Consider the following 230,686-nt stretch of genomic DNA (forward strand, 5'->3'; position numbering starts at 1 on the left):
GGTTTATTGGATGCTAAGTTTGTTCACCACCGTGGTTTCGTTCCCAAAAGTGATGCTGAACACCAAACGTAAACGTGCGCGCTGGGTCAGCCCAGACCGCGGGATCGGGAGGGTTAAACCATGAGTGCGCCTCTGATTCATACTGAGCAGCGCCTGCTACCGCGCTTAATTGATATAATCATTACCGCTTTGGCCTGGTTCGGTTTTATCTTCCTGTTTGTGAAGGGCTTTTTGGATATGATCCACCGCGCCCCAAACATGGGACCGATCCCGTTTAGAATGTACATTTTGGCCGGTCTGACGACGTTGGCGCTATATGCAGCCATTGCGGCATTTAATGCCATTGTGCTGATTGTTTGGGCCAAATATAACCAGATACGTTTTCAGGTTGAGCGCCGTGGGCACCGTCCTCATTTGGATGATAATGAACTCGCCGATAGCATGGAAATGACGGGAGAGATGATTGCCCAATTAAAAGCTGGTTCGTGTCTCACCTTGTATAACGATGAGCATGGGCAACTGTTGGAAGTCAAAGAAGGGTTACAACTTCCCGAAGTTGCACCGGTCGTTAATTTGCGACGAGGGTGATAAGCAATCACCGCTGAATACCTGATAGCAGGCCGCCCTGTGCTTATATCAGGTATTCAGAACCAACCAGTATGTTATTTCCGCCTAAGTTAATCGTGCCAAACTTCACTTTTAATCCCCCCCTTTCTTTATATATTGCTATGATTTAGCCGGTATTGTTACGGGCAGTCATAATGAATATTCCTATGGAAGCGGCATGACAACGGGAGCACACAGTGAATCAAAACCCTTTCGGACAAATTATTGGTGCAGAATTACCGCAGTGGCAATCAGCGTTGCGGCCTCAACGAGAAATTTTACCCGGGCATTTTTGCTATTTGGCCCCTGTTGACTCAGATAAACATGAAGCATCTTTGTATCAGGCATATCACCTGATTCTTGATGCCAGTGACTGGACCTATTTTTATTGTGAGCGGCCAGAGAGTGAAAATGATTTCCAGCAGTACCTGCAAACATTAATTAATGCGAAAGATGCTTTGCATTATACCGTAATGGATGCGCAAGCCGATGTGGCGTTAGGAACGGTTGGCTTACAACGAATTGATGAAAAGAATGGTGTGATTGAGATTGGCTCAGTTAATTGGTCACCGCGCTTAAAACGCAACTCAGCGGGCACTGAGGCCATCTATTTGCTATTACATTATGTATTCGACAAATTAGGCTATCGTCGTTGTGAGTGGAAATGTGATTCCTTAAATGGGCCTTCAAATGCGGCGGCAATGCGATTTGGTTTTCAGTATGAAGGGCAATTTCGGCAGGCGATTGTGACTAAAGGGCGCAACAGAGATACCAATTGGTATTCCATTACTGACCAGGAATGGCCATTAATTAAACAGGCATTTAACGATTGGTTAGCGATGGGAAACTTTGATAGCCAAGGCAAGCAAAAGACGCATTTACAAGATTTAAGAATCAGTCGCTAATGCTTATAAAATGATATAGCGCGATATTAAAAGTAATTAGAGTAAAAAATGAGCAAACTAAAAAGTTATATTTTTTTACATTTTGATATCGCGAATTTTAAGAGTGTCATTATACTGTAATCATCTGGCGGTATTTTTCACACGGTGCACAGCTTAGGCTGTTATCTATCACTGCGGGGATCGCTAATGGTAAAGTCCATGATTGGGCTGTTAAGAAAAAACCAAAGTTTTATCCAGGCAACTCGTTGTTACGAGGGCGTAAACTCCGACTCTCAAATGCCAGTATTACCCTCATCATGTGCTGCTAATATATTATCGTCACCCGTATTCCCGTCCCTGGTTTCAACATCACGTAATAACTCCCCTTGCGATATTGTTTCCCTCCGGCTATTGAACCGGGTGTCGACTCTATTCGCATTTTCATTGGCTATTATTGGCTGCAAAGGAAGCCAAAACCGCATCTGTATGTGAAACATAATCGCGCAGGCTTTCCTGCTGCGGTAGTTGAATCAAACTGAAAGGTGCCACTATGGGAAGACAGAAAGCAGTGATCAAAGCTCGTCGTGAAGCGAAACGCGTTATTAGACGTGATTCACGTAGTCATCGTCAGCGTGAGGAAGAAAACGTGACATCGTTAGTGCAAATGGGCGGTGTTGAATCAATAGGTATGGCACGGGATAGCCGTGATACCTCCGTTATTCAGGCGCGTACGGAAGCTCAAGGTCATTACTTATCAGCCATAGAAAGTAAGCTGCTCATCTTCGCCACCGGTGAAGCAGGGTGTGGTAAAACCTTTATTAGCGCGGCCAAGGCTGCTGAAGCATTAATTCACAAAGAAGTAGATAGGATAATTGTGACGCGACCTGTACTACAGGCAGATGAAGACTTGGGCTTCTTGCCCGGTGATATTTCTGAGAAATTCGCGCCTTACTTCCGCCCGGTGTATGACATTCTGCTGCGCCGACTCGGATCTTCTTTCATGCAATATTGTTTACGGCCGGAAATCGGTAAAGTCGAAATTGCGCCTTTTGCGTATATGCGCGGGCGTACCTTTGAGAATGCGGTGGTGATCCTCGATGAGGCACAAAACGTGACCGCCAGCCAAATGAAAATGTTTCTTACCCGCCTCGGTGAAAATGTCACTGTTATCGTGAATGGTGATATCACTCAGTGCGACCTGCCGCGTGGGGTGAAATCAGGTCTTAGCGACGCACTGGAGCGTTTTGCTGAGGATGAAATGATTGGCATTATTCGCTTTGATAAACAGGACTGTGTCCGCTCTGCACTCTGCCAACACACCTTGAATGCCTATTCATAACTCAAGGTTATGAATGGATGACCCGATAAAAAAGGGCAAGCGTTTATAGCGCTTGCCCTTTCAGATTACTGATAAAGTCAAATGAAGGGGAATCGTGCCGTTGGGGCCGCTCTTGGTTTCAAATACAAGTGCGTAAGCCACCGAAGTGCCCCTGGGTGCGGTAAACCCTTCACTCACTGAGCTATCAGCAGCTTAGTCCATCGCTACAACATAATCGTCATCATATACGCGGCAAACAAGGCCAGATGGGCGGTGCCGTTGAGCACGTTGGTTCTGCCGGTAGAGAATGAGATTTGCGACAGAATCAAGACACTGACCATGACCACGATATGTGGCGCTTCCAGGCCAAAGTTCAACTCCTGCCCAGTCAGTACGGCAATTAAGGTTACCGCTGGCACAGTTAGGGAAATCGTGGCCAGCACCGAGCCGAAGAACAGGTTCATCGCGCGCTGCACCTGATTTGCCAATACTGCTTTTAATGCACCCAACCCTTCCGGTGACAAGATAAGCAAAGCAATCAGGAAGCCGGTAAATTTAGCCGGTGCATTTAACTCAGTCAGCAGCGCTTCCAGTGGGTTGGCATCAAATTTAGTCACTGCAATTACCGCAACCAAATGAATCAACAGCCAAAATGTGTGCCACAGGCTACTGTGAGATGACGGTTTACCGTGATGCGGGTCACTTGGGTCATCGCCTTCGTCTTCATGTTCGTAGACAAACAGGCTTTGGTGGGTTTTAGTTTGGATCAGCAGGAAAACACCATACATCGCCGCCGAAATCGCGGCGACTACCAGTGATTGTGCCACGCTAAAATTGCCATCGGGCAGGGTACTTGGTAATACCAGTACAATGATAGCCAGTGGGAAGATAGCCATCAGATACTGTTTGATACCGACCAGATTGACATGCTGGGTGGCAAATTTACGTCCACCGAGCAGCAACGACACACCCACCAATCCCCCGATAACAATCATAATGATGGAATAGAGTGTATCGCGCATCAAAGCGGGGGCGGCATCACCTGTTGCCATCATCGCTGAGATCAAACTGACCTCCAGCACCACCACCGACAGACTAAGAATCAATGATCCATAGGGTTCACCCAAACGGTGTGCCAAAACGTCAGCATGACGTACCACACTGAAAGCACTGCTTAGAATACCGACCAGTGCAATCATGTTGATAACGATTACCGCTGCAAAATTGCTGGTATCACCCCAGATATTAAGAATAACCAGCGCAATAATAGGCAGGATAAGGGAGTATTCGTGATGGCGAGATTTAGATCGGCCAGGATCATTTTGCGACTTCATTTCGAGCACGCTCCTAATAACTTTACTGCATTAAACGGGCATTAGAGCCATTTAACGATAATTAAGCGCCATATTGCAGGCTAAGTAGCTTTAAGACTAACAAATAACAGGGAATTGTCGCAGGAAATTTACAAGGTTTTAACGAGGAAAGGTAAAAAAAGAGTCAGCAAAATGGACATCAGAGGATAATGTCCATTGATTTTACAGATATTAATAAGATCTAGTCGTCAAGATTGTCCATCACTTCATGGCGTTGGTGATGATAGTCTTCTTCATTGAGGCCTTCACGCCAATAGGGAACGGCATAGAGTTGTTGGCGTTCGCAGCCTTTTTCACGCCGGAGATAACGGCGTAACTGCACCACCATCCGATCTTCACCGGCCAGCCAAAATGTAGCTTCCTCCATCGGCAGTTCAAGTGCGCAGAATTGGGTGATAACTTCATCGGTTTTTTCAGTACCACCAATGACCCAACTCAGTTCAACACCTGCCGGCTTCACCAGATTAAGCACATCCTGTGGGGTATCGACACGAATAATGGCATGACCCTGCGCATCGGCGGGTAATGTTTCTAATAGGGCCGCGATAGCAGGTAATGAAGAGGGGTCACCCACCAGATAGCTGTATTCAGCCGCTGGCAGCATGGTTTCAGGGCCGCCTGGATTGGTAATGCCTATCCAGTCACCTGATTTAGCATTGCGGGCAAAATTAACCGCTGGGCCGCTGTGGTCATGAAGTGCAAATTCAATGTCTATCTCACAACGTTCAGGTCTGATGGCCCGAACCGAGTAGGTTCGAACAATCGGGCGTACTTCTGCTGCTGGCCATTGTGGGCCTTTCTCACCAAGCACCGGCAGTTCCGGCTGTGTTTGGTGTGCTAATGGCAGGAAGACTTTTAAATGTGCACCAGCACAATCTGCCGGGTAATTGTGCAATGTCGGACTGTAGAAAGTGACTCGGCGTAGGTGTGGGGAAGTGTCTACCACCTTTTTGACTTGTACCAGGCGCGGAGGGGTTGGACGGTATTTGGGTTTTGCTGCGGTTGATTCTGTGGTCACAGTTTATCCTTCTTATCTTATGGCGTTTTATTCTGGTTCGTCAGCAGCATGGATGCGGCTTATCAAGGCATAAACTATATCACCAACCAATGTTAATGATAATTATTTGCATGAATAGAATGTAAGGAAAACGAAAAGAGTGAGTTGCCCCACCAGAGTGGGAGGGCAAAAAAGTGATTTACCGAAGAATTAGCGGATAGGTTGCACGATAGCCACACGGCGGAAATGCATGCGTAGCCGTAACATGGTCACCAGTGCAACAATCATCACCGCCATCGCGGCAAGAGGGAGTTGTTGTAAGTGCAAGCCAAATGCCAGCAAGGTACCACCGAGCCAGGCCCCCAAAGCATTACCTAAATTGAATGCACTCTGATTAAAGGTTGATGCCAGATTAGGAGCATCTCTGGCTTGATCCACCACTAATAGCTGCAACATTGGGCAAAGGGCAAAAGCCACAATACTCCAGATGAACAAGGTCAGAACTGCCGGTAGGTAAAAACCAATGGTGTAATGCAATGCCAGCAGAATACCTATCAAAATGACAATCAGACGTGTCATTGAGCCGACCAGATTTTTATCACCTAAGCGACCACCCAGCACACTGCCAATGGATAATCCAACGCCGAGGATCAGCAAGACAATGGTGACGCCATGTTCAGAGACACGGGTAACCTCGCGCAGCAGGGGGGCAATATAGGTGAAGACGGTAAACAGACTGGTATTGGTTAACACTGATAGCAGTAAAGCTGTTTGCACTTTTTTCTGCATCAACGTTTTGAACTCTAATTTCGGGCTGATTTTCTTCATCGGAATATTGCTAGGTAACCAGGCGATCACGGCGATGATGGCGACAATACCGATGGCGCTAACTCCCCAGAATGCAGCACGCCAGCCGAAAGCTTGCCCAATAGCCGTGCCCAATGGCACACCGAGCACATTTGCCAGCGTGACCCCCATAAACACTAATGCAATTGCCCGCGCACGGCGATTGGGCTGAACCAAATCGGTGGCGACCACTGAAGCTAATCCAAAGAATGTGCCATGACACAATGCCGCAATAATACGTGCAGCCATCAGCAAGTTATAAGTTTCAGCCAAGGCACACAGGATATTGCCGATAATAAATAAAACAATTAAACCCAATAAGGTGGATTTACGCGGCACTCGCGCTGTTGCAATGGCCAACAGTGGAGCACCTATGACCACGCCCATAGCATAGACTGATACCAACATTCCGGTTTTAGGGATACTGACCCCGAGATCATGGGCGACTTCTGGTAATAGCCCCATAATGACAAACTCGCTGGTACCAATGCCAAATGTAGCAATGGTCAGCGCGATAATAGCCAACGGCATGAATAACTCCTGAACCGGCTCAACGGGTATGAAGAGACTGACAAATAGTCTTTGCAGGTAAATTTAATCGGCCGATTCTAGCACTGCCCCAAAATAGCGTCTAACGGCAAAGTGCTATATTAAAAAGTTATTTAATATAGCTGATTTTATTCTTGTGTATTAACTTGCGTGAAGTTGGTTATTTTCTATAAATCTTTATTTTTTTGATAATTAAGCCTATTTTTCAATCTTTCGGCTTTATCTGACTTTTGGTGTAAGCCATTAACTTTGCTTAGTACAAAAAAGCATAAACAACGGTTTTTTTGTATTTGTTTGTCTCTATTATCCCCGCGATTCTGTACATCAATCAGAATGAAAGGGGCAAAGTATGAATTTCCAACAGCTTAAAATTATTCGGGAATCGGCCCGTTGTAATTACAATCTGACTGAAGTAGCAAATACATTATTTACCTCGCAATCGGGCGTGAGCCGGCATATTCGTGAGTTAGAAGAAGAATTGGGTATTGAGATATTTATTCGGCGTGGAAAACGCCTATTGGGAATGACTGAGCCGGGCAAAGAGTTACTGGCAGTCGCAGAGCGCATGTTAAATGATGCCAATCAAATTCGCCGCCTGGCTGATGTTTTTAGCAATAATGATAGCGGGCAGTTGCATATTGCGACCACGCATACTCAAGCCCGTTACAGTTTACCGCGGGTGATAAAGGAGTTTCGTCTGCTGTATCCACAGGTCAAACTGGTTATTAGCCAGGGAAATCCACAAGAAATTGCGGCGATGCTGCAATCCGGTGAGGCTGATATAGGGATTGCCACTGAAGTACTGATGAGTGATGAATCTGTCGCGGCATTTCCTTATTACCGTTGGCATCACGCGATTGTGGTACCCGAAAATCACCCATTAACACAAGAGCCACATATCACGCTGGAAACCTTGAGTACCTTGCCATTAATTACTTATCGACAAGGGATAACCGGCCGATCACGGTTGGACAATGCCTTCAAAAATGCCGGATTAACCCCCGATATTGCCCTCAGCGCACAAGATTCTGATGTGATTAAAACCTATGTCGAGCTAGGCATGGGAGTGGGGATTCTGGCGGATATGTCATACGAAGCACATCGTGACAAGGGGCTGGTGCGCCTTAATGCAGAGCATTTATTTGATGCGAATACAGTGTGGTTAGGATTAAAACGAGGTCAGTTACAACGTAACTTTATTTGGTTCTTTATCCAGCTCTGCAATCCAACACTTTCTCTGCATGATATTAAAGAGAAAGTGTTGGCAGAAGCACCAGACGAAGTGGTGATTGATTACCAGATTTAGTCCCTATGTGAGTCGGGCTGGCGATTATGTAACATCGTCAGTCAAGGTCATCATTGTCCGGTGTAAATCGTACCCGAACTTCTGTTCCACCTTCTTCCCGTTGGCGGATATCACAATGCCCATGCAGGCTGGCAGCTCGGTCTTGCATAATCATTAGACCGTAATGATTCGGCCGTTTGCTGGCTTGACCAATGCCACAGCCATTGTCGAGGATTGACATGACGACATCACCTTGCTCCGCAGTGACTTTAACGGCGGCCTCAGTGGCGTGGGCATGTTTATAAATATTATTCAGCGCTTCACGGGCAATATTGACCATGTGAATGGCTTGATGGTTGGGAATAGAGTCTGATGGTAAGTTGAAATCGAGTGTAATGGGTAAGTTGGCGCGCTCGCTGAATTCATTGACTAAGTTTTGGAGTGCGGCTTGCAATGTCGCTTCATTGAGTTTCAAGCGAAATGTGGTTAGCAACTCCCGCAGTTGGCGGTAGGCGATATTAAGTTCATCGCGCATTTGTTGTATCAATAGCTTACTGGGATCGGGTAAGTCCGGAACTTGCATCTGCAAACAGCTAATTTGTATTTTCAGGCAGGAAAGAGATTGCGCGATGGAGTCATGCAGTTCGCGCGCAATGGCTGAACGCTCCTCCATCAACAGGAGTTGCTGCTGATGTCTCGCCTGACTTTCCAGCGCCAATGTGCTGGTCAATTGCTCGACCAACATATTCACCAACTGTTGCTGATCGGAATTAAGCGGTGTTTCTGATGGGAGTTTTGCCAGTAATAAACCATATTGACCCAGCTTATCGTTCAAGCGCCAGCTTAGTGATTCCCGCGCTGTCGGCGGGTTCGTGACAATGAATGACCCGCTAATGGTTAATTGTGTCGGGCGATTTTGTGGCGGTAAATATTCACCATCTAAATGGTCAGCCAGGTGTGAGCGATAAAGGTGATTCTCGTATAAGCAGATTTGCACATTTTCGAGCGGTGTCAGGGTTTGCAACTGTTCGATGACTGGCACCAAACGCTCACTCAATGGTTGAGTGGTATGCAGTTGGCGACTGCTGTGATAAAGAAACGCCAGCACCTGGTTTTTCTGTTGTAAGTCAGCTGTTTTCTGCGCAACTCTCTGCTCCAAATCACTGTATATCACTGACAGTTCCTGCGACATTCTATTCAGTGCGGTGCCCAACATCCCCATCTCATCGCGCTGATAAGGCAGAGAGAAGCGCTTGCTGAAATCACCGCGTCCGATGGCATTCGCCATCGAGATCAGTTGCAGCCACGGGCGCAATAAACGGCGGCGAAGATAATAAATGGTGGCGAGCATCAAGCCCAGAGTCAACACAATGAACACCAACTGAATCATCGTCACCAGCAGTAGACGCTGCTCGGTTTTATGGTCAATGGCTAATACCAATGCATCAAGCTGGTGGACAAAATCGGCGACATTGGCGGCAACATCATCGGGCTGCTTAGCTTGTAGCAGTTGTGGTTTTAAGGTGTTTTGCCAGTAACGTTCGATTTGTTGGTATTGACGGGTTAACCCCTCCCGCTGGAGGGCGTGTTGTAAGTCATCGCTGGTTTTGTCCTGCTCTAGTGCCGCTAAATAGGGTAGATCCCCTTTATCTAATGGCACCATGGAAAGCAGCCGGTAACTTTGCATTCGCAAAGATCCCGCTTTATTGATCGCGTGCGCGTTACCTTGAATGCTTTGGGCCATCCATGACGAGATTGTCATACCAGCCAGCCCCAACATTCCCAGTAGTATCATTAGCAAAGCAATCTGATTAACTAATGGAATTAGGTAACGTTTCATAAAGCGGGATCCCTGTCATTAATAAGCTGGCAACCTTGCCGTTGTCCATCCCACAGTGTGAGCGCTAATGAGACTTCATGCCAGCGGCTGTCATCATCATACGGAACAGCATAGAAACTGCCAATAAAGCCAGCACACTACCGCACCAGATAAGTAACATCCAACCGACTCTCTTCCACCAAGGAGATTTTACTGGTTCAAGTGGTTGGGATGGTGATGGTGATTTCATCATTCAGTGATAACCCTGTTCGTGATTGATTTTCCCTCGGAATACGTAGTAGCTCCAAAAGGTATAAACCAGAATGATCGGAATAATAAAGAGTGCGCCGACCAGCATGAATCCCAAACTTTGCGGAGGAGCAGCGGCCTGCCATAAGGTAATTGATGGTGGAATAAGATAAGGCCAAATACTGATACCCAAGCCGCTGTAGCCCAAAAACACTAACAATAGGGTCAACAGGAAGGGGGCATAATGTCCGCCATGCTTGACTGCGCGCAGTAATGCCCCACTGGCGAAGAGCACCAATATAGGCACCGGTAGGAACCAGAACAAATTGGGCAGGCTAAACCAGCGTGCAGCAATCTGTGGATGAGTCAGTGGTGTCCAAATGCTAATAATGGCAATAATGAGCAACATCATCAGGGTGAGTGGGCGTGCCAGTTTATGCATCACTTGCTGCACATGACCGTCAGTTTTCATGATGAGCCAGGTACAGCCAAGCAGGGCATAGGCAATGACCAGCCCTAAGCCACAAAACAGTGCAAAGGGGGTAAACCAGTCAAATGGCCCACCACTGTAACTGCGACCGGTGACTGGGAATCCGTGAATAAAAGCACCGACAACCATTCCCTGGGTAAAGGTGGCGACCAGCGAACCACCAATAAAGGCTTTATCCCAGATATGCTGTTTTTCCGGCGTGGCTTTAAAGCGGAATTCGAACGCGACACCGCGGAAAATCAGCCCCAGCAGCATTAAAGTCAGCGGAATAGCCAGTGCATCAAGAATCACCGCGTAAGCCAGCGGGAACGCCCCCAGTAAAGCCGCGCCCCCAAGTACCAACCAGGTTTCGTTGCCATCCCAGACTGGGGCGACGCTATTCATCATCAAGTCCCGGTCACGGCTGTTTTTTACCAACGGAAACAGGATGCCAATGCCTAAATCAAAACCATCCATCACCACATACATCATGGTGCTGAATACGATGATGACAAACCAAATCAGTGGAAGGTCGATACCCATAGTTAGCTCCTGTTTTGGTTATTGTCAGTGGTCAATACGCCGCTATCAGCATTGGCGTCGCTGACTGCCGACAGTGGTCTGGCAGGTGTTGCGTGTTGGCCGGGCCCGCCGCTATCTTGTTGGCGACCTTCATGGGCAATTGGCCCTTTGCGGATAAGCCGCATCATATAGGCGTAGCCCACACCAAAGACCGAGCCATACACCAGAATAAATATCAGCAAGCTGATGCTCATATGCATTTCACCGTGGGATGACACCGCGTCACTGGTGCGCTGTAAGCCATAGACAATCCACGGCTGGCGACCCACTTCGGTGGTAAACCACCCCGCCAGAATGGCAATCAACCCTGATGGCCCCATCCACAACACAAAATAAAGGAAGGGACGAGATTGATACAGAGCGCCACGCCAACGCAGCCATAAGCTCCAAAAACCGGCCAAAATCATCAACATGCCTAATCCGACCATAATGCGGAAAGACCAAAATACGATGGTTGAGTTAGGACGATCTTCGGGTGGAAACGATTTCAGCGCCGGGATCTGCTTATCCAGACTGTGAGTCAGGATAAGGCTGCCTAAATATGGGATCTCCAGTGCAAAATGGGTTTTCTCTTGTTTCATGTCTGGCCAGCCAAACAGAATCAGTGGGGTAGGTTCGCCGGGTTTATTTTCCCAGTGACCTTCAATGGCCGCAATTTTGGCTGGCTGATGTTCCAGCGTATTAAGGCCGTGGGCATCACCAATAACCGCCTGAAGAGGGGCGACAATTAAAGCCATCCACATTGCCATCGACAGCATTTTTCGCATCGCCGGAGTATCGCGTTTGCGTAGCAAATGCCAGGCGGCGGAAGCCCCAACAAAGAAGGCTGAGGCCAGGAAGGCGGCGGTTGACATGTGCAACAGGCGATAGGGGAATGAGGGGTTAAAGATCACCTTTAGCCAGTCAACTGGCACCACTTGCCCATTAATAACTTCAAAACCTTGTGGTGTCTGCATCCAACTATTGGAAGCCAGAATCCAGAAGGTTGACATGAGTGTGCCCAATGCCACCATGCAGGTGGCAAAGAAATGCAAGCCGGGGCCAACACGATTCCAGCCAAATAGCATCACCCCCAAGAAACCGGCTTCGAGGAAGAAAGCGGTCAAGACTTCATAAGTCAACAGCGGGCCAGTGATGCTGCCGGCAAATTCAGAGAAAAAGCTCCAGTTGGTGCCAAATTGGTAGGCCATAACCAGGCCGGACACCACGCCCATACCAAAGTTGACGGCAAAGATTTTTGACCAGAAATGGTAGAGGTCGCGGTAATCTTCATTTTTAGTTTTTAGCCATAAACCTTCGAGTACGGCCAGAAAACTGGCAAGGCCGATAGTGATGGCCGGGAAGATAATATGGAACGAAATGGTGAAAGCGAATTGGATTCTGGCCAACTCGAGAGCGGTTAAGCCAAACATAGCGACCTCGCTAAAAACATGGTACTGCCTCATCAAACTATAGAAGAAATCGCGCCACAGAGGCGATTTGGTGACATCGCGACGGGCAATTATTTCGCTGAGTAAACTTGGCAGTTAGTTAACCATAAGTTAAAGTGGCTATAATAGTGACAATTAATTCAATCTCACCTATAACAGTTGGCTTATGACGCGATATGAACAGTTAGCGCAACAAATTCGCGCGCAAATACAATCTAAGGTCTGGCAAGCAGGTGACAAGCTGCCATCACTGCGGGAAAGTTGTAAGCAATCGGGTTTAAGCTTAATGACCGTAGTGCAGTCTTATCAGTTACTGGAAAGTCAGGGATGGATCGTGGCCCGCCCGCAATCAGGATATTATGTTGCTTCGCGTCCAACCCAGTTGCCGCAACCTCAGCGGGGGAAAAAACTGCATCTGGACGAGCAAGTAGACATCAATACTTTTATTTTTGATGTATTACAGGCGGGAAAAGATCCGGCCATCATGCCGTTTGGCTCGGCATTTCCAGATCCGAGCTTATTGCTGCAACCCCGATTGTCACGTGCACTGGCGGGGGTTGCGCGTAAAATATCACCGCAAAGTTCAGTGACAAACTTGCCGCCGGGCAATGAAAGTTTGCGCCGTAATATTGCTCAGCGTTATGCCGCCAGTGGGATGAATGTTTCACCCGAAGAAATTGTGATTACCGCCGGTGCGATGGAGTCCCTTAGCCTGAGTTTGCAGGCGGTGACTCAGCCTGGAGATTGGGTTGTTATTGAATCACCGGCGTTTTATGGTGCGCTACAGGCCATAGAGCGCCTGCGCTTAAAAGCTATTGCCATTACCACGCACCCGCAAAATGGAATGGATCTCGATGCTCTTGAACAGGTCATCAACCAGTATCCGATCAAGGCGTGTTGGCTGATGACGCACTTCCAGAACCCGCTTGGTAGCACGATGTCCTGGCCTCAGAAAAAACGGCTGGTGGCGCTGCTGCAACAGAATAATATTTCGTTAATTGAAGATGATGTTTATGGTGAGTTGTACTTCGGTGCTGAGCGCCCCTTGCCGGCCAAAGCACTCGATCAACACCGCCAAATTCTGCATTGCTCCTCTTTTTCAAAATGTCTGGCTCCGGGATTTCGCGTCGGTTGGGTGGCGGCGGGAGAACATGCACAGCGGGTGCAACATCTGCAACTGATGAGTACCGTTTCGGCCAGTGTTCCGACGCAGTTAGCTATTGCCGATTACCTCAGTCAAGGAGGGTACGACACTCATCTGCGCCGGTTGCGTCGTATGATGGAACAGCGGCTAAACGCGCTGCGTCAGGCGGTGGTTGAGCACTTTCCCAAGAATGTCAAAATCAGCCATCCCTCTGGGGGCTACTTCTTGTGGCTGGAATTGGAACCGCCATTTAATGCCAGTGAATTATACCGGCGAGCGTTGGCGCAGGGCGTCAGTATTGCGCCGGGACGGATGTTTACCACCGGCAATCAGTTCGATCACTGTTTTCGCCTCAATGCTTCATTTGCCTGGTCGGAGCAAAGCGAAAAAGCTATCCTAATTCTGGCTATGTTGATAACTCAATTGACCAGTGGTGCTGATAATCGCTCGCGCTAATCCTGCCATTTCTCCTCTTTAATCGGTTAATACTGATGGCTCCAGAAAATGGGGCCATGACCGCATGATCTGCTGATGAAATAACCGCCTTATTGTTGCACTTGTTATGCATAAACGGCTTTGTCCATCCTTTTATCCTCCCTTTTCCGGTAGCAGAAATGCACCCAATTGATGCATTGACTGCTCATTTATGGGTCATGAAGAGTCTCTGATGTTGTTTTTATGTTGCAAAAGTGTGATCCAATAGAGCAAAAATCAACATTGGTTTCCAATGCATACAATTTCGAGTTAAACCCGTCCAATTGGTCATTTTGATGGTCAATAGACAGTATGAATGCGAGTGTTTTGCATAATTATGCATTTTAAATATTTGTTTTAATGAGATTTATACATTTTATTCACATTGTGAGCGGTGTGGCACGAAAGCTGCTCTACACTTTATATCAGGTGAATATATTTCATTCTTCATTGTTAACAGAATAAGAGATTTTGTTGGGCGGCAGGGTGATTCCTGGCAATAAGCCTCTCAAGTCATTGGCCTCTCAAATAATAGGCCTCTCAAAAAACAAGTCTCTCACCCCATATTTACGCTGATTAAAGAGGCCACTATGGAACAGCCAATCCCGGTTACCCGACAGTCTTTTGATGAATGGATCGTCCCAACTTATGCTCCAGCTGACTTTATTGTGGTACGAGGCGAAGGGGCGACACTGTGGGATCAACAGGGTAAATCTTATATCGATTTTGCGGGAGGGATTGCTGTCAATGCCTTAGGACATGGGCATCCGGCCGTAAAAGCCGCATTGATTGAGCAAGCAGACAAAGTATGGCATTTGGGCAATGGCTATACCAATGAACCGGTGTTGCGACTGGCAAAACAACTGATTGATGCCACCTTCGCTGAAAAAGTATTTTTCTGTAATTCAGGAGCCGAAGCTAATGAAGCAGCGCTGAAATTGGCGCGTAAATATGCCTTGGATAATTTTGCCAATAAGCCGGGACAGCAGGGCGAAAAGAACCAGATTGTTGCCTTTAGAAACGCCTTTCATGGCCGGACACTGTTCACTGTTTCGGCGGGAGGCCAGCCCAAGTACTCGCAGGATTTTGCTCCATTGCCGGGGGGGGATTAGCCACGGCATTTTCAATGACCTGGCCTCTGCCGAAGCGCTTATTACCGATCAAACCTGCGCGGTGATTGTCGAGCCGATTCAAGGTGAAGGGGGCGTGTTACCCGCAGATAGCGAGTTCCTGCATGGCCTACGTGCATTGTGTGATCGCCATAATGCGGTACTGATTTTTGATGAAGTACAAACCGGTGTTGGCCGTACCGGTGAGTTGTATGCCTACATGCATTATGGCGTCACCCCTGATGTCCTGACCAGCGCCAAAGCTCTTGGGGGCGGGTTCCCGATAGCCGCCATGCTGACGACCACAAAATATGCCAGTGCACTGAATGTCGGCAGTCACGGGACAACTTACGGCGGTAACCCATTAGCTTGTGCGGTGGCGGGCACCGTTTTATCTCTCATCAACACACCAGCTGTATTGTCGGGCGTGAAAGAGCGGCACCAATGGTTCTTGGCGGGTTTGGCAGACATCAATGCGCGTTACAAGGTTTTCGCCGAAATACGCGGGCGCGGCTTGTTGATTGGCTGTGTGCTGAACAGTGATTATGCCGGCAAATCCAAAGATATCATTCAGGCCGCAGCTCAGCATGGGGTAATCGCTCTGATTGCTGGCCCCGATGTTGTCCGCTTTGCACCATCACTGATTATTTCTCAGCACGATATTAAAGAGGGCTTGGCCCGACTTGCTATGGGTATTGAGCAGGTCTGTCGTAAGGCTAAGTCGTAACACATCAGCCGTAATACATTAGCCGTAATACATCGGCAGTCAGCAAGGACCTTGAATATGATGAGAGTTCGCCCGGTAGAACGCCGTGATTTAGCCGATATTCTGGAGTTGGCTGGGAAAACTGGCGTTGGCATGACCTCACTGCCACAAAATGAGCAACACCTCGCCGCCAGAATTGAGCGTGCATTAAATACCTGGCAAGGTTCTTTGGCTGTGGGTGAGCAAGGTTACCTGTTCGTATTAGAAGACACTGAGCGAGAGAAAGTGGTGGGCGTCAGTGCTATAGAAGTGGCTGTGGGAATGAATGACCCTTGGTATAACTTCCGTGTGGGGACATTAGTTCATGCCTCTAAAACCCTCAATGTGTACAAATCAGTGCCGACGCTATTTTTGAGCAATGATCACACTGGTTATAGTGAACTCTGCACACTGTTTCTTGACCCTGAATATCGTAAAGATAAAAACGGCCCCTTTTTATCGAAAGTTCGTTTTTTGTTTATCGCCGCATTTCGCCAGCACTTCTCGCGCAAATTGATTGCTGAGATGCGCGGTTACACCGATGAACAAGGCCGTTCACCATTTTGGGAAAATGTCGGTCGTCACTTTTTCTCTATCGAATTTGCAAAAGCCGATTACCTGAGTGGGACGGGGCAAAAAGCGTTTATTGCCGAACTGATGCCGAAACACCCGCTGTATGTGGATTTTTTGGCAGAAGAAGCCCGTGCAGTGATAGGCCAGGTTCATCCTCACACCGCACCTGCTCGCGCGGTTCTGGAGACTGAAGGCCTGCAATATCAGGGATATGTCGATATTTTTGATGGTGGGCCGACGTTGGAAGCCAACACCGACGAAGTGCGGGCGGTGCGCGATAGCAGCCAGCGAAAAGTGGTTATTGATGATATTGATATTGACCCAAGTGGCAGCGCTTATTTAGTGGCCAATGACCGTTACCAAGAATTTCGTTCCATATTAATTAACACCCATCTATCAGACGAATTTCTGCATTTAACCCCTGACAATGCAGCGGCACTGGGTGTTGTGGCGGGTGATGTGGTTCGGATAATCAGCCTTTTTGCCCCGGAGACTAAAAAATGACCCATCCTGCATTGTTTATTCAGGGGGAATGGCGCACCGGTAAAGGTGCCCATTTTGATAAACATGACCCTATGGAACAGCAATTATTGTGGCAAGCGCGTGCCGCTGATAGCGCAGATGTCGCCGCTGCTTGTCGCGCTGCGCGTGATGCTTTCCCCACATGGGCGCGAACGCCATTGGAACAGCGAGTGGCGATTATTCAGCGTTTTGCCGTATTACTCGAACAACATAAGCAGCAATTAGCGCGAACGATAAGTCTGGAAACCAGTAAACCGCACTGGGAAACGCTAACAGAAGTGCAGGCCATGATGGGCAAAGTGGCTATTTCGCTGCAAGCCTATCAAACCCGAACCGGTAGCAGTCAAACGCCGATGGCGGACGCTATCTCAGTGCTGCGGCACAGGCCACATGGCGTATTGGCGGTTTTTGGCCCTTATAACTTTCCCGGACATCTGCCCAATGGACATATTGTTCCTGCTTTGTTAGCGGGCAATACGGTGGTGTTCAAACCCAGTGAATTGACCCCGGTAACGGCAGAAGAAACTGTCAAGTTATGGCAATTGGCAGGCATTCCTGATGGCGTACTCAATTTAGTTCAGGGCGGACGTGACACTGGCGAAGCGCTGGCGGCTCAACCTGATATTGATGGTTTACTGTTTACCGGCAGTGCCAATACCGGTTACCACTTACACCGGCAACTGGCGGGGCAACCGGAGAAAATTCTGGCGTTGGAGATGGGGGGGAATAATGCCCTGATTGTTGAGCAGGTCAAAGACTGTGATGCAGCGGTAAACCTCGCGATTCAGTCGGCTTTTATCTCTGCTGGTCAGCGTTGTACCTGCTCGCGCCGCTTGTTGGTCAAGAGTGGCGCTGGGGGCGATGCATTTTTACAACGTTTTGTTGCGGTGAGTAAAGCGCTCTGTATTGGGCGCTGGGATAGTCAACCGGCTCCTTTTATGGGGGCGGTGATTTCATCTCAAGCGGCTGAAAAAATGCTGGCAGCACAGCAACATTTGCTGTCATTAGGGGGGAAAACCTTATTAACCATGACCCGACCTGACAGCCAAAGTGCGGTTTTGACCCCAGGTATCATTGATATTACCGGTATCAGCGAGGTCCCTGATGAAGAGTATTTTGGCCCGCTAGTGAGTGTTATTCGCTATAGCGATTTTAACCAGGCACTAAAAATAGCCAATCAGACCCGATTTGGTTTAGCTATCGGCTTAGTTTCAGAAGACCGGCAACAGTTTGAACAACTGCTATTGGAAGCTCGTGCGGGTATTGTTAACTGGAATAAACCTTTGACCGGAGCCTCCAGTGCAGCTCCATTTGGTGGGGTTGGGGCTTCAGGTAATCATCGACCAAGTGCATTTTATGCCGCAGATTATTGTGCCTGGCCAATGGCATCACTCGAAAGTGAAAGCCTGACACTGCCCGCAACACTGTCGCCAGGTATTTCATTCGACTTACCTGATTAGCCCACTGACCTGATTAACTCATAGGTGCGAACGGAGAATACGATGGCAGGATATGAAGTTAACTTCGATGGATTGGTTGGGCTGACACATCACTATGCCGGATTGTCTTTTGGTAATGAGGCCTCCACCAGGCATCAAAATACACTCTCCAACCCACGGCTGGCAGCAAAACAGGGCCTGCTAAAAATGAAAGCACTGGCCGATTTAGGTTACAAGCAAGGCGTTCTTCCCCCACAAGAGCGCCCAGCGATGGGGTTTTTACGCCAGTTGGGTTTCAGTGGATCAGATGAGCAAGTATTAAGCGAAGTGGTACGCAAATCGCCGCGGCTATTATCGGCGGTCAGCTCTGCCTCATCAATGTGGACAGCTAATGCGGCAACAGTATCACCTGCCGCGGACAGCGCTGACGGGCGAGTTCATTTTACCGTGGCAAATTTGAATAATAAATTTCATCGCGCCATCGAGGCAGATACAACCTCAGCAATATTAAAAAGCATTTTTAATAATCACCGTCACTTTGTTCACCACGATGCATTGCCCTCTGTTGAGTTATTTGGCGATGAAGGTGCAGCTAATCATAATCGCCTGGGGGGAGAGTATGACCGCCCGGCGATTCAGGTCTTTGTTTATGGCCGTCAAGGGTTTGAAAACGGGGCGATGCCCAGTCGATATCCTGCGCGCCAAACATTAGAAGCTAGCGAAGCCGTGGCACGTTTGCACTTGTTAGACCCTGAACGCGCTGTTTTTGTACAGCAGAATCCGGCGGTGATCGACCAAGGGGTGTTCCACAATGATGTTATCGCGGTCAGTAACCAAAACGTGTTATTCCACCACCAACATGCTTTCGTACCCGATATCCGAGTAATGGAAGATCTGCGTCGCAAAATGGGGCGAATTGAGCAACAGCTGTTCACCATTGAGGTGCCCGCAGCACAAGTTTCTGTCGCACAAGCGGTATCGAGCTATCTGTTTAACAGCCAGTTACTGAGTAAGGCCAATGGCAAGATGCTGCTGGTTATTCCACAAGAATCCCAGGAATGTCCCGCAGTGTGGGAATATCTGTCTGAGCTGATAAATAGTGGTGGTCCGATTGATGAAGTCAGGGTCTTTGACCTGCGCGAAAGTATGCACAATGGTGGTGGTCCGGCCTGCCTACGGCTACGTGTTGCGCTCAATGATACTGAGTTAGCGGCAGTGAATAGCAGAGTGATGATGACTCCTGCTTTGTTTGTTGCGCTGAATAATTGGGTCGATCAGCACTATCGCGATCGCTTGCAATTTAAGGACTTGGCTGACCCACAGTTGTTACAAGAAGGGCGACAAGCATTGGATGAATTGACCAAGATACTCAATTTGGGTTCGATATACCCGTTCCAACATCTTTAATCGAAATAGCAAAAATCGAACGGCATGAGCCATGAAAAAAGATAAGCAAAGGGAAGGGACGATGATGCCAGATTTTCTGTCAATCACCCTATCGGGGGTTCCACCGTCACTCACTAGCGGCGAAACATCAAACCTTAAATGGCAATGGGTGGATGAGGGGGTATTGATGCTCACCCCCCACGGAACCTGTTCGCAATCAGTGGTGTTATCGGCCGGTATCCATGGAAATGAAACAGCTCCGATTGAGATTCTAAACCAATTAGTCTCTGATCTATTAGCTAGTCAGTTGCCATTAGCCGTGCGTTTGTTAGTGATATTAGGTAATCCGCCAGCTATCAGAGCCGGGGAACGCTATCTCACCGCAGATATCAATCGCATGTTTGGTGGGCGTTATAAAAATCATTCACTAACTGATGAGGCAAGACGGGCTGAAATCCTTGAACAAAAGGTGGGGGAGTTTTTTGCATCTGATCCCCTGTCTTTACGCTTACATTATGATCTACATACGGCCATTCGGGGTTCACATCATAACCGATTTGGTTTGTTACCTTACCGAACAACGCCTTATTGTGCGGCAATGTTACGTTGGCTAAAAGATAGTGAGTTAGATGCATTAGTCATGCATACCTCGGCGGGTGGAACCTTTGCCCACTTCAGTAGTGAGTTCTGCCAGGCGGCCAGTTGTACGTTGGAATTGGGCAAAGCGCTACCCTTTGGGCAAAATCAGCTCGAACAGTTTAGGCCGATCACTACGGGTTTACGTGCATTGGTCAGCGGAGGGCAATTGCCTACTCGATCTACCGAGGCAATGATATTTTATCGTGTCGTTAAATCACTCCTGAAGCAACATGCTGATTTTAAATTGTGGGTGGCGGATGACACGGTAAACTTCACTCGCTATCCGCAAGGAACATTGATGATAGAACAGCTCAATGAGCATTATTGCGTTGAACATGAATATGAGTGGATCTTATTCCCCAATCCGCGTGTTGCGTTGGGATTGCGTGCAGGCATCATGCTAGTGCAAATGGATGAGAATGACTTACTACAAGCTTAAGTAAGGTTATAAGACTAATACCGCCCTATATAGTTACGTAGGGTAATATCACCACGGGGCGTTTTACTTAAGCTAAATTTAAAGAGATATATCTCTTTTGGTATGTAAAAAAGTGACTTCCCAACATCAATAGTTCATTTTCTCTGCATTAAATTAAAAAATATCTTATTTAATTTTATATCGCTCATCGGCAGTTTGATAAAACCTATCTAATTAACGACACGCTAAAACCACACTTTTCATAAACCTATTAATGCCATTTATACTTTGTTCTTTTCTTTGTTGCACCAAATAGGGTATTCATCCTTGATTATTTGTATTTTAAATAGTCGATAAATGGCTTTGGATATATAAAAAATAGATTATAAGTGTGATATCCACTCCATTTTACAAATCTAACCACTCAAAAGAACAAAAAAGAAACAAATTGAAATGACTTTGCACCTAAATGGTGCTATTGCACTGTTTTGGTTATATCTAATTACCTAAAAACATTTTGTTACAATTGATTACCTGTTTATACCTGTATATCTTCAATTTTACCGTTTTAACTTTTCGTGCTTAGTGATAATGTCTATTCGCTTTACAAAGACAGGTAACTAACTAATTTAGTCCGCGGGTTAATTTTATTAAAATTTAAAGGAAAAATAATGATGAAGCGCAGTGTGCTGGCCTTAGCGGTCACCTTGAGTATCGTTCCTACTCTCTCAAACGCAGCAGAAATTTATAATAAAGATGGCAATAAGCTGGATCTTTATGGCCGCGTAGCCGCTAAATACATTTTCACAAATCATAATAATGCCGATGATACTTATGTGCGTTTTGGTTTTAAAGGTGAAACACAAATCAATAGCCAACTGACCGGTTTCGGCCAGTGGGAATATAACGTTGCTGCTAAAAATGCTGAATCTTGGGGCGACAAAGGCAATAAAACCCGTTTAGGTTTTGCTGGTTTGAAATTTGCTGAATTTGGCTCTTTCGATTATGGCCGTAACTATGGCGTAGTGTACGACGCACTGGCTTATACCGACATGTTGCCAGAGTTCGGTGGCGACTCAATCGCTTACACTGATAACTACATGACTGGCCGTTCAACCGGTCTGGCAACTTACCGTAACTCTGACTTCTTCGGTCTGGTAAAAGGCCTGAATGTTGCTGCTCAGTATCAGGGCCGCAATGATGATGGTGATACCACCAATAATGAGCGCGCAATTCAGAAAGCTAACGGCGACGGTTACGGTTTGTCTGTTGATTATCAAGACATCGAAGGCAGCGGCGTTGGTTTCGTAGCAGCATACTCTAATTCTAACCGTACCTTGGGTCAGAAAAATCTGGCTAACAGTGCTACCGGTGATAAAGCTCAAGCTTGGGCTACTGCGCTGAAATATGATGCCAACCAGGTTTACATCGCAGCTATGTACGGCGAAACGCTGAATATGACACCATACAAAGCACTGATCGCGAACAAAACCCAGAACGTAGAATTGGTTGCTCAATATCAATTCGAAAATGGCATTCGCCCATCTATCGCTTATGTTCAGTCTAAAGGTAAAGACCTGGATGCAGTCGGTAGTGCTGACTTGCTGAAATATGCTGAAATTGGTGTGACTTACTACATCAATAAAAACATGTTTACCTATGTTGACTACCAAATTAACTTGCTGGATGAAAACAATCCGCTGGGTCTGGGTACCGACGATACTGTTGCGGTTAACCTGACTTACCGTTTCTAAGTTAATTCAGTAAAGATTACCCTTTTCTGTGTCGGAAATAGGTGAATAAAAAAGGCGGGGTTATCCCTGCCTTTTTTGCATTTAAAATCATTAAAAGTTGGATAAGAAAGTATTACGACAAATTAGCGCTGATATTGTTGTTCACCCCACTTCAGCATTGTAATAACCAACTGCTGGAGTAACTGTTGTAAGTGCGCAGCCCGTTCAGGCAGATAAGAATAGGGTTCGGCCTCAGACATATAGTTTAACTGGGATAACTCAAGTTGCACTGCATGCTGATGATCCTGTGGTGAACCATATGCTCTAGTTATGTAACCACCTTTAAAGCGGCCATTTAATATATGACTAAACACAGATTGGCGTTCGCAACACTCTATCAATTGCGTACTTAGCGATGGCGCACAACTGGCCCCACTATTGGTCCCAAAATTCAAATCTGGCAGTCTCCCATCAAACAACCTCGGGATAACTGAGGCAATTGAATGGGCATCAAGCAGCAATACATAACCGAATTTGGCTTTAAGCCGCATCAATTCGAGCTGAATTTGCTGGTGGTAAGGCCGCCAGATATGTAACAAGTAGGATTGACGCTCCTGAGGAGACGGCGTTTTGCCTGGCATAAAACAGGGGCGGCCATCGAACAGCGTTTCTGGGAACAAACCGGTAGTTGCGGTTGTATATAGCGGCTGATCATCTTCTGGACGGTTCAGATCAACCACTAAGCGAGAATAATTGCCGATAACCATGCTGACGCCAATATTATGGGCGAAATCATAGAGACGGGGAATATGCCAGTCGGTATCTGAAAGCGGTCGGGCGGCTTCTGTCAGGCCATCTTCAACGGCGGGAGTCAGCCGTGTACCTGCATGGGGGATACTGATGAGTAAAGGCAGTTTTCCAACCTGGAAACTTAACGGATCAACCAGATTCATGGGCGAGCATCTCCTTGGAAAACAACAGATGCGGGCAATTGACCGCCGAGCCAGTAAGCCAATTCAGCAGGGTGCGATAATGGCCAATGAACCCAATTTGCCAACTTACCTGTTTCCAGTGTTCCTTGCGTTTCTTGCAACCCCAGAGCCTGAGCCGCATGGCAAGTGACACCTGCGAGTGCTTCTTCCGGAGTCATACGGAACAAGGTGCATGCCATATTGAGCATCAGCCGTAGTGAGAGTGCTGGCGATGTTCCCGGATTGGCATCACTGGCTAATGCCATCGGCACGTTATATTGGCGAAATAGTTCAATTGGAGGGCATTGCGTTTCTCGCAATAAATAATAAGCTCCCGGTAGCAATACCGCGACCGTACCCGCATCGGCCATTGCTCTAACATCTGACTCCGTTGCGTATTCAAGGTGATCAGCTGACATGGCATTAAATTTGGCAGCCAACGTGCTGCCATGGAGCGAGGAAAGTTGTTCTGCATGCAGTTTTACCGGTAAACCGGCTTGCTGTGCCGCTAAAAATACACGCTCAACTTGAGCGAGTGAAAATGCCAGATGCTCACAAAAAGCATCAACAGCATCGGCGAGCTTTTCTTTTGCAACTTGGGGAATAATGGTGTCGCAAACGAAATCAATGTAATCATCAGCCCGACCAGAAAATTCGGGTGGCAAAGCATGAGCAGCCAGACAGGTTGTTTTGACTGTGACAGGCAATAATTCGCCTAACTGGCGTGCCACTCGGAGCATTTTTATTTCACTCTCAAGGCTGAGGCCATAACCAGATTTAATTTCAATGCAGGTTACCCCTTCAGCAAGTAATGGCTTTAGACGAAATAAAGCTTGTTCCAGTAATTGCTGTTCACTAGCATTTCGTGTTGCTCTGACTGTTGACACGATACCGCCGCCATTGGCGGCAATTTCTGCATAGCTCACACCATTAAGACGTTGTTCGAACTCGGCACTTCGATCACCACCAAACACCAAATGGGTATGGCAATCAATTAATCCAGGGGTGATAAGGCCACTTGAGTAGATAACCTCGCGTGAAGCGCTGAGTCTGGGTAATTCATTATATGGCCCGATCCAGACTATTTTACCGTCAGTCACCGCCATTGCCCCTTGCGGGATCAGGTGATACTTCCCTCCACGCATGGTCACGATATCGGCACCGTACCACAAACTGTCGCAGTGAATTGTTGACACCATCTGACTCCCTAAGATGTACAGAATTAAGTTGTATATACAATCATGGACAACCTAGCGCATAAATTCACTATCGGCAAGATAGGGATTTAAACAATTGCGTAACACTTCGCACTTCTCGCAGAGAAATAAAATTGATCAGGACGTGACGGTACCTTGTGGGGTAAAACGGCCATAGAGTTGATAGCGAGAGCTGGGATAAAGCAGTTGAGCAACGGTCACAATTGCTTTTCCATACCAGGTTCTACGGCGAATCAGTAGGCACGGTTCATGCTCTTCTAATTGCAGCAACTGCCGCTCAAGGGGGTTTGGAATAACAGCTTCGACAATATGTTCACCTTCAGTTAGCGGGGCTGCTTGGGTGAGGTAACTGTAAGGGGTGATTTGGTTGAAATCCTGCTTCATATAATCAGGCGCGGTGCTTGGATTGACGCAACGATTCTCGACCTGAATGGGGATATCATTCTCGTAATGAACAATTTGCGAATAGAACAGCTGTTGACCGGGCTGAATGCCTAAAGCAATCGCCTCTTCAGAACTTGCTGGCCGCGCCTCTAACTGCAAAATCTTACTACTATGGGCGATGACCACGTGCAGTGATTTCGTCAGCAATATTATGAACTTCAAGTAAGGCACTGTGCGCCTTTGCTTCAGCAACAAAGGTTCCTACGCCTTGCATGCGGATCAGAAAACCTTCACTAGTGAGTTCACGTAACGCCCGGTTGATGGTCATACGACTGACCCCTAACTCGGCGACTAGCTCACTCTCTGATGGTACACGTTGATGGGGCTGCCAGACTCCAGTCCTAATTTGGCGAATAATAGCTAACTTAACGCGTTGATAAATGGGGGCAGGAGTATCGTCCATTGCGGGACTTAATTGTAAGGTTGTTTGTTGTTCCGCCACGACGTTAACCTCGTCAGATAAGAAAATATACGCTAAGTCTACGGTTGAATTTAGCGTGTGTATATGTATATACAAGTTAGTGGTTTAATTAATTGACGCAGCTGCTGCTCAGCGCGTTTGACTCTGAACAAAATATTGGGATATCGCTATGCCAGTTTATTTTACCAAACGTGCTTTCTTACCTGATGGATGGGCGAATGACGTACAGATAACTGTCAATGAACAGGGCAACATTCAGCGCATTATGACGGGCAGCAGTGACACGGATTGCCAAATTCTCTCGGGGCCGATAGTGCCCGGAATGCCTAATCTACATTCTCACGCTTTTCAGCGCATGATGTCTGGATTAGCTGAGATTGCGGGTAACCCGCAGGACAGTTTTTGGACATGGCGAGATTTGATGTATCGATTAGTCCAGCGATTGACACCAGAACATGTCGGTGTGATTGCTCGTCAGTTATATATCGAAATGTTAAAAGGTGGCTATACCCAAGTCGCAGAGTTCCATTATTTGCATCACAGCCCCGACGGTAGCCCATACAGTGATCCGGGGGAGATGACATTACACCTAAGTCAGGCCGCGCAAGACGTTGGAATAGGGATGACCTTATTACCGGTATTGTACAGTTACGCGGGATTCGGTGGTCAACCCGCTCAACAAGGGCAGCGCCGTTTTATTCAAAACACAGAAAGCTATCTCAAGCAGCAGCAAGTTATCACTAAACAATTGGCGAATCAGCCCCTACAAAATCAAGGCCTGTGCTTTCATTCATTACGCGCTGTTGAGTTAAGTCAAATGCAGGAAATATTGCAGGCATCGGATAAACAGTTACCAGTGCATATCCATATTGCAGAGCAGCAAAAAGAGGTCAACGATTGCCTTGCCTGGAGTGGGCAACGGCCCGTGGCGTGGTTGTACGATCATGTGCCCGTCGACAGTCGTTGGTGCCTGGTTCATGCCACACATTTGGATGAGTCAGAACTTGTTCGGTTGGCTAAAAGTCAGGCTGTTGCCGGATTATGCCTAACAACGGAAGCCAATTTGGGGGATGGTATTTTCCCGGCAGTAGATTATTTACAGCATCATGGTCGCTGGGGAATAGGCTCCGATAGCCATGTTTCTCTGAATGTAGTGGAGGAGTTACGTTGGTTGGAATATGGGCAGCGCCTGCGTGATCAGCGTCGTAATCGCCTGACTAATGAACAGTATCCAGCGGTTGCCAATTTACTTTATACCCAAGCTTTAGCTGGGGGGCAGCAAGCTTGCGGCAGCAATATTGGTCAGATAGCAGAAGGTTATCGTGCCGATTGGTTAGTTTTGGATGGCAATGATCCTTATATTGGTGGCACAGAATCTGCTTCTTTATTGAATCGATGGTTATTTGCGGGGGATAAATCGCAAATTCGGGATGTTTATGTGGCGGGCAATGCGGTAATAGTGGATAGATATCATCCAATGCAACAGCAAACTGCACAGGCTTTTCTGGTGGTACTAAAAGCCTGTCAACAGGAGGTCTGATGAGCTTTACCATTTTTGATTTTGCCAGTCTACCGGTTAGCCGTTGGCGAAATGGCGGTGGTGAAACCCGTGAAATTGCATGTTGGCCAGTTGGAGGTGATGATTTTGCCTGGCGTGCCAGCATCGCAACCATTGAGCAGGATGGCCCGTTCTCAGTATTTCCCGATATTGACCGATCCATTACTTTACTCTCAGGAAAAGGAGTAGTGCTTTCCAGCCCTCACTGGGAAGCCCATACCCTTTCAACCCCATTACAGCCTTTTGCTTTTCCTGGTGATATACCCATCCATGCTCATTTACTCGGGGGGAGCAGCCAGGATTTTAATATCATGACTCGCCGAGGCTGCTGGCAGGCAAGCGTAACACCTATTAGCTCAGCGCAAGAACTTCCTGCCTCACATGGCGGATTAGTCTATGTAGTGAGGGGAAAATGGCTTATTAGCCACACAGAAACGCATGAACTTAGCGCTTCGCAAGGATGTTGGTGGTTGCCAGCCATTAAAGGTGGCCAATTACAGCCACAGCTTTCTGATAGCCATTTATTATGGGTTAGTCTATTTCCTGAACGATAAAACACCAAATATTCACATTGCTGACACGATGACGCTGTCTCTGGTGGGGCTGGTGGAAGAGTACAGCGTCCGCGCCAGGAATGGCGTGGCTCGAAGTTACGAGGCTGTAGTGAGTTAATAAGGGGTAAAAACCTGTTGATTGATGATATTGTAATAATATAACATCACATTAATATCAACCGACAGGAGTTTTTCATGCCAATGAAATTGCACCATCTATCCATCATTGCACTTAGTGTTTGCGTATCTTTGACCAGTTTTAATTCGTTTGCTCATGGTAAACATAGCCATGAGCATCAACAATCTGAAGCAGCACGCAAAGCAAGTGAAGGTATCTTTGCAGATAAAGGCGTTAAAGATCGGCCACTCAGTGATTGGGATGGGGTGTGGCAATCGATTAATCCCTATCTGTTGCAAGGTGACTTGGATCCGGTGCTGGCAGATAAAGCCAAAAAGAACAAAAATAAAACAATTGAGGAGTACCGGGAGTATTATAAAAAAGGCTATGCAACTGATATTACGATGATTGGTATTGAGAACAATACTATTGATTTTCATACCCCAGAAGCGGTTAACTCCTGCCAATACAGCTACTCTGGTTTTAAAATAATGCACTATGATTCAGGGAAGAAAGGAGTGCGCTATTTATATGAATGTAAAGATGCCAGTTCTAAAGCCCCGAAATATGTCCAATTCAGTGACCATATTATTGAGCCACAGAAATCCCAGCATTTTCATGTCTATATGAGTAACGAATCACAAGAGAAGCTGCTGAAAGAAATGGATAACTGGCCAACCTTTTACCCGATAACGTTAGATAAAGATGACATTGTCCACGAGATGTTGCATCACTAACGGCACTGAGGCTGTGCGAGTGAGTTGCGCAGCTTCAATTTGGTTGTTCTTGACCGGCGGCTGTTAATGTCGCACAGACCGTTTGAAATTTAAAAAAACTATTTTAGCTATTTTATGTTTACCCTCTTTCGCATTTGCGCAGGGGGTAACAATGCAACGCTTAATCTGAGTGATTCAACTATTTCGATGATGGGCGCGAGCGCGGGTCATGGCTACTTTGATGTGTTGAGTACCCGTAGTGTCGCTTTTAGCGCCAATAGCGGTGCGATGCTAAATGGCGATATGCGGGCCAACGGCTGGCAGCAGTAGTGTGACGCTAGATAGTAGTGCGAGCTGGCATGGTTCGGCACGTAATATCGCAACGCTGGCAATGGACAATAATGCCAGTTGGACTGGCGCGACAAATAGCACCGGTGCGGTATCGATCAATGGAGGTAGCTTGTGGCAGGTTACCGATGATTCAGATATTGCATCATTGGCCCTGAATGATTCAACGCTCGGCTTTAGTACACCGAATACGAGGGTTTATAAAACCTTAACCGTAAATGGTGATAGTTGGCTGCAATACAGTTCACTGAACGCGGAAGTAAACGGTGAGCAACTGTCAGGTGAGAAATATGATATCAACGGTCTGAGCGCATCCGTAGACTATTGGCTAACGTCGCCCAGAAAATAGGTGATAAAAGTTATAGTGATACAGCACTAACAGTCGGATTTAAATACGCTTTCTAATCAGTGAGTCATAAAGGCCTGCCAAAAGGATGGGCAGGTCTTCTACCTCAGTCGCCACACGGGCGAGTTTTTGGTAAATCCTGAAATGTGATATTTATAAAACATCCTTCCATTAAAATTGAAATTTTGTTTCCAAGTTGCTATGGTCAGCACAGTCAAGTCTAACTATCACACCCAATGGGCTGAAGCTCATTGGCGCAACGGAGATAATAAATGAAAATCGCACTGATGATGGAAAACAGCCAGGCGGGTAAAAACGCAATCATCTTGAAAGAGCTGAACGCTGTGGCCTCAGAAAAAGCGTACCCGGTATACAACGTAGGTATGAGTGATGAGAACGACCATCATCTGACTTATATCCATCTGGGGATTATGGCCAGCATCCTGCTAAACGCTAAAGCAGTAGATTTCGTGGTCACTGGCTGCGGTACGGGTCAGGGTGCGATGATGTCATTGAACATTCATCCAGGTGTTGTGTGTGGTTATTGCATCGATCCAGCAGATGCTTTCCTGTTTGCTCAGATTAACAACGGTAACGCACTGTCACTGCCATTCGCCAAAGGTTTTGGCTGGGGTGCTGAACTGAATGTGCGTTACATTTTTGAGAAAGCGTTCACCGGCGTGAAAGGTGAAGGCTACCCACTGGATCGTAAAGAGCCGCAAGTGCGTAACGCGGGTATTTTGAATCAGGTGAAAGCGGCAGTAGTGAAAGAAAACTATCTTGATACACTGCGCGCTATCGATCCGGAATTGGTGAAAACAGCCGTGAGCGGTGAACGTTTCCAGCAGTGTTTCTTCGATAACTGTCAGGTTGAAGAAATCAAAGCATTCGTGAAACAAATTCTGGCGTAATGATAACCGAGCTTCATGACTGAAATAGTATCAAAAACAAGGCTCCTAAACAGGGGCCTTTTATCTATCCGTGATAGCCTAAACCTTAATTAGCTAGCACTTCGGTGGCGTTCCTTGTGCAGGCAGATAGCGCAGTGGGTCCAGCGCTGTTGCCCGGTAGCGAATCTGAAAATGCAACATTAGGGTATCTGTTCCTGTGCTTCCCATAGTGGCTATTTTCTGCCCAGCCTTAACATCCTGACCATTATTCACCAGCATGGTGTCGTTATGGGCGTAAGCGGTAATGAAATCCTCGCCGTGCTTAATCATAATGAGATTGCCATAGCCGCGCAGTTGATTGCCGACATACACCACTTTCCCTTTGGCTGATGCATAGACTGGCTGCCCGCGTTTACCTGCAATATCAATCCCTTTATTACCACCATCGGCAGTGGAATATTTAGAGATAACTTGGCCGCTGGTGGGCCAACGCCAGCAACGACTTGCACCAGGCGGTGGTGTCGATTTAGCCAGCGTCGAGCTTGATGATTTGCGTTTAGTTGACGTCAGACGCCCTGTTGAACTCGAACTATCAAGTCGCAACTTCTGCCCAACTTCCAGTCGATAAGGGGGTTTTAGCTTGTTGATACGAGCAAGGTCACTGACTTCACTGTCACTGATCCAGGCGATAAAATAGAGGGTATCACCCTTTTTGACGGTGTAGGATTTGTCGTTGTAACTGCCCTTCGGCAGCTTGGCATAGTCACGATTTGAATTGTTTGAGCACCCAGCCAATAGCAAGATAGCCATTGCATATAACGCCAACCGTGGCCACAACTGCATTCTGCTTTTCGTGTTCAAAACGTTTCCCTTGTCATCGTGATTTCAATTGCTCTCAGCCACTTATCATAACATTGTAACAATAAGCGTCAAAAGCCAGAACAAGGTTATCGTTTAAGATTCGGATATTGGAATAGCGGATAAACGGCGTTACCCGACAATGGCCGGGTAACATTTAACCGCACAAGATTTATAGCGAGGTTTCGGTTTCAGGAATGAGTTTATTGACTGATCCGCAGACAGTGACTTTACTGCGCACCACTTCTTTCATGACATCCATATCATCTTCCACTCCGCCCCAACTCAGCTTCAACACTGCAATCGTGGCGATGACAAAAATCAACCACAGTCTTGACCTGACGCACGTTCTCGGCAAACGGGAAATGGCTGCCATCAATCATTGCACTACGCACACCGGCATTCACCTTGCGGCTAATATCATCAAGGGATTCGTGGTGGTCAAGATGTAGCGCCAGTGGCATCCCATAACTTTCAGAATAGGCTTCACACAGTGCGTAGATTTCTTCAAACGCAATATGTTTAAAAGTGCCGGGCGTGCCCGCTAGTATCACTGGAGACTGCATCTCTTTACAGACTTCGAGGATGGCCTGAATAGTTTCCGCGTTATGGATGTTGAAAGCCGGTACTGCGTAGCGCCGGGCCTGCGCATCCTGAAGAAGATATTTAGTAGAAATAATACTCATGTCATGCTCCTCTCAGCCTTTCCAGGGATGAATAACAACACCTTGCACTACACGGTTTACGGTGCCGCTGGCAGAAGGGGGGCCGGGGTAATACCTGCTTTGATGGATTCGGTGAGGGCGAAAATTTGTGCATACATCAGGAAGCAGAAGGCCTGTTCGACATCAATAAAATGCCGTGATGTTGGTAACAGGATATGCGGGCCGTGTTCTATTTCAGGGCTGGTTACGGCAGATATTGCCACGACGCGCATCGCCTGATGGTCGCGGTGCAATTCGGCCAGCAAATCGAGGTCATATTGCCGAGTGTAAGAGTGGCTTGAAACAAAAACCACCACCAGTGTTTCAGCATTCACCAGTGATTTAGGCCCGTGACGAAAGCCAGTTGGTGAGTCATAAAACGCGGCCACTTTACCTGCCGTCAGTTCCAATATCTTGAGTGCCGCTTCCAAGACCAACAGGTGCGCAGAACAGACGGCAAAGATGCCACATCCTGTATCCTGTTTATGGTCAGCCACAAACTCGGTTAAATGTTTCACTTTCCTCTCTGTATGAGTTAAATGTCTTTTTATCTTTCGATTTATTTCATTTAATACTGCTTTATGGGTTAATAAAAACAAATGAAAGATAATTGAATTGAGATCTGTTTCGAAAAAGAAGCATAATGAAAGGATTTTTACGGTGTAAGTGTGCGGATTTTCGATAATGTTAAGACTTGCTTGCCGGCAAAGGGAAGGCGTTAATAGATGAAGTGAAATGAAACGAAAGGCTTCTGGAAAGGATCACCTATGAGCAATACTGATTCGATAATGGACAAACGGATAACAGGTACCAGTGAACGGCGTGAGCAAATTATTCAACGTCTTCGCCAACAGGGAAGTGTCCAGGTTAATGATTTATCGTCATTATTTGGCGTTTCTACGGTGACTATCCGCAACGATCTGGCTTTTCTGGAAAAACAGGGGATTGCCGTGCGTGCCTATGGTGGTGCCTTGGTTTGTGATGGCGGCACACCAGCAGTTGAGCCAACCGTAGAAGATAAAAGCGCCCTTAATACTTCGCTAAAACGTAGCATTGCTCGTGTTGCGGCAGATCTAATAAAACCTGGGCACCGCGTTATCCTCGACTCTGGTACAACCACCTGCGAAATAGCGCGATATATGCGCAATCATAAGGAGGTTATTGCCATGACCAATGGCATGAATGTGGCGAACTCGCTGCTGGATGCCGAAGGTGTGGAACTGTTGATGACCGGTGGGCATCTGCGACGCCAGTCATTATCTTTCTACGGTGATCAGGCTGATCAATCTTTGCAAAACTATCATTTCGATATGCTTTTTCTCGGTGTAGATGCTATTAGTCTTGAACGTGGGGTGAGCACCCATAATGAAGATGAAGCGCGTTTAAATCGCCGGATGTGTGAAGTGGCGGAACGTATTATTGTGGTGACTGATTCCAGTAAATTTAACCGTTCCAGTTTGCATAAAATTATTGATACCCAACGTATACATATGGTGATTACCGATAAAGATATGCCCGTCGACAGTTTGAATGGATTACGCAAAATTGGAATTGAAGTGATTCTTGTCGGAGAGTAACAGCACTCTTTAGACCACATAATGGAAAACTTAATAACGTAGGGTTATTGAGTACTGATATTTTCAATATCAAAGGATTTTATGTTTACTAAACATACGCTAATTTACTCACTAGCGCTGTTGGTGTCAGTTTTTTGCTTACCGGTTGCCCGCCACCACCTGATTTAACACAATGGCAGCGACCGAATTCGACGGTGAATGACGCCCGCGTAGCGATGGGGCAATGTGGTGTTCCTTTGCCAGGGCCTCAACCAGACTTTAGCGATAACGAAACTGTGTTGTATTACCACTGTATGAACAGGGTCTTCCTCGATCATGGTGGCTATCTATGTAATGGCAGATGTACTTATGTAGATCCCTGGATGGTAGCGTGTAACGTTATTTTATGTAAAAATCTCTTGGGCTTTTTAAATTTCATAACAAAGGCATGTAATGAAAATAACACCTACCATTATTCAAACACCTTTTCCATTTGAGAATAATAATTCTCATACTGACATAGTAACGTAGCCCATTCTCGGTAAGCTAATAGGGGAAGGTTCGACAGCAGAAGTATTTGAAGATGTGAATGATTCGTCTGCTTTATATAAAAAGTATGATCTTGTTGGCAACCAGTACAATGAGATTCTGGAAATGGCCAAGCAAGAGTCTGACCTTTTTAATGCTTTTTATGGCGATGAAGCATCAGTTGTTATACGGCATGGCGGTGATGTGTACCTCCGAATGCTACGCGTGCCCGGGACTCCCCTTAGTGACATTGATACAGCTGATATCCCTGATAATCTTGAGAGTCTTTATATGCAGTTGATATGTAAATTGAATGAGTTGGGTATAATCCATTACGATCTCAACACAGGTAATATGCTGTACGATAAAGAAAGTGAAAGTTTATTTCCAATAGATTTTCGTGATATTTATACTGAATATTACTCTGCAACTAAAAATGATAAAGAGATTATCGACCGGCGATTACAAATGCGTACAAATGATTTCTATTCATTATTAAACAGGAAATATTTATAGGTGCTATTTTCATGGATGAAAAATCGCTATACGCCCACATTCTCAACCTGTCCGCCCCGTGGCAGGTTGAATCACTTTCCCTTGATGAAAACGCTGGCTCTGTCACCGTGGTTGTCGGGATCGCCAAAAATACACTGCTAATCTGCCCGACATGCGGGCAGCAATGCCCTGTTCACGATCACCGCCACCGCAAATGGCGTCATCTTGATACCTGCCAATTCATGACTGTCGTTGAGGCGAATGTCCCTTGAGTCATGTGTCCAGACCATGGATGCCAGACGTTACCTGTTCCGTGGGCCGGAGTTGGTAGCCGATACACGCTGCTTTTCGAATCATTCGTCCTCTCATGGCTGAAGATCAGCACCATTGATGCTGTCAGGAAACAACTTAATCTTAGCTGGAATGCTGTTGACGGAATTATGACACAGGCTGTTAAGCGTGGGCTTGCCCGGATAAAGAAGCCGTTATCAGCCCGACATATGCATGTGGACGAAGTAGCGTTCAAAAAAGGGCACCGATACATCACAGTTATATCCGATCGTGAAGGACGTGCGCTGGCATTAACGGATGATCGTGGAACTGAAAACCTTGCCAGTTATCTCAGGACTCTCACCGACGGCCAGCTGGAGGCCATCAAAACATTCTCAATGGATATGAATGCCGGATATATCAAAGCGGCACGCATCCATCTTCCGGGAGCTGTAGGGAAAATCGCCTTTGATCGCTTCCATGTGGCAAAACAATTGGGTGAAATCGTCGATAAAACACGGCAGACCGAGCATCCCCGGCTTCTGGTGGACAGTCGCCGCCAGGCAAAAGGAACCCGCTTCCTGTGGCAATACAGTGAAAAACGGATGACAGAGCCCCGGCAGGAAAAACTGACCTGGCTCAGGGAGCAAATGCAACTGACAAGACAGTGCTGGACGCTAAAGGAGCTGGCAAAAGACATCTGGAACCGACCGTGGAGTACTGAACGGCGAACAGACTGGCAGCAATGGATAGCGCTGGCGAGAAGTTGCGATGTACCGGTAATGAAAAACATGGCCGGTACAATCAGCAAAAGGTTATACGGGATACTGAATGCCATGCGGCATAACGTCTCAAATGGCAATGCTGAAGCCCTGAACAGCAAAATAAGGTTGCTGAGAATAAAAGCCAGAGATTACCGGAACAGGGAGCGCTTTAAGCTGGGAGTAATGTTCCATTACGGTAAGCTGAATATGAGCTTCTGAGCGTTTTCATTAACCGTTTATTTCTTAATTGGAATATCGTAGTTGGTTGAGATTGCCTGTTTTCTTGGAATATCGTAGTTGGTTGAGATTGCCTGTTTTCTTGGAATATCGTAGTTGGTTGAGATTGATTGTTTTCTTGGAATATCGTAGTTGGCTGAGATTACCTGTGCTACAGAAAATGCAGATCTTTCGGATTGCTTAGCTGAGATAGCATCCGAATCGGACGAGCTTATACTCACTTGATCTTTTAATCGCTGCAGGCGCCATTGCTCAAACTCTTCAAATGGAACGAAATCAGTATCATCGTCATCTAAAGCGTTGATGTGAGAGGCGCTCTCATTCCTAGACGAAAAACAATCAAAGTGAACATGTTTATTCGAGCCTTTCATTGAATCCATGAGTTCTTTGTACTGAGTATATTCTTTAGCATTCATTCTTAATTTAGGATGCAGGCATGAAGCTAATGGCTTGATTTCTAATACTTTCACTTTTGTACTGGTTGTAACATATCCACCAGAGGAATGGTTATCTTGAGTTGAATTCTTTGAGGTGGATGAGGTATCAACAAAGGAATCGATGCTTAAGCTTGAAGTGCATAGGCATGAATTGATATTTAAAAGCATGTACCCTCCGGATAAGACTGGCTGTCAATGAAGGGAAAATAATAGCAAGAAACAGAGCCTATCATATAAGTGTTTCACCCCTAACAAGACAGTAGGCGCGAATTTTTCCCACCATAATCGGGGAAGACCCATGGAACAACAAGGTTTTGTTTTTAAACATGGTTTTAAGATTTTTGACGTTTACGAACAAACTCCTGCCTGTGTTGCACAAAAACAGGGGAGAGCAGTGAGTCTACGCCAACTTGAGGCGTTGCCTTTTGCCGCTGATAGTGGATTCCACCCCATCAAGCCGGATTCGGGTATGGATAAATCTTCGCGAATAAGCTGGCGTAAAGCAGGGGCTTCACTGTATTTTTCACATACCATTGAGAATGACCGTATCGCCCAACAGATGATGTACCAGTGTGGTTATCCTCAACCACTGGGTTCAAATTCTTTTATTCCTACCATTAGAAAGGCGGCTGATATACAGCGATGCATGCTGGATAACGGTTTTGAGCCCAAAAGAAAACTCATGTTGGTATGTCGTAACTACCCGCAAGTCACTGGATGTCAGAAATAGCGTTATCTCTCTCCACATTTAAATGCTGGTGATTAGACAGAAAAGTCATCACTATGGCATGGGCTTTAAGTGTTTTATTTATCTTTTTCAAGTTGGAGCAGCATTTTAAAAGCATTTTCAATATGGGTAGCCAGGCTTTTTTACATCCTCATACACATCTTGACATTTGTTGCTTTATTCTCAGGTTGTTTACTCCACTTTATTGGTGAAGATTATGAATAACTTGATGCAACAATTACAGTCAATGCTCGGGCAGACAACGAAGAAGAACGGTGACGGGGCTTCTGGCCTGAGTAATATGTTAGTGCCTGGCGCATTGGGTGGCCTTGCCGGCTTACTTGTTGGCAGTAAATCCTCACGTAAACTACTGAGCAAATATGGTAGCAGTGCGTTATTAGCTGGCGGCGGCGCGGTACTGGGAACCGTGTTATGGAATAAATATAAAGACAGAATTCGTCAGAATCATCAGGATGAACCACAGTATGGTCAGCAAGTCGCCCCGGTAGATCAGCGTGTGCAGCGGTTGGTCATGGCACTGGTGTTTGCGGCCAAAAGTGATGGGCATATTGATGCGAAAGAGCGCAGTATTATTGAACAGAATATGCGCGAAGCGGGTATCAGTGAGCAGGGTGAACGTCTGGTGCAACAGGCCATTGACCAGCCATTGGACCCTCAATTACTGGCGCGTGATATTCAAAATGAAGAGGAGGCGTTGGAACTCTACTTCCTGAGTTGCGCCGTCATTGATGTGGACCATTTTATGGAGCGTAGCTATCTTGCCGCGCTGGGCGACGCACTGAAAATTCCGCAAGATGTTCGTGATGGAATTGAACAAGACATTCGAGAGAAAAAGCGAAGCATTACCGACTAATTTACTTGCAGGTGGCCTTTGGTATTCTCCAATAGGCCACTGTTTCAGAAGCGATGCTTCGCAGATTTTGGTGGCTCAAACAGTATTATTAGACGTTAATGCGGATCTATTCTCCCTCAGACTTCATTTCAGACAACAGCCACAGAGCAAAATCCCGCATAGCCGGCGTCTCAGTACGGGACTGTAGGCGAGTTAACCAATATCCCCCGAGACTGACTGTCGTGCTAAAAGGTTGGATTATGCGTTCACTACGTAGCAGGTGCATAAACATAGCGGGTGGAGCCAGTGCGATACCTATTTCCGTCTGCGCCGCTTCCAGCATACTGACTGACGAGTCGAACATCATTATTTGCTGGGAAGGTGAAGGTACAGGCCCTCCCGCCGCCGCAAACCAAGCCGACCACTCATCGCGACGATAGGAACGGAGCAGCATAAACCTTTGAAGATCAGTAGGGTGGCGTAAATCTTTTGCTAATGAGGGGGCGCACAGTGGGGCAAGTGGAGCATCACATAAAAATTGTGACTCCGTGCCATGCCAGGCTCCATTGCCGTAACGAATGGCATAATCCAGCCCTTCAGCCACAACATCGACACGATTATTATGTGTTGAGAGTAAAATATCCACATGTGGGGAATGTTGTTGAAAATCCCTCAATCGTGACAATAAATAGCCGGTTGCAAAGGTTCCAACAACACCCACCCTGATTTTTTCACGCATTATTCCAGCGGAGAAACGGTCTAGCGTATGCGCGATACGATCAAAAGAATCGTTCAGGATGGGGAGCAGATTCTCCCCTTCGGTTGTGAGCACTAATCCGCGTGAAATACGAATAAAGAGGCGACAGTTGAGGCGTTGTTCCAGCGCTTTGACCTGCTGACTTATTGCTGCATGGGTAACATTTAATTCGATAGCAGCCTTAGTAAAACTTAACTGTCTGGCCGCAGCCTCGAAAGCACGAAGTGAATTTAACGGAATATAGCTGCGAACCATAGATTGACTTGTTAGATTTTCTATTATCAAGTGCTAAATATAATCGATTGTTATCCATAGTCAATCATTGCAGAATTCTTCACGCAAAAGGAGCCACACTGCATGCCATTTATCAGTCTATGGAAGATTTACTAATGATGAAAAAGTCTATAATCAATACCTTGATCTTTACCGCTATTGCAACTTTCCCACTTTATACTTTGGCACAAACCAAACTTACGCAGCAGCAGGTTGCGACTATCGTCAATAACACTCTGACGCCGTTGCTCGAAAAACAGGATATTCCCGGTATGGCCGTCGCAGTATTTTATGACGGAAAGCCGCAATTCTTTAACTATGGTATGGCGGATATAAAAGCAGGTCGTCCGGTAACCGAAAATACACTGTTTGAACTCGGTTCAGTGAGTAAGACCTTTACTGGCGTCGCCGGAGAATATGCCATGCAGACCGGTATTATGAACCTTAATGATCCCGTGACGGAATATGCTCCCGAGCTAACGGGCAGCCAGTGGATAGATGTGAAAATGTTGCATCTGGCGACGTACACTGCGGGTGGACTTCCTCTGCAACTCCCCGATTCGGTGACTGACCAAAAATCATTGTGGCAATATTATCAACAATGGCAGCCACAGTGGGCACCTGGGGTGATGCGCAATTATTCTAATGCCAGCATTGGGCTATTCGGCGCGCTGGCGGTGAAAAGAAGTCAGTTAACATTTGAAAACTATATGAAGGAATATGTGTTCCAACCTTTAAAACTGGATCATACCTTTATCACTATCCCCGAATCCATGCAGTCAAATTATGCGTGGGGATATAAAGATGGTCAGCCAGTGCGCGTTACCTTGGGCATGCTGGGTGAGGAAGCCTATGGAGTGAAATCCACCTCGCAAGATATGGTGAGATTTATGCAGGCCAATATGGACCCAGAAAGCTTACCTGCCGCTAACGATAAGCTAAAAGAAGCGATCATCGCATCTCAGTCACGTTATTTCCAAGCAGGAGATATGTTCCAGGGCTTGGGATGGGAAATGTATAACTGGCCTATCAATCCACAGAGGGTGATTGCCGATAGTGGCAATGATATTGCGTTAAAACCACGTAAGGTTGAGGCATTGGTACCTGCACAACCTGCTGTGCGAGCATCCTGGGTTCATAAGACCGGCGCAACCAATGGCTTTGGCGCTTATATTGTATTCATCCCAGAGGAGAAGGTTGGCATAGTGATGTTAGCGAACAAGAATTACCCTAATCCAGTCCGCGTACAAGCAGCATACGATATTCTTCAAGCATTGCGTTGAGATGACAGATAGCTAAACATTTCTGCTGCGCTTCTATGAGATAAGTTAAAATATTGTGAAAAAAATCCACGCAACCGCGTGGATTTTATAGAGTTTATTAATCTTAATGAGATTCAGCGAAACCTCATGAGACGATAAATTTTATTTAGACATTGAACAAGAAGTTCATCACATCGCCATCTTTTACGATGTAATCTTTACCTTCTGAGCGCATCTTCCCAGCTTCTTTTGCACCTTGCTCACCTTTGTAGGTAATAAAGTCGTCAAAAGCGATAGTTTGGGCGCGGATAAAGCCTTTTTCAAAGTCGGTGTGAATTTTGCCAGCAGCTTGTGGCGCTGTTGCACCTACCGGGATGGTCCAGGCACGAACTTCTTTAACACCGGCAGTGAAGTAAGTTTGCAGATTCAACAATTCATAACCGGCACGGATCACACGGTTCAAGCCTGGCTCTTCAATACCCAACTCGGCCATAAATTCAGCGCGATCTTCATCTTCCAGCTCAGCAATGTCTGATTCAACTGCCGCACATACGGCAACCACGACTGAACCTTCAGCGGCAGCAATGGCACGCACTTGATCCAGATATGGGTTATTCTCAAAACCATCTTCATTGACGTTAGCAATATACATGGTTGGTTTCAGCGTCAGGAAGCTCAAGTAACGGATGGCCGCTTTATCTTCTGCTGTCAGGTTCAACGCACGCAGCATGCCAGCATTCTCTAAATGCGGCAGGCATTTTTCCAGTGCTTCCAGTTCAGCTTTAGCATCTTTGTCGCCGCCTTTAGCTTTCTTCTGCACGCGATGAATAGCACGTTCGCAAGTTTCCAAATCGGAAAGAGCCAGTTCAGTATTGATAGTGTCAATATCATCAACGGGATCAACTTTACCAGCAACATGGATGATATTGTCATTTTCAAAGCAACGTACTACATGGCCAATCGCTTCGGTTTCACGAATATTGGTCAGGAATTGGTTACCCAGCCCTTCACCTTTCGAGGCCCCTTTTACCAGGCCCGCGATATCAACGAATTCCATAGTGGTTGGTAAAATACGTTGAGGTTTTACAATCTCGGCCAGTTGGTCCAGACGCGGATCTGGCATTGGCACCACACCCGTATTGGGTTCAATGGTACAGAACGGGAAGTTAGCGGCTTCAATACCCGCTTGTGTCAACGCGTTGAACAGGGTGGATTTACCAACGTTAGGCAGGCCCACAATACCGCATTTGAATCCCATGTTTTATATCACCTTAAATAACTTAAAAATCAACTCGTTAGGGTTAACGGGCCGATGTAATCAAAATTTATGCCGCCATTATACACATTCTGACGATTTATCTCGATCATGCTGTTTCATTGTGTGAATTGCTTTTATCGCAATCTCCGATAGGTAATTGATTTTTCTAACTCTGTGCTCTGGATCACGCTTCCGTTACCTGAAGTTTTTTGCTTAATGTCCGATAACTAAACATTAGGGTCAGCATACTGAATTTGGACTATTCCCATGGAAATGAATATCTATAAATGGCTGATAGTGATTTTGTTTGGGGGAGTGGTGGGGATCTTGGGCATGTGGTTTCTGACGGCAGATTCTGAGCCTACTGGGCCAAGCTTTGCAGAGTTGGTTGATCAATATGGTCTGCAAATAGAAAACCGATCAGACAAAAGCGTAAGATATGTGGGTTACCAGAAAAAAACACTGTATGAGGATTTTGACGGTGTTCAACTGAAATTCACCGCCATCAATGAGAAGTTCGAGCGTAGCCACGATTTATCAGATAATAAGAAAAAAGCTGCCGATTGGGATTCGCTTTTTTGCACTGATGAACTGCAAGATATTGCGGATGAATATGACGCCAAAAGTAATCATTTTCTAGGGAGGGTTAGAGTTATTATTGGCGGTGTTGTCCTGACCGGTGAAGGTCAGCAGGGCATCAATGCGTTGTGCAACAAAAATCAATAAAGTGAAAGGTTAATTCCCCGGTGCATGGCGGTTTCCGGGGAATTAGGTAAACCTCTACTGCGCGCCCGCTTTGAAAGAATGCAGACGATTCATAGCCTTGGTAATATCTTCTTTCAGCAGCACTTCAGTACAGCGAATCGATTCATCAATGGCGTCGTCAATTAAGGTTTGTTCACTGGCGGGGGGTTTGCCCAGAACAAAACCAGTAACTTTACTTTTATCGCCAGGATGGCCGATACCAATGCGTAAACGATAGAAATTCGGGTTATTACCGAGCTTGCTCTGAATATCTTTCAGACCATTGTGGCCACCGTTGCCACCCCCTAACTTCAATTTCGCCACGCCCGGTGGGATATCCAGCTCATCGTGCGCGACTAAAATTTCTTCTGGTAAGATACGGTAAAAGCCGGCCATTGCCGCAACAGCCTTGCCACTTAAATTCATAAAGGTAGACGGTACCAGCAAGCGCACATCTTGGCCTGCCAGATTTAACCGTGCGGTATAACCGAAGAATTTGCTCTCTTCTTTCAGTTGTTGGTTATGGCGCAGCGCCAATAAGTCCACATACCAGGCTCCCGCATTATGGCGGGTTTGGGCATATTCTGCGCCCGGATTTGCCAGCCCAACGATTAATTTAATGCTACTCACGTCGTCATTCGCTATTACTAAAGGAATTAAAGTGTGACAGTTTACCTGTCATGGCGCGTAATGACAAAACTGCTGGTGTGAGTTTGCTGGGGGTTAATAATTCGAATGGTGAATAGTTCATTTGTGTAACAATTCAACTTTAGTGCCAAATAGCTGGAAAATGTAAAGATTTGTCGGAATATATTCGCCAGTTGTGATCGCAAGCGCAATACCTTTGCTGCCAGCCTGACTATACTAAGTTATTAAGTGGACATGAATAATCGCATTAAGCAAGCAGTTTCGGATGCTGAACGTAGTGATTATTTATTGGCAACTCAAGTGGAGGTGGCATATGAAACGTAAAAGCGCAGCAAGACTCGGTAATGTGCTGATGGGACTAGGATTGGTGACAATGGTCGTTGGGGTAGGTTACTCAATTTTGGCCGAAGTTACACAATTTGGTTTACCGCAATTCTTTGCCCACGGTGCAGTGATGAGTATTTTTGTTGGTGCACTGTTATGGCTGGTCGGCGCTCGTATTGGTGGGCGTGAAGAAGTTGCTGACCGTTATTGGTGGGTTAAGCACTTTGATAAACGATGCAATCGCAACCAGCGCCACTCATAACATCTGAGTGTGGCCCCGAGGTATATGACAAAATATAAACCTGTTACCGCAGCTTTAAATCGAGCTGATGTTCAGGAGGAGTGAATGACGGCCCAAAAATCCATAGATCAAGAACCTATAGACCAAGAGTAGAAAACCCGTTGTAGCAGCCGCTTCAACGGGTTTTTCTTTATCTGTATTATACCCGTCATACTTCAAGCTGCATGTGCGTTGGCTGCCTTCCTGCAACTCGAATTATTTAGGGTATAATTCATTTATCAGTTATGAACACCCACACAATACTGCTCAAAAGTGGCTCATCACAGTTAACTGCGGCCAGTTAGCACCGCAGGGATATCCACAACTCAATGTTGATTAATGCTCAAACATCGCAGAGATTGACTCTTCATTACTGATACGACGGATGGCTTCAGCCAACATGCCGGACAGTGTCAGAGTACGTACATTTTTCAATGCTTTGATTTCAGCTGACAACGGAATAGTGTCACAAATAATTACTTCGTCAATCACGGAGTGCTTGATGTTTTCAACCGCATTACCAGAGAAGATCGGGTGAGTCGCGTAGGCAAACACACGCTTAGCACCACGTTCTTTCAAGGCTTCAGCCGCTTTACACAAAGTGCCACCGGTATCGATCATATCGTCAACCAACACGCAATCACGGCCAGCTACGTCACCGATGATATGCATCACCTGAGAAACGTTAGCGCGTGGACGGCGTTTGTCGATAATCGCCATATCAGTATCGTTCAGCAGTTTTGCGATGGCTCTGGCGCGAACAACGCCGCCAATGTCTGGAGAAACGACGATTGGGTTTTCCAGATTCTGCTGCAACATGTCTTCCAGCAGGATTGGGCTACCAAATACGTTATCAACCGGAACATCAAAGAAGCCTTGGATCTGTTCAGCATGTAGATCCACTGTCAATACGCGGTCAACCCCAACACTTGAGAGAAAATCGGCAACAACTTTGGCAGTGATCGGCACACGAGCGGAGCGCACACGGCGATCCTGGCGGGCGTAACCGAAGTAAGGAATAACAGCAGTAATACGTCCTGCGGAGGCGCGACGCAGGGCATCAACCATGACAACCAGTTCCATCAGGTTATCGTTCGTGGGTGCGCAGGTGGACTGGATGATGAAAATATCACCACCGCGTACATTTTCGTTGATTTGCACGCTCACTTCGCCGTCGCTAAAACGACCTACAGCGGCGTCACCAAGACTGGTGTACAAACGGTTGGCAATACGTTGTGCTAGTTCCGGGGTGGCGTTACCAGCAAAAAGCTTCATATCAGGCACGAGAAGAACCTCAGGCATGCGTCCAGAGAAGATATTGTCAGATCAGTAATCACGGGCGACTATTCATACTGATTGCAATATACATACGGGTATTTAAAGCCAAAACAGTATTATGAACCGGCTTTCAATCAAATGAGACAGGTATTTTCACAAACTCAGGTCAGTGGTGCCATGATCTAGACCTTTGTAGTGCATTCTTATCTGTGCTCACTGTTTTCCATTTTCCCAGAGCGTACGCGATGCAGTGGCGAAAGGTTCACTCCACGGGCAACAAAACCGTGCAACCACTCCGGGGCAATACTTAACACCTGCCGGGCCGATGACTCCGTGTCAAATTCTGCAAAGACACAAGCTCCGGTTCCGGTCAGGCGTGACGGGGCATATTCTAACAGCCATGAAAGAGCCTGTTCAACCTCGCGAAAACGTTTTCTTGCGATTGGTTCGCAATCATTTGCGTACGGAGCGCTTAAAAGCGCCGCCAGTGGGCGAATTGGCGTATTTCTTTTTAATTCAGGATCGGAAAAAATAATGGGCGTTGGGATGTTTACTCCGGGGTGAACCACCAAATACCACTTCTCTATAGGCTCTGCGGGGTGCAACTTTTCACCAATTCCCTCGGCAAAGGCGGCATGACCGCGAACAAATACCGGTACATCGGCCCCCAATGTGAGTCCAAGAGCGGCTAATTCTTCATCAGACAGACCACAGTGCCACAGGGTATTGAGTGCGACTAGCACCGTTGCTGCATTGGACGAACCGCCACCCAAACCGCCCCCCATTGGCAAGCGTTTATCGATGCTAATATCCGCCCCCCGAGGTACTTTTGCTGAGCTGGGATGTTGTTGCAGCAATCGTGCCGCGCGGATTATCAGGTTTTGTTCGTTTTCCACTCCGACAATGGGAGTTAATAGTCGAATTTGATCGTCATCGCGGGGCACAATCGTCAGTTCATCGCCATAATCGAGAAACTGGAACAAAGTCTGTAATAGGTGATAGCCATCAGTGCGTTGCCCGGTGATATAAAGAAACAAATTCAATTTAGCGGGAGACGGCCAGACGTATTGATTGGTATTCGCCATACTATTTGACCGTCCAGTTATCCATCTTCAGCTTGATGCGCTGACCACCCTGACTGAGCTCCATGCGGCTAGGCAATGCCGGTGTGACCTGAGTATTGTATTCTTGATAATCAACCACCCAGGTTACGCCATCTTGTTGGTAAGTCAGCTGTTTCAGGCGATATTTATCGTCGAGAGTAAAATCAGTGGTATCCCCCGGCAAGCCCAGAATCCATTGGCGCAAACTTTCCAGCGGAATCGACATTCCGGTCAATTTTTGAATCATTTCTTGCGGATCATTACTGACATGGCGTTTGCCTTGATTGTCAGTCAATTGGGTCGCACCGGGTTGTACGACCAATTCTAATTCAGTACTACCCAACGGATTGGTCAGCAACAGGCGATAGCGCTCAGGGGCAGTTTGTTGCCAGAAGAAACGTGCATAAACTTTTTGTTTTTCTGAGAGATAAGCAAAGGCACCGCGGGTTTGAAACTGGCTCAATTGCCGCAACTGTTGCTCATGCTGACGCCATTGAGGCGATGTGGGGCTGGTCGCAGGGCCGGATGGTGGCGTGGTGCTACAGGCGGCTAATAGCAAAGTAGCTAATGGAAGTAGGCGATAAAAACTGATTTTGCGCTGAGGCATATGGGTATAAATCCTATCGGTCGCAGGGTTTTTCACTGGCGCACGTTTTATAAAGCAATATTATGATAAAGCAAATTTGGTTGATGCGTTTGAATAATGGGCATCATTGTTGCTCACGCTAACGACCTGAGGGGTGAGCGTCAATATCTTGTTCTATGTTGTACATCATATAATCAATTATTGAACATAATTTGGGATAATACTTAGGATGATGCACTGCGACTTTTATTGATCCCGCGCATCAAGTAGAATGCGGTTCAGACGAGAATCCATACTAACATCAGTATTACTCGAAGCCGTTCTCATGACTCTGCTTGCATTAGGCATTAACCACAAAACCGCTCCTGTATCGTTACGTGAACGGGTGACATTTTCACCTGAATCGATCGATCAGGCACTTGCTAGCTTGCTCCAACAGCCGTTGGTGCAGGGCGGTGTCGTGTTGTCTACGTGTAACCGAACTGAGTTATATCTCAGCGTAGAACAGCAAGAAAACCTGCACGAACAACTGATTGCCTGGCTGTGTAACTACCATAAACTCAGCCCGGATGAAGTAAAAAAAAGCCTCTATTGGCATCATGGCAATGACGCAGTTAGCCATCTGATGCGCGTTGCCAGCGGGCTGGACTCGCTGGTGTTGGGCGAGCCACAAATTCTGGGACAGGTGAAAAAAGCCTTTGCAGAGTCGCAACGCGAGCAATCGCTCTCTGGCGAATTGGAGCGGTTATTCCAAAAAACATTTTCGGTCGCCAAACGGGTTCGCACAGAAACTGAAATTGGTGCTAGTGCTGTTTCGGTGGCTTTCGCTGCCTGTACCTTGGCACGGCAAATCTTTGAGTCACTGTCAGAGCTGAATGTATTGTTGGTTGGCGCGGGGGAAACCATTGAGCTGGTGGCTCGTCATCTGAGAGAACATCAAGTCAAGCATATGATTATTGCTAACCGGACCCGCGAGCGCGCCCAAGCGCTGGCGACAGAGGTCGGAGCAGAGGTGATTACATTGCCAGAGATTGATGCGCGTTTAGCCGATGCCGATATTATTATCAGTTCGACCGCCAGCCCGCTGCCCATTATTGGTAAAGGGATGGTGGAGCGCGCGCTGAAAAGCCGCCGCAATCAACCTATGTTGTTTGTTGATATCGCGGTGCCGCGTGATATTGAGCCGGAAGTGGGTAAACTGTCGAATGCCTATTTATACAGCGTTGATGATTTACAGGCGATTATTCAGCACAATATGGCGCAACGTCAGGCTGCCGCAGTTCAGGCCGAGTCGATAGTACAGCAAGAAAGCATGAATTTTATGACCTGGTTACGCGCTCAGGGGGCGGTCGAAACCATTCGTGATTATCGCTCTCAGGCTGAACAAGTTCGTAGTGAGATGACGGCAAAAGCATTAGCCGCCATTGAGCAGGGTGCCAATGTTGAACAGGTGGTAAATGAACTGGCCCATAAGCTAACCAACCGCCTGATCCATGCTCCCACCAAATCCCTCCAGCAAGCTGCCAGTGATGGCGATATGGAGCGGTTGCAATTATTACGCGACAGCCTTGGGCTGGATCAGCATTAGTTTCCTCTAATTACAGGGTTTAAAACCACGGATGAAGTCTTCTATTGTTGCCAAATTGGAAGCGTTACAAGAGCGCCACGAAGAAGTGTTAGCGCACCTTGGCGATGCCAATGTTATTGCCGACCAAGACCGTTTCCGCGCGTTATCACGTGAATATGCGCAACTGACGGATGTTACTCGCTGTTTCAAAGAATGGCGCAGTGTACAAGATGATATCGAAGCAGCAGAAATGATGCTCGACGATCCCGAAATGCGAGAAATGGCGCAGGACGAACTGAAAGAAGCTAAAGCTCGCAGTGAAGAGCTGGAACAACAACTGCAAGTTCTGTTGCTACCCAAAGACCCTGATGATGAGCGTGATTGCTTCCTGGAAATCCGCGCCGGAACCGGTGGTGACGAAGCGGCTATTTTTGCCGGTGACATGTTCCGTATGTATAGCCGCTACGCTGAAGCCCGTCGCTGGAAAGTGGAAATCATGAGCGCCAGTGAAGGTGAACATGGCGGTTATAAAGAAGTGATTGCCAAGGTATCCGGTGATGGTGTCTTTGGGCAGTTAAAATTTGAGTCGGGTGGCCATCGTGTTCAGCGTGTGCCAGAAACCGAATCGCAAGGCCGAATCCATACTTCGGCTTGTACTGTAGCGGTGATGCCGGCTATTCCCGAAGCTGAAATGCCGGAAATCAATGCGGGTGACTTGCGCATCGATACCTTCCGCTCTTCAGGTGCGGGGGGGCAGCACGTTAACACCACGGATTCAGCCATTCGTATTACCCATATTCCCACCGGAATTGTAGTGGAATGTCAGGATGAGCGCTCGCAACATAAGAACAAAGCCAAGGCGATGTCAGTGTTGGGCGCACGTATTCGTGCCGCAGAGATGCAAAAACGGCAGCAAGCCGAGGCCTCTGAGCGCCGTAACTTATTAGGCTCTGGCGACCGTTCTGACCGCAATCGTACCTATAACTTCCCGCAAGGGCGCGTGACAGACCATCGTATCAACCTGACACTTTACCGTTTGGATGAGGTGATGGAAGGTAAACTGGATATGCTTATCCAGCCGATTGTGCAGGAATATCAAGCTGATCAGCTCTCTGCGTTGTCCGAGCAAGATTAATGGATTATCAGCAGTGGCTGTCGCAAGCGGCAGCCCGTTTTAACCAAAGTGATAGCCCAAAACGCGACGCAGAAATTCTCCTGAGTTTCGTTACAGGGCGCGCTCGCACCTATTTATTGGCCTTTGGTGAAACCCAACTTACCGCCGAGCAATTGGCGGTGTTAGAGCCATTGGCCGCGCGGCGTGAACAGGGTGAGCCGATTGCCTATCTGGTGGGGGAGCGCGAGTTTTGGTCGCTGCCATTAAGTGTTTCCTCCGCCACATTAATTCCTCGCCCGGACACCGAATGCTTAGTTGAGCAAGCTTTGGCGCATTTGCCTGTCACTCCATGCCGTATTCTGGATTTGGGAACTGGCACTGGTGCCATTGCTTTGGCATTAGCCAGCGAACGCCCAGATTGCGCGGTGATGGGGGTTGATATTAAAGCTGATGCTGTTGCTCTGGCCCGCCATAATGCCAAAAAACTCGCGATAAATAATGTGGATTTCCTGCAAAGTAGCTGGTTTGACTCGGTGAGCGGGCGATTTACGCTGATTGTGAGCAACCCGCCCTATATCGATGCCAATGACCCCCATCTTAATGAAGGTGATGTGCGCTATGAACCACATAGTGCGCTGGTGGCTGAGGCTGAGGGGATAGCTGATTTGGCTGAAATTATTCGCCAGTCACCGGCTTATTTAGAGGTGGGGGGATGGTTGATGTTGGAGCATGGTTGGCAACAAGCCACAGCGGTACAGAAGCTGCTTAACAATAGCGGATTTAGTGCTGTAATGACGTATAAAGATTATGGTAATAATGATCGTGTGACTTTGGCGCAATGGGTACTTAAACAAGAAAATTCCCGTTCAGCATAAATTAAGGACTGAGAGACATGTGGGTTGACTACATCGCCATGAAGTATTTGCATTTACTCACAGTGGTTATCAGTATTACGCTGTTTGTGTTACGTTTCTTCTGGAAATGTCGCGGTTCAGCTATGATGGATAAACGCTGGGTAAAAATAACGCCGCATATCAATGATACGCTGCTGTTTGTCAGCGGCATTGTATTGATTTTTATTACTGGATTTTATCCTTTCAGTCCGCAAGGAACCTGGCTGACTGAAAAGTTGTTTGGCGTTATTATCTATATCCTGCTTGGCTATGTTGCATTAGGTAAGCGAACTCGCAGCCAGAATCGTCGCTGGCTTGCCTTTATACTCGCATTGGGTTGCCTGTATTTAATTATAAAACTGGCAACAACTAAGTTACCACTGCTGATGGGATATCTATGAGTAGCATTGCTGATTTCGAATTTAACAACGCGTCCCTGTGTGATGGGGTGTTACTGGTTACCCAGGAGATTCGACAGAATTTTCCACTGGCTGATGTACGCAATCAACTACAACAGCTCGTCGATGATGCCAGGGCTGCAATGCCCGACGGTCTCAATCAGGATCAGCAATTAGAAGTGCTTATCGATCTGTTTTATCGTAAGTGGAAGTTTGGTGGCGCAGGGGGAGTTTACCGTCTGTCAGATGCTATCTGGTTAGATAATGTGCTGAATAAGCGTCAAGGGACGCCAGTGTCACTCGGCGTTATATTTCTGCATATCGCACATCAATTGGACTTGCCATTGATGCCGGTGATATTTCCAACTCAATTAATTCTTCGTGCAGATTGGCTCGATGAAGAAATGTGGCTGATTAATCCATTGAACGGTGAAACACTGAATGAGCATATGCTGGAAGTGTGGATCAAAGGCAATCTGGGGCTGAGCGCCGAATTGGAAGATGAAGATTTGGAAGAAGCGGAAAACACCCTGATTGTGCGCAAAATGCTCGACACCCTGAAAGCGGCATTAATGGAAGAGAAGCAGATGGAACTGGCTTTGCGTGCCAGCGAAGCAGTGTTGGCTTTTGACCCCGATGACCCGTATGAAATCCGCGATCGTGGCCTGATTTATGCCCAATTGGATTGCAATCATATCGCCATCTCTGATTTAAGCTATTTTGTCGAGCAATGTCCGGAAGACCCTATCGCTGAAATGATAAAAATGCAGATCCACTCCATTGAGCAGCAGCGGGTGACATTGCACTGATACCCATCATACTTCAAGCTGCATGTGTGTTGGCCGCCTTCCTGCAACTCGAATTATTTTGGGTATAGTTATGGTAATCACCTTGTTGAGTAATAACTCACTGTAATTAATCTCGATTTATCCTTTATAAAGGTATTTGTATGAAACAGAAAGTGGTTAGCATTGGCGATATCAAGGTAGCGAATGACCTGCCTTTCGTGCTGTTTGGCGGCATGAACGTGCTTGAGTCTCGTGATTTGGCGATGCGTATCTGCGAGCATTATGTGACTGTTACCCAAAAGTTGGGGATCCCTTACGTCTTTAAAGCCTCGTTTGACAAAGCCAACCGTTCTTCAATTCATTCTTACCGTGGCCCAGGCCTGGAAGAAGGGATGAAAATTTTCCAGGAACTGAAACAGCAATTTGGCGTAAAAGTGATCACCGATGTTCACGAAATAAGCCAGTGCCAGCCTGTTGCAGAGGTGGTGGATGTTATCCAATTGCCAGCATTCCTGGCGCGTCAAACTGATTTAGTTGAAGCGATGGCACGGACTGGTGCGGTTATCAACGTGAAGAAGCCTCAGTTTGTTAGCCCTGGTCAAATGGGTAATATCGTTGAGAAATTCAAAGAAGCCGGTAATGATCAGGTTATTCTTTGCGATCGTGGTAGTAACTTCGGTTATGACAATCTGGTCGTTGATATGTTAGGTATCAATGTGATGGTAAAAGCGACGGGCGGTCATCCGGTGATTTTCGACGTGACTCATGCATTGCAGTGCCGCGATCCGTTTGGCTCAGCATCAGGTGGTCGTCGTGCTCAAGTGGCAGAACTGGCCCGTGCGGGTATGGCTGTTGGCTTGGCTGGGCTATTTATTGAAGCGCATCCAGAGCCAAACAGCGCTAAATGTGATGGCCCATCGGCATTGCCATTAGACAAGTTGGAGCCGTTCCTGATGCAAATGAAAGCGATTGATGATTTGGTGAAAAGCTTCCCGGAACTTGATACCAGCAAGTAAGAAAACCTTCATCAATAAAATCTGAATAAATAAAAAGGCAGTTACTTAAGCTGCCTCAGACTGCTGACAAACCCTAAGGACTCGATCTTGCAAGGTGAAGGCAGGTAGAAGAGTAAAGCGTCCGCGCCAGGGACGGCGCGGCTCTAGCCCCCAGGGATGGGTTTACGGCGTCTTTACGATCTGCCTGTTTTCACCGACACGGGCACTTTGTCATTAAGCTCAGGCAGCTACTTAAGCTGCCTTTTTTGATAGCGAAAAAGATGTTGATAATGAGGAAAAGGTTATTTTGTCGCTAAGGCCGTTAAAGCCTCAGGGAGTGAGCCGTAGAAGCTCAACTTACCCTCAATAGGTTGTACCCGCGCTCTTGCCAGCGTTTTTAGCGGTTGGAAAGGAATATCCGTGATAATGAGTTGTTGATGCTCGCCCAAGGCCTCAGTGAAGCGCAGAAACGCATTTAATCCCCCAGCATCCAGAACCGGTACAGCGTCCCATTGCAGAATGATGGTATCGTAATTTTCGCTACGGCTGAGTAATTCGTTAAATATCCGCTCTGCGGCGGCAAAAAACAGTGGCCCATTAACGCGCAACACTAGCCGATGTTCATTCATTTCAGTAGGAATTTCACTTAGACGGGTCATGCGGGCAATACGGCGCATAAATAGCAGTGAGGCCAATACAATTCCTACCGTGATAGCAATCACCATATCGAATAATACCGTCAGACTCATACACAACAGCATGACGATAATGTCATCTTTAGGGCCACGGCGCAGTAAGTCGACCACTTTATGCGCCTCACTCATATTCCAGGCCACGATGAGCAGCAACGAGGCCATGGCAGCCAGCGGCAGGTATGACAACATCGGTGCCAAAACCAATAAAGCCAGTAACACCAGTAGGGCATGGATAATTGCTGACACCGGTGAGGTTGCTCCTGCACGGACGTTAGCTGCCGAACGTGCAATAGCCGCAGTGGCGGTGATACCACCGAAGAACGGTGCCACCATATTACCGAGCCCCTGACCGACTAACTCACTGTTTGAGTGATGTTTTTGCCCAGTCATGCCATCAAGAACCACTGCGCATAATAACGACTCAATCGCCCCGAGCATCGCCATCGAAAAGGCTGCTGGTAGCAGTGCCGAAAGTGTTGCCCAATTCAAAACAAATTCTTGCCCATTGGCGGCAGGGAGATGCCAGGGTAAGACAAATTGCGGCAAAATAGGGGGGATACCGTGGCCTTGTGTGCCATCAGCCAATAAATAGCCAAAACGTGAGCCGATAGTGGCAACTTGATGATCAAATAACGATAAAACTGCCATAACAGCGGTACCAGCGACGAGTGCAGGTAAGTGACCCGGTAACTTTAATTTTAATCGTGGCCAGAGAATTAATACCATCAGAGTCACAGTTGCAATTAACGTATCACTGAAGTTGATGGTTGGCAGTGCCTGGGCAAGTGCTGCTACTTTGCCCACATAAGTTTCCGGCACTTCCGGCAAGTGTAGACCGAAGAAATCTTTCACTTGCATGGTGGCGATGGTGATACCAATTCCCGAGGTAAAGCCGAGCGTGACTGACAGCGGAATATATTCAATTAAGCGGCCTAATCTGCCCAGCCCCATACACAATAAAAACACGCCAGAAAGCAATGTCGCCAGTAATAAACCGGCCAGACCAAATTGTTGTGATACTGGGTAAAGAATAACCACGAAGGCTGCGGTAGGGCCAGATACGCTATAACGGGAGCCGCCGCTGACCGCAATAACAATCCCGGCAATTGCCGAGGTATATAAGCCGTACTGTGGGGGAACACCACTGGCAATTGCCAGTGCCATAGCCAGTGGAATAGCAATAATGCCGACAGTAATACCGGCAATTATATCTTTTATAAGGCGTTGAAGTGTATAGGTTTCTCGCCAGCAAGCGTCAATAATCGCGCTGAACGGCCTAATGCCGTTAATTCCGTGCGTTTTCATCTAAGGTGCAAACCAAATAAAGAAAAGACAAAATAAATGGCGGCCCAATAAGGGTCCGTCTCGAGTAGCAGATAACCACGATACGCCAATTCACAGCATGAGATCTAGATGTATATCAATCTCTGGTAGAAATAGAGATAACAGCTAGTTTTATAAAGTGGTTTAAATAAACGGATTCATGACCGGCAAGACAATTTTCTGTAAGGTGAAATTCAAACTGCCTATTATCGCGAGTAGGGCATGCTTTGAGCATCAAGTGTTAGAAACTGAGTAAAAGCATTAACAAAAGAAGAATGCAGCTTGTCTGAAGGAGGTTAAATGATTAAGAGATATCTTGTTACTCCAGGATAGGAGGAGGCCGCATAATGAAATTATTCAGGAATAAAGTCTATCTCGCAGCTAAGATTTAGGTTAGAAACTATCAATCTCTGCATAATATCTAAGGTTCCGATGAATAATTTAGGACTAGAACGTGACTTGATTTTAGAAAAAAATCGGCTGCAGGTGTGCGGCCGAAAATCAACACTGAGAATTCAAAGGACTGATGCTACGCCATGAGTGAATTAGATTCTTTGTCAACGTTATACCGAGATGCCTGTGTCACTTATGCAACTCTCTCTATTGGTTATTTTGCCTTAAGTAAGAACAGCCCTTTCTCCTATAATGGAGAGGTTTGGAAGCGTATTGTATTTGGTTTAATAGCGGGATTGGTTTCACTTTATCTCAATCAAGATCAGTGGGTTATTTCTGGGGCGTACTTCTACAGTTTCGAACTGATCCCGATTATTTTGGTCACGTTTTATGGCGGTTGGCTAAGTGGTTTAACTGCGTTGGTGATAAATTTCACTTTTACCGGTTGGGTGACATTAGACAACGTATTAATAACAATAGTGATTATTCCTCTTTTATTCTCCAAAGTATGGGAGAAAAAGAGTAGTCGCATCTTTTATACCACTATTATCTTAATTGCCATTTATCGAATGCTTACCGCTGTTTTATTGGTTCCTAATACTCTCTTCTGGACGCAGATTGTGGTATATCAACTCATTTCTGCGCTTTGTTTAGCTATTTGTTATCACGCTCTGAATTTTAAAGAGCGCCATATTTATGCCTATTTTGCGATGAAAGATAGGGCCAATATCGACAAATTAACCCAGTTGAATAACCGGTCGAGTGCTGATTATCGCCTGAATAGCATTAATCACAATCGTCAGGCATGTGGTCTACTTATTTTGGATCTCGACCACTTTAAGTCCGTTAATGATACCTATGGCCATGATGGTGGTGACATCTTATTAACCGAAGTTGGGAAATTATTGATGACGGCTGTCAGGGATGAGGATTTTGTGGGTCGTTACGGTGGTGAGGAATTTATTATTATTACTCATAGCCATGACCCACAAGCTATTAAAGCGGTTGCTGAACGTATTCGTCAGCGTGTAGAGAGTTTAGATGTGCAATTGCCTGATGGACGAAAACTTAAGGCGACAATTTCAATTGGGGCCTCTCTTTTTTTACCGGGGATGTCGATGTTAAAGGCATTGAAAATGACGGATGAAGCACTGTATCAGGCGAAAAATCAAGGTCGTAATCAGGTGGTTTATAGCCGATTAATGCCTTTTTCTCCGCTGGGTGACCGCATGGTTAAAGACCGACGGCGGCGCTCTTAATCATATGCGGAAGCGCCGGATTGCCCAACAAAGAAAAAGGCCCTGACTTTCGTCAGCGCCTTTCGCTCGAATATGGCGGTGAGAGAGGGGTTCGAACCCTCGATACACTTACGCGTATACACACTTTCCAGGCGTGCTCCTTCAGCCACTCAGACACCTCACCGTTTCGTTACTGCGCTATGCACTGCAACGGGGCGGTACTATAGTGACCGGCAAGCAGATGGTCAAGCAGTATTTATTTGTTGTTTGTCATCTGGTTATTCCGCGTGCAGATAGGATGAATCGCAGACAAATAAGATGAGATTAACGCCACTCTTTGGCCTGAAGTGGTGAGTCGACCATCACATAATCGGCTCCCAGCTTTTTAGCTAATTGATAATCCTTGGCTGAATTTATACCAATCAACAATATTTTTGCCTCTTCGCTCTCCTTGAAACAGTCCATTGCTTGTTGGTTCCAAACTAACTGGGTGCGGGTAGTCCCTTTACCCAGAGTGAATTTTTCTACGACTTTTACATCACGTCTTAATTCGAAGGCATAATGTTTATTTTGGCTACTAATGAACAAATCACCCTTATTTTTAGCTATTATACATTTGCCTGCCATTATCGCATTAGCCAGAATTTTACGGGTTATTTTACGAGATTCGAATTTATTCAAATATTCTGGGAGTGCGTCAAGATATTTTTGTTCAGTAGAATAGAACACCAGTCGATCAGGTGACTGGATATTTTCTCTCATTTCTATTAGTGAATGCGCTACTATTTCTGGGTCTGCGTCAGGGGATTTAATATCAATAATAAATTTCACCTGAGGGTAGGATAACAATATCGGGTGTAATGAAGGGATCTTGACTCCGCGCCCACGGTAAATATATTGGTCATCCTGTTTAAAATGATAAGCTGCATCTAATAATTGTAATTCTTCCAACGTATAGTCAGAAACAGGGCCACTACCGTCTGTTAACTCACTTAAATCCATAGGCCGGTATAACACAGGTATACCGTCTTTACTGAATTGAATGGTAATCCAGACAATGTCAGCCTGATTAGATAATGATTTTTCAATGGCATACCGCGTGTTTTCAGGGAAATCAGCGGTGCCAGCCCGATGCGCGACTATAAGAGGGGATGCGACTGAAGTTTGTAAATAAAATAGGAATAAGAAAAAAATAAAATAAAGTTTCATATATTTATGCCCTTGTGGATTATATTCCAAATTTGAAATACTCTTCACGTTGTAGCATGAGATGCTAAAAGGCTACATAATCAATTAATGACAAGCATTATTTATAATTTCTGACACACAACTATATTTAGTATCAACGGCTAAAATATTTAGTATCAACGGCTAAAATGAAAAAAGCCCATGAATTTCATGAGCTTTTCACTTCAATATGGCGGTGAGGGAGGGGTTCGAACCCTCGATACGCTTACACGTATACACACTTTCCAGGCGTGCTCCTTCAGCCACTCAGACACCTCACCATGTTACTGCTAGTACCATCAGCCACATTCAATGGGGCTGACCGGCGTAATGTAGGCAAAAGTGTGCCCAGCGTCAACCCTCTTATGCGCGCTTTGTAGTTGTTTAGCTAAAGTTACAGCAATTTGCTGATTTCATCGTCATTTCTTGCGAGTAGCGCTTGCATCTGCGAGCTAATCGCGAAAGTCTATTCAATACTTTCGCAAGGAGCTGGCAAATAATGAATATTATTTTTTATCACCCATTCTTTGAGGCAAAACAGTGGTTATCAGGGCTACAGTCGCGCTTACCCACTGCGAATATCAGGCCATGGCGGCGTGGTGACACCCAGCCGGCAGATTATGCGCTGGTTTGGCAGCCACCTCAGGAGATGCTTGCCAGTCGTGTTGAACTGAAAGGGGTGTTTGCGTTGGGGGCGGGGGTGGACGCTATATTGGATCAAGAGCGGCGTCATCCCGGAACATTACCTGCGGGCGTGCCATTGGTGCGGCTGGAAGATACCGGGATGTCTTTGCAGATGCAGGAATATGTCGTGGCAACCGTATTACGCTATTTCCGTCGTATGGATGAGTATCAGCTGCAACAACAACAGAAGTTGTGGCACCCCCTCGAACCGCATCAACATGATAAATTCACCATAGGCATTCTCGGCGCGGGCGTATTAGGGAAAAGTGTTGCCCACAAGCTGGCCGAGTTTGGCTTTACTGTCCGTTGTTGGAGCCGTACGCCAAAACAAATTGATGGAGTGACCAGTTTCGCCGGTCAAGAAAAGTTACCCGCTTTCATTCAGGGGACACAATTGCTGATTAATCTCTTGCCCCATACCCCACAGACAGCCGGTATCCTTAATCAGTCACTCTTTTCACAGCTGAATGCCAATGCCTATATCATCAATATTGCACGGGGAGCGCACTTATTGGAGCGGGATTTACTGGCAGCAATGAATGCCGGGCAAGTCGCGGCGGCGACATTAGATGTGTTCGCTGAAGAACCACTGCCGTCAATGCATCCATTCTGGAGCCATCCTCGGGTCACCATTACGCCACATATTGCTGCGGTTACCTTGCCAGAGGTAGCAATGGATCAGGTGGTTGCCAATATTCAGGCAATGGAAGCGGGAAGGGAACCTGTTGGGTTGGTTGATGTTGTGAGGGGATACTGATTTAAGGGCTGCCACGGTTTGATGGAACTAACGAGATTGCCGGCGAGGTTTTAGCGCTGCTGATGAGAAGAATTCCTGCTATCATTAGCGCACTATGCTTTGCCTGCAAAAAAGCTATCCCGCCTTAAAAAGACCTTGTGGAGTAGTCATGTATCCTGTTGATTTACATATGCATACCATTGCCAGCACCCATGCTTACAGTACCCTGCACGATTATATCGCCGAAGCTAAGCTAAAAAATATCAAACTGTTTGCCATTACTGATCATGGCCCAGATATGGCTGATGCCCCGCATTATTGGCACTTTATGAACATGCGAGTATGGCCGCGGTTGGTTGATGGCGTTGGGATCTTGCGTGGCATAGAAGCGAATATTAAAAATCTGGACGGCGACATTGATTGTACCGGCCCGATGCTGGATGCCATAGACTTGCTGATTGCCGGTTTCCACGAGCCAGTGTTCCCGCCTCAAGATAAGGCCGCTAATACTCAGGCGATGATTGCCACTATGGCGCAGGGGAGTGTGCATATCATCAGCCACCCCGGTAACCCTAAGTATCCGGTTGATATTAAAGCTATTGCCGAAGCTGCTGCAAAATATAATGTGGCGCTGGAATTGAATAACTCATCATTTACACATTCACGTAAAGGGAGCGAAACGAATTGTCGCGCGATTGCTGAAGCAGTAAGGGATGCTGGCGGCTGGCTGGCCTTGGGTTCGGATTCCCATATTGCTTATTCATTGGGAATCTTTGAACATTGTGAGCGCATTATTGCTGAAGTGAATTTCCCGCAAGAGCGAATTTTGAATGTCAGCCCGCGACGTTTGCTGAATTTCCTTGAGCAGCGTGGCCGAGCGCCGATACCGGAGTTGGCCGGGTTGTGATTTTTATGTGACGTTGTCACATTTTTTGATTTAGAAACCAATAAGAAACAGGATGATGTAAATGAATGATTTTTCTCTGGTGTGTCGCGTTCTTGGGTCGCTTTTTTATCGCCAGCCACAAGACCCGCTGTTAGAACCGCTTTTTACGCTGATCAGTCAGGGTAAATTAGAACAGCATTGGCCACTAGAACAAAGTGAGTTACTGGTACGCCTGCAACAGGAGTATCTGCCTGAAGCTCTGGCCGCGGATTATAATGCTCTGTTTGTTGGCGACGAACGCAGTGTTTCGCCTTATGGTTCCGATTATGAAGATGCACGCCCAGAAGCCGAGGTTAGAGCTTTTCTTCAACAACGCGGTATGCCGTTGTTAGGAGAAGCGCCAACAGACCATTTTGGTGGTTTATTACTGGCGGCCTCGTGGCTGGAAGATCAAGCTGCGGAAGATGAAGTGGCGGCACAAATCGAACTGTTTGATGCCTATTTACTGCCTTGGTGTGGCCGTTTTCTTGGTAAAGTTGAGGCTCATGCCACCAGTGGTTTTTATCGCACTTTGGCACAGCTGAGCCGCGAAGCATTGCAGGCCATGTGGGATGAACTTTCAGAAAACAATGATACGGAGGAGTAAGCACCCCGTATCATTGTGATTAAATGTGCGGTGCCAATTAGTCCGTTAGTGGGATGACTAATTGGCCCGGTTTCACTTCTAAGCCTTTTGCCAATTTTTTCGCCATCGCCTCAGCCTTACTCTTTTCACCGTCCAGTACATAAGCAGGTTGCTGATCAAAATATGATTTCAGTGACTGATTTAAATAAGGTGTCAGTGCTTTCATCACTGAATCCATTTTCTCCGGTTTCACCGTATAGTCAGTCAATTCCATATCTTTCAGGAAGATGGCACCTTTTTCGCGATCAAATGTTGGCTGCGCTTTTAAGGTTAATAGCATGTCGGCAGTTTGCGGGCCAAGGATCGACGTAATATCGACTTTGGCATTACCGGTTAATGTGACTTTGCCGGGTTCAGCACGACCAATTTGGCTCTGCAATTGTGTTAACGTGATATGAGCATCAACCAGCCCTGGGATACCAATCTGTTTTTCATAGTTATTATGTTTTTGCAGATAATCATTAACTTCTTGTTCGCTCAAAGTGTACTGAGTCAGTTGGTTACAGCCCACCAATGTTGTTGTCACGATCAGCGCAGCCGCGCCCCACATCATTTTATTCATTAAAACCTCATAGCAATAAGCACTCATCAAACAGATAAACTCACCCGATAATAACCGCTAAGCTTGTCGTTTTGTATTATTAACCGTGTTTGTTCAGCTACGGTTGGGTCGTGGGGCGAATAGTGCGACAAGAAATATGTTCTGCCAATCGGATAACCCTGAATCAATTAAGCGCAGGGGGAGGCCAGAGAAGTCGTATCCTCTGGCATATAAAAGACTAGCTGCCGCTCAACATGGCTGACTCAATGCGGCGTTGATTAAATTGCCAGTACAGCCCAACGAGTGTAATTAAACCAATAACGCCCAGCAGGAACCAGGGTAACTCGGGCATTTCCAGCGTTCGGCCGGTATCGTACATCCAACCCCCGCCGGTGTAACCCAGTGCACCACCGAGGGCCAGTCCAAGACGGCTAAAGCCCATATAGCTACCGCGTGCGCGCGAATCTGCCAGTGAAGCACTCAGTGTCTCGCGGGCGGGTTCGGCAATAATAGAACCCATATAGAAGAAGCAAATAAACATAAACAATGTTTGCAGATGGGTAATCAGGCCTACAGGGAACAGGCTCAATGTCATTATCAACAAACCGAACATTAAACGCTGTTCAAGGCGAAAACGCTTTTCGCTCCAGCGGGCAATCGGGTAGAGCAAAGTCAGTGAGAGTGCGGCTTCAATGGCATACATCCATTTAACCGCAGCAGGGGAGCCGGCAATTTCATTGACCACAATCGGCAGCATCAGCATGACCTGCACCGACAACATGTAATACCCGGTCAGGGTTAGGACATAGGTGACAAAACGGCGATCACGTAGTACGCGCATCAGGCCTTCTTTCATCGGCGCGCGTACGGTGGAGATTCGATAAGCCGGCAGCAGCCAGACGTTCCAGCCTGCGGCCAATATAAAGATAACTGCGCCGGTCCAGCAGACAAAATGGAAGTCGTATTGCAGCAGCCAACTGCCGATCAATGCGCCAATGACTGCCCCCGCACTGTCTTGCATCATCAAGAGGGAATAGAAACGGCCACGCTCATGGGGGCGAGTTAACTTGATAACCAATGCGGTACGGGGCGGGTCAAAGAGGGTTCCTCCCAAACCAGACAGAGCACAAGCTAGCCACAGTATCCAGGGTTCGTCGGCCATCGCCATTAAGGCAAATCCTGCCGCACGCATCAGCATACCGGTGACTATCATGGGTTTTGCGCCAAAACGGTCAGCGATAGCACCGCCGAAGATGCCAAGCCCTTGTTGCACCAGTTGCCTTAATCCCAGTGCCAGGCCCACGAGTACCGCAGCCCAACCTAACTGATCGACAAATCGGATAGAGATGAGTGGGAAAACAACGAAGAAACCCAACACAACTAATAAGTTATCAAGCAATAAAAAGTACTTACCCAAGCTCCGAGCTTGCGATACCAAGGCCATGCTTCACCGTCAGAAATTTAAAAAGGAGGGAATAGAAAATACGTTTATAGTTTGAAGTATTATACAAACTATATCCTTTGTGAGAGCAGTAATAATGATAACAACTAATAATAGGACTGCATACTGCTACACACGTGTTTCTACAGAGAAACACGGCGGTGGTTATGGGATGAATCGATAGGCTGGTAACCCTATATATTTCGTTAAAAATCAATATGATAAATAAAAAATGGCTTTACTCTTAAACGTGAATCATAGGGTTTGGCTGTGTGCAGAAAGTTCCTCAGCATTTAAAGGTAAAAAACGCACAGATAGTTCCATGCTGAAATTATTTGTCATCGGAGTTATCAGCAGAGACATCATCAATGCGTGTTACGGGCAGTTTGGAGCAGCAGCCGAGTGGGGTAACAATTGTTGATAATAAATATGAAATCCACCTGTGGAGAAACAACGACAATAGGCCAACTTTGTTTTCTGACATCTTTTATTAGTATATAAAAACTATAGCCTGATGTTTATCTCAATAAACATTGATAACAGTGGATTCGTCAGTTATTACTGGTGCTACTGCATAACCTGTGCAAGCAAAAATCCTAATTTTAAGTTGTATGATTGCAGCATCACATGGAAATAAGATACCATATAAAATTGTTTGATTTGGATAGCAGGTTATTATGGACGATAAAAGTATTGAGATGTTGTTATCAGAGAAAAAATTCATCTCAAAAAGAGATATTGAGTTTATACGCAAACAAGCTATCGGGAACAACATTCCATTTAAGATCGCTATAGCACAACTCAAGCGAATTTCTTTAGGAACTATTTTTTTACATTTCCTGCTTATTGGAATTGGTATCAATATCTTTATTACCAGTGATTTTTCGGATTTTCAATCTTATGTTATTGCTGCGATTATCGGTGTTGTTATAATGAACTTCGTCGCTCCCGTTATATTAGGAGCGAAGTTATTATTTGTATCACTGAAAGAGTAATTCGATTAGCGTTATTCGCTATCGTTAATTGCTTTAACTGATAAAGCATTACCGGTGCCTTCAATGGCTAATGAACCATATCCCATAGTCTTTATGTTTCTCACATAATCAGTTGGGATATGTCTAAACAGTCTCCATGCATCAGGTTTCAGAACCATTCTTGCCATTCCATAGCCTGATAATCCAATACTCATAAAGTTATAGGCTAAGGCACCCACTTGTTTATTAAAACCTAAAAATTCAGCGGTCGCTATATAACCGTTTAGCATAAAACCTGTTGAAGAGTCAGTCCCATTCTTAATATTTGATATGACTTCTTGTAAGCTGTTAATCCCGTGCAGAAAAATGGTTGCACCAGCCACGACTCCAAGTATATTCCCTGTTGCTAAAGATGCAGATGTTAGAGTGAAACCACCTAATACTGTAAGCCCACTAACTACTATATTAACTCCTTGTATAACATAGCCCCAAGTATCGCGATCCTTTTTAAGTTCTATAGCGACAACAGTTTTGGCTCGTTTGGTTTTCAGCATAAGATCTTGTTCAAGGAGATGGCTGCACTCTTTATTCAAATTATCGATAGCTATCTTGCAATCAGATTCCGTTCTGGCTGATTTTATTATTTTCATCTGTTCACTAATAAAATCTTTTATTTCGTTTTCAAACCTTGCCCTAACTAGAGCATCACGAAGAACAAAACGTGAAACATCTCTGGCTACCCTTAATAGCTTGTCACTATTAGTCATTGCAATGGCTTGATAATACTCGATAAATCTACTTTTTGGATTGAGATAAATGTCCATAATGTCCCTTGATTATTTGTTGATGATCCTTATTTTCCTTCAGCGAAATTTTAATACAAATAGACAAGTTAGGGAAGAGAATTGCTTATGTTTTGCGCATGGGATTTCATGCATTATACTCATTAAGTTGAGTCCATGTTTTATCGTTGGGAATGTTTTCTGGCAGCGATACTGCAAAAAGAACACTAATGGATGTATCAATGTAAATAGTCTTTAATTTAATTCGGCAGAGCTAATGGTAAATGACGAAGAATATAGTGAAACTAATCGGTTCATCGAGTCAATCTATATAATAAGATTGATTTCTCTGATGGAAAATTTTTCAAATGATGGCGATAGTGATCGGTTGTTTCAATTTGCTGTGGTGCATCTGTCTAACAAACCTGGCTAAGATGACAAGAGTGCAGAATTCGGATTGATAATATTTTTTATCGTCAATACGTTACCTCACCGACAGTTTCATAATAAAATGCCTTTTTGGCTCTTTAGTTGCGCAATTTTTCTGTACTGATGTGTCAAAAGAGTGCGGCCATCGTTTTACGTGGCAGCCCGACAACAGGTATATTGAATAAAAAAGATTGCCGCTAATTGAGTACAGCGCATAGCCAAAGGGGAGCAGATGTTCGGCTATCATTCAGCAACACCTAAAATCCGCTTAACAACAGACCGAATGTCACTGCGGCTGGTTAATGAGCGTGATGCGTATCGCATGGCGGAGTATTACGCTGAAAATCAGGCATTTCTTAAACCTTGGGAGCCGGTGCGTGATCAAAGTCATTGCATGCCTTCTGGCTGGCAGGCCCGGCTGGGAATGATAATGGAACTGCAAAAACAAGGCAGCGCCTATTATTTTATTTTGTTAGATCCAGAAGAAAAAGAAGTCCGTGGTGTGGCGAATTTTAGCAATGTGTTGCGCGGTTCGTTCCATGCCTGCTTTCTTGGCTATTCATTAGGTGAGCGCTGGCAGGGGCAGGGGCTGATGTTTGAAGCCTTACAACCCCTGATTCGCTACATGCAGCGGCAAGAGCGGATGCATCGTATTATGGCTAACTATATGCCGCATAATCATCGTAGTGGTAATTTGCTCGAACGCCTTGGATTTGAACGCGAAGGCTACGCGAAAGATTACTTATTAATTGATGGTCAATGGCGCGATCATGTGCTGACGGCTTTGACTAACAAAGAATGGACGCCAACTCGCTGAGGTCAGGATGAAACACAGTTTAAATGCACAAGAAGCCAGAGTTATTGGCTGTTTGCTGGAAAAACAAGTGACCACGCCAGAGCAATATCCGATGTCACTCAATGGGGTGACGATTGCCTGTAATCAGAAAACCAACCGTGAACCAGTAATGGAGTTATCTGAATCAGAAGTGCAACAAACACTGGATTTTTTGTTGAAAAAACACCTTATCCGCACCCAAAGTGGCAACCGGGTGATGAAGTATGAGCACCGTTTTTGTAATTCAGAATTTGGCAATTTGAAGTTTTCTCCCGCTGAACTGGCCGTGATGACCACACTATTTTTGCGCGGCGCACAGACGCCGGGCGAGTTGCGTACTCGTACCAGCCGGATGCATGAGTTTTCTGATGTGGCTGAAACTGAAGAGGTTCTCACTCAGTTGTCCCTACGCGAAGATGGGCCATTTGTGGTGCGTTTGGCCCGCGAACCGGGTAAACGAGAAAGTCGCTTTATGCATCTGCTCAGTGGTGATATTGCACCCGTGTCTTCAGCAGTACAAAGTGTGCCAGAAGGGGCTCGTGATCTTGAAGCCAGAGTCGCTCAGCTCGAACAGCAGGTCATGGCGCTGACTCGTCGTCTGGACGAAGTGTTGATACAACTTGATGATTAATAAGGATGCTATGAAAAATTCCTGCGCTGATAAAAAACTGCGCGTTGGTATTGTTGGCCTGGGAGGCATTGCGCAAAAGGCCTATTTACCTATCTTAACCCAAGCGCAGGACTGGCAATTGGTGGGGGCGTTTTCTCCCAATCAGATAAAAGCACAACCGGTGTGTGATAGCTACCGCATGCGTTACTTCTCACGATTGGATACCTTGGCCGCTGAATGTGATGCCATCTTCGTTCATAGCAGCACCGCTAGCCATTTTCAGGTGGTGAGTGAGTTACTGCAAGCCGGGATCCATGTTTATGTTGATAAACCCTTGGCGGAAACGTTGGATCAATCTGAGCAATTAATCGCTTTGGCAGCAAAGCAACAGTTGGCGCTTATGGTGGGGTTTAATCGACGTTTTGCACCTTTATATCAGCAGCTTAAGAAGCAAATGAGTCACCCAGCATCACTGCGCATGGAGAAACATCGGCAGAATAGTATCGGGCCAAATAATGTCCGTTTTACCTTGCTCGATGATTATCTGCATGTGGTGGATACGGCGCTGTGGCTGGGGGGGGCGACGGCAAAATTATTGAATGGGGTGATACAAACAAACCCACAACAGCAGATGCTGTATGCCGAACACCATTTCCAGGCGGGTGATTGTTTGATCACCACCAGCATGCATCGCCACGGCGGAACTCAACGCGAAAGTGTGCAAGCGGTCAGCCCCGGTACCTGCTATCAGATTACGGATATGCGCCAATGGCAGCAGGAGTCCGACGGGCAAGTGATAAATTTGCCCGCACCGGGTTGGCAAACCACATTAGAACAAAGAGGCTTTAGCGGAGCGGTTCATCACTTTATTGCCGCAGTCAGTAACCAGACGACACCACAAGTCTCAGGTGAAGAGGCTATCCTCGCGCAACGAATGATAGAGATTCTGTTACAACAGCAGGTGGCGGAATAACCTGCCAGTACTGATACAATACCAAGTTCATCTCAATCGTGATGATCCTGGTGGTAGAAGCAACGCCTGCTTAAAGCAGGCGTTGATATTTACAGCGTATTTTGCAAATACAGATCGGAAAACAGATCAGAAAACCTATGAATCTACTGAAATCACTGGCAGCTGTCAGTTCAATGACCATGTTTTCCCGCGTGTTGGGCTTTGCTCGCGATGCGATTGTCGCGCGGGTTTTTGGTGCCGGTATGGCAACGGATGCCTTTTTTGTCGCATTCAAATTACCTAATTTATTACGGCGTATCTTCGCTGAAGGGGCTTTTTCACAGGCTTTTGTACCGATTCTGGCCGAATATAAAAGCCAGCAAGGGGAGGAAGCCACCCGGACATTTGTTGCCTATGTCTCCGGTTTATTAACGCTTATTCTGGCTGTGGTGACAGTATTGGGGATGCTGGCTGCACCTTGGGTCATTTTTATTACTGCACCCGGCTTCACCGATACACCCGACAAATTTGCCCTAACTTCGGCATTACTGCGGGTGACATTCCCTTATATCTTGCTGATTTCGTTAGCATCGTTGGTGGGGGCGATTCTGAATACCTGGAACCGCTTTTCAATTCCGGCGTTTGCTCCGACCTTTCTGAATATCAGCATGATAGGTTTTGCACTCTTCGCTGCACCTTACTTCAATCCACCGGTCATGGCACTGGCTTGGGCGGTGGTGGTCGGGGGCATACTGCAATTGGGCTATCAGCTTCCTCATCTGAAAAAGATAGGTATGTTGGTATTGCCTCGGTTATCGCTGCGAGATGCCGGTGTCTGGCGAGTGATGCGCCAAATGGGGCCAGCTATTCTTGGTGTGTCAGTGAGCCAAATCTCCCTGATTATCAATACCATTTTTGCATCATTCCTGGTCTCAGGCTCGGTGTCATGGATGTATTACGCTGACCGCTTGATGGAGTTTCCTTCCGGTGTGTTGGGGGTGGCATTGGGGACTATCTTGTTGCCTTCACTGGCAAAAAGCTTCTCCAGTGGCAATCATGATGAATATTCTAAATTGATGGATTGGGGTTTGCGTCTGTGTTTCCTGCTGGCATTGCCAAGTGCGGTGGCTTTGGGCATTTTAGCCAAACCATTAGTTGTCTCATTATTCCAATACGGGAAATTCAGTGCGTTTGATGCACTGATGACACAACGTGCGCTGGTGGCCTATTCAGTCGGATTGATGGGGTTGATTGTTGTAAAAGTACTGGCCCCAGGTTTTTACTCACGTCAGAACATAAAAACACCGGTCAAAATCGCCATTATTACGCTGATAATCACTCAAGTGATGAACCTGATTTTCATCGGGCCACTTAAGCATGCCGGTTTATCACTGTCGATTGGTTTAGGGGCTTGTCTGAATGCGAGCTTGTTATATTGGCAGTTACGTAAGCAGAAGATTTTTCAGCCGCAACCAGGTTGGGCGGTGTTCCTGACTAAATTAGTGATTGGTGTGGTGGTGATGTCAGTGGTGTTGCTAGGGTTATTGTGGGTCATGCCGGACTGGGATGTCGGGGGGATGGCTTATCGCCTGCTACGGCTTTCAGCTGTTGTGACTGCGGGGGTGATTGCCTACTTTGCAGTGCTTGCTTTGCTTGGATTTAAATTGCGCGATTTTGCTCGTCGAACAAATTGATAGCTATCATTAATCTATTTTTATGACAACAACAAATAGTATATAACTAAACCCGATAAGTTCGGGTTTTTTTACATATAAAAACAACATCCCCCTCAAATATTTAAAGAGATACTCATTTATATTTAATAAAATAATATTAATTTAATTTATTTCTTTACTATTCATTATTTATAATTTAACTCCCTTATCGTTGGGTTTTTTGTTTTTTTAAAGCATGTATTTTAAACGCATGTATTTAGTAATCAGATTTTAGCTTGATGTTCTATTACCTTGGAACTTAAATCTATCGATATTTCATACCAGATGATTGCTATAAATTTAACGATGTTATAATAAGTGAATCTTATGATTAAGTGTAAATATATAATTATTTTATTGTTCAGTAATGTGGTTTGGGCGACGCAACCTGATGAGAGTAAAAGACCATTGAGCAATGGAACTACACAGCAATCTGACATTAGTGAATACCACCAACAGTTTTATAAGTCTGATAAATATTTTTTTCGTCTGATGGCTAAAGAAACTGATGATAGGGATTTCCCAGAGAAGAACTGTTTACCAATAACAGCGATTTTTCTACAAGGGCATACATTATTAACAACAAGAGAACTTGACAAATTAAACGACCTTATTAATTACTGTATCAGTAGCAATGATCTTAATACTTTAGCCAAGAAAATTACCAGGTTATATCTGGATAAAGGTTATTTAGCTGCCAGAGTGAGTTTTATTCCCTTAAATACTGCGGGGCAATTAGGGATCAATATCACCGAAGGGATAGTTGAAAAAATTGAAGGGGGGGACAGACAAGCTAACCCCTATTTCCTTTTCCCTAATATGCTTGATAAACCGCTAAATATTTCCGAGCTTGATCAGGGTATTGACCAAGCTAATCGACTGAGGTCGAATAAAGTCAGGGTGGATGTATTACCAGGTACTCTGACGGGGATGTCAACTATTAGAATTAATAATAATAATAATGCTAAACCCTGGAGCTTATGGGCTTCTATTGATAATTATGGTTATAAAAATTCTGATGAATGGCAGGCAAAAACAGTACTAACACTGGATAGTCCATTAGGTATCTCTGATCTGGTCAATATTAATTTCAATAAAACATTGGAAAACGGCAAGAGACGCTATAAGCACAGTGCTGGTATTTACTACTCCGTCCCTTATGGCGCACTGACGCTCAGTGCTCTTGCTCATCATACAGAATATCGACGTTATGAGAAACTTACCTATAGGGTTGTTAATTTTAATGGTTATTCACAACAATATAATTTTCGCGCTGATTACACATTTCATCGTAATCAGAAAACGATCAATAGCATCAGTGGGCAGTTAGAACATAAACAAATTAATAACTATGTGTACGATACAAAAATAAATATTAACAGTCATAGGCTGAGCGCTATTGAATTAGCTATTAATCAATACCGTGTAATCCCTAATGGTTCAATGAATGTTAACGTAAAAGTAAAAAGAGGGCTGCCCTGGTTTGCTGCTGATAAAATAAATGCAAGTAAACGCATACATTATGCCGATGGGCAGTTCACTACTGCCAATGCAATGGTTAATTTTAATCGTAACTTTGTATTATTTAATTCTGTATACCAATTCAATCATGTGTTTGTCGGGCAATACAGTAAAAATAAATCTCCTGGCGCGGAGTGGATAAATTTGACCGAGCGTAATGCCATTCGAGGTTTTAGTCGCAGTTCACAATCTGCGAATAACGGCTGGTATGTGAAAAATACTTTATCCCGCGATCTTTCTGTAGATAATGTACTGCTTACTCCCCGTGTAGGTATTGACGCCGGGCAGGTATTAAAACATGAAAATAAACAAGGTTGGCAAAGTAATAGCGGCATAAGTACAGGTATTACAGTGCGTTACCAAAAAATATTATTTGATCTGGAGGCTAGCCGCGGTTGGTGGATTTCAGACAGTAATAAACAAAACGAACCGATACAGTTGTTAGGTCGGATTTCTTATACATTCTAATTTATACCTTGACACTTAAAATGTCAGAGTGATTAGTTGGTACTTGAGTAAATCTATTTGGATTAATAATCTTTATTTTAAGATCTGGTGTAATGCTGTTAAAAAATCGCTTGCTACCTACAACGCTAATTTATTTGGATTATATTCCTATTCAAACTAAATATATTTAATAAGGATGTTTTGATGAGAAAAAATAAATTCAAACTTTCTCCTGCGGGAAAGTTAACCACACTATTGTCATTGATTCTTACACCAGCGACAATGGCTTATGCTGCTGGAATAGAAGCCGCTGGAGATAGCGCACATCGGCCCGAAATATCTTCGACTATTTATGATGTTCCGCTAATTAACATTGTAGCTCCTTCAGTTGTAGGGTTATCCCATAATCAATATCAAGAGTTTAATGTTGATCAACGTGGAGTTATATTTAATAATTCACAATTTAAAGTATTTGAAGGAATGATATCAGCTAGAGCTAACCCGAATTTAACCGGAAACCCAGCTAGCGTCATTTTAAATGAAGTGGTAGGGAGTAATACATCAACATTAAATGGTCATCAACAAATTATTGGTATGCCAGCAGATTATATTTTAGTGAATGCAAATGGTGTTATTTGTAATGGCTGTAGTTTTGCTCCAGGATTTGAAAATGTCACATTGGCGGTAGGGGCTGCGGTTATCGATGATGGTAAAGTACTCAGTATGTCGACCAAGGGTAGCTCTGCGATATTGAACATTGAGAATACGGATAAAAATACTCATGTAGCTGATGTCCTGACACTTATCGCCCCGGTCATTAATGTTGATGGCGATGTTCTTGTTAAAGACAAGTTATCATTTATTGTCGGTCAAAATGAGGTTGGGATTGATACCGGGCGGTTACTAAAATCAAACTTGAGTGATAGTCTGGTAAAAACCATCGATGGTTATTATTTGGGGAGCATTGCCGCTAATCGTATTAATATAATAGATACACGTAAAGACAATAATGTTAATTTATTTAGCCATGTGTTCGGGCAGGAGTTAATTAATGTGGATGCCAAAGGAACCGTGCGTTTAAGAAGCATGGGTAAAGAAACTCAGCGACTCAGTGGGGCGGAAAATATTATCTTATCGGGTAATAATCTTGATATTACCCGAACATTGGCCGCCGATGAAAAAGAAAGATTCAATATTCGTTCAGATAATTACATTGATAATGCCGATATTTCAGGCGGAAACATTCAACTATTAGCCAGTAATAATATTGATTTGGCAGCAGTTTATATTAAAAGCAGTGACAATGTTTATATGTCGGCAGATAAAATCAATATTGATGGAGACCTGATAGAACGTTCTGATGTTGTATTAGAATATGAACCCAAGAAGCAATTCTTTGGCGTAGTAGGCACAAAACAGTCAACCAAATTAGAGAAAAATATACCCTCTTATAGCACTGTTTCTAGTTATGGGGATATTAAATTAAATGGAAGAGAGAAAATAAACTTGAAAGGGGTTGTAATTCATTCAGATAAAAATATGACATTATTTTCACAAGGCGATATTCACTTGAATGGTATGGCTGGAATAGATAAGGAAATAAATCGTATTGAATATTCGCACTGGGGTGATGATGCGAAAACTGGCCATGATAATTATGATATACTCAAAGAAACTTTTAAACCGCTTCATATTAGATCAAATGGCGATATAAACATAGAGTCTAAAAAAACGATTTATTCTCATGGTGCACAAATATGGGCAGAGGGTGGGCTATCAATAGAGGGTCAGAATGGGGTGTATATTGGTGTGGCAAATATGCTTGAATCGCGAGTAGATCGGTTGGATTATACTCAGCATTTAGGTATTGCCGGCTCAGAAAAGGATAATAAAGACCAGTACCATTACATTGCTAATCAATCAGAATTGACAGGTAATTCAGTTTATGTCAATTCCGGTAAAGATATAGAGATTCGTGGCAGTACTATAAAGGCATTAAATAAAGGAATTTTATCAGCTAAAGGTGATCTGACCATTAATGGTATGCTTAATAAACGTAGTTTTACTCGAGATAAGAAAACCGGCGTGATATTTGATATTACCGGCAGTAGCCAGGCGGTAGATAATAAGTATGAAAAATTTATTGATAGCAAATTACAGTCGGGTGGCACCCTTGATTTGCACAGCGGTAAAAATACTTATATCGATGGCAGTCAAGTCAACGCAGGTGGAGCTTTGAACATCAGCTCTAATGGTAAAGTTAATGTACAGGCTGCTCGCCAACAACAGAAAATAGATGAGGAAAAAACCCGTCTCAGTCTGGAGTGGTTTGCAAAAGAATCAGGTGATAAACAGTATCGTGCCGGTTTTCTGGTTAAGCATCAAAAAGACAGTGAAAATAGTCAGCTAACTGAAAATCAGATTGCTACCCTGGAGGGGGGGGATATTAATATCCAGGCAGACGATAATGTTACTTTCTTTGGCACCGCTATAAATACCACCGAGGGGGATTTTAAATTAAAAACATCTAAAAATGTGGGTTTCTTTACAGCGAAAAATCGTGCGGTGATCAATAAAAATCGGGTTGAAAACAGTGGCGGATTCTATTATACCGCAGGGATAGATAAATTTGGCAGTGGTGCGCAATACACGCATATCGACAGCGAAAGTCATAGTGATATTGAAAATAATCTTGTGGTAAAAACTAATATCAACGGCAACCTTAATATTGATGCAGACGGTGATATCACTCAGCAGGGGGCACAGCATCAAGTTGCTAAGAATTATTATACCCGAGCAGTTAATATCAATAATATGGCAAGTCATAATGTTGACATTTCAAATAATAAGAAATTACAAGTTGATGCTGGATTTGGTTTTAATATTAATTACAAAGGATTTACCCGGCCAATAGAGAAAGCAATAAATAATCCGACCAATGCACTTGATATTATTGGCGGTGTGGGTAGCCAGAAAGGCGTTACCGACCCCAACTTAGGGGTAGATATTACCGCATCAGGTAGTAATACCAAGACCTCTAATAATAATTTGCTCGCTCTGGTGACGTCCATCAAGGCACAAGATATTAAGGTTGAAGCCACAAAAGATGTGCTGGATGAAGGCACGCAATATCAGGCTAAGGATGGAGTAATGAAATTGAGTGCAGCGCGTCATTTCAGTCGTGCGGCGGTCAATAGCAAAGAAGAGACCTCCCAGCAAGAAAAGGGTGAGGCGAGTGTTCGTGTCTCAACCACGACTGGTAAAGATATAAAGGTGGCTTTAGCTGCCAAAGCTGAAACCAGTCAGGGAGACAGCTACACTGAACAGATGTTATTCCCTAATATTAAAGCTAAGCAAGGCATTAATATTCGAACCTTGGGCGATGCCTATTACTATGCCACGCAAATTAATGGTGGAGAAGGGAATGTTGATATTAAGGCGGGTAATAATCTGTATTTTGACCAGGTTCAAGATAGCACACGTAGCAGTAATATAAAAACTTCAGATAACGGAAAACTGAGTGTCGGTATGTCGAAATCCTCAGATAGTAGTAAGAATTTTCGTCTGGCAGGGGGCGGTGAGCATCAAGAAGGGGAGAGTAATAGCACGAATGCCGGAATCAGTAAAATAACCACACGAGGCGATCTACGGCTTGAGGCGGGAGCCGAGCTTACTATGAAAGGTGTTCAGGTCGGCAGTGAGGATGCCCGGTTAGCTGACGTTCATTTAGTGGCGCAAGGTAAAGTTAATATGCTGGCATCAGTGTCTGGGAGTGTCGATATTAATGATAAAGCTTTTGCTGATTTTCGTTTAGGGGGCAAGAAAACCCATTCTGGAAGCAATTCATCCAATGAAGGTTTTATTGGCGGTGGCGGTGGGTACGATAAAGTGAATCAGTCTATTTCTGATCGTCAGGGAGGGGAGATTTATAGCCGTAAAACTGTTTCTATTCAGTCAGGCAGCAACAGCAATCAAGCCATTCACATGGAAGGTCAACAGATTAACGCCGCCATAGTGGATATTAAAACGCCTAATGGTGGGGTGTTTTTCGAATCTGCGCGTAGTGAATTACCTAAGGAAAATTGGAATTTCGGGGCTAATTTGGACTTAGTACTGAAACGGACTTCGGGTGAAAGTGGCGGTGTCAGTAAAAGCCATTATGCGGGTAGTGGTGCAAAAGTGATGGTGGGTATGCAAGATGTCATTAAGCATCAAAATACGCGTATTATTGAAGCTGATAAATTCATTCTGAACACCCACAAAGATACGGTAATGAAAGGTGCACGTGTTGATACTGACAAGGCAGAGATTATTGTGGGTGGTGATCTACATATCGAGAGTCTTAAAAGTAAAGAAGATAGCGTTAAAGTGGATGTTGAATTTGCTCTGAGTCATACCAATGATAAAGGCAGTAGTGTAGTCTCTAAAATATCGAAAATCGGTACCAAAAGATTTGAGAAAGATATTAAAAATGCATTAAATTCAGGTATTAAAAAAAGTGAGTTGATGTATAACCAAAAATCATCGCCAAAAGATACCATGGGGGGAGTTAGTTTTAATAAAGAAAACAATAACGTACAACTGCCAACATTGTCTTCTGAAACTCAATCTCGTAATTTTGCCGATAAAACGGCCCGTTTTATGGGAGACAAATTTAAAGGGGCAATAACTGACCCTGCGGGTATACAAGGTCGGGCGAAGCTAGATGTTCAAATCGTGAATAATGATGCGGTTGCTGAGCAATCCGGTATTTTTGGTCTGAGCGATGTCGTGATTGCGGTGAAAGGAGCGACTAAACTGCATGGCGCACAAATAAGTAGTCGGTATCAAACGGTCACCCGAGATATTAATGGACTGGAGTTGAGCAATATTAATAATAGTTATCACCAAGGTGGCGGTGGCTTTAATCTTTCGCCGACCGCATTGGGGATGGCGACTGGTGTCGGAAGTGATGCAATAGCAGGTAAAACCCCCTTTATTTATAATCCCCATAACAGCTCACATGAGGATAAATCTGTAGGCGGAATTGTGGATCACAAAATTTATACCGAGGATGGTTCTGAATTGCCAAAAACCAACTAAGGGCAGGTTTTTTGAGTATTGACCATTTCTAAGGCCCCGAGGGGCCTTTTTTACGGACTACATCCGTTCAACCGTTTGAATACCTAAAGTATCCAGCCCTTGTTTCAGGGTTTTTGCTGTTAGCATGGCCAGTTTCAGGCGGCTCTGACGGCTCTCTTCGCTATCCGCATTCAGGATTTGGCAATGCTCATAGAAGCTGGAGAACAGACCAGCCAGGTCATACAGATAAGAACACATCACATGCGGTGTCCCTTCACGGGCCACGGTAGTGATGACCTCTTCAAACTGCAACAAGCGGGTAGCCAGTGCAGCTTCGCGGTCTTCTGTAATCACTAACGGCAAGGTCAGGTTACTTTCATCAATACCAGCGCGCTTAAATACTGAAACCACACGGGTATAGGCATATTGCATGTAAGGCGCAGTATTACCATCCAGTGCCAGCATGTTATCCCAGTCAAAGATATAGTCAGTGGTACGGCTTTTTGACAGGTCGGCATACTTCACGGCACCAATACCCACAGCTTCAACCACTTGCTTGAGTTCATCCGCAGGCATATCTGGGTTTTTCTCGGCAATCAGCTTACCCGCACGCTCGATGGCTTCATCCAGCAAATCGGAAAGTTTGACTGTACCGCCGGAGCGGGTTTTAAATGGTTTGCCATCTTTGCCCAGCATCATGCCAAACATATGATGCTCTAATGGAACAGATTCTGGCACATAACCGGCTTTACGCACGATAGTCCAGGCCTGCATCAGATGCTGGTGCTGGCGACTGTCGATGTAATACAACACGCGGTCTGCACCTAGTGTTTCGTAACGGTATTTGGCACAGGCGATGTCGGTGGTGGTGTAGAGATAGCCACCATCTTTTTTCTGGATAATGACGCCCATAGGTTCGCCATCTTTATTTTTGTATTCATCCAGATAGACAACGGTTGCACCTTCGCTTTCCACTGCCAGCCCTTTGGCTTTCAGGTCAGCCACAATCTCAGGCAACATGGTGTTATACAGGCTTTCACCCATCACATCGTCTTTGGTCAGGGTGACATTCAGGCGGTCGTAAGCAATCTGGTTCTGCGCCATGGTGATATCCACCAATTTACGCCACATCTGACGGCAATATTCGTCACCGCTTTGCAGTTTCACCACATAAGCGCGGGCACGCTTGGCAAATTCTTCATCTTCATCATAGGTTTTCTTGGCTTGCTGATAGAAAAGCTCCAAATCCGATAAGCCCATGTCGCTGGCATTTTCGTTTTGCATTTTTTCCAGATAAGCAATCAGCATACCGAACTGGGTGCCCCAGTCGCCGACGTGGTTGGCACGAATAACATTGTGGCCGAGAAACTCTAAAGTCCGTACCGCTGCATCACCGATGATGGTCGAACGCAAGTGACCAACATGCATCTGTTTAGCCACATTAGGCGCAGAGTAGTCAACCACAATGGTTTGTGGCTCAACTGGCTGAACGCCCAGTTTAGGGGCTTTCAGCGCTTCTTCTACCTTGCTGGCAACCCATTGACGATCAAGGAAGATATTGATAAAGCCGGGGCCTGCAATTTCGACTTTGCTGGCAATACCGTCAAGATCGAGCAGTTCAATGACTTTTTCTGCCAGTTGTCGGGGCTGCATGCCAAGTTTTTTGGCAATGGCCATCACACCGTTAGCTTGATAATCGCCAAATTGAGCTTTGGCAGATTGGCGAACCTGAGGTTCGCTGCCTGCTGGAGCACCTGCTGCAATCAGCGCCTGGCTGACTTTATCTGAGAGAAGAGCCTGAATATTCACCGGGTTACCTTAATTACGCACAAAAAACATATTAATGACGCACACGAGCATCTCTGTGCCAGTTAATTCAAACGGGGCCAAAAAAACTGTCACGCCAGCAGCGGGAAGGTTTGGCTGAGCGTGAGTCACAAGCTGGCAGGATTTATACCATATTTGGCCCCCGACGTCAGCATCAGGCCAGTGGTTACTGTCATAAATGGAATAGCGGATTTTGTGTGTGTATACCCTGGATAATTCGAGTGAGCGAGAGCCGCCAACGCACATGTAGCTTGAAGTATGACGGGTATAGATTAAATATGGCTGATTAGAACTAATAACTGTAGATTATGGCCGCTTCAATACCGGAAATAACAGTTAACAGGAGAATAAAATGAGCAGCCTGAAAGATATCGTCGAATTATCGGACTTATTAACAGACTTGCCCTATTTTGCACAAAAGCTGGTTGTTTTCGCGGCTAAATTAAATCTGGATTTGACGCAATTCAGTGCTGACCATATTTCATTGCGGTGTCACCAAACACAAACGGCACAACGCTGGCGCAGTGGTTTACAGCAATGTGGCAATTTGATGTCCGAAACACAAATTAATGGCCGAGCTATTTGCCTGTTCGATTTAACGCCGCCACTTGTTGTTGGGCCATGGCAAATAGATTGCGTGGAATTACCTTATCCGGGGAAAACATATTATCCCCATGAAGGGTGGGAACATGTTGAATTGGTGCTACCGGGTGACCCACAAACCTTGATGCAGCGGGCACGCGCCTTATTACCGACTACCCTGCCAGAGGGGGTTACGACTAAGTTTAGTTCTCCACAAGGCGAGCATGAGCGCTTGGCTAATCCAACATTTGCAGTGAGTGATGGTGAGATAACCATTAAGTTTCACCCTTATACTTTGCGACAAATTGTGGATAGTGAGCGCAATGGCTAACGTCTATGGGTTATTTATTTCGATACCGACTATCACTTATGGTTATCACTGTGACTGGCGTCTACTCATGGAATCAAAATGAGTGCCATAGTAAATGCTTCAGTGTGCTTGATTAACGCTTTTTTAGTGTGAGACATTATTTAGCCTGTTATTTAGTCGATTAACTATTAAGCCGATATTTATATGCTGAGAAGTCATAGGGTATTACTGCCGCAGTGGCATCCGTCAAACGGGGGAGAGAATGACTAAATTGGAAATTTGTTGCTATAGCGTGGATTGCGCGCAAATAGCAGAAAAGGCAGGAGCCGACCGGATTGAATTATGCTGCGGTCAGTCCGAAGGGGGATTAACGCCGAGTATCGGTGCATTAATGCAGGCCAGAGAGACGGTTACCATTCCCGTGCATCCTATCGTCCGCCCGCGTGGGGGGGATTTTTGCTACAGCGACAATGATTTCGCCATCATTAAAAATGATATTGCCAGAATCCGTGATATGGGGTTTGCCGGGGTGGTCGTGGGCGTGCTGGATATTGATGGTCACATTGATATGCGCCGGATGCGAGAAATTATGTCTGTTAGTGGTTCATTGGCGGTCACTTTCCATCGGGCATTTGATATGTGTCAGAACCCAATGATTGCGTTACAGCAATTAGCGGATCTGAATGTGGCGCGAATTTTAACCTCAGGTCAGCAACAGAATGCTGAGTTGGGGCTGGCATTATTGAAAGATTTAGTTGCCGCCACTCAGGGTCAAGGACCGATTATCATGGCCGGGGCGGGGGTTCGTCTCACGAATATGCAGAAATTTATTGATGCCGGTATTCGGGAGCTTCACAGCTCTGCTGGCAGAACTGTGCCGTCAACGATGAAATACCGCAAAGCGGGTGTGACAATGTGCGCCGACAGTGATGTCGATGAGTTTGCTCATTATTGTGTAGACGGTGAAGTAGTTGAAGCCATGAAAAGTTTGTTGGTGATGGGCGCGCCGTTACCGCAATCTGCTTAGATTTGCGCATTTGCAGTGATAAAGTTGTCAATACCCCGGCCAATCAGACCGGGGTTTTTTTATGGTTTACGGGCGATGAGTACTGCTCGGAGTGGGGCCGGATAACCTTCAACAGTTTTGGTTGGATCGTTCGGATCGAGGAATTCAGCTAATGACTCACTGGTCATCCAATCGGTACGGCGTTGCTCATCGGTGGTGGTCACGGCCATATCGGCAATTCTGACATCGACAAACCCGCATTTTTCCAACCAGGCTTTCAGGGCTGGGGCCGAGGGAATAAAATACACATTCCGCATCTGAGCATAACGATCACCGGGCACTAATACCTGCTGGCTATCACCTTCGACCACTAATGTCTCAAGCACCAGCTCTCCCTCGTTAACCAACTGATTTTTAAGTTGATAGAGGTGATCCAACGGTGAGCGACGATGATACAGTACGCCCATTGAGAATACAGTATCAAAGGCCGCCAGCTCCGGCAGTTGTTCAATACCTAATGGCAACACATGGGCTCGCTGGTCACCCCCGAGCAATTTACGAATAGCTTCAAACTGGCATAAAAATAGCTGCATTGGGTCGATTCCCACCGCCAAATGTGCACCTTCACCAATCATGCGCCATAAGTGATACCCGCTGCCACACCCGACATCCAGAATAGTGCGACCTGCTAGTGGACTGACGTGCGGCAAAACTCGCTGCCATTTCCAGTCGGAACGCCATTCAGTGTCAATATCTAACCCGTACAAAGAGAAGGGGCCTTTGCGCCAGGGCATCAGGGCGCGCAACATGTTTTCCATCCCTTCACGTTGCCCCGCTGAAATCGGCGGAGTCATCTCTGCCCGCACACCTTCGCGTAAATCCAGCGAGGTTGGTGTGAGCTGCGGCAAGTGCTCAACAGCGTTAAACCATGTTTTAAACTTACCGTGTAATGATTCGCGCCGCCAGGCACTGAGCTGAGCGGGCAGGGTATCTAGCCATGGGCTTAGCGGGCCTTTGGCAATCAGCCGGTAAAAATCGCCAAATTCAATCATTGAGCCTCTCCCGCTTTCAGGGCAATTAACGAACCAAAATTAAAACATTGGAACCACACTTCAGCGTGTTCGAAACCGGCCTGATGCAGACGCTTTTTATGGGTTTCAACCGAATCCGTCAGCATGACATTCTCTAACATGCTACGTTTTTGACTGATTTCCAGCTCGCTATAGCCATTCGCACGCTTAAAATCATGATGCATATTGAACAGTAATTCGCCAACATCATTATCTTCAAAGTTGAATTTCTCTGACAGCACCAAGGCACCACCTGGGCGTAGCCCTTGGTATACCTGATTGAGCAACCGCTGGCGATCCGCTGGCTCAAGGAATTGCAACGTGAAGTTAAGCACCACCATTGAGGCATTCTCAAGCTGGATATCCAAAATATCAGACTCCACCACGTCCACTGGCGTTTCTGCCCGGAAGGCATCTATATGACGGCGGCAGCGTTCAACCATCGCCGGTGAGTTATCCACGGCAATGATTTTACAGCCTTCGACTTTGATATTACGCCGCATTGACAGTGTTGCCGCACCGAGTGAGCAGCCAAGATCGTAAATCTGGCTATTGGGTTGCACAAAACGCTCAGCCAGCATGCCTATCATCGAGATGATGTTGGAATAGCCGGGCACCGATCGGCTTATCATATCAGGGAAGACTTCAGCGACCTTTTCGTCGAAAGTCCAGTCACCCAACTTGGCAATAGGGGCAGCAAACAGGCTATCGCGCTGTGGCGCTGTTGGCCCAGGCTGCTGCTGCGTATCATGTAGAGATTGCGTTTCGCGTTTTGGCATGGCTGTCATTGACTAAGTAAGAAATGAGCAAGAAATTAAAGGCGCATATTATAACAGAAAACAGAATAAATGAGCGCGATAAAGCGCGTGTGGATAGTCAATAGGTAAGGGCTGGCATGAAGGCGGCAATTAGCCGCCCGAACTAACTGTGTTCCGTTTGGGAACCGAGCAATAATCTGAACAGGCCTATTAGGTCAGGCTGAAAATCTGATCCCAAGGCAGGTAGTAAATATTAGCAATAATCATCAAAACCAACGAAACATAGGTGGCGCTCATCCCGGAGCGGCGCCAGCGAATTTCGCGATGACGTAAACCATAATAATGTAGCAGGCGACCAACTATCAGCATCAATCCACAGATATGGAGCATCCATGTTTCAGCACCGTTCATTTCCATCATAATGAGTAAAATGACAGCAATAGGAATATATTCCACAGCGTTGCCATGTACACGGATGGCGGTTTGTAATTCATAAAAACCACCGTCGCCATAAGCGACTCGGTACTGATTTCTCAATTTAACTACATCAAATGAAAGCTTGATCAATAACAGTGCGCCCAACACCACATAAAGCGAGCTAACCATTTTTAACTCCATTGCCCAACATAGACTGGCCAGATAATGATAACCGCCTACCGTGTTACTGTCGCTAGAAAAATGGTAGGAATCACATTTCTTGATACTCGGTTTAGTGTTTAGAATGATGAACTTGTAAGACAGGGATAAACATGACCTGTAGGTAGTGTAGCGTTTGGGTAAAAAACAATCAGGGCTAAAACAGCGTATCTTGTTCCGGCCAATCTGGGGCTGCGGGTAAGGTGGCAATCACTGTGGCTAGTTGCTGCCAAATCTTTTGTGCTTGTTGGGGAGAGTCGCTGTTATCTGGTGTGTGAATAAAAACATAGGGTTGATGCTGTTGTTCCCATAGCGGCAGTTTTTGCAGCCAAGGCGCAAACAATGCCAGGTTATCCGCCAATTGGTCACCACCAATAAAGCGTACCAATGGCTGACTGCCGGTGACGATCGCATGCACAGGAAGGCGCGGTTTTTTACTTTGCGCGTCACGAACCGCTTCAGTTAGAGGCTTTGCCGCATGAATAGGGCGGCTATCAAGCATCACTCGATTGATTGCTCGCTGGTGTAAGCCTCGATTGAGCGCGCGTTCGGCATCACCTTTGGCAAAAAATTCTGGGTGACGCACTTCCACGCCATAATGGAAACCCGCCGGCAATTTATCGATAAATTGCCATAAACGATTGAGTTCATTTGGCCCGAAAGCGGCGGGTAGCTGTAACCATAATTGTCCAATCCGATCATGCAGCGGGGACAGACATTGGTAAAAAGCCTGCAAATCTTTATCACAGTCACGCAGAGCCGCTTGATGGCTGATTGTCGCCGGAAATTTAAAACAAAAGCGGAAGTTATCGGGCGTCATATCGCGCCAGCGCTGTACTATTTCCAGCCGTGGCAGTGCATAAAAAGTAGTATTCCCTTCAACACAGTTAAAGTAGCGACTGTAATCAGCCAAGTCCTTGATACCCAAACGGTTCCAGCTTGGGTGTTGCCATTGCGGCAGTCCAATATACAAATATCCTTCCTACTTGACGTTGCCGTGTTGTTAGCCCAAATCTAGCCTTATGCGCTCAGAGCTGCAAGGATCTCGGTGCTGTTGCGTACGCGGGAGATGCGGGGGAAGATTTTTTCAACCGCGAATTGCTGCATTTCAGTGCTGGCAGTACTGCAACCATCTTCTGCAATCACGAGTTCATAACCGTGCTCCCAGGCGGCGCGGGCGGTGGATTCAACGCCAATATTGGTGGCAATTCCCGCTAGTACTATGGTTTTGATCCCGCGGCGACGCAGTTGTAAATCTAAATCGGTACCGTAAAACGCCCCCCATTGGTGTTTTATTACTTTGATATCGCTATCTGTAACTGCAAGCTCTGACGGGAAAGTCCACCATGACTCAGGTAAACCACCGGCCGGACTTGGGCTGGGTTGATCGACCGGTTGTTTCAGCGCCTCAGCAAATGAATCTGACCAACCCACGCGCACGAAAACCACAGGAGCACCTAGCTTACGAAAGCGTTCTGCCAGGCCAGCATTAGTCGCGACGACCTGCTCTGCACTGTAAGGGCCTTTAGCAAAGGGTAAAATTCCCTGTTGCAAATCAATCAGTACCAATGCGGTGGTTTTTGCATCAAGTTTCATGGTGTTATGCCTCGGTATCATTGGAGAAATTCTGGACGATAAACTTAATCTGCTGACCAGTTTATGCCAACATATGTTATCGGGACGTCCTTGTGAGGAGATAATTTTGTTAAATGATGTGTTAAAACAGTACTGAAAGAGGTTTTGTCGTGCCTGAGCTGTGCGTTCGCTCTTATCTACGCCACGAATTTCCTTTATAATGACCCCCTTTTTTCAACACTCTTTAATCCAAAATACCTATGCCTATATATGATTGTTTTTGGATAAAATAGGGTGTGTAGCGCTTGCAACCATCGATTAGAGAAATTGCAAAAATTTTCTGACGCGCCGCTGACTCAATGTCCTGCGTGTCATCAGCCCGCGTTATCGAAACTTATCTCTGCGGCCGGCTTTCAATTGAAAGGCACCGGTTGGTACGCGACAGATTTCAAGCCGGGCAGTAACAGCAAACCAGATAATAAAAGTAAACCAGACAGTAGTAGCTGAGGCTCAAATTAGGGCTCATCAGAAAATAGCCGCACGGGCAGTGCATAACGCGTGCGGCATCGGCTGAGTAAAAGGATATTGTATGCGTACTGAGTATTGCGGGCAGTTGAATCTGTCCCATGTTGGCCAAGAAGTGACACTTTGTGGTTGGGTTAACCGTCGTCGTGATCTCGGTGGCCTGATTTTTATTGATATGCGCGACCGCGAAGGCATTGTTCAGGTATTCTTCGATCCCGACCATAAAGCCGCTTACGAGCAAGCTTCTGAACTGCGCAATGAGTTCTGTATCCAGATTACCGGTACTGTGCGCGCACGTCCTGACAGCCAAATCAATAAAGATATGTCGACCGGTGAAGTGGAAATCTTTGCCAATACATTGAATATCATTAACCGTTCTGAGCCGTTGCCACTGGACTCAAATCAGACTAACAGCGAAGAGCAGCGCCTGAAATATCGCTATCTGGATTTGCGTCGCCCTGAGATGGCCGATCGCCTGAAAACGCGCGCTAAAATTACCAGCTTTGTGCGCCGCTTCATGGACAGTCACGGTTTCCTGGATATTGAAACCCCGATGCTGACCAAAGCGACGCCGGAAGGTGCGCGTGACTATCTGGTGCCAAGCCGTGTACATAAAGGTAAGTTCTATGCACTGCCACAGTCACCACAGTTGTTCAAACAATTGCTGATGATGTCTGGTTTTGATCGCTACTATCAGATTGTAAAATGCTTCCGTGATGAAGATTTACGAGCTGACCGTCAGCCAGAATTTACGCAGATCGATGTTGAAACCTCTTTCATGACCGCCGACCAAGTGCGTGAAGTGATGGAGAAACTGGTGCGCGAATTGTGGCAGGAAACCAAAGGCGTCGATCTCGGCGATTTCCCGGTGATGACCTTTGCCGAAGCTATGCGTCGCTATGGTTCTGATAAGCCGGATCTACGCAACCCAATGGAATTGGTGGATGTCGCTGATTTAGTTAAAGATGTCGAGTTTAAAGTCTTCTCTGGCCCAGCCAATGATGCCAAAGGCCGTGTCGCAGCATTGCGTGTACCGGGTGGCGCGCAGGTCACGCGTAAGCAAATTGACGAATACGGTCAGTTTGTCGGTATTTATGGTGCGAAAGGCTTGGCATGGTTGAAAGTTAATGATCGTGCTGCTGGCGTTGAGGGTGTACAAAGCCCCATCGCTAAGTTCCTCAGTGCTGAGGTGCTGGAAGCTATTCTGGCCCGCACTCAGGCTGAAAGCGGCGATATCCTGTTCTTTGGTGCTGACAGCTTTAAAGTGGTGACGGATGCGATGGGCGCGTTGCGTCTAAAAGTCGGCCGTGACCTGGCATTGACCAAACTGGATTCATGGGCACCGCTGTGGGTAGTTGACTTCCCAATGTTCGAAGACGATAGCGAAGGCGGCTTGTCTGCCATGCATCATCCGTTCACTGCGCCTAAAGACATGAGCCCGGAGCAACTGGCTGCGGCACCGACCACCGCTATCGCCAATGCTTACGATATGGTCATTAACGGCTACGAAGTGGGTGGCGGTTCAGTGCGTATTCACCGCACTGAAATGCAGCAACAGGTGTTTGGTATTCTGGGTATCAATGAAGAAGAACAGCGTGAGAAGTTTGGCTTCCTGCTGGACGCATTGAAATTCGGCACTCCACCACATGCGGGCCTGGCTTTTGGTTTGGATCGTCTGGTTATGCTGTTGACCGGCACTGATAACATTCGTGATGTTATTGCCTTCCCGAAAACCACGGCTGCGGCTTGTCTGATGACTGATGCGCCAAGTTTTGCCAATCCGGCTTCACTGCAAGAGCTGTCTATCAGCGTGGTAGCGAAGAAAGGGGCCACTGATAGCTCGGTAGAAGAGAATCAGTAATGAATTATATATACCCAATAGATTTCAAGATGCAGGAAGGCGGCAAGCAAGAGAATCCCGGAGAGCTTACACCGGTAAGTGATTCGGATGATTGAGCGAAGCCAACACACTTGCAGTTTGAAAGATGACGGGTATAAGCGCCCAGAATCAATACTGGCGGTGATCTACGCCAGAAACAGTGGCCGGGTGTTGATGTTACAACGGCGTGATGATCCTGATTTTTGGCAGTCGGTCACCGGCAGTCTGGAAGGTGATGAAACGCCGTTGGAAACCGCCCAGCGCGAAGTAAAGGAAGAAGTCGGCATTGATATACTGGGTGAAAATCTGGAACTGTTCGACTGCCAGCGCTGTGTGGAATTTGAACTCTTTGTGCATTTGCGCCGTCGCTATGCGCCGGGTGTTACGCGCAATAAAGAACATTGGTTCTGTTTGGCGTTACCCGAAGAGCGGGATGTTGTGATTACCGAACATCTTGCTTACCAGTGGCTAGATGCTGCGGATGCCGCTGTATTGACCAAGTCCTGGAGTAATCAGCAAGCGATTGAAGAGTATGTTATTTATTCCCGTGTATATCCAAAGTAATTGAAGTTACAGCCAGGCAGCAAGCGAACGAATCCCGATGAGTTGACTCTCGTCAGTGATTCGGGTGAATGAGAACAGCTAACACCGCTGTGGCTTCAAGAACGAAGGGTATAATTAGGCTATTTTGGAGATACTTATTTATGGCAGGTCATAGTAAATGGGCCAACACAAAACACCGCAAAGCGGCACAGGATGCCAAGCGCGGTAAGATTTTCACTAAAATTATTCGTGAGTTGGTGACTGCTGCACGCCTGGGCGGTGGTGATCCTGGTGCCAACCCACGGTTACGTGCGGCTATCGATAAAGCGCTGTCAAATAACATGACGCGCGATACCCTGAACCGTGCCATTGCCCGTGGTGTGGGGGGTGATGAAGATAACAATATGGAAACCATCATTTACGAAGGCTATGGCCCAGGCGGCACTGCCGTAATGGTTGAATGCTTAAGTGATAACCGTAACCGTACCGTATCTGAAGTTCGCCATGCATTCACCAAAACCGGTGGCAATTTGGGGACTGATGGTTCGGTTTCTTATCTATTCACCAAAAAAGGTGTTATTTCCTACGCACCGGGTTTGGAAGAAGATGCGGTGATGGATGCAGCACTGGAAGCGGGTGCTGATGATATCGTGGTCTATGATGATGGCGCTATTGATGTGTTTACTGCCTGGGAATCTCTCGGCGCGGTGAAAGATGCACTGGATGCTACCGGTCTGGTTGCCGAAGGCGCTGAAGTCTCTCTTATTCCATCAACCAAAGCCGAACTTGATGCAGAAACTGCACCAAAACTGCTGCGTCTGATTGATATGTTGGAAGACTCTGATGATGTGCAAGAGGTTTACCACAATGGCGAAATCTCTGATGAAGTGGCAGCAACACTGTAAGTCAGTGTGTTTTTATTCTGCTATTTAGCTCTATTTTAATAGCCTAAATAATTCGAGTTGCAGTAAGGCTGCCAACACACATGCCGCTTGAAGTATGACGGGTATAACACTGGCCACATTTTGTGGCCGGTGCCATTAGAAGCACTGAACAAGGTGAATAAACTGGTATGGCGATCGTATTAGGCATCGACCCCGGTTCCCGTGTCACCGGTTATGGCGTAATTCGCCAACAAGGTCGTCAGCTCACCTATCTGGGCAGTGGCTGCATCCGCACTGTCGTTGATGATATGCCTACTCGCCTGAAGTTGATTTATGCAGGTGTCACTGAAATTATCACTCAGTTCCAACCCGATTTTTTTGCAATCGAACAAGTGTTTATGGCGAAAAACCCGGACTCGGCCTTAAAACTGGGGCAGGCGCGAGGAGCGGCAATTGTTGCGGCGGTAAACCTGAATTTACCGGTTTCCGAATATGCCGCTCGTCAGGTTAAACAGACGGTAGTAGGCACAGGTGCGGCAGAAAAAAGCCAGGTTCAGCACATGGTGCGCTCACTGTTGCAACTTCCTGCGAACCCGCAGGCGGATGCTGCCGATGCGCTGGCGATTGCCATAACCCATTGTCATCTTAGTCAAAATACGCTGCGATTAGGCAATGACCAAATGGTATTGGCGCGCGGTCGGCTTCGCTGACTGGTATTTTAATGCGAGCAGGTTAACTGTTATTGTAGGCTGGATATCCATCCAGCCTTTTTTATGCTATAAACAGCCATTATGTTTATAGCCGAATGTGGGTAAACGAGGAGAAAGTCAACGTGATAGGGCGCCTCAGAGGTATCATTCTGGAAAAACAGCCACCCTTGGTGCTGCTGGAAACTAACGGTGTTGGCTATGAAGTCCAACTACCTATGACTTGTTTTTATGAGCTGCCAGATATTGGGCAGGAAGCCATTATCTTTACCCAGTTTGTGGTACGCGAAGATGCTCAGCTACTATACGGTTTTAATGATAAGCAGGAACGAGCACTGTTTCGTGAATTAATAAAAGTGAACGGTGTGGGGCCAAAACTGGCGCTGGCCATTCTTTCTGGAATGTCTGCGCAACAGTTTGTGGCCGCAGTTGAACGCGAAGAGATCACCACCTTGGTGAAATTACCGGGGGTCGGCAAGAAGACCGCTGAGCGGTTAGTAGTTGAAATGAAAGACCGATTTAAAGGCCTCAATGGTGACTTGTTTAACAATACCGGTGATATTCAGTTGCCTGCCAGCAATTCGTCACAAATCTCAGATGCCGATATCGAAGCGGAAGCCGCTTCTGCGCTGGTGGCTTTGGGCTATAAACCACAAGAAGCTAGCCGTCTGGTGAGTAAAATAGCTAAACCGGGTGCAGATTGTGAAACCTTGATCCGTGATGCTTTGCGTGCCGCATTATAGGTAGAGGTAGATAATGATTGAAGTAGGGGTCTAAAATGATTGAAGCAGACCGCCTGATCTCTGCGGGTGTTATCAGTGATGAAGAGAGCATTGACAGGGCTATCCGTCCGAAACTATTGGCTGAATATGTCGGGCAACCTCATGTCCGCGAGCAAATGGAAATCTTCATCCAGGCGGCGAAACAGCGCGGTGATGCGTTAGATCATGTGCTGATATTTGGCCCTCCGGGTTTAGGTAAAACTACACTGGCCAATATTGTGGCTAATGAAATGGGTGTCAATTTGCGCACCACCTCCGGCCCGGTGTTGGAAAAAGCGGGCGATTTAGCCGCTATGTTGACCAATCTGGAGCCGCATGATGTGTTGTTTATTGATGAAATTCACCGATTATCTCCAGTGGTAGAGGAAATTTTGTATCCAGCGATGGAAGATTATCAACTGGATATAATGATTGGTGAAGGCCCAGCTGCACGTTCCATCAAACTCGATCTACCGCCGTTTACCTTAATTGGTGCGACTACACGAGCCGGTTCACTGACCTCTCCACTGCGCGACCGCTTTGGTATTGTGCAGCGGCTTGAGTTCTATCAAGTTGCTGATTTAGAACATATCGTCTCGCGCAGTGCCAAGTGTCTGGGGCTTGAATTAACCCCGGAAGGCGCGCACCAGTTGGCACGCCGCTCGAGAGGGACGCCGCGTATCACCAACCGTTTGTTGCGCCGGGTGCGTGACTTCGCGGAGGTGAGGGCTGATGGGGCTATCAACGGCGATGTGGCGATGAAAGCGCTGGATATGCTGAATGTTGATGCTGAAGGATTCGATTTTATGGATCGAAAACTTTTGCTAGCGGTCATCGATAAGTTTATGGGGGGGCCGGTGGGGCTGGATAACCTCGCCGCGGCAATTGGTGAAGAGCGGGAAACCATTGAAGATGTTCTGGAGCCGTATTTAATCCAGCAAGGTTTTATTCAGCGCACTCCGCGCGGTCGGATTGCTACCAATCACGCTTATAAACATTTTGGTATCACCCGCGAAGAGTAAACCTCTTTGATGCAGGGCTGCGCTATTGTCAGCCCTGATAAGTGAGATTCTTAGGCCACGGCATCCTCCGTGGCAGATGAATTAATCATTCGGTTAAGCCATGGGATAAGTAGCGCCATAACTAATGCAATCACCAGTGTGACCATACCAATTTTGCCAAACACGTCCGTGTAGATAGGCAAGGTTTCAAGTGGATCAGTCATGCCCTCAGGTGTCGCGGTAAAGGTTGCTACGTAGCCGCCAATCAGGAAGGAAGCCGCTTGTGTCAGGAACCACATCCCCAGAATAAACCCCATTAAATATTGCGGCACTAACGCCGCCACCATCGCCAGGCCGAGGGCGCTTATCATCAATTCCCCCAAGCTCTGGAATAGATAAACCAGAACAATAAACCAAGGTGATGTTAGACCTTGTGCATCAGCGAACCACATTCCGGCCGCCGCCGCAGTCAGGAAACCCAGCGAACATAAAAACATGCCTAAAGTAAATTTTGCAGGCATGGATAAGTCACGATTTTGGCTACCCAATCGAGTATAGATTGAGGCCAAAATAGGGCTGGCGACTACCACCCAGAATGGGTTTAGTGCCTGGAAACTAACGGGATTGATACTGAAACCGAGGATCTCATGATGGACATTATTGATAGCAAAGAAGTTAAGTGAAGTCGGCATCTGTGCATATAAAACGTAAAATACGATAGCTTCAATCATCAGAATGAAAGCAACAAACATCTTGTTACGGCCCAGTCGGTCCTGCTTCGATGCCTCTCTGAAAAAGATAAAGACGACAATCAGTGACAACGCGATTAGCACCAAATTGGCAATAAAAACATGATTCATCAGCCAGGCGCAGACACATATCATCACTGCGCTGCCCAGCAGCACCAACAATAGATTGCGCCAATTTAAGGGTTTTGTGTCGGGTTCAGAACCAATGTGGCGCACCATATGGCGGCAGCAGAAGTAGACCAGTAGGGCAAAAATCAAACCAATGCCGCATAAGTAATAGGTCACGGTATAACCAAAACGTTCGGCTATAACAGGTGCCAATGAAAGTGACAGTAAGGAGCCGATATTGATCGACATATAGAATAGAGTAAAGGCCCCGTCCAACCGAGGATCTTTCGGTGGATAACATTTAGATAATAAGCTGGCTGGGTTGGCCTTGAATAAACCATTCCCCACAGCAATAGTCCCTAAAGCAAAGAAAATCAGGTTCGGTTGGTACAATGATAAACCGGTGGCGAAATAACCCGCTGCCAGCACCACCGCCCCCAAGACCATGGTGCGCTTAGTCCCGAGTAGATGGTCACCAACATATCCACCGATGGAAATCAGGCCATAAACCAACGCAGCAAAAGCACCAAAAGTGACAAATGCTTGTTCTTGCGAGAACCCAAGCTGTTGAACGAAGAAAACAGCCAGAATACCTTGTACACCGTAATAACCGAATCTCTCCCATAACTCGACAAAAAAGATCATAAAGAAGGGTTTAGGTTGCTGAAGTAAACCTGTGGGGGTGGTTCTTTCCATGATAAGTCGCCTCTGCGCGAATAGTCATTCGGCGTAAATTGAGAGCGTACAAGGCCCATGCAGAGACGAGTTAAGAATCTGCATAATCAATATATTGCTCAATGTTTGAAGTGTTATGCAGGGTATTACACTGCATATATATTGTATTTGTGGTTGATCACACTAATTAAAATATAAAAAGCAGAATTGATGGTTATGGGAAGTGATGGTGAATAGAAGAGGTGGTTAAGAATGGGGTTTATTAATATAAACCCCACTTAACAATTATTACCCGCGCGCTTTTTGTGACAGACTTAGGATAAATATCAGTGCGGCACACAACACGACTGAAGGGCCTGCCGGGGTATCATAAAAAGCAGAGAAGGTTAAGCCACCGGTCACGGCAATAATACCAATACCAATGGCAATACCAGCCATTTGTTCTGGAGTGCGGGCAAAACGGCGTGCAGCGGCGGCAGGAATGATCAGCAAGGACGTAATAATGAGTGCGCCAACAAACTTCATCGACAAGCCAATAGTCAGTGCGGTCACCAGCATCAGCAACATCCGGACGCGTTCTAAATTAACACCATCTACATGAGCCAGTTCCGGGCTGATAGTCATTGATAGCAACGCTCGCCATTGCCAGCACAACATCCCGAGCACCACCACCACTCCTGCGGCTATCAACCAGATATCACTCAATGTAACCGAAAGCAGATCGCCAAATAGATAGGCCATGAGATCAACCCGCACATTATGCATCAGGCTAACCACCACTAAGCCCAAAGATAATGCACTGTGAGCCATAATCCCGAGTAGTGTATCAACGGCCAACTGCGGGCGGCGTTCCAACCATACCAGAATCAGTGCCAGCAACATGGTCATCACAATGACAGCATAAAATGGATTCACATTTAGCAGTAAACCGAATGCAACACCTAGCAATGATGCATGCGCTAAGGTATCGCCAAAATAGGACATCCGACGCCAGACAACAAATGATCCCAAAGGCCCAGCTGCCGTTGCCAGCAATACACCTGCTAACCAGCCAGGCAACAATAATTCAATCATGCGCCACGGCTCCCACTGTTCTTCAAAATAATCTTTCCGTGCAAATCATGACGATGATTATGGTGATGACGATAAACCGCTAACTGCTCAGCGCCACGCTGACCAAACATGGCGATAAACTCAGGATGAGTTGAGACCACTTCCGGAGCGCCGGAACAGCAAATATGCTGGTTAAGGCATAATACTTCATCAGTTTTAGCCATTACTAAATGCAGGTCATGTGACACCATCAGTACAGCACAACCGAGTTCTCTACGTAATTGTTCAATTAAATCATACAACGCGAGTTGTCCATTAACGTCAACGCCTTGCGTCGGTTCATCCAGCACCAGTAACTGTGGACGATTCAATAATGCACGGGCTAAAAGTACCCGCTGGTTTTCACCGCCGGACAGTTTTTGCATTGGCTGATCCAATAGATGAGCAGCATGTACCCGTTTTAGAGCTGGCAGAATATCGGCTTTTCTAACGCCCGGTTTCAACCGCATGAAACGGCTCACTGTTAGCGGCAATGTCGTATCCAGATGGAGCTTTTGCGGTACATAGCCGATGCGCAAACCCGGCTCACGAATAATCGAGCCGCTGGTAGGGGCAATCAGCCCTAACACCACGCGCACCAAGGTTGATTTGCCCGCGCCATTTGGCCCAAGCAGAGTAAGAATTCTTCCCGGACGCAAGGAAAGGGAAATATCATTGAGCACCCGCCGACTACCAAAAGTGACGGATATCTTATTTAGAGTTACCAGAGTGGACATTATGATTACGTTTGCAGAACCGATTGAATGTTATAATATTACGCTTAACCCATCGAAACGTCGAGAATTCGTATTATGTTACACAAAAATAAATGGCTAAAGCGCGCAATGTTGGCCAGTGCAATATTAATTGCCAATCCATTTAATATTGCCTCAGCAGCGGTCGTTACATCAGTGCGACCGCTGGGTTTTATCGCCTCAGCTATTGCTGATGGCGTATTACCGACAGAAGTCTTATTGCCCGATGGCGCATCACCGCACGATTATGCTCTGCGCCCATCAGATGTCCAGCGGTTACGCAGCGCTGACCTGGTTATTTGGGTTGGGCCGGAAATGGAAGCATTTTTATCGAAACCACTAACACAAGTTGCTGATAATAAACAGATAGCATTGGCGCAGTTACCTTCTGTCATGCCTTTATTGATGAAAGGTAATGAAGATGATGAACATGAAGGGGAAGGCGACGGTCATGACCATGATCATGCTAAAGATAATCAGCATGATGAGCATCATCACGGCGAATATAATATGCACATTTGGTTGTCCCCAACTATTGCCAAACAATCTGCAATTGCTATTCACGACAGATTATTGGAACTTATGCCACAAAATAAGGACAAATTAGATGCAAACCTGCGCCGATTCGAGGATCAACTAGCGCAAAATGAAAAAAATATTGCTACTATGCTAAAGCCTGCCCAAGGTAAGGGATACTTCGTTTTTCATGATGCTTATGGCTACTTTGAAAAACACTTTGGCTTGAGCCCATTAGGGCATTTTACAGTCAATCCCGAAATTCAACCTGGTGCGCAGCGTTTACATCAAATTCGAACACAGTTGGTTGAGCATAAAGCGGTATGCGTTTTTGCTGAGCCACAATTCAGGCCGGCCGTCATTAATGCTGTCGCCAAAGGAACAGACGTGCGTTCAGGCACCTTAGATCCTTTGGGGAGTGGCATAGTATTAGGCAAGGACAGCTATGTGAACTTTATGTCTCAGTTGTCGAACCAATACGTGAGCTGCCTGAAGCAAGATTAAAAGGATACTCATAAGTGCAGCAGATAGTCCGAACTATCACCTTGGCGTATAACAATCTCCCGAGACCCCACCGTATCATGCTGGGGTCGTTGACTGTAATGACACTGGCCGTCGCTGTTTGGCGGCCTTTTGTTTATCATCCGGAACATGAGCCAATCGCCAAGAGCGTGGTATTAGATACCAGCCAAACCCGCATTTTATTACCCGAAGCCAGCGAACCCATTGATCAGCCAACTCCTGATGATGAAATCCCGCAAGACGAATTAGATGCCAAAGATGTCAGTGAAACTGGCGTCCATGAGTATGTTGTCTCAACCGGGGATACCCTGAGCAGCATTCTTACCCAATATGGCATTGATATCTCGGATGTTTCCTTACTGGCGACCCAAAACCGTGATTTGCGTAATTTGAAGATCGGGCAACAAATCTCGTGGACGGTCAATGACACCGGTGATTTGCAGCGCCTGACATGGGAAGTTTCTCGTCGAGAGACCCGCACTTATGATCGTGTAGGCAATAATTTCAAAGAAACAAAAGAGTTACAGAAAGGCGACTGGACCAATACCGTTCTTACTGGTCGGCTTGATGGCAGTTTTGTTACTAGCGCCAAAAAGGCCGGTTTGACTGGCGCAGAAATACGCGCAGTGACGAAAGCACTACAATGGCAGTTAGATTTTGCCAAGCTGCGCAAAGGTGATCAGTTCTCGGTGTTGATGTCCCGTGAAATACTCGATGGCCGCAGTGAGCAAAGCCAACTGGTCGGGGTGCGAATGCGCTCAGGTGGTAAGGATTATTACGCTATCCGTGCCGAAGACGGTAAGTTCTATGACCGCCAGGGTTCTGGCCTGGCGCGTGGTTTTATGCGCTTTCCTACCATGAAACAATTCCGCGTCTCGTCCAACTTCAACCCGCGCCGAATTAACCCAGTGACCGGGCGCATTGCACCGCACAAAGGGGTAGATTTTGCGATGCCAGTTGGCACACCGGTACTGGCTGTGGGTGATGGTGAAGTGGTTATTGCTAAGCGCAGCGGGGCGGCGGGAAATTATGTTGCTATCCGTCATGGCCGTCAGTACACCACCCGTTATATGCATTTGAAGAAGTTACTGGTGAAACCAGGCCAAAAAGTAAAACGTGGTGATCGCATCGCATTGTCAGGTAACACAGGCCGTTCCACTGGCCCGCATCTGCATTATGAATTTTGGATGAACCAGCAAGCAGTTAACCCATTGACCGCCAAGTTACCGCGCTCAGAAGGGTTAAGCGGTAAAGACCGCAGTGAATATCTGGCGCTTGCCAAACAGGTCATTCCGCAGTTGCAACTGGATTAATCGCATGCCGGTAGCTATGGGCTACCGGCGCGTTTATACCCAGCGGTATATTATTATCCTATCGCCCATTCCAAGAGTTCCCCATGCACAAAGAGAAAAACGACGCTGCTGGCTTTATTCCGGTATTTAAAAAATCTTTTCTACATCCACGTTTTTGGGGGGTGTGGTTAGGGGCTGGGGCCATGGCCGCAATGGCATATGTCCCACCGAAATTCCGCGATCCACTCTTGGCCGGAGTCGGGCGTGTTGCCGGAAAGTTTGCTAAAAGTGCCCGTCGCCGCGCTCGCATTAACTTACTTTATTGTATGCCGGAGCTGCCAGAAGCAGAGCGCGAACACATTATTGATCAAATGTTTGCAACCGCGGCACAACCCTTAATGATGATGGCGGAACTGTGTTTTCGCGACCCAAAGAAAGTGCTGACGCGGGTTCATTGGCATGGACTGGATATTTTAGATGGACTGCAACAACAGGAGCGCAATGTTATTTTGTTGGTGCCCCATGCCTGGTCGATTGATATTCCGGCCATGTTGCTCGCTGAGCAGGGTAAGCCAGTCGCCGGTATGTTCCATCATCAACGCAATCCTGTTGTCGATTATTTATGGAACAGCGCACGCTTGCGGTTTGGTGGCCGTATCCATGCGCGTGACAGTGGTATCAAGCCCTTTATTAGTTCCGTGCGTCAGGGGTTCTGGGGGTATTACTTGCCCGATGAGGACTATGGCCCTGAGCAAAGTGAGTTTGTTGATTTCTTCGCGACTTATAAGGCCACGCTACCGGCAGTGGGGCGATTGATGAAAGTCTGTCGTGCGGCTATCGTGCCAATGTTCCCTGTTTACAATTATCGTGAACATCGCCTTGATATCTATATTCGTCCACCGATGGATGATCTGGCAGATGCGGATGATGCTTATATTGCACGGCGTATGAATGAAGAAGTTGAACTGCTGGTTAAGCCGAACCCAGAACAATATACCTGGATTTTAAAACTGCTGAAAACCCGCAAAGAAGGTGAAATAGAACCTTATGTTCGTAAGGACTTGTAACCCTTAGCGTACATTGAATAGAGAAATAAGGAATAAAAAACCCGCTAGGTGATCAGCGGGTTTTTGCTTTTTGTCTAACACAAACGCATATCATTCAACACGCAGAATGCGGCTGGTATTGGTGGTGCCAACTGTCCCCATGACATCGCCCTGAGTGACAATAACTAGATCACCGGAATACAAGTAACCTTTATCTTTCAGGCTGTTAACCGCTTCAGTTGCCGCCAGCACGCCGTCAGTGTGAGTATCACAGAATACCGGAGTGACGCCACGATAGATGGCAGTCAGGTTTAAAGTATGTTCATGACGCGACATAGCGAAAATCGGCAGACCGGAACTGATACGGGACATCATCAGTGCAGTACGGCCCGACTCGGTCATAGCAATAATTGCGGTGATACCTTTCAGATGGTTTGCCGCATACATGGTCGACATCGCGATAGCCTCTTCGATATTATCGAATTGCGTGTCCAGGCGATGTTTTGACACATTAATACTGGGGATTTTTTCCGCACCCAAACAAACTTTTGCCATCGCAGCAACGGTTTCAGCCGGATACTGACCCGCAGCTGTTTCGGCCGACAACATCACCGCATCGGTACCATCCAGCACCGCGTTAGCCACATCCATCACTTCAGCACGGGTTGGCATTGGGTTGGTTATCATCGACTCCATCATCTGAGTCGCAGTGATCACCGCACGGTTGAGCTGACGAGCGCGGCGGATCAGTTTTTTCTGAATACCGACCAACTCAGGGTCACCAATCTCAACCCCCAAATCACCACGAGCTACCATCACCACATCAGAGGCCAGAATGATATCATCCATCGCTTCATCGGTGGCAACGGCTTCTGCACGTTCTACTTTAGAGACGATTTTAGCATTACAACCTGCATCACGAGCCAGACGACGTGCATAATGTAAATCTTCACCGGTGCGTGGGAAAGAAACAGCCAGGAAGTCCACGCCAATTTTAGCCGCAGTGATAATATCGGCTTTATCTTTTTCAGTTAATGCTTCGGCTGACAGGCCGCCACCTAACTTGTTAATCCCTTTGTTATTGGAGAGCGGGCCGCCGACAGTCACTTCGGTGAACACTTTCATGCCCTGAACTTCAATAACCTTCAACTGCACACGGCCATCGTCCAGCAACAAGATATCACCGGGAACCACGTCAGCAGGTAGCCCTTTATAATCGATACCGACTTTTTCCTTATCGCCTTCACCTTTGGCCATATTGGCGTCTAGCAGGAATTTATCACCAATATTAAGGAATACTTTGCCTTCTTTAAAGGTTGATACACGGATTTTAGGACCTTGTAGATCGCCAAGAATCGCTACATGTCGGCCCAATTTGGCTGCTATTTTACGAACGTCATTGGCCCGTTTTATATGATCTTCAGCGCTACCGTGGGAAAAATTCATGCGGACTACGTTAGCACCTGCTGCAATAACCTTTTCCAGATTATTGTCGCGGTCAGTAGCTGGCCCCAGTGTAGTAACAATTTTGGTCCTTCTAAGCCGTCTGGACATCTCTTACTCCGTTGACTGGTGAAGCATGGTGTTGTTAAAACAGCGGATAATAAATCCGATAGTAAAAAGTACTCAAGCTATCTTAACTTATCGACTCAGATAATATTTACCGGAGCCATGGTGAAAATTATGTTCCAATAATATGTCAGATTATTACTACAGAAGCTGCGTTAGCACAAAACAAAGCGAGTTTGAATTCTGCTTATGGATTCATGAATGTTATTCACCGCTATTGATACGCGCTGAACCTTTATCGAAACGCGATTCTTTCAATGCATCTTTGACCCGTTTCAGGTTATCTCTGAATTTAGCACCGCGACGCAGCGTGAATCCGGTTGCTAACACATCAATTAAGGTCAATTGAGCAATCCGTGACACCATCGGCATATACATATCAGTATCTTCTGGCACATCCAGCAGCAGCGGTAATGTTGCTTCATGGGCCAGCGGAGTATCGCGTGAGGTAATGGCAATCACAGTGGCATCGTTTTCACGAGCTAAGTGAGCCAACTCTACCAGGCTTTTTGTCCGCCCAGTGTGGGAAATCAATACCACGACATCACCTTCACTGGAATTCATACAACTCATACGTTGCATAACGATATCATCGAAATAAATCACCGGAATATTGAAGCGGAAGAATTTATTCATCGCGTCATGGGCCACGGCAGCAGATGCGCCAAGGCCGAAGAACGAAATCTTCTTCGCTTGCGTCAATAAATCTACCGCCCGATTAATGGCTGCAATATCTAAATTATTCTTCACCATATCCAGGCTAGCCATGGTCGATTCGAATATTTTCCCCGTGTAAGCGGATACACTATCATCCTCTTCAACATTTCGATTCACATAAGGTGTGCCATTAGCCAGACTTTGTGCCAAATGAAGTTTAAAATCAGGAAAACCTTTGGTGTCTAATCGACGGCAAAAGCGGTTTACGGTGGGTTCGCTCACGTTTGCCAATTTGGCGAGGGTGGCAATACTTGAGTGAATGGCCGTTTGTGGGGAGGCGAGGATTACCTCGGCGACTTTCCGTTCCGATTTGCTCAGGAGGTCCAGATTATTTTGGATATTTTCCAGCGTATTCATATATCGAGAATCACCCATGGGTTTTACCGATTTCATTTAAAGGAGAAATCTATGCCGGTTTAATGAAAATATACTACGAGCTGGGACCCGTTGGCAGAGGCATCTGGTAAGAAGTGACTCTTTTTCACCAGAATATGACCTGTGTCTAATTTTCATAATGGTAAATAGTTGTCAAAACCGTCATAAAATTACATTTTAAAGTTGTACCGCCTGATTTGACGCGGCTTGCCACTCTATCGCGTGTTTTTTGACCTTTTTTGACCCACTTTTATCTGGGTTTACTGGCTATAGTCAAAGAGAGTACATTAGTAATGTAAGAAAATTACAAATATCCTGCAACGAGGAGAATAACATGGCGGTAACTAATACAGCCCAGGCAGCCCAGGCGTGTGATCTGGTGATTTTCGGCGCTAAGGGAGACTTGGCTCGCCGGAAACTGTTGCCTTCCCTTTACCAATTAGAAAAAGCGGGTCACATCCACCCAGATACTCGGATTATCGGCGTAGGTCGTGCCGACTGGGATAAAGATGCGTACACAGCCGTGGTAAAGGAAGCCCTCGATACCTTTATGAAAGAGAAGCTGGATGATGAATTGTGGCAAAAACTCAGTTCTCGTCTCGACTTCTGTAATTTAGATGTCAATGACAGCAAACACTTTGCCAAATTGGGCAAAATGTTGGATCAGAAAAACCGCATAACTATCAATTATTTTGCCATGCCACCTAATACTTTTGGTGCAATCTGCAAAGGCTTGGGTGAGGCAGGGCTGAATAAAGAGCCTGCGCGGGTGGTAATGGAAAAACCATTGGGGAAAGATTTAGCGTCCTCACGGGTGATTAACGATCAGGTTGCCGAATATTTCAACGAGTGTCAGGTTTACCGCATCGACCATTATCTCGGTAAAGAAACCGTGCTGAACTTGTTGGCTTTGCGTTTTGCTAACTCACTGTTCGCATCCAACTGGGATAACCGCACGATTGACCATGTGCAGATAACCGTGGCAGAAGAAGTGGGGATCGAAGGGCGCTGGGGCTATTTTGATCAGGCCGGTCAGATGCGCGATATGATTCAAAACCATTTGCTGCAAATTCTGACCATGATTGCCATGTCACCGCCAGCAGATTTGAGTACTGACCGTATTCGTGATGAAAAGGTGAAAGTACTACGCTCTCTGCGCCGTATCGATCACACCAATGTGCGCGAAACCACAGTGCGTGGTCAGTACACCGCTGGATTTGTGCAAGGTAATAAAGTGCCTGGCTATTTGGAAGAAGAAGGGGCGAACAAGAGCAGTAATACCGAAACGTTCGTGTCTATTCGTGTGGATATTGATGACTGGCGCTGGGCCGGTGTGCCGTTCTATCTGAGAACCGGTAAACGCCTGCCGACCAAATGTTCTGAGGTGGTGGTGTACTTTAAAAACCCTGCGCTGAACCTGTTCCGTGAATCTTATCAGCAACTGCCACAAAATAAGCTGACCATTCGTCTGCAACCAGATGAAGGCATCGAAATTGAAGTGCTGAATAAAGTGCCAGGTCTGGAGCACAAGCACCGCTTACAAACCACCAAACTTGACCTTAGCTTCACCAAAACCTTTAACGAACAGCATATGGCTGATGCTTACGAACGTCTGCTGTTAGAGACGATGCGCGGTATTCAGGCGCTGTTTGTACGCCGTGACGAGGTAGAAGAAGCCTGGAAGTGGGTCGATTCCATCATGGATGCATGGGCTGCTGATAATGAAGCACCTAAGCCTTACCAATCCGGGACATGGGGGCCAGTAGCATCTGTCGCCATGATCACTCGTGATGGTCGTTCATGGAATGAGTTCGAATAAATATTTAGGTTATGACTATACCCTAAATAATTCGAGTTATTGAGCGTAGCCAACGCACTTGCAGCTTGAAGTATGACGGGGATATTGCCCGATAACAGCGCCTCACCCAGGCGCAATAATAAAGAGCCGTTAGCTGGCTCGCATTGTGATTCTTTATGGCAGGCAGCAGCAGGAATGCATGTTCTGCCTGCCATATTTCAACTAACACCTTCGGGTGAGTACATGCCAATCGGCATAAGTGGAGATAACAACTGATGAAAAGCTGGAAAACGAGCGCAGAACAAATCATGACCGCAGGCCCAGTTGTCCCGGTGATCGTGATTAATAAGCTCGAGCAAGCGGTACCATTAGCAAAAGCTCTGGTGGCTGGTGGTGTTCGGGTGCTGGAAGTGACGTTGCGCACCCCTTGTGCTGTTGAGGCTATCCGCGCTATTGCTAAAGAAGTGCCTGAAGCGATAGTTGGCGCGGGGACTGTTCTTAATCCGCAGCAATTGGCTGACGTGGTTGAGGCTGGTGCTCAATTTGCTATTAGCCCGGGGCTGACAGATGAACTTCTCAAAGCAGCGACTGAAGGCTCTATTCCGTTGATCCCAGGGATCAGCACTGTTTCAGAACTGATGCTGGGCATGAGTTATGGCCTGCGTGAGTTTAAATTCTTCCCGGCAGAAGCTAACGGCGGCGTGAAAGCCTTGCAAGCCATTGGCGGCCCATTCTCTCAAGTGCGTTTCTGCCCAACTGGCGGTATCACACCGAATAACTATCGTGATTACCTGGCGCTGAAAAGTGTGTTGTGTATCGGCGGGTCATGGTTAGTTCCTGCTGATGCCTTGGAAAAAGGTGACTACGCTCGCATTACTGAATTAGCCAAACAAGCTGTTGCGGGTGCTACCGCATAAGTTGCTCTAACCTCCTGAACTGATGGGAGATACAGGCATTCGTTGCCCACGATAAAACCTCTGCAATGCAGGGGTTTTGTTTTTTTAGGATAACTAACTTATTATTTTGTAATCTCTTTTTATAAACTATTTGCCAAATTGATGGTTTGCTTTATAAAATTGACTGTGGTAAAAATACAACAGTTAATTATTCCAATTTGATGAGGGTTTTAGGCGTATCACACTAAGTTTTGCATACAAGAATGTAGCTAAACCGCGTGTTGCTAAAAAAAAGAGATATATTATGATGAAAATTAATGGAATTACTTTCAAACCGTCTACCTGTCAACTCTTCCTGTCTGCCATTCTGGCCAGTGAGCATCACTGGTGCAGCGAGCTGTAGCGTCGTTCTTCTTCCGTAGTTAACAAAATTTATACGCCAAGTGAGTTTCTATTTCTTACGGCCTGCGCACGTCTATTCCCTATGAATAGGGTGCCGAGTGAGGATAACCGTAACAAATAGACCTTAGCGTGCGTTTTACCCGTGATTGTTCAAAAAAACAGGGATATTTCCCTGCACTTTGCAATCGCCAGGGTAGCTGTGTGTTAGGAGAAGAATGATGATTTATTGGATATTTTTAGGTTTAGCGATTGTTGCAGAAATTATCGGCACGTTATCAATGAAATACGCCAGTGTCAGTGGTGAGCTGACCGGGCATATCGTGATGTATTTTATGATAACCGGCTCTTATATCATGCTGGCGCTGGCAGTGAAGAAAGTGGCCTTAGGTGTGGCCTATGCTCTGTGGGAAGGGATTGGTATCCTGATTATCACAGTCTTCAGTGTGTTGTGGTTTGATGAAAGCTTGTCGCCATTGAAAATTGCCGGTTTAGTCACCTTGGTCGGTGGCATAATGTTAGTGAAATCAGGGACTCGTAAGCCGAAGAAACCAAACAGTCCGAACCGAAATTCAGGTGAGCATCATGCAACAGCTTGAGTTTTATCATATCGCGTTTCTGATTTTGGCTGTCATCCTGGAAATCATCGCCAATATCTTGCTGAAAATGTCAGATGGTTTTCGCCGGGTATGGCTGGGCATATTATCGCTGTTGTCAGTATTAGGGGCATTCAGTGCGCTGGCCCAAGCGGTAAAAGGTATTGAGTTGTCAGTGGCTTATGCTTTATGGGGTGGGTTCGGTATCGCCGCCACTGTAGCCGCAGGTTGGATCTTATTTAATCAGCGCCTGAACTATAAAGGCTGGATTGGTCTGATCTTGTTACTGGCCGGGATGGTAATGATAAAGCTATCCTAATCTAGAGTCTGGCGGGGCGACTGCACCGATGGGCGCTCCGGCGGCTTACACCGCTACGCCCCATTCGGCACATTTCCCCGCCTATTCACGTTGTGATTAGTCTGAGACAAGCCAAGGAAATTTGGCTGCTAATCAAATAGCCGCAATAATTTTGATTTCAACTTTATACTTTGGATTCATTAGCTTGGCTTCGACGGTACAGCGTACAGGTGCACTGCCATCAACCACCCAGGCATCCCACGCCGCATTCATTGCCGCGAAGTCGGCCTTATCAGCCAGAAAAATAGTGGCATCCAAAATACGACTTTTATCTGAACCAAGCTGATTCAATATCATATCAATCGCTGCCAGGGTGTTTGCCGTTTGTGCCGTAGCATCGGCATCCAAATTTTCTGGTACGCTGGTGTAATAGATAGTGTTGTTAAATACCACTGCGTCTGACCAACGTTTTTCTGGATTAATGCGTTCAATACTCATTTTCACTCCCTTGTGTGAATGTCAATGTCAGTTATCGCATTAGAGTAGCACAGCTCGCCGCGAGAATGTGTGGTCGTAAGGCGTTAGGCTTGGCATAATCACCGCTGATTTCGCCCGGAAGAGAAAGCGTGACAGACGATTTTGCAACAGATGGTGCATTAGCACAGGCCATTACAGGTTTTAATCCCCGTGAGTCCCAGCGCCAGATGGCTGCGGCAATCAGCGAATCCATTGATGGTAAACAACAACTGGTGGTTGAGGCCGGTACTGGTACGGGTAAAACATTTGCTTATTTGGCACCCGCCTTACGGGCTGATTGCAAAGTCATTATCTCCACTGGCTCCAAAGCATTACAGGATCAGCTCTATTCCCGCGACTTGCCTACGGTCGCGACAGCCCTACAATACAAAGGAAAGTTGGCGCTACTCAAAGGCCGTTCGAACTACCTGTGTCTGGAGCGACTGGAACAGCAATCTCTGGCGGGTGGCGAACTTGCCAGTGAAACATTAGTGGATTTAGTTCGATTGCGCGGCTGGTCAGCAGAAACCGTAGACGGGGATATCAGTACCTGTGGTGAAGTGGCAGAAGACAGCTTTGTCTGGCCGCTTGTCACCAGCACCAATGACAACTGTCTGGGCAGCGATTGCCCGTTGTACAAAGATTGTTTTGTGGTCAAAGCCCGTCGCCGGGCGATGGATGCTGATGTGGTGGTGGTTAACCACCATCTATTCCTGGCGGATATGGTGGTGAAAGAGAGCGGGTTTGCGGAACTTATCCCCACTGCCGATGTGATGATTTTCGATGAAGCCCATCAGATACCTGATATTGCCAGCCAATATTTCGGTCAGCAACTGACCAGCAGGCAACTGATGGATTTGGCAAAAGACATTATTATTGCCTATCGCACTGAGGTGCGTGATTCAGCACAATTACAAAAAAGTGCTGACCGCCTGACACAAAGCACGCAAGATTTTCGTTTGGTTCTGGGGGATCCCGGCTATCGCGGTAATCTGCGCGATGTGATGGAGCAACCCGCCATTCAGCGGGCGTTGCTGTTGCTCGATGATGCACTGGAGCTGTGTTACGACGTCATGAAATTGTCTCTGGGGCGCAGCGCCATGCTGGATGCGGCCTTTGAACGCGCTACGGTGTATCGCAACCGCCTGAAACGATTAAAAGATGTCTCCATGCCCGGCTATAGTTATTGGTATGAGTGTAACTCACGGCATTTTGTTCTGGCGCTAACGCCACTCTCAGTCTCTGACCGCTTTCGCGAGTTAATCGAAGAAAAACCCGGCACCTGGATTTTCACCTCAGCCACACTGTCGGTGAATGATCAGTTGTCGCATTTCACCTCCCGACTGGGGTTGACCAATGCCAAGACATTGCTGCTGCCCAGCCCGTTTGATTACGCTAATCAAGCATTGCTGTGCGTGCCGCGCAATCTGCCTTCCGCCAATGAACCGGGGGCGGCGCGTAAACTGGCCGTGATGCTAAAACCCTTGATTGATGCCAATAAAGGACGCTGTTTCTTCCTGTGTACCTCGCACCAGATGATGCGCGGCCTGGCTGAAGAGTTCCGGGCCAGCATGACATTGCCGGTATTGGTGCAAGGGGAAACCAGCAAAGGGCAGCTTCTGGCGCAATTTGTGGCGGCGGGCAATGCGCTTTTGGTGGCGACCAGCAGTTTTTGGGAAGGGGTGGATGTGCGGGGTGATGCTTTATCCTGCGTTATCATCGACAAACTGCCATTTACCTCACCGGATGATCCTTTGTTGAAAGCGCGCATTGAAGATTGCCGCTTGCGTGGCGGCGATCCGTTCAATGATGTGCAATTACCCGATGCAGTGATTACCCTCAAGCAAGGTGTCGGGCGTTTGATTCGTGATATTGATGATCGCGGCGTGCTGGTTATCTGTGATAACCGCCTGGTAATGCGCCCTTATGGCGCGATGTTCCTTAATAGCTTACCACCGGCACCCCGGACCCGTGATTTGGCGAAAGCTATCGCTTTTCTCAAGCAGCGCGATTGAGGGAAAAGCGAGGAGGGGTGTGCTATCATGCGCGCCCTGTGTTGAATTCATCTTCTTTTCCTGCCGAGGTTGGCATGTCCACGCGAATTTTAGCGATCGATACCGCAACAGAAGCTTGTTCTGTCGCACTCTGGAACAACGGTGAGGTTCAGGCTTTGTTTGAGCTTTGCCCACGAGAACATACCCAACGAATTTTACCGATGGTACAGCAAGTGTTGGCTGAGTCGGGCTTGTCTCTGCAACAACTCGATGCACTGGCCTTTGGTCGTGGCCCCGGCAGCTTTACCGGTGTAAGAATTGGCATCGGCATTGGCCAAGGGCTGGCATTGGGCGCTGATTTGCCAATGATCGGTATTTCTACCTTGCAAACCATGGCTCAGGGGGCGTTTCGCCTGACGGGTGCATCTCGCGTTTTAGCGACAATAGATGCTCGGATGGGCGAAGTTTATTGGGGCGAATTCGAGCGCAACGACGAAGGGTTGTGGCTCGGCGACGCGAGTGAAGCGGTGATGACACCGGCACAAGCGCTGGAGCATGCGCAATCATTGAGTGGTACTTGGTCAACGGTCGGCACGGGTTGGCAAACTTATCCTGATCTGATTAGCGGCAGCGGTGTAGTGCTGGTTGACGGTGAAATAACCTTGCCCCATGCTGAGGATATGTTACCGCTGGCATTATCATCATGGGCGCATGGGCAGGTTGTCAGTGTGGAGAATGCCGAGCCGGTATATCTGCGCAATGAAGTGACCTGGAAAAAACTTCCTGGTCGCTAGAACCTATCGTTGCTGCTGTAATTTGAATAATTAAGAAGATAGCAACTTGTCATGCTGTTTAGAGTCTAAAATACCAGAATAGAGATATGATAAGGAGCCTCAGGTTATGGCGATAATGACATCAACAACTCAATCTACCAGAAACAGAAGCCGTAAATGGATGTGTGGTTGGCTAGGGTTGGGCGCTTTGCTACTTTCCGGTTGTGTCACGATCCCGCCAGCGATTCAGGGAACAACCGCGACACCACAGCAAAACCTTAATTTGGTTCGAACCGATCCGAAAGTATTTATCGGTCAGGAAGCGCGCTTTGGCGGAACTGTTATTAACGTCACCAACGAAGCACATCGCACCCGACTTGAAATTGCCAGTGTACCTTTGGACTCAGGTGCCCGACCTATTTTGGGTGAACCTTCACAAGGGCGAGTTATTGCTTATGTGAATGGTTTCCTGGAGCCGGTCGACTTCCGTGGGCATCTGGTCACTGTTGTCGGGCCAATTACCGGTGTTGAAGCGGGTAAAATTGGCCAGACACCTTATGATTTCGTGGTAATGAATGCTACGGGTTACAAGCGCTGGCACCTTGAACAGCAAGTGATGATGCCGCCAACTATGGGTCCTTGGGGTTACCATAATCCTGGCATGTGGGGGCCAGGATGGGGCGGTTGGTACAATCCGGGGCCAGCACCGATACAAACTATCGTCACGGAGTAGTGGGCCGGTTACCTGCGCGGAAGTGTATTTAACAGAAGGGCGCTGAATTCAGCGCCCTTTTTGCATCTATCCTCCGCAGGATCGGTATAAAAGATTTTATAATCAAAAGCTTATACGCTTTAATATTATAAAATAAAAATAGTATGTTGATTTTACTGAGATTTCTTTTTTAGCTTGATTATTTCTATGATTTCAACGCCAGAAAATAGTGATGTATATCCCAACCTCAAAATTGTTTAAAAGCAAACTGGTAAGCTGAGTTAAAATATTGTTAAAGTTCTGGTGTAAATAAGTTTGCCTCCCCATTTGGGCGACTAATAATAATTTCAGGAGTGCTACCTTGGAAAAAGTATGGCTAAAGCGGTATCCGGCAGATGTCCCCGCAGAAATTGACCCGGATCGCTATTCTTCTTTGGTGGAAATGTTTGAGAATGCCGCATTGCGTTATGCGGACCAACCTGCGTTCATCAATATGGGAGAGGTGATGACCTTCCGTAAGCTGGAAGAGCGTAGCCGTGCTTTCGCCGCCTATTTACAGCAAGGCTTGGGGTTACAAAAAGGCGACCGTGTCGCGTTGATGATGCCTAACTTGCTGCAATATCCTATCGCTTTGTTTGGTATTCTGCGCGCCGGTATGGTTGTGGTGAATGTTAACCCCTTGTATACCCCGCGAGAATTAGAACACCAGCTTAATGATAGTGGCGCTGCGGCCATTGTTATTGTTTCCAACTTTGCTCATACATTGGAAAAAATCGTCTTTAAGACCCAAGTCAAACACGTCATTTTGACTCGGATGGGCGACCAATTGTCGACCGCGAAAGGGACTCTGGTTAATTTTGTGGTGAAATATATCAAGCGCTTGGTGCCGAAATACTATTTGCCTGATGCTATTTCATTTCGTACTGCCTTACAGAAAGGTCGGCGGATGCAGTATGTGAAGCCGGATGTGATCAATACAGATATGGCATTCTTGCAGTACACCGGCGGTACTACCGGCGTGGCGAAAGGGGCCATGTTAACTCACCGTAACATGCAATCGAATCTGGAACAGGCCAAGGCGGCCTACGCGCCATTGTTGCAGCCAGGTCACGAGTTGGTAGTGACGGCTCTGCCTCTCTATCATATCTTTGCTTTGACCATGAACTGCCTATTATTTATCGAATTGGGCGGGCGCAGTTTATTGATAACCAATCCGCGTGATATTCCAGGAATGGTGAAAGAGCTCAGTCGCTATCCCTTCACGGCGATGACGGGAGTGAATACGTTATTTAATGCGTTGTTAAATAATGAAGAATTCACCAAATTAGATTTCTCGACATTACGGCTTTCTGTGGGGGGCGGTATGCCCGTACAAAAAGCAGTGGCCGAAAAGTGGGAAAAATTGACCGGGAAACATTTACTGGAAGGTTATGGTTTGACGGAGTGTTCGCCGCTCGTGACTGGTAACCCTTATGATTTGAGACATTACAGTGGCAGTATTGGTTTACCCGTGCCTTCCACCGATGTTCGGTTGGTGGATGATGAAGGCCACGATGTTGCTATGGGGGAGCCGGGCGAACTGTGGGTGCGCGGGCCACAAGTTATGTTAGGCTATTGGCAACGCCCTGAAGCGACAGATGAAGTATTAAAAGACGGATGGCTGGCAACAGGTGATATTGCGACGCTAGATGAACAAGGCTTCTTGCGCATCGTTGATCGTAAAAAGGATATGATTCTGGTTTCAGGTTTTAACGTCTACCCCAACGAGATTGAAGATGTGGTGGCGTTACATGCGAAAGTGCTGGAGTCTGCTGCTGTAGGGGTGCCTAATGAGGTTTCCGGCGAGACAGTAAAATTGTTTGTCGTAAAAAAAGATGCCTCATTGACGCAGGAAGAGCTGCTAACCCATTGCCGCCGCTACCTAACAGGGTATAAAGTACCGAAAATCGTAGAGTTCCGTGACGAATTGCCAAAATCGAATGTTGGCAAAATTTTGCGCAGGGAACTGCGTGACGATCAGATTAAAGCTAAGACTAGCGAGCAAAACGCAGCATAGCTTAACGAGGGAGTCACTCAATCATCATCAACAACGCCGGTTATCACCGGCGTTGTTGTGTTTGCCATAGAACTAATGACTAATAGAGAATCACGTTTTGAATTATCAGTTGATCACGACCGACAGTGCGTTGCAGCAGGTCTGCGAACAAGCCCGAACACATGCCCATGTTGCGTTGGATACAGAGTTTGTCAGAACCCGCACCTACTACCCTCAGTTGGGCCTGATTCAACTGTATGATGGTGAACAACTTTCGCTGATTGATCCTTTGCCCATCACGCAGTGGCAGCCTTTCCGTGAGTTGTTGCAAGATTTAAATGTAGTGAAGTACCTACATGCCGGGAGTGAAGATCTCGAAGTGTTCTTGAATGCTTTTGAACTCATGCCTACACCGATGATTGATACTCAGGTGTTGGCGGCATTTTCTGGCCGTTCGTTATCTTGCGGTTTCGCTATGTTGGTGAATGAATTTGAAGGCGTCGAATTAGATAAAAGCGAATCTCGCACGGATTGGATTGCTCGTCCGCTGAGTGAAAAGCAGTGTGATTATGCGGCTGCTGACGTATTTTACCTGTTACCGTTAGCCACCAAATTAGTTGAAGCGACCGAAGCAGCGGGGCGTATGGACGCCGCTAAAGACGAATGTGAGCTGTTGTGTCGCCGTCGCAGTGAAACACTCGATCCCGAATTAGCCTACCGTGAAATCACCAATGCCTGGCAGTTGCGCGGCTATCAGTTGGCTTGCCTACAAAAGTTGGCGTCATGGCGCTTACGTCAGGCTCGTGAACGAGACCTGGCGGTGAACTTTGTGGTTCGCGAAGAGAATCTGTGGCAAGTTGCCCGTTATCAGCCAACCTCGCTGGGTGAGCTTGACTCTCTGGGCTTAAGTGGGCAAGAGATCCGCTATCATGGCCGCACCTTGCTGGCGTTGGTAGCGGAAGGTAATGCTGTTCCTGAGGATCAGTTGCCACCACCGGTTATCAATCTGATTGATCAGCCAGGTTACAAAAAAGTCTTTAAAGATATTAAAGCACTTATTGTGTCGGTCAGTGAGCGCAGTGGGCTAAGTAGCGAATTGTTGGCGTCACGCCGCCAAATAAACCAATTACTCAGTTGGCATTGGAAATTGAAGTCAACAGAAACTCAACCTGAATTATTAAGTGGCTGGCGTGGGGATTTATTGGCTACGGAATTGACTGAGATTTTACAGCAATATTAATAGCAGAAATAAGAGTTAAGGATTTTCTTGTTTTGGCTGGCGTATATATATAACAAGTATAAACCTGGATATATATACAGTTTATAAAAAAGAATTACCCCCTGTAAATAAATACAGGGGGTAGCTATTGCGAAGAAATCATTTAGGCGTTTCTTCCGTTTCCGGTAATGTCACGTTAAGTTCAAGTACCGAAATATCATCCCCTTTCTGCTCAAATTGCACATGCAGCATTTCAGGGTCAATCTGAATATATTTACAAATAACCGCCAAAATATCGCGTTTCAAGTCAGGCAAATAATGGGGCTCACTGTCCCCACGACGACGCTCAGCGACGATAATTTGCAGCCGTTCCTTGGCTATATTGGCTGTCGGTTTTTTGCGGGACAGAAAAAAGTCTAACAAAGCCATGGTTTATCCCCCAAAAAGGCGTTTCAGGAAGCCCTTCTTCTCTTCTTCAATGAAGCGGAAGGGACGTTCTTCTCCTAGCAAACGGTCAACGGTATCGTCATAAGCTTTACCGGCATCTGACTCTTTGTCCAGAATCACAGGCTCGCCTTGGTTCGAGGCGCGCAATACAGACTGATCTTCTGGAATAACGCCAACCAGTGGTATCCTCAGAATATCAAGGACATCTTCCATGCTAAGCATATCGCCGCGATTAACACGCCCTGGGTTGTAGCGAGTCAACAGCAGATGTTCTTTAATTGGTTCCTGACCATTCTCAGCTCGGCGTGACTTGGATGACAATATCCCGAGGATACGGTCTGAGTCACGAACTGAAGAAACTTCAGGGTTGGTCGTGATGACAGCTTCGTCAGCAAAATACAGTGCCATCAACGCACCGCTTTCGATACCGGCAGGTGAGTCACACACGACAAACTCAAAATTCATTTCGCCAAGATCGTTTAAAATCTTTTCGACACCCTCTTTGGTCAGAGCGTCTTTGTCACGGGTCTGAGAAGCGGGCAGAATATACAAATTATCCGTGCGCTTATCTTTTATTAATGCCTGGTTCAATGTGGCGTCACCTTGAATCACATTAACAAAATCGTAAACTACCCGGCGTTCACAACCCATAATCAAGTCTAGATTCCGTAGTCCGATATCAAAATCGATAACAACGGTTTTTTTACCTTTTTGGGCCAAGCCGGTTGCGATAGCCGCGCTTGATGTGGTCTTGCCAACGCCCCCTTTACCCGATGTAACAACAATAATGCGTGCCATGAAATGGATTCCTTGTCAAAAGGGCTTAATTTAAAGGTTGTATAGTTAATGCGTTATCCAGCAAATGCAAACGCGCAGCTTGACCAAAATAATCACTGGGGATTTGATCACTCAACCAGTACTGCCCTGCGATAGAGACTAGTTCAGCACCCAGATGCGTGCAAAAAATCTGGCACTGCGCATCACCTGATGCGCCTGCTAGCGCACGACCGCGCATCATTCCATAGATATGAATATTGCCGTCGGCAATTAATTCAGCTCCAGCACTGACACTGCTGATAACAATCAAATCACAATTACGGGCATAAATCTGTTGGCCAGAACGGACAGGCGTGTTGATGATTCGTGTCTTGGTAGGAACATTTTCCGGCGGACTAACAACCGGCTCTGGTGCCATTTTCTGACCTTTACCTTCGCTCAGTAATGGCAAACCAGCCCGTGCTATCGCACGTTTTTGACGTTCATCCTGACAACCACTGATGCCAACAATACGCAGACCCGCTGAAGTGACAGCCTGTTGGAGATCTTTCCAGTTAGCACCGTTAGGTAACGTTGCAACGTTAATCACAACAGGGGCGTTTTTCAGGAAAGCGGGTGCTTGATCTACCTTTTCCTGTAAAGCCTGACGGATTACCTCCGGTCGTGAATCATGTAAATGAATGACCGATAGGGTAAAACTACTGCCTTTTAACTCAATTGGCGATTGTGACATCTATCCTGACTCAGTTTCAGCTGCGTTTAATCCCCGGAATTTCATTCGGGGTACAATATTCTGATCTTCCCAAGCATGTTATAGGTAATATAAAAATAAATCTATCCGTATCAATATATTGAATCCTAACATCCAAATGATGCCAATCTTGTAGGAAATTACAGCATAACTTCTCCTTATTCGCTAGCCCCGGTTTGTCTATATTTGGTTAATATCACTGTCATGATTGTGTTGTTTATTTTTTCAACAGCCAGATTGGCTTCTTACCCGTTATTATCGTTTTTAAGATGAAGAAATAAGAGGGTGTAATGCGGTTATTATCCGATGAGTGAAATACCTCGTAATATTATTTCGGAGAAATCTCACTCAATACTTTGTCAATCTGAGCCATGCATCGATAAAGCAGAAATTAGTCACAAACTTGAAGGATTTTGTTTTTTGCCTATAAATGAGGCGAACGACCACTATTTTTAGTTATATAATATTGAGAATGATAATCATTTTATGATATTTTCCGATTTCTACATTCATTAATCTAAAGGAAATCAATGATGAAAAGGAGTTTCATCCCACTATCATTTATCGGTGTTATTGCCATATCAACGCCATTGCAAGTCGGGGCTGATTTTAGCTATCACGCTGAAATTCCAAAAGATAGTAAGATTTCTACGGATTATCTTGAAAAACGAAAAGCATTGGGTGCGTCGGGCCTTGATGCCCAATCATGGCAACGTCAACTGGACGAGGAGAAAGCGCGAAGGGACGCTGAGGCGGCGAGGAATGAAAAGGAAAAACAGGTGAAATGCCAACAGCAGGAATCTCAACAACGCCCGCGTGTGGACAACACTAAGAACTCCTATTTAGTTCACGACCGTTGTGCTGCCAGTATTGGCATTGATATTCCCGTCTATTGATATCTCGGATAGGTGATATAGGCTGGCGTGTTATAATCGCCAGCTATACCCGTCATACTTCAAGCTGCATGTGCGTTGGTTGCTTTCGTTCACCTCCAGTCACTTACTTGAGTAAGTTTCTGGGGGCACTCAATTGCCGCCTTCCTGCAACTTGAATTATTTAGGGTATGTTACCCTTGAATTTATCGACTAGAGTCCAAAACATGCTTTGTGCTATCTACAGAAGCCCGAAACGGGATCAAACCTACCTTTATATTGAAAAGAAAGACGATTTCTCGCGAGTGCCGGCTGAGTTACTCGCCAGTTTTGGTAAACCCCAATTTGCGATGTTGCTTTCACTTAATGAGCGCAAAAGCTTAGCCACAGCGGATATCGAAAAAGTGAAAAGTGCACTCGTTGAACAGGGTTTTTATCTGCAAGTCCCGCCGCCGCCAGAAAGCTTATTAAAAATGCATTTGGGTGAAACGAAAGCTTAGTTCCCTCACGGTTTGTGGCTTTATAAAGGAATGCGTCGATGAAATTGTCAATGGTTACAGTCGCTTTTGCGGCTGTTATATCTTTGGGGTGTGCTAATAAGAACACAGCCGCGCCAATTCAAACACCGGTTGCTGCACCACCAGCAGCACCAACCCCAGCCCTTGCCAGCAATAACAACAGCAAAAAAATGTTATCCGAACAGGGGCGCTCTCCGGCGCAGTTTCCTGCCTATGTTGAACAATTGAAAGCCCAGGCGCGAGCTCAGGGAATCAGTGAGGCAACTTTGGCGGTTGCTTTCGCCAATATTCATTTTGTTGACCGGGTTATCCAATCAGATCGAAACCAGTTAGAAAAAAAGGTCACACTGGATGATTACCTCGCTAAAGTTTTGACGCCAAGCAAAATAGCGCAGGGCAAAGAGATTTATCAGCGCTACCAACCCCAATTATCACAAGTGACTGCACGTTATGGGGTACCTGAACGCTATATTGTGGCGCTGTGGGGAATGGAAAGTGGTTTTGGTAAGATTCAAGGTAAAGAAGATGTCATTTCAGCTTTATCAACGTTGGCATTTGAAGGGCGGCGCGAGGCGTTTTTCACCAAAGAGTTGATCGCCGCATTGAAGATTATTCAACAAGGTCGGGTTGAAGACCCACAATTAAAAGGATCTTGGGCTGGTGCTATGGGGCAAAGCCAGTTTATGCCAAGTTCTTTTTTGACCTATGGTGCTGACGGTGATGGTGATGGCAAAGTCGATATTTGGAATAATATTGATGATGTGTTTGCTTCTACTGCTAACTATTTGTCTACTGAGGGGTGGAAACCGGGGATCGGTTGGGGGCAAGAAGCACAATTGCCTGATGGCTTCAATGTTGCATTTGCTGGTCTGAAAGACAGCCAGGCCAAGACCGTGGCTCAATGGCAGCAACTCGGTGTTGCCCCCAAGGGAAGTGTGGCTAATCCTGACTTGCGCGCCTGGGTGATCGTGCCTGATGACGTGCAAGGGCGTGCGTTTCTGGTTTATGATAATTTCCGCACCATTATGCACTGGAACCGTTCTTACTATTTTGCTATCAGCATTGGTATGATGGCAGATAGTATTAGTCAATAAAGCCTGTGGCCAATATGAGCAGTAGAACAGCGTATTTGGCCGCGGGTAGTGTCTATCAGGAGAGGCAGTATGTATCAACATAGAGACTGGCAAGGGGCTTTGCTGGATTTTCCAGTCAATAAAGTGGTTTGCGTAGGCAGTAACTATGCCGAACATATTAAAGAAATGGGCAGTACCACCTCAGTCGAGCCAGTGCTGTTTATAAAGCCTGAAACGGCATTGTGTGATATTCGCCAACCGGTTGCTATCCCGAAAGAGTTCGGTGCTGTTCATCATGAGGTAGAATTAGCCGTTTTGATCGGAACACCGTTAAAGCAAGCGAATGAAGACAGAGCGGCTCGTGCTATTGCTGGGTATGGCGTGGCATTGGATTTAACCCTGCGCGAATTACAGGCCGGGTTGAAAAAAGCGGGGCAGCCGTGGGAAAAGGCCAAAGCATTTGATGGTTCGTGTCCGATTTCGGGTTTTATTCCTGTCGCAGAGTTTGGTGATGCACAACAGGCTGAGTTATCTCTGTCCATTAATGATGAAATCCGTCAGCAGGGAAACACCCGCGATATGATTACCCCCATTCTGCCCTTGATATGTTATATCAGCCGTTTCTTTACCTTACGTCCTGGCGATATTATTTTGACCGGTACGCCGCAAGGTGTCGGGCCGATGGCATCGGGTGATATGCTAAAAATTGGCCTGAATGGCAAGACGTTGAGCACCCGTGTACTCTAAATATATGCCGCTTGGGCTTGTTGCTCGGGCGGCAAAACTTGCATCTGCTAGCTAAAGCGTCTATAACGACCCGCTCATTTAACACTATATTTATTCACTACACCGGATACCGTTATGTCACAACTTCCTTTTTGGCAACAAAAAACACTCGCTGAGATGTCGGATAGCGAATGGGAATCTCTGTGCGACGGATGTGGTCAATGCTGTTTGAATAAACTGATTGATGAAGACACTGATGAAATTTATTTCACCAATGTGGCTTGCGATCAGCTTAATCTCAAAACCTGTCAATGTCGTAACTATGAGCGCCGCTTTGAGTTAGAAGAGGATTGCATCAAGTTAACCCGCGAAAATCTGGTGACTTTTGAATGGTTGCCGCCTACTTGTGCCTACCGTTTAATTGGTGAAGGTCATGACTTACCCAAATGGCACCCATTATTAGCAGGTTCAAAATCGGCCATGCATGGCGAGCGAATTTCGGTACGTCATATTGCGGTGCGCGAGAGTGAAGTGATTGACTGGCAAGACCACATTTTAAATAAACCACAGTGGGCCAGATAACTATTGATATATAAGTAATTTATATCATATGGCTATTGTTTGGGGCATGAGTGGGGCATTGTCATTAAAACCAGCGTTCAAAATAGCCATCTGATCAAGGTTGTTCTCTGACATCCATTTCCCGTATACGTTGTAAATCATCTGTGCCGATGCGTGGCCCATTTGATTTGCTACAAAGTTTGGATTGGCCCCCGCACTTAATGCCCAGCATGCAAATGTATGACGAGATTCGTATGCTTTTCTGTGCCTAATCCTGGCCTTCTTTAACATGGTATTCCATGCTGTTCCAATTGACCCAGGGGAGTACCAATGACCACCATTGCCATTTCTGGCTGAAATCTTTGGACAGAATACGAAAGTACACTGATCTACTCGTTCCTTGGCAAATTCCCTCAAGTTAACTGTGATGTCATGACATTCACCCAGGCGCGTCATCGCCGTCTGGTTTTTCAATGCTTCAATGGCGGGATAGGTTAGTCTGATCTCTCTATTGTCAGAGCCTGTTTTGGGAGGGGTAAAGTGGTTAATAACTGCCATATTCCTGCTGCTAGTTATAGTCCAATTTTTAGTGTCGATATCTTCCCAACTTAATGCGCATATCTCGCCGTGTCTCATTCCTGTGTTTATTGCTAAAATCCAGATGTTTTTCATTTTTTCTGAAGGTGAAGCAGATAAACATCGCTGATACTCACTTTTTGTCAGCGGGTGCAATTGTGAAGATCGTAGAAGATCTCCACAAATTGGGCTACCTCGAGCGCACGCGCCACACCTAACCCTGAAACAGTGCATTGACCGAATCAGGTGGTGCCGTGAAATATTCAAGGCAAGAATGTTTTACTCCTTGGTTAGAGAAATGGGGGTGGAAAATCTACAAAATGCAGCATTACATGAAATATATTTTCATAAGCTATTGGTTTTAAGTTTTGAAAGTGTATATTTCATTTAAGCTCGGACGTCAAAGGTGAAGAGCGGTGATGTAGTCGAGTCACCAATAAAACATTCAAGGCCCAGTCCTAACCGGTTGGGCTTTTTGCATTTCTACATTCGCATGGGTACTGGGTTGGGGAATCCAATCGTTGTGAAACAGTAACCAGCCGAATGTGGTGAATAGAACAATTAAAGATTGCATATTGCGACATATTGTTGCATATTATCTGTGCGCATATCGCCAGCGTATGCGTTTCACGTCGCATGAAATACAAATCCTGAGAGAGGTTCGCACAATGGCTACCAGTATTCGTTTAGACGACGACTTTGTTAGCGACGTAAAGGTTCATGCTGATGCTGCAAGTCGCAGTGTTCCAAAGCAGATTGAACATTGGGCAAAGATAGGGCGTATAGCCGAAGATAACCCTGACTTGCCTTACAGTTTAATTCTTGAATCTCTACTGGCGCAAAGCGAGGTCGATAACCACAAGGTTACGCGCTATGTCAGAAGAACAGCACGAAAGTGAGATTGACGTTTATGAAACTCGTCGATTCACAAAGGCATTAGCAAAACTACCAGAGGCTCACTTGGTGGTGGTGGAAGATGAAATCGAAAAGATTATCAAAAATCCCATTATAGGTGAGCAGAAAAAGGGGGATCTCAGTTATCTCCGCGTCCATAAGTTTCAGCTTAATAACCAGCTTATTTTGCTGGGATATAGCTGGTTAGAAGATAAAATCGAGCTTTACTTACTAAGTTTAGGTTCGCACGAAAACTTCTTTCAGGAACAAAAGCAGCAACGTAAAGCCGATCTCAAGTTAATTAGCTAGTCGGCATAAAATTTTAAGGCTTACTTCGGTGGGCCTTTTTTATTTAGCTCTGCCGCCAGCGCCAATCACCCTCAAACAAACTCCGTGTCTGAATGGATCACGGCGGCAGGGCTATTCCCAAAACCAGATGAGCTATTCTCGGATACAACCGGATGGATATTAATGAATGGTCCCCGACCATTCGCCGTTATTCTATGCTAGTAATAACGACGAATGGTTAGCTGGCCCCGCGCCGCAAGTTGTGACACAGATGATTATTGAAACCACGTAAAAACAAATCGCTATTTTATCTCATGCATCGGACATAATTGGCGCTATTACAGATGAGATCGAGGGGCTGGAGGATAGCGAAAAAGATATTCCGGTAAAATTGCGTTCTGACTTGAAAACGTGGAAACAATATCGAGTGAAGGTGAAAAATATCGATGCTTCACTTACGCCTGATGCTGTTTTAACAGAAGTATAAAATACAAAACCGGGCTTAATTACCCGGTGGTTAAACGTTAGCTAAAAATGTCAGATATCACTCTTCGCGATGTTTAATCTTTTATTTCTGTTTAGTTACTGTGAATTTATCACTACATTTTTGCACAGCCCAGAATATTATAGCGCCGACCACGAAGAAGCCGATAGCAACACCCCAGGCGGTAATCCCTTCATAGAAGGCATAAGCAATCATAAATCCTATAGCCATTATGAACGTAACAATAACGCCAATCATATCGAAGATGAATCGCAAAAAACCATTAATAACTTTTGATTTCATCTGCAAAATGCCTCAACGCTATAGGGTTATTTTTTGCCAATTTACTGAGTTTAATAAATCGCTCGAATGGCTTCTCAAAAAGAAAGAACAACATATCGTAGTCATCCGGTTTTAATTTATTAAAAAGCGATGGGTTTTCTCGGGCTAATGTCCGTGATGCTTCACTGGCGCGAGAGGCGATCCCTTGTAGCATAACTATGGAAACCATCGCGGTGGTACCCAGTCTAAAACTCAGTGTTACCGCAGAACTGGCCGCTAAGCCACTAACGACTCGTCCACTGATATAACCTGATATCAATGTTTGTGCCGCCATACGCGTGATTTTACCGGTGGCACCATAGATAAGCTCTTGATGTAATTGTTGAATGGTTTCATCCGGTAAACGGCTGAGGGTATCATGAATGATGATATCTGCTATTTTAGCGATAATAAATCGATCGCGGATGAGATTACTGAAGGCATTAAGAAAACGCTTATCATCAGTCATATTACGTTGTTGATAATATCGTCCGCCATCGGAAAGATTTAAATCTTGAAAGGTTCGCTCAACCCCCAAATATAAATCCATGGGGATAGACTTGATTCCCTCAGCCATGGCCTTAATAAATCTTGATGAATCCATAACTTTTCCTTGTTATTGCCCTATATATTCCTGTCCAAGCATATTGGATTTGGATGATTACTCCAAACTATTAAGGTGAGCAAAATTCTGAAAATAGGGGGGCACTTCGGGAATCCAGGTGTTATTCATCTTCACTTAGATTGAGCAGAAGGACTCGGGTACCAAGAGTAACGTTGTATTTGCCAACCAAATCACTGTTGAATACTAATTCAGAAGCAAAAATTCAAGGTTCAGTATACGAGACGAACGGGTAGGCATTTTTCTTGAGGTGGTAATTGCTGAATGGGGCAAAAAATTACCGCAAAACAACTCAAAGCAACATGCGAAGTGAGTCAGTTTGCGGTAATGCATTGCTAAAACCTTAGATTCCACCTACGCCAACGTGTTACCTTAACCTGTGGTGGCTTATCTTGAATAAACCACAGTGGGCCAGATAACTCGTCACTATCATCAATCTAGATATGACATAATAACGCCGAAATTTAACCAAGAAACTTAAAAAATGAAATATTCTACTTTAGCCGCTGTTATCATCGGCATCTCCGCTACTTTAGGTAGTGTTTCACACCAGGTTCAGGCTGCTGGGGCTTCATTAATTAATCTTGATTGCGAATTGAAAGAGGGCGGTAGCCTTTCTGCTGTATTGGATGGGCCTAATCAGCAATTGACCATTGATAAGTCAGTTTTTCAATTTGTTAAAGTTAATCCGGAAGGTCAGGGTGAGTCATTAATCTTCCAGAAGACAAATAACCAAGAACAGGTTATTGCCGCTCTTAATATCTCTGCAATACCAATCCGCCTGGCTATTGTCGATGGCGAGCAGGCCAGCCAGTATACTTGTACCCATACCAAAGCATAATGATTTGATTATATTGGTAAAAGAAGGCTGCCATCAGGTGGCCTTTTTTAGTTGTATCACGGGCAGAACAGTCATTTATTTTGTGTTAGCAAGAAATAAAAAATCCAGATTGTTCTGAAATATAAAATTATATTCAATTGGTCTTGATGAAATACTATAACGCTGTATGATTATTAGTCGGGTGAAGTTAAAATCTAATCCAGTTGGCAGTTTGCGGAACAAGTTGTTTAACAGAAAAGCATATTGGTGAGATTGTCAGTGTGTTTCTCTGTTATGCAATAGTCATGCTTAGGCTGTGTAACGTTGGAGTGTACGATGGACGCTTACGCCATAACATGACGGCCGGGAAAGTACCGGCACCCTTTCAAAACCCTGGTTTTCGCCGGGGTTTTTTATATGGGCGATTGAGTCAGTATAACGGCCATATTCTCGTATTCCTGTCTTTTTTCTGTCAGTAAATCCGATTAAACCAATGGATGGATTAGTCTCTCAGTCAACACTGAAGTTACCCACAAAGCAGTAAGTGAGTCCTCCACCAGGAGAGTTAAATAGCTTGATTGATGCCACCGCGATAATTTCTGCTTCTGCAATTATTGAGAAGGGGGCGGTGATTGGTGCGAATGTGCAAATTGGCCACTTTTGCTACATTGGTTCTCAAGTCACTATTGGTTCCGGCACGGTACTTAAATCACATGTTGTGATTAATGGTCTTACCGAGCTTGGATGTGACAATAATATTGGACAATTTTCCTCCATCGGAGAGGTTAATCAGGATCTTAAATATAAGGGTGAGAGTACTCGGGTTGTGATTGGCAACCGCAACTTGATTCAGCAAAATGTCACTATCCATCGGGGTACGTTGCAGGGCGGTGGGGTTACACATATCGGTAATGATAATAATCTGATGAGTCATGTTCATATTGGCCACGATTGTATCGTGGGTAATCACTGTTTATTAGCTTCAAATGTGGGTTTGGCTGGGCATGTTGAAGTTGATGACTTTGCCATTATCAGTGCTGGCAGTGCGGTACATCAATTCTGTGTGATAGGAACCTACGCATTAATCAATACCGGTGCTTGTGTGGTGCAGGATATTCCTCCTTATGTCATAGCTGAAGGAAATCGTGCTGTTCCCGTAGGCATAAGAGAAACTGGAGTTGAGGCTGATTGGTTAAATAGTGGTGACCGGCAAGCGGTTATAGAGGCTTACCGGCTTATTTATCATACAGGTAAGTTAGTGGCTGATGTGAATAATGAAATTGAGTTATTGGCTAAAGAGTGGCAAATACTGTTGGCTTATAAACCTTTTTTCAGCCGCTCGGCTCGTGGCATTATTCGTTAATGAATAATGTGGCGGATCTCTAGCATCATTCGACGTCCAGAAGATAAAAAGGCGCCACATTTCTGGGCGCCTTAAACAGATAAAGATATGTGTGAAAATGATCAACCGATATGAAAACCATCAATCGAAATAAAAACTATCGACTAAACAGATCGCGTCTTTTCGGTTTAACAAACTGACTGATCAGCACTAATATCGCTATAAATAGGTAAGCGGCAAAGATACCGACTAACCACTGCGGCATTTCCAATGACAGGAATTCCCACTGTTTTACTGCACAATCGCCACTGGCAACAAAGACAGCTGGGAACCATTTATCTAGCGGCAACCATGAAGGGAAGCTCACAAAGAAATCGCAGGTGGTGAAAGGGGATGGATGCAGTTGCAGCATGGTGTGTGTCCAGGCGAGCTGAACCCCTTTCCAGGCGCTGTAAATCCAGATAAAAATAGCCAGATAGCGCAAGGGGGATTTAGGCGCGATAGCACCCAGCAATGATGCACCAAGAATACCGAATAATGCGGCCCGTTCATAAATACACATTACGCAAGGCTGTAGCAGCATCACGTGTTGAAAATAGAGCGCAATCAATTCTAATACAAGTGCAGTCAGGGCCATTAATAGCCAAGCACCGCGCCCTTTAGAGCAGCGGTTAAGGAATTGCAACATATCTTTATTTTCCATGCAGTAAGCAATTGTACCGGCAGTGTAAACCAATTCATCTTTGCTGCCAGCTACCCAAGGGTAAAATTAGGCAAAAATCAGCTATTTCTCGCCTATGACAGCCATCAGAAGCATCAATTTTGCTTTGGATGAGATATTGGTTTGTTTTGCCAGCCCATCTTAGCCCCGAATAGCGAGGAGAATAGTGGGCTGGCACGGACTATAAGGCAAGTCATCAGTGTGTAATGCTAACTCCCGCAGCGATATGAGGCAAACTTATCCAGCCACTTTGCATCATCCACTCCGTCACCGGAACTAATAAATACTCCACGCCAAGCAGGCCGACACCTGTCATCACTATGGTATAAGGCAGAGCCATGTATACCATTCGGCCATAGGACAGGCGAATCAGCGGGGCGAGCGCTGAGGTTAGCAAAAACAGAAACGCGGCCTGACCATTCGGGGTTGCCACCGACGGCAGGTTGGTACCGGTGTTGATGGCGACGGCCAACAACTCGAACTGTTGCAGAGAGATAACGCCCAATTCAAATGCTTTCCGCGCCTCATTAATGTAAACGGTGCCGACAAAGACATTATCAGAAACCGAAGACAGTAAGCCATTAAACAGATAAAACAGGGATAATTGGGCCGAGGGTGAGGATTGTAAAACAAACTGAATAATCGGAGTGAATAAGCTTTGTTCGATAATCACTGCGACTACGGCGAAAAACACCGTAAGCAATGCAGTGAAAGGCAGCGCTTCTTGAAATGCCTTACCCAGCGCATGTTCATTGGTGATGCCACAAAAAGAGGTGGCGAGAATAATGACCGACAACCCCACTAAGCCCACTTCAGCCAAATGTAGCGCCAATGCAATAACCAGCCAAATGCCGATCAGTGCTTGAACTAGCAGTTTCACTTTCTCCTGACGGTTGCGTTTCGCGCTGGCCTGCTTATCGTAATCAGTCAAAACTTGACGAACACGCTCAGGTAGCACGGCACCATAGCCAAACAGTTTAAAACGCTCGAGCAGTATGCAAACCAATAATCCACAACACAGCACGGGTAGGGTGACGGGCAGCATTCGCATAAAGAAGTCACCAAAATGCCAACCGGCATTTTTGGCGATAATCAGGTTTTGCGGTTCACCCACCATCGTCATCACGCCACCCAGCGCCGTTCCCACACCCGCATGCATCATCAGGCTGCGTAAAAATGCACGGAATTGTTCCAGCGTTTTGCGATTTTCCTGACTGTCGATCCAGCTGTCATCATTGATGTCCTTATCTGAGTGATTTGAGGCAACATGATGATAAATAGTATAAAAACCCACCGACACACTAATGACAACGGCGATAACGGTCAATGCATCCAAAAAGGCGGAAAGGAAGGCAGAAGCGACACAGAAAGCGAGGGAAAGAGTGATTTTTGAGCGGATGCTCAGCAGCAGTTTGGTAAAAATAAACAGCAAGAGCTGTTTCATAAAGTAGATGCCCGCCACCATAAAGATCAGTAGCAACAGGACTTCGAGGTTATTGGCAATTTCTTCTGCTACTTGATGCGGGCTGGTCATCCCAATAGCGACGGCTTGAATAGCGAGTAAACCACCGGGCTGTAACGGATAACATTTCAGTGCCATCGCCAGCGTGAAGATAAATTCAATAACCAGCATCCAACCGGCGACAAAAGGACTGACAAAAAAGAACACCAACGGGTTAATGATGAGAAACGCTATAATTGCCAGCTTGTACCAATCTGGTGAATTGCCAAGAAAATTCCTGAGTACGGCTTGTCTAATGGTGATATCCATTGTGAGCTAAGGTCTCCTTAATAAATTATTATATCCGTCATACTTCAAGCTGCATACGCGTTGGCTGTGCGCGGTCACTTGAATTATTTAGGATATATGGCGCTATTACTGCTCAAAGTTACATTTTACTTTACGTTATTCGCCTAAAAGCAATATGTATAATCTGTTCATCATTACATCTGCGCAATTTTTGCAACTTTATGACTGCTTTCACCATTTGTTCGGCTCTGGATCTATATCAGAATAGCGTCGTCTGGTATGATGAGCATACTAAATTGCTGATATTTATCGCTACGGAACGTCAAAAAATATGGTTATAAAGGCGCAAAGTCCTGCCGGTTTCGCGGAAGAGTATATTATTGAAAGTATTTGGAATAATCGCTTCCCTCCAGGCACTATTTTGCCCGCGGAGCGTGAACTTTCAGAGCTAATTGGAGTGACCCGCACAACATTGCGCGAAGTGCTACAACGGCTAGCCCGCGATGGCTGGCTCACTATTCAGCACGGTAAACCAACGAAAGTAAACAACTTTTGGGAAACTTCCGGTCTTAATATTCTGGAAACACTGGCGCGGCTTGACCACGACAGCGTGCCACAATTGATAGATAACTTACTGGCTGTTCGAACCAATATCGCTACAATTTTTGTCCGGACGGCTATCCGCAATCATCCCGAAAAAGCGCAAGAAATTCTGGCACAAGCGCAGACGGTTGACGATAACGCTGAGTCTTTCACGGCACTGGATTACGGTATTTTCCGTGGTTTGGCTTTTGCTTCAGGCAACCCAATTTATGGTTTAATTCTCAATGGATTGAAAGGGTTGTACACCCGTGTTGGGCGTTATTATTTCTCGAATCCAGAAGCGCGTAAGTTGGCACTGACGTTTTATAGCCGCTTGTCGACACTGTGCGATGAGAAAGCCTACGACCAGGTGTTAGATTGCCTGCGTGCCTACGGTAAAGAGAGCGGGGCTATCTGGCACAGTATGCAGGGCACCATGCCAAGTGATTTGGCAGAAGCTCGCCGCTAGAAGCACAATCAGTAAAAATAGCACAGTAAAAAGGGGCCTACCGCGCCCCTTTTCCATTTGATATCAACTCACTGATACAGCCAGATTAGAGCTTATTGGCTCGGGGTGGAATGCTGTCGAGCAATTCAATACTGCCATCATCATTGAGTTGTTCCATATGAATATCAAACCCCCATAAGCGATGGATATGTTTCATCACTTGCTGACGACTTTTATCCAGTGGCGCCCGGTCATGAGGAATATAGCGCAGCGTCAGCGAGCGATCCCCACGCAGATCAACATTCCAGACTTGAATGTTAGGTTCATGATTGCTCAAGTTATATTGAGCAGATAATTCATTACGAATAGCACGATAGCCTTCTTCATTATGAATGGCCGAAATTTCCAGATAGTTATTCTTATCGTCATCCAGCACAGTGAAGAGACGGAAGTCACGCATCACTTTTGGTGATAAGAACTGGCTAATGAAACTTTCATCTTTAAAATCGCGCATCGCAAAATGCAGGGTATCCAACCAGTCTTTACCGGCAATATTCGGGAACCAATAATAATCCTCTTCGGTTGGAAACTGGCAGATGCGCTTGATGTCCTGGAACATGGCAAACCCAAGAGCATAAGGGTTGATGCCACTGTAATAAGGGCTGTTATACGGCGGTTGATACACCACATTAGTGTGGCTGTGCAGGAACTCCATCATAAAACGATCACTGACCCGGCCTTCATCGTATAAATGATTAAGAATGGTGTAATGCCAGAACGTTGCCCAACCTTCGTTCATCACCTGGGTCTGTTTCTGCGGATAAAAATACTGGCTCACTTTGCGCACAATCCGCAGGACTTCCCGCTGCCATGACTCCAGCAACGGGGCATTCTTCTCCATAAAGTAGAGCAGATTCTCTTGCGGCTCACTTGGGTAGCGCTGAGCCTGGGCTTGCACTTCTTCTTTGTCTTTACGTGGCAAGGTTTTCCATAATGAGTTGACCTGGCTTTGCAGGTATTCCTCTCGACTTTTTTGCCGCGCAGTCTCCTCAACTAGCGAGATTTTTTGCGGGCGTTTATAGCGGTCAACACCATAATTCATCAGTGCATGGCAAGAGTCGAGCAGTCGTTCAACCTCTTCCACACCATAGCGTTCTTCGCATTCACTGATGTAATGGCGAGCAAATAATAAATAATCAACGATGGAACTGGCATCAGTCCATGCACGGAATAAATAATTATTTTTAAAAAAAGAATTATGGCCATAACAGGCGTGAGCCATTACTAAGGCTTGCATAGTAATGGTATTTTCTTCCATTAAATAGGCAATACAAGGATTGGAGTTAATCACAATCTCATAGGCTAACCCTTGCTGGCCGTGCTTATACTTTTGCTCGGTTTCGATAAACTTTTTACCGAAAGACCAATGGGTATAATTAATAGGCATACCAATACTTGAGTAGGCATCCATCATTTGTTCCGAGGTAATAACCTCAATCTGATGGGGGTAGGTATCGAGCCGGTAATGTTTTGCCACCCGGTCTATTTGATCCAGATAGACCTGTAACAATTCAAATGTCCAGTCTGGGCCGTCAGTCAGGCGCTTATCTTGCGCGGTGTGTTTCGATGTTGAAGTTGTCATTAGCGCATCCTCACGGTTTTATAACCCTGCAAAATACTGGTCACTTCAATAATCCTAGCTCAATATGAACAAATTGAGGCATGGCAATACTTTATGTCAATGAATATCCGTCATCTTTTAAAATAGAGGCTCTCCATCGCCGGAATAGGGACTGTTTTTTACTGGCAGAAGTTATTATCTCAAAAGAGATTTAATTAGATTATTACTCTGTTTATTTGCGGTTATTGCAGAATATAAAACCAATAAAATTAATATCAGCAACATGCCAATTATTCATGCTGTTAATCAGGTTAATAAGCGCTATTTTCAGTCATTTTTTTGTATATCCCGCTTTAAATAGCATGTTATCGCTATTTAAAGCCTGCTATTGAATTGGAAAGTGATTGCGGTGTAAATTAATTGTGAATTAAGTCACAATCTATCATTAATGTGTTGGATAGTTTTTTCTGCTGAGTTAATTTTCTGTCAACAGAATATTGTGCTTTTGATGCATTTTGGTGTGGGGGTGATATGCGCGTTGTCATTTTAGGAAGTGGTGTGGTTGGTGTTGCCAGTGCCTGGTACTTAGCGAAAGATGGACATGATGTCACGGTCATTGACCGGCAGGATGGGCCAGCTCAGGAAACCAGTGCAGGTAATGCGGGCCAGATATCTCCCGGCTACGCGGCACCTTGGGCTGCCCCCGGTGTTCCTTTAAAAGCCATTAAATGGATGTTCCAACGCCATGCGCCGTTGGCGATTCATCTGGATGGCAGTGCTTCGCAGTTGCGCTGGATGTGGCAAATGCTGAGAAACTGCGACACTTCCCACTATATGACTAACAAAAGCCGTATGGTGCGGTTGGCCGAATACAGTCGTGATTGCTTGAAAGATCTACGCGAAGATACCGGTATTCAGTACGAAGGACGACAAGGGGGAACGCTGCAATTATTCCGTACCGAACAGCAATTTGATAATGCAGCCAAAGATATTGCGGTATTGGATGATGCGGGGGTACCGTATTCGCTGTTAACCGCGGATCAACTGGCCACCGTCGAACCTGCTCTGGCAAAAGTGGCACATAAGCTCACCGGCGGCTTACGTCTACCTAATGATGAAACTGGCGACTGTAAGTTGTTTACCGAGCGGCTGGCAAAAATGGCCGAACAGGCTGGCGTGAAATTTATCTTCAATCGCTCAGTGGAGAAACTGCTGGTGGACGGGGATCAAATCGCTGGGGTGTTGTGGGGTGATGACATCATTAAAGCCGATGCTTATGTCGTGGCTTTTGGCGCTTATTCAACTGCGCTGCTGGCGGGATTAGTGTCGATTCCGGTTTACCCGCTAAAAGGTTACTCCCTGACTATCCCTATCACCAACCCTGCTGGCGCACCATATTCTACCGTGCTGGATGAAACTTATAAGATAGCCATTACCCGTTTTGACGATCGCATTCGGGTGGGCGGCATGGCGGAAATTGTGGGATTTAACACCCAACTGGAACAGGCGCGGCGAGAAACTCTGGAAATGGTGGTCGGCGATTTGTATCCCGATGGCGGCAATATCAGCCAGGCGACATTTTGGACTGGCCTGCGCCCGATGACACCGGATGGCACACCCATTGTTGGGCGAACTTCGCTAAAAAATCTCTACCTCAATACCGGTCATGGCACCTTAGGTTGGACCATGGCCTGCGGTTCAGGCCAGCTATTGGCCGATATTATGTCTGGTCGGCGTCCTGCGATTCTGGCCGATGATCTCTCGGTCTCGCGCTATAGCGCGGATTTTCGGCCGCTGAATGTTGCGCCTTTACATGACGCTCATCCCATTCGTTAAGCTATACCCGTCATACTTCAAGCTGCATGTGCGTTGGCTGCCTTCGTTCACCCCAGTCACTTACTGCTATTGATCTTAAAATCAATAAGCTCCTGGGGATTTACTCAATTGCCGCCTTCCTGCAACTCGAATTATTTAGGGTATTAGTGGATAGCCCTTTTGTTAATAACAACTGAATATTGTTCTGGAAGGAATAAGCATGCCTCGCCCGATATCTGCCACGCTGAATTTATCTGCGCTGCACCATAATCTGAATGTTGTTCGCAGCCATGTGGGAACGGCAAAAATTTGGTCAGTGGTGAAAGCCAATGCCTACGGTCATGGTTTAGCGCGTGTCTGGCAAGGGCTGGCGGCGACGGATGGATTTGCTTTACTGGATTTAAACGAAGCTATCCTGCTGCGAGAACAGGGCTGGCAAGGGCCAATTTTATTGCTGGAGGGGTTCTTTCAAGCGCAGGATTTAGTGTTGCTGGATCATTATCGCCTGACGACGGCGGTGCACAGTGACTGGCAACTTGAGGTTATCAAGGCGGCCCGCCTGACGGCTCCACTCAATATTTACTTGAAGTTTAATAGCGGTATGAATCGTTTAGGGTTTCCAATAGGTCAGGCGGAAGCTGTGTGGCAATGGGCCAACAGTCTCAGCAATGTCGGCGAAATCACATTAATGAGCCACTTTGCTAATGCAGATAATCCTATTGGTGTTGATGAGCAATTCGCCCAGATCCAGCAGGCCAGTGGGCATATTCCGGCGGCTCGCTGCTTTGCCAACTCGGCAGCAATATTGCGTAACCCGAACACCCATTATGACTGGGTGCGCCCGGGCATTATTCTCTATGGCGCGTCACCCAGTGGTGATATTGCAGATATTGCTGGCCTTGGTTTGCGCCCGGTGATGGGGTTGCGTAGCGAGATTATCGCGCTGCAATCATTATCCGCCGGTCAAAGTGTGGGTTATGGTAGCCGCTATCGTGCTACTGGAGTGCAGCGCATAGGGGTGGTTGCTTGTGGCTATGCCGATGGTTATCCGCGTGTAGCACCGACGGGAACACCTATCATGGTGGATGGTATATTGACGCACACAGTAGGGGCGATTTCGATGGATATGCTTACCGTAGATCTCACGCCCTGTCCGCAAGCGCAGATTGGTAGCAAAGTAGAAATATGGGGTGAGAATGTGCCCATTGATAATGTGGCACAGGCCGCAGGAACGGTGGGGTATGAGTTGATGTGTGCGCTGGCAAGCCGCGTTACCCTTCTTACTTGACGCTGTAGCGGTGTTAGCGGCTCTCGTTACTCGGCCCGTCCATAGGCCTCGCCTCTGCGAGGCCGCTGCAAGCAGCGTTCAAATCTGCTGCCGGAAGATTTGTCACCCGAATCACTGACCTATATCCGTGATTCGGGCCTCGTTCGTTTGCTGCCTTGCTACCACACCAATTCATTTTGGCAATAGCTTTCTTATTTACTATTGAAATGGTGTATTAGTTTATTTTCTGCAATTTACCGCGCACATGTTTGCTGGCACGGCGCGCTTGCCAGGCCAGTAAGCAACCGGCCAACATCACAATAGCCAGAGATAACTTAGGTTCAATTGGCAAGGCCATCGCCAACAGACCTAATCCCGCGCCTCCTGCCATCTGTACAAACCCAACCAAGGCTGAAGCAACACCGGCTTCATTGGCATAAGGCTCCAGTGCATAGCTGGTGGCTGGCCCCATCATAAAGGCTAAACCGGCACAGGCACTGGCGACGGGTAACATGTAAACCAGCCAGTGATGCTGTACTTCAGGTGCTAAGCGCAGGCCGTATAGCAGGCTGAAACAGCCGAGTGCCATCAGCACGCTACCCGTCATCAGGCAGGCAGGGCGGCCCACTTTTTGGATAATCCGATTCGCTAAAAAGCTGACGGCCATGATCCAAAAACCATTGGCACCGAACACCAGCGAGAATTGCAGCGGGCTGAGTCCAGCTCCCACCATCAAAACATTAGGCGCCAGAGAGACATAGGTTAAAGCCATTCCCATCGCGCCCGCATTCACCAGCGCGAAAGTCAGAAAACGGTCGTCACGCAAAATACGCAGATAGTTTTTAATCGGCAAACTTTTCACCGGTTGCGTATCTGCCGGGCGAGTCTCCGGTAGGAAAACGATAACCAGGATTAATACCAACAATCCGTAAAGAGCCAGGAACCAGAATGGCGCGCGCCAGCCAAAGGCTTCGGCCAACAAACCACCTAATAATGGGGCTAATGCCGGCACGATATTTAATGTGCCATTGAGAAAACCAAAAGCACGGGCAGCTTCATTGCCGTTCAGGCGGTCGCGCACCCCACTGAATGCCACCACTGCCGTACAGCAAACGGCCACACCTTGTAACAGGCGAGAACTGACAAACATGAAAGGGCTGACAGCCAGAGCAGCCATGGCAGCACCTAGCATGTAAAGGATTATCCCGATGATGGCAATCGGTTTGCGGCCATATTTGTCAACCAATGGACCGGCAATCAGTTGCCCGACCCCCAGAACTAAAATAAACAGCGCAATGGTGGATTGGATCAATGACTCGCAACTGTTCAGCCCCTTGGCAATAGCAGGAATGGTCGGTAAGTAGAGGTCGATGCCCAATGGACCGAGCAGTATCAGGCTTAACAGCAGAAAAAGGAATTTTTGCATAACAACAAAACAACATCCAGATTACAAAGGCGGCAAGGATAAAAAATTTGCCGACAAATGAAAAGGTTGAGCATGACCCAACCCAGCGATAGTGACAATGTCACTTATTAGTGTTTAGAAATCCCTAATAGGTTACTACAACTAATAATATATCTCTTATTATTCACCATCTAACTTGTCAGACGATGCTCTAACCATTTTTCCAGTTTGATCGCGGGCAGCGCTTCGGAAAATAGAAATCCCTGACCAATCAGGTAACCTTGCCGGCTCAATAAGGTGCGCTGGGCTTCATTCTCTACCCCTTCGACAATCACCGACAGTTGCAAACTCTCGCCAATGCGTATCACCGCTTCACTTAGGGTTCGGCTGGTTTCATCATATTCAAGGTCATGGACAAAGCTTTTATCCAGCTTGATTTCATCGAGATCCAGGCGGCGCAGGTAACTGAGGCTGGAATAACCGGTGCCAAAGTCATCCATGGATAGCCGAACCCCCAGACGATGAATTTTTTCGATGGTCGTGAATATTGTCGGATTATTCTCAATCAATATGTCTTCGGTAATTTCTAACGTCAGATCCTGCGGCGGTAAATGATAGTGGTGCAAAATATGCAGAATCATATCCGGTAAACCCAGATTGTGGAAATTGGTCGGCGATAAATTCACTGACACCGATGGGACATCAATGCCCCGTAAACGCCAGTCGGCCAATTGCCGACATGCTGTTTCAATCGCCCATAAGGCCAGTTCATTGATCAGGCCGCTCTCTTCGGCCAGCGGAATAAAACGTTGTGGTGGAATATCCCCCAATATTGGGTGCTTCCAACGGCTTAATGCCTCAACACCATACAGATGACCGTCTTTCAGCATCACTTGCGGCTGATAAAATAACTCCAGGGAGCCGATATGAAATGCATGGCGCAGGGCATCTTCCATATCCAGGCGTTGTTGATTGAGATTATTCATTTCTGCGCTGAAGAAATTAAAATGCCCACGGCCCATATTTTTCGCTTTATGCATTGCGATATCGGCATGGTTCATCAGGGTGTCCATTTCCATACCATTTTCAGGATACAAACTGATACCTACACTGGCCGACGGAATAATATTCATGTTGGCAATTTGGCAGGGTTGAGACAACAAACTGAGCATTTTCTCTACTCTTACCGTAGTTTGTTGCATGGTGCATGAGGTCAGCATAATAATGAATTCATCGCCAGACAGGCGGCCAATGATGTCATTTTTGGGCAAACTGTCGCGTAGCCGCTGGGCCATCGCGGCCAGTAATTCATCGCCAGCGGCATGACCCAGTGAGTCATTGACTTGTTTAAACCGATCCAGATTAATCACCAACACCGCCAGTGGATGATTCATTTCAGCTGCCAAAGCAATGGCTTGTTTGGCATACACCAAAAACTGGGTGCGATTGGGCAGGCCGGTCAATGAATCATAAAAAGCCAAATGTTGAATTTGTTTGCGTGATAACTCCCGCTCCATGGCCAGTGAGCAGAGATTGGCAATTAATTTGACCAACTGACGATGAAAGTCACTCGGACTTCGTATCTGCCTGTAATAAAAAGCAAAAGTTCCCAGGAGTTGCCCTTGGCTGGAGATAATAGGGGTTGACCAGCATGCCAGCAATCCATGCGGTAAAATCAAATGGCGATAATTATCCCATAGTGGGTCAGTGGCAATATCTTGTACTTCAACGGCTTCTTTGCGAAATGCGGCGGTGCCGCAGGAGCCGGCAATTGGGCTGATGGGCACACTGGATATGACGGCAGTATAGGCAGGTGGCAGACTAGGGCCAGCAAGATGGGAAAGGTGATTCTGGCCGATACTTTGCAAAATACTGGTGGTCACCTCAGGGGCAATCCGCTCCACTTCATGACATAGCATGGTCATGACTTCGTCGAGTGGGCGTTCCAAAATCAGGGCTTCTAACACCTTATATTGCAGCACTTCGTACATCTTGGTCATGGTGATATCAGTTAATATCCCAATGCTATAACTCTGTTCACCGTGCTCATTCACCAGCGAGTTAATCACGGCGGAACACCAATGGGGTTGCCGGTCTTTGCTGTAAAAAAGTTCTTTTGGCAGAAGTTGCTGGCGTGCCTCGGGTGAGGTTGCATCAATGAGTGCGAGTTGTTCCGGATGCGCACTTTGCAGCAAGTCGACCATATTCTGCCCCAAAGCTTGGGCTGGGGTATAACCAAACAACTTGGTGAAACCCTGATTAATATAAACGGCTTGTTGACCCTGTTCGCTGTTCGCGGCGATAAACATGGCGCTGTCACTGCGGTCGGTTAATTGTGTTAAAAGCTGCACCCACTCTTGGGTTGCTCTTTGCTGTTCAATTAAAAAGGTAATGTTTTTGGCGATTTTCACTATGCGGGTCACCGAACCGTCAGGGCCGGGTACTGGTTGATAAATGGCCGCTAGCCAAACCCTTGACCCGTCTTTATGTATACGCTCAAAACGTCCTTCCAGCGATTGCCCGGCCAGCAGGCTTGTTTTGATTTTTTGATATTCGTCACTGTTGGTGTAACCGGGATGACAAAACATCAAATGATATTGGCCAATGACTTCATCACGCTGATAGCCAAAATAATCAAGATAGTTTTGATTAACTTCAATAATGCGGCTGGAAAGATCAAACTCAATAATCGCCAATGAATGATCTAATGCGCTTAATAAAGCATTATTTTCGTTGTACTCAGACTGCTCTTTTTTCTGCCACTCTACTGTTTTTTTGGCTTTCATGATTAATTCCTAGGAAAAAGAATCGCTTGGCAGACTTGTTACTTGTTGTTTGAGCGAAATTACCACCGTGGCTATTGGAGTATCACTATTTGTTTATAAATAGAATAAGATTAATGACAAATATTCAAAGGTGAATTAAAACGCCACATGCAAAAAAATACCGCCGTCTTATTTATACTGATGCTATTTTTTGTACAGAACATAACATTAAGTTTAGTCGATAACCGGGGGAGGGAAAGAGCGGATTTGCGGTGAGTATCGGGCTGGCTGATATTGGGGCTTGATAACAAGCTCAATGCCATTACCTGATAATAACGATACCAGGTAATGGCGGGTCGTTCAGCGGTTATGCGTGATTATCCATCGAGCCAAAACGGCCACTGTTAAAATCAGCGATAGCCTCGGCTATTTGCTCCTGCGAATTCATCACAAATGGCCCGTAACCGATAATTGGCTCATCAATTGGCTCACCACTGAGTAATAACAGCACTGCATCATTATTAGCTTCAATAGTGACATGGCTGCCGGTAGAGTCCAACAACACCATTTCTGCATCGCGGGCAAGAGCATCACCATTCACCTGCACGGTACCGCGCAACACAATCAATGCCGTGTTCCAACCATCTGGCAGGGAGAACTCGGTGCTTTTCCCTTGATTTAGCCGGATATCCCAGACATTCAGCGGTGAGAATGTATTGGCGGGGCCATTTTTCCCAGCATAATCACCGGCAATAACGCGCAGACTACCAGCACCTTCAGGTAATGCGACCTGAGGAATGGTTTCACTGCGAATCGCCTGATAACCGGGTGCGGTCATTTTATCTTTTGCCGGTAAATTGACCCACAACTGCACCATTTCAAAAGCCCCGCCACGTTTCGCGAAAGCATCGGAATGGAATTCCTCATGCAGAATACCGCCACCAGCGGTCATCCACTGCACATCACCGGGGCCAATAACCCCACCTTTACCGGTAGAGTCACGATGTTCAACTTCGCCGTGGTACACAATGGTCACTGTTTCAAATCCACGATGTGGGTGTTGCCCGACCCCACGACGCTGCTGCGTCGGGGTGAAATCCATCGGGCCGGCATAGTCCAGCAACAGGAATGGGCTGAGTTGTTTGCCATGACTCTGGTATGAAAACAGTGAGCGAACCGGGAAGCCATCACCGACCCAATGTTGGCGCGGCGCACGATAAATACCTTGAACTTTTTTCATCGTATTCTCCTTACAACAGCCTTAATAAGGTATAGCAGCCAGACTAGTCAATCCGCCTGTCCACCAGTTGGATAAAGTATATATTCAGGATAATTTCGGCAGTAGATAGCAAAATTAGTTATCAGTGTTCTATTATTGGAACAATGATAAGCAACTAAGGGGCGGGGTATGCAGGACCTTAACGATCTCTATTATTACGCAGAGGTGGTAGAGCATGGCGGATTCAGTGCTGCCGCCAGAGTATTAGGTTTGCCCAAATCAAAACTGAGTCGGCGGTTAGCTTTATTGGAAGAGCGGCTGGGGGTGCGATTAATTCAGCGCTCAACCCGGCGCTTTGCCGTGACGGATGTCGGGCGCACCTATTACGAACACTGTAAAGCGATGCTGGAAGAAGCCAAAGCGGCACAAGAAGCAATAGAGTTAACGCGAGCTGAACCACGCGGTGTCGTGCGTATCACCTGCCCAGTGGCACTGTTGCAGGCCACGGTCAGTGCCATGTTGGCAGACTTCATGGCCAGTTGCCCGCTGGTGACGCTGCATCTCGAATCGACCAATCGGCAGGTAGACCCGGTTGCTGAAGCCATAGATATTGCGATTCGGGTTCGGCCGCCGCCGTTGCAAGACAGTGATCTGGTATTGAAGGTTTTGGGCAACCGCTGTCAGTGCCTGGTCGCCAGCCCTGAATTGATTGCCCGCCTTGGCGAGGTGAAAGTACCGGCTGATTTGACCGGCTGGCCTAGTCTGGGACTGGGGCAGCCTCAACAGGAATTTATCTGGAATTTAGACGGGCCGGAAGGGGCGCACGCGGCGGTCTATCATCAACCGCGACTGGTGACCGCCGATATGACCACATTACGCAGCGCGGCGGTAAGTGGTGTCGGGGTGGTGCAGTTGCCTGTCATGATGGTGACGGAGCAATTAGCAGCGGGTGATTTAATTCGCCTGCTGCCTGAGTGGTCACTGCGCCATGAAATTATCCATGCTGTTTTCCCTTCACGGCGTGGTTTATTGCCTTCAGTGCGCAGCGTGTTGGATTATTTAACGCTACGTTTTAGTCAACTTGACGATCAATAAAATACCACGGTATTAGTCACTGTTGATGGGTGTGCCAATATTGGCCGCCCAAACTTTAATCCGTTTATCTAATGTGATGGTAAAGCCCGATTTTAGTTGGTTGTAGAGCTTATTGACCTTGTCGGCATCATGCAGGGTATAGCTTATGACGGTATGACCCGCCGTTGTCAGGCAGCCATATTCGACGGTTAACATATCATTATTAAAAGCAAATTCAGTGGTTATTTTCTTATTATCACAGGGTTCATTGCCTATTAATGAAATCACCATATTGGCCCAGTGAGTGGTGGGGCCGGCAATACTGATAAGCACCGGTTCCTCATCTTCTGTTTGGGTGGCTCCGTATAAAACACCACCCTGAATATGCCAAATATTATATTCTTTGGGGTTATAAACCGCCTGGCAAAGGGGAATAAATGATAAAGATAAAATCAGAATGAGTAAGGAGCGCACAGTCATCTCTGCAACACCACCAGAATAAGAATATTGCCATATTAGGGGATTTGTCTGGTAGAACAAGCCAATGATGTCAATTGGGCAAATTATGCTGTTTACCAATACCTGTCTGGTATTTATTCGATGAAATAGGCGCTAACGTGGTGATTTATATACTGCTAATGTTTGTGACTCATATTTGTGATTAATGTTTGTGATTAATGTTTGTGGCGATGGTGCGAGTCAGGAAAATGGGGATGAGAGTGCTCCATCGGTTGGTGCTGATGAGGATGTTTATGGGGGATATCGGCATTGACGGGGAAATCATGTGAATGCTGGTGGTGTTCGTCATGGAGATGTTGGTGCTCGTGCAGTAAGTCATCATGGTGGTGCTGATGCTCATGCTGCTCAGTCAGATGTAACCAAATCCCTATTGCCATCAATAGCCCGGCCACGATCAGGGGGATTGTGACTGCATCACCCATCGCCACTGCCAGCGCCGCACCTAAAAAAGGCGCGATAGAGAAGTAAGCGCCGGTTCGGGCGGTACCGAGGTGGCGCAAACCAATCACAAACAGCGCCAGACTCACGCCATAGGCAAAGAACCCCACCAGCAAAGCACCCGCCAAATTGGGCAGCGGCGGCAAGGTTGCGCCGAGGGCAAATGCCAATGCGAGATTCACCACACCCGCCACCAATCCTTTGACCGAAGCAATCCAGGTGGCGTCCGTCAGCGAAACTTTACGGGTCAGATTGTTATCAATTCCCCAAGCAAAACAGGCGCCTAGAATAGACAGCGTCGGCCACAATCCGGCAAAGCGAGCTTCTCCAGGCCAGCTCAAAATAGCGGCACCCGCTACAATAACTATCATGCCCAAGGCAATGCGGCGGTCAAAATTCTCTTTGAAAGCAAACCAGGCGAGCAGGGCAGTGAATACCCCTTCGGCATTGAGTAGCAGCGAGGCTCCCGATGCGGGCATACCGGTCAGGCCTATCATCAGTAGCACTGGCGCAATGATCCCTCCGGCGGTAATCGCGCCGATGAACCACCATAACTCATTACGCGGTAGCTTGACGGCAGCCGGGCGGGTTATCAACCGATATAGCGCCAAACCTACCCCCGATCCCAAATACAGCAAACCGGCCAGCAACCACGGGCTCACCGTATTCAGCAATTGTTTTGCCAGCGGAGTTCCCGCACCAAACAGTACCGCAGCAGTTAATGCCGCCAATACACCCGGTTGTCGCAGTCCATCATGCCATTTCATTGGGTTAGCTCTGAGAATTATGCAGGGAGTGGAAATTTTAGCGCATTAAAAAGCCGGAAAGCTATTTCTGTGGCAGAAAAAGATGACCGGCTAGTTTGGAAGTTAATTATCAACAGTCTGCCTATGGAACAACTCACGGAATACCGGATAGATATCTTCGGGTTCCCTAATATGCTGCATGGCAAAGTTCTCATATTTTGCCTGTAAGTCTTCATATTCCCGCCACAGCGTTTGATGGGCACGGCGGGTTATTTCGATGTAACTATAGTAACGCACCACGGGAAGAATTTTTTTCGCCAGCAATTCGTGACACAGAGGCGAATCATCAGCCCAGTTATCGCCATCCGAGGCTTGCGCCGCATAGATATTCCATTGCGCTGGGTCATAGCGCTCTTGCACCACTTCGTCCATTAATTTCAGCGCACTGGAAACAATGGTGCCACCGGTTTCTTGCGAATAGAAAAACTCTTGTTCATCAACTTCTTTAGCTTGTGTGTGGTGGCGGATATACACCACATCCACATTTTTATAAGTCCGGCTCAGGAACAGATACAGCAGAATATAAAACCGTTTTGCCATATCTTTGGTGGCTTGATCCATAGAACCTGACACGTCCATCAAGCAAAACATCACTGCCTGACTTGATGGCTCCGGGCGTCGTTCATAGTTCTTATAGCGTAAATCGAAGGTATCAATAAAAGGTACTCGGGCGATTTTTTGTTTCAACTCGGCAATGGCTTTACGTATCCGCTCTTCTTCCAATAATTGTGCCGGTTCCGAGTTCTCCAATGCCTTAAGTGTTTCCTCCAATTCGCGCAGTTCGCGGCGTTTACTGGCCGTCATGGCCGTGCGGCGGGCCAGTGAGTTTTGCAGTGAACGCACCACACTGATATTGGCAGGAACCCCATTGGAGGTATAACCCGCGCGATGGGTTTTAAATTCAGTCAGCTGTTTATACTGATTTTTCTTCAGGTTAGGCAGCGCTAAGTCTTCAAACAACAAATCGAGATATTCATCCTTGGAAATCTGAAAGACAAACTCATCTTCTCCTTCACCGTCCTGACCGGCATTCCCCTGACCACTACCGCTGCCGCCACCACCACCTTGCGGGCGCTCTATACGGTCATTAGTAATAAAATGATCATTGCCGGGGTGCACCCGATGGCGTAACCCGCCACGGCCCTGATGGAACATTGGCTCATTGATGTCGTCAATAGGAATCGACACCGATTCACCACTCTCAATATCAGTTACCGACCTTTTATTGATGGCATCAGAAATCGATTGTTTAATTTGCGACTTATAGCGGCGCAAAAAGCGCTGGCGGTTAACCATGCTTTTATTCTTGCCGTTAAGTCGCCTGTCAATAAAGTAGCCCATAACTCCCCCTGCCTCTATTCCCTGCATCTTCCACACTGTGGCTGTGCTGGCTGGCAACACAGCCACAACGCGAAAGCTGTACCTGTAATATTAGGGTGGATCGACAACAGGTTATGATGATTTTCTTACCCGTAGGTACCATTCACACAGTAAACGAACCTGCTTACGGGTATACCCTTTCTCCATCATCCGATCGACAAAGTCATCATGCTTTTTCTGCTCATCTGTTGAAGTCTTGGCGTTAAAGGAGATAACCGGCAATAACTCTTCAGTGTTAGAGAATATTTTCTTCTCAATAACCGTGCGCAACTTCTCATAGCTGGTCCAATTTGGATTGCGGCCATTGTTATTGGCTCTGGCGCGCAACACAAAGTTGACGATTTCATTACGGAAGTCTTTCGGGTTGCTGATACCCGCAGGTTTTTCAATTTTCTCCAGTTCAGCATTCAGCGATTCACGATCAAACAGTTGCCCGGTATCGGGATCGCGGTACTCTTGATCCTGAATCCAAAAATCAGCGTAAATAACATAGCGGTCGAAAATATTTTGACCGTACTCAGAGTAGGATTCCAGATAGGCAGTCTGAATCTCTTTGCCGATAAATTCGGCATATTTCGGGATCAAATAGCCTTTCAGGTGCTCGAGGTATTTTTCCGCGACATCCTGTTGGAATTGCTCGCGTTCAATCTGTTGTTCCAGCACATAGAAGAGGTGCACCGGGTTAGCTGCCACTTCTGCATGGTCAAAGTTAAATACCCGTGACAGGATTTTAAAAGCAAAACGGGTAGAAAGGCCGTTCATCCCTTCGTCAACCCCAGCATAGTCGCGATACTCCTGATAAGACTTGGCTTTCGGGTCGGTATCTTTCAGGCTTTCACCGTCATACACCCGCATTTTGGAGTAAATGCTGGAGTTTTCCGGTTCTTTCATCCTTGAGAGAATGGAGAAGCGCGCCAGTGTTTCCAACGTCCCTGGAGCGCAAGGCGCATGAGTTAATTCACTGTGATTCAACAGCTTGTCGTAAATCTTGATCTCTTCTGATACCCGCAAGCAATATGGCACTTTGACGATATAAACACGGTCAAGGAAGGCTTCATTGTTCTTGTTATTACGGAATGTCACCCATTCCGATTCGTTAGAGTGCGCGAGGATAATGCCGCTAAATGGCAGGGCAGAGATCCCCTCGGTACCGTTATAGTTCCCTTCCTGAGTGGCGGTCAGCAGGGGATGCAGCACCTTAATAGGCGCTTTGAACATTTCGACGAATTCCATAATCCCCTGGTTCGCGCGGCACAATGCCCCAGAATAACCATAAGCATCAGGGTCGTTTTGGGCATGGTTCTCCAGTTTACGGATATCAACCTTACCCACCAGAGCAGAAATATCCTGATTGTTTTCATCACCCGGCTCAGTCTTCGCAATCGCGACCTGCTCAAGAATAGAAGGCCAGACTTTGATGACTTTAAATTTGGTGATATCACCGCCAAATTCATGCAGACGTTTGGCCGCCCACGGCGACATGATTGTGCCGAGATAACGGCCAGGAACATTGTATTCTTTGGCTAAAATCGCCGCATCTTCCTGCGGGTTGAATAAGCACAATGGATGGTCATTGACCGGGCTGCGCTCACCATTAGCACTTAAAATATAGATAGGCACCCGCTGCATCAGTGCTTTCAAACGTTCAGCCAGTGATGATTTACCCCCACCCACAGGGCCGAGCAAATACAGGATCTGTTTCTTCTCTTCTAACCCTTGAGCAGCATGTTTAAGGTAAGAAACGATCTGCTCTATGGCTTCTTCCATTCCATAGAACTCTTCAAAAGCAGGGTAGCGGGCGATAACTCGGTTGGAGAACAGCCGAGACATGCGAGATTCGAGTGCGGTATCAACCATGACAGGCTCACCAATAGCCATCAGCAGACGTTCAGCCGCATTGGCATACGCACTGCGATCTTGTTGGCAGATGGTGAGGAACTCCTGCAGTGTGAACTCTTCGTCCTTGGCAGCCTCATAGCGTTGGCGGTAGTGATCAAATATGTTCATAGCGATGCCCGTCCTGTTTGAATGGTTGGGAACATAAAATAATAGTAGCGCTTTATGCCCGTCATACTTCAAGCTGCATGTGCGTTGGCTACGCTCTATCACCCGAATCACTTACTAATGTAAGCTCATCGGGACTCCCTCGTTTGCCGCCTTCCTGCAACTCGAATTATTTAGGTATATTGGGTTAAAATTTTGAAACTACTACCTTATTGTTATGGTCGCGTCTCTCATAAAGGTCAAGTTGACATTAACCACAGATTTGCCACTCCCAGTACAATAAATAACCATTATTCGGTAATTAAATCTATTTTTTATTTCATTAACAGTGTTTTATATATAATTAATTGAGATTATCTATTTGAATATCTTGTTATTTTATTGTAATCAAATCTACGTAAATTTTTAGGTTATCAATTTGTGGTATATCGGCGATAAGTTGTACGGGGAAGGCTAATTTTGAGCGTGGTGTGTAAAGATTTCGCCACGGGCAAGCAATTGATTTACACTAAGTTAACTAACGATTTTGTTACCAAAGGGATCTTTCCGTGAAAAAACATTACATAAAAACGAAGCAAGTCAAAACACTGGCAGCGTTGGCTGTAGCTACCGCAGTTTGTATGCCTACTGCGATGGCAGGGACATGGTCTTTGGGGGCCTCAGCATTAGTCAGCCCTGACCCATATCGCGGTAAGAATGACCGTGTTTACCCAGTGCCTATCGTTTCTTATGAAAGTGATAATTTCTATTTCCGCACACTGGCTGCGGGTTATTACCTATGGAAAGATGACAACAATCGTTTATCGATTGATGCCTATTATTTGCCACTGCATTTTACGCCGGGCGACAGTGACGACCAGCAGATGAAGCAGTTGGATAAACGCCGTAGCACTTTGATGGCGGGGATGTCTTATTCCCACATCGAGGATTGGGGGACTTTACGCGCAATGTTCTCCGGCGACGTGCTGGATAACAGCGGCGGCTTTGTTGGTGATCTGGCTTATCTCTATCGTTTCAGTGTTGATAGCTGGACGCTGACTCCGGGCGTTGGTGTTGCCTGGAACAGTGAAGATCAGAATAAGTATTACTATGGTGTGAGCCGTGGGGAGTCCGCCCGCAGTGGACTGGCCCAGTACAGCCCTAGTGATAGCTGGTCACCGTATCTGGAGTTGACGGCAAACTACAATATCAATCCAAACTGGAATGCTTTCTTTACTGGTCGTTATATTCACCTGGCAAATGAAGTGAAGAATAGCCCAATGGTAGATGCCTCCTGGACCGGCGTACTGTGGACTGGGGTTACATATACTTTCCGTTAATTTATCACGTACCCTATCTGAACAATAAAAAATGGGGCTTTGTGCCCCATTTCAGACTGCTGACAAAACCTAAGGACTTGATCTTGCAAGGTGAAGGCAGGTAGAAGAGTAAAGCGTCCGCGCCAGGGACGGCGCGGGTCGAGCCATCAGGGACGATTTTACGGCGTCTTTACGATCTGCCTGTTTTCACCGTTACGGGCACTTTGTCATTAACCTGAAATGGGGCTTTGTGCCCTGAAGAATCCCCAGAAAACAAGACAGGCATAGCGTGATGTGATCTACTGATTGCTCCACCAATTCAATGAGATTACCGCTATGCTTGTTCGTAAAGTATGCCAAAATTTTTTCCAGAATGCCTTAGCACCATTTCATAAATACCGGCAAAGCGCCCTGATGGATGCCACTGTTGCTTTAATCAATGGAGCTTCACTCACTCTAACCAGTATCGGCCGTTTCTTACCGGGTCAGGCTCAGGTTAAAAACAAAATTAAACGCGTGGACCGTTTGCTGGGAAATGAGTCTCTTCATCGTGATATTCCACTGATTTTCAATAATATTATAGCTATGCTGACCCGGAAATTATCTCTGTGCGTGGTTGCTGTTGACTGGAGTGGATATCACTCGCATGAATACCACATTCTCCGGGCCAGTTTAATTTGTGATGGCCGCTCCATTCCTTTGTTAAGTCAGATTGTTCCGTCGGCTGAACAGCAGAGCGAACAAATTCATAAAACATTTTTAAATGCATTTGCCCGAGCCGTTAATCCCGATGCCAGAGTTATTATTGTTACCGATGCAGGTTTCCAAAATGCCTGGTTCAAACATATAAAATCATTAGGCTGGGATTTTGTCGGAAGAATAAGGGGATATACACGACTTCGACTGCATCGGGAGGGTGATATCTGGTACAAACCACAGGAACTTCAGGCCAGAAGCCAGCCCGAATATTTGGGGCCGGGTACGTTGTCACGTACTCAATATGCCCGCTGCGAAGGCCATTTTTATCTTTATAAGAAAGCCCCTAAAGGTAGAAAAAACAGACGTTCCCGTGGCAGGATAAAACGCTACAAACAAGAGCGTGACGGCCGCTCATCAGCCAAAACACCCTGGCTACTGTTTACCAGTAGCGACGACTTCAGGCCCCGTGAAGTCATGAAAATATACAGCAGAAGAATGCAAATAGAGCAAAATTTCCGTGATGAAAAAAGTGAGCGCTTTGGATTTGGTTTGCGTGCAAGCCGCAGCAGAACAACGGAGCGAATGCAGGTCCTGAGCCTGTTAGCAACGTTAAGTACAATTGTGATGTGGTTAATGGGGTATCATTTTGAAAATAAAGGATTACATGTGAGGTATCAGGCTAACAGTGTGAAGTCGAGGCGGGTCATATCTTATCTGACGTTAGCAGAGAATGTCTTAAGACACTCTCCGCTAATATTGCGACGAATAGCACTGAATAGTGCACTTAATCACCTTGCCAGAGCCTACCGAAATATGGTGCTAGTTTATTAATGGTGATTTTGTGGGGATCCCTCAGGGCTTTGTGCCCCATTTTTGTGTCTGCAATATCAGCCGTTATTGGGCATTCTTGCGACTACGAATGGTCATGGCCAGACGTGCAGGGGAATCTTGCTTGGCAACCAACGGTTTATTCACCCGCGCAGTTTCTACACAAACCATTGTTTTATAGCCATCATTTGGCATATCAACCATGCTGCTGGACAGTTCAGCACCTGGATTCCACGCAACTACGTCACTTTGATGATGATGATGCACTTCAATGGTACGTTTCAGCGCGGCATCTTTTATCAGGCTGTAGGCTTCAGGGTGGGTATAGATGCGGTCAGTCTGACCGTTAAAGACCAAGTCACCTTGTTGCGTTGCATCAGCAATTTTCAGCACTTTATCAAGGTACTTTTCGCCCAGGCCACTGATCTTAATCTGGCTGATATCACCAATCTGGAAATAAGTGTGCAAGGCAGCAACTGCCTCGTACTCACCGTGTGATTCTAATTCCATTTCACATTCTTCGCCCAGCTTGAAGCGGGCAATCAAAGTGAACGGGTGTGGCCAAAATTGACGAGATGCATCGCTGTCTTCCAGAGTGAAGGTCAAGATAACCCCATTCTCATTTTCATCATGGGCGCTGAGCTGCCATGGCAGTAAACGAGCAAAACCATGCGAAGGTTGCGCTGATGGGCCAAACCAAGGCCAACAGATCGGCACACCTCCACGAATAGCGACACCGTCTTTAAATGGTGTGTTATTACTTAACCAAATAATCGGTTGCTCACCACTCGGTTGGAAAGCCAATAAATGAGCACCTTGCAAGCTGACGGCGGCACGCACCTTCGGATGGGAAACCACTACGATTGGCAGTTCATCCAACTGGCGCTGGCTGATATAAGGTGAAATTTGTTCAACAACAGGTAGGGTGAAGACTTTCTCGTTCATTCGTTTGACCTTATGAGCAAAGGGGCTAGAGATCCAGTGAACTTCAGACTTTCGATAATATCACAGGCTTTATATCTTGCAGCAAATCGGCGCTAACCGAGTAGTGAATCATTGATATTGCGCAATTTTTTATATACCTATCCTATTCAAGCTGCATGCGCGTGGCTGCTGCAAGCCGCGTTCCTGCAACTCGAATTATGTGCGTCAAGCCAGACGCAGCAAGGGACAGTGTTAATTTTATCGTAATTTATTTTTTGTAAAACTTAGCACGTTGAATCTAAATAGGATTACATCACCATCGATTATCATCGCCACGTTATGTATGATCATTTACTGCTATCCGTGATGATTTTGTCAGGTCTTTTGCGGAATGATGATTTTATGAGCTATGATAGCGGCATAACAGTGGAGTGAAGACATGATTAAGAAAAAGCAAAATAAGGTTGGTTATATGGCAGCAGCTTTGGCGCTAGCTATGGCTCCTGTACCGGCAACCTCATTGGGCTATAGCGATATAGCAACAAATGCCGCTGATACAAGCACCACCTTACAAGCGCTACAAGGTTCCATAGCATATTTACCCATTAATGATGCAACGTCTTATATTCGGGCAATGGCTGACCGGTTACGTTTCCATTTAAAAAACATCCGGTCAGAATGGGAAGAAAAACAAAGGCCTATTGAAATACATAATCAAAGTCCCTTTGTTCAGAAGCACTTGATCCGTGAGTTGGAAAAACGGATAGATTTTGCTAAAAAATTCATCAGTGCAGTCAGCTTAGCTTTAAAAGAAGTTGGCGAAGATAATCATGAATTGCGTAACGAAATTGTTACCTTTGGCCGTGCTGTCGCAAGCCTTCGTTATATCGCTGAGGATTTCTTGTCATTCATAGAACAAACTCACCCCCCAAAGGAGATAAGCACAGCGAAGATTAAAGTCAGTGCTGATGATGTCAAAGCAATGATCCGGGCAGAACACCAGTCTTTAGGGTTAGAGGCTCCAGCATTTGACAAGGCGGTGTAATGATTACAGTTTCAGCGCACCCCAAAGTAGAGCATCTGGAAATTGCAGCGTTATATGTACAAGCACTGGAACAATGGAAAAATGGTGGGCCATTACCCCCGGAATTCGGGAGTGAAGGGCAGTGGGAAGATAATCGCAAACTCTGCGATTCGTTTGTGTACAAAATCCATATACATCTACCAGATGATCCACCGTGGCCACCGCGATTGGCAGTAGCTTCTAGAAAATCTGATAACTACCTGGTTTATGCTCGGCATTGGTTAGACCCCAATAAATACCAACTTATAAGCATTATGAGTCCTGAAGCCCACGCGTTAGCGAGAACATCATATTTAGCCGAACTAGAACGGCGAGCCGAAGAATTCCAAAATACCTAAGCCAGCTTCCGTGCTGGTTTTTTTATGCCCAAAGAAAAGCCTCGCAAGCGGGGCCGTTTATCTCAATGTGGTCAACGTGTGGACATCGACAGAAATTAATCCTTTAATTTCAAGTAATTAATCAAAATAAAAAAGCCACCCGGAGGTGGCTTTTGGCAGAAATCTACATCAATCCATTATTTGGAGATGTGAGAGATCAAGTCCAGAACTTTGTTTGAGTAGCCAGTTTCGTTATCGTACCAAGAAACCAGTTTCACAAAGTTGTCATTCAGCGCGATACCAGCTTTAGCATCGAATACTGAAGTCAGTTTTTCGCCGTTGAAATCGGTAGAAACAACGTCGTCTTCGGTGTAACCCAGAACGCCTTTCAGCTCGCCTTCTGAAGCCGCTTTGATAGCAGCACAGATTTCTTTGTAAGAAGCTGGTTTTTCCAGACGTGCAGTCAGGTCAACAACTGAAACGTTAGGAGTAGGAACGCGGAACGCCATACCAGTCAGTTTGCCGTTCAGTGCTGGGATAACTTTACCTACTGCTTTAGCAGCACCGGTAGAAGAAGGGATGATGTTCTGGGATGCGCCGCGGCCGCCGCGCCAGTCTTTGTGAGACGGGCCATCAACAGTTTTCTGAGTAGCGGTAGTTGCATGCACAGTGGTCATCAGCGCTTCAACGATACCGAACTTGTCGTTGATAACTTTAGCCAGTGGAGCCAGGCAGTTAGTCGTACAAGAAGCGTTAGAAACGATTTCCTGACCTGCGTATTCTTTATGGTTAACGCCCATAACGAACATAGGGGTATCGTCTTTAGACGGACCAGTCAGAACCACTTTCTTAGCACCAGCAGCAATGTGCTTACGTGCAGTTTCGTCGGTCAGGAACAGGCCAGTTGCTTCAGCAACAACGTCAACGTTAACTTCGTTCCACTTCAGGTTAGCCGGATCTCTCTCTGCGGTAACACGGATGGTTTTACCGTTAACAACCAGGTGGCCGTCTTTTACTTCTACAGTACCGTCGAAACGACCGTGGGTAGAGTCGTATTTCAGCATGTATGCCATGTAGTCAGCGTCCAACAGATCGTTGATTGCAACGATTTCGATGTCAGAACGTTCCTGAGCAGCACGGAAAACAATGCGACCGATACGGCCGAAACCGTTGATACCTACTTTGATAGTCATATATTCCACCAGCTATTTGTTAGTGAATAAAAGGTTGGTTGTAAAATTACAAAAACCTTACCGAGCGTCAAGCGGAATCGTGTCAATTATTGCTACAAATCAAACCAGACAGGGTAGATCGAACATTAATCACGCGTTTCCAGATACGATTAGCCTCATTTTTATATTGGGGCGAATTATTCAGTTTAAAGTGAGAATCAGTAATATTTGCGATTTTTATCACATTTATACTGTTGCAGCTTCGATGGCATACAGTTTAGGACAATTTTAACTGCTTTGTTGTTAATTTTTTGTTATTATTAGACGTTGTTTTCGTTGACTTTATTCCCTGCCAGAGAACCGCACAAATGGCTAAAGAACTGAACCCTACAGAAAATATTGAGAAATTGACCGATATTCAGCGGCATGTCACCCAACTGCGGGGGACGGAAGCGCCGTTTAGCGGCAAATTACTGCACAACAAGCGCGAAGGGGTATACCAATGCTTGTGCTGCCACCAGCCGCTTTTTATCTCAGAGTCGAAGTTTGATTCTGGCTGTGGCTGGCCGAGTTTCTACCAGCCTTTGGATGCTGAATCTATTCGCTATATCGATGATTATTCTCATAATATGCATCGTGTTGAAATTCGCTGTGGTCATTGTGATGCGCATTTGGGGCATGTCTTCTCTGATGGCCCACAACCCACAGGGGAGCGTTATTGCGTGAACTCGGCCTCACTCAATTTTGTTGATGACCAAAATGGCGAACAAATCCCCGGATAAATACCGGTTGTTGTGACCATTTTGTGAATGAAAAATCGATTCAGCTTATTATTCGTTTACTGAGGATGCTCTGATGGAGCTTGAAGACCTGATTTCAGTGATGACGCCTGAAATCTACCAACGTTTGATGTTGGCTGTAGAGTTAGGCAAATGGCCGGATGGTGTGGCATTGACGCCAGAACAGAAAGAGAACAGCCTGCAAATGGTGATGTTGTGGCAGGCCCGTTACAACAAGGATGCGCAACATATGAGCATCGGCACCGATGGCCAGATAGTGATGAAAACCAAGCAAGAGCTGAAGCAACAATTCAGTCAGCCGACACTGGTTAAGTTGAAGCCCGAGTAATCATTCAAGCAAGTCAGGCCGGATACAGAGAAAACGGAGCCAGATGAGGCTCCGTTGATGCTTATCTTATCAAGTCAGCGAGCTGTCAGTTGCTTTACTTCAGCAATAAATTGCGCCAATGACTGTATGTTAGCTCCGGCTTCATTCATCGCATCAAGAGCCAGTTGGCTGTCTTGTGGTTGCAAATTGACGCCACGGCACCCATCCTTAATGACGGATGTTTTATAACCTAATGTTAATGCAGCCAACACGGTGTATTTCACACAGTAATCTGTTGCTAATCCCATAACGAACAGGCAATTGATCCCTTGTTGTTGTAACCAATCATCCAGCGGTGTTTTTGCCCGCCGTCCATTGTCGAAAAAAGCACTGTAGCTGTCGATATCCGGATTCTGACCTTTACGGAAAATCTGAGTAATAACCTCTTGATTCAACTTTGGATGCAAAGCTGCTCCAACTGAATTCTGAACACAATGCACCGGCCACCACACTTGGGTTAACCCTTCCAAATCACCGGTCGTCCAAGGCTCTGCCTGCGAATTGACAGCAAAACTGCGGTGTTCTGCTGGGTGCCAATCCTGGCTGGCGATAATCGGTATTTTGTGAGCCAGACAGGTAGTAATAGCCTCATTTGCAACGGCAATCACCGCGTCACCCTTGGCAACCGCTAACGCACCACCTGGGCAAAAATCATTCTGCAAATCAATTAACAACAGCGCTGCATTCATTCACATTCCGCCCGATCAGTTAGTGTCCGTTAATTCACCGCGCAGATTTTGTTGCATTAAGCGGCGAATTTCTTCAGGAGATAGAGATTGACTCAATAAATAGTGCAGTTTGGTCAGCGCCGCTTCAACGGTCATATCAGAGCCGCTGATAACCCCCGCATGTGCCAATGCATTACCGGTGGCATATCCGTCCATATTGACTCTACCAGAAATACATTGCGTCAGATTCACTACTACAATGCCTCGTTCACTGGCATTTTTTAATTCATCTAATAATTCGGCTTTTTGTGGTGCGTTGCCGACACCATAGGAGCGTAAAATAAGTGCTTTTACGGGTTGTAACAAGAAGTTACGCACAACAGCACCAGAGATACCCGGGTAGATAGTCACTACACCAATCGGTTGTGGGGTGATGTTATGAACAATCAATGGACCATTATTGATTGGTGATTCTACTGAGGCCATTCGGCGAATATGAATGCCGGCTTCGAGCAGCACCGAGAGGTTAGGTGAAGCAAATGCATCAAACCCATCAGCATGGGCTTTAGTGGTACGATTGCCGCGAAACAGTTTGTTATTAAAGAACAAACTGACTTCATTGACGGGATGGTTGGCGGCCAGATAGAGAGCATTCAGCAAGTTAGTTTGCCCATCAGAACGCAACTCTGCCAAGGGGATTTGCGAACCAGTGACAATCACCGGTTTGGCCAGATTTTCCAACATAAAAGAGAGCGCCGAGGCGGTAAAAGCCATCGTGTCGGTGCCGTGCAAAATCACAAAGCCATCATACAAATCGTAATTTTGCTGAATATCATTGGCGATATGCTGCCAGTCCTCCGGGGTCATATCCGAGGAATCAATCAATGGGGCGTATTCATGGATTGTAAAATCCGGCATTTCCGGGCGATGGAACTCAGGCATAAGCGCAAGCTGGCGCTGTAGATGGCCGGAAACCGGAATGTATCCGTTATCCGAGCGTTGCATACCAATAGTCCCGCCGGTATAAGCGACATAAATAGATTTCTTCTGCATGAGCAATATGCCTAAAAGGTGGTGCGAAATGAGATGGGGGAATTATAGGGCGACTGGCGAGGAAAAAAAGCCCGGCAGGTGCCAGGCAGAGTATTTATCGACTATATCCATCGTAAATTGACGTTGCAGCGGTGTTAGCTGCATTTGTTCGCCCGAATCACTGACCTGAGTCAGCTCATCGGGACTTACTCGTTTGCTGCCTACCTGCAACACCCATTACTTTGGATATCTTTGAGTAATTTACTAGCGTACATCACCGCAAGTTAGGCATAACGCATAACGATTCTGTGGGTCATTGAGCGTATTCATTAAGTTGGGCTGATCTTTTACCGCTTGTGCCACAGCAGATATTGGCGCAGGCAACCAGGCTTGAATCGCAGTAGGTAACATCGCCTGTACTGACGCACTCATCTGGCCGAAAATCAAATCACTGAGGCTTGGTTCATCAACAAACCAATTCAGTTGCCAGGTTTTCAGTTTTGCCAGCTCAGCGACTTTCTTAACGGCATCGTCAAAATCACCCAGTTGATCTACCAGACCATTATTTTTGGCATCTATACCAATCCAAACATGGCCTTGTGCAATTTGATCAACTTGCTCTGGTGTTTTATGGCGAGCGGTTGCCACCAAATCAATAAAGGTTTTGTAGCCATTTTCGATATTGATCTGCATCATCTGAGAGAACTCAGGTGGCAGGTCTTTGGTCACAGAAACATTTGCCAGTGGCGATGTTGCCACACCATCGGTATGCACCCCGATACTTTCCAAGGTATTTTGGAACGTATTAATCACACCGAAAATACCGATCGAGCCGGTCAGGGTGCTTGGGTTGGCGATGATATAGTTAGCCGGTGTTGAGATCCAATAACCACCAGAGGCTGCCATCCCGCCCATTGATACCACCAATGGTTTATTAGCGGCACGTAAGGCGGCTAATTCAGTGCGAATCAGTTCAGAAGCACTCACGCTGCCGCCTGGACTGTTGACTCGCAAGATAACGGCCTTGATTTTCGGATCCAACCGCGCCTGGCGAATTTGGGCGGCTAAAGCATCACCACCGACATTCCCTGGCGTCTGTGGTCCATCCATGATGGCACCATTAGCAAAGAGTACTGCTATTTGTTCGCCTTGCTGTGGAGTCGGAGTAGGTTGGTAGTCATAAATGCTGACATAGTTGAAGTCGTTATTCTTCTTATCCCAGCCGAAGGCTTTAACCAACTCATTTTCCATCTCTGGGCGTGTGGCGAGTTGATCGACCAGTTTGCTCGACAGGGCATATTGCGCTTGAGAGCCACCTGCCGCCTGCAATCCACGGACAACACCTGCCGCCCCCGGGAACAATTGTTCTGGGGTTAATTGCCGGTTAGCCGCAACAGCAGTCAAATAGTTCTGCCATAAACCACCAATCCAGCGAGTATCCGCCTCACGTGCGGCAGGGGACATATCATCACGAATCATCGGTTCAACAGCAGACTTATAGGTGCCGACGCGGAAGATATTGGTGGTAACTTTAAGTTTTTCCAATAGTGATTTGTAGTACAGATTATTGCTGGCAAAACCATGCAGAGCGACCGTCCCTTGCGGTGACAGGTAGATCTTATTGGCAAAGCTGGCTAAATAGTACTGAGTTTGACTATAGCTTTCGCCAATAGCGTAAATCGGCTTGCCGCTATCACGGAATTCCCGCAGCGCTTTGCCAATATATTGCAGAGAAGGCTGATCAGCGCCGGTGAAGTCGCTCAGCGATAACACCAGACCAGTAATATTATTATCGGCTTTTGCCAACCGAATGGTTTCTACAATATCAAACAGGGAGTTTTCCTGTAGGCGATTGCTGGATGCCCCTAATAACTCACGCCCCCACTGGCGTAATTTATTATTTACCGCAGGTTGATCGACAACGACACCGCTTAAATTCACTAACAGTGCGCCTTTAACCGGTTCTGCCGGTTTACTTTGGAACTGAAGGTAAATACCGACACCGACCAAAATCAGCAGTATCAGGAAAAGATTAAGAATAAACTCTCTGGCAAAATTCAGCAGACGCCAGGTCCACTTGAAACAGCCAGCAATAATTCGCCACAAAGTGCGCATGTTATCTCCAACAAAACCGGGCAAGTATCGCTATCCTAATGACCTGATGAACAAAAGTCAGCTTTAAATCATCGAGAAACATAGCTATTAGGTCAACACTGGTAACAAAATGACAACTTATGCTACCGTGTTGAAAATGAAAATCGTTATCAGGAGAAAATGATGGATGCATTGGAACTGTTACTTAATCGCCGTTCGGCGTCGCGCTTAGCTGCTCCAGCCCCAGCAGGCGAAGCATTAGACCATATTATTCACGCAGGAATGCGTGCTCCCGATCATGGCACATTGCAGCCATGGCGCTTTGTTTTAATTCAAGATGCGGGGCTGCAACGTTTTAGCCAATTGCTACAGGATGCGGTCAAGCACGATGGCTCTGATGAAGCTGTGTTGGAGAAGGCCAAACAGGCACCTTTCCGTGCGCCTTTAATTATTACTGTTATTGCGCATGTTACAGAAAACCCTAAAGTACCAAACTGGGAGCAGGTCGTTTCTGCTGGTTGCGCGGTGCAAGCCATGCAAATGGCCGCGCTGGCCCAGGGTTTTAATGGTATTTGGCGCACCGGTTCCTGGACACATCATCCGGTTGTCCGTGAAGGTTTTGCCTGCCGCGAACAAGATGAAATTGTCGGTTTCCTGTATCTTGGGACTCCACAGCTGAAATCAGCGACCAAAGTGACACCACCCGATTACTCGACTTTTGTTCGTTATTTCTGAGAGATATCGGCTATTTCTTACACAAGACTACGCGGCCTGTTGCTTTTATCGGCAACAAGCTGCATTTTGCCTGCTTTGTGACCAACCTATCTGCCCGATCACCGCTCTCTACTTACTAAGCTAAGCTATAGACGCTACCATAGGTGCCTTGGATGCATATACCCGTCATACTTCAAGTTCCATGAGTGTTGGCTACGTTCAATTACCCGAATCACTTACTCATGTAAGCTCATCGGGTTCTCTCGCTTGCCGCCTTCCTGTACTCGAATTATTTAGGGTATATATATCTTTAAACTGCTTATTACTGAACCACCAGACGGGAGAGTGTTATGACATCGCCAGCGATACGTCTTACTCAATACAGCCACGGAGCGGGCTGCGGTTGTAAAATTTCGCCTAAAGTATTAGATAAAATTTTACATTCCGAGCAACAAAAATTTCTTGATCCTCGCCTGCTGGTGGGCAATGAAACCCGTGATGATGCAGCTGTTTATGATATTGGCAATGGTGTTGGTATTATCAGCACCACCGACTTTTTTATGCCGATCGTCGATGATCCTTTCGACTTCGGGCGCATTGCTGCCACTAATGCCATTAGTGATGTTTATGCGATGGGCGGCAAGCCGATTATGGCCATTGCGATATTAGGGTGGCCAATTGATAAACTGGCACCAGAAGTCGCCCAGCAAGTTATCGAAGGCGGCCGATATGTTTGCCAGCAGGCAGGAATTTCGTTAGCAGGGGGGCATTCCATTGATGCGCCGGAACCGATTTTCGGTTTAGCTGTCACGGGTATTGTCAGCACTGAGCAGGTTAAGAAAAATAGTGCAGCTAAAGCGGGCTGCAAACTGTTTCTCACCAAACCGCTGGGAATTGGTATCCTCACTACCGCTGAGAAGAAGAGTCAATTACGACCAGAGCACCAAGGTGTTGCTACGGAAACCATGTGTCAACTGAATAAGTCTGGTGCTGACTTTGCCCATATACCCGGGGTCACTGCTATGACAGATGTGACCGGGTTCGGTCTGTTAGGCCATCTCAGTGAGATTTGTCAGGGGTCGGGTGTGCAAGCGACATTACATTTTTCGTCTATCCCGCGTTTACCCGCAGTAGCAGAGTATATTGCCGCAGGTTGTGTTCCGGGCGGAACGGGCCGCAACTTTGACAGCTATGGTCATCTGATTGGCAAAATGTCCGATTTGCAGAAGAGTTTACTCTGCGACCCACAGACATCAGGTGGCTTGCTGTTAGCTGTTTTACCTGATGCTGAGGCGCAAGTGCAGGAAATAGCCGCTCAACATGGTATGACGCTCAGTGCTATTGGCGAACTAAATGTGGTGGATAATGACCGGGCACTGATTGAGATTACAGAATGACCTTTTATTTGCAGTCTTTTTATTTGATGTATCAGTGCGGTGAATGATGCGACTTTTTATTGCCGAAAAACCGAGTCTGGCACGGGCGATAGCCGATATCTTGCCAAAGCCGCATCGACGGGGTGATGGATTCATTGCCTGTGGTAGTGACAACATGGTGACCTGGTGTGTGGGCCACTTGTTGGAACAAGCTCAACCTGATGCTTACGATAGCCGTTATGCGCGTTGGTCACTGGCAGATTTACCGATAATTCCTGAAAAATGGCGATTACAGCCACGCCCTTCAGTGAGCAAACAATTGAATGTTATCAAACAGTTGTTACAACAAGCTGATGAGGTCATTCATGCAGGAGACCCTGACCGTGAAGGGCAACTTTTGGTTGATGAGGTATTGGATTACCTCGATTTGGCGGCAGAGAAGCGGCAAAACGTCCGGCGTTGTTTGATTAATGACTTAAACCCGCAAGCGGTTGAGCGCGCCGTGGAGCGCCTGCGTTATAACCGTGAGTTTATCCCGCTATGTGTCTCAGCATTGGCGCGAGCCAGAGCCGACTGGTTATATGGCATCAATATGACTCGAGCCTATACCATTCTTGGGCGTAATGCGGGCTATGATGGCGTGTTGTCGGTCGGTCGGGTGCAAACGCCGGTGTTAGGGCTGGTGGTGCGCCGCGATGAAGAAATAGAAGATTTTGTTGCCAAAGATTTTTTTGAAGTTAAAGCCCATATCGTCACGCCTGCTGATGAGCGCTTTATTGCACTATGGCAGCCGAGTGATTCTTGTGAGTCCTATCAGGATGAAGAAGGGCGCTTGTTACACCGGCCACTGGCAGAACACGTGGTTAATCGTATTGCGGGTCAACCTGCACTTGTTACCTCCTATAATGATAAACGGGAATCAGAAACAGCCCCGTTGCCATTCTCGCTATCTACCTTGCAGATTGAAGCCGCCAAACGATTTGGGCTAAGTGCGCAGCAAGTGCTGGATATTTGCCAGCGATTATATGAAACGCACAAATTGATTACGTATCCGCGTTCGGATTGCCGATATCTACCAGAAGAGCATTTCGCAGGGCGTCATTCGGTACTCAATGCCATTAGTATCCATCAGGCTGATCTTTTACCGCTGGATGTGATGGACAGTGATAGGCGCAACCGCTGTTGGGATGATAAAAAAGTCGATGCCCACCACGCCATTATCCCGACGGCGCGGGCCAGTAAAGTGAATTTAACAACCGATGAGAGCAAGGTTTATCGCTTAGTCGCGCAGCAATATCTGATGCAATTTTGTCCTGACGCGCAGTTTCGTAAATGTGTTATTGAGCTGGATATTGCCGGTGGTAAGTTTATTGCTAAAGCCCGTTTTCTGGCCGAAGCGGGTTGGCGTACCTTGCTTGGAAGTAAAGAGCGAGATGAAGAGAATGAAGGCGCGCCACTGCCAGTGGTTGAGAAGGGGGCCGAGTTGTTGTGTGAGCGCGGTGAAGTTGTGGAGCGTCAAACTCAGCCGCCCCGGCCATTTACTGATGCGAGTTTATTATCAGCCATGACCGGTATTGCCCGTTTTGTGCAAGATAAAGAGCTGAAGAAAGTGTTACGTGCAACTGATGGTTTGGGGACTGAAGCAACACGAGCCGGAATTATTGAGTTATTGTTTAAACGGACTTTTTTGTTTAAAAAAGGCCGGTACATCCATGCCAGCCCAGCAGGAAGAGCATTGATTCATGCATTGCCTGATATTGCCGCACGGCCGGATATGACGGCGCACTGGGAGTCTACGCTGACACAAATCAGTGAGAAAAACTGTCGCTATCAGGATTTTATGCAACCGCTGGTGGCTACATTGCAGGATTTAATCAGTCAGGCAAAGCAAAATCGGTCACCTCAGGTCTTTCGTGGATTGCCAGCAGCCCCATCTGGGGCGATAAAAAAACGTAAGAAAACGCCATCCAAAACCAAGGAGAATAAGTCATGAGAACATGGGTAATGCTGGGATGTATTGGTTTTGCCACACTTATTTCCGGTCAGGTTTTGGCAAACAGGAGTAATGTTGATGTCGTTGTTCCTTTGCCTCCAGAGGTCTGGAATAACTCATCAAATCGCAATACCAACAATAATCCTTGCACACGCTGCTGCATTTACCAAAATCAAAATTACTCGGAAGGTGCAGTGTTGCGGGTTGAAGGTGAAGTTTTGCAATGTGTGCGTGATCCCAACGTGGTTGGGACTAATCCACTTATCTGGAAAAGATTAACCAGATAACGGACTACCGTTTTTGTTCGATAAAAGCATCTAATAACGGGATGTCAGCGGGGGCCAGAGGGTAGCGATAAGCATCCTCTGGTGTTAGCCACGCCAGAGCCGAGTGACAATGCAGTACCGGCTCACCACTGAAGTTTTCAATATGCCAGGCGTGTAACCGGATGATGCGTTGCTGCGAGTTCCATTGATTGGTAGCAATATATTGGCCTATTATTGCATCAATATTTAATTCTTCGGCAAGTTCACGCATCAATGCTTGCGGTTGACTCTCTCCAGCTTCGACTTTGCCCCCAGGGAATTCCCACAAACCTGCCTGATCGCGATGTGAATCCCGTTGTGCCAATAAAAGCTTACCGTTTCGTTCTATAATTGCCGCAACAACATCAATCATTTTCTATTTGCCCGATTACAATCGTTTAGGTGTCGCGCCAAGAGGTAGCCCTACAAATGGGCCTACCTCAATGTAAAGCGTGATTAGAGTGCGAATTCAGACCACACAGGGGCGTGATCTGAGGGTTTCTCCATACTTCTAATATCGTAATCGATGCCAGTGGCAATACAGCGTGCGGCCAGAGGTCGGCTTGCCAGTAATAAATCTATGCGCAATCCTCTATTTTCGTCAAAACCACGCGAACGGTAGTCAAACCATGAGAATTGGTCATTACAATCCGGGTTTGCTGCACGGAATGTATCCACTAACCCCCAATTTTGTAGGCGCTCTAACCACGCGCGTTCTTCAGGTAAGAATGAGCATTTACCGGTACGTAGCCAGCGCTTGCGGCTATCTTCACCAATGCCAATATCGAGATCGGTTGGGCTGATATTTAAATCACCCATAATCAGTACCTGAGCATCAGCTGAAAGTTGCTGCTCCAAATACTGTTGTAAGTCGGCATAAAAACGTTCTTTGGCGGGAAACTTAATGGGGTGGTCACGGCTTTCTCCTTGAGGAAAATAACCATTAATCACGGTTAAGGGACCTTGTGGCGTTGCAATGTCGGCCATGATAATACGGCGCTGCGCATCTTCTTCATCAGTAGGGAAGCCCCGACGAATTGCTAAAGGTTCATTCTTGGTTAAAAGTGCGACACCATAATGCCCTTTTTGCCCATGGTAAAAGACGTGATAACCATGCTGGCTGACCTCTTCAAGCGGGAACATATCATCGTGGACTTTCGTTTCTTGAAGCCCGATAACATCGGGTTGATGTTGTTCGATTATTGCAGCCAGTTGATGAGGTCGAGCACGTAGGCCATTGATATTAAAAGAGACAAACTTCATGGTCAGCACCGTATATTCGCTAGAAATGATGTCGAATATTAGCAGATGCCGAATAAAAATGTAATGCACAACAAAAGAATAAATAATAGGCGATGCAGAGAATAGATAATAAAAATACTTTTACCGACAAAATTCAAAATAACCCTATGAATATTTTTATATTTCACATGAGTTTATCGTAGCATCTCGGGTTGTTAATTAAACAGCGTGCAACATGTATTATTTACACCATGATTTTTGATAAAATTAAATTTTATATTGTCAGGTGGTCATGTTTTTTCTGACAAAAAAATAAGTTATATTATTTTTATAGTGGAAACATTATAAATATCTATCGATTTAACTTAATCACTCTCTTGGTGTAAATGATTTAAAGCATATTCTTGCTAGCAACCCATTTCACTTATTTTTATTGGCGGTAAATGCTACAGGCATTTCCATTTTTTTCTATTAGAAAGCGTTAACTGATTTTGTCACGTGAAGAATAAAAAATAGTTATTTGATATCATAGATCTACATTTAAAACTCTGTTAAAAATATGTGCAATGTTAAGGCGATAATACACTAAGTCGCCAAAACTTTGATTGCAAAACATGCAACTTTACGTCGTTAGTGTCTACGCAGTAATAACTCATTATAATATATTTATCAATTATTCCAAACCCACTGGTATTTTTTTTATTATATATATAAACAATATCTACAGTTGGCATTATATACGTAGGCATACTTGTCTTTTTTCTGATAATTTTTGACGCAAAGCAAAGGATTGGTGAATTATGTTTCTATCTCGTAAGTTAGAGGCCTTTATGGCCGTAGTAGAAAATGGCTCGCTGAGTAAGGCGGCAAGAGTGATGAACAGGACTACACCGCCTGTTGCGAAGTCGATAAAAGACTTCGAGAGCATAATAGGGAAAAAGTTATTCAAACGAGAAAAATTTGGCATGAGTTTAACGCGAGATGGAGAGGTTTTATATAATGATCTAAAAGATTTATATCAACAAGAAAAAGAAATCACTAAAAAACATCTCACAGGCCACGTTTCCAATATCATCAACATTTATTACGACTGGGGAAAAAGTGAAAAATTGACGAAATTATATAGAGTGGCAGAAAAAAACAATATACAGGCTAATATAATAAAGTTTCATTATGAAAATATTGATGAGATTGGAGACTATGATGGGAATTCACTTATCCTTTCATCTGAAAAAGTCAGCAGTGATAGATTTATGCTACTGAATGAAGTCCCGGATAGTGGATTTGGTATTTATGGTAGAAAAGATATACTTAATGAGAGTTCCGACATTATAAATATTCTTCATAATAATATTTGGCTGTGTAATCCGATGTTATATAGAAGTAAGTTTGTCAAATATCTGGAGGAATGTGTTAAAAAACAATATAGTAAAGTGAATGTGAGGCAGGTAGACAACCTGGCTTGTTGCTTGAATTTCATCTATTCCGGCCGGTATATCTGTATTACAGACTCTATTATGGATGATTTTAATGGCGACTCAAAATTGGATTTTATAGATTTAACAAACTTTCAAGATGAAAATAAATTGTATTTCTACAAATCAAGATCACATTCAAGTGTACTTAATAGGTTAATTGATTATATAAAGACTCTGGTGTGAAAATGTCACATCGTTAATCTATTATCTACCGAGTTGATTGCTATCTATTGATTTGCAGTAATTTTATTTAAATATTCTCTGAGGCTCTATATTTACATATGAATATATGATGGAGGACGCACTCTGCACAGAAGGTTGTGGGGAAGGATTACTCGTCACGTTGTTCCTCGCCCTTTGGGCCGCCGCTGCGCGTCGTTGTCTCGCTATGCTCGGCGCGAACCTTGGTCGAAGGTTCTTACCTTCCCCTGATGGGTGCTATTTTTTGATTTAGTTATTTATTGAGGAGATGGTGAATAATTAATAGATGGTGGTGGGGGAAGGATTACTCGTCACGTTGTTCCTCGCCCTTCGGGCCGCCGCTGCGCGTCGTTGTCTCGCTATGCTCGGCGCGAACCTTGGTCGAAGGTTCTTACCTTCCCCTGATGGGTGCTATTTTTTGATTTAGTTATTTACTGAGGAGATGGTGAATAATTAATAGATGGTGGTGGGGGAAGGATTACTCGTCACGTTGTTCCTCGCCCTTCGGGCCGCCGCTGCGCGTCGTTGTCTCGCTATGCTCGGCGCGAACCTTGGTCGAAGGTTCTTACCTTCCCCTGATGGGTGCTATTTTTTGATTTAGTTATTTACTGAGGAGATGGTGAATAATTAATAGATGGTGGTGGGGGAAGGATTCGAACCTTCGAAGTCGATGACGGCAGATTTACAGTCTGCTCCCTTTGGCCGCTCGGGAACCCCACCACTGAATTCGTGGTTTTAATGCTTAATAATTTGGCCGTACTTTTACTTAACTGCTTTTACTTTAAATCTCACTTGATAACCCTGCAAAACCAAATAACTAAATCGATTTGGAATTAAAGGTTAAACATGGTGATGGGGGAAGGATTATTCGTCACGTTGTTCCTCACCTTTCGGGTCGCCGCTTCGCGTCGCTGTCTCGCTACGCTCGGCTCGAACCTTGTCGAAGGTTTTCACCTTCCCCTGAGTACTTATTGAGATTCGTTTATCTGAATCACCTCAGTACCCAAGGTTTAAATGGTGGTGGGGGAAGGATTCGAACCTTCGAAGTCGATGACGGCAGATTTACAGTCTGCTCCCTTTGGCCGCTCGGGAACCCCACCACTGGCCTATCTATTCTACAACATGACTTAACAACAGAGTCGTCTTGGCAAGCGGGGCGCATCATATCAAATGAAGCGCCGCTGTAAAGACTTGAAATGAAAAAAATAATTCGTTCGGTGATTTTTTGTCCGTGGCGGTGGTTATATCGGCAAAAAATATCGATTTATTGCGTGCTTACAGAATAACCGTACGGTTACCGTAAACAAAAACGCGCTGTGCTAATACTCGATACAGCGCACGGCTCAGTACATTTTTTTCTACGTCTCGCCCGGCACGCATCATATCTTCGGCGGTATATGAATGATCAACATGAATGACATCCTGCATGATGATTGGGCCTTCATCCAGGCTGTCATTGACATAATGCGCAGTAGCACCAATGATTTTCACCCCACGCTCATAAGCTTGATGATATGGGCGCGCGCCGATAAATGCCGGTAAGAATGAGTGGTGGATATTAATAATCTGGTATGGGAAGCGTTGCACAAAGGCTGGCGTCAATACGCGCATATATTTTGCCAACACAACATAGTCTGGTTGGTATTGTTCAATTTGTTCAATCAGGCGCTGATCATGTTGGTCTCGGGTCAAACCTTCATGACTAATAAGATGGAACGGTATATCAAAGCGCTCGACTAAATTTTGTAGTTCATTGTGGTTGCCGATGACGGCTGCGATTTCTACATCCAGACCACCGTAGGCGCTTTTCATCAATAAGTCGCCAAGGCAATGCGCTTCTTTCGTTACCATAATAACAATGCGACGACGTCCGGCAGTATGTAATTCGCGGTTAGTCCCTTCAGGCAATGCATCATCCAGATCAGCCAATAGGGTGGTATCGTTAAAAATACCCTCAAGCTCTGTGCGCATGAAAAAACGGCCAGTCAGATGATCGACGAATTCATTATTTTGCACGATATTCAGTTGGTGCTTGTAGCAGATATTGGTAATTTTTGCGATTAAGCCTTTGGCGTCAGGGCAAATAGTGCGGAGCACTTTTTTTTGTATATTCTGGTGTGGCATAAGGTGGTAAATCCTGTCTTAGCATGACTTGATGTTATGTAAATGTTCGATGGTACGGCCAGTAAAAGAACGATTTTACTGTTAGCGCCCGCAACATTTCTTATATTTTTTTCCAGAACCACATGGGCAGGTATCATTTCTACCCACAGATGGCCGGATTCCGTCAATATAGTACCAGTGTTCTTTTATGCGAAGAAAGCGGGAACGTTCATGCATCGCGCTCACCTGAGTACTATTGGCATCTTTAAAGCGGGCAATGAATTCAACAAAAGCCTCATTATCATGATCCCCAGCCATTTCAGCAATAACGGTTAATCCCTGCCATGTGGTATTGCTGAAACTTTGAATGATTCCATCGCGCCATTGTTCGGCATTGCAGTCGGGATGCCAGGTTGCAATGAGATAATCCACATTCTTTTTCACGTAGGCACTATAACGGGAACGCATCAATATAGACGGTTTAGCCGCAATTTCGGTACCCAGAATATAAGGTTCACAACACCTTTGATATTCAAGTGTACTGCCGCAAGGGCACTGTTCTGACAAAATTTCTCCAAATAATCAATATGCCGTGATAGCCACTCGTTGCCCGTAAGCAGTAAATCAGAGTCGGTAAAATCGAACTGTTGTGAATATGAGGGCTATCTTACCTAATCATCTGTTGAGGTTCAAAGCGGATAGTTTTGGAAGAGAAGAGCGGCAGGTTGAAAAGAATTGTGATGAGTGTCACAAAAATACTTGACCGGCGTTTCATTTTGGCTTAACTTTGTAACTGTGATGTGTATCACATAAAAATAAAGATATTTACAGGAGCAACCCATGAAACTGATTAACAAAATCATCGCAATGTTCGAAAAAATGAGCGTCTCATTTGGTACTTTTAACGGTTAATTATTTCATCATTAATCCGTAAGTCTTCACAATATTCTGGATAGAATTCAGTTTGCGGATGATGGTTCTAAATTCATCAAAAGCAGAATGTAAAATAACAGCATAATATGTAATTATCTGTTTCCGAGCTTTGTTATTATTAGACAATATCTCGTATTTTGATTTGTGTAATCTCGGATATTTATTCTAAATAGCTGCCATCAGGGCGGCTATTTTGCATTCCATCTATTTTAAAAATAGTGAAACTCAAAAGAAATATTTCATGAATTAGACGCATGTATATTATGCATGTTGCTCATGGTTTGCTCTGTGGCCAGAATCTAGCGATTTCATCATATACACACTTAATGGGTCATATTCATAGCGGCCAAATTGAGATGTTAATTCAAAATCTAATCGTTGATATAATTTTATCGACTCAGGTTGATAAACTCCCGTATCAAGATAAATTTTCTTTAAACTTAATGCATTAGCTTGATGGAGCAACGCGGTCATTAGCCGTCGAGCAACTCCCTGGCCTCGATAATCTGAGCTGACAAAAACACGCTTCATTTCAGGGTACGCTGTCTTGGGCAGTGCCAGAATAGCGCATCCAACTATACCTTCTTCATATTTAGCAACATAAACGAATGTTTGTATCTGAGCCAAACTATCGAGAGATTCCGTGTGATTGTTTTCATAGGGGTATAATGCAGATTGGTACGCATCTAATTGATTCATTAATGTAAGAAGTTCAGGAATAAATAGGTCGGCTTGGCATATTTCAATATTCCTGGTACCCCCTTTGGGCCGAAGGCTATATCTTAGTCAGGAAATGTAAAGTATTTGTATCAAAATACCAGAAGGACAAATATTCACTATAGTTTCATCTGTAAGGCTGCAAAGTAACAGAACAAACAGAGCTTTATTCCTTAGCCACAGCCAGATTGATGTGAACTGTATTGGCTATCAGCATGTGACGTTAGGTTTATTTGATTTGTGCAGATGAGAAACAGTGCCAAACCGGTTAGATAGGGATGAAATACAATGAGACAAAGTAAAATTGGACTGGCACTGGGAGCAGGCGCTGCAAAAGGATGGGCACACATTGGTGTCATTAATGCGCTGAAAAAAATGGGCATCAAGATTGATGTAGTCGCCGGATGTTCAGTCGGCTCGTTGGTCGGTGCCGCCTACGCGAGTGATCACCTGGATGCAATGGAGCGCTGGGTACGCTCATTTAAATACTGGGATGTTATCCGTTTGATGGATTTTTCGTGGCGGCGCAGTGGATTATTACGTGGAGAACGGGTTTTTAATGCTGTAAATGAAATAATCGAAGTACAAGATATTGCCGATTGCGTATTACCTTTCGGGTCTGTGGTGACAAATTTAACTACCGGGCGGGAGCTATGGCTTACTGAGGGCGATATTAAGCAAGCGATCAGGGCATCGTGCAGTATGCCGGGTTTATTCTCACCTGTATGGTTTGGTGGGTATTGGTTGGTTGATGGTGCAGTAGTTAATCCGGTTCCAATCTCTTTGGCCAGAGCAATGGGAGCAGATCGGGTTATTGCGGTTGATTTGCAACATGATGCACACCTCATTCAGCAAGACATCCTTTCCGCTCAAGAGCCTCTTGAGGATAAGTCTGCGGATATATCGGATAGTTGGCGCGGGCGCTTACGGGCACGAATAACGAACTTATCCTCTAACTCGACGAAGAATGCGCCCAGTGCCATGGAAATAATGTCGACATCGATTCAAGTATTAGAAAACCGATTGAAACGTAATCGCATGGCCGGCGATCCTCCTGATGTTCTCATTCAACCTTATTGCCCACAAATATCAATGCTGGATTTTCACCGCGCGGATGAAGCCATTGCGGCGGGGCAGTTAGCCGTGGAGAAGTGCGAGGAACAATTACATCACCTGATAAGGCACAGATAGTACAAGTTGATGTTTGTAACACCGCACATAACAATTTCTGACAAGCACAAACAATCATTTTGAGCCACTATTACCATTAAGGTTAGTAAGAGAAGCAGTGCATGGAAAAACCATTAGCAGGTAAAAATATTTTAGTCGTTGAGGATGAAACCGTTTTTCGCTCAGTTATTGCGGGATTCTTAAGCTCACTCGGCGCGACAATTCACCAAGCGGAAAATGGACTGGTGGCCCTGGAACAGCTAAAAATTCAGGTTCCTGACTTAATACTTTGCGATCTGGCGATGCCGGTGATGGGGGGGATTGAGTTTGTCGAGCGCTTACTGATTCAAGGAATGAAGGTTCCTATTTTAGTCATATCTGCCACCGATAAAATGACGGATATTGCTCAAGTCTTACGCCTGGGGGTAAAAGATGTTTTGCTGAAGCCGATTGTGGATTTAAATCGCTTACGTGAAGCAGTGTTTGCTTGTCTTTATCCTGCATTGTTCACCTCACATGCCATTGAAGAAAGTGAACTTATTCAAGATTGGGAGGCGCTGCGTAAAAATCCTTATGATGCCGCTCAGTTATTAAAACAGCTACAACCACCTGCTCAGCAGACTCTTGCACACTGCCGCATAAATTATCGTCAATTAACTATGGTTGAGAAACCAGGGCTGGTATTGGATATTGCCGCATTGTCAGATAAAGATTTAGCCTTTTATTGTCTGGATGTCACGCGGGCCGGAGATAACGGCATTTTGGCGGCGTTACTGTTAAGAGTGCTATTCAACGGGATTCTTCAGGAGCATTTGGCGCATCAACAACATCGTTTGCCACAGATGTCATCTTTGCTCGAACAGTTGAACCAACTCTTAAGACGTACTCATTTGGATGGACAGTTTCCTTTGTTAGTGGGTTATTACCATGTGGAGTATCAGAATCTGATACTGGTTTCTGCTGGTTTGCATGCCAATGTCAACGCGGGCAAAAATCAAATTCAACTCAGTAATGGTGTGCCTTTAGGTACGTTAAAAACAACTCATCTAAATCAAATTAGTCAGCGTTGTGATGCATGGCAGTGCCAGGTTTGGGGGGGCGGTAGTCGTTTACGCTTGATGCTTTCAACTGATGAATAGGCCTTACTGTGAGTTGATGGCCGAATAAGTATTTGTTTAACTAATCTATTGCCGCATTTGTTATCTGAAATATCTATCCTAATATAAATGGTTCTATAACGAATCTGTGAAATAAGCCTAATTTGTTTCAATCGATGTGTGCAGCCGAGATGTACGAATTATCGGTTGATATACTTTCTTCCTTACTTTTCTTTGAAATTTTTCAACCTGCTTTATTGTACGCAGGCAATAAGGTGTGTCGCCTCAGGCTAAATTAAGGTTAGTTCCTGATAATGGTCAGTTGTGCGCTCCTTATTGAATATAAACTCGAGGACAGATCGAATGAAAGTTACGGTTTTTGGCATTGGTTATGTAGGGTTAGTTCAGGCCGCGGTATTGGCTGAAGTTGGCCATGATGTCCTGTGCATAGATATTGATGAGAACAAAGTTGCTGACCTACAGAACGGCCGTATCGCTATTTTCGAACCTGGATTAGCGCCATTGGTAAAAGAAAATTATGATGAGGGCAGACTTCGATTTTCTACAGATGCGGCAGCAGGCGTGGCACATGCTGCTATTCAATTTATTGCCGTTGGCACTCCGCCCGATGAGGACGGTGCTGCAGATCTGCAATATGTTCTTGAGGTTGCCAGTACCATTGCTAAATATATGGATACCCCGAAAGTCATTATCGATAAATCAACCGTGCCTGTAGGGACTGCGGAAAAAGTGCAACAAAGGGTACAAGCTCTTCTACAGCAACGTGGGAAGCAAATAACCTTCAATGTAGTTTCAAATCCAGAATTTTTAAAAGAGGGTGCTGCTGTAGCAGACTGTAAACGGCCTGAACGTATTGTTATTGGTATTGATACTAATGATAACAGCGTTATCGATTTAATTAGTGAGCTATACGAGCCATTTAATCGAAATCATGACCGGTTGGTAATTATGGATATTCGTAGTGCTGAGCTGACTAAATATGCAGCAAATGGCATGTTGGCAACTAAAATCAGTTTTATGAATGAGATTGCTAATATCGCTGAAGGCGTTGGTGCTGATATCGAAAAAGTGCGGCAAGGCATTGGTTCTGATTCTCGCATTGGCTACCATTTTATTTATTCCGGTTGTGGTTATGGCGGTTCTTGTTTCCCCAAAGATATTCAGGCGTTAATTCGTACAGCGGAAGGTTGTGGCTATCAGCCTCAACTGTTGCAGGCTGTTGAGCAAATCAATCATCAGCAGAAGTTTAAGTTGGTCGAATTTATTCAGCAGCATTTTGACTCACAACTGGCTGGGAAAACATTGGCTCTTTGGGGATTAGCATTTAAACCCAACACTGATGATATGCGAGAGGCCCCAAGCCGTATTTTAATGGAGGCGTTGTGGAAGGCAGGGGTAACTATTCAAGCTTATGATCCAGAGGCGATGGATGAAGCACAGCGAATTTATGGTGCCAGGGATGATTTAAGATTAATGGGTACAAAGGAGTCAGCATTACAAGGTGCTGATGCTTTAATTATTTGTACTGAATGGCAGAATTTTAGAGCACCTGATTTTGATATGATCAAGGCTCGCCTCAAGCAGCCGGTTATTTTTGATGGGCGTAATTTGTACGATCCCGAACGCTTAAATAGCCGAGGTTTTACTTATTACGGGATTGGCCGTGGTGCTTCGATTAAACGTGCGCATTAAGTGATAAAGATGGTTTTATGTGTTGGGTGCAAAATTAAATTAGTTTTTGTTTTGTAACCAACCTAATCCCCATAGGATTCAGGCACCGTAGTTTACCACTGAGTTTCTCTTATATCGCCAAACGATGGTGTCGATTTGGTTATTATATCGATTATTGTATTGTTATAAATTAGCAGAGCATTCTTATCGACACTTTGTGATAGTGGTAACAGTGCGTTATTTATTGGGAATGATATGTTCAGAATGACTGTTGCTTATCAATTGGGAGGGGAGGGTAATTCTCTGGGATGCGTCGAATTTTAACTCTTAAGAAGAGAACAAAAAAATACCCCCCATATCATAGGAGGGTATTTTTATCACAATAGCTAATTAACTATCACGATTACAGCAGGAAATCATCCAGTGATTTACCTTGCTCTTCAATGGCTTTCTTAATCACTGCTGGAGTACGGCCTTGGCCGGTCCAGGTTTTAGTTTCGCCATTTTCATCAATGTACTTATATTTAGCAGGGCGTGCAGCACGTTTTGATTTAGTAGCAGCGGCTTTAGTAACTGCCATAGCATTCAACAGTTCATTTGGATCAATACCATCTGCAATCAGCATTTCACGGTATTGCTGTAATTTACGTGTGCGTTCTTCAATTTCTGCTTGTGCCTGGGAATCTTCTTCGCGGCGTTCGTTAACGACCACTTCAAGTTTCTCGAGCATTTCTTCTAATGTTTCAAGAGTGCATTCACGTGCTTGTGCACGCAGAGTACGGATATTGTTAAGAATCTTTAACGCTTCGCTCATTGTCCTGGTCTCAAATTATAATTGGTGGGGGGGCGTCTGGATAATAATAGAGTGCTATTTTAATTTCTGCAATAGCCAATTTGATTAGCATACTCGAATTTACGTATTTTATTAGCGAAAAGTTGCTGCTTCCTACTAATAAACGCATGGCTCTTGTTATTATCTGAGCTGTTTTTAACGTCAATCTTCGTTTTACTTGCTAATGAGCCTACTCGTGAACATGATTCTCTCACTAAGTTATAAGTTTGCTTTATATCAATAAAGCAAAAATACCTTACTTCTCATGTTGTGATGCACAATAACTGATCATACAAGCACATCGCGATATTGATATAGCAGCAATGACATATTGCGTAAAAAAATGAGGCTTTCCAGGCTTTGTCAGATTGGGCAATATTTGTTGTCACTATTTTACGAATTAATGGTGAAAGCACATTACACATATCATTAATGAACCAATCGTGCGGCCTACATATCAAACACTATTGCTTTCATATCGCTCTAACCTGGTTAATGTTCAAGCAGTAATCTTTTTAGTGTATCAATATTGTGAAATGAGTCATGTAATGTGCCTAATAATAGAGAAGCATTTAACATGAACATTCTATCAGTATCATTAGCGATATCATGACTTAATATAGAAAACAGTAATATACGGGAAGTGGTCTCCCCCGCGAAAACCGTGAATTTGTGATAAACTGCGCTCACATTGTCAATGTGACCATTTATTAGACTATTGGAGTTACGGGCCCATGGCTCAACTTTATTTTTATTATTCAGCAATGAATGCAGGCAAATCCACCGCGCTATTGCAGTCTTCTTATAACTACCAAGAGCGTGGCATGCGCACGCTGGTTTTTACCGCGGAGATTGATAATCGCTTTGGGGTCGGAACGGTCAGTTCGCGTATTGGCCTATCTTCACAAGCCCTGCTTTACAATAGCGGCACATCATTATTATCTATTATCACCACAGAGCATCAGGAGAAACCAGTTCATTGTATTTTACTTGATGAGTGTCAGTTTCTGACCAAAGATCAGGTTCAGGAATTGTGCCAGGTAGTAGATGAATTACATATCCCGGTGTTGTGTTACGGCCTGCGCACTGATTTCCTCGGTGAGTTATTCCCCGGGAGTAAATACTTGTTGTCATGGGCCGACAAATTAGTCGAATTAAAGACGATTTGTCATTGTGGGCGCAAAGCAAACATGGTGTTACGTTTGGATGCACAGGGGCGAGCAGTGCACGATGGTGAACAAGTAGTCATTGGTGGGAATGAAAGCTACGTTTCGGTTTGTCGCCGCCATTATAAAGAAGCTATTAAAGCGGCTTGTCTCCAGCAATATCCTTAAATATCCCCTAATTAGCAGCAAAACACCTCACTGGCTGTTTTATTCATACTGTGGGGTAGTTTTGTCTTTTGCGCTATTAATGCCAAATAGAACCATACAGCCCCATTCGTAGCGCTTATCTATGTTGCAGAGATCTCCAAACGTTATATTTTTTGACTGAACACTTAAGTTAGATGCCCGCTGTGGCGCGTGGTTCACCGCTCTTGTGCAGATGGACATTGCACTCATTCCTTATTAGCCCGTTATATCCCAATTTAAATCGCCCTTGGCGGGGCAAAGCGAATTTATCTCATGAGAGGTATGGATTGGTAAGGGTAGAGATAAATCGCTGCTATGGCACATTGAGAGGCCATGCGTAAAGGTGAGTCGAGAAGGGGACATTTATTTGAGTGATAGCTATAAAGTGATAGCCATAAAAAGAAACCCCCAACGATTGTCGGGGGTTATATCTTCTGTTAATAACCTCAGCCGGAGATAAGGTTACTCACCAAGATAGAGATTACTTTTTAGCTTTTTTCTCAGCTTTTGGTGCTGGAGTTGCTACTGCAACTTCTTCACGGTCAAGCTCTTCGCTAAATTCACGGCCGTAGTAAGTATCCATCAGGATCTGTTTCAGCTCAGAGATCAGTGGGTAGCGTGGGTTAGCACCTGTACACTGGTCATCGAATGCATCTTCAGACAATTTGTCTACTTTAGCCAGGAAGTCTGCTTCTTGAACGCCAGCTTCACGAATTGACGCCGGGATGCCCAAATCAGCTTTGATTTCATCTAACCAAGCCAGCAATTTCTGGATTTTCTGTGCGGTACGGTCGCCCGGAGCACTCAGACCCAGATGGTCTGCAATTTCAGCATAGCGACGACGCGCTTGTGGGCGGTCATACTGGCTGAAAGCAGTCTGTTTGGTTGGGTTGTCATTCGCGTTATAGCGGATAACGTTAGAAATCAACATGGCGTTTGCCAGGCCGTGTGGGATGTGGAACTCAGAACCCAGTTTATGGGCCATTGAGTGACAGACACCCAAGAAGGCGTTAGCAAAAGCGATACCGGCAATGGTCGCGGCGTTGTGAACGCGTTCACGTGCAACCGGATTTTTTGCCCCTTCGTGATAACTGGCTGGCAGGAATTCTTTCAGCAGTTTCAGCGCTTGCAGAGCCTGACCGTCAGAGTATTCGTTTGCCAATACAGAAACATACGCTTCCAGAGCATGGGTCACTGCGTCCAGTCCACCGAAGGCACACAGAGACTTAGGCATATTCATAACCAGGTTGGCATCAACGATTGCCATATCTGGTGTCAATGCATAGTCAGCCAATGGATATTTCTGGCCTGTCGCATCGTCAGTAACTACGGCAAATGGCGTGACTTCTGAACCGGTACCTGATGTGGTAGTGACGGCGATCATTTTCGCTTTCACGCCCATTTTCGGGAACTTGTAAATACGTTTACGGATATCCATAAAGCGCAATGCCAGTTCTTCGAAGTGAGTTTCAGGATGTTCGTACATCACCCACATGATTTTGGCAGCATCCATCGGTGAACCACCACCCAGCGCGATGATCACGTCTGGTTTGAAGGAGTTCATCTGCTCTGCACCTTTACGTACGATGCTCAGGGTAGGGTCTGCTTCTACTTCGAAGAAGACTTCAGTTTCGATACCGTGAGATTTCAGTACGCTGGTGATTTGATCGGCATAACCGTTGTTGAACAGGTAGCGGTCAGTCACGATGAAGGCACGTTTTGCACCGTCAGTTGCCACTTCTTCCAACGCGATAGGCAGAGAGCCTCGGCGGAAGTAAATAGATTTCGGGAGTTTATGCCACAACATGTTTTCTGCTCGCTTAGCCACAGTTTTCTTGTTGATCAAGTGTTTCGGACCGACGTTTTCAGAGATGGAGTTACCCCCCCAAGAACCGCAACCCAGCGTCAGAGACGGCGCTACTTTGAAGTTATACAGGTCACCGATACCACCATGAGAGGCAGGCGTGTTGATTAAGATTCGGGCGGTTTTCATTTTATCGCCGAAATACTTAACGCGCGCTGGCTGATTATCCTGGTCTGTATACAGGCAAGATGTATGGCCGATACCGCCCATTTCCACCAGTTTTTCTGCTTTTTCAACTGCGTCTTCGAAGCTCTTCGCACGATACATCGCCAAAGTAGGAGACAGTTTTTCGTGAGCGAATGGCTCTGATTCATCAACAACTTTAACTTCGCCGATAAGAATCTTGGTATTAGCAGGAACTTTAATGCCGGCCATTTCAGCAATTTTAGTTGCTGGCTGACCCACGATAGCGGCGTTCAGGCCACCATTTTTCAGGATGATATCCTGAACAGCTTTCAGTTCTTTGCCTTGTAACAGGTAGCCACCGTGTGAAGCGAAGCGCTCACGGACAGCGTCATAAACTGAGTCAACGACGATGATGGACTGCTCTGACGCACAGATTACGCCGTTATCAAAGGTTTTAGACATCAGGATAGAGGCGACTACACGTTTGATATCTGCTGTTTCATCAACAACTACTGGCGTGTTACCAGCACCAACACCGATAGCTGGCTTACCAGAACTGTAAGCTGCTTTAACCATGCCGGGACCACCGGTCGCCAGAATCAGGTTAATGTCTGGGTGATGCATCAGTTGGTTCGATAACTCAACGGTAGGGGCATCAATCCAACCAATAATATCGGCTGGCGCACCTGCTGCGATAGCGGCTTGAAGCACGATATCTGCGGCTTTATTGGTTGCGTCTTTTGCACGAGGATGTGGAGAGAATACGATACCGTTACGGGTCTTCAGGCTAATTAACGCCTTGAAGATAGCAGTAGAGGTTGGGTTGGTCGTTGGCACGATACCGCAAATCAAACCGATAGGTTCAGCGATGGTGATAGTACCAAAGGTTTTATCTTCTTCCAGAATGCCACAAGTCTTTTCATCTTTGTAAGCATTGTAAATGTATTCAGAAGCAAAGTGGTTTTTGATCACTTTGTCTTCCACAATACCCATGCCTGATTCTTCTACAGCTAATTTAGCCAGAGGGATACGGGCATCTGCAGCAGCCAGAGCTGCGGCGCGGAAGATTTTATCAACCTGCTCTTGAGTGAAGTTGGCATACTCGCGCTGGGCTTTCTTGACGCGTGCTACTAGCTCGTTAAGTTCAGCGACATTCGTTACAGCCATAATGCTCTCCTGATAATGTTAAACTCTTTTAGTAAATGAGCTGTTGAAGCAACTAGTATAGACAGGCTTATCCATGCCGTACTGGCAAATAGAGATAGTTTTTATATCCTACTTTCTCATTGCTTACCGCTAATTTACTGAAAGAGCTTTAAGTCCACTAGGAATAATGTGAGGGGGAAAAAACTATTTTCAACCCTTATACTCTATTCCTTAACCGAGTTACTCTCTACCACGGCTCTGAGCTTAACTATTCCTAGGTATGTTTTTCGTGATTTAAATCACAAAATCGTCAAGCTGACACCATTCAGCAATTATTAGTTGAGAGTAATTATCATTTGAGTAAATAAAGTGATAATTCATGACGTTAAATCAGCATTAACGCCACGGAATATTAACAATAAATGCCATTTTAGCTGACACCAATTTATCAAGCATAAATGCTGGTTTATTCCATAGATTCCTGTGACTAATTCTATTACATTAGCGCGCACATCTACTTGAAGAATGTCCTAAACGTGATTTTCAGTGAAAAGAACTATTGTTAGGTGTTTGGACTGTGAAGATCTGTAGCGGCACGGGTGATATCATTATTTGCTCTGCAAATTTACCCAGTTTAACCGTAAGATGTGTTGTCTCGGGGTATTCGGTATAATGGCCTGATATCTGTGATGTATTTACGAGCAATTTCGCGGAGCGATGTGTGAGTCAATCTCTGTTGGACCTTTCAGGTTACATCAAGTTTTTTGTTGGCTTATTTGCGCTGGTGAACCCGGTGGGTATTTTGCCAGTATTTATCAGTATGACCAGCTATCAGGCAGCAGCAGGGCGGGATAAAACCAACCTAACTGCCAACCTGTCGGTGGCAATTATTTTATGGATTTCGCTATTTCTTGGCGATGCCATTCTAAAAATATTTGGTATTTCTATTGATTCATTTCGTATTGCTGGCGGGATCTTGGTGGTGAGTATTGCCATGTCAATGATCAGCGGTAAGCTGGGTGAAGATAAACAGAACAAGCAGGAAAAAACAGAAACTGCGGTGCGTGAAAGTATTGGCGTCGTCCCATTGGCATTACCATTGATGGCAGGGCCGGGTGCGATCAGTTCAACTATCGTTTGGAGTTCTCGCTATCACAGTTGGCAGAACTTAATGGGGTTAACTGTCGCGATTGCGCTTTTTGCATTCTGTTGTTGGTTATTGTTCCGGGCTGCACCATTATTGGTTCGATTACTCGGTCAAACTGGTATTAACGTTATTACACGTATTATGGGTTTACTGCTGATGGCATTGGGTATCGAATTCATAGTAACCGGCATCAAAGCTATTTTCCCTGGTTTGCTTTAACCCGCATCAAGACAATTAATCAATAGCTCCCCATTCATCACTGTTGAGAGGCCACCTGGTTATTACCGGTGGCCTCAGACTGCTGACAAACCTCGAGCCCCTAGGGAAGGGTTTACGGCGTCTTTACGATCTGCCTGTTTTCACCGCTACGGGCACTTTGACATTAACCTCAGGCCACTTGGTTATTACCGGTGACCTTTTTCTTGTCATTAGTATGATATTGAAGTCTCCAGGCATTATTTTGGTGCAAATAATGAATGAACTTTAATCTATTGCACTCAAATGCTGCATTAATAGTTGCTCGGTACAAATAATTTGGCTTAAGGCCTATTTGTTCATCTTTAATAACTCGCTGATTAACCTTCCGATTAAATTAAATACGCTATTTGTTGTTAAAATGCTCACATCATTCTGTAGGGCTTGTGCTGAATTTATCTAGATGTTATTAGTGATTACATTGCAATGAGTAGGTGTTTATTCTGGTAATAGTAAAAATGTTAACTTTATGTTTCTTATCACTGTTTTTAAACATAATTTTTGATGTGAAGTTAAAATCGTTATTATATATAACTAATAAATTCAAAGCATTACGTCTTGACTTGAATGCTTATACAATGAGTTACTATCGTCAGTACCCGATTGAAAAAGAGAGTTGCTTAACATTTCTGTAAAAATTATTGGCGTCAGATTTCGGCTTCTGTTAGCTTTTAGCTTTCGGACAACTCCATAGCGAGAGATTTCTTGTTTTTTCAATAAAACTGACTCGTAATTTTTATTTTTGGAATAGTTATTGCTAGTCGTTGTTGGCGGCAGATTGACGCAAAACCTTGAGAAAAACATCACAAGTCTCATAAAAGGGCGGTTAGAAATGCAAAGAAAGTTTAAACAGCGACCACTGGCAATAATTGGCACTATTTTGGGTTTATCTTTTTCGGCTGGATCAATGGCGGTAGCGGTTCCTCCGGGCGTAGAATTAGCGCTAGATCAGAGTATTACTATTAATAATGGTTCCGAAGTTGCCTCTTTAGACCCACATAAGGTTGAGGGAAATCCTGAAACCAATATTATTATGAATCTGCTGGAAGGGCTGGTGAGTAATGATGCGAATGGTCATATCATTCCTGCCGTCGCGAGTCATTGGGATAATGACGGCTATAAAGTCTGGACTTTCCATTTACGTGATGACGCGGTGTGGAGTGATGGCACACCCGTCACAGCGCAGGACTTTGTTTATAGCTGGCAGCGTTTGGCTAATCCTAAAATAGGCTCTCCGTACGCCAGTTATTTACAGTATGCCCAAATTGAGAATGTTGACGCGGTGCTAAAAGGCGTCAAAAAACCAGATGAATTAGGGGTAAAAGCATTAGATGCCAACACCTTGCAAGTTACGTTAACCGAACCTGTCCCTTACTTTATTAGCATGTTGTCACACACCTCAATGAAGCCGGTTAAGCGTGATGTTGTTGAGAAATATGGCGATAAATGGACGCTGCCACAAAATTTTGTCGGTAATGGAGCCTATAAATTAAAAGACTGGGTGGTTAATGAGCGTATTGTGCTCGAACGCAGTCCGACTTATTGGAATAATAAAGAAACTGTCATCAATAAAGCGACTTTCTTACCGATCAGTTCTGAAGTGAGTGATATCAATCGCTACCGTAGTGGTGAAATTGATATTACCAACAGCGCCATTCCTCCCCATCTGTTTGCCAAAATGAAAAAAGACCTGCCAGCACAGGTTCATGTCAGCCCGTATCTTTGTACTTTTTATTACGAAATTAATAATGAAAAAGCGCCGTTCACTGACGCAAGGGTCAGAACAGCGATTAAGTTAACGCTCGATCGCGACATTATTGCCACCAAAATTATGGGGCAAGGGCAGATCCCTGCTTATGGTTTTACCCCAACATTTACCGAGGGCGCAAATTTTGTTTTACCTGAATGGGCAAGTTGGCCGCAGGAAAAACGTAATGCCGAGGCGAAGAAGTTACTTGCAGAAGCCGGTTTTAATGCTGAAAACCCATTAAAGTTTAATTTGCTCTACAACACCTCAGATCAAAATAAACAACAAGCTATTGCTGCAGCATCCATGTGGCAAAAGAATCTCGGTGCTACTGTTACCTTACAGAATCAGGAATGGAAAACATCGTTAGAAAGTCGCCATCAGGGCCAGTTTGATGTTGCCAGAGCAACATGGTGTGGCGATTACAACGAACCAACAGCATTCCTCAATATGCTGTTATCAAACAGCAGCAATAATACCTTCTTCTATAAAAACCCAGATTTTGATGCATTATTAGCCAAAACGTTGGCAGCACCTGATGTTAAAGCCCGTACCGCTTTGTACCAGCAAGCAGAGAATTTGTTGGACAAGGATTCGGCGATGGTGCCGGTATATTACCGTGTCAGTGTGCGGCTTATTAGGCCAACAGTGGGGGGATATAGCGGTAAAGATCCGCAAGATTTAATTGATTTAAAAAATCTTTATATTCGTCAGGTACAGTAGCCAGAAATAGAGTTTGCAGTAAGAAGTCGTGTCATAAAGTATTTAGGAAAACAAACAGGGTATTAGGGATGTATAACACAGTACGAATTTTCGTCTGATGTTAATACATATAGGATATTACATGGCCGGATTCGTTCCCCGTGCGATGTAATTGATAAATGCCTTTTAAAGGTGAAGCTCGCCTGACTATAGGGCGATGCAATAATAAAAACTGGAGTGAATATAAGCATGACCAACATCACGAAAAAAAGTCTCCTGGCCGCAGGCATTGTGGCTGCTTTGGGTATGACGGTTGTAGGAAATACTTTTGCAGCCAATGTACCTGCAGGTGTACAGCTGGCGGAGAAGCAAGTTTTAGTTCGCAATAATGGTTCCGAGCCTCAGTCATTAGACCCACATAAAATCGAAGGTGTACCTGAATCAAATATCTCTCGTGATCTGTTAGAAGGGTTGGTTATTAATGATCCTAACGGCAAGATCCTGCCGGGTGTAGCGGAAAGTTGGGATAATAAAGACTTTAAAGTGTGGACGTTCCATCTGCGTAAAGATGCTAAATGGTCAAATGGTGACCCTGTAACGGCTCAAGATTTTGTTTATAGCTGGCAGCGCCTGTCTGATCCTAAAACTGTTTCTCCGTATGCAAGCTATGTGCAATATGCACATATCGCTAATATCGACGATATTATCACCGGTAAAAAATCACCTGATACCTTGGGTGTAAAAGCTCTGGATGACCATACTCTAGAAGTGACGCTGAGTGAGCCGGTTCCTTATTTGGAAAAATTGTTAGCTCATCCTTCTATGTCTCCGGTGAACAAAACTGTTATTGAGAAGTTTGGCGAGAAGTGGACGCAGCCACAAAACTTTGTCGGTAACGGTGCCTATAAGTTGAAAGATTGGGTCGTTAACGAACGTATCGTGTTAGAGCGCAGCCCAACTTATTGGGATAATGCGAAGACCGTTATTAATCAGGTTACATACTTGCCAATCTCTTCTGAAGTGACTGACGTTAACCGCTATCGTAGCGGCGAAATCGACATGACTTATAACAACATGCCGATTGAATTATTCCAGAAACTGAAAAAAGAGATCCCACAAGAAGTGCATGTTGACCCCTATCTGTGCACCTATTACTACGAAATCAACAACCAAAAAGCACCATTCACTGATGCCCGTGTCCGTGAAGCCCTGAAACTGGGTATGGATCGCGATATTATCGTCAACAAAGTGAAAAACCAGGGTGATTTACCGGCTTATGGTTTCACCCCGCCATACACCAGTGGTGCCGAGTTGACACCGCCAGAATGGTTCAGCTGGACACAAGAAAAACGCAATGAAGTGGCTAAAAAGTTGCTGGCTGAAGCCGGTTACACTAAAGATAAACCACTCACCTTCAATCTGTTATACAACACTTCTGATCTGCATAAGAAACTGGCCATCGCGGCGGCATCTATCTGGAAGAAAAACTTGGGTGTTGACGTGAAGTTAGAAAATCAAGAGTGGAAAACCTTCCTTGATACCCGCCATCAAGGGACTTTCGATGTCGCTCGTGCTGGCTGGTGTGCTGACTATAACGAACCTTCTTCATTCCTGAATATGATGCTATCTGACAGCAGCAATAACACCGTGCATTATAAGAGCCCGGCGTTTGATAAGCTGATTGGCGATACGCTGAAAGTTCAAACCGAGAAAGAGCGTGCTGGTTTGTACCAACAAGCTGAAGTCCTGTTGGATAAAGATTCTGCAATTGTACCGTTGTTCTATTACGTGAATGCCCGTTTAGTGAAACCTTATGTCGGTGGTTATACCGGTAAGGATCCACTGGATAATATGCACGTTAAAGATCTTTATATTATCAAGCACTAATATTATAAGGGCAGCCGGTAAGTCATGGGCTGCCCTTTTTGCTTTGAAATATAAAGTCGCAGTAAGAGGCTAAAGGTACAGGCAATGTTAAAATTTATTCTACGCCGCTGTCTGGAAGCAATTCCGACACTTTTTATTTTGATTACCATCTCATTCTTCATGATGCGTCTCGCCCCAGGCAGCCCATTCACTGGCGAACGTAATCTTCCACCCGAAGTGATGGCAAATATTGAGGCGAAATATCACCTCAATGACCCAGTTTATAAACAGTATTTCAATTACTTGGGTCAACTGGCGCAAGGTGATCTTGGGCCTTCCTTCAAATACAAAGACTACACAGTCAATGAGTTGGTCTCAGCTTCGTTTCCAGTTTCAGCAAAACTGGGGCTTGCGGCATTCCTACTGGCAGTGATTTTAGGTGTCAGTGCCGGAGTTATTGCTGCGCTGAACCAAAATACCAAGTGGGATTATACCGTCATGGGGTTTGCCATGACCGGAGTGGTTATTCCGAGTTTCGTCGTTGCTCCTCTGTTAGTCCTGGTTTTTGCCATTATATTAAAATGGCTGCCCGGTGGCGGTTGGAACGGCGGCGCACCGAAATTTATTATTTTGCCGATGGTGGCGCTGTCATTGGCTTATATCGCCAGTATCGCGCGTATTACCCGTGGCTCAATGATTGAAGTTCTGCATTCCAACTTTATTCGTACTGCGCGGGCCAAGGGTTTGCCACTGCGAACGATTGTATTACGTCATGCGTTAAAGCCTGCGTTGTTACCTGTCTTATCCTATATGGGGCCAGCATTTGTTGGCATTATCACCGGCTCAATGGTCATTGAAACCATTTTTGGTTTGCCGGGTATTGGTCAGTTGTTTGTCAACGGAGCGTTAAACCGCGATTACTCACTGGTCCTGAGTCTGACCATTTTGGTAGGCGCATTAACCATTTTATTCAATGCGATTGTTGACGTGTTATATGCCGTTATCGATCCGAAAATCCGTTACTAGCACTGGAGCACGCCAATTATGTTAAGCAAGAAAAATAGCGAAGCTCTGGAAGTTTTCAGTGAAAAACTGGAAGTTGAAGGGCGTAGCCTTTGGCAGGATGCCCGCCGCCGCTTTGTTCATAACCGCGCGGCGATCACCAGTTTGGTGATCCTGATGTTAATTACTTTATTTGTCATTTTTGCCCCGATGTTAGCTCAGTTTTCCTATGCCGATACTGACTGGGGCATGATGTCAGCGGCACCCGATATTGAGTCCGGACACTACTTTGGTACGGATTCATCTGGCCGCGACTTATTGGTACGCGTAGCGATTGGTGGACGCATCTCATTGATGGTGGGTGTTGCTGCGGCCTTGGTTGCCGTGGTGGTTGGCACCTTATATGGATCGTTATCAGGCTATCTGGGTGGGAAAGTCGACTCACTGATGATGCGTTTGCTGGAGATTCTTAACTCATTCCCCTTCATGTTCTTCGTCATTTTGCTGGTGACTTTTTTTGGTCAGAATATTTTACTGATATTTGTCGCGATCGGTATGGTCTCCTGGCTGGATATGGCACGTATTGTGCGTGGGCAGACATTAAGTCTGAAACGCAAAGAGTTCATCGAAGCGGCGTTGGTGGGCGGTGTTTCCACGCGTAATATTGTGTTGCGCCATATCGTACCAAACGTGTTGGGCGTGGTTGTGGTATACGCCTCATTACTGGTTCCTAGCATGATTTTGTTTGAATCATTCCTGAGCTTCTTAGGGTTAGGGACGCAAGAGCCGCTGAGTAGTTGGGGCGCATTACTCAGTGATGGTGCCAACTCGATGGAAGTTTCTCCTTGGTTATTGATGTTTCCTGCCGGTTTCTTGGTGGTCACACTGTTTTGTTTCAACTTTATCGGCGATGGCTTACGTGATGCCCTCGACCCGAAAGATCGCTGAGGAGTAGCACTATGATGACTATTGATAATCAGTCTGCTGTTCAGCAAAACGTTCTGTTGGATGTCAAAGACTTGACCGTTACATTCGGCACACCCGACGGTGATGTTACTGCGGTAAACGCGCTTAATTTTGACCTGCGCGCTGGTGAAACGCTGGGTATTGTGGGCGAGTCAGGTTCAGGTAAATCCCAAACAGCATTTGCATTGATGGGGCTGCTGGCCAGTAATGGTCGGATCGGGGGTTCGGCGAAGTTTAATGGCCGTGAGATCCTGAATTTACCCGAAAAGCAGTTGAACCGTTTACGGGCAGAAGAGATCTCGATGATCTTCCAAGACCCAATGACCTCCCTAAATCCTTATATGCGCGTGGGTGAGCAGCTAATGGAAGTGCTGCAATTGCATAAAAAGATGAGTAAGAGTGAGGCCTTTGAAGAGTCAATTCGCATGCTTGATGCGGTAAAAATGCCTGAAGCGCGTAAGCGTATGCGTATGTATCCGCATGAATTTTCAGGAGGAATGCGTCAGCGCGTGATGATAGCTATGGCGCTGCTGTGCCGCCCTAAGCTGTTGATTGCGGATGAACCGACAACAGCACTGGATGTGACTGTTCAGGCTCAAATCATGACGTTGCTAAATGAACTTAAGAATGAGTTCAATACGGCGATCATTATGATTACCCATGACCTTGGGGTGGTTGCCGGTATTTGTAATAAAGTCCTGGTGATGTATGCGGGGCGAACTATGGAATATGGTCAGGCTCGGGATGTGTTTTATCATCCAAGTCACCCTTATTCTATTGGTCTGCTGAATGCAGTACCTCGCCTTGATGCTGAAGGCGAATCTCTCATGACTATTCCGGGTAATCCACCCAATTTACTGCGCTTGCCGAAAGGGTGCCCATTCCAGCCTCGTTGCCAGTATGCAATGGAAAGCTGTAGCACCGCTCCAGCATTAGAGCATTTTGGTGATGGCCGTTTACGTGCCTGCTACAAGCCAGTAGGGGAATTAGTATGAATGCCATGACAGAGAAAAAAGTATTGTTAGAAGTGGCTGACCTGAAAGTCCATTTTGATATTCAGGATGGTAAACAGTGGTTCTGGCAGCCGTCAAAAACCCTCAAAGCTGTCGATGGCGTTACCTTGCGTTTGTACGAAGGTGAAACCTTAGGTGTGGTGGGTGAGTCTGGTTGTGGTAAATCAACTTTTGCCCGCGCTATCATTGGTTTGGTGAAAGCAACTAGTGGTAGTGTGGCGTGGTTAGGTAAAGATTTACTTAACATGAGTGATGCGCAGTGGCGTGAGACGCGCAGCGATATCCAGATGATATTCCAGGACCCACTGGCATCATTAAATCCGCGAATGACTATCGGTGAAATCATTGCTGAACCACTGCGGACTTATCATCCCAAAATGCCGCGTCAGGAAGTTAAAGATAAAGTCAAAGCCATGATGCTGAAGGTGGGTTTACTGCCTAACTTAATCAACCGCTATCCTCATGAATTCTCGGGTGGTCAGTGCCAACGTATTGGGATTGCTCGCGCATTGATCCTTGAACCGAAACTGGTTATTTGCGATGAGCCGGTATCAGCATTGGATGTATCAATTCAGGCTCAAGTGGTAAACCTGTTGCAGCAATTACAACGTGAAATGGGGCTGTCACTGATTTTCATCGCACATGATCTGGCGGTGGTAAAACATATTTCTGACCGGGTATTAGTGATGTATCTGGGGCATGCGGTAGAGCTTGGCACTTATGATGAGGTTTACCATAATCCTCAGCATCCCTACACCAAAGCATTGATGTCGGCCGTACCTATCCCTGACCCAGATAAAGAAAGGGCAAAAGTGATTCAGTTGCTGGAGGGGGGGTTACCATCACCCATTAATCCGCCATCTGGCTGCGTTTTTCGTACTCGCTGCCCAATCGCTGGGCCAGAGTGTGCAAAAACCCGCCCATTATTGGAGGGGAGCTTCCGCCATGCGGTTTCTTGCCTGAAAGTGGATCCGCTATGATGCCCATATTCAGATATTAATAGTCTGATAGCAAAAATCCCCGCCAGATAAATCAGCGGGGATTTTTTATTGGGTATAATACACGAGCGACAAACATCAGGTTGATCAAGCTGCTGCCAAAGCTAAGCAGCGGGTGGGGCGCTGGTTACTCTTTCCACAAGATATGGCAAAGTTTATGATCTTTTTCTCGGCACAGTAGAACACGAGCAAACACATCGTTTATCTCTTCACCATCACTATCAGCCAGACCAATGACAACTTCGGCGAAAAAGTCCGGATTTACATCAAAATCGACATGTTCTTGCCAATCTTCGGCGGGATCAAATAACTCAGCACCGCCGCGCTCTTCAAACTGAAGGTTAAACAGTAAAATATCTGCTGGATCGAGGTTATCACCTGCCAGTTCCAGAAAAATATCGTAAGCCTGTTCCAGTGTTTCATCTTCAGTCAGGCGATTATTAAGGTCCATTTGCAGATTCCCATTTGTCATTTACAGATTGCGCTCATTAAAACACTCTCTATGCTGCTTTTACAATTATTATGCTATTGAAAGCGAATAACTCAGAGAATCTACAATTAGGCAATTGTTAGCTTTCCCATTGATCACAGGAATGGGCTGAAAAAGTAGAATAATCTTTCAGTTACGCGATGCCAGAGTGGGCGCTTATTCCACTGTTCGTCGTCTAATAATACCGAACGAGCAATATAATCATCCTGAACTTGTGCCAAATCTGCACCAAAACCATCATCATCAATCACCAGTGTGATTTCAAAATTCAACCATAAGCTACGCATATCCAGGTTGACTGTTCCCACCAAACTTAATTGGCCATCGACCAGAACACTCTTGCTGTGCAGCAACCCGCCTTCAAACTGGTAAATTTTAACTCCGGCATCAAGTAGCTCAGAGAAGAAGGCACGGCTGGCCCAACGCACCATCATTGAGTCGTTATCGCGCGGAACGATAATGCTGACGTCAACACCACGTTGCGCCGCGGTACAGATGGCATGTAGCAAATCATCACTTGGCACGAGGTACGGCGTAGTCATGATCAACTGCTTACGAGCGGCATACACGGCGGTTAATAATGCCTGGTGGATCATCTCTTCAGGGAAGCCGGGGCCAGATGCAATCACCTGAATAGTATGGCCGCTCTCTTCTTCGAACGGCATGATATGAGTATCTGGTGGCGGCGGCAGAATACGTTTGCCGGTCTCAATCTCCCAGTCACAGGCATAGACGATACCAATGGTTGTCGCCACCGGGCCTTCCATGCGCGCCATCATATCAATCCATTGGCCGACTCCGGCATCTTGTTTGAAGAAGCGCGGATCCACCATATTCATGCTGCCGGTGTAGGCAACATAATTATCAATCAATACAACTTTACGATGCTGGCGCAAATCCATACGGCGCAAAAATACCCGGAAGACATTGACTTTAAGTGCTTCGACAACTTCAATTCCGGCGTTGCGCATCATGGCAGGATAGGGGGTGCGGAAGAATTGTTGGCTACCGGCAGAATCCAGCATCAGTCGGCAATGGACGCCGCGCCGCGCCGCAGCCATAAGAGATTCAGCGACCTGATCAACCAAGCCGCCCGGTTGCCAGATATAAAACACCATTTCTATATTATGGCGAGCCAACTCGATATCACGGACTAAGGCTTTTAGTGTGTCATCGGTGGTGGTTAACAACTGTAATTGATTGCCTTTAACGCCGCTGATGCCCTGGCGGCGTTCGCACAGTTGGAATAATGGGGTTGCCACCTCGCTGTTGGAGCTGGCAAAAATATGTTGGCAATCTTTCAGTTCACTGAGCCAGCGCGCGGTAGACGGCCACATGGCCTTGGCGCGTTCAGCTCGACGTTTACCGAGATGAAGCTCACCGAATGAGAGATAAGCAATTATTCCCACCAACGGCAGAATATAGATAACAAGTAGCCATGCCATGGCCGAAGGAACGGCTCTGCGTTTCATGAGAATACGCAACGTGACCCCGGCAATAAGCAACCAATAGCCAAAAACTGAGAGCCAACTGATTACGGTATAAAATGTTGTCATAAGGGCGGAAATCCTGTTCACAAACGGTCACTAAAGAGTGTACGCACAGTACGGCAAAGGCGAAACCTTTAATCGGATATATTGCGGGATAAAGTCTTTTAAGCTAAAGGACTTGCAAAGCGAATACCTTAGTCGATATCTATATATAGCTGGCGTTTTTTGTTTTTACCACACTGTAGGTTAGATGATTTAAGGCTAAATATGCGTTTTTTCCCTGTGGCGACTTGGCGCAACAGATGAAAAGCTTATAATAGCTCGGTTCTCAGCTTTGGAAGAATAGCTTCATGAGACGGAGTAAGAATGAGGTAGGCCGTTGGCGTATGTTGCGGCAAAACCAGCGTCGAAAAAATCGCTGGCTTGAAGGTCAATCACGGCGCTATCGCCATATCTATTGTGTCCGGCAACTTCACGAGCATCAGCATCGTAGGTCGCTATTGTTCACTGTGGCTTATGAGTGGTGATTCGCTGTGAGGGTTGTAAAAACAGTCTCTTTATGAGGCTGTTTTTGTTTTTGCCCCAGCAAGGAGATACCCATTATTAAATTTTTACCTGCAAATATCTTGCGCAATACATTCTCCCTTCTGGAGGGGTGACCTGACATTGTTAAAAAAATGATATTAATTGGAATCTGGAAATAATATTTTCCACTTTAAATTTCACATTTCCGCGCAGAAAAATCACGCCTATCCTAAATTAACAAAATGCGATGATTCTGATGTTCATATTAATAATAAACTGGGCAAAATAGACCCTTGGCAGTTTATTTAACATCAGAAAGAGATCACGCTACCCTATATATCAGGTTGCTTCGTTCTAATCGTTCAATTTCAGGGGTGTTACTGTGGGAGGGTTCGGAGCGACCATTCCCTAACGAAATAAGTGATTATTGAATAATAAACATGATAACCATCATGTTTATTTGATACTTTCATATCTATCAATAAGTTGTTTTAAATCTCATCTTTTCATGTCAATATCATTTATCGTTTTTAGTGATCAATAATAAAAAATTGATCAATTTTATCAATTGATCAATACTGCTGTTCTAATCAAATAAAAGGATTTTACTGTGGATAGCAGACTAAACATTGCGGTTGATTGCGCTTTTATCTGTGAACCTGTTTACCAACATAACGGTAAGTTACTTGCAGTAGAGTTATTGAGTCGCTTTACGACAACCTCTTTTAAATCTCCTATTTATACTGAACGCTTCTTACATCAACTTAATGCTCAGACGAAGGCTAAGTTGCTGCACGCTCAATTATGTGAAGTTAAAAATCAGCAGAAATGGTTTATTGAACACCAAATAATACTCTCAATAAATATAGACTTTGATATGACAAACGCAGTATTGAATGATGATGATGTCATATCACTATTGGATTCAATGCCTTTTATCCGACTGGAAATAATGGAGAGCTTCCCTAACCTCGGTGATGGTGCCGAGAACGCATTATTAAGTAAGCTCGCTAAACGATATTCGCTATGGTTGGACGACTTTGGTAGTGGCAATGCTCATCTTGCTGCGGCCAGCAGTGGCTTCTTTGAGTGTGTGAAAATTGATAAACATTTTTACTGGCAGTGGGCGGGCAGTGTCACCTTCGATAACCTGGTGACGCGTTTGCGTGAATATTGTCAGAATGTTGTTGTCGAGGGTGTCGAAACTCATTTGCAGTATTGCCAACTGGCTGACATAGGCGTCGATGCTATGCAAGGTTACTTATTCAGTTCTTGCCCATTGGAAGAAGTGAGCCATCTTCCAATGCAATACGGCCATTTTAATATTAGGTGATGATATTCAGCGGGCGCAGTTATGGCGCGCGAGGAAATGCAAATTTTGTCGTCAGGACATCAGCTTAGATAAGCTTTTGCTGTGAATATCACAGTTATATGATGCGGTTGAGTGGATGATATAATCCCTATTCCAGCAAAGGTCATAGTTAATGTCTCAATATAAATTAGCTAAAACAGTATTCTTCGGGGATTTGAAAAGCAGCCCGGCGTTGCATAAATATGAGATTTATTGTGAAGAATCTGAGCTGCTATATCACGCTGCTATTTATGCTGAACAAGTCATTGCTGCCGGCAAACATACTTACCCTGTTTGGGTCAGAAAAGATCATATGATCTTAAAATCACCTGCGCATATGCTCGACAAAGCAGTGGAAACCTGTGAAGAGCATTGGCTGAAACACTACAAAGTCTAGTGGGTTGAGCGAGGGTACGTTAAAGCCAATACGCCTGATGGCAGGCGTATGATTTCCATCGCAATTCGTGTATTTATTCAGCACAAACTCAACTGATTTTTCAATGATTTTATCCTTCTCCCCGCGATCAAACCAAACACCGTGACAGTTCGGGCAATCATCAATCTGAATGTTTTTACGTTCGGATATAATCGCTTTGACTCAAAATACGCGTTTATAGGGTCTTACAATGACTGAGTGATACACCCCAGCGGCCACATAAGGGTCTTGTTCTGCCCAAGCCTCGGCTTCTTGCTGCGAAGTAAACTCAGCTATCACGGTAGAACCGGTGAATCCGGCAGCACCGGGATCCGCACTGTCGATGGCGGGATTAGGCCCCGCGGTCAATAAACGGCCTTGATCCTGCAATGCTTGTAAGCGAGCCAGATGGGCAGGGCGCACGGACAAGCGCTTCTCAAGTGAATCAGGCACATCGGTCGCAAAGATTACATACAGCATATTTCACCTATTCGTCATCAACAGTGGATATGGCAATTTGATTTGTGTTCGGTGTTCCATCACATCATGTTCCACCCATAAATTCAATAATTGGTGAGAAGAGGGATATCTGCAATTTATCGACAATACACCGGTAATTCATAATGAAATAAAATGATAACCAGGCGTAAATAGAAAGTGTTATTTGGTAGATATTGCCGTTTAAAGCATCATTTAAGACCTATCGCTAAGATAGTTTGCAACTGCGTATTGAATATGATTGCTATTTGCATTTAAACTTAGCTGCATTAGAGGACACTGAATTATTATGCAGCTAAATAAATTTTTCTTGGGTCGACGGCTTACGTGGCCACTCGCATTTTCAGTAGGTATACATGGCAGCGTAATTGCGGCATTGCTGTATGTATCTGTAGAGCAAATGAGAATACAGCCAGAGATAGAGGATGCGCCGATCGCGGTCACGATGGTTAATATAGATACCTTCGCGGCACCACAGCCAGCAGCGGCAGAGCCGCAGGCTGAACCTGAACCTGAACCTGAGCCCATCGAAGAAGCGCCACCAGAACCTGAAGTGCTGCCAGAACCGGTGCCTGTATCTATCCCTGAACCGGTGAAACCAAAACCTAAACCTAAACCGGTGAAAAAAGAAGTCAAAAAACCGGAAGTGAAAAAGCCAGATGTTAAAAAGACAGTTGCACCGCCGGATGACAAGCCTTTTAAATCAGATGAGCCAGCACTGGTTGCTACTAATGCACCGGTTAAATCAGCACCAAAAGCATCGGTGCTGGGCGTGTCAACCTCTACTGGGCCAAAAGCCCTGAGTAAGGCGAAACCGACTTATCCCGCCAGAGCCTTGGCGTTAGGGGTTGAAGGGCAGGTTAAAGTGCAATATGACATTGACGAAAATGGTCGAGTCACTAATGTGCGAATTCTGGAAGCAACACCGCGTAATACCTTTGAGCGTGAAGTGAAACAGGTAATGCGCAAGTGGCGTTTTGAAGCGGTTGCGGCCAAGGATTATGTCACCACAGTGGTGTTCAAAATTGGCGGCACGACGGAAATGGACTAAGGCAGTGATATTGCTGTTCGGCAATATCCACGTTGCAATAAAAAGGGTCGCTGCTGGAGCGACCCTTTTGACATCTGACATCAACCAAATGGCAACTATTGCGTTGCGCCCACTTCAAAGTTTCGGCTACCTTCAGGTAAGGCGCGAGCTTTGCCGATATCATCAACGGCCACATAGGTGAATACCGCTTCAGTAGCTTTGTAACGCTGGCCAATAGGTTCGGAAGAGACCTTTTTCACCCATACTTCAATATTGATGGTAATAGAACTGCGGCCGCTCTTAATGCAGCGGGCATAACAGCAAACCACGTCACCCACCGCAACAGGTTTGAGGAAGGTCATGCCATCAACACGTACAGTGACCACACGCCCTTGGGCTATCTCTTTAGCTTGAATAGCACCGCCAATATCCATTTGGGACATCAACCAGCCACCGAAAATATCTCCGTTGGCATTGGTGTCTGCGGGCATCGCAAGGGTGCGCAGTACCAGCTCACCGTTGGGTAATGCTTGTTCACCGCTAGGTAATAACCGTTCACCGCGAGGTGATATTTGTTCCTGGGTCATCTCTGCCTACTATTTTAAATTATGACTTTTTCTGTTCTTCCGGCATATGTCGGTAAATATAAACGCCACTGATAAGTGTGAATACCAGCGTCAGAGCGGTTAAGCCAAAGACTTTGAAATTGACCCAAATGTCTTGCGGTAACCAGAAAGCCACATAGATGTTCAGCAAACCGCAGACCAGGAAAAACACCGCCCAAGACATATTCAGCGTTGACCAGACGGTATCGGGTAATGTCAGTTCCTTACCCAGCATGCGCTGAATCAATGGCTTTTTCATAAACCACTGACTAACTAATAACGCGACGGCGAACAGCACATACAGCACCGTCACTTTCCACTTAATAAACAAGTCACTGTGGAAGGCCAACGTTAAGGTACCGAACACTAACACCATAATGGCGGTGACCAGGGTCATTTTTTCTACCTTGCGGTATTTGAACCAAGTAAAGGCCAGCGCCAGCAAGGTTGCGACAATCAGCGCCCCTGATGCGACAAAAATGTCATACATCTTGTAGAAAACGAAAAATACTACCAATGGGAGAAAATCTAAAAGTTGCTTCATGAATCAATCCATCATTTGTACACCGCCCGACTATACCGGATTCAGTGCGGTGAGGGTACCTACGGTAAAACACTATTATCCTTAATTATCTGTGGGAATGCGCGCTCCGCCAGCGGAATTTGCAGAAACTTACGATAAACAAGTAACAGATTTTGTCTGTATATTGCCAGTTTGGTATTAACCCAGCATGATAAGTAATAGATATTGGGTTAAAGCTTGGTGGAGTTAGTATGCAGAGAAAATCACTCCGGTATTGGATGCCGGGGTTGACTCAATTAATGGCTTATGAACGTGACTGGCTTAAGCCAGATGTGAGAGCTGGGTTATCGGTGGCCGCAGTGGCATTGCCCATTGCTATCGCCTATGCGGAATTGACCGGCGTTAGCGCTGCGGTTGGATTGTATTCGTGTATTTTGCCGATGATTGCCTACGCATTTTTTGGCTCCTCACGGCAATTGATTGTTGGGCCTGATGCGGCGACCTGTGCGGTTATCGCTGCGGTGGTTGCGCCGTTGGCCGCGGGGAACAGCGAGGTTCACTGGCAACTGACTATCATGATGACACTGATGATGGGGACATGGTGTCTGGTGGCCAGCCGCTTTAAGCTCGGGGCATTAGCTGATTTATTATCGCGGCCTATACTTACCGGCCTACTTAATGGGGTAGCGATCACCATTATTGTTGATCAGTTGGGTAAAGTATTTGGTTTTATGGCCCGCCCACCTCAATTGATTGAGCGAGTGCTGGCTCTGCCACATAATTTAATCAACAGCCATTTACCCACGGTTGCCATTTCATTACTGACATTTGTCGTGCTGTACGGTGTTAAGTGGTTACGGCCCAACTGGCCTGCGCCGTTGTTAGCCATTGTCATCGCGACCTTTGTCTCTTGGTCTGCCAATATGCAACAGTTTGGTGTCGCGGTGGTTGGCGGATTTGACGGTGGTTTGCCGATGGTGCATTGGCCTGATTTCCAACCGGGCCTGTTGCGTGACATGGTGATCCCGGCACTCAACCTGGCGGTGGTCAGTTTTGTCAGTATGATGCTTACCGCCCGCAGTTTTGCCGCCAAGAATGGCTACGAAGTGGATGCCGATGTCGAGCTGCGCGCGCTCGGTGTCACCAATATTGTCTCCGCGCTCTCACAGGGTTTTGCTATCAGTGGGGCGAGTACCCGCACCGCAGTGAATGATGCCAATAATGGTAAGAGCCAACTGGTATCGATTATTGCCGCGTTGGTTATTGCAATGGTGTTGCTATTTTTAACGCGCCCGCTGCAATTTATCCCCATCGCCGCGCTGGGTGTGGTGCTGATTTATGCCGCCTGGTCTTTGCTCGGATTCAGAAGTTTATGGCAGTTACGTAAACGTAATACGCAGGCTTTCTATCTGGCGATTTTTACTTTCGTCAGTGTTGTTTTAGTGGGCGTAATTAGTGGTATTGGTTTGGCGGTGTTGTTGGGGTTATTGCAATTCTTACGCACGGTATTTCGCCCAACAGAGCAGTTATTGGGGGTTAATGCTGATGGCATGATCCATTCTATGCGCAGTGGTAACGGCATTAAACCTGTGCCTGGCGTGATGATTTACCGCTTTAACTCACCGCTGACGTATTTCAACGTTGCCTACTTCAAGCGACGTATTTTGAATCTGGTTGATAGCACGCCACATCCCGCTGACTGGGTGGTGATTGATGCGGTAGCCAGCTTTACTTATGCTGATATCAGTGTGTTGGCTGCGATTGATGAGCTTAAGCGCGATCTGAAGCAGCGTAATATTAAGCTGATATTAGCCGGGCGACGCACTGAATTGACGCGCTGGTTCCGGATTAATAAGTTGAAAAGCCATGATGATGATCTGGTTTTGGTGCCCGATTTGTATCTGGCTCTCAAGCTGATTCAGAGTAAACAGCGGGTGGCAGAGAGACAAGAATCGGAACCTGAGCCGGAAATGAGAACAACAGCAAATGTGTTGAATCCGGAATAACAAAAAGGGCCGTAATGGCCCTTTTGTCATGTTATCTAACGGATATTTATACGGTAATATCGGTTGGGCGTAATAACATATATAAGCGGAACAGATACACCAGCAATAATGCAGAAACCAGATTACTCAGTGCGCTTAAAACCACACTAGCAATAGGTGTCGGCAACGCGGTCAGGTGATTGACCAAATATAACAAAATCAGTTTAGCTGCTATCCACAACATCATCGCCGGAATAATCAACCGAACATTGGCAAAGGCCAATTTAACACTGGTTTTCATTGCGGCGAAAACACCCATCTTTTCCGTGCTCACGATAATCGGTGACAGTGAAAGTGCCACAGCAATAATGATACCCGGCACGATAAACAGGGTTATTCCCAACTGAATTAACAGCGTACCAATGAACATCAGCAGCAGTAAGCGGGGTAAAATAGGTACTGAAATACCAATTGCCTGCAATGCGCTAACACGACGGCCTTGAGAAACCATAGAAATCAGTGTCAGCATGCCACCGACTAATAAAACATTACCCACTAATGCGGAGAAGGTGGCCGCCGCAGACACTTTGAGCAGAATAATCTGTTGCTCTGGTGTGAGTTGTGCCACCAACTCTGTAATGCTGAGATTCCCTGACGACGCAAAATCACTTTCTGTGGAACTTAAAATACTCAGTTGTTCAGTATCAGGGATAAAGGCCTGATTCAGCATGACGGTAATGAACGCAGTCAGTAGCGCCAGTAACAGAATGGCGGCCAGTTGATTACGTAAAAAGTTAAAACTGTCACGGTATAAAGTGTTAGCCGTGATAGGCATGAAAGCTCCTTGGGATCGAAAAAATAGCGCTTAGCCGATGATTATACCTTGTTATGGTGCGCTGTGGGATCCTGTCATTGGCCAACGGCTGATTTCTTCTAATCTAATAACCTCGATGTTATCAACAGGTAACGGTGGCAAGCCATAATGGGCGCGGGCGCGGTCACAATATGGATTGTGAATCCCCGCTGCTCCTGACTGCTCAAATTCATGACAGGGAGGTGGGCGGTCGTCGTAGATTGAACAAGAAACCGACTGGCCGACCTCGCCCTGGAGGGCAATGCAGCGGGAAGATTTGCCATTAGTGCCGGACATGCAGCTAATAAACGGGGTGACCTGCTCGGTCATGGCAGAGGGAACTGTACCGCCGCCATCTTTGGCCTCCGACCAATAAAATGAGACTCGAAAATAGGCACAGCAAGCACCACAACTGACACACGGATTAATTTCAGCGCTCATCTTGAATCTACTGCTCCTGACAAAGTAAACAGCCAACCGATCACGATTTCACACATACAACATCCAAGCATAGCAGCATGACAACTGTTGTCTTTTTCAGCAATGGTCATAAGCACAATTTGGTGTAAACGGCCATTTATGATCCAGATCAATTTCAATATTATTAAGGAATTAAATAACCCTACTTAAATTGGGATTTATTTAAATTGTTACTAAAGATGTGATCTCGATTGGATCATGAATACTCATTTGTGGGTATATTCTGTCCGCGAATATACCCACAAATGGAATGGATAATGAAAAAAGTCACTTTGGCAATATTAGCCGTAGCAACTCTGGCATCGACTGCGGTAAGTGCGCATCAAGCAGGCGATTATATTTTCCGGGCAGGGACGGCAACGGTCAGACCCAATGCCGGGTCTGATGATGTATTAGGTTATGGTTCCTTCAAAGCAGATAACAATACTCAGTTGGGCCTGACTTTCAGTTATCTGGTTACCGATAATATCGGGGTGGAATTGCTGGCTGCTACGCCTTTCCGTCATAAAATAGGCCTTGGGCCGACCGGTGACATCGCTGAAGTTAAGCAACTGCCTCCGACATTGATGGCGCAATATTATTTCCGCGATAAACAAGACAAACTGCGCCCGTATTTGGGTATTGGTCTGAACTACACCACTTTCTTTGATGAGAAATTCAACAATACTGGCGCTTCTGCCGGATTAACGGATTTAAGTGTAAAAGATTCTTGGGGTGTGGCGGGTCAGGCGGGTCTGGATTACATGGTTAGCGAAAACTGGATGGTGAATATGTCTGTCTGGTGGATGAATATCGAAACTGACGTGAAATTTAAAGCCAATGGCCAGGAGCAAAGTATTCATACCCGCCTTGATCCTTGGGTGTTTATGTTTGGTGCTGGTTATCGTTTCTAATTATCCTTCGTCCTTGGCGTGACAGCGGTGTTAGCTGGGCTCACTTACCCGAATCACTGACTGGTTGTTGAACTTAAAATAAACTGGTTGTTGAACTTAAAATAAATAGACTCATCGGGATGCATTTGCTGGCTGCCTGGCTATCACACCAATGACTTTGGCTAATATTTTTCGTTTTTAGCATCAATAGGCGGGGGATTGTACCGAATGGGTCGTAACGGCGTAAGCCGTCGGAGTGCCCATCGGTGCAGTCGCCCCGCCAGTCTCCAGACTATAAGATGTGCATATCCACAGATGATTAGCGAATCAGCATCTGATCACTAACAGATTTCACCCCAGGTACGCTTCGGGTAATCTGTACTGCGCGGTTAGCATCCTGACGTGAGCTAACAAAACCACTCAACTGAACCCGCCCTTTGAAGGTCTCAACACTGATTTCAGTCGATTTTAGATTCTTCTCACCTAACAGCGCTGATTTCACTTTAGTGGTGACCACTGTGTCATCCAGATAACCCCCGGTTCCTTCCGATTTTGCTGTAGGAGCGCAGGCGGATATTGCCATCGCCATAATCACTGCAACGCATAAAGCTGAAATAGTTTTGAAAATCTTCATAAATGACTCTCCATGTTTATCAATGCTATAGGGCATATTGGATAAACCAATAGTCCAAAGTGCTATTAACGCATATTTCACTCAGGTGCGCTGACACCCACCGCATGCTAAATGTAAAGAAATGCTTAGTGTGTTACACATTATTAGTATTGGTTATGAATGACTTTAATTCAAATTTTCAGCAGATAGATTGGGGAAAAGGTATTGAAAATAAGGAAGATAGCGCCTGAATCTGATGCATCATCAGGCGCTCTGGGGAAACTAGCTGCGGGTGGCTGCTTTCATATTGGTCACGAAGTTGGCCAATTGCGCGAGCATCTCTGCGGGCTGTGAGACATTGTTTTCAATGATTTTTACAATAGCAGAACCTGAAATGGCACCTGCTGCCCCAGCCGCCAGACTGATTTTTACCTGCTCAGGTTCTGAGATACCAAAACCTTGTAGAGCCGGAGCCGCATTGTATTCACACAGTTTATCTATCAAATGATTCAATGGCAGCTGTCCGTGATTCTCAGCCCCCGTCACACCCGCGCGGGAGAGCAGATAGGTATAGCCACGGCCATGAGAGGCTATTTCTCGCAATAAATCATCATCGGCATTAGGCGGGCAGATAAAGATAGGCGCAATCCCGTGGCGCAAGGCCGCAGTACGGAACGGTAGAGACTCTTCAAACGGCACATCAGCAATCAGCACCGAGTCGACACCGACATCAGCGCAGCGCTGGTAGAAAGTATCTATCCCATTATGGAATACCAGATTTGCATACATCAGCAATCCAATGGGAATGGTAGGGTGCTTTTTACGGATTTCTGCCAGCATCTCAAAACAGATACCAGGGGTAACACCAGCGGCAAAAGCACGTAGTGCGGCGTTTTGGATCGTCGGGCCATCAGCCAATGGATCAGAGAAAGGAATGCCCAACTCCAATGCATCAGCGCCTGCGGCAATCAAGGTGTCGATAATTTCTAAGGAGAGAGCTGGTGTTGGGTCGCCGAGTTGCACGAAAGGAACAAATGCGCCTTCGTTTTTGGCAGCCAACTGTTTGAAAAGCTGTTGATAACGCTCCATTAAATTTCTCCCCGCGCTTTCAGAATATCGTGAACTGTGAAAATATCTTTATCACCCCGCCCGGACAAATTCACCACCAATATCTGTTCTTTTTCCGGCTCTGCTTTAATCATTTTCAGGGCATGGGCCAATGCATGGGAAGACTCCAACGCCGGAATGATCCCTTCTTTGCATGACAGCGCTTTAAACGCATCCAGAGCTTCGTCATCAGTTACTGACACATAATCAGCGCGTCCGATGCTATTCAAATAAGCATGTTGTGGCCCGACAGATGGGAAGTCTAAACCGGCAGAAATTGAGTAAGATTCTTCAATTTGACCATCACTGGTTTGCATCATCGGTGATTTCATACCGAAGTAGATGCCCACTTTGCCATGTTTTAGTGGAGCACCATGTTGACCAGTTTCGATACCCAGCCCAGCTGGTTCCACGCCAATCAGCCCTACACCCGGCTCATCGATAAAGTCAGCAAACATGCCAATGGCGTTAGAACCGCCACCGATGCATGCCAGCACCGCATCGGGCAGGCGGCCTTCTCTGGCCAACATCTGAGCTTTGGTTTCTTCGCCAATCATCCGCTGGAATTCACGCACAATAGTGGGGTAAGGGTGCGGGCCTGCGGCGGTTCCCAGCATATAGTGGGCGGTTTCGTAGCTACCAGACCAGTCACGCAGGGCTTCATTACACGCATCTTTCAGCGTTGATGAACCGCTGTGAACCGGGATAACTTCAGCCCCCATCAGGCGCATACGGAAAACGTTTGGCGACTGACGCTCAATGTCTTTGGCACCCATATAGATGCGACATTTTAAGCCCAATAAGGCACAGGCTAATGCTGAAGCTACACCATGCTGACCAGCACCAGTTTCAGCAATGATTTCTGTTTTACCCATGCGTTTGGCTAATAAAGCCTGGCCTAAAACCTGATTAGTCTTGTGCGCGCCACCGTGTAACAAGTCTTCACGTTTCAGATATAACTTGGTTTTGGTTCCCTTGGTCAGATTTTGACACAGGGTCAGAGCGGTTGGACGCCCAGCATAGTTTTTTAACAAATCCTGAAATTCCGCCTGAAATTCAGGATCCAGTTGTGCACTAACAAAAGCTTCTTCCAGTTGTTTCAATGCTGGCATCAGAATCTGGGGTACATACATTCCCCCGAACTCGCCAAAATAGGGATTCAATGTGGTCATTTCTTTGCCCTTCATAGGATGAACCAAAATATATTTGTAATAAAGCCAGCACGTCATACCCAAAGTCATTGGAGTTACAGCCAGGCAGCCAGCAAACGAATCCCGATGAGCTGACATCGGTAAGTGATTCGGGTGAGTGCGTGCAGCTAACAACCCTGTAGCTTCAAGTACAAAGGGTATAAATTAGTCAGCGCGTAATGTCTGGAATACGGCGGCAATCTTTTGGGGATCTTTAATGCCGGGGGCGCTTTCCACCCCAGAATTGAGATCCAAACCGGCGCAGCCTAATTGCGCCGCAGCACCGCAGTTATTCGGCCCCAGCCCACCCGCCAGCAGCACGTTATCCAATGGTTGATCGGCTAATAATGACCAGTCAAAACTCTGGCCAGTGCCGCCGTTGCCATTATCCAAAACATAGCGTTCAACATGCTGTAAGTGGCGAACTGGCATGGTGTCAGTGACACTCAATGCCTGCCAAATCTGGCAACTGGCAGGCAATATTTCGCGCAGTTGGTTGATATAGCTTTGATCTTCATGCCCATGTAACTGCACGGCGCTTAGCGACAGCCGTTCAGCAGTTTGTTGTATGGTTTCGACTTTTGCATCACGGAATACGCCAACATATTTCAGCGGCGCACCACTGATAACGGTGCGGGCCTGCGCAATGTCTACATAACGCGGTGAGCTGCCGACAAAAATCAACCCGCCATATACCGCACCGGCCTGATAGGCGGCGGCGGCATCTTGGGCGCGGGTCAGACCGCATACCTTATTTTCACCCAATAGCACGCGGCGCACCGCCGCATTCAGGTCAGTTTCAGACATCAATGCGCTGCCAATGAGGAACCCGTTGGCAAAGTGGCTGAGTTCGCGCACTTGCCGGTAGTTATTGATACCTGATTCGCTGATAACCGTCACGCCCTTGGGCAGACGCGGTGCCAGTTCGCGGGTGCGATTAAGGTCGATAGACAAATCACGTAAGTCACGGTTATTAATACCAACGACTTTTGCCTCTAATGCAATAGCGCGATCCAGCTCCTCGGCGTTGCTTGCCTCCGTCAATACCCCCATGTTCAGGCTATGAGCCACGGCGGCCAGTTGGCGGTAAGTCTCATCATCAAGCACAGATAGCATCAGCAAAATAGCGTCAGCCTGATAAAAACGCGCAAGCTGGATTTGGTAGGCATCAATAATAAAATCTTTGCACAATACGGGTTGAGTTACCGCCGCGCTGACTTGTGGCAAGAAGTCAAAATTGCCCTGAAAGTATTTTTCATCCGTCAGTACCGAGATAGCCGAGGCATAATTCTTATAAACATTAGCAATCTCTGCTGGATTAAAATTATCGCGAATAACGCCTTTGGACGGCGATGCTTTCTTGCACTCCAGAATAAACACCGTTTTGTTGCCCTGTAGCGCCTGATAAAAGTCGCGCTGACTCAAGGTAATGTCATTTTGGAAACTGGCCAGAGGCTGTTGTAATTTCCGCGCGGCAACCCAGATTTCCTTATCGCGCACTATTTGGTGAAGTACCGTTTTGTTAAGCCCAGAATCCTGCATGATTTATCCTCTTGCTGCCAGAGCGGTAACACGTTCAAAAGGCTGACCGCTGTGAATCATTTCCAATGCTTGTTGTGCGTTATGGCGCAGGTTTTCCTGCCCATGCAATTTCAGCAATAATGCGACATTAGCCGCGACTGCTGCGGCATGCGCGGCCTCACCCTTACCTTGTAACAACCGTGCTAAAATGTCACGGTTTTCTTCAGGTGCGCCGCCCTGTAACGAGCCAAGCTCAAAGCGGTTTAAGCCAAAATCTTCCGGTGCTAATTCGTAGCTTTCAATGCTGCCGTTATTCAGCTCCGCGACCTGAGTTGGTGCATGAATCGCCACTTCATCCATGCCACCGCCATGCACTACCGCCGCGCGCTGATAACCCAGCACTTTAAGGGTTTGAGCAATCGGCAACACCAATTCCGGGCTATACACCCCAATCAGTGCCAACGGCGGGCGGGCCGGGTTAATCAATGGCCCTAACACATTAAACAAAGTTCGGGTTTTGAGTTGTTGGCGAACAGGCATCGCATGGCGAAAACCGGTGTGATATTGCGGCGCAAACAAGAAACAAACACCTAACTCATCCAATGCCAGACGTGACTGCTCGGCGCTCATGTCCAGGCGAATACCAAAGGCGGCCAACAAGTCTGACGAGCCGGAACGGCTGGACACACTGCGATTACCGTGTTTGGCCACTTTCACGCCACAACTGGCGGCAACAAATGCGCTGGCCGTGGAGATGTTAATGCTGTTGGTGCCGTCGCCACCAGTGCCGACAATATCGGCAAACAGGTAATCGGGGCGCGGGAAGGGTTGAGCATCAGCTAATAAGGCTTGTGCTGCGCCGGCGATCTCAGCGGGGGTTTCGCCGCGCACTTTCATGCTGATTAATGCCGCCGCCAATTGGCTGGCTTCCAGTTCACCCCGCACAATCGCGGCAAATAGCAGTTGGCTTTCTGCCTGAGTCATCGACTCGGCGCGAAACAGTTTTTCTAATAACAATTCTTTTGGTAATAGATTGTGCATCATCAATTCCTTAAATTTTCATCCCCAAATAGCCTGGAGTCACAGCTAACACTCTTGCGGTTATACGCGCGAAGGGGATAGCGCCCAGGCTAAGGTTTGCTCCAGCAAACGAGCACCCTGGGTGGTTAAAATCGATTCTGGGTGGAATTGGTAGCCACAAATCCGATGGGCATCATGACGAACCGCCATGACCATCTCGCCAAAACGGGCGTTAACCGTGAGTTCTGTTGGGATATTGCTGCCGACTAACGAGTGGTAGCGGGCAACCGGTAAAGGATTAGGCATTCCTGCAAACATACCCTGTCCGTCGTGTTCAATGGCAGAAGCCTTACCATGCAATATTTCACCCGCCTGACCCACATGGCCGCCATAGGCTTCGACAATGGCTTGATGGCCAAGGCAAATTCCGATAATCGGTAGCTGGCCGCGTAAACGCTGTAACAACTCAGGCATACAGCCAGCCTGCGCTGGGGTGCCGGGGCCGGGTGATAGCATCAACACCGGTTGTTCGAGTTGTTGCAAACGCTCAATAATGGTGTCAGCCGCAATTTGGTTGCGGTATATCACTACGCGATGGCCACTGGAACGCAGTTGATCAACCAGGTTGTAGGTAAAGGAATCGATATTATCGAGCAGCAAGATATCGGCCATTAGATTATTTTCCATTAGAACACCTCCCTGGCGTGGTGTGCGGTGGCGATAGCGCGTAACACCGCGCGGGCTTTATTGCGGGTTTCATCGGCTTCCGCCTGTGGGATTGAATCCAGCACCACACCGGCACCGGCTTGTACTGTGGCGATACCGTCCTCGACATAAGCCGAGCGAATAACAATACAGGTATCCAAATCACCATGAGCGGTAAAATAGCCGACAGCACCGCCGTAACTGCCGCGACGCGCCCCCTCACTGGCGGCGATTAATTGCATCGCCCGAACTTTTGGCGCACCGCTTAATGTCCCCATGTTCATGCAGGCCTGATAGGCATGCAGCACATCCAAATCGTGGCGCAACGTGCCCACTACGCGAGAAACCAGATGCATAACAAAGGAATAACGGTCGACTTTGGTTAAATCAGCCACATAACGGCTACCCGGTTCACAGATACGCGCCAGGTCATTACGGGCTAAATCCACCAGCATCAAGTGTTCCGCCAATTCTTTATGGTCGGTACGCATTTCCAGTTCAATGCGACTGTCCAAATCGCGGTCCAGTTCTCCATTCGCGCGGCGGCCGCGTGGGCGCGTCCCGGCAATCGGATAAATTTCAATTTGACGATTGGTCGCATCATATTTCAGTGCGCTTTCAGGTGAGGCACCGAACAGGGAGAATTCGTTATCCTGCATGAAAAACATATATGGGCTTGGATTGCTGTCTTTCAGTGTTTGATACGCCGCCAGTGGCGACGGACAAGGCAGTGAGAAACGGCGAGAAGGGACGACCTGGAAAATCTCACCCTCGCGGATTGCCTGCTGTAACTCGCTGACAACGGCACCATATTCTTCATCTGATTGGTTACACTGTAACGCCATCTCTGGTACTGACTTGGCAGGAATGGCCTGCGGTGCTTGTTGCAATTGGTGGGCTAGCTGTTCTAAACGAGCCGTCAAGCGCTGGTGCTCGCTATTATCCGGGGTGAACAGGCTGGCTTGTAATGTTGTTGAGCGATGTTGATGATCTAACACCAACAAGGTTTCAGCTAAATAGAAGCAGAAGTCCGGACAACGTTGGTCTTGGCGCAACTGCGGCAAGTTTTCAAAACCGGCGACCAAATCGTAGGCGAACAAGCCACCCAAAAACATGGCTTCTCGCTCGGTCTGCGGGGCATCGACCAGTTTCAGCAACAAACGCAAAGCATCGAAAACGGATAGCGCTTGTAAGCGGGAGTCTTCATCCTGCACATCAGTAATCACGGGGAATGTTAATTCGCGGCCATTAGGGCGGACTTGAATCTCAACTTGCGCTGGCAATGCTGCGTCCAGCAATGGTAATAAAGCCGCACCATTGCGTGTCAATGCTTCAATGGTCACCTTCTGCCCCAGAGCGGTGATACGCAGCGCACTGTCGATAATCAGCAGACTTTTCAGGTTCTGCTTGCTGGTCACTTCCGCTGACTCAAGCAGTAATGTTGCTGGCCGCGCGCCGCAAAGCTGATGGAACAGCGCGGTTGGGTCATCACGGTAACACGCCGTGGTGGTCAGTAACTGTAAAGTGGGGCGCGAGGTTTGCATCGTTTGTGGTTCCTGAAAAAAGGTATATGCCGAAATCTATGCCCAAAATAATTCGAGTTACAGCAAGGCGGCAATCGGGTGAGAGAGCAGCCAACGCACATGTAGCTTGAAATATGACGGGTACATTCATAAAAAAACCCGCTATTAGCGGGCTGAAGCAATCTGCACTGTCTGATGACTGATATGCGCGATTACACCGCCCGGAAGAGGGAGATGTGCCACCAACGCAGTAAGGAAATTAGGGAAGTTTTCATTATCAGTCACTCTCTATGATTGCTTTCATTGTGTTACTGCACAAACGGTGTTGCTCGGTGTTCCTGAGCAGCATCTTGGTATCTCGTGAACTTGTGTACTAGTTAACTGGTTCGCGAAATGAATGTCAACCCCTGAATGATTGTTTTTAACCAACTCTTTTGGCCGCGATATTTGCCTGAATGAGTTGGACGCCAAACAAGATTGATTAACGTTAATGTCACATTAGCGAGTATGATAGTTAGCCACGCTTTTTCCGGACTTTTATTTTGTCTAATAAATCAGTTTTATCTAATAAACCCGTGTTGTCTGATAACACCACATCACCTAACTCGGCTGATTTAACTGATGTTGTGACATCAACAGCCTTTACTCTCTATGACCTACATAGTCATACCACCGCGTCGGACGGCTCGCTGAGCCCCGCGGCGTTGGTGATCAGGGCGGCGCAAATGCGCGTAGGTGTGTTGGCGATTACTGATCACGATACCACCGCAGGGTTAGCTGAAGCCGCTGCGACTATTGAGCAGCAGCAACTGCCCATCCGGCTGATTTCCGGTGTGGAGATTTCCACATTATGGGAAAATCATGAGATCCATATTGTGGGTTTGGGCATGGATATCCAACATCCCAGCATCTGCCAGTTATTAAGCCAACAGTCCGAGCATCGTTATAGTCGGGCGCAAGAAATCAGTGCCCGGTTGGCGAAAGCGCGTATTCCTGATGCCTGGGAAGGGGCGAATCGGTTGGCAGAAGGCGGCCAGGTGACACGAGGCCATTTTGCCCGTTATCTGGTGGAGTTAGGGCTAGCCAGTAACGTCGGCCAGGTGTTCAAAAAGTATTTGGCCAAAGGCAAGACCGGTTATGTTCCCGCGCAATGGTGTACAATAGAACAAGCCATTGATGCTATTAAGCAATCAGGTGGGCAAGCAGTGCTGGCGCACCCTGGGCGTTATGATTTAACGGCGAAATGGTTAAAGCGGTTATTAGCACATTTCGCTGAGCATGGTGGTGATGCGATGGAAGTTGCCCAGTGCCAGCAGGCCCCCCACGAACGGGCACAACTTGCTCAGTATGCGCGCGACTATAATTTACTTGCATCCCAGGGGTCTGATTTCCATCAACCTTGTTCCTGGATTGAATTGGGCCGCAAATTGTGGCTGCCCGCAGGGGTGGAACCGGTATGGCGCGATTGGCCGATAGAGAGTCAGTCCAGCTAATTCATACATTTAATGATTAGGTAGAGTTATGAGTCAATTTTTCTATATTCACCCAGAAAACCCTCAGCCACGGTTAATCAACCAAAGTGTGGATGTTTTACGTAAGGGTGGGGTGGTTGTCTATCCGACAGATTCGGGTTATGCCCTTGGTTGCCGCTTAGAAGATAAAACGGCAATGGAACGTATTTGTCGTATTCGCCAGTTGGATGGTAATCATAACTTCACATTGGTCTGCCGTGATTTATCAGAACTATCAACTTACGCCTATGTTGATAATCAGGCGTTTCGGCTGATCAAGAACAACACTCCCGGCAACTACACCTTTATATTGAAAGCGACAAAAGAAGTGCCGCGGCGTTTGATGAATGACAAACGTAAAACGATTGGTTTGCGTGTACCGTCTAATCCGATTGCGCTGGCATTGTTGGATGTATTAGGCGAGCCGCTGATGTCGACCACATTGATGCTGCCGGGCAATGATTTTGCTGAGTCGGATCCAGAAGAGATCAAAGAGCACTTGGGCAAACAAGTGGATTTAATTATTCACGGCGGCTCACTGGGCCAACAGCCGACGACGGTTATTGACCTGACTGATTCCTCGCCAGAAGTTATCCGCGAAGGTGCCGGGGATACAACGCCATTCCGTTAAATGGATTGGCGATATAAGTCATTGTTAGTGACATCCGAGTCTTTTTGAATCCCTGACTGTGAAAATAGTGTAATATGCCCGGTCACGAACCAGCGTGTTGAGGCGTTTGCGTCACTTTTTACGCGCCACGCTGTGTTCTAAAATGTATTACAATCAGTGAGTTCTGCTTGATTGTGAGTTTAACTTATTGATTACAATATATAACGCGACGCCTGTGAAGGCGACATTAGAGGTTGCTCAATGAGCGAGAAGTCAGAAGACCAAAATTTACCAAACTCAAAGCCACCAAGCCCTAAACCGCAGGGCGACAAGGTTGTGGGTGAAAAAACAAAAGTTGTCGGTGAGAAATTACAGAAAATCTTGGCACGAGCGGGTCATGGCTCTCGTCGGGAAATCGAAACCATCATTCAACAGGGCCGTGTCAGCGTTGATGGTAAAATATCAAAGCTGGGTGATCGTGTTGAGGTGACTCAGGCTACTAAAATTCGTCTGGACGGCCATCTTCTTTCGATAAAAGAATCTGAAGAAGCCGTGTGTCGTGTTCTGGCGTATTACAAGCCGGAAGGCGAGCTCTGTACCCGTAATGACCCTGAAGGCCGCCCAACGGTATTTGACCGTCTGCCAAAACTGCGCGGTTCGCGTTGGGTTGCGGTAGGCCGCCTGGACGTTAATACCTCAGGTTTATTGTTGTTCACCACTGATGGTGAATTGGCTAACCGCCTGATGCACCCTAGCCGTGAAGTTGAACGCGAATATGCCGTGCGTGTGTTTGGTCAAATTGATGACGAAAAAATCAAACAACTGAGCCGCGGTGTTCAACTGGAAGATGGCCCAGCGGCATTCCGCACCATTACTTTCCAGGGCGGGGAAGGGATTAACCAGTGGTATAACGTCACGTTGACCGAAGGGCGCAACCGCGAAGTTCGCCGCTTGTGGGAAGCTGTTGGTGTGCAGGTTAGCCGCCTGATTCGTGTTCGTTATGGTGACATCAATCTGCCAAAAGGCTTGCCTCGTGGCGGTTGGACTGAATTAGATCTGAAAGCGACCAACTACTTACGTGAACTCGTGGAGTTGGATTCTGAAACTGTCAGTAAATTGCCAGTTGAGAAAGACCGGCGTCGGGTCAAAGCTAATCAAATTCGTCGTGCGGTTAAGCGCCATACTGAAGTTGCTGGCCGCCAGGTTGCTGGACGTCAAGGCTCAGCCCGTAAAGGTTCTACCCGTCAAAACGTAGGTAACGCAGCTCCGGCAGCTGCTACTGGGCGTCGTGGGGCTAATAAGCGCGGATAAGTAGGTTATTTATGGGAAGAAATCATTTTCTTCCCTTTCTTTTTCTTTGAGTTTATCTTTCCTCTTAAATCAGATAATTACCAGTCGATACCTTGCTGTGCCTTAATACCAGCATCAAAAGCATGTTTAACCGGGCGTAATTCACTGACGGTATCTGCCATTTCCAATAGATCCCGATGGCAACCACGGCCAGTTATTATCACGGTTTGATGGGCAGGGCGCTGTTTTAGCGCGTCAACAACCTCATCCAGTGATAAGTAGTCATAAGCGACCATATAAGTCAGTTCATCTAACACCACTAAATCTAAGGTCGGATCAGCTAACATACGCCGCGCATGTTGCCAAACACCCTGACAGGCAGCGGTATCTGTTTCTCTATTTTGTGTATTCCAGGTGAAGCCAGTTGCCATCACCTGAAACTCAACACCATGTTGTTGCAACAGATTTTTCTCGCCGTTCGGCCATTCACCTTTAATGAACTGTATCACTCCCGCTTTCAGTCCGTGGCCAACAGCACGGGTTACGGTACCAAATGCAGCGGTAGTTTTGCCTTTGCCATTGCCGGTAAAAACAATCAAAATACCGCGAGTTTCTTGCGCTGCTGCAACCCGTGATTCAACCTTTTCTTTTATTTTTTGTTGGCGCTGCTGGTGGCGTTCTTCAGACATGAAACATTCCTTTATTCTGCGGGGCCGGGTTTACGGCCGGGTTGTGCATCGAAGCTGATACCGGTCTTTCTGCGGCTATCATCGCCCATCAGGTAGAGATAAAGCGGCATAATATCGGCCGGTGTTTTTAACTTATTGGTATCTTCATCTGGGAAAGCACTGGCGCGCATCTGAGTCCGCGTGCCCCCAGGGTTGATACAATTAACCCTCAGATTACTCTGCTTATATTCTTCAGCAAGTACCTGCATCATGCCTTCGGTGGCAAATTTTGACACGGCATAAGCCCCCCATCCAGAGCGCCCCTGACGGCCAACGCTGGAACTGGTGAATACCAAAGAGGCACTCGGCGACTTCAGCAGCAATGGTAATAATGCTTGAGTTAGCATAAAAATTGCATTGACATTCACTTGCATAACATCCTGCCAGACGGTGATATCTTGCTCTGCCATCGGCACAATCTCACCTAATAAACCGGCATTATGCAATACACCATCCAGATGCGAAATTTGCTGACTGAGCGCATCCGCCAGTTGCTGGCAATCTTGCGCTGTAGCATGTAGTAAATCCAGTTCCCAAACGATAGCCGCCTGACCGCCAGCCTTGGCTATCTGTTGCTGCACCGCAACAAGCTTGTGTAGGGTTCGGCCGACGAGAATCAAGCGCGCACCAAAACGAGCATAAGTCAAAGCCGCTTCGCGGCCAATGCCATCACCTGCACCCGTCACTAAAATAGTGTGATTATCGAGTAGGTCGTGTTTAGGTTGGTAATGCATAATTATTCCTCTTACAGGCGGCGTAAATTTGTTTTTTGCGCACCGCGATATCTCTTACATTCTTATATTTAAGCGAAACCAATGCAATTTTTCATTTGCGCAAGACGGCGGCCTGCGGGTTCGCTAGAATGCAGGTATCTCTTTAATAGCAGATGAATAAAGGCGGTATTTTGTGGAGTTATTTTCTCTGTACGGACTATTTCTCGCTAAAGTGGTGACCATCGTGGTCGCAATTGGAGCGGTTGTATTATTGGTTGTCAGCCAAGGAATGAGGAAACAAGGGTTACGGGGAGAACTCAATTTGGTCCCCCTCGGTGAGCAATATAAGGAAATGCAGCGTGAAATGCGTCTGGCGCGCATGAGCCATGCGGAGCGAAAAGCTTGGAGTAAAGAATTCAAAAAGCAGCAAAAAGCTGACGAAAAACTGAAGAAACAGCGCGCCAAATCTGGTGCAGTGGCGGCAGTAAAACCCTGTTTATATGTCATTGACTTCAAAGGCAGCATTGATGCCCATGAAGTGGCTTCATTACGCGAAGAGATTTCTGCGGTGCTGGCAGTGGCAACTGCACAAGATGAAGTGCTACTTCGTCTGGAAAGCCCTGGTGGCGTGGTTCACGGTTATGGTTTGGCGGCGTCGCAATTGGAACGTTTGCGTCATAAAGGTATACGTCTGACTGTTGCTGTGGATAAAGTCGCAGCCAGTGGCGGGTACATGATGGCTTGCGTGGCAGACCGTATCATTAGTGCACCTTTTGCTATTATTGGTTCTATTGGTGTTGTCGCCCAAATACCCAACTTCCATCGTTTACTTAAAAAGAACGATATTGACGTAGAACTGCATACCGCAGGTGAATTTAAGCGAACCCTTACCTTGTTTGGTGAAAATACCGAGCAAGGCCGCGAAAAATTCCGTGAAGATCTCAATGAAACGCACCTGCTGTTCAAGCAGTTCGTCCATCAACAGCGGCCGTCTTTGGATATCGATGCTGTTGCTACTGGTGAACATTGGTTTGGCACCCAAGCCAAAGAGAAAGGGCTGGTGGATGCCATTGGCACTAGCGATGACTTACTGATAGCTGAGATGGATAATCATGAAGTTATTGGTGTGCGTTATTCCCGTCGTAAACGTCTGATGGAGCGCTTTACAGGCAGTGCAGCGGAAAGTGTAGATCGTCTATTATTACGTTGGTGGCAGCGTGGTGAAAAACCACTATTATAACCTGACGCGAAGTGGATTCGGTGAGATAAAAGCAGGGGGCTTGGCCCCCTGTTATTTTTGGTTCAAAGGCTAAAGGAGGAAGCAGCAAAAGGCGTCATCTGCAATTAATCGATTAAATGATATTTAGCCGATAAAACATGCGCGAGATGTTTAAACATATTAAATACGGCAGTGGTTTTTGCTGTAGGTAAGCCTTCTTCATCAAGGAAAAATTCCCCGCGAAATACCAAAACAGCCCCTTTTTGCTCAACTTCAGTCGCTTCCATTCCGTGCAGATAATCTTCATGTTGACGAATAATCTCATTGGCCTCTGCCAATAATTTATTACGTTCAATAGGTGCTGTGTTTCCAAACATTATATCTCCTCACAACAATCATATTTCCTCAGAACAAGGTAATTTCTCTTACCTATTCTACTGCGGGTTAGCATTTGTTCGCAAACCGACTAAGGTTTATTCGAGCTACTGATGGGTTTGTCATCACAATTGGATAAATTCAGATTCCGAGCTAATTAGGTTGCGTGTCGCTTTTTATCAGGTACAGTGTGGGATTTTATACTATTAGGTGGAAGGTTTTGTTGACGCCATGAGGCAGAATTCGCTGCTGTTACACTGGGCGCAGACAAAGATTTTGACAGATCGTCAACTGAGTTTCGAAAAGCGCTTTTATGGCTCCGATCAAAAAAACAGGTTGATCTCCTGAAAAAGTACCGCAATATAAAAAAGAGATTCAGAATGCCGCGGTACGGCAAGATAAAAACCTTCTTTTAGAAGAAATAATTTAGGTAAAGGTAATTATGGGTAAAGCTCTCGTAATAGTTGAGTCCCCGGCAAAAGCCAAAACTATTAATAAATACTTAGGGAATAACTACGTGGTTAAGTCCAGCGTCGGTCACATTCGTGATTTGCCGACCAGTGGCTCAGCCAGTAAGAAGAGCGCTAACTCAACTGAAGATAAAGCCAAGAAAGCCGGCAAGCCCAAAACTAAAGTAAAGAAAGACGAAAAGGTTGCATTAGTTAATCGCATGGGCGTCGATCCTTATCATGGCTGGAAAGCGCAGTATGAAATTTTGCCCGGTAAAGAAAAAGTGGTTGCCGAGCTGAAAGCATTAGCCGAAAACGCTGATCACATCTATCTCGCAACCGACCTTGACCGCGAAGGAGAGGCAATTGCCTGGCATTTGCGGGAAGTGATTGGTGGTGACGATAAGCGTTTTAGTCGAGTGGTGTTTAACGAAATCACGAAGAATGCTATCCAACAGGCATTTAATCAACCGGGTGAATTGAATATCAACCGGGTGAATGCCCAGCAAGCCCGTCGCTTTATGGACCGGGTTGTGGGTTATATGGTTTCTCCACTGTTGTGGAAAAAGATTGCACGTGGCCTGTCCGCTGGGCGCGTACAATCGGTCGCGGTACGTTTGGTCGTTGAACGTGAGCGGGATATTAAAGCATTCGTTCCTGAAGAGTATTGGGAATTGCATGCCGATTTGCTGGCGAAAGGTGAAGTTCCTATACAAATGGAAGTCACCCATGCTCACAATAAGCCGTTTAAACCCGTCAATCGTGAGCAGACCCACGCCGCGCTTAAACTGCTGGAAAACGCCCGTTATAAAGTGCTGGATCGCGAAGATAAACCGACCAGCAGCAAGCCCGGTGCACCATTTATTACTTCTACCTTGCAGCAGGCTGCCAGTACCCGCCTGAGCTTTGGTGTGAAGAAAACCATGATGATGGCGCAGCGCTTGTATGAAGCTGGGCATATCACCTATATGCGTACTGATTCCACCAACTTAAGTCAGGATGCTCTGACTATGGTGCGCGGTTATATTGGTGATAATTTTGGCGATAAATACTTGCCATCTGCACCGAATCAATACAGCAGCAAAGAAAATTCACAAGAAGCGCATGAAGCCATTCGTCCGTCTGATGTGAATGTGCTGGCTGAGCAGCTAAAAGATATGGAAGCTGACGCCCAGAAGCTTTATCAGCTGATTTGGCGTCAGTTTGTGGCTTGCCAGATGACGCCAGCCAAGTATGACTCCACCACGCTGACGGTACAGGCTGGCGATTTCCAACTGCGAGCTAAAGGTCGTACTTTACGCTTTGATGGTTGGACCAAGGTGATGCCAGCATTGCGCAAAGGCGATGAAGACCGAACCTTGCCAGTGATCGAAGTGGGCAGTGAGTTGGATTTACAAAAACTGATCCCAAGCCAGCACTTCACCAAACCGCCGGCGCGTTACAGCGAAGCGTCATTGGTAAAAGAACTGGAAAAACGGGGCATTGGCCGCCCGTCTACTTATGCGTCGATTATCTCGACCATTCAGGACCGTGGTTATGTCCGGGTAGAAAACCGCCGTTTCTATGCCGAGAAAATGGGGGAGATCGTCACCGACCGTCTGGAAGAAAACTTCCGCGAGTTGATGAATTACGACTTTACCGCGCGTATGGAAAGTGGCCTGGACCAGGTTGCTAATGATCAGGCTGAGTGGAAGGCTGTGCTGGACGGCTTCTTTGCTGAGTTCAGTGAGCAGCTTGAAAAGGCTGAAAAAGATCCTGAAGAGGGCGGTATGCGCCCGAATCAAATGGTCATGACCAGCATCGATTGCCCAACCTGTGGTCGTCAGATGGGGATTCGCACTGCCAGTACTGGGGTATTCCTCGGTTGTTCTGGCTATGCATTGCCGCCGAAAGAGCGCTGCAAAACCACCATCAATCTGGTGCCGGAAGCTGAAATTCTTAATATCCTGGAAGGCGATGATGCAGAAACTAACGCATTACGCGCCAAACGTCGTTGTCAGAAGTGTGGCACGGCAATGGATAGTTATCTAATTGATAACCAACGTAAGTTACATGTTTGTGGTAATAACCCGACATGTGATGGTTATGAGATTGAAGAAGGCGAGTTCCGTATCAAAGGGTATGAAGGCCCGATTGTTGAGTGCGAGAAATGTGGTTCTGAAATGCATCTGAAAATGGGGCGTTTTGGTAAGTACATGGGTTGTACCAATGATGAGTGCAAAAATACGCGTAAAATCTTGCGTAGTGGTGAAGTTGCACCGCCGAAAGAGGATCCGGTACCGTTGCCAGAATTGCCTTGCGAAAAGTCAGACGCCTATTTCGTGCTACGCGATGGCGCTGCTGGTGTCTTCCTGGCGGCTAATACATTCCCGAAATCGCGTGAAACACGTGCGCCTTTGGTTGAAGAGTTAGTGCGTTTCAAGGATCGTTTACCGGAAAAATTACGCTACCTGGCTGATGCGCCAGTGACGGATAATGAAGGTAATAAGACTCTGGTTCGCTTTAGCCGCAAAACCAAGCAACAATATGTTTCCTCAGAGAAAGAGGGCAAAGCCACCGGTTGGTCTGCTTTCTATATTGATGGCAAATGGGTTGAAGCTAAAAAATAGGTGTTTGACACGCATCTGAATGCGGCTAAGTGGTTAGTTTATCACTTAGCAGGAAAAATATTCACTGCGTCAAATAACGGGTTATACATGTAAAACCAGCCTTAATGGCTGGTTTTTTTTATTGGGCTAATTTATCCAAGTGCTTTATAGTCTTGGTCAAACCGTTGAAATTATCAATCGTTAACGGCTGTCTGCATTAAGTAAAAACACCATTATTTTTAAGCGAATACTCTACACCCTAAATAATTCGAATTGCAGCCTACGTATCGGCAGTTTGAAGTATGACAGGACCGTTAATTGCATGTGTATGCTCACGACCTTAAGTCGGCGATTAGGGCAAGATAAAGTGAGATAACAGGGGTGTATACAGTTACTGCTGAAATGATATAGTAGTTATATAAAATGTTTTTTTATCACCTAATGTTATTATAAGATCGATATTGACCACTTTGGCATCATGCAGTTATGGGTTTCAGTTAATAACTTCTCGGCATACCGGGTGATTCCGATATACCAAACTGTGGGTCTCCCACAGTGTTTAACCTAGGATGGTATAGATATGAAATTGCAGCAGCTCCGTTATATTGTTGAGGTGGTTAATCATAACCTTAACGTATCGTCCACCGCTGAAGGCCTGTACACCTCGCAACCTGGGATCAGTAAACAGGTCCGCATGTTGGAAGATGAGCTGGGTATCCAGATTTTTGCTCGCAGTGGTAAACATCTCACGCAGGTGACCCCAGCAGGGCTGGAAATCATCCGTATTGCCCGTGAAGTATTATCAAAAGTTGATGCCATTAAAGCGGTTGCTGGTGAACATACTTATCCCGATAAAGGGTCTTTGTATGTGGCGACGACCCATACTCAAGCGCGTTACGCATTGCCGAATGTGATTAAGGGCTTTATTGAGCGCTATCCTCGCGTGTCACTGCATATGCACCAAGGCTCGCCGACACAAATAGCAGAAGCGGTTTCCAAGGGCAGTGCTGACTTTGCTATTGCGACAGAAGCGCTACATTTGTATGACGACCTGATTATGTTGCCGTGCTATCACTGGAATCGCGCGGTGGTAGTGAAGCCCGATCATCCATTAGCAGGGAAAGCCCATGTCAGCATTGAAGAATTGGCTGCTTATCCTATTGTGACCTACACCTTCGGTTTTACTGGCCGCTCTGAACTGGATACTGCGTTTAATCGTGCTGGCCTGACGCCGCGCATTGTCTTTACCGCGACAGATGCTGATGTGATTAAAACCTATGTACGATTAGGGTTGGGTGTTGGGGTTATCGCCAGTATGGCAGTTGATCCGATCCAAGATCCTGATCTGGTGATAGTTGATGCCCGTGATATCTTTACTTACAGCACCACGAAAATTGGTTTTCGCCGTAGTACCTTCCTGCGCAGTTATATGTATGACTTTATTTTACGTTTTGCGCCTCATTTGACGCGCGATGTAGTAGATAAAGCGGTTGCGCTGCGCTCGAATGAAGATATCGAGGCGATGTTTAAAGATATTAAACTGCCGACCAAGTGATAACTAAATCAACAGCTTACATCTACCTCTAAAAATCATGGTCGCTCACTATGTGTGAATTGCGTGTAAGTTATGTGTAACTTTCCGCCGTGAGCTTAGACTCAACAGAGGAGGGGGGCAACCCCCTCTGTTTCATGTTTTATATTTCATTAGAACGCAGGTTTATCCACGACATTGGAGAAAATGGAGCTTTTAGAAGAGTGTAAATTGTGTGGTAAAAAGTGCTGTATTACAGAATTTGCATATAATCCCACACTGTTACTATAAGCGGCTTAAAAGAGTATCCAACCAATTGCTCATTATTGTTGATAGTGATGAGATAGAACCCTGATTCTGTAATTAAGACCCAAAATAAAAATCACTTTGCGCAGAATGCGAACAACCCCTTAGCGTAAAATATGAATCTTATGGGACTAACATATTTAGAACTTCGAAAAAAGTAATTGAGCAGGATGAGCGGATTGCAATAAATAGTTTCGATTACAAGAGGTTTTATCTGTATTTCATAAGTATATTATGGAGAGTATCACTAACGAGTCATGATAGTTGTAAAATATCGTTTTAGGTGGTGGTTTTGAAGATATTTTAAAGTTTTGTATTATAAAGAACAGAATGAAACTTGATCGCAGCAATAGCTTAAAAATCTATAATTTTTTCAAGGTTATCAGTGTTTAGAGTGGTAATGATTATTCAATATAAAAGCAACGATTGCCAGATGTATGTTAAGTGATGTGAGCAATAGTAGTAAATAATATCTGCTCTGAAATGATCGTATGGATTGCGTAAACAATATGCAATGAAATTGAAAATGGGAAAATATCTGATAGATGGGTGTTATTTTCACTGATATAAATTTAGCAACTGTTAAATAATATATTCGGATTGATATGAAAAAAACTCTACTATTACTGGGCGTCTTGTCATTAATGCCGCTGATGGTGCAGGCAGATGTGTCGCTTGACATCAATGTGCCCGGCGTCAGTTTACATTTAGGTGATCAAGATAAGCGTGGCTATTACTGGGATGGCTACGACTGGCGTCCACCACAATGGTGGCATGAGCACCGTGGTGGTCATATTGGTGATCGCAATGAGCGTGGTTATTATTGGGATGGTGGCCGTTGGCAGCGCCCACCAACACAAGACGGTCATAATCCATTCCGAGGGCAGGGGCATGGTAACCCTGGTCATAATGACGATGGCCCTCATGGTAATCAGCCACAACATAATGGAAATAACGGACATGGCCAACAAGGAAATAATAATGGGCCGGGTAGCAGTGGCAAGCCCGGAAGTCAAAATAACCAAGGTGGCCAAAATAATAGTGGCGCTCATGGCGGCCAGCAGATCTACCCACCGAAAAATAATGGCTACCGTGGTTAAGAAATAATCGCTAGCGTTGTCACGATAGTCAGTGGACAACGCTAGCGTTAAAAATCATATTTTTCATCCAAAACTTCCCCTTATCCTCCTAACACCCTACTATCTGTGGCTAACAACGAATATCAGATATCTTCAGGTAAATCCTGAGGCACTGGCCGAGGATGTCATGCAAACCAGTCACTTATTTACCGCACTGCAACAGCGACAGCAACAACGTGATAACCGTTATCTCAAAGGATTGGTTGTCATATTATTATTGTCGTTGCTTATCAGTCTATGTGCCGGTGATATATGGCTTTGGCCCACTCAATGGTTCAGTGAAACTGGGCGACTTTTTGTTTGGCAGTTGCGTTTACCTCGAGCATTGGCGGTGTTGATGGTAGGGGCCAGCCTTGCCGTCTCTGGGGCTGTCATGCAGGCGTTGTTTGAAAATCCATTAGCCGAGCCTGGTTTGCTCGGCGTGGCAAATGGCGCGGGCGTTGCATTAGTGATGGCCGTGTTGCTCGGGCATGGATTGCTCCCCATTTGGTTTTTAAGTGCTTGTGCAATCGCAGGGGCGTTATTGATGACGATGCTTTTGCTGGGCTTTGCCCGCCGACGCTTATTAACCAATGCCCGTTTATTACTGGTTGGGGTGGCTTTAGGTATAGTTTGTAGCGCAATTATGACTTGGGCGGTCTATTTCAGTACCAGCCTTGACCTACGCCAATTAATGTATTGGATGATGGGCGGATTTAGTGGCATTGACTGGCGACATCAAGGGCTGGTGCTGGCACTGCTACCTATCGTCCTTTGGCTCTGTTGCCAAGGGCATTTACTTAATTTTATGTCACTGGGTGAGCAACAAGCACAGCAATTAGGGGTTTCTCTCCACCTATGGCGAAACTTATTGGTACTTGCTATTGGCCTATTAGTGGGGGTTAGTGTTGCCCTGGCCGGGGTGATAAGCTTCATTGGGCTGGTTATCCCGCATATTTTACGACTGACGGGGTTAACCGATCAGCGCCGGTTATTGGCAGGATGCGCATTAGCCGGAGGGGGGATACTGTTATTAGCTGATATTGTCGCGCGTATTGCCTTATTCTCAGCAGAATTACCGATTGGTGTAGTGACTGCAACCTTAGGCGCGCCCCTATTTATCTGGTTGCTGACACGTGTTAAAAGTGTAAAGTGATTTGCGTTACACTGACTTATGTTCCTGTAGGTTCATCTGTTTATCATTGCTGAAATAAGGGTACCCCTGATGAGTCATTCAATTTATTCTATCCCAGTAAAAACGATTGAAAGCCAATCCGTTAACCTGGAAAAGTATAAAGGATCGGTTTTGCTGGTGGTCAATGTGGCTTCCCAATGTGGTTTAACCAAGCAGTATGAAGGGTTGGAAAAGCTATACAAAACTTATCAGCAACAGGGTTTTGAAGTATTGGGTTTTCCAAGCAATGAGTTTGCGGGGCAAGAGCCCGGCAGCGATGAGGAAATCCAGGCATTTTGTCGTGGAACTTTTGGTGTCGATTTCCCGATGTTCAGCAAAATAGAAGTCAATGGCCCACAACGGCATCCTTTATACCAACATCTAATCGCGGCCAAACCTGTGGCGGTAAAACCTGAAAGCAGTGAATTCTATCAGCGCTTAGCAAGTAAAGGTCGTGAGCCAAAACATGTCGGTGACATTCTGTGGAACTTTGAAAAATTCTTGATTGGCCGAGATGGTACCGTTCTTGAAAGATTTGCACCCGATATGACGCCAGAAGACCCGATTTTGGTCAATGCTATTACACGCGCATTGGCTGCTCACTAATTTACGGATGAAAGATTTATTTTGATGTTATTGCAACTCAGCAATGTCAGTGTAGATACCCGTCTTGCCCCTTTTTCTACACAGGTTGCAGCTGGATTGCAAACACACTTAATCGGTCCGAATGGAGCGGGGAAAAGCACCTTATTGGCCTCTCTGGCGGGTCTATTGCCCTCTGGTGGGGACATCTCACTTGCGGGGAAGGCATTATCCCTCTATTCGGGGCCTGATTTAGCACGTCTGCGGGCCTATTTATGTCAACAACAATCGGCTCTGACCATGATGCCGGTTTTCCAATACCTTTCGCTTTATCAACCCGCAGGGGCTTCCTTGGACGCCATTGCTACTACCATTGGCTATCTCTGTGAGAGATTACGCTTAACCGATAAGTTACCCCGCATGTTGTCACAACTTTCTGGTGGCGAATGGCAACGGGTTCGTTTGGCCGCTGTTTTTTTGCAAGTTTGGCCAGATATTAATCCTGACAGTAAATTGCTGCTACTTGATGAGCCATACACTGGCCTTGATGTCGCACAAAAAGTAGCATTGGACAGTTTATTGCGTGAGTTTTGCTCTGCTGGCCGCAGTGCAATCATCAGTGCTCATGACCTGAACCACACTTTGCAACAAGCTGACCAGGTGTGGCTAATGTCGGGTGGAAATGTGCTTGCTCAAGGGAGTACCGATAAAGTGATGAGAGCCAATATACTCTCCGAGGTATTTGAGGTTGATTTTCAAATACACAATTTTAATCGACAGAATTGGATTATTACAAAAGACTTTTAACAGTAACACTTGTCATTTACCCATAATTTCCCTTCCTAACCACATCTATTTATCTATAGTTCCTATACTTATATTTACAGCACTGATAAATACAATTAATTATGGCCTTTGCTGTGTTAAGAGGTTTTTTATTCAATTGATTATATTGAGGAAAGTGTATCTCTAGCTTAAGGCAGTCACAACTAATATTATTGCAAAAAAAAATCCTATCTTAAGGTTTATTTAAGGTTAGTAAACTAAACTTCATATTCAGCCAAGAGTGAGTTTATCTGAGTGGCGTTTAGTTTCCGTTAACTTACAGGGGAATATAGTTTCCCAAAGAGCCAAGTACCCTAGGAATTTTTCAATGCAGAATTTTTTGCCTTTTTCTCGTCCAGCTATTGGTTCGGACGAAATTAATGCGGTAGTGAATGTACTAGGCTCCGGTTGGATCACCACAGGCCCTCAGAATCAACAGTTGGAGACTGATTTTTGTGCAGCATTTGGCTGCAAACATGCAGTCGCTGTCTGCTCTGCTACGGCAGGTATGCATATTACTTTAATGGCGTTAGGTATTGGCCCGGGAGATGAGGTGATTACACCGTCTCAGACGTGGGTTTCAACCATTAATATGATTGTGTTGCTTGGCGCTGAACCTGTCATGGTGGATATTGACCGCGATACATTAATGGTGAATGCCGCGGATATCGAAGCAGCAATCACATCCAAAACTAAAGCTATTATTCCCGTACATTATGCCGGGGCACCTTGCGATCTTGATGCCTTGCGTCAGATTGCTCAGCAATACAAAATTCCATTGATTGAAGATGCAGCCCATGCTGTTGGTACACGTTACGGCGATCAATGGGTTGGCGAGAAAGGTACTGCCATTTTCTCTTTCCACGCTATCAAGAACATCACCTGTGCTGAAGGTGGTTTAATTGCGACCGATGATGATGAACTGGCGGCCAAGGTGCGTCGACTCAAGTTTCATGGTCTGGGAGTTGATGCTTTCGATCGCCAAATTCAAGGACGCAGCCCACAGGCCGAAGTTGTCGAGCCGGGGTATAAATACAACTTATCGGATATTCACGCCGCTATTGCTGTTGTTCAGCTCCAACGTTTACCTGAAATTAACGCTCGGCGTCAGGCCTTGGCCGCTCGTTATCATCAAGCATTAGTCGATTCGCCCTTACAGCCGCTGTTTGTTCCTGATTATGCCCATCTACACGCCTGGCATCTTTTTATGGTACGGGTTGATAAGGAACGTTGTGGTATTGACCGTGATTCACTGATGGCACGATTGAAAGAAGTAGGCATAGGCAGTGGCCTGCATTTTCGCGCAGCGCATACCCAAAAGTATTATCGCGAACGCTACCCATCTCTACATTTACCCAATACTGAGTGGAATTCCGCCAGATTATGCACATTACCTCTTTTCCCCGACATGCTGGATAGCGATGTTGATAGGGTGGTGGATGCATTGGCAACTATTATAGGGCCGCACCGTGTCTGAAAGTGAAAAAATCAAAAAAGTCTCAATTGTGATCCCTGTTTATAACGAGCAAGAAAGTTTGCCGATATTAATAGAGAGAACGTCGGCTGCCTGTAAATTACTGACTCAACCCTATGAGATTATTCTTGTTAATGATGGTAGCAGTGATAATTCAGCTGAACTTTTAACAGCGGCGGCGAATGAACCGGAGAACCATATCATTGCCGTTTTACTTAATCGTAATTATGGCCAGCATTCGGCCATTATGGCCGGATTCAATCAGGTCAGTGGCGATTTGATCATTACACTCGATGCTGACTTACAAAATCCACCGGAGGAGATCCCTCGGTTGGTGAGTGTCGCTGAAGAGGGCTATGACGTGGTGGGTACTGTGCGTGCGCATCGTCAAGATTCGCTGTTCCGTAAAACAGCTTCCCGCATGATCAACATGATGATTCAACGCGCTACAGGGAAATCAATGGGCGATTACGGCTGTATGTTACGGGCCTATCGCCGCCATATTGTTGAAGCAATGTTACATTGCCACGAACGCAGTACCTTTATTCCTATCTTGGCAAATACATTTGCCCGTCGTACGACCGAAATTACCGTTCATCACGCAGAACGTGAATTTGGTGATTCAAAATACAGCCTGATGAAGCTGATCAATCTGATGTATGACTTGATTACTTGCCTAACAACAACGCCATTACGTTTATTAAGTCTGGTTGGCAGTGTTATTGCGCTCTCTGGTTTCACTCTTGCCGTGTTGTTAGTGGTTTTACGCTTGGTATTTGGCCCTGAATGGGCAGGTGGCGGCGTCTTTACGCTATTTGCCGTGTTGTTTATGTTCATTGGTGCTCAGTTTGTTGGTATGGGTCTACTCGGTGAATATATCGGTCGTATTTATAACGATGTGCGCGCACGCCCACGTTATTTCATACAGAAAGTGGTCGGCGCAGAGCAGACCGAAAATAATCAGGAAGTAGAAAAATGAAAGCGATTGTATTTGCCTATCACGATATTGGCTGTATCGGCCTGAAAGCTCTTGTTGAAGCAGGTTACGATATTCAGGCAGTATTTACCCATACTGACTCACCCAATGAGAATCGCTTTTTCTCTTCTGTAGCCAGAGTGGCTGCGGATTTAGATTTACCCGTATTTGCGCCAGAAGATGTTAACCACCCGCTGTGGATTGAGCGTATTCAGCAATTACAGCCAGATATCATTTTCTCTTTCTATTATCGCAATATGCTTTGTGATGACATTTTGTCGTCGGCTCCGCGTGGAGGATTCAATTTACATGGGTCCTTATTACCGAAGTATCGCGGCCGGGCACCGATCAACTGGGTTTTGGTTAATGGTGAGACAGAGACGGGTGTAACCCTGCATCAGATGGTGAAAAAAGCGGATGCAGGACCGATTGTCGGGCAGCATAAAGTCATGATTAGTGGGAGCGATACGGCATTAACTTTGCATGCAAAAATGCGTGATGCTGCCAATGAACTGCTGCGTGATTTGTTGCCGAAAATGAAAAATGCTTCATTGCCACTGGAGCCACAAAAAGAATCTAAAGCGAGCTATTTTGGTCGTCGTACGGCAGATGATGGTGCAATTGATTGGCAGAAATCAGCATTAGCAATCAATAATTTGGTGCGCGCTGTAACAGAGCCTTATCCCGGTGCATTCAGCTATCTTGGACAACGTAAATTGATTATTTGGCGCTCGCGGCCACTCGATGTTGTCCATAGCAAGTTAGCCGGTACAGTGTTGTCAACATCTCCACTGGTTGTTGCATGTGGTGACGGTGCGCTGGAAATTATAACAGGGCAAGGCGAGGAGGGGCTATATGTTCAAGGGAGCCGCCTGGCACAAGAGATGGGAATTGTCACTGGTATCCGTCTAGGCAATAAACCAAGTCAGAAATTGAAAAGGCGCACACGCGTATTAATCTTGGGCGTAAATGGCTTCATTGGGAACCATTTAACTGAGCGTTTGTTACGCGATAATCGCTATGAAGTTTATGGTTTAGATATTGGTTCTGATGCCATCTGCCGTTTTCTCGACAACCCAAATTTCCATTTTGTTGAGGGGGACATCAGTATTCATTCCGAATGGATTGAATACCACATTAAAAAGTGTGACGTTATCTTACCTTTAGTTGCTATTGCGACCCCAATTGAATATACCCGAAATCCACTGCGAGTTTTCGAATTGGATTTTGAAGAAAACCTAAAAATTGTTCGTGATTGTGTTAAATACAATAAGCGTATTGTCTTCCCGTCGACGTCAGAAGTATATGGCATGTGTGATGATAAAGAATTCGATGAGGATAGTTCGCGGCTTATTGTTGGGCCAATCAATAAACAGCGTTGGATTTACTCGGTCTCCAAGCAATTGCTAGACCGTGTTATTTGGGCTTATGGCGCGAAAGAAAATCTGAAATTTACATTGTTCCGTCCATTCAATTGGATGGGGCCACGGTTGGATAACCTTGATGCCGCTCGTATTGGGAGTTCCCGCGCCATTACACAGCTCATTTTAAATCTGGTCGAAGGCTCGCCAATTAAACTTGTCGATGGTGGGGAGCAAAAGCGCTGCTTTACCGATATTCATGATGGCATCGAAGCACTGTTCCGTATTATTGAAAACCGTGATGGCGCTTGTGATGGGCAAATAATTAATATCGGTAACCCAACGAATGAAGCCAGTATTCGTGAGTTAGCTGAAATGCTATTAAGATGTTTTGAAAAGCATGAGTTACGCCATAATTTCCCGCCGTTCGCTGGTTTTAAGGATATTGAAAGTAGCGCATATTATGGAAAAGGTTATCAGGATGTGGAATACCGTACACCTAGTATCCGCAATGCGCGCCGTATTTTAGATTGGCAGCCAGAAATTGCTTTAGAGCAAACCGTCATGGAAACATTAGACTTCTTCCTACGTGGCGTCGTACTTGAACAAAATGTACTTGAACAAAATGTACTTGAGCAAAATGTCATTGAGCAAAGTAAAACCTCGAAGGATGAGCATCACGTATGAAGCAAGTTGGCCTAAGGATTGATGTAGATACCTACCGAGGAACCAAGGAAGGTGTGCCATCATTGCTTGCTGTTCTGGAAAAACATGATATTAGTGCCAGCTTTTTTTTCAGTGTTGGGCCGGACAATATGGGGCGCCATTTATGGCGTCTTTTCCGGCCTCGTTTTTTGTGGAAAATGCTGCGTTCTAATGCTGCCTCACTTTATGGTTGGGATATTTTGCTGGCAGGCACTGCGTGGCCGGGTAAGCAAATCGCCAAAGACTTTGGGCCACTGATGAAAGCGACATTACAAGCGGGTCATGAAGTGGGCTTACACGCCTGGGATCATCAGGGCTGGCAAGCTAAAGTGGCAACGTGGTCAGAACAGCAATTAACCGAGCAGGTGCAATTGGGCATTGATGCATTACAACATAGCATTCAGCAGCCGGTGACCTGTTCTGCGGCGGCTGGTTGGCGAGCTGATGAACGCGTTCTGGCGGTTAAACAGTTGTTCTCTTTCAGCTATAACAGTGATTGTCGTGGTACTCATCCTTTTCGTCCATTATTACCTGATGGTAGCATTGGAAGTGTACAAATCCCTGTCACTTTACCCACTTATGACGAAGTTGTTGGTAGCGAAGTTCGGACCGAAGATTTTAATAACTTCATCATAAATGCCATTTCGCACGACAACGGTGTGCCGGTTTACACCATTCATGCCGAGGTTGAGGGGATGTCACAGGCATTAATGTTCGATCAATTATTAGTCATGGCAAAAGAGCGCGGTATTCAATTTTGTGCTCTTGGTTCGTTACTGCCCAAGAATCTGGATTCACTGCCTGTCGGGAAAGTGGTTCGAGCTGCCTTCCCTGGTCGAGAGGGGTGGTTAGGGTGTCAGTCTGCGTTAGAGGATGCGTAATGAAGCTGTTAAAAGGAAGTGGCGCTGCGCTGCTGGCACTGTTTTTTGCACTGGTTTACCTATTACCCATTAATAGCCGTTTATTATGGCAACCAGATGAAACACGATACGCTGAGATAAGCCGGGAAATGTTACAGCGTGGTGACTGGGTAGTGCCACATTTGCTGGGGATTCGATATTTTGAAAAACCCATCGCGGGATATTGGTTTAATAATATTAGTCAGTGGATTTTTGGTGATACTAATTTCGCTGTAAGATTCGGTTCAATATTCAGTACTGCACTGAGTGCCGTATTCGTTTATTGGCTGGCAACGTTATTATGGCGTAATCGCTCCACCTCATTTTTAGCGGCATTAATTTATCTCTCCATGTTATTGGTATTTAGTATTGGTTCTTATGCCGTACTGGATCCGATGATTTCATTGTGGCTAACCGCTTCAATGGTCTGTTTTTATCTCACGCTACGAGCAGAAACGGCGAAACAAAAAATAGGAGCCTATCTTCTCCTCGGTTTAGCTTGCGGTATGGGGTTTATGACCAAGGGCTTTTTGGCCTTAGCGGTACCGGTTATTTCGGTATTGCCGATCGTCATTCAGCAAAAAAGGGTAAAAGAACTCATTATTTTTGGCCCAATAGCTATTGTAGGGGCTGTGATATTGAGTTTGCCTTGGGCATTAGCGATTGCTCAACGCGAGCCTGACTTTTGGCATTATTTTTTCTGGGTTGAACATATTCAGCGATTTGCCGAGAAGGACGCTCAACATAAAGCGCCTATTTGGTATTACTTGCCTATTTTATGCCTTGGAGTCCTGCCGTGGTTGGGGTTATTACCAGCGGCCCTACTTAAAGGATGGCGCGAACGGGTTGCCAGGCCGGAGCTATTCTTTTTGCTCAGTTGGGTGCTAATGCCGCTGATATTCTTCAGTGTCGCCAAAGGGAAGCTTCCGACATATATTCTACCTTGTATGGCACCGTTATCTTTATTGATGGCGGCCTATGCCACCGATTGTGCCAATAAAATGCATATGCGTGCATTAAAGGTTAATGGTGCGATAAACCTTATTTTTGGATTTATCTGCGCGCTGGCTATTTTAGTTATTGGTATGGGGTGGGTAGGGCATTTGGTGGCTTATGGGCCACAAGAGCATCAAAAAGTTATTCTTGCGACAATTGCTTTTGCTGGGTGGGGCATAGTCGGTTTTGCAACAATGCGAAATAACGCTCGTCATTGGCACTGGGCTGCGGCTTGCCCATTACTGTTTATATTGCTTGTCGGCTATCTTATCCCACAACAGGTTATTGACTCCAAACAGCCACAAAATTTCATTCAAAATAATTTTAATGAGCTTAGCAGCAGCCGTTATGTGGCGACAGACAGTGTCGGTGTCGCAGCTGGATTGGCGTGGGAGCTGAAACGTAGTGATATCTTGATGTTCAGCGAGAAGGGTGAGTTATCTTATGGGCTGAATTATGCCGACAGTGGAGATCACTACATAAGTGCACAAGATTTTAGCGACTGGCTGGTTCATGCGAGGCAGAAAGGTGATGTCTCGTTGGTGATTCAATTATCTCGTAATGAAAAAATACCGGATAGTCTACCAGCAGCAGATAAGGTTAGCCTGATGAATCGCCTGGCACTTTTGTGGTACAAGAAAACACCATGACAAGCTATTTGTTATTGATAACAGTCAGTTTATTGACTTGTGCTGGGCAGTTGTGCCAGAAGCAAGCTGCGCAATCTTGGGCTTTGCCACAACACTATCGGCTAGCTCCAACATTGCGCTGGCTTGCTAGCGCCGTGGTGTTACTCGGTTTAGGGATGTTGCTGTGGTTACGTTTATTGCAACATTTACCTCTGAGTGTTGCTTATCCGATCCTCAGCTTTAATTTTGTGCTGGTCACTTTGGCTGCCCAATTTTTTTACGGTGAGCAAGCAACTTCTCGTCATTGGTTAGGGATTGCTTCCATTATGTTTGGCATTCTTTTGATTAGTTGGCATCTATGAAAGGGTACGGGTGGGGAATTGGAAGTGTAGTGCTGGTGACCGTTGCCCAATTAATACTCAAGTGGGGCATGATGAATACGCCATTAATGTCATTGGCCGATATTAATGGGCAATTCGTTTTCAATCATTTGCCACAATTTATTGCAGTGATTTGTGGATTGGCGGGATATGCTTTATCAATGTTATGTTGGTTTTTTGCACTAAGATATTTGCCGCTTAATCGCGCTTATCCACTATTGAGCCTCAGTTATGCGTTGGTCTATTTAGGTGCAGTATCTTTGCCGTGGTTCAGTGAATCTGCAACTTTACTGAAAACATTAGGTGCGGGTTTTATTCTGTTGGGAATATGGCTGATTAATACAAAACCAATCGCAAAAGATTAGTCTGGTTGCTGAGAGATTCACATTAAGAGATAGTCCGTTGGCGTTGTCGCGGCATAATCCACAGGAATACTCTTAGGCACGATAAGCCCTTTACTCACAGAGTCATTAATAGCTATTATCCGTCTGAATCAAATCTATTATCTCATTCATATAACTTGTCTTTTCCTGACTCGATAGCTAAATTAGCTATCAGATGTCGTGCATTAGCGCATAGCTAATTGTTTGGTGAATTGGCAAAGCCTTATCTTTGGTGAATTATCGATGCGGATACGTTTCTGGATCTTTCTGGTCAGCATGATCCTCGCCGGCTGTAGCAGCCATGCCCCGACACCAAGTGGTCACTTGTCTGATTCTATTGTAGTGGTTGCCAAACTGAATGAACAACTGCGCCAATGGGAAGGCACACCCTATCGGAATGGGGGGCTGGATCAACGTGGCGTTGATTGTTCTGGTTTTGTATATCGCACATTCCGCGATCGTTTTGATATGCAATTACCCCGTACTACTGTCGCACAAACCACCTTAGGAACAAAAGTTTCCCGCGATGAACTCATGCCGGGTGATCTCGTATTCTTCAAAACCGGCAGTGGCCAGAATGGGTTGCACGTTGGTATTTACGATACTAATGATGAGTTTATTCATGCTTCAACGAGCAAAGGTGTCATTCGTTCATCGCTGGAGAATGTTTACTGGAAACGGGTGTATTGGCAAGCACGCCGAATGTAAAGCTACACTCTTCGTCCTTGAAGCCGCAGGGGTGTTAGCTGCGTTCACGCACCCGAATCACTGACTTGTGTCAGCTCACCGGGATTTGCTCACTTGCTGCCTACCTGCAACTCCAATGACTTTGAGTGAGGGGGATGTCCTTGAAGCCGCAGGGGTGTTAGCTGCGTTCACGCACCCGAATCACTGACTTGTGTCAGCTCACCGGGATTTGCTCACTTGCTGCCTACCTGCAACTCCAATGACTTTGAGTGAGGGGGATGTCCTTGAAGCCGCAGGGGTGTTAGCTGCGTTCACGCACCCGAATCACTGACTTGTGTCAGCTCACCGGGATTTGCTCACTGCTGCCTACCTGCAACTCCAATGACTTTGAGTGAGGGGGATGTCCTTGAAGCCGCAGGGGTGTTAGCTGCGTTCACGCACTCGAATCACTGACTGATGTCAGCTCATCGGGATTAATGAACCTCATGCTTGAGGTTCACCCTACGGGCTAGCATCAATGCTGTTCAAATCGATTCCCGACCGATTTGTTGCTCACTTGCTGCCTACCTGCAACTCCAATGACTGTGAGAAGTAGTATTACTCTTGAAACCGCAGAAAGTTAGCCATTCTAACTCTCATTCCCTCGATCTAAAGATATCTATGCAGGTTATGTTATCTTAGTGGCTGCTTAATTTGGTTCGGAGCCGCGTTTATGTCATCCCTTCGGTTACTCATTTCTGATTCTTACGATCCCTGGTTCAATCTGGCTGTAGAAGAGTGCATTTTCCGCCAAATGTCGCCAGATCAACGGGTTCTCTTTTTGTGGCGCAATGCCGATACCGTGGTGATAGGGCGTGCTCAAAACCCATGGAAAGAGTGTAATACTCGGCGTATGGAGCAAGACGGAGTGAAGTTGGCTCGGCGTAGTAGTGGCGGCGGGGCGGTATTCCATGATCTAGGCAATACCTGTTTCACCTTTATGGCCGGTAAACCTGAATATGATAAAACGATATCGACTCAAATTATTCTGAATGCTTTGGCATCGCTTGGTATTCAGGCGACAGCATCGGGTCGTAATGACTTGGTGGTGATTAAGGATGATGGTGAGCGCAAAGTTTCTGGCTCCGCTTATAAAGAAACCAAAGATCGTGGTTTTCATCATGGGACGTTATTGCTCAATGCCGACCTCAATCGTCTTGCTGATTACCTCAATCCCGACCCAAAAAAATTGCAAGCCAAAGGCATCACGTCAGTACGGTCGCGGGTGACTAACCTGGTTGAACTGTTGCCGGGAATTAACCACGAAAAAATCTGTGCCGCTATTGAGCAAGCATTCTTCAATTATTACGATGAAAAAGTTTTCGCAGAAATCATCTCGCCACAAGCATTGCCAGATCTGCCCGGTTTCGCCGAACAATTCGCTAAACAAAGTAGCTGGGAGTGGAACTTTGGTCAGGCACCCGCGTTTAGCCATCTTGTCGATACCCGCTTTGTCTGGGGCGGAATTGAACTCCATTTTGATGTTTTGCACGGTGCCATTGACCGCTGCCAAATATTTAGCGACAGCTTGAACCCAGCCCCGCTGGAGGCGCTGGCCGAACGATTACAAGGCGTGGAATATCGTCCTGCTGCTATTGATGCGGTTTGTTTGCAATTAAGCGATGATTTTCCTGAATCACAAGCTGAACTGCTACAAGTTCAATGCTGGCTAGCGGAGGTATTACGCTAATGTCATCCTTAAATATCACGGCTGCTAATGAGGGTTCTGGCGCTGAGCTTGATAACTCACCGCAATTTAGTAACAGCTATGGGCAGCAATTGAGTGGTTTTTATACTCATTTGCCGCCGACACCGTTAAAAGGGGCGCGCCTGCTCTATCATAGTGAGCCACTTGCCAGGGAACTAGAGCTTGATACCAGTTGGTTCAGTGACCCGAAAGCCGCAGTATGGGCAGGTGAAATGTTGTTGCCGGGTATGGAGCCTTTGGCACAAGTGTATAGCGGGCACCAGTTTGGTCAGTGGGCTGGGCAACTTGGCGATGGGCGTGGCATTTTACTCGGGGAACAAAAACTCAGTGATGGCCGCCATATGGACTGGCATTTGAAAGGTGCAGGTTTAACGCCTTATTCCCGTATGGGGGATGGGCGGGCGGTATTGCGCTCCGTCGTGCGCGAATTTTTGGCCTCTGAAGCACTACACCATTTAGGGGTTCCTACCAGCCGTGCGTTGACCATAGTGACCAGCGACCATCCGGTTTATCGCGAACAAGCGGAGAGAGGAGCAATGCTACTGCGCGTAGCTGAAAGCCATGTGCGTTTTGGTCATTTCGAGCATTTTTACTACCGGCAGCAACCGGCCCAAGTCAAACAACTTGCTGATTATGTTATCGCACGGCACTGGCCACAGTGGGTCGGGCTAGAGGAATGTTACTTGCTGTGGTTTACTGATGTGGTTAAGCGCACGGCGCGGCTAATGGCGCATTGGCAAACCATCGGTTTTGCTCATGGTGTGATGAATACCGACAATATGTCGATACTTGGCATTACCATGGATTATGGCCCATTCGGCTTTCTTGATGATTATGTACCCGATTATATCTGTAACCACTCCGATCATCAGGGGCGTTATGCTTTCGATAATCAGCCAGCGGTTGCGCTATGGAATTTGCACCGGCTGGGGCAAGCCCTGTCTGGTTTGCTCTCAACGGCGCAATTACAACAGGCGCTGGAAGCTTATGAGCCAGAATTAATGGCGGCTTACGGTCAGCAAATGCGCGCTAAATTAGGATTTTCCGACAGTGATAGTCAGGATAATGACTTATTGACCGGGTTATTAAGTTTGATGATCAAAGAAGGGCGCGATTATACCCGTACCTTCCGCTTGTTAAGTGAAGTGGAAACACATTCCGCGTTATCGCCGTTACGAGATGACTTTATCGACAGAGCCGCTTTCGACAGTTGGTATAGTCGTTATCGGGCACGTTTGCAGCAAGAGCAAATTGATGATGCGCAGCGTCAGCAAGCCATGAGAGCGGTGAATCCTAAATATATATTACGCAATTATTTGGCGCAGCTTGCCATCGATCAGGCAGAAAAAGATGATATTCAGCCCTTACAGCGTTTACATCAGGCTTTGCAGCAGCCTTTTGCTGAACAACCTGAACTCAATGACTTAGCCGCATTGCCACCGGACTGGGGGAAACATCTGGAAATTTCTTGCTCCAGTTAATCAGTATGAGGGGCGGGGATTGTGCCCCCGCCGCCATCACTCTTAAGGGCAGCTTCACATTAGTTTGATTCAGCCGCCGCACGCAGTTGCTTAAGAACATCAGGGGTCTGTAAACCAAACCCCAACAAGGCAATGTCATCAAGCACTAGCAGCCGTTTTTGTTTCCCCGCGGGGGTGAGATCAAGCCCCGGCAACCGCCAGACATTCTCTACCCCCTTGAGTGATGCCACACCATGTGTAGTCACGATGAGTAAATCAGGGGCACTGTCGATAATCCCTTCTTGTGATAGCGGACGATAACCGCTGAATTCCTTAATTGCATTTTTAAGCCCCGATGCCTTGAACATGCTATCGGCTGCGGTATCTAAACCCGCCGCCAACGGGGGAATTCCGGCATGAATCATGACAAACAATGCTTTCACCGGTAGCGGGCTTGATACCACAGTGTCCAACTGTTGCTGGTAATGTTGTATCAACTGCTGGCCTTTCTCTTCTTGACTGACAGTAGCGGCAATCAACCGTATCTTATCTATCACGCCTTGCGGCGATTTATCGGCGGGGACATAGATAAGCTTGACTCCGTACTCCATCACTTGTTTCAGCACCCTTGATGGCTCGGCGCGCTCACTGCTCAAAATCAAGGTAGGTTTTAAAGCAAGAATACCTTCAGCATTGAGCAGGCGCATATAACCCACATCGGGTAGCGCTTTCAATGCATCAGGAGTCAGGCTGGTGCTATCTCGGCCCACAATAAGGTCACCGGCACCGAGTGCATAAGTGATTTCAGAGACATCGCCGCCAATGGTCACAATACGTGGTGTGGCAATACCATTCATTGAAATAACAAATGACAGTGAAATGATAAATCTAAGTGCCGCGCGCCATTTATTCATGCGGCACGCCTATTGGGGTCAATTCAGCCAGTTGTTGATGCCATTGAGTTTGCTCTGGCTGGCCTTCGCTGCGTTGACCAAAAATTTGCAAGATATGCTTCCCATGCTCATCGAGCAACTCCAGGCTTGAGACAAAGCCATCTTTGGTCGGTTTACGTGTCACCCAACTTTCTGCAATAGCCTGTTGGTTTAGCTGTAAATCAAATCGAGAATTGCTTACGTTAACCCACTGATCACCCGCGGATTGATGCTCTTCCCGGGCTGAGAATTGTTCAATAGCACCGGTGAATATCTGCATGCATCCACTGTTACCGACGAACAGCATAATTTCATTCAGACCCGCTTGTGCCGCCTTAAGTATGTGTATTACAGCTTGATTATCGACTTGATACGCCAGATCATCGCCAACCGCGCGGAAGGCTTGTTGTCGGCTAATGTTATGGCGTTTCAGTAACATAAAAAATTGATGAATATCATTCATTTTGCGCCATTCAGTATCAATGATGGCGCTGTCGATAGCTGATTCTGCGTTGGGTTGCTCATCAAGATGTTTTAATTCCAATCGGGGATTATCGGTGATGCGATATTTTGCGATCAATGCCTGCCAGGCAGCCTGATTTGTCTCTTTGGTACAATAGATTTGATGAATGGCATTACCTTGGAAATCAAAACATTGAATGCTGAGTTGCTCACCCTGCGCTGTGGTTTCGTACATACTGAAAACAGCATTCCAGTGGCGGAAAAATAGTCTTAAATCCAGTGCGCGCGGGTTAAGGAGCAATCCCAGATGACCATGCAGCCGTAAGTTCTTATATTCACCCATCAACTGATGTCGCGCATATGGGTTGGAGGTCACCGAGCAAGTGACGCCAACAGTTTCCAACTCGGTAAGCAACGTAGTGGCACTGATATCCAGCCGCTCGGCATCTTCCCCCACACGGACATACGCCAATTCTGCCTCACTGATATTCAGTGTTTGTGCTAAATCTTTAGAGGAGAGTTCAGGATGAACTTGCTTCGTATTGAGGTACTGCTGAGACAGTGTCATTTCCATTTATTTATTCCTTTATCATGTAGTGCCATCGCAGGTGTGCAATGGCAGGGTTCTATAGAGCCATTTAATGGTGATTATTTTTTAACCTATTACCACCATCAGGCAGATGAAATATCACCACTGATAGCTGATCAGTAACTTGGCATTACGTCCGTCTTGTGGGATTGCTTGCGGTGAGTAATAGGCTTTATTAAAGGCATTGCCGAGTACCGCGGTGGTGGTGACGCTTTTGAACCCACCTTGCCCGCGATAGCTGAGATAAAAATCATGCACGGCATAACCAGCTTGCGGTTTATTAGGTTGGTTTGACGCATTTTGGGCATCATTATCTTTCATAAATTTAGTATTTTCTGCCATGGTGACTATCCAGCCGGTGCTCAACCCACTGTTAGCAATAGGTACATTCAGCCTGCTGGTGACAGTGTCTGGGTTGATACTGTTGATAAACTTGCGCGTATCAAGGTTGATGCCACGGGTGCGGTTATAGGCCAGATTCCAGTCAAACCAGGGATGTTGATAATCCAGGGAAACATCCCAACCCCAACTTTTACTGCGCGGGATATTGATGTAAGTCGAGATGAACGGCATCTTGACTTCACTGGTAATGCGGTCTTTGGCATCAATATGAAAATAACTGGCTTTCAGTTTCATTGAATCGCTATCTGTCAGCAGGTCATCGAAATGCAAACCGAAACCGGCTTCGCGAGTGACATTGCTTTCTGGCTTTAAGTTGGGATTGGGCTTCCATCGATTAACAACCGGGAACCATTTACTGGGAATAGAGAAATGGATCGAGTCATTATAAAGCTCCGCCAGTGTCGGGGTGCGGAATGCCTGATGGTAGGCACCAAATAACATCAACCAATCCGTGGGATTGACGGTAACTGCGCCACTTGATGACCAATTTTTAACCTCTCTATCAGCAAAATTCTCACGGCTGTTTTTATAGCGGTCAAAACGGGTACCGGCCAGCAAGGTGACTGGAAGGTCACGTAAGGTCAGCTCATCTTGCAGCCAACCGGAAGAAAAGTTGATTTCAGCGGGCGGAAAACTGCGAATAACGCCTTTGGGGATTTGCTGTTGCTGGTAGCTTTCAACACCGTAAGTTAATAGATGAGCCGCCGGGCTGTGGGTAAATAGTTGGCTACGATTTTCCAGTTTTATCCCACGGGTGGCTTGTTTGCGGCTGCCATAACCTTCACGGCGTACATCATCGCTGACATTGATTTCAGAGTAGTAA

The 230,686-nt window shown here is 46.1% G+C and carries 202 protein-coding genes, 4 tRNA genes, 4 other RNA genes, 10 pseudogenes and 1 other annotated feature (2 of these 221 cut by a window edge); of the genes and pseudogenes, 125 read left to right on the forward strand and 95 right to left on the reverse strand.

Features of this window, described 5'->3' with window-relative positions:
* The 4 genes from pgaC to phoH form a co-directional block, all read left to right on the forward strand.
* Positions 1–124, forward strand: the 3' portion of a protein-coding gene (gene pgaC / locus FGL26_RS03170) for a poly-beta-1,6-N-acetyl-D-glucosamine synthase (RefSeq protein ID WP_005164390.1). Its footprint begins 1,211 nt before the window's first position; 124 of the gene's 1,335 nt are visible here — the last part of the coding sequence; its start codon lies beyond the left edge, outside the window; the stop codon is at positions 122–124.
* On the forward strand, positions 121–588 hold the full coding sequence (gene pgaD / locus FGL26_RS03175; RefSeq protein ID WP_005168997.1) for a poly-beta-1,6-N-acetyl-D-glucosamine biosynthesis protein PgaD: 468 nt from the start codon (positions 121–123) through the stop codon (positions 586–588). The genes pgaC and pgaD overlap by 4 nt, the downstream gene beginning before the upstream one ends.
* Before the next feature lie 215 nt (positions 589–803).
* On the forward strand, positions 804–1,511 hold the full coding sequence (locus FGL26_RS03180; RefSeq protein ID WP_005168999.1) for a GNAT family N-acetyltransferase: 708 nt from the start codon (positions 804–806) through the stop codon (positions 1,509–1,511).
* A gap of 529 nt (positions 1,512–2,040) precedes the next feature.
* Positions 2,041–2,829, forward strand: coding sequence for a phosphate starvation-inducible protein PhoH (gene phoH, locus FGL26_RS03190; protein ID WP_005169005.1), 789 nt, complete (start codon positions 2,041–2,043; stop codon positions 2,827–2,829).
* Between the two features lie 203 nt (positions 2,830–3,032).
* Here phoH and chaA read toward each other — a convergent pair whose 3' ends face one another.
* From chaA to FGL26_RS03205, 3 genes are all read right to left on the reverse strand, one after another.
* Positions 3,033–4,142 (reverse strand): sodium-potassium/proton antiporter ChaA, encoded by a 1,110-nt coding sequence (gene chaA, locus FGL26_RS03195; RefSeq protein ID WP_005169008.1) that lies wholly within the window; start codon positions 4,140–4,142, stop codon positions 3,033–3,035.
* Positions 4,143–4,362: 220 nt separating this feature from the next.
* Positions 4,363–5,199, reverse strand: coding sequence for a siderophore-interacting protein (locus tag FGL26_RS03200; RefSeq protein ID WP_005169010.1), 837 nt, complete (start codon positions 5,197–5,199; stop codon positions 4,363–4,365).
* Between the two features lie 189 nt (positions 5,200–5,388).
* Positions 5,389–6,555, reverse strand: a complete 1,167-nt coding sequence (locus FGL26_RS03205) for an MFS transporter (RefSeq protein ID WP_005169014.1) — start codon at positions 6,553–6,555, stop codon at positions 5,389–5,391.
* A 367-nt stretch (positions 6,556–6,922) separates the two neighbouring features.
* Here FGL26_RS03205 and cbl point away from each other — a divergent pair, with 367 nt between their 5' ends.
* Entirely contained in the window at positions 6,923–7,879 is a 957-nt protein-coding gene (gene cbl / locus FGL26_RS03210) for an HTH-type transcriptional regulator Cbl (RefSeq protein ID WP_005169016.1), read from the forward strand.
* Positions 7,880–7,916: 37 nt separating this feature from the next.
* Here cbl and narX read toward each other — a convergent pair whose 3' ends face one another.
* From narX to FGL26_RS03230, 4 genes are all read right to left on the reverse strand, one after another.
* Complete coding sequence (gene narX / locus FGL26_RS03215) at positions 7,917–9,698, reverse strand: nitrate/nitrite two-component system sensor histidine kinase NarX (RefSeq protein WP_005169019.1); 1,782 nt, start codon at positions 9,696–9,698, stop codon at positions 7,917–7,919.
* Positions 9,699–9,762: 64 nt separating this feature from the next.
* Positions 9,763–9,930, reverse strand: a complete 168-nt coding sequence (locus FGL26_RS03220; protein WP_071387004.1) for a DUF2474 domain-containing protein — start codon at positions 9,928–9,930, stop codon at positions 9,763–9,765.
* Positions 9,931–10,938, reverse strand: coding sequence for a cytochrome d ubiquinol oxidase subunit II (cydB, locus tag FGL26_RS03225; protein ID WP_005169023.1), 1,008 nt, complete (start codon positions 10,936–10,938; stop codon positions 9,931–9,933).
* Between the two features lie 2 nt (positions 10,939–10,940).
* A complete protein-coding gene (locus tag FGL26_RS03230) occupies positions 10,941–12,389 on the reverse strand; it encodes a cytochrome ubiquinol oxidase subunit I (protein ID WP_005169026.1) in 1,449 nt (482 codons plus the stop codon).
* 184 nt (positions 12,390–12,573) lie between these two features.
* Here FGL26_RS03230 and FGL26_RS03235 point away from each other — a divergent pair, with 184 nt between their 5' ends.
* The 7 genes and pseudogenes from FGL26_RS03235 (at position 12,574) to FGL26_RS03265 (ending at position 22,610) form a co-directional block, all read left to right on the forward strand.
* On the forward strand, positions 12,574–14,007 hold the full coding sequence (locus FGL26_RS03235) for an aminotransferase-like domain-containing protein (RefSeq protein ID WP_005169029.1): 1,434 nt from the start codon (positions 12,574–12,576) through the stop codon (positions 14,005–14,007).
* Between the two features lie 608 nt (positions 14,008–14,615).
* A pseudogene (locus FGL26_RS03240) lies at positions 14,616–15,861 on the forward strand (bifunctional succinylornithine transaminase/acetylornithine transaminase).
* Positions 15,862–15,918: 57 nt separating this feature from the next.
* Complete coding sequence (astA, locus tag FGL26_RS03245) at positions 15,919–16,956, forward strand: arginine N-succinyltransferase (protein WP_005169035.1); 1,038 nt, start codon at positions 15,919–15,921, stop codon at positions 16,954–16,956.
* Positions 16,953–18,434, forward strand: a complete 1,482-nt coding sequence (gene astD, locus FGL26_RS03250) for a succinylglutamate-semialdehyde dehydrogenase (protein ID WP_005169037.1) — start codon at positions 16,953–16,955, stop codon at positions 18,432–18,434. The genes astA and astD overlap by 4 nt, the downstream gene beginning before the upstream one ends.
* A 42-nt stretch (positions 18,435–18,476) precedes the next feature.
* On the forward strand, positions 18,477–19,820 hold the full coding sequence (astB, locus tag FGL26_RS03255) for an N-succinylarginine dihydrolase (RefSeq protein ID WP_005169040.1): 1,344 nt from the start codon (positions 18,477–18,479) through the stop codon (positions 19,818–19,820).
* Positions 19,821–19,884: 64 nt separating this feature from the next.
* On the forward strand, positions 19,885–20,877 hold the full coding sequence (gene astE / locus FGL26_RS03260; protein WP_005169042.1) for a succinylglutamate desuccinylase: 993 nt from the start codon (positions 19,885–19,887) through the stop codon (positions 20,875–20,877).
* Between the two features lie 650 nt (positions 20,878–21,527).
* Positions 21,528–22,610, forward strand: a complete 1,083-nt coding sequence (locus tag FGL26_RS03265) for a porin (RefSeq protein WP_138060217.1) — start codon at positions 21,528–21,530, stop codon at positions 22,608–22,610.
* Between the two features lie 122 nt (positions 22,611–22,732).
* Here FGL26_RS03265 and hutG read toward each other — a convergent pair whose 3' ends face one another.
* The 3 genes and pseudogenes from hutG to hutC form a co-directional block, all read right to left on the reverse strand.
* Positions 22,733–23,542 (reverse strand): N-formylglutamate deformylase, encoded by an 810-nt coding sequence (gene hutG, locus FGL26_RS03270; RefSeq protein ID WP_005169047.1) that lies wholly within the window; start codon positions 23,540–23,542, stop codon positions 22,733–22,735.
* Positions 23,539–24,759: an imidazolonepropionase gene (gene hutI, locus FGL26_RS03275; RefSeq protein WP_005169050.1), complete on the reverse strand. Its 1,221-nt coding sequence runs from the start codon at positions 24,757–24,759 to the stop codon at positions 23,539–23,541. The genes hutG and hutI overlap by 4 nt, the downstream gene beginning before the upstream one ends.
* Before the next feature lie 135 nt (positions 24,760–24,894).
* Positions 24,895–25,663, reverse strand: a pseudogene (gene hutC / locus FGL26_RS03280) (histidine utilization transcriptional repressor HutC).
* Positions 25,664–25,811: 148 nt separating this feature from the next.
* Between hutC and FGL26_RS03285 the strand changes: the two are divergent.
* The 6 genes from FGL26_RS03285 (at position 25,812) to FGL26_RS03315 (ending at position 30,193) form a co-directional block, all read left to right on the forward strand.
* Positions 25,812–27,182: a formimidoylglutamate deiminase gene (locus tag FGL26_RS03285; RefSeq protein ID WP_005169056.1), complete on the forward strand. Its 1,371-nt coding sequence runs from the start codon at positions 25,812–25,814 to the stop codon at positions 27,180–27,182.
* Positions 27,182–27,754 (forward strand): HutD/Ves family protein, encoded by a 573-nt coding sequence (locus tag FGL26_RS03290; protein WP_005169060.1) that lies wholly within the window; start codon positions 27,182–27,184, stop codon positions 27,752–27,754. The genes FGL26_RS03285 and FGL26_RS03290 overlap by 1 nt, the downstream gene beginning before the upstream one ends.
* A 195-nt stretch (positions 27,755–27,949) precedes the next feature.
* Positions 27,950–28,609: a metal-binding protein ZinT gene (gene zinT / locus FGL26_RS03300; protein ID WP_005169066.1), complete on the forward strand. Its 660-nt coding sequence runs from the start codon at positions 27,950–27,952 to the stop codon at positions 28,607–28,609.
* A gap of 114 nt (positions 28,610–28,723) precedes the next feature.
* Positions 28,724–28,918 (forward strand): hypothetical protein, encoded by a 195-nt coding sequence (locus FGL26_RS03305; protein ID WP_071530599.1) that lies wholly within the window; start codon positions 28,724–28,726, stop codon positions 28,916–28,918.
* Positions 28,884–29,285 carry a hypothetical protein gene (locus tag FGL26_RS03310; protein ID WP_005169070.1) on the forward strand — a complete coding sequence of 134 codons (402 nt, stop codon included), beginning with the start codon at positions 28,884–28,886 and terminating at the stop codon, positions 29,283–29,285. The genes FGL26_RS03305 and FGL26_RS03310 overlap by 35 nt, the downstream gene beginning before the upstream one ends.
* Before the next feature lie 269 nt (positions 29,286–29,554).
* Positions 29,555–30,193, forward strand: a complete 639-nt coding sequence (locus FGL26_RS03315; protein ID WP_005166458.1) for an RpiB/LacA/LacB family sugar-phosphate isomerase — start codon at positions 29,555–29,557, stop codon at positions 30,191–30,193.
* 93 nt (positions 30,194–30,286) lie between these two features.
* Here FGL26_RS03315 and actS read toward each other — a convergent pair whose 3' ends face one another.
* The 3 genes and pseudogenes from actS to FGL26_RS03330 form a co-directional block, all read right to left on the reverse strand.
* A complete protein-coding gene (actS, locus tag FGL26_RS03320; protein WP_005169072.1) occupies positions 30,287–31,015 on the reverse strand; it encodes an amidase activator ActS in 729 nt (242 codons plus the stop codon).
* 284 nt (positions 31,016–31,299) lie between these two features.
* Positions 31,300–31,716 (reverse strand): annotated as a pseudogene (locus tag FGL26_RS03325) (class II fructose-bisphosphate aldolase); the annotation flags it as partial.
* 12 nt (positions 31,717–31,728) lie between these two features.
* Positions 31,729–32,162, reverse strand: a pseudogene (locus tag FGL26_RS03330) (SIS domain-containing protein); the annotation flags it as partial.
* A gap of 339 nt (positions 32,163–32,501) precedes the next feature.
* On the opposite strand from FGL26_RS03330, the gene FGL26_RS03335 reads away from it, so the two are divergent.
* The 3 genes and pseudogenes from FGL26_RS03335 to FGL26_RS03350 all read left to right on the forward strand — a co-directional run bounded on the left by FGL26_RS03335 (position 32,502) and on the right by FGL26_RS03350 (position 35,566).
* A complete protein-coding gene (locus FGL26_RS03335) occupies positions 32,502–33,311 on the forward strand; it encodes a DeoR family transcriptional regulator (protein WP_005169078.1) in 810 nt (269 codons plus the stop codon).
* A 432-nt stretch (positions 33,312–33,743) separates the two neighbouring features.
* A pseudogene (locus FGL26_RS21610) lies at positions 33,744–34,334 on the forward strand (OspG family effector kinase).
* Between the two features lie 11 nt (positions 34,335–34,345).
* Positions 34,346–35,566, forward strand: a pseudogene (locus tag FGL26_RS03350) (ISL3 family transposase).
* A 17-nt stretch (positions 35,567–35,583) separates the two neighbouring features.
* Here the strand turns inward: FGL26_RS03350 and FGL26_RS03355 are convergent.
* Complete coding sequence (locus FGL26_RS03355) at positions 35,584–36,189, reverse strand: hypothetical protein (RefSeq protein WP_032908358.1); 606 nt, start codon at positions 36,187–36,189, stop codon at positions 35,584–35,586.
* Positions 36,190–36,262: 73 nt separating this feature from the next.
* Between FGL26_RS03355 and FGL26_RS03360 the strand changes: the two are divergent.
* A pseudogene (locus FGL26_RS03360) lies at positions 36,263–36,751 on the forward strand (hypothetical protein); the annotation flags it as partial.
* Positions 36,752–36,965: 214 nt separating this feature from the next.
* On the forward strand, positions 36,966–37,622 hold the full coding sequence (locus tag FGL26_RS03365; RefSeq protein ID WP_005169089.1) for a tellurite resistance TerB family protein: 657 nt from the start codon (positions 36,966–36,968) through the stop codon (positions 37,620–37,622).
* 106 nt (positions 37,623–37,728) lie between these two features.
* Here the strand turns inward: FGL26_RS03365 and ampR are convergent, their stop codons facing one another.
* Positions 37,729–38,613 (reverse strand): LysR family transcriptional regulator AmpR, encoded by an 885-nt coding sequence (gene ampR, locus FGL26_RS03370; RefSeq protein WP_005169093.1) that lies wholly within the window; start codon positions 38,611–38,613, stop codon positions 37,729–37,731.
* Between the two features lie 134 nt (positions 38,614–38,747).
* Here ampR and ampC point away from each other — a divergent pair, with 134 nt between their 5' ends.
* On the forward strand, positions 38,748–39,914 hold the full coding sequence (gene ampC, locus FGL26_RS03375) for a class C beta-lactamase (RefSeq protein ID WP_005169095.1): 1,167 nt from the start codon (positions 38,748–38,750) through the stop codon (positions 39,912–39,914).
* Between the two features lie 145 nt (positions 39,915–40,059).
* Here the strand turns inward: ampC and ychF are convergent, their stop codons facing one another.
* Positions 40,060–41,151, reverse strand: a complete 1,092-nt coding sequence (gene ychF / locus FGL26_RS03380) for a redox-regulated ATPase YchF (RefSeq protein ID WP_005169097.1) — start codon at positions 41,149–41,151, stop codon at positions 40,060–40,062.
* A gap of 267 nt (positions 41,152–41,418) precedes the next feature.
* Here ychF and FGL26_RS03385 point away from each other — a divergent pair, with 267 nt between their 5' ends.
* Positions 41,419–41,877: a hypothetical protein gene (locus tag FGL26_RS03385; RefSeq protein ID WP_005161346.1), complete on the forward strand. Its 459-nt coding sequence runs from the start codon at positions 41,419–41,421 to the stop codon at positions 41,875–41,877.
* Between the two features lie 54 nt (positions 41,878–41,931).
* Here the strand turns inward: FGL26_RS03385 and pth are convergent, their stop codons facing one another.
* Positions 41,932–42,525 (reverse strand): aminoacyl-tRNA hydrolase, encoded by a 594-nt coding sequence (gene pth, locus FGL26_RS03390; RefSeq protein ID WP_005169099.1) that lies wholly within the window; start codon positions 42,523–42,525, stop codon positions 41,932–41,934.
* A gap of 331 nt (positions 42,526–42,856) precedes the next feature.
* Here pth and ychH point away from each other — a divergent pair, with 331 nt between their 5' ends.
* Positions 42,857–43,129: a stress-induced protein YchH gene (gene ychH, locus FGL26_RS03395; protein WP_005161340.1), complete on the forward strand. Its 273-nt coding sequence runs from the start codon at positions 42,857–42,859 to the stop codon at positions 43,127–43,129.
* A 354-nt stretch (positions 43,130–43,483) separates the two neighbouring features.
* Here the strand turns inward: ychH and prs are convergent, their stop codons facing one another.
* The 3 genes from prs to lolB all read right to left on the reverse strand — a co-directional run bounded on the left by prs (position 43,484) and on the right by lolB (position 46,135).
* Complete coding sequence (prs, locus tag FGL26_RS03400) at positions 43,484–44,431, reverse strand: ribose-phosphate diphosphokinase (protein WP_005169101.1); 948 nt, start codon at positions 44,429–44,431, stop codon at positions 43,484–43,486.
* 197 nt (positions 44,432–44,628) lie between these two features.
* The gene (ispE, locus tag FGL26_RS03405; RefSeq protein WP_005169102.1) at positions 44,629–45,510 is read right to left on the reverse strand and encodes a 4-(cytidine 5'-diphospho)-2-C-methyl-D-erythritol kinase; all 882 of its coding nucleotides are present in this window, start codon (positions 45,508–45,510) and stop codon (positions 44,629–44,631) included.
* Position 45,511: 1 nt separating this feature from the next.
* The gene (lolB, locus tag FGL26_RS03410; protein ID WP_005169104.1) at positions 45,512–46,135 is read right to left on the reverse strand and encodes a lipoprotein insertase outer membrane protein LolB; all 624 of its coding nucleotides are present in this window, start codon (positions 46,133–46,135) and stop codon (positions 45,512–45,514) included.
* Between the two features lie 304 nt (positions 46,136–46,439).
* On the opposite strand from lolB, the gene hemA reads away from it, so the two are divergent.
* The 6 genes from hemA to kdsA all read left to right on the forward strand — a co-directional run bounded on the left by hemA (position 46,440) and on the right by kdsA (position 51,890).
* A complete protein-coding gene (hemA, locus tag FGL26_RS03415; RefSeq protein WP_005169107.1) occupies positions 46,440–47,702 on the forward strand; it encodes a glutamyl-tRNA reductase in 1,263 nt (420 codons plus the stop codon).
* A 31-nt stretch (positions 47,703–47,733) separates the two neighbouring features.
* Positions 47,734–48,816: a peptide chain release factor 1 gene (gene prfA, locus FGL26_RS03420; RefSeq protein WP_005161322.1), complete on the forward strand. Its 1,083-nt coding sequence runs from the start codon at positions 47,734–47,736 to the stop codon at positions 48,814–48,816.
* On the forward strand, positions 48,816–49,670 hold the full coding sequence (gene prmC / locus FGL26_RS03425) for a peptide chain release factor N(5)-glutamine methyltransferase (protein ID WP_005169109.1): 855 nt from the start codon (positions 48,816–48,818) through the stop codon (positions 49,668–49,670). The genes prfA and prmC overlap by 1 nt, the downstream gene beginning before the upstream one ends.
* A gap of 17 nt (positions 49,671–49,687) precedes the next feature.
* Positions 49,688–50,089, forward strand: a complete 402-nt coding sequence (locus tag FGL26_RS03430; RefSeq protein ID WP_005169111.1) for a SirB2 family protein — start codon at positions 49,688–49,690, stop codon at positions 50,087–50,089.
* Positions 50,086–50,895 carry an invasion regulator SirB1 gene (gene sirB1 / locus FGL26_RS03435; RefSeq protein WP_005169113.1) on the forward strand — a complete coding sequence of 270 codons (810 nt, stop codon included), beginning with the start codon at positions 50,086–50,088 and terminating at the stop codon, positions 50,893–50,895. Before FGL26_RS03430 ends, sirB1 begins: the two co-directional genes overlap by 4 nt.
* 140 nt (positions 50,896–51,035) lie before the next feature.
* Positions 51,036–51,890 carry a 3-deoxy-8-phosphooctulonate synthase gene (gene kdsA / locus FGL26_RS03440; RefSeq protein WP_005161312.1) on the forward strand — a complete coding sequence of 285 codons (855 nt, stop codon included), beginning with the start codon at positions 51,036–51,038 and terminating at the stop codon, positions 51,888–51,890.
* A gap of 281 nt (positions 51,891–52,171) precedes the next feature.
* On the opposite strand, the gene dauA is transcribed toward kdsA, so the two are convergent.
* Positions 52,172–53,869 (reverse strand): C4-dicarboxylic acid transporter DauA, encoded by a 1,698-nt coding sequence (dauA, locus tag FGL26_RS03445; RefSeq protein WP_005169115.1) that lies wholly within the window; start codon positions 53,867–53,869, stop codon positions 52,172–52,174.
* A 554-nt stretch (positions 53,870–54,423) separates the two neighbouring features.
* Here dauA and FGL26_RS03450 point away from each other — a divergent pair.
* Positions 54,424–55,539, forward strand: coding sequence for a GGDEF domain-containing protein (locus FGL26_RS03450; protein ID WP_005169117.1), 1,116 nt, complete (start codon positions 54,424–54,426; stop codon positions 55,537–55,539).
* A gap of 73 nt (positions 55,540–55,612) precedes the next feature.
* Here FGL26_RS03450 and FGL26_RS03455 read toward each other — a convergent pair.
* From FGL26_RS03455 to FGL26_RS03465, 3 genes are all read right to left on the reverse strand, one after another.
* Positions 55,613–55,702 (reverse strand) — tRNA-Ser (locus FGL26_RS03455).
* A 140-nt stretch (positions 55,703–55,842) separates the two neighbouring features.
* Positions 55,843–56,727 carry a glycerophosphodiester phosphodiesterase family protein gene (locus tag FGL26_RS03460; protein ID WP_005169119.1) on the reverse strand — a complete coding sequence of 295 codons (885 nt, stop codon included), beginning with the start codon at positions 56,725–56,727 and terminating at the stop codon, positions 55,843–55,845.
* A 209-nt stretch (positions 56,728–56,936) separates the two neighbouring features.
* A tRNA-Ser gene (locus tag FGL26_RS03465) sits at positions 56,937–57,026 on the reverse strand.
* A 218-nt stretch (positions 57,027–57,244) separates the two neighbouring features.
* Here FGL26_RS03465 and ghrA point away from each other — a divergent pair.
* The 3 genes from ghrA to FGL26_RS03480 all read left to right on the forward strand — a co-directional run bounded on the left by ghrA (position 57,245) and on the right by FGL26_RS03480 (position 59,697).
* Complete coding sequence (ghrA, locus tag FGL26_RS03470; protein WP_032908360.1) at positions 57,245–58,186, forward strand: glyoxylate/hydroxypyruvate reductase GhrA; 942 nt, start codon at positions 57,245–57,247, stop codon at positions 58,184–58,186.
* A gap of 148 nt (positions 58,187–58,334) precedes the next feature.
* A complete protein-coding gene (locus tag FGL26_RS03475; protein ID WP_005169123.1) occupies positions 58,335–59,072 on the forward strand; it encodes a phosphatase in 738 nt (245 codons plus the stop codon).
* 61 nt (positions 59,073–59,133) lie between these two features.
* Complete coding sequence (locus tag FGL26_RS03480) at positions 59,134–59,697, forward strand: TorD/DmsD family molecular chaperone (RefSeq protein ID WP_005169125.1); 564 nt, start codon at positions 59,134–59,136, stop codon at positions 59,695–59,697.
* A gap of 37 nt (positions 59,698–59,734) precedes the next feature.
* Here the strand turns inward: FGL26_RS03480 and FGL26_RS03485 are convergent, their stop codons facing one another.
* Both FGL26_RS03485 and mdtH read right to left on the reverse strand, forming a co-directional pair.
* Complete coding sequence (locus FGL26_RS03485) at positions 59,735–60,298, reverse strand: lipoprotein (protein WP_005169126.1); 564 nt, start codon at positions 60,296–60,298, stop codon at positions 59,735–59,737.
* Positions 60,299–60,515: 217 nt separating this feature from the next.
* Positions 60,516–61,721, reverse strand: coding sequence for a multidrug efflux MFS transporter MdtH (gene mdtH, locus FGL26_RS03490; protein WP_005161289.1), 1,206 nt, complete (start codon positions 61,719–61,721; stop codon positions 60,516–60,518).
* Positions 61,722–62,395: 674 nt separating this feature from the next.
* Here mdtH and FGL26_RS03495 point away from each other — a divergent pair.
* Positions 62,396–62,713 (forward strand): hypothetical protein, encoded by a 318-nt coding sequence (locus FGL26_RS03495; RefSeq protein WP_005169129.1) that lies wholly within the window; start codon positions 62,396–62,398, stop codon positions 62,711–62,713.
* An 11-nt stretch (positions 62,714–62,724) separates the two neighbouring features.
* Here the strand turns inward: FGL26_RS03495 and FGL26_RS03500 are convergent, their stop codons facing one another.
* Positions 62,725–63,459, reverse strand: a complete 735-nt coding sequence (locus FGL26_RS03500; protein WP_032902703.1) for a DUF4225 domain-containing protein — start codon at positions 63,457–63,459, stop codon at positions 62,725–62,727.
* Positions 63,460–64,135: 676 nt separating this feature from the next.
* Between FGL26_RS03500 and rimJ the strand changes: the two genes are divergently transcribed.
* From rimJ to FGL26_RS03530, 6 genes are all read left to right on the forward strand, one after another.
* Entirely contained in the window at positions 64,136–64,720 is a 585-nt protein-coding gene (gene rimJ / locus FGL26_RS03505; RefSeq protein WP_005169134.1) for a ribosomal protein S5-alanine N-acetyltransferase, read from the forward strand.
* Positions 64,721–64,727: 7 nt separating this feature from the next.
* A complete protein-coding gene (locus tag FGL26_RS03510) occupies positions 64,728–65,369 on the forward strand; it encodes a YceH family protein (protein WP_005169136.1) in 642 nt (213 codons plus the stop codon).
* Positions 65,362–66,321, forward strand: coding sequence for a Gfo/Idh/MocA family protein (locus FGL26_RS03515; protein ID WP_005169138.1), 960 nt, complete (start codon positions 65,362–65,364; stop codon positions 66,319–66,321). The genes FGL26_RS03510 and FGL26_RS03515 overlap by 8 nt, the downstream gene beginning before the upstream one ends.
* A gap of 137 nt (positions 66,322–66,458) precedes the next feature.
* A complete protein-coding gene (murJ, locus tag FGL26_RS03520) occupies positions 66,459–67,994 on the forward strand; it encodes a murein biosynthesis integral membrane protein MurJ (protein WP_032908364.1) in 1,536 nt (511 codons plus the stop codon).
* A gap of 339 nt (positions 67,995–68,333) precedes the next feature.
* A complete protein-coding gene (locus tag FGL26_RS03525) occupies positions 68,334–70,004 on the forward strand; it encodes a ShlB/FhaC/HecB family hemolysin secretion/activation protein (RefSeq protein ID WP_005169154.1) in 1,671 nt (556 codons plus the stop codon).
* 183 nt (positions 70,005–70,187) lie between these two features.
* Positions 70,188–75,065 (forward strand): hemagglutinin repeat-containing protein, encoded by a 4,878-nt coding sequence (locus tag FGL26_RS03530; protein WP_005169156.1) that lies wholly within the window; start codon positions 70,188–70,190, stop codon positions 75,063–75,065.
* A gap of 57 nt (positions 75,066–75,122) precedes the next feature.
* Here FGL26_RS03530 and argS read toward each other — a convergent pair whose 3' ends face one another.
* Positions 75,123–76,853: an arginine--tRNA ligase gene (argS, locus tag FGL26_RS03535; RefSeq protein WP_005169158.1), complete on the reverse strand. Its 1,731-nt coding sequence runs from the start codon at positions 76,851–76,853 to the stop codon at positions 75,123–75,125.
* 370 nt (positions 76,854–77,223) lie between these two features.
* Here argS and FGL26_RS03540 point away from each other — a divergent pair, with 370 nt between their 5' ends.
* The gene (locus FGL26_RS03540; RefSeq protein ID WP_005169160.1) at positions 77,224–77,784 is read left to right on the forward strand and encodes a VOC family protein; all 561 of its coding nucleotides are present in this window, start codon (positions 77,224–77,226) and stop codon (positions 77,782–77,784) included.
* Positions 77,785–78,025: 241 nt separating this feature from the next.
* The gene (gene cutC / locus FGL26_RS03545) at positions 78,026–78,790 is read left to right on the forward strand and encodes a copper homeostasis protein CutC (RefSeq protein ID WP_005169161.1); all 765 of its coding nucleotides are present in this window, start codon (positions 78,026–78,028) and stop codon (positions 78,788–78,790) included.
* Between the two features lie 59 nt (positions 78,791–78,849).
* Here the strand turns inward: cutC and cmoB are convergent, their stop codons facing one another.
* The 5 genes from cmoB to FGL26_RS03570 all read right to left on the reverse strand — a co-directional run bounded on the left by cmoB (position 78,850) and on the right by FGL26_RS03570 (position 82,829).
* Positions 78,850–79,821, reverse strand: a complete 972-nt coding sequence (gene cmoB, locus FGL26_RS03550) for a tRNA 5-methoxyuridine(34)/uridine 5-oxyacetic acid(34) synthase CmoB (RefSeq protein WP_005169164.1) — start codon at positions 79,819–79,821, stop codon at positions 78,850–78,852.
* Entirely contained in the window at positions 79,818–80,618 is an 801-nt protein-coding gene (gene cmoA, locus FGL26_RS03555) for a carboxy-S-adenosyl-L-methionine synthase CmoA (RefSeq protein ID WP_005169166.1), read from the reverse strand. Before cmoA ends, cmoB begins: the two co-directional genes overlap by 4 nt.
* A gap of 189 nt (positions 80,619–80,807) precedes the next feature.
* Positions 80,808–81,203, reverse strand: coding sequence for an MAPEG family protein (locus FGL26_RS03560; RefSeq protein ID WP_005165969.1), 396 nt, complete (start codon positions 81,201–81,203; stop codon positions 80,808–80,810).
* A 187-nt stretch (positions 81,204–81,390) separates the two neighbouring features.
* Positions 81,391–82,206 carry a DUF72 domain-containing protein gene (locus FGL26_RS03565; RefSeq protein ID WP_005169170.1) on the reverse strand — a complete coding sequence of 272 codons (816 nt, stop codon included), beginning with the start codon at positions 82,204–82,206 and terminating at the stop codon, positions 81,391–81,393.
* A 47-nt stretch (positions 82,207–82,253) separates the two neighbouring features.
* Positions 82,254–82,829: a hydrolase gene (locus FGL26_RS03570; protein WP_005169172.1), complete on the reverse strand. Its 576-nt coding sequence runs from the start codon at positions 82,827–82,829 to the stop codon at positions 82,254–82,256.
* Positions 82,830–83,102: 273 nt separating this feature from the next.
* Between FGL26_RS03570 and FGL26_RS03575 the strand changes: the two genes are divergently transcribed.
* The 7 genes from FGL26_RS03575 (at position 83,103) to ruvB (ending at position 89,129) form a co-directional block, all read left to right on the forward strand.
* The gene (locus FGL26_RS03575) at positions 83,103–83,315 is read left to right on the forward strand and encodes an FmdB family zinc ribbon protein (protein ID WP_005169174.1); all 213 of its coding nucleotides are present in this window, start codon (positions 83,103–83,105) and stop codon (positions 83,313–83,315) included.
* An 82-nt stretch (positions 83,316–83,397) separates the two neighbouring features.
* Positions 83,398–85,194, forward strand: a complete 1,797-nt coding sequence (aspS, locus tag FGL26_RS03580) for an aspartate--tRNA ligase (RefSeq protein WP_005169176.1) — start codon at positions 83,398–83,400, stop codon at positions 85,192–85,194.
* An 87-nt stretch (positions 85,195–85,281) separates the two neighbouring features.
* A complete protein-coding gene (gene nudB, locus FGL26_RS03585) occupies positions 85,282–85,776 on the forward strand; it encodes a dihydroneopterin triphosphate diphosphatase (protein ID WP_005169178.1) in 495 nt (164 codons plus the stop codon).
* Positions 85,777–85,916: 140 nt separating this feature from the next.
* Positions 85,917–86,660, forward strand: a complete 744-nt coding sequence (locus FGL26_RS03590) for a YebC/PmpR family DNA-binding transcriptional regulator (RefSeq protein WP_005165984.1) — start codon at positions 85,917–85,919, stop codon at positions 86,658–86,660.
* A 167-nt stretch (positions 86,661–86,827) separates the two neighbouring features.
* The gene (gene ruvC / locus FGL26_RS03595; protein ID WP_005169179.1) at positions 86,828–87,349 is read left to right on the forward strand and encodes a crossover junction endodeoxyribonuclease RuvC; all 522 of its coding nucleotides are present in this window, start codon (positions 86,828–86,830) and stop codon (positions 87,347–87,349) included.
* A gap of 122 nt (positions 87,350–87,471) precedes the next feature.
* Positions 87,472–88,089, forward strand: coding sequence for a Holliday junction branch migration protein RuvA (gene ruvA / locus FGL26_RS03600; RefSeq protein ID WP_005169182.1), 618 nt, complete (start codon positions 87,472–87,474; stop codon positions 88,087–88,089).
* 35 nt (positions 88,090–88,124) lie between these two features.
* Positions 88,125–89,129: a Holliday junction branch migration DNA helicase RuvB gene (gene ruvB, locus FGL26_RS03605; protein ID WP_005163065.1), complete on the forward strand. Its 1,005-nt coding sequence runs from the start codon at positions 88,125–88,127 to the stop codon at positions 89,127–89,129.
* Between the two features lie 50 nt (positions 89,130–89,179).
* Here the strand turns inward: ruvB and dtpB are convergent, their stop codons facing one another.
* The 3 genes from dtpB to znuC all read right to left on the reverse strand — a co-directional run bounded on the left by dtpB (position 89,180) and on the right by znuC (position 92,469).
* The gene (gene dtpB, locus FGL26_RS03610) at positions 89,180–90,661 is read right to left on the reverse strand and encodes a dipeptide/tripeptide permease DtpB (RefSeq protein WP_005169185.1); all 1,482 of its coding nucleotides are present in this window, start codon (positions 90,659–90,661) and stop codon (positions 89,180–89,182) included.
* A 267-nt stretch (positions 90,662–90,928) separates the two neighbouring features.
* Complete coding sequence (gene znuB / locus FGL26_RS03615) at positions 90,929–91,714, reverse strand: zinc ABC transporter permease subunit ZnuB (protein ID WP_005169187.1); 786 nt, start codon at positions 91,712–91,714, stop codon at positions 90,929–90,931.
* On the reverse strand, positions 91,711–92,469 hold the full coding sequence (gene znuC / locus FGL26_RS03620) for a zinc ABC transporter ATP-binding protein ZnuC (protein ID WP_005169189.1): 759 nt from the start codon (positions 92,467–92,469) through the stop codon (positions 91,711–91,713). The genes znuB and znuC overlap by 4 nt, the downstream gene beginning before the upstream one ends.
* 75 nt (positions 92,470–92,544) lie before the next feature.
* On the opposite strand from znuC, the gene znuA reads away from it, so the two are divergent.
* The 3 genes from znuA to lpxM all read left to right on the forward strand — a co-directional run bounded on the left by znuA (position 92,545) and on the right by lpxM (position 95,884).
* Positions 92,545–93,507 (forward strand): zinc ABC transporter substrate-binding protein ZnuA, encoded by a 963-nt coding sequence (gene znuA, locus FGL26_RS03625; RefSeq protein ID WP_005169191.1) that lies wholly within the window; start codon positions 92,545–92,547, stop codon positions 93,505–93,507.
* 14 nt (positions 93,508–93,521) lie between these two features.
* Complete coding sequence (gene mepM / locus FGL26_RS03630) at positions 93,522–94,838, forward strand: murein DD-endopeptidase MepM (RefSeq protein WP_005169193.1); 1,317 nt, start codon at positions 93,522–93,524, stop codon at positions 94,836–94,838.
* A gap of 83 nt (positions 94,839–94,921) precedes the next feature.
* Positions 94,922–95,884 carry a lauroyl-Kdo(2)-lipid IV(A) myristoyltransferase gene (gene lpxM / locus FGL26_RS03635; RefSeq protein WP_005169195.1) on the forward strand — a complete coding sequence of 321 codons (963 nt, stop codon included), beginning with the start codon at positions 94,922–94,924 and terminating at the stop codon, positions 95,882–95,884.
* Positions 95,885–95,974: 90 nt separating this feature from the next.
* Here the strand turns inward: lpxM and pyk are convergent, their stop codons facing one another.
* Together pyk and FGL26_RS03645 are read right to left on the reverse strand one after the other, a co-directional pair.
* Positions 95,975–97,417 (reverse strand): pyruvate kinase, encoded by a 1,443-nt coding sequence (pyk, locus tag FGL26_RS03640; protein ID WP_005169197.1) that lies wholly within the window; start codon positions 97,415–97,417, stop codon positions 95,975–95,977.
* 219 nt (positions 97,418–97,636) lie between these two features.
* Positions 97,637–98,506 (reverse strand): MurR/RpiR family transcriptional regulator, encoded by an 870-nt coding sequence (locus FGL26_RS03645; protein WP_005169198.1) that lies wholly within the window; start codon positions 98,504–98,506, stop codon positions 97,637–97,639.
* A gap of 352 nt (positions 98,507–98,858) precedes the next feature.
* Between FGL26_RS03645 and zwf the strand changes: the two genes are divergently transcribed.
* From zwf to mdtI, 4 genes are all read left to right on the forward strand, one after another.
* Positions 98,859–100,343 carry a glucose-6-phosphate dehydrogenase gene (gene zwf, locus FGL26_RS03650; protein ID WP_005163030.1) on the forward strand — a complete coding sequence of 495 codons (1,485 nt, stop codon included), beginning with the start codon at positions 98,859–98,861 and terminating at the stop codon, positions 100,341–100,343.
* Between the two features lie 254 nt (positions 100,344–100,597).
* Complete coding sequence (locus FGL26_RS03655) at positions 100,598–101,239, forward strand: bifunctional 4-hydroxy-2-oxoglutarate aldolase/2-dehydro-3-deoxy-phosphogluconate aldolase (protein ID WP_005163029.1); 642 nt, start codon at positions 100,598–100,600, stop codon at positions 101,237–101,239.
* A gap of 599 nt (positions 101,240–101,838) precedes the next feature.
* Positions 101,839–102,216 carry a multidrug/spermidine efflux SMR transporter subunit MdtJ gene (mdtJ, locus tag FGL26_RS03660; RefSeq protein WP_005163026.1) on the forward strand — a complete coding sequence of 126 codons (378 nt, stop codon included), beginning with the start codon at positions 101,839–101,841 and terminating at the stop codon, positions 102,214–102,216.
* Entirely contained in the window at positions 102,203–102,532 is a 330-nt protein-coding gene (gene mdtI, locus FGL26_RS03665; RefSeq protein WP_005163022.1) for a multidrug/spermidine efflux SMR transporter subunit MdtI, read from the forward strand. Before mdtJ ends, mdtI begins: the two co-directional genes overlap by 14 nt.
* 132 nt (positions 102,533–102,664) lie before the next feature.
* On the opposite strand, the gene FGL26_RS03670 is transcribed toward mdtI, so the two are convergent.
* Positions 102,665–103,009, reverse strand: coding sequence for a RidA family protein (locus FGL26_RS03670; RefSeq protein ID WP_005169202.1), 345 nt, complete (start codon positions 103,007–103,009; stop codon positions 102,665–102,667).
* A 128-nt stretch (positions 103,010–103,137) separates the two neighbouring features.
* Here FGL26_RS03670 and yoaA point away from each other — a divergent pair, with 128 nt between their 5' ends.
* The 5 genes from yoaA (at position 103,138) to rnd (ending at position 109,781) form a co-directional block, all read left to right on the forward strand.
* A complete protein-coding gene (gene yoaA, locus FGL26_RS03675) occupies positions 103,138–105,042 on the forward strand; it encodes a DNA repair helicase YoaA (protein ID WP_005169204.1) in 1,905 nt (634 codons plus the stop codon).
* Between the two features lie 74 nt (positions 105,043–105,116).
* Positions 105,117–105,815 (forward strand): tRNA (adenosine(37)-N6)-threonylcarbamoyltransferase complex dimerization subunit type 1 TsaB, encoded by a 699-nt coding sequence (gene tsaB / locus FGL26_RS03680; protein ID WP_005169206.1) that lies wholly within the window; start codon positions 105,117–105,119, stop codon positions 105,813–105,815.
* Positions 105,816–105,921: 106 nt separating this feature from the next.
* The gene (locus tag FGL26_RS03685; RefSeq protein WP_032902713.1) at positions 105,922–106,527 is read left to right on the forward strand and encodes a Slp family lipoprotein; all 606 of its coding nucleotides are present in this window, start codon (positions 105,922–105,924) and stop codon (positions 106,525–106,527) included.
* A gap of 340 nt (positions 106,528–106,867) precedes the next feature.
* A complete protein-coding gene (fadD, locus tag FGL26_RS03690) occupies positions 106,868–108,562 on the forward strand; it encodes a long-chain-fatty-acid--CoA ligase FadD (RefSeq protein ID WP_005169210.1) in 1,695 nt (564 codons plus the stop codon).
* A gap of 97 nt (positions 108,563–108,659) precedes the next feature.
* On the forward strand, positions 108,660–109,781 hold the full coding sequence (gene rnd, locus FGL26_RS03695) for a ribonuclease D (RefSeq protein WP_005169218.1): 1,122 nt from the start codon (positions 108,660–108,662) through the stop codon (positions 109,779–109,781).
* A gap of 138 nt (positions 109,782–109,919) precedes the next feature.
* Here rnd and minE read toward each other — a convergent pair whose 3' ends face one another.
* From minE to minC, 3 genes are read right to left on the reverse strand one after another with little or no spacing between them, the layout of a single operon-like run.
* Positions 109,920–110,189 carry a cell division topological specificity factor MinE gene (minE, locus tag FGL26_RS03700; RefSeq protein WP_002211180.1) on the reverse strand — a complete coding sequence of 90 codons (270 nt, stop codon included), beginning with the start codon at positions 110,187–110,189 and terminating at the stop codon, positions 109,920–109,922.
* A 3-nt stretch (positions 110,190–110,192) separates the two neighbouring features.
* Positions 110,193–111,005, reverse strand: a complete 813-nt coding sequence (minD, locus tag FGL26_RS03705; protein WP_005163000.1) for a septum site-determining protein MinD — start codon at positions 111,003–111,005, stop codon at positions 110,193–110,195.
* 25 nt (positions 111,006–111,030) lie between these two features.
* A complete protein-coding gene (gene minC, locus FGL26_RS03710) occupies positions 111,031–111,717 on the reverse strand; it encodes a septum site-determining protein MinC (RefSeq protein WP_005169220.1) in 687 nt (228 codons plus the stop codon).
* A 551-nt stretch (positions 111,718–112,268) separates the two neighbouring features.
* On the opposite strand from minC, the gene FGL26_RS03715 reads away from it, so the two are divergent.
* The 5 genes from FGL26_RS03715 (at position 112,269) to ycgN (ending at position 115,506) form a co-directional block, all read left to right on the forward strand.
* Positions 112,269–112,631, forward strand: coding sequence for a hypothetical protein (locus FGL26_RS03715; RefSeq protein WP_005169222.1), 363 nt, complete (start codon positions 112,269–112,271; stop codon positions 112,629–112,631).
* A gap of 203 nt (positions 112,632–112,834) precedes the next feature.
* The gene (locus FGL26_RS03720) at positions 112,835–113,107 is read left to right on the forward strand and encodes a YcgL domain-containing protein (RefSeq protein WP_005162995.1); all 273 of its coding nucleotides are present in this window, start codon (positions 112,835–112,837) and stop codon (positions 113,105–113,107) included.
* 38 nt (positions 113,108–113,145) lie between these two features.
* Positions 113,146–114,219 (forward strand): lytic murein transglycosylase, encoded by a 1,074-nt coding sequence (locus FGL26_RS03725; RefSeq protein ID WP_005169224.1) that lies wholly within the window; start codon positions 113,146–113,148, stop codon positions 114,217–114,219.
* Between the two features lie 69 nt (positions 114,220–114,288).
* Positions 114,289–114,945, forward strand: coding sequence for a fumarylacetoacetate hydrolase family protein (locus FGL26_RS03730; RefSeq protein ID WP_005162993.1), 657 nt, complete (start codon positions 114,289–114,291; stop codon positions 114,943–114,945).
* A 114-nt stretch (positions 114,946–115,059) separates the two neighbouring features.
* Entirely contained in the window at positions 115,060–115,506 is a 447-nt protein-coding gene (gene ycgN, locus FGL26_RS03735) for a cysteine cluster protein YcgN (protein ID WP_005162992.1), read from the forward strand.
* A 24-nt stretch (positions 115,507–115,530) separates the two neighbouring features.
* Here the strand turns inward: ycgN and FGL26_RS03740 are convergent.
* Positions 115,531–116,223, reverse strand: a pseudogene (locus FGL26_RS03740) (site-specific integrase); the annotation flags it as partial.
* Between the two features lie 506 nt (positions 116,224–116,729).
* On the opposite strand from FGL26_RS03740, the gene FGL26_RS03745 reads away from it, so the two are divergent.
* Positions 116,730–116,960, forward strand: a complete 231-nt coding sequence (locus tag FGL26_RS03745) for a TA system antitoxin ParD family protein (RefSeq protein WP_005169228.1) — start codon at positions 116,730–116,732, stop codon at positions 116,958–116,960.
* Positions 116,935–117,264, forward strand: coding sequence for a type II toxin-antitoxin system RelE/ParE family toxin (locus FGL26_RS03750; protein WP_005169229.1), 330 nt, complete (start codon positions 116,935–116,937; stop codon positions 117,262–117,264). The genes FGL26_RS03745 and FGL26_RS03750 overlap by 26 nt, the downstream gene beginning before the upstream one ends.
* Positions 117,265–117,811: 547 nt before the next feature.
* Here FGL26_RS03750 and FGL26_RS03760 read toward each other — a convergent pair.
* Positions 117,812–118,030 carry a hypothetical protein gene (locus FGL26_RS03760; RefSeq protein WP_005169231.1) on the reverse strand — a complete coding sequence of 73 codons (219 nt, stop codon included), beginning with the start codon at positions 118,028–118,030 and terminating at the stop codon, positions 117,812–117,814.
* Positions 118,011–118,652 (reverse strand): hypothetical protein, encoded by a 642-nt coding sequence (locus FGL26_RS03765; protein WP_005169232.1) that lies wholly within the window; start codon positions 118,650–118,652, stop codon positions 118,011–118,013. The genes FGL26_RS03760 and FGL26_RS03765 overlap by 20 nt, the downstream gene beginning before the upstream one ends.
* A 502-nt stretch (positions 118,653–119,154) precedes the next feature.
* On the opposite strand from FGL26_RS03765, the gene FGL26_RS03770 reads away from it, so the two are divergent.
* Positions 119,155–119,511: a hypothetical protein gene (locus tag FGL26_RS03770; protein ID WP_005169233.1), complete on the forward strand. Its 357-nt coding sequence runs from the start codon at positions 119,155–119,157 to the stop codon at positions 119,509–119,511.
* Between the two features lie 553 nt (positions 119,512–120,064).
* Positions 120,065–120,853: an acyl-ACP--UDP-N-acetylglucosamine O-acyltransferase gene (gene lpxA, locus FGL26_RS03775; protein WP_005169235.1), complete on the forward strand. Its 789-nt coding sequence runs from the start codon at positions 120,065–120,067 to the stop codon at positions 120,851–120,853.
* 136 nt (positions 120,854–120,989) lie between these two features.
* On the opposite strand, the gene dsbB is transcribed toward lpxA, so the two are convergent.
* Together dsbB and nhaB are read right to left on the reverse strand one after the other, a co-directional pair.
* On the reverse strand, positions 120,990–121,520 hold the full coding sequence (dsbB, locus tag FGL26_RS03780; protein WP_005169239.1) for a disulfide bond formation protein DsbB: 531 nt from the start codon (positions 121,518–121,520) through the stop codon (positions 120,990–120,992).
* A 229-nt stretch (positions 121,521–121,749) separates the two neighbouring features.
* A complete protein-coding gene (gene nhaB, locus FGL26_RS03785; RefSeq protein ID WP_005169241.1) occupies positions 121,750–123,324 on the reverse strand; it encodes a sodium/proton antiporter NhaB in 1,575 nt (524 codons plus the stop codon).
* 310 nt (positions 123,325–123,634) lie between these two features.
* On the opposite strand from nhaB, the gene fadR reads away from it, so the two are divergent.
* A complete protein-coding gene (gene fadR / locus FGL26_RS03790) occupies positions 123,635–124,354 on the forward strand; it encodes a fatty acid metabolism transcriptional regulator FadR (RefSeq protein ID WP_005162963.1) in 720 nt (239 codons plus the stop codon).
* Between the two features lie 85 nt (positions 124,355–124,439).
* Here the strand turns inward: fadR and FGL26_RS03795 are convergent, their stop codons facing one another.
* The gene (locus FGL26_RS03795; protein WP_005169243.1) at positions 124,440–125,975 is read right to left on the reverse strand and encodes a SpoVR family protein; all 1,536 of its coding nucleotides are present in this window, start codon (positions 125,973–125,975) and stop codon (positions 124,440–124,442) included.
* A 510-nt stretch (positions 125,976–126,485) separates the two neighbouring features.
* Between FGL26_RS03795 and FGL26_RS03800 the strand changes: the two genes are divergently transcribed.
* Positions 126,486–127,790, forward strand: a complete 1,305-nt coding sequence (locus FGL26_RS03800) for a D-amino acid dehydrogenase (RefSeq protein WP_005169245.1) — start codon at positions 126,486–126,488, stop codon at positions 127,788–127,790.
* A 199-nt stretch (positions 127,791–127,989) separates the two neighbouring features.
* Positions 127,990–129,057, forward strand: coding sequence for a catabolic alanine racemase DadX (dadX, locus tag FGL26_RS03805; protein WP_005169247.1), 1,068 nt, complete (start codon positions 127,990–127,992; stop codon positions 129,055–129,057).
* Between the two features lie 214 nt (positions 129,058–129,271).
* Here dadX and FGL26_RS03810 read toward each other — a convergent pair whose 3' ends face one another.
* From FGL26_RS03810 to FGL26_RS03820, 3 genes are all read right to left on the reverse strand, one after another.
* Positions 129,272–130,462 (reverse strand): multidrug effflux MFS transporter, encoded by a 1,191-nt coding sequence (locus FGL26_RS03810; protein WP_005169258.1) that lies wholly within the window; start codon positions 130,460–130,462, stop codon positions 129,272–129,274.
* A 170-nt stretch (positions 130,463–130,632) separates the two neighbouring features.
* On the reverse strand, positions 130,633–133,227 hold the full coding sequence (locus tag FGL26_RS03815) for a sensor domain-containing protein (protein WP_005169260.1): 2,595 nt from the start codon (positions 133,225–133,227) through the stop codon (positions 130,633–130,635).
* A 346-nt stretch (positions 133,228–133,573) separates the two neighbouring features.
* Positions 133,574–134,446 carry a pirin family protein gene (locus FGL26_RS03820; protein WP_005169262.1) on the reverse strand — a complete coding sequence of 291 codons (873 nt, stop codon included), beginning with the start codon at positions 134,444–134,446 and terminating at the stop codon, positions 133,574–133,576.
* A gap of 168 nt (positions 134,447–134,614) precedes the next feature.
* On the opposite strand from FGL26_RS03820, the gene FGL26_RS03825 reads away from it, so the two are divergent.
* Positions 134,615–135,520, forward strand: a complete 906-nt coding sequence (locus FGL26_RS03825) for a LysR family transcriptional regulator (RefSeq protein WP_011816435.1) — start codon at positions 134,615–134,617, stop codon at positions 135,518–135,520.
* A 12-nt stretch (positions 135,521–135,532) separates the two neighbouring features.
* Here FGL26_RS03825 and FGL26_RS03830 read toward each other — a convergent pair whose 3' ends face one another.
* The 4 genes from FGL26_RS03830 to yeaG all read right to left on the reverse strand — a co-directional run bounded on the left by FGL26_RS03830 (position 135,533) and on the right by yeaG (position 140,649).
* Positions 135,533–135,979, reverse strand: coding sequence for a hypothetical protein (locus FGL26_RS03830; protein ID WP_005162920.1), 447 nt, complete (start codon positions 135,977–135,979; stop codon positions 135,533–135,535).
* Between the two features lie 194 nt (positions 135,980–136,173).
* The gene (locus tag FGL26_RS03835) at positions 136,174–137,223 is read right to left on the reverse strand and encodes a DMT family transporter (RefSeq protein WP_005169265.1); all 1,050 of its coding nucleotides are present in this window, start codon (positions 137,221–137,223) and stop codon (positions 136,174–136,176) included.
* A 102-nt stretch (positions 137,224–137,325) separates the two neighbouring features.
* The gene (locus FGL26_RS03840; RefSeq protein ID WP_005169266.1) at positions 137,326–138,603 is read right to left on the reverse strand and encodes a YeaH/YhbH family protein; all 1,278 of its coding nucleotides are present in this window, start codon (positions 138,601–138,603) and stop codon (positions 137,326–137,328) included.
* A gap of 111 nt (positions 138,604–138,714) precedes the next feature.
* The gene (gene yeaG / locus FGL26_RS03845; RefSeq protein WP_138060218.1) at positions 138,715–140,649 is read right to left on the reverse strand and encodes a protein kinase YeaG; all 1,935 of its coding nucleotides are present in this window, start codon (positions 140,647–140,649) and stop codon (positions 138,715–138,717) included.
* Between the two features lie 545 nt (positions 140,650–141,194).
* Here yeaG and FGL26_RS03850 point away from each other — a divergent pair.
* Positions 141,195–141,965: a MipA/OmpV family protein gene (locus FGL26_RS03850; protein ID WP_005169267.1), complete on the forward strand. Its 771-nt coding sequence runs from the start codon at positions 141,195–141,197 to the stop codon at positions 141,963–141,965.
* A gap of 315 nt (positions 141,966–142,280) precedes the next feature.
* Complete coding sequence (locus FGL26_RS03855; RefSeq protein ID WP_005173808.1) at positions 142,281–143,474, forward strand: IS4 family transposase; 1,194 nt, start codon at positions 142,281–142,283, stop codon at positions 143,472–143,474.
* A gap of 63 nt (positions 143,475–143,537) precedes the next feature.
* Here the strand turns inward: FGL26_RS03855 and FGL26_RS03860 are convergent, their stop codons facing one another.
* On the reverse strand, positions 143,538–144,416 hold the full coding sequence (locus FGL26_RS03860) for a D-hexose-6-phosphate mutarotase (protein ID WP_005169273.1): 879 nt from the start codon (positions 144,414–144,416) through the stop codon (positions 143,538–143,540).
* A 418-nt stretch (positions 144,417–144,834) separates the two neighbouring features.
* Between FGL26_RS03860 and FGL26_RS21395 the strand changes: the two genes are divergently transcribed.
* The gene (locus FGL26_RS21395) at positions 144,835–145,440 is read left to right on the forward strand and encodes a hypothetical protein (protein WP_005169275.1); all 606 of its coding nucleotides are present in this window, start codon (positions 144,835–144,837) and stop codon (positions 145,438–145,440) included.
* Positions 145,440–145,817 (forward strand): type II toxin-antitoxin system YafO family toxin, encoded by a 378-nt coding sequence (locus FGL26_RS03870; RefSeq protein ID WP_005169278.1) that lies wholly within the window; start codon positions 145,440–145,442, stop codon positions 145,815–145,817. The genes FGL26_RS21395 and FGL26_RS03870 overlap by 1 nt, the downstream gene beginning before the upstream one ends.
* Before the next feature lie 176 nt (positions 145,818–145,993).
* On the opposite strand, the gene gapA is transcribed toward FGL26_RS03870, so the two are convergent.
* Entirely contained in the window at positions 145,994–146,989 is a 996-nt protein-coding gene (gene gapA / locus FGL26_RS03875) for a glyceraldehyde-3-phosphate dehydrogenase (RefSeq protein WP_005162909.1), read from the reverse strand.
* A 347-nt stretch (positions 146,990–147,336) separates the two neighbouring features.
* Between gapA and msrB the strand changes: the two genes are divergently transcribed.
* Entirely contained in the window at positions 147,337–147,750 is a 414-nt protein-coding gene (gene msrB / locus FGL26_RS03880) for a peptide-methionine (R)-S-oxide reductase MsrB (protein WP_005162907.1), read from the forward strand.
* 73 nt (positions 147,751–147,823) lie between these two features.
* Positions 147,824–148,096 (forward strand): YeaC family protein, encoded by a 273-nt coding sequence (locus FGL26_RS03885; RefSeq protein WP_005169279.1) that lies wholly within the window; start codon positions 147,824–147,826, stop codon positions 148,094–148,096.
* 74 nt (positions 148,097–148,170) lie between these two features.
* On the opposite strand, the gene pncA is transcribed toward FGL26_RS03885, so the two are convergent.
* The 3 genes from pncA to sppA all read right to left on the reverse strand — a co-directional run bounded on the left by pncA (position 148,171) and on the right by sppA (position 151,950).
* Positions 148,171–148,824, reverse strand: coding sequence for a bifunctional nicotinamidase/pyrazinamidase (pncA, locus tag FGL26_RS03890; protein ID WP_005169281.1), 654 nt, complete (start codon positions 148,822–148,824; stop codon positions 148,171–148,173).
* Between the two features lie 15 nt (positions 148,825–148,839).
* Positions 148,840–149,856: an asparaginase gene (gene ansA / locus FGL26_RS03895; protein ID WP_005166135.1), complete on the reverse strand. Its 1,017-nt coding sequence runs from the start codon at positions 149,854–149,856 to the stop codon at positions 148,840–148,842.
* A 243-nt stretch (positions 149,857–150,099) separates the two neighbouring features.
* Positions 150,100–151,950 carry a signal peptide peptidase SppA gene (gene sppA, locus FGL26_RS03900; RefSeq protein ID WP_005169284.1) on the reverse strand — a complete coding sequence of 617 codons (1,851 nt, stop codon included), beginning with the start codon at positions 151,948–151,950 and terminating at the stop codon, positions 150,100–150,102.
* 162 nt (positions 151,951–152,112) lie between these two features.
* Here sppA and FGL26_RS03905 point away from each other — a divergent pair, with 162 nt between their 5' ends.
* The 4 genes from FGL26_RS03905 (at position 152,113) to FGL26_RS03920 (ending at position 156,299) form a co-directional block, all read left to right on the forward strand.
* Complete coding sequence (locus FGL26_RS03905; protein WP_005166137.1) at positions 152,113–152,664, forward strand: NAD(P)H nitroreductase; 552 nt, start codon at positions 152,113–152,115, stop codon at positions 152,662–152,664.
* A gap of 329 nt (positions 152,665–152,993) precedes the next feature.
* Positions 152,994–154,040, forward strand: a complete 1,047-nt coding sequence (gene selD / locus FGL26_RS03910; RefSeq protein ID WP_005169286.1) for a selenide, water dikinase SelD — start codon at positions 152,994–152,996, stop codon at positions 154,038–154,040.
* A 46-nt stretch (positions 154,041–154,086) separates the two neighbouring features.
* Positions 154,087–156,012 (forward strand): DNA topoisomerase III, encoded by a 1,926-nt coding sequence (locus FGL26_RS03915; protein WP_005166139.1) that lies wholly within the window; start codon positions 154,087–154,089, stop codon positions 156,010–156,012.
* Positions 156,009–156,299: a DUF1496 domain-containing protein gene (locus FGL26_RS03920; RefSeq protein ID WP_005169288.1), complete on the forward strand. Its 291-nt coding sequence runs from the start codon at positions 156,009–156,011 to the stop codon at positions 156,297–156,299. Before FGL26_RS03915 ends, FGL26_RS03920 begins: the two co-directional genes overlap by 4 nt.
* A 4-nt stretch (positions 156,300–156,303) precedes the next feature.
* Here the strand turns inward: FGL26_RS03920 and FGL26_RS03925 are convergent, their stop codons facing one another.
* Positions 156,304–156,690, reverse strand: coding sequence for a pyrimidine (deoxy)nucleoside triphosphate diphosphatase (locus FGL26_RS03925; RefSeq protein ID WP_005166143.1), 387 nt, complete (start codon positions 156,688–156,690; stop codon positions 156,304–156,306).
* An 83-nt stretch (positions 156,691–156,773) separates the two neighbouring features.
* On the reverse strand, positions 156,774–157,580 hold the full coding sequence (gene xthA / locus FGL26_RS03930; RefSeq protein ID WP_005169291.1) for an exodeoxyribonuclease III: 807 nt from the start codon (positions 157,578–157,580) through the stop codon (positions 156,774–156,776).
* A 779-nt stretch (positions 157,581–158,359) separates the two neighbouring features.
* Here xthA and ytxR point away from each other — a divergent pair.
* Positions 158,360–159,220 carry a LysR family transcriptional regulator YtxR gene (gene ytxR, locus FGL26_RS03935; RefSeq protein WP_005169293.1) on the forward strand — a complete coding sequence of 287 codons (861 nt, stop codon included), beginning with the start codon at positions 158,360–158,362 and terminating at the stop codon, positions 159,218–159,220.
* 132 nt (positions 159,221–159,352) lie between these two features.
* Here the strand turns inward: ytxR and FGL26_RS03940 are convergent.
* From FGL26_RS03940 to FGL26_RS03980, 9 genes are all read right to left on the reverse strand, one after another.
* Positions 159,353–159,479: non-coding RNA, RtT sRNA (locus FGL26_RS03940), on the reverse strand.
* Positions 159,480–159,525: 46 nt separating this feature from the next.
* Positions 159,526–159,653, reverse strand: a non-coding RNA gene (locus tag FGL26_RS03945) — RtT sRNA.
* A gap of 46 nt (positions 159,654–159,699) precedes the next feature.
* Positions 159,700–159,827, reverse strand: a non-coding RNA gene (locus tag FGL26_RS03950) — RtT sRNA.
* 46 nt (positions 159,828–159,873) lie between these two features.
* Positions 159,874–159,958: transfer RNA gene (locus FGL26_RS03955), tRNA-Tyr, on the reverse strand.
* A gap of 127 nt (positions 159,959–160,085) precedes the next feature.
* Positions 160,086–160,212, reverse strand: a non-coding RNA gene (locus FGL26_RS03960) — RtT sRNA.
* 41 nt (positions 160,213–160,253) lie between these two features.
* Positions 160,254–160,338: transfer RNA gene (locus FGL26_RS03965), tRNA-Tyr, on the reverse strand.
* Positions 160,339–160,513: 175 nt separating this feature from the next.
* On the reverse strand, positions 160,514–161,362 hold the full coding sequence (gene purU / locus FGL26_RS03970; protein ID WP_005166151.1) for a formyltetrahydrofolate deformylase: 849 nt from the start codon (positions 161,360–161,362) through the stop codon (positions 160,514–160,516).
* Positions 161,363–161,443: 81 nt separating this feature from the next.
* A complete protein-coding gene (locus tag FGL26_RS03975; protein ID WP_005169300.1) occupies positions 161,444–161,908 on the reverse strand; it encodes a YchJ family protein in 465 nt (154 codons plus the stop codon).
* A 627-nt stretch (positions 161,909–162,535) separates the two neighbouring features.
* Positions 162,536–162,973 (reverse strand): GNAT family N-acetyltransferase, encoded by a 438-nt coding sequence (locus FGL26_RS03980; protein WP_005169302.1) that lies wholly within the window; start codon positions 162,971–162,973, stop codon positions 162,536–162,538.
* 306 nt (positions 162,974–163,279) lie between these two features.
* Between FGL26_RS03980 and rssA the strand changes: the two genes are divergently transcribed.
* From rssA to FGL26_RS03995, 3 genes are all read left to right on the forward strand, one after another.
* Complete coding sequence (gene rssA, locus FGL26_RS03985; protein WP_005169303.1) at positions 163,280–164,182, forward strand: patatin-like phospholipase RssA; 903 nt, start codon at positions 163,280–163,282, stop codon at positions 164,180–164,182.
* Between the two features lie 101 nt (positions 164,183–164,283).
* The gene (rssB, locus tag FGL26_RS03990; protein ID WP_005169304.1) at positions 164,284–165,300 is read left to right on the forward strand and encodes a two-component system response regulator RssB; all 1,017 of its coding nucleotides are present in this window, start codon (positions 164,284–164,286) and stop codon (positions 165,298–165,300) included.
* Between the two features lie 321 nt (positions 165,301–165,621).
* Positions 165,622–166,971, forward strand: coding sequence for a UDP-glucose dehydrogenase family protein (locus FGL26_RS03995; RefSeq protein WP_005169305.1), 1,350 nt, complete (start codon positions 165,622–165,624; stop codon positions 166,969–166,971).
* 382 nt (positions 166,972–167,353) lie between these two features.
* Here the strand turns inward: FGL26_RS03995 and hns are convergent, their stop codons facing one another.
* Positions 167,354–167,764, reverse strand: a complete 411-nt coding sequence (gene hns / locus FGL26_RS04000; protein WP_005169306.1) for a histone-like nucleoid-structuring protein H-NS — start codon at positions 167,762–167,764, stop codon at positions 167,354–167,356.
* A 752-nt stretch (positions 167,765–168,516) separates the two neighbouring features.
* Here hns and FGL26_RS04010 point away from each other — a divergent pair.
* On the forward strand, positions 168,517–169,116 hold the full coding sequence (locus FGL26_RS04010) for a thymidine kinase (RefSeq protein WP_005169307.1): 600 nt from the start codon (positions 168,517–168,519) through the stop codon (positions 169,114–169,116).
* 499 nt (positions 169,117–169,615) lie between these two features.
* Here the strand turns inward: FGL26_RS04010 and adhE are convergent, their stop codons facing one another.
* Positions 169,616–172,291, reverse strand: a complete 2,676-nt coding sequence (gene adhE / locus FGL26_RS04015) for a bifunctional acetaldehyde-CoA/alcohol dehydrogenase (RefSeq protein WP_005169308.1) — start codon at positions 172,289–172,291, stop codon at positions 169,616–169,618.
* Between the two features lie 700 nt (positions 172,292–172,991).
* On the opposite strand from adhE, the gene FGL26_RS04025 reads away from it, so the two are divergent.
* The 7 genes from FGL26_RS04025 to oppF all read left to right on the forward strand — a co-directional run bounded on the left by FGL26_RS04025 (position 172,992) and on the right by oppF (position 181,948).
* The gene (locus tag FGL26_RS04025) at positions 172,992–173,636 is read left to right on the forward strand and encodes a YchE family NAAT transporter (RefSeq protein WP_005164160.1); all 645 of its coding nucleotides are present in this window, start codon (positions 172,992–172,994) and stop codon (positions 173,634–173,636) included.
* 868 nt (positions 173,637–174,504) lie between these two features.
* A complete protein-coding gene (locus FGL26_RS04030) occupies positions 174,505–176,142 on the forward strand; it encodes an ABC transporter substrate-binding protein (protein ID WP_005169309.1) in 1,638 nt (545 codons plus the stop codon).
* Positions 176,143–176,370: 228 nt separating this feature from the next.
* Entirely contained in the window at positions 176,371–178,008 is a 1,638-nt protein-coding gene (gene oppA / locus FGL26_RS04035) for an oligopeptide ABC transporter substrate-binding protein OppA (RefSeq protein ID WP_005169310.1), read from the forward strand.
* A gap of 84 nt (positions 178,009–178,092) precedes the next feature.
* Entirely contained in the window at positions 178,093–179,013 is a 921-nt protein-coding gene (gene oppB, locus FGL26_RS04040) for an oligopeptide ABC transporter permease OppB (protein WP_005164166.1), read from the forward strand.
* A 15-nt stretch (positions 179,014–179,028) separates the two neighbouring features.
* The gene (oppC, locus tag FGL26_RS04045; protein ID WP_026017849.1) at positions 179,029–179,937 is read left to right on the forward strand and encodes an oligopeptide ABC transporter permease OppC; all 909 of its coding nucleotides are present in this window, start codon (positions 179,029–179,031) and stop codon (positions 179,935–179,937) included.
* An 11-nt stretch (positions 179,938–179,948) separates the two neighbouring features.
* Entirely contained in the window at positions 179,949–180,950 is a 1,002-nt protein-coding gene (oppD, locus tag FGL26_RS04050; protein WP_005169311.1) for an ABC transporter ATP-binding protein, read from the forward strand.
* Positions 180,947–181,948: a murein tripeptide/oligopeptide ABC transporter ATP binding protein OppF gene (gene oppF, locus FGL26_RS04055; protein ID WP_032912713.1), complete on the forward strand. Its 1,002-nt coding sequence runs from the start codon at positions 180,947–180,949 to the stop codon at positions 181,946–181,948. Before oppD ends, oppF begins: the two co-directional genes overlap by 4 nt.
* Positions 181,949–182,093: 145 nt before the next feature.
* Here oppF and FGL26_RS04060 read toward each other — a convergent pair whose 3' ends face one another.
* Positions 182,094–182,423, reverse strand: a complete 330-nt coding sequence (locus FGL26_RS04060; RefSeq protein ID WP_026017848.1) for an HI1450 family dsDNA-mimic protein — start codon at positions 182,421–182,423, stop codon at positions 182,094–182,096.
* A 128-nt stretch (positions 182,424–182,551) separates the two neighbouring features.
* Positions 182,552–184,012 carry a cardiolipin synthase gene (cls, locus tag FGL26_RS04065; RefSeq protein WP_005169313.1) on the reverse strand — a complete coding sequence of 487 codons (1,461 nt, stop codon included), beginning with the start codon at positions 184,010–184,012 and terminating at the stop codon, positions 182,552–182,554.
* Positions 184,013–184,296: 284 nt separating this feature from the next.
* Between cls and FGL26_RS04070 the strand changes: the two genes are divergently transcribed.
* From FGL26_RS04070 to FGL26_RS04080, 3 genes are all read left to right on the forward strand, one after another.
* Positions 184,297–184,473, forward strand: coding sequence for a YciY family protein (locus tag FGL26_RS04070; protein WP_050110477.1), 177 nt, complete (start codon positions 184,297–184,299; stop codon positions 184,471–184,473).
* Positions 184,474–185,081: 608 nt separating this feature from the next.
* On the forward strand, positions 185,082–185,804 hold the full coding sequence (locus FGL26_RS04075) for an EAL domain-containing protein (protein WP_005169315.1): 723 nt from the start codon (positions 185,082–185,084) through the stop codon (positions 185,802–185,804).
* Positions 185,805–185,955: 151 nt separating this feature from the next.
* Complete coding sequence (locus tag FGL26_RS04080; protein ID WP_005169318.1) at positions 185,956–186,219, forward strand: hypothetical protein; 264 nt, start codon at positions 185,956–185,958, stop codon at positions 186,217–186,219.
* On the opposite strand, the gene FGL26_RS04085 is transcribed toward FGL26_RS04080, so the two are convergent.
* Entirely contained in the window at positions 186,148–186,411 is a 264-nt protein-coding gene (locus tag FGL26_RS04085) for a TFIIB-type zinc ribbon-containing protein (RefSeq protein ID WP_390899606.1), read from the reverse strand. The two genes, FGL26_RS04080 and FGL26_RS04085, sit on opposite strands and share 72 nt — an antisense overlap.
* 9 nt (positions 186,412–186,420) lie before the next feature.
* On the reverse strand, positions 186,421–186,717 hold the full coding sequence (locus FGL26_RS04090; RefSeq protein WP_005169319.1) for a YciI family protein: 297 nt from the start codon (positions 186,715–186,717) through the stop codon (positions 186,421–186,423).
* Between the two features lie 307 nt (positions 186,718–187,024).
* Here FGL26_RS04090 and tonB point away from each other — a divergent pair, with 307 nt between their 5' ends.
* A complete protein-coding gene (tonB, locus tag FGL26_RS04095; protein WP_005169321.1) occupies positions 187,025–187,786 on the forward strand; it encodes a TonB system transport protein TonB in 762 nt (253 codons plus the stop codon).
* Between the two features lie 95 nt (positions 187,787–187,881).
* Here the strand turns inward: tonB and yciA are convergent, their stop codons facing one another.
* Positions 187,882–188,352 carry an acyl-CoA thioester hydrolase YciA gene (gene yciA / locus FGL26_RS04100; protein WP_138060219.1) on the reverse strand — a complete coding sequence of 157 codons (471 nt, stop codon included), beginning with the start codon at positions 188,350–188,352 and terminating at the stop codon, positions 187,882–187,884.
* 19 nt (positions 188,353–188,371) lie between these two features.
* Complete coding sequence (locus FGL26_RS04105) at positions 188,372–188,914, reverse strand: septation protein A (RefSeq protein WP_005164183.1); 543 nt, start codon at positions 188,912–188,914, stop codon at positions 188,372–188,374.
* 230 nt (positions 188,915–189,144) lie between these two features.
* On the opposite strand from FGL26_RS04105, the gene FGL26_RS04110 reads away from it, so the two are divergent.
* Positions 189,145–190,899, forward strand: a complete 1,755-nt coding sequence (locus tag FGL26_RS04110; RefSeq protein ID WP_011816413.1) for a SulP family inorganic anion transporter — start codon at positions 189,145–189,147, stop codon at positions 190,897–190,899.
* Positions 190,900–190,945: 46 nt separating this feature from the next.
* Here FGL26_RS04110 and FGL26_RS04115 read toward each other — a convergent pair whose 3' ends face one another.
* Both FGL26_RS04115 and FGL26_RS04120 read right to left on the reverse strand, forming a co-directional pair.
* The gene (locus FGL26_RS04115) at positions 190,946–191,713 is read right to left on the reverse strand and encodes a YciC family protein (protein WP_005169326.1); all 768 of its coding nucleotides are present in this window, start codon (positions 191,711–191,713) and stop codon (positions 190,946–190,948) included.
* 51 nt (positions 191,714–191,764) lie between these two features.
* Positions 191,765–192,172, reverse strand: a complete 408-nt coding sequence (locus FGL26_RS04120) for a YkgJ family cysteine cluster protein (RefSeq protein ID WP_005169329.1) — start codon at positions 192,170–192,172, stop codon at positions 191,765–191,767.
* Positions 192,173–192,468: 296 nt separating this feature from the next.
* On the opposite strand from FGL26_RS04120, the gene ompW reads away from it, so the two are divergent.
* Positions 192,469–193,104, forward strand: a complete 636-nt coding sequence (gene ompW, locus FGL26_RS04125) for an outer membrane protein OmpW (RefSeq protein WP_005164191.1) — start codon at positions 192,469–192,471, stop codon at positions 193,102–193,104.
* A 298-nt stretch (positions 193,105–193,402) separates the two neighbouring features.
* On the opposite strand, the gene FGL26_RS04130 is transcribed toward ompW, so the two are convergent.
* The 8 genes and pseudogenes from FGL26_RS04130 to trpL all read right to left on the reverse strand — a co-directional run bounded on the left by FGL26_RS04130 (position 193,403) and on the right by trpL (position 201,037).
* On the reverse strand, positions 193,403–193,717 hold the full coding sequence (locus FGL26_RS04130) for a BON domain-containing protein (RefSeq protein WP_005169331.1): 315 nt from the start codon (positions 193,715–193,717) through the stop codon (positions 193,403–193,405).
* A 261-nt stretch (positions 193,718–193,978) separates the two neighbouring features.
* Positions 193,979–194,785 (reverse strand): tryptophan synthase subunit alpha, encoded by an 807-nt coding sequence (gene trpA / locus FGL26_RS04135; protein ID WP_005169334.1) that lies wholly within the window; start codon positions 194,783–194,785, stop codon positions 193,979–193,981.
* Positions 194,785–195,975, reverse strand: a complete 1,191-nt coding sequence (trpB, locus tag FGL26_RS04140; RefSeq protein WP_005169337.1) for a tryptophan synthase subunit beta — start codon at positions 195,973–195,975, stop codon at positions 194,785–194,787. The genes trpA and trpB overlap by 1 nt, the downstream gene beginning before the upstream one ends.
* A 183-nt stretch (positions 195,976–196,158) precedes the next feature.
* Positions 196,159–197,535 carry a bifunctional indole-3-glycerol-phosphate synthase TrpC/phosphoribosylanthranilate isomerase TrpF gene (trpCF, locus tag FGL26_RS04145; RefSeq protein ID WP_005169339.1) on the reverse strand — a complete coding sequence of 459 codons (1,377 nt, stop codon included), beginning with the start codon at positions 197,533–197,535 and terminating at the stop codon, positions 196,159–196,161.
* 3 nt (positions 197,536–197,538) lie between these two features.
* Positions 197,539–198,528: pseudogene (gene trpD / locus FGL26_RS21890) on the reverse strand (anthranilate phosphoribosyltransferase); the annotation flags it as partial.
* 108 nt (positions 198,529–198,636) lie between these two features.
* Positions 198,637–199,206, reverse strand: a pseudogene (locus FGL26_RS21895) (glutamine amidotransferase-related protein); the annotation flags it as partial.
* A gap of 14 nt (positions 199,207–199,220) precedes the next feature.
* Complete coding sequence (locus tag FGL26_RS04160; RefSeq protein ID WP_032912714.1) at positions 199,221–200,783, reverse strand: anthranilate synthase component 1; 1,563 nt, start codon at positions 200,781–200,783, stop codon at positions 199,221–199,223.
* Between the two features lie 128 nt (positions 200,784–200,911).
* Positions 200,912–201,013: a sequence feature (Trp leader region), on the reverse strand.
* The gene (gene trpL / locus FGL26_RS04165; RefSeq protein ID WP_100206133.1) at positions 200,975–201,037 is read right to left on the reverse strand and encodes a trp operon leader peptide; all 63 of its coding nucleotides are present in this window, start codon (positions 201,035–201,037) and stop codon (positions 200,975–200,977) included. Its footprint overlaps the feature before it by 39 nt.
* A gap of 300 nt (positions 201,038–201,337) precedes the next feature.
* On the opposite strand from trpL, the gene rnm reads away from it, so the two are divergent.
* The 3 genes from rnm (at position 201,338) to rluB (ending at position 204,194) form a co-directional block, all read left to right on the forward strand.
* Positions 201,338–202,255, forward strand: a complete 918-nt coding sequence (gene rnm, locus FGL26_RS04170; RefSeq protein WP_407842437.1) for an RNase RNM — start codon at positions 201,338–201,340, stop codon at positions 202,253–202,255.
* Positions 202,256–202,283: 28 nt separating this feature from the next.
* A complete protein-coding gene (locus FGL26_RS04175) occupies positions 202,284–202,904 on the forward strand; it encodes an L-threonylcarbamoyladenylate synthase (RefSeq protein ID WP_005169358.1) in 621 nt (206 codons plus the stop codon).
* Between the two features lie 240 nt (positions 202,905–203,144).
* Positions 203,145–204,194: a 23S rRNA pseudouridine(2605) synthase RluB gene (rluB, locus tag FGL26_RS04180; RefSeq protein WP_005169361.1), complete on the forward strand. Its 1,050-nt coding sequence runs from the start codon at positions 203,145–203,147 to the stop codon at positions 204,192–204,194.
* A gap of 77 nt (positions 204,195–204,271) precedes the next feature.
* On the opposite strand, the gene cobO is transcribed toward rluB, so the two are convergent.
* Both cobO and FGL26_RS04190 read right to left on the reverse strand, forming a co-directional pair.
* Positions 204,272–204,862: a cob(I)yrinic acid a,c-diamide adenosyltransferase gene (cobO, locus tag FGL26_RS04185; protein WP_005169362.1), complete on the reverse strand. Its 591-nt coding sequence runs from the start codon at positions 204,860–204,862 to the stop codon at positions 204,272–204,274.
* An 11-nt stretch (positions 204,863–204,873) separates the two neighbouring features.
* Complete coding sequence (locus FGL26_RS04190; RefSeq protein ID WP_005169364.1) at positions 204,874–205,635, reverse strand: YciK family oxidoreductase; 762 nt, start codon at positions 205,633–205,635, stop codon at positions 204,874–204,876.
* A gap of 172 nt (positions 205,636–205,807) precedes the next feature.
* Between FGL26_RS04190 and sohB the strand changes: the two genes are divergently transcribed.
* Positions 205,808–206,854: a protease SohB gene (sohB, locus tag FGL26_RS04195; protein ID WP_005169366.1), complete on the forward strand. Its 1,047-nt coding sequence runs from the start codon at positions 205,808–205,810 to the stop codon at positions 206,852–206,854.
* Positions 206,855–206,958: 104 nt separating this feature from the next.
* Here sohB and FGL26_RS04200 read toward each other — a convergent pair whose 3' ends face one another.
* Complete coding sequence (locus tag FGL26_RS04200) at positions 206,959–207,210, reverse strand: YciN family protein (RefSeq protein WP_005165861.1); 252 nt, start codon at positions 207,208–207,210, stop codon at positions 206,959–206,961.
* A gap of 440 nt (positions 207,211–207,650) precedes the next feature.
* Here FGL26_RS04200 and topA point away from each other — a divergent pair, with 440 nt between their 5' ends.
* The 16 genes from topA (at position 207,651) to FGL26_RS04280 (ending at position 227,499) form a co-directional block, all read left to right on the forward strand.
* Complete coding sequence (gene topA, locus FGL26_RS04205) at positions 207,651–210,266, forward strand: type I DNA topoisomerase (protein WP_005169368.1); 2,616 nt, start codon at positions 207,651–207,653, stop codon at positions 210,264–210,266.
* Positions 210,267–210,825: 559 nt separating this feature from the next.
* Positions 210,826–211,800 carry an HTH-type transcriptional regulator CysB gene (gene cysB / locus FGL26_RS04210; protein ID WP_005169370.1) on the forward strand — a complete coding sequence of 325 codons (975 nt, stop codon included), beginning with the start codon at positions 210,826–210,828 and terminating at the stop codon, positions 211,798–211,800.
* An 887-nt stretch (positions 211,801–212,687) separates the two neighbouring features.
* Positions 212,688–213,182, forward strand: a complete 495-nt coding sequence (locus FGL26_RS04215) for a DUF2502 domain-containing protein (protein ID WP_005169371.1) — start codon at positions 212,688–212,690, stop codon at positions 213,180–213,182.
* A 166-nt stretch (positions 213,183–213,348) separates the two neighbouring features.
* Positions 213,349–214,356, forward strand: a complete 1,008-nt coding sequence (gene btuC / locus FGL26_RS04220; RefSeq protein WP_005169373.1) for a vitamin B12 ABC transporter permease BtuC — start codon at positions 213,349–213,351, stop codon at positions 214,354–214,356.
* A gap of 69 nt (positions 214,357–214,425) precedes the next feature.
* Positions 214,426–214,980: a glutathione peroxidase gene (locus FGL26_RS04225; protein ID WP_005169375.1), complete on the forward strand. Its 555-nt coding sequence runs from the start codon at positions 214,426–214,428 to the stop codon at positions 214,978–214,980.
* A 24-nt stretch (positions 214,981–215,004) separates the two neighbouring features.
* Positions 215,005–215,763: a vitamin B12 ABC transporter ATP-binding protein BtuD gene (gene btuD / locus FGL26_RS04230; protein ID WP_005169382.1), complete on the forward strand. Its 759-nt coding sequence runs from the start codon at positions 215,005–215,007 to the stop codon at positions 215,761–215,763.
* A gap of 346 nt (positions 215,764–216,109) precedes the next feature.
* Positions 216,110–217,258, forward strand: a complete 1,149-nt coding sequence (gene arnB / locus FGL26_RS04235; protein WP_005169384.1) for a UDP-4-amino-4-deoxy-L-arabinose aminotransferase — start codon at positions 216,110–216,112, stop codon at positions 217,256–217,258.
* Positions 217,251–218,234, forward strand: coding sequence for an undecaprenyl-phosphate 4-deoxy-4-formamido-L-arabinose transferase (gene arnC, locus FGL26_RS04240; protein WP_005169386.1), 984 nt, complete (start codon positions 217,251–217,253; stop codon positions 218,232–218,234). The genes arnB and arnC overlap by 8 nt, the downstream gene beginning before the upstream one ends.
* The gene (gene arnA, locus FGL26_RS04245; protein ID WP_005169387.1) at positions 218,231–220,279 is read left to right on the forward strand and encodes a bifunctional UDP-4-amino-4-deoxy-L-arabinose formyltransferase/UDP-glucuronic acid oxidase ArnA; all 2,049 of its coding nucleotides are present in this window, start codon (positions 218,231–218,233) and stop codon (positions 220,277–220,279) included. The genes arnC and arnA overlap by 4 nt, the downstream gene beginning before the upstream one ends.
* Positions 220,276–221,178, forward strand: a complete 903-nt coding sequence (gene arnD / locus FGL26_RS04250) for a 4-deoxy-4-formamido-L-arabinose-phosphoundecaprenol deformylase (protein ID WP_005169389.1) — start codon at positions 220,276–220,278, stop codon at positions 221,176–221,178. Before arnA ends, arnD begins: the two co-directional genes overlap by 4 nt.
* Positions 221,178–222,842, forward strand: coding sequence for a lipid IV(A) 4-amino-4-deoxy-L-arabinosyltransferase (gene arnT, locus FGL26_RS04255; protein WP_005169390.1), 1,665 nt, complete (start codon positions 221,178–221,180; stop codon positions 222,840–222,842). Before arnD ends, arnT begins: the two co-directional genes overlap by 1 nt.
* Positions 222,839–223,183 carry a 4-amino-4-deoxy-L-arabinose-phosphoundecaprenol flippase subunit ArnE gene (gene arnE / locus FGL26_RS04260; protein WP_005169392.1) on the forward strand — a complete coding sequence of 115 codons (345 nt, stop codon included), beginning with the start codon at positions 222,839–222,841 and terminating at the stop codon, positions 223,181–223,183. Before arnT ends, arnE begins: the two co-directional genes overlap by 4 nt.
* The gene (arnF, locus tag FGL26_RS04265) at positions 223,180–223,566 is read left to right on the forward strand and encodes a 4-amino-4-deoxy-L-arabinose-phosphoundecaprenol flippase subunit ArnF (RefSeq protein WP_005169394.1); all 387 of its coding nucleotides are present in this window, start codon (positions 223,180–223,182) and stop codon (positions 223,564–223,566) included. Before arnE ends, arnF begins: the two co-directional genes overlap by 4 nt.
* Positions 223,567–223,827: 261 nt before the next feature.
* Complete coding sequence (locus FGL26_RS04270; protein ID WP_005169395.1) at positions 223,828–224,292, forward strand: NlpC/P60 family protein; 465 nt, start codon at positions 223,828–223,830, stop codon at positions 224,290–224,292.
* Between the two features lie 691 nt (positions 224,293–224,983).
* Complete coding sequence (lplA, locus tag FGL26_RS04275; protein WP_005169401.1) at positions 224,984–226,000, forward strand: lipoate--protein ligase; 1,017 nt, start codon at positions 224,984–224,986, stop codon at positions 225,998–226,000.
* Positions 226,000–227,499, forward strand: coding sequence for a protein adenylyltransferase SelO (locus FGL26_RS04280; protein WP_005169403.1), 1,500 nt, complete (start codon positions 226,000–226,002; stop codon positions 227,497–227,499). The genes lplA and FGL26_RS04280 overlap by 1 nt, the downstream gene beginning before the upstream one ends.
* Positions 227,500–227,558: 59 nt before the next feature.
* Here FGL26_RS04280 and FGL26_RS04285 read toward each other — a convergent pair whose 3' ends face one another.
* The 3 genes from FGL26_RS04285 to FGL26_RS04295 form a co-directional block, all read right to left on the reverse strand.
* Positions 227,559–228,392 (reverse strand): heme/hemin ABC transporter substrate-binding protein, encoded by an 834-nt coding sequence (locus FGL26_RS04285; protein ID WP_005169405.1) that lies wholly within the window; start codon positions 228,390–228,392, stop codon positions 227,559–227,561.
* Entirely contained in the window at positions 228,385–229,446 is a 1,062-nt protein-coding gene (locus tag FGL26_RS04290; protein ID WP_005169408.1) for a hemin-degrading factor, read from the reverse strand. Before FGL26_RS04290 ends, FGL26_RS04285 begins: the two co-directional genes overlap by 8 nt.
* A gap of 114 nt (positions 229,447–229,560) precedes the next feature.
* Positions 229,561–230,686, reverse strand: partial view of a TonB-dependent hemoglobin/transferrin/lactoferrin family receptor gene (locus FGL26_RS04295; protein WP_005169410.1) — the 3' portion only. Its footprint extends 905 nt past the window's final position; the window shows 1,126 of its 2,031 coding nt (coding positions 906–2,031); the start codon falls outside the window, past its right edge — the gene reads right to left on this strand; the stop codon is at positions 229,561–229,563.

The sequence above is a fragment of the Yersinia enterocolitica subsp. enterocolitica genome (genome assembly GCF_901472495.1).
Lineage (GTDB): Bacteria > Pseudomonadota > Gammaproteobacteria > Enterobacterales > Enterobacteriaceae > Yersinia > Yersinia enterocolitica.

Excerpts from the sequence above, each read along its gene's own strand:
- FGL26_RS03305 (WP_071530599.1), top strand. The coding sequence starts at position 28,724 with ATGTTTACCCTCTTTCGCATTTGCGCAGGGGGTAACAATGCAACGCTT.
- FGL26_RS03915 (WP_005166139.1), top strand. The coding sequence starts at position 154,087 with ATGCGACTTTTTATTGCCGAAAAACCGAGTCTGGCACGGGCGATAGCC.
- FGL26_RS03750 (WP_005169229.1), top strand. The coding sequence starts at position 116,935 with ATGTCAGAAGAACAGCACGAAAGTGAGATTGACGTTTATGAAACTCGT.
- cobO (WP_005169362.1), bottom strand. The coding sequence starts at position 204,862 with ATGTCTGAAGAACGCCACCAGCAGCGCCAACAAAAAATAAAAGAAAAG.
- hutI (WP_005169050.1), bottom strand. The coding sequence starts at position 24,759 with ATGGTGTCAACAATTCACTGCGACAGTTTGTGGTACGGTGCCGATATC.
- FGL26_RS03795 (WP_005169243.1), bottom strand. The coding sequence starts at position 125,975 with ATGACAACTTCAACATCGAAACACACCGCGCAAGATAAGCGCCTGACT.
- sirB1 (WP_005169113.1), top strand. The coding sequence starts at position 50,086 with ATGAGTAGCATTGCTGATTTCGAATTTAACAACGCGTCCCTGTGTGAT.
- ruvB (WP_005163065.1), top strand. The coding sequence starts at position 88,125 with ATGATTGAAGCAGACCGCCTGATCTCTGCGGGTGTTATCAGTGATGAA.
- FGL26_RS04070 (WP_050110477.1), top strand. The coding sequence starts at position 184,297 with ATGAGACGGAGTAAGAATGAGGTAGGCCGTTGGCGTATGTTGCGGCAA.
- FGL26_RS03670 (WP_005169202.1), bottom strand. The coding sequence starts at position 103,009 with ATGAGTATTGAACGCATTAATCCAGAAAAACGTTGGTCAGACGCAGTG.
- rluB (WP_005169361.1), top strand. The coding sequence starts at position 203,145 with ATGAGCGAGAAGTCAGAAGACCAAAATTTACCAAACTCAAAGCCACCA.
- murJ (WP_032908364.1), top strand. The coding sequence starts at position 66,459 with ATGAATCTACTGAAATCACTGGCAGCTGTCAGTTCAATGACCATGTTT.
- FGL26_RS03530 (WP_005169156.1), top strand. The coding sequence starts at position 70,188 with ATGAGAAAAAATAAATTCAAACTTTCTCCTGCGGGAAAGTTAACCACA.
- lpxM (WP_005169195.1), top strand. The coding sequence starts at position 94,922 with ATGCACAAAGAGAAAAACGACGCTGCTGGCTTTATTCCGGTATTTAAA.
- arnE (WP_005169392.1), top strand. The coding sequence starts at position 222,839 with ATGACAAGCTATTTGTTATTGATAACAGTCAGTTTATTGACTTGTGCT.
- zinT (WP_005169066.1), top strand. The coding sequence starts at position 27,950 with ATGCCAATGAAATTGCACCATCTATCCATCATTGCACTTAGTGTTTGC.
- FGL26_RS03725 (WP_005169224.1), top strand. The coding sequence starts at position 113,146 with ATGAAATTGTCAATGGTTACAGTCGCTTTTGCGGCTGTTATATCTTTG.
- FGL26_RS03480 (WP_005169125.1), top strand. The coding sequence starts at position 59,134 with ATGAATGATTTTTCTCTGGTGTGTCGCGTTCTTGGGTCGCTTTTTTAT.
- FGL26_RS03230 (WP_005169026.1), bottom strand. The coding sequence starts at position 12,389 with ATGTTTGGCTTAACCGCTCTCGAGTTGGCCAGAATCCAATTCGCTTTC.
- FGL26_RS03815 (WP_005169260.1), bottom strand. The coding sequence starts at position 133,227 with ATGAAAGCCAAAAAAACAGTAGAGTGGCAGAAAAAAGAGCAGTCTGAG.
- FGL26_RS03765 (WP_005169232.1), bottom strand. The coding sequence starts at position 118,652 with ATGGATTCATCAAGATTTATTAAGGCCATGGCTGAGGGAATCAAGTCT.
- FGL26_RS03290 (WP_005169060.1), top strand. The coding sequence starts at position 27,182 with ATGAGCTTTACCATTTTTGATTTTGCCAGTCTACCGGTTAGCCGTTGG.
- FGL26_RS03855 (WP_005173808.1), top strand. The coding sequence starts at position 142,281 with ATGCTTGTTCGTAAAGTATGCCAAAATTTTTTCCAGAATGCCTTAGCA.
- FGL26_RS03800 (WP_005169245.1), top strand. The coding sequence starts at position 126,486 with ATGCGCGTTGTCATTTTAGGAAGTGGTGTGGTTGGTGTTGCCAGTGCC.
- ispE (WP_005169102.1), bottom strand. The coding sequence starts at position 45,510 with ATGGCGAATACCAATCAATACGTCTGGCCGTCTCCCGCTAAATTGAAT.
- yeaG (WP_138060218.1), bottom strand. The coding sequence starts at position 140,649 with ATGAACATATTTGATCACTACCGCCAACGCTATGAGGCTGCCAAGGAC.
- FGL26_RS03485 (WP_005169126.1), bottom strand. The coding sequence starts at position 60,298 with ATGAATAAAATGATGTGGGGCGCGGCTGCGCTGATCGTGACAACAACA.
- arnF (WP_005169394.1), top strand. The coding sequence starts at position 223,180 with ATGAAAGGGTACGGGTGGGGAATTGGAAGTGTAGTGCTGGTGACCGTT.
- chaA (WP_005169008.1), bottom strand. The coding sequence starts at position 4,142 with ATGAAGTCGCAAAATGATCCTGGCCGATCTAAATCTCGCCATCACGAA.
- znuC (WP_005169189.1), bottom strand. The coding sequence starts at position 92,469 with ATGTCCACTCTGGTAACTCTAAATAAGATATCCGTCACTTTTGGTAGT.
- FGL26_RS03310 (WP_005169070.1), top strand. The coding sequence starts at position 28,884 with ATGGCGATATGCGGGCCAACGGCTGGCAGCAGTAGTGTGACGCTAGAT.
- oppD (WP_005169311.1), top strand. The coding sequence starts at position 179,949 with ATGATGACTATTGATAATCAGTCTGCTGTTCAGCAAAACGTTCTGTTG.
- FGL26_RS04280 (WP_005169403.1), top strand. The coding sequence starts at position 226,000 with ATGTCATCCTTAAATATCACGGCTGCTAATGAGGGTTCTGGCGCTGAG.
- FGL26_RS04190 (WP_005169364.1), bottom strand. The coding sequence starts at position 205,635 with ATGCATTACCAACCTAAACACGACCTACTCGATAATCACACTATTTTA.
- astB (WP_005169040.1), top strand. The coding sequence starts at position 18,477 with ATGGCAGGATATGAAGTTAACTTCGATGGATTGGTTGGGCTGACACAT.
- pgaD (WP_005168997.1), top strand. The coding sequence starts at position 121 with ATGAGTGCGCCTCTGATTCATACTGAGCAGCGCCTGCTACCGCGCTTA.
- lolB (WP_005169104.1), bottom strand. The coding sequence starts at position 46,135 with ATGCCTCAGCGCAAAATCAGTTTTTATCGCCTACTTCCATTAGCTACT.
- ytxR (WP_005169293.1), top strand. The coding sequence starts at position 158,360 with ATGTTTCTATCTCGTAAGTTAGAGGCCTTTATGGCCGTAGTAGAAAAT.
- FGL26_RS03430 (WP_005169111.1), top strand. The coding sequence starts at position 49,688 with ATGTGGGTTGACTACATCGCCATGAAGTATTTGCATTTACTCACAGTG.
- FGL26_RS04215 (WP_005169371.1), top strand. The coding sequence starts at position 212,688 with ATGAAAAAAACTCTACTATTACTGGGCGTCTTGTCATTAATGCCGCTG.
- arnT (WP_005169390.1), top strand. The coding sequence starts at position 221,178 with ATGAAGCTGTTAAAAGGAAGTGGCGCTGCGCTGCTGGCACTGTTTTTT.
- cydB (WP_005169023.1), bottom strand. The coding sequence starts at position 10,938 with ATGGGTATCGACCTTCCACTGATTTGGTTTGTCATCATCGTATTCAGC.
- cmoB (WP_005169164.1), bottom strand. The coding sequence starts at position 79,821 with ATGATTGAATTTGGCGATTTTTACCGGCTGATTGCCAAAGGCCCGCTA.
- btuC (WP_005169373.1), top strand. The coding sequence starts at position 213,349 with ATGCAAACCAGTCACTTATTTACCGCACTGCAACAGCGACAGCAACAA.
- FGL26_RS03905 (WP_005166137.1), top strand. The coding sequence starts at position 152,113 with ATGGATGCATTGGAACTGTTACTTAATCGCCGTTCGGCGTCGCGCTTA.
- FGL26_RS04030 (WP_005169309.1), top strand. The coding sequence starts at position 174,505 with ATGCAAAGAAAGTTTAAACAGCGACCACTGGCAATAATTGGCACTATT.
- nudB (WP_005169178.1), top strand. The coding sequence starts at position 85,282 with ATGATTGAGCGAAGCCAACACACTTGCAGTTTGAAAGATGACGGGTAT.
- FGL26_RS03540 (WP_005169160.1), top strand. The coding sequence starts at position 77,224 with ATGAGCAGCCTGAAAGATATCGTCGAATTATCGGACTTATTAACAGAC.
- FGL26_RS04080 (WP_005169318.1), top strand. The coding sequence starts at position 185,956 with ATGTCTCAATATAAATTAGCTAAAACAGTATTCTTCGGGGATTTGAAA.
- ompW (WP_005164191.1), top strand. The coding sequence starts at position 192,469 with ATGAAAAAAGTCACTTTGGCAATATTAGCCGTAGCAACTCTGGCATCG.
- FGL26_RS03825 (WP_011816435.1), top strand. The coding sequence starts at position 134,615 with ATGCAGGACCTTAACGATCTCTATTATTACGCAGAGGTGGTAGAGCAT.
- arnD (WP_005169389.1), top strand. The coding sequence starts at position 220,276 with ATGAAGCAAGTTGGCCTAAGGATTGATGTAGATACCTACCGAGGAACC.
- trpA (WP_005169334.1), bottom strand. The coding sequence starts at position 194,785 with ATGGAGCGTTATCAACAGCTTTTCAAACAGTTGGCTGCCAAAAACGAA.
- FGL26_RS03510 (WP_005169136.1), top strand. The coding sequence starts at position 64,728 with ATGAAACACAGTTTAAATGCACAAGAAGCCAGAGTTATTGGCTGTTTG.
- FGL26_RS03745 (WP_005169228.1), top strand. The coding sequence starts at position 116,730 with ATGGCTACCAGTATTCGTTTAGACGACGACTTTGTTAGCGACGTAAAG.
- ampR (WP_005169093.1), bottom strand. The coding sequence starts at position 38,613 with ATGGTTCGCAGCTATATTCCGTTAAATTCACTTCGTGCTTTCGAGGCT.
- FGL26_RS03720 (WP_005162995.1), top strand. The coding sequence starts at position 112,835 with ATGCTTTGTGCTATCTACAGAAGCCCGAAACGGGATCAAACCTACCTT.
- FGL26_RS03570 (WP_005169172.1), bottom strand. The coding sequence starts at position 82,829 with ATGAAACTTGATGCAAAAACCACCGCATTGGTACTGATTGATTTGCAA.
- hns (WP_005169306.1), bottom strand. The coding sequence starts at position 167,764 with ATGAGCGAAGCGTTAAAGATTCTTAACAATATCCGTACTCTGCGTGCA.
- ansA (WP_005166135.1), bottom strand. The coding sequence starts at position 149,856 with ATGCAGAAGAAATCTATTTATGTCGCTTATACCGGCGGGACTATTGGT.
- cmoA (WP_005169166.1), bottom strand. The coding sequence starts at position 80,618 with ATGCCAAAACGCGAAACGCAATCTCTACATGATACGCAGCAGCAGCCT.
- sppA (WP_005169284.1), bottom strand. The coding sequence starts at position 151,950 with ATGCGCACTTTGTGGCGAATTATTGCTGGCTGTTTCAAGTGGACCTGG.
- tsaB (WP_005169206.1), top strand. The coding sequence starts at position 105,117 with ATGTCCACGCGAATTTTAGCGATCGATACCGCAACAGAAGCTTGTTCT.
- ycgN (WP_005162992.1), top strand. The coding sequence starts at position 115,060 with ATGTCACAACTTCCTTTTTGGCAACAAAAAACACTCGCTGAGATGTCG.
- FGL26_RS04175 (WP_005169358.1), top strand. The coding sequence starts at position 202,284 with ATGAGTCAATTTTTCTATATTCACCCAGAAAACCCTCAGCCACGGTTA.
- btuD (WP_005169382.1), top strand. The coding sequence starts at position 215,005 with ATGTTATTGCAACTCAGCAATGTCAGTGTAGATACCCGTCTTGCCCCT.
- mdtH (WP_005161289.1), bottom strand. The coding sequence starts at position 61,721 with ATGGCCTTGGTATCGCAAGCTCGGAGCTTGGGTAAGTACTTTTTATTG.
- FGL26_RS03655 (WP_005163029.1), top strand. The coding sequence starts at position 100,598 with ATGAAAAGCTGGAAAACGAGCGCAGAACAAATCATGACCGCAGGCCCA.
- FGL26_RS04160 (WP_032912714.1), bottom strand. The coding sequence starts at position 200,783 with ATGCAAACCTCGCGCCCCACTTTACAGTTACTGACCACCACGGCGTGT.
- FGL26_RS04290 (WP_005169408.1), bottom strand. The coding sequence starts at position 229,446 with ATGGAAATGACACTGTCTCAGCAGTACCTCAATACGAAGCAAGTTCAT.
- astA (WP_005169035.1), top strand. The coding sequence starts at position 15,919 with ATGATGAGAGTTCGCCCGGTAGAACGCCGTGATTTAGCCGATATTCTG.
- rssA (WP_005169303.1), top strand. The coding sequence starts at position 163,280 with ATGAGACAAAGTAAAATTGGACTGGCACTGGGAGCAGGCGCTGCAAAA.
- msrB (WP_005162907.1), top strand. The coding sequence starts at position 147,337 with ATGGCTAAAGAACTGAACCCTACAGAAAATATTGAGAAATTGACCGAT.
- FGL26_RS03385 (WP_005161346.1), top strand. The coding sequence starts at position 41,419 with ATGGAAATGAATATCTATAAATGGCTGATAGTGATTTTGTTTGGGGGA.
- xthA (WP_005169291.1), bottom strand. The coding sequence starts at position 157,580 with ATGAAGTTTGTCTCTTTTAATATCAATGGCCTACGTGCTCGACCTCAT.
- ghrA (WP_032908360.1), top strand. The coding sequence starts at position 57,245 with ATGAATATTATTTTTTATCACCCATTCTTTGAGGCAAAACAGTGGTTA.
- arnA (WP_005169387.1), top strand. The coding sequence starts at position 218,231 with ATGAAAGCGATTGTATTTGCCTATCACGATATTGGCTGTATCGGCCTG.
- FGL26_RS03450 (WP_005169117.1), top strand. The coding sequence starts at position 54,424 with ATGAGTGAATTAGATTCTTTGTCAACGTTATACCGAGATGCCTGTGTC.
- kdsA (WP_005161312.1), top strand. The coding sequence starts at position 51,036 with ATGAAACAGAAAGTGGTTAGCATTGGCGATATCAAGGTAGCGAATGAC.
- znuA (WP_005169191.1), top strand. The coding sequence starts at position 92,545 with ATGTTACACAAAAATAAATGGCTAAAGCGCGCAATGTTGGCCAGTGCA.
- ampC (WP_005169095.1), top strand. The coding sequence starts at position 38,748 with ATGATGAAAAAGTCTATAATCAATACCTTGATCTTTACCGCTATTGCA.
- FGL26_RS03500 (WP_032902703.1), bottom strand. The coding sequence starts at position 63,459 with ATGACTAATAGTGACAAGCTATTAAGGGTAGCCAGAGATGTTTCACGT.
- FGL26_RS03560 (WP_005165969.1), bottom strand. The coding sequence starts at position 81,203 with ATGGTTAGCTCGCTTTATGTGGTGTTGGGCGCACTGTTATTGATCAAG.
- FGL26_RS03995 (WP_005169305.1), top strand. The coding sequence starts at position 165,622 with ATGAAAGTTACGGTTTTTGGCATTGGTTATGTAGGGTTAGTTCAGGCC.
- arnB (WP_005169384.1), top strand. The coding sequence starts at position 216,110 with ATGCAGAATTTTTTGCCTTTTTCTCGTCCAGCTATTGGTTCGGACGAA.
- FGL26_RS03355 (WP_032908358.1), bottom strand. The coding sequence starts at position 36,189 with ATGCTTTTAAATATCAATTCATGCCTATGCACTTCAAGCTTAAGCATC.
- FGL26_RS03760 (WP_005169231.1), bottom strand. The coding sequence starts at position 118,030 with ATGAAATCAAAAGTTATTAATGGTTTTTTGCGATTCATCTTCGATATG.
- cutC (WP_005169161.1), top strand. The coding sequence starts at position 78,026 with ATGACTAAATTGGAAATTTGTTGCTATAGCGTGGATTGCGCGCAAATA.
- oppA (WP_005169310.1), top strand. The coding sequence starts at position 176,371 with ATGACCAACATCACGAAAAAAAGTCTCCTGGCCGCAGGCATTGTGGCT.
- mdtI (WP_005163022.1), top strand. The coding sequence starts at position 102,203 with ATGCAACAGCTTGAGTTTTATCATATCGCGTTTCTGATTTTGGCTGTC.
- FGL26_RS03925 (WP_005166143.1), bottom strand. The coding sequence starts at position 156,690 with ATGATTGATGTTGTTGCGGCAATTATAGAACGAAACGGTAAGCTTTTA.
- minD (WP_005163000.1), bottom strand. The coding sequence starts at position 111,005 with ATGGCACGCATTATTGTTGTTACATCGGGTAAAGGGGGCGTTGGCAAG.
- FGL26_RS03730 (WP_005162993.1), top strand. The coding sequence starts at position 114,289 with ATGTATCAACATAGAGACTGGCAAGGGGCTTTGCTGGATTTTCCAGTC.
- trpB (WP_005169337.1), bottom strand. The coding sequence starts at position 195,975 with ATGACCACATTGAATCCCTATTTTGGCGAGTTCGGGGGAATGTATGTA.
- rssB (WP_005169304.1), top strand. The coding sequence starts at position 164,284 with ATGGAAAAACCATTAGCAGGTAAAAATATTTTAGTCGTTGAGGATGAA.
- FGL26_RS03645 (WP_005169198.1), bottom strand. The coding sequence starts at position 98,506 with ATGAATACGCTGGAAAATATCCAAAATAATCTGGACCTCCTGAGCAAA.
- pyk (WP_005169197.1), bottom strand. The coding sequence starts at position 97,417 with ATGTCCAGACGGCTTAGAAGGACCAAAATTGTTACTACACTGGGGCCA.
- FGL26_RS04090 (WP_005169319.1), bottom strand. The coding sequence starts at position 186,717 with ATGCTGTATGTAATCTTTGCGACCGATGTGCCTGATTCACTTGAGAAG.
- FGL26_RS03460 (WP_005169119.1), bottom strand. The coding sequence starts at position 56,727 with ATGAAACTTTATTTTATTTTTTTCTTATTCCTATTTTATTTACAAACT.
- cls (WP_005169313.1), bottom strand. The coding sequence starts at position 184,012 with ATGACAACATTTTATACCGTAATCAGTTGGCTCTCAGTTTTTGGCTAT.
- yciA (WP_138060219.1), bottom strand. The coding sequence starts at position 188,352 with ATGACCCAGGAACAAATATCACCTCGCGGTGAACGGTTATTACCTAGC.
- actS (WP_005169072.1), bottom strand. The coding sequence starts at position 31,015 with ATGCAGTTGTGGCCACGGTTGGCGTTATATGCAATGGCTATCTTGCTA.
- FGL26_RS03515 (WP_005169138.1), top strand. The coding sequence starts at position 65,362 with ATGATTAATAAGGATGCTATGAAAAATTCCTGCGCTGATAAAAAACTG.
- FGL26_RS03235 (WP_005169029.1), top strand. The coding sequence starts at position 12,574 with ATGACGCGATATGAACAGTTAGCGCAACAAATTCGCGCGCAAATACAA.
- dauA (WP_005169115.1), bottom strand. The coding sequence starts at position 53,869 with ATGAAAACGCACGGAATTAACGGCATTAGGCCGTTCAGCGCGATTATT.
- FGL26_RS03365 (WP_005169089.1), top strand. The coding sequence starts at position 36,966 with ATGAATAACTTGATGCAACAATTACAGTCAATGCTCGGGCAGACAACG.
- prfA (WP_005161322.1), top strand. The coding sequence starts at position 47,734 with ATGAAGTCTTCTATTGTTGCCAAATTGGAAGCGTTACAAGAGCGCCAC.
- FGL26_RS03920 (WP_005169288.1), top strand. The coding sequence starts at position 156,009 with ATGAGAACATGGGTAATGCTGGGATGTATTGGTTTTGCCACACTTATT.
- astE (WP_005169042.1), top strand. The coding sequence starts at position 19,885 with ATGCCAGATTTTCTGTCAATCACCCTATCGGGGGTTCCACCGTCACTC.
- dsbB (WP_005169239.1), bottom strand. The coding sequence starts at position 121,520 with ATGTTGCAATTCCTTAACCGCTGCTCTAAAGGGCGCGGTGCTTGGCTA.
- FGL26_RS03220 (WP_071387004.1), bottom strand. The coding sequence starts at position 9,930 with ATGATGAAATCACCATCACCATCCCAACCACTTGAACCAGTAAAATCT.
- FGL26_RS03860 (WP_005169273.1), bottom strand. The coding sequence starts at position 144,416 with ATGAACGAGAAAGTCTTCACCCTACCTGTTGTTGAACAAATTTCACCT.
- cbl (WP_005169016.1), top strand. The coding sequence starts at position 6,923 with ATGAATTTCCAACAGCTTAAAATTATTCGGGAATCGGCCCGTTGTAAT.
- purU (WP_005166151.1), bottom strand. The coding sequence starts at position 161,362 with ATGCCACACCAGAATATACAAAAAAAAGTGCTCCGCACTATTTGCCCT.
- FGL26_RS03495 (WP_005169129.1), top strand. The coding sequence starts at position 62,396 with ATGGACGATAAAAGTATTGAGATGTTGTTATCAGAGAAAAAATTCATC.
- trpCF (WP_005169339.1), bottom strand. The coding sequence starts at position 197,535 with ATGCAGGATTCTGGGCTTAACAAAACGGTACTTCACCAAATAGTGCGC.
- topA (WP_005169368.1), top strand. The coding sequence starts at position 207,651 with ATGGGTAAAGCTCTCGTAATAGTTGAGTCCCCGGCAAAAGCCAAAACT.
- mdtJ (WP_005163026.1), top strand. The coding sequence starts at position 101,839 with ATGATTTATTGGATATTTTTAGGTTTAGCGATTGTTGCAGAAATTATC.
- FGL26_RS04105 (WP_005164183.1), bottom strand. The coding sequence starts at position 188,914 with ATGAAGCAACTTTTAGATTTTCTCCCATTGGTAGTATTTTTCGTTTTC.
- selD (WP_005169286.1), top strand. The coding sequence starts at position 152,994 with ATGACATCGCCAGCGATACGTCTTACTCAATACAGCCACGGAGCGGGC.
- FGL26_RS03885 (WP_005169279.1), top strand. The coding sequence starts at position 147,824 with ATGGAGCTTGAAGACCTGATTTCAGTGATGACGCCTGAAATCTACCAA.
- phoH (WP_005169005.1), top strand. The coding sequence starts at position 2,041 with ATGGGAAGACAGAAAGCAGTGATCAAAGCTCGTCGTGAAGCGAAACGC.
- ychF (WP_005169097.1), bottom strand. The coding sequence starts at position 41,151 with ATGGGATTCAAATGCGGTATTGTGGGCCTGCCTAACGTTGGTAAATCC.
- minE (WP_002211180.1), bottom strand. The coding sequence starts at position 110,189 with ATGGCTTTGTTAGACTTTTTTCTGTCCCGCAAAAAACCGACAGCCAAT.
- FGL26_RS04285 (WP_005169405.1), bottom strand. The coding sequence starts at position 228,392 with ATGAATAAATGGCGCGCGGCACTTAGATTTATCATTTCACTGTCATTT.
- FGL26_RS03590 (WP_005165984.1), top strand. The coding sequence starts at position 85,917 with ATGGCAGGTCATAGTAAATGGGCCAACACAAAACACCGCAAAGCGGCA.
- FGL26_RS04110 (WP_011816413.1), top strand. The coding sequence starts at position 189,145 with ATGCAGAGAAAATCACTCCGGTATTGGATGCCGGGGTTGACTCAATTA.
- FGL26_RS03840 (WP_005169266.1), bottom strand. The coding sequence starts at position 138,603 with ATGGGCTACTTTATTGACAGGCGACTTAACGGCAAGAATAAAAGCATG.
- FGL26_RS03475 (WP_005169123.1), top strand. The coding sequence starts at position 58,335 with ATGTATCCTGTTGATTTACATATGCATACCATTGCCAGCACCCATGCT.
- adhE (WP_005169308.1), bottom strand. The coding sequence starts at position 172,291 with ATGGCTGTAACGAATGTCGCTGAACTTAACGAGCTAGTAGCACGCGTC.
- FGL26_RS03830 (WP_005162920.1), bottom strand. The coding sequence starts at position 135,979 with ATGACTGTGCGCTCCTTACTCATTCTGATTTTATCTTTATCATTTATT.
- dtpB (WP_005169185.1), bottom strand. The coding sequence starts at position 90,661 with ATGGAAAGAACCACCCCCACAGGTTTACTTCAGCAACCTAAACCCTTC.
- FGL26_RS03835 (WP_005169265.1), bottom strand. The coding sequence starts at position 137,223 with ATGAAATGGCATGATGGACTGCGACAACCGGGTGTATTGGCGGCATTA.
- aspS (WP_005169176.1), top strand. The coding sequence starts at position 83,398 with ATGCGTACTGAGTATTGCGGGCAGTTGAATCTGTCCCATGTTGGCCAA.
- FGL26_RS04200 (WP_005165861.1), bottom strand. The coding sequence starts at position 207,210 with ATGTTTGGAAACACAGCACCTATTGAACGTAATAAATTATTGGCAGAG.
- FGL26_RS03285 (WP_005169056.1), top strand. The coding sequence starts at position 25,812 with ATGCCAGTTTATTTTACCAAACGTGCTTTCTTACCTGATGGATGGGCG.
- FGL26_RS21395 (WP_005169275.1), top strand. The coding sequence starts at position 144,835 with ATGATTAAGAAAAAGCAAAATAAGGTTGGTTATATGGCAGCAGCTTTG.
- oppF (WP_032912713.1), top strand. The coding sequence starts at position 180,947 with ATGAATGCCATGACAGAGAAAAAAGTATTGTTAGAAGTGGCTGACCTG.
- narX (WP_005169019.1), bottom strand. The coding sequence starts at position 9,698 with ATGAAACGTTACCTAATTCCATTAGTTAATCAGATTGCTTTGCTAATG.
- FGL26_RS04115 (WP_005169326.1), bottom strand. The coding sequence starts at position 191,713 with ATGCCTATCACGGCTAACACTTTATACCGTGACAGTTTTAACTTTTTA.
- FGL26_RS03265 (WP_138060217.1), top strand. The coding sequence starts at position 21,528 with ATGATGAAGCGCAGTGTGCTGGCCTTAGCGGTCACCTTGAGTATCGTT.
- zwf (WP_005163030.1), top strand. The coding sequence starts at position 98,859 with ATGGCGGTAACTAATACAGCCCAGGCAGCCCAGGCGTGTGATCTGGTG.
- znuB (WP_005169187.1), bottom strand. The coding sequence starts at position 91,714 with ATGATTGAATTATTGTTGCCTGGCTGGTTAGCAGGTGTATTGCTGGCA.
- FGL26_RS03685 (WP_032902713.1), top strand. The coding sequence starts at position 105,922 with ATGGCGATAATGACATCAACAACTCAATCTACCAGAAACAGAAGCCGT.
- FGL26_RS04270 (WP_005169395.1), top strand. The coding sequence starts at position 223,828 with ATGCGGATACGTTTCTGGATCTTTCTGGTCAGCATGATCCTCGCCGGC.
- cysB (WP_005169370.1), top strand. The coding sequence starts at position 210,826 with ATGAAATTGCAGCAGCTCCGTTATATTGTTGAGGTGGTTAATCATAAC.
- FGL26_RS03335 (WP_005169078.1), top strand. The coding sequence starts at position 32,502 with ATGAGCAATACTGATTCGATAATGGACAAACGGATAACAGGTACCAGT.
- FGL26_RS03715 (WP_005169222.1), top strand. The coding sequence starts at position 112,269 with ATGAAAAGGAGTTTCATCCCACTATCATTTATCGGTGTTATTGCCATA.
- FGL26_RS04130 (WP_005169331.1), bottom strand. The coding sequence starts at position 193,717 with ATGAAGATTTTCAAAACTATTTCAGCTTTATGCGTTGCAGTGATTATG.
- FGL26_RS04225 (WP_005169375.1), top strand. The coding sequence starts at position 214,426 with ATGAGTCATTCAATTTATTCTATCCCAGTAAAAACGATTGAAAGCCAA.
- FGL26_RS03770 (WP_005169233.1), top strand. The coding sequence starts at position 119,155 with ATGAAATATTCTACTTTAGCCGCTGTTATCATCGGCATCTCCGCTACT.
- dadX (WP_005169247.1), top strand. The coding sequence starts at position 127,990 with ATGCCTCGCCCGATATCTGCCACGCTGAATTTATCTGCGCTGCACCAT.
- gapA (WP_005162909.1), bottom strand. The coding sequence starts at position 146,989 with ATGACTATCAAAGTAGGTATCAACGGTTTCGGCCGTATCGGTCGCATT.
- FGL26_RS04010 (WP_005169307.1), top strand. The coding sequence starts at position 168,517 with ATGGCTCAACTTTATTTTTATTATTCAGCAATGAATGCAGGCAAATCC.
- prmC (WP_005169109.1), top strand. The coding sequence starts at position 48,816 with ATGGATTATCAGCAGTGGCTGTCGCAAGCGGCAGCCCGTTTTAACCAA.
- rimJ (WP_005169134.1), top strand. The coding sequence starts at position 64,136 with ATGTTCGGCTATCATTCAGCAACACCTAAAATCCGCTTAACAACAGAC.
- tonB (WP_005169321.1), top strand. The coding sequence starts at position 187,025 with ATGCAGCTAAATAAATTTTTCTTGGGTCGACGGCTTACGTGGCCACTC.
- FGL26_RS03870 (WP_005169278.1), top strand. The coding sequence starts at position 145,440 with ATGATTACAGTTTCAGCGCACCCCAAAGTAGAGCATCTGGAAATTGCA.
- hutG (WP_005169047.1), bottom strand. The coding sequence starts at position 23,542 with ATGAATCTGGTTGATCCGTTAAGTTTCCAGGTTGGAAAACTGCCTTTA.
- FGL26_RS03315 (WP_005166458.1), top strand. The coding sequence starts at position 29,555 with ATGAAAATCGCACTGATGATGGAAAACAGCCAGGCGGGTAAAAACGCA.
- ruvC (WP_005169179.1), top strand. The coding sequence starts at position 86,828 with ATGGCGATCGTATTAGGCATCGACCCCGGTTCCCGTGTCACCGGTTAT.
- lplA (WP_005169401.1), top strand. The coding sequence starts at position 224,984 with ATGTCATCCCTTCGGTTACTCATTTCTGATTCTTACGATCCCTGGTTC.
- ychH (WP_005161340.1), top strand. The coding sequence starts at position 42,857 with ATGAAACGTAAAAGCGCAGCAAGACTCGGTAATGTGCTGATGGGACTA.
- FGL26_RS03980 (WP_005169302.1), bottom strand. The coding sequence starts at position 162,973 with ATGAATCAATTAGATGCGTACCAATCTGCATTATACCCCTATGAAAAC.
- FGL26_RS03810 (WP_005169258.1), bottom strand. The coding sequence starts at position 130,462 with ATGCAAAAATTCCTTTTTCTGCTGTTAAGCCTGATACTGCTCGGTCCA.
- fadR (WP_005162963.1), top strand. The coding sequence starts at position 123,635 with ATGGTTATAAAGGCGCAAAGTCCTGCCGGTTTCGCGGAAGAGTATATT.
- FGL26_RS04120 (WP_005169329.1), bottom strand. The coding sequence starts at position 192,172 with ATGAGCGCTGAAATTAATCCGTGTGTCAGTTGTGGTGCTTGCTGTGCC.
- nhaB (WP_005169241.1), bottom strand. The coding sequence starts at position 123,324 with ATGGATATCACCATTAGACAAGCCGTACTCAGGAATTTTCTTGGCAAT.
- FGL26_RS03820 (WP_005169262.1), bottom strand. The coding sequence starts at position 134,446 with ATGAAAAAAGTTCAAGGTATTTATCGTGCGCCGCGCCAACATTGGGTC.
- hemA (WP_005169107.1), top strand. The coding sequence starts at position 46,440 with ATGACTCTGCTTGCATTAGGCATTAACCACAAAACCGCTCCTGTATCG.
- minC (WP_005169220.1), bottom strand. The coding sequence starts at position 111,717 with ATGTCACAATCGCCAATTGAGTTAAAAGGCAGTAGTTTTACCCTATCG.
- oppB (WP_005164166.1), top strand. The coding sequence starts at position 178,093 with ATGTTAAAATTTATTCTACGCCGCTGTCTGGAAGCAATTCCGACACTT.
- pncA (WP_005169281.1), bottom strand. The coding sequence starts at position 148,824 with ATGAATGCAGCGCTGTTGTTAATTGATTTGCAGAATGATTTTTGCCCA.
- astD (WP_005169037.1), top strand. The coding sequence starts at position 16,953 with ATGACCCATCCTGCATTGTTTATTCAGGGGGAATGGCGCACCGGTAAA.
- FGL26_RS03205 (WP_005169014.1), bottom strand. The coding sequence starts at position 6,555 with ATGCCGTTGGCTATTATCGCGCTGACCATTGCTACATTTGGCATTGGT.